Source organism: Aeoliella fuhlenseeensis (assembly GCF_052161615.1).
Taxonomy (GTDB): Bacteria; Planctomycetota; Planctomycetia; order Pirellulales; family Lacipirellulaceae; genus Aeoliella.
This window is the reverse complement of the sequence record NZ_CP197417.1, coordinates 519,043-749,728: the sequence shown is the minus strand read 5'-3', so window position 1 is coordinate 749,728 and position 230,686 is coordinate 519,043. Positions and strand designations below refer to the sequence as shown.

197 protein-coding genes and 2 riboswitches (2 of these 199 running past the window's edge) are annotated in these 230,686 nt (G+C 60.7%); of the genes, 93 read left to right on the top strand and 104 right to left on the bottom strand.

The genetic code is table 11. The annotated features are described in order from the left end of the window. Window positions 1-1,258 carry the 5' portion of a PAS domain-containing sensor histidine kinase gene (locus SH292x_RS03025; RefSeq protein WP_442484105.1) on the bottom strand. The gene continues 599 nt to the left of window position 1, outside the view, so only the first 1,258 of its 1,857 coding nucleotides appear in the window; the start codon lies at window positions 1,256-1,258; its stop codon lies beyond the left edge, outside the window. A gap of 474 nt (window positions 1,259-1,732) precedes the next feature. On the opposite strand from SH292x_RS03025, the gene SH292x_RS03020 reads away from it, so the two are divergent. Then, window positions 1,733-2,590, top strand: coding sequence for a hypothetical protein (locus SH292x_RS03020; protein WP_442484104.1), 858 nt, complete (start codon window positions 1,733-1,735; stop codon window positions 2,588-2,590). Between the two features lie 149 nt (window positions 2,591-2,739). Here SH292x_RS03020 and SH292x_RS03015 read toward each other — a convergent pair whose 3' ends face one another. Then, the gene (locus SH292x_RS03015; RefSeq protein ID WP_442484103.1) at window positions 2,740-3,546 is read right to left on the bottom strand and encodes a sensor histidine kinase; all 807 of its coding nucleotides are present in this window, start codon (window positions 3,544-3,546) and stop codon (window positions 2,740-2,742) included. Between the two features lie 233 nt (window positions 3,547-3,779). Between SH292x_RS03015 and SH292x_RS03010 the strand changes: the two genes are divergently transcribed. Beyond that, window positions 3,780-4,040, top strand: a complete 261-nt coding sequence (locus SH292x_RS03010; protein WP_442484102.1) for a hypothetical protein — start codon at window positions 3,780-3,782, stop codon at window positions 4,038-4,040. A gap of 798 nt (window positions 4,041-4,838) precedes the next feature. Next, window positions 4,839-6,095 carry a PEP-CTERM sorting domain-containing protein gene (locus SH292x_RS03005; RefSeq protein WP_442484101.1) on the top strand — a complete coding sequence of 419 codons (1,257 nt, stop codon included), beginning with the start codon at window positions 4,839-4,841 and terminating at the stop codon, window positions 6,093-6,095. Window positions 6,096-6,439: 344 nt separating this feature from the next. On the opposite strand, the gene SH292x_RS03000 is transcribed toward SH292x_RS03005, so the two are convergent. The 4 genes from SH292x_RS03000 to nadD all read right to left on the bottom strand — a co-directional run bounded on the left by SH292x_RS03000 (window position 6,440) and on the right by nadD (window position 10,036). After that, window positions 6,440-6,685 (bottom strand): GlsB/YeaQ/YmgE family stress response membrane protein, encoded by a 246-nt coding sequence (locus SH292x_RS03000; protein WP_442484100.1) that lies wholly within the window; start codon window positions 6,683-6,685, stop codon window positions 6,440-6,442. A gap of 190 nt (window positions 6,686-6,875) precedes the next feature. Beyond that, complete coding sequence (locus tag SH292x_RS02995; RefSeq protein WP_442484099.1) at window positions 6,876-7,436, bottom strand: REP-associated tyrosine transposase; 561 nt, start codon at window positions 7,434-7,436, stop codon at window positions 6,876-6,878. A gap of 308 nt (window positions 7,437-7,744) precedes the next feature. Continuing rightward, window positions 7,745-9,058, bottom strand: a complete 1,314-nt coding sequence (locus SH292x_RS02990) for a voltage-gated chloride channel family protein (protein ID WP_442484098.1) — start codon at window positions 9,056-9,058, stop codon at window positions 7,745-7,747. Window positions 9,059-9,145: 87 nt separating this feature from the next. Beyond that, window positions 9,146-9,216, bottom strand: a riboswitch (Fluoride riboswitch). A 211-nt stretch (window positions 9,217-9,427) separates the two neighbouring features. Then, window positions 9,428-10,036, bottom strand: coding sequence for a nicotinate-nucleotide adenylyltransferase (nadD, locus tag SH292x_RS02985; RefSeq protein WP_442484097.1), 609 nt, complete (start codon window positions 10,034-10,036; stop codon window positions 9,428-9,430). Between the two features lie 445 nt (window positions 10,037-10,481). Here nadD and priA point away from each other — a divergent pair, with 445 nt between their 5' ends. The 6 genes from priA to SH292x_RS02955 all read left to right on the top strand — a co-directional run bounded on the left by priA (window position 10,482) and on the right by SH292x_RS02955 (window position 19,530). Beyond that, window positions 10,482-12,770 carry a replication restart helicase PriA gene (gene priA / locus SH292x_RS02980; RefSeq protein ID WP_442484096.1) on the top strand — a complete coding sequence of 763 codons (2,289 nt, stop codon included), beginning with the start codon at window positions 10,482-10,484 and terminating at the stop codon, window positions 12,768-12,770. A 356-nt stretch (window positions 12,771-13,126) separates the two neighbouring features. Further along, window positions 13,127-15,106: a sensor histidine kinase gene (locus SH292x_RS02975; protein WP_442484095.1), complete on the top strand. Its 1,980-nt coding sequence runs from the start codon at window positions 13,127-13,129 to the stop codon at window positions 15,104-15,106. A gap of 3 nt (window positions 15,107-15,109) precedes the next feature. Continuing rightward, on the top strand, window positions 15,110-15,406 hold the full coding sequence (locus SH292x_RS02970) for a DUF7710 domain-containing protein (RefSeq protein WP_442484094.1): 297 nt from the start codon (window positions 15,110-15,112) through the stop codon (window positions 15,404-15,406). 140 nt (window positions 15,407-15,546) lie between these two features. Beyond that, window positions 15,547-15,990, top strand: coding sequence for a ribonuclease HI (rnhA, locus tag SH292x_RS02965; RefSeq protein WP_442484093.1), 444 nt, complete (start codon window positions 15,547-15,549; stop codon window positions 15,988-15,990). Between the two features lie 109 nt (window positions 15,991-16,099). Next, window positions 16,100-18,196 carry an ATP-dependent DNA helicase RecG gene (recG, locus tag SH292x_RS02960; RefSeq protein WP_442484092.1) on the top strand — a complete coding sequence of 699 codons (2,097 nt, stop codon included), beginning with the start codon at window positions 16,100-16,102 and terminating at the stop codon, window positions 18,194-18,196. Window positions 18,197-18,420: 224 nt separating this feature from the next. After that, window positions 18,421-19,530 (top strand): hypothetical protein, encoded by a 1,110-nt coding sequence (locus SH292x_RS02955; RefSeq protein WP_442484091.1) that lies wholly within the window; start codon window positions 18,421-18,423, stop codon window positions 19,528-19,530. Here the strand turns inward: SH292x_RS02955 and SH292x_RS02950 are convergent. The 3 genes from SH292x_RS02950 to SH292x_RS02940 all read right to left on the bottom strand — a co-directional run bounded on the left by SH292x_RS02950 (window position 19,514) and on the right by SH292x_RS02940 (window position 24,756). Continuing rightward, a complete protein-coding gene (locus tag SH292x_RS02950) occupies window positions 19,514-20,929 on the bottom strand; it encodes a carboxypeptidase regulatory-like domain-containing protein (RefSeq protein WP_442484090.1) in 1,416 nt (471 codons plus the stop codon). The genes SH292x_RS02955 and SH292x_RS02950 overlap by 17 nt on opposite strands. A gap of 499 nt (window positions 20,930-21,428) precedes the next feature. After that, a complete protein-coding gene (locus SH292x_RS02945; RefSeq protein ID WP_442484089.1) occupies window positions 21,429-24,074 on the bottom strand; it encodes a vWA domain-containing protein in 2,646 nt (881 codons plus the stop codon). Between the two features lie 133 nt (window positions 24,075-24,207). After that, window positions 24,208-24,756 (bottom strand): RNA polymerase sigma factor, encoded by a 549-nt coding sequence (locus SH292x_RS02940; RefSeq protein ID WP_442484088.1) that lies wholly within the window; start codon window positions 24,754-24,756, stop codon window positions 24,208-24,210. Between the two features lie 212 nt (window positions 24,757-24,968). Between SH292x_RS02940 and SH292x_RS02935 the strand changes: the two genes are divergently transcribed. From SH292x_RS02935 to SH292x_RS02920, 4 genes are all read left to right on the top strand, one after another. Continuing rightward, window positions 24,969-25,451: a hypothetical protein gene (locus tag SH292x_RS02935; protein ID WP_442484087.1), complete on the top strand. Its 483-nt coding sequence runs from the start codon at window positions 24,969-24,971 to the stop codon at window positions 25,449-25,451. Between the two features lie 84 nt (window positions 25,452-25,535). Beyond that, entirely contained in the window at window positions 25,536-25,952 is a 417-nt protein-coding gene (locus SH292x_RS02930) for a TadE family protein (RefSeq protein WP_442484086.1), read from the top strand. Window positions 25,953-26,068: 116 nt separating this feature from the next. Next, complete coding sequence (locus SH292x_RS02925) at window positions 26,069-27,109, top strand: vWA domain-containing protein (RefSeq protein WP_442484085.1); 1,041 nt, start codon at window positions 26,069-26,071, stop codon at window positions 27,107-27,109. A gap of 156 nt (window positions 27,110-27,265) precedes the next feature. Next, a complete protein-coding gene (locus tag SH292x_RS02920; protein ID WP_442484084.1) occupies window positions 27,266-27,976 on the top strand; it encodes a TadE/TadG family type IV pilus assembly protein in 711 nt (236 codons plus the stop codon). A 201-nt stretch (window positions 27,977-28,177) separates the two neighbouring features. On the opposite strand, the gene mqnE is transcribed toward SH292x_RS02920, so the two are convergent. The 3 genes from mqnE to SH292x_RS02905 form a co-directional block, all read right to left on the bottom strand. Further along, window positions 28,178-29,323 (bottom strand): aminofutalosine synthase MqnE, encoded by a 1,146-nt coding sequence (gene mqnE, locus SH292x_RS02915; protein WP_442484083.1) that lies wholly within the window; start codon window positions 29,321-29,323, stop codon window positions 28,178-28,180. 258 nt (window positions 29,324-29,581) lie between these two features. Further along, window positions 29,582-30,637 carry a UbiA-like polyprenyltransferase gene (locus SH292x_RS02910; protein ID WP_442484082.1) on the bottom strand — a complete coding sequence of 352 codons (1,056 nt, stop codon included), beginning with the start codon at window positions 30,635-30,637 and terminating at the stop codon, window positions 29,582-29,584. Between the two features lie 114 nt (window positions 30,638-30,751). Then, entirely contained in the window at window positions 30,752-31,714 is a 963-nt protein-coding gene (locus SH292x_RS02905; RefSeq protein ID WP_442484081.1) for a tetratricopeptide repeat protein, read from the bottom strand. Window positions 31,715-31,940: 226 nt separating this feature from the next. On the opposite strand from SH292x_RS02905, the gene SH292x_RS02900 reads away from it, so the two are divergent. Further along, on the top strand, window positions 31,941-32,891 hold the full coding sequence (locus tag SH292x_RS02900; protein WP_442484080.1) for a DUF1559 family PulG-like putative transporter: 951 nt from the start codon (window positions 31,941-31,943) through the stop codon (window positions 32,889-32,891). Window positions 32,892-32,945: 54 nt separating this feature from the next. Continuing rightward, window positions 32,946-34,370, top strand: coding sequence for a PQQ-dependent sugar dehydrogenase (locus tag SH292x_RS02895; protein WP_442484079.1), 1,425 nt, complete (start codon window positions 32,946-32,948; stop codon window positions 34,368-34,370). Window positions 34,371-34,520: 150 nt separating this feature from the next. Here SH292x_RS02895 and SH292x_RS02890 read toward each other — a convergent pair whose 3' ends face one another. The 4 genes from SH292x_RS02890 to SH292x_RS02875 form a co-directional block, all read right to left on the bottom strand. Further along, window positions 34,521-34,808, bottom strand: coding sequence for a hypothetical protein (locus SH292x_RS02890; RefSeq protein ID WP_442484078.1), 288 nt, complete (start codon window positions 34,806-34,808; stop codon window positions 34,521-34,523). Between the two features lie 111 nt (window positions 34,809-34,919). After that, window positions 34,920-36,515, bottom strand: a complete 1,596-nt coding sequence (locus SH292x_RS02885) for a glycine--tRNA ligase (protein ID WP_442485840.1) — start codon at window positions 36,513-36,515, stop codon at window positions 34,920-34,922. Window positions 36,516-36,645: 130 nt separating this feature from the next. After that, window positions 36,646-37,014, bottom strand: coding sequence for a hypothetical protein (locus tag SH292x_RS02880; RefSeq protein WP_442484077.1), 369 nt, complete (start codon window positions 37,012-37,014; stop codon window positions 36,646-36,648). 123 nt (window positions 37,015-37,137) lie between these two features. Next, window positions 37,138-37,890, bottom strand: a complete 753-nt coding sequence (locus SH292x_RS02875; RefSeq protein ID WP_442484076.1) for a 2-phosphosulfolactate phosphatase — start codon at window positions 37,888-37,890, stop codon at window positions 37,138-37,140. A 218-nt stretch (window positions 37,891-38,108) separates the two neighbouring features. Here SH292x_RS02875 and ubiE point away from each other — a divergent pair, with 218 nt between their 5' ends. Both ubiE and SH292x_RS02865 read left to right on the top strand, forming a co-directional pair. Beyond that, the gene (ubiE, locus tag SH292x_RS02870; RefSeq protein ID WP_442484075.1) at window positions 38,109-38,840 is read left to right on the top strand and encodes a bifunctional demethylmenaquinone methyltransferase/2-methoxy-6-polyprenyl-1,4-benzoquinol methylase UbiE; all 732 of its coding nucleotides are present in this window, start codon (window positions 38,109-38,111) and stop codon (window positions 38,838-38,840) included. A gap of 298 nt (window positions 38,841-39,138) precedes the next feature. Then, window positions 39,139-39,819 carry a UbiX family flavin prenyltransferase gene (locus SH292x_RS02865; RefSeq protein WP_442484074.1) on the top strand — a complete coding sequence of 227 codons (681 nt, stop codon included), beginning with the start codon at window positions 39,139-39,141 and terminating at the stop codon, window positions 39,817-39,819. 28 nt (window positions 39,820-39,847) lie between these two features. On the opposite strand, the gene SH292x_RS02860 is transcribed toward SH292x_RS02865, so the two are convergent. The 5 genes from SH292x_RS02860 to ribF form a co-directional block, all read right to left on the bottom strand. After that, the gene (locus tag SH292x_RS02860) at window positions 39,848-40,504 is read right to left on the bottom strand and encodes a hypothetical protein (RefSeq protein WP_442484073.1); all 657 of its coding nucleotides are present in this window, start codon (window positions 40,502-40,504) and stop codon (window positions 39,848-39,850) included. A 672-nt stretch (window positions 40,505-41,176) separates the two neighbouring features. Continuing rightward, window positions 41,177-43,075 carry a cytochrome b N-terminal domain-containing protein gene (locus SH292x_RS02855; RefSeq protein WP_442484072.1) on the bottom strand — a complete coding sequence of 633 codons (1,899 nt, stop codon included), beginning with the start codon at window positions 43,073-43,075 and terminating at the stop codon, window positions 41,177-41,179. A gap of 72 nt (window positions 43,076-43,147) precedes the next feature. Beyond that, the gene (locus tag SH292x_RS02850) at window positions 43,148-43,711 is read right to left on the bottom strand and encodes a ubiquinol-cytochrome c reductase iron-sulfur subunit (RefSeq protein ID WP_442484071.1); all 564 of its coding nucleotides are present in this window, start codon (window positions 43,709-43,711) and stop codon (window positions 43,148-43,150) included. A 56-nt stretch (window positions 43,712-43,767) separates the two neighbouring features. Next, the gene (locus tag SH292x_RS02845; protein WP_442484070.1) at window positions 43,768-44,763 is read right to left on the bottom strand and encodes a DHH family phosphoesterase; all 996 of its coding nucleotides are present in this window, start codon (window positions 44,761-44,763) and stop codon (window positions 43,768-43,770) included. Further along, entirely contained in the window at window positions 44,763-45,722 is a 960-nt protein-coding gene (ribF, locus tag SH292x_RS02840; RefSeq protein ID WP_442484069.1) for a riboflavin biosynthesis protein RibF, read from the bottom strand. Before ribF ends, SH292x_RS02845 begins: the two co-directional genes overlap by 1 nt. Window positions 45,723-45,878: 156 nt before the next feature. On the opposite strand from ribF, the gene SH292x_RS02835 reads away from it, so the two are divergent. Together SH292x_RS02835 and SH292x_RS02830 are read left to right on the top strand one after the other, a co-directional pair. Beyond that, window positions 45,879-46,232 carry a DUF433 domain-containing protein gene (locus SH292x_RS02835; protein WP_442484068.1) on the top strand — a complete coding sequence of 118 codons (354 nt, stop codon included), beginning with the start codon at window positions 45,879-45,881 and terminating at the stop codon, window positions 46,230-46,232. Beyond that, window positions 46,232-46,375 (top strand): DUF5615 family PIN-like protein, encoded by a 144-nt coding sequence (locus tag SH292x_RS02830; protein ID WP_442484067.1) that lies wholly within the window; start codon window positions 46,232-46,234, stop codon window positions 46,373-46,375. Before SH292x_RS02835 ends, SH292x_RS02830 begins: the two co-directional genes overlap by 1 nt. Window positions 46,376-46,456: 81 nt before the next feature. Here SH292x_RS02830 and SH292x_RS02825 read toward each other — a convergent pair whose 3' ends face one another. Then, window positions 46,457-47,341, bottom strand: a complete 885-nt coding sequence (locus tag SH292x_RS02825) for an NAD(P)H-hydrate dehydratase (protein WP_442484066.1) — start codon at window positions 47,339-47,341, stop codon at window positions 46,457-46,459. 75 nt (window positions 47,342-47,416) lie between these two features. Between SH292x_RS02825 and SH292x_RS02820 the strand changes: the two genes are divergently transcribed. Next, complete coding sequence (locus tag SH292x_RS02820) at window positions 47,417-48,106, top strand: NAD(P)H-hydrate epimerase (RefSeq protein WP_442484065.1); 690 nt, start codon at window positions 47,417-47,419, stop codon at window positions 48,104-48,106. A 142-nt stretch (window positions 48,107-48,248) separates the two neighbouring features. Here SH292x_RS02820 and SH292x_RS02815 read toward each other — a convergent pair whose 3' ends face one another. Both SH292x_RS02815 and mutM read right to left on the bottom strand, forming a co-directional pair. After that, window positions 48,249-49,286, bottom strand: a complete 1,038-nt coding sequence (locus tag SH292x_RS02815; RefSeq protein WP_442484064.1) for a DUF3500 domain-containing protein — start codon at window positions 49,284-49,286, stop codon at window positions 48,249-48,251. A 253-nt stretch (window positions 49,287-49,539) separates the two neighbouring features. After that, the gene (gene mutM / locus SH292x_RS02810; protein WP_442484063.1) at window positions 49,540-50,379 is read right to left on the bottom strand and encodes a bifunctional DNA-formamidopyrimidine glycosylase/DNA-(apurinic or apyrimidinic site) lyase; all 840 of its coding nucleotides are present in this window, start codon (window positions 50,377-50,379) and stop codon (window positions 49,540-49,542) included. Window positions 50,380-51,442: 1,063 nt separating this feature from the next. On the opposite strand from mutM, the gene trpB reads away from it, so the two are divergent. The 4 genes from trpB (at window position 51,443) to trpA (ending at window position 55,783) form a co-directional block, all read left to right on the top strand. Next, complete coding sequence (trpB, locus tag SH292x_RS02805) at window positions 51,443-52,657, top strand: tryptophan synthase subunit beta (protein ID WP_442484062.1); 1,215 nt, start codon at window positions 51,443-51,445, stop codon at window positions 52,655-52,657. Between the two features lie 118 nt (window positions 52,658-52,775). Further along, on the top strand, window positions 52,776-53,282 hold the full coding sequence (locus SH292x_RS02800) for a YegJ family protein (RefSeq protein ID WP_442484061.1): 507 nt from the start codon (window positions 52,776-52,778) through the stop codon (window positions 53,280-53,282). 158 nt (window positions 53,283-53,440) lie between these two features. Further along, window positions 53,441-54,823: a hypothetical protein gene (locus SH292x_RS02795; RefSeq protein ID WP_442484060.1), complete on the top strand. Its 1,383-nt coding sequence runs from the start codon at window positions 53,441-53,443 to the stop codon at window positions 54,821-54,823. Between the two features lie 162 nt (window positions 54,824-54,985). Beyond that, window positions 54,986-55,783 (top strand): tryptophan synthase subunit alpha, encoded by a 798-nt coding sequence (gene trpA, locus SH292x_RS02790; RefSeq protein WP_442484059.1) that lies wholly within the window; start codon window positions 54,986-54,988, stop codon window positions 55,781-55,783. 18 nt (window positions 55,784-55,801) lie between these two features. On the opposite strand, the gene SH292x_RS02785 is transcribed toward trpA, so the two are convergent. Continuing rightward, on the bottom strand, window positions 55,802-56,152 hold the full coding sequence (locus SH292x_RS02785) for a hypothetical protein (RefSeq protein WP_442484058.1): 351 nt from the start codon (window positions 56,150-56,152) through the stop codon (window positions 55,802-55,804). Between the two features lie 160 nt (window positions 56,153-56,312). On the opposite strand from SH292x_RS02785, the gene SH292x_RS02780 reads away from it, so the two are divergent. Beyond that, complete coding sequence (locus tag SH292x_RS02780; RefSeq protein ID WP_442484057.1) at window positions 56,313-56,912, top strand: hypothetical protein; 600 nt, start codon at window positions 56,313-56,315, stop codon at window positions 56,910-56,912. A gap of 170 nt (window positions 56,913-57,082) precedes the next feature. Here the strand turns inward: SH292x_RS02780 and SH292x_RS02775 are convergent, their stop codons facing one another. Together SH292x_RS02775 and SH292x_RS02770 are read right to left on the bottom strand one after the other, a co-directional pair. Next, window positions 57,083-58,009, bottom strand: coding sequence for an ATP-binding cassette domain-containing protein (locus SH292x_RS02775; protein ID WP_442484056.1), 927 nt, complete (start codon window positions 58,007-58,009; stop codon window positions 57,083-57,085). A gap of 214 nt (window positions 58,010-58,223) precedes the next feature. Continuing rightward, on the bottom strand, window positions 58,224-60,839 hold the full coding sequence (locus SH292x_RS02770; RefSeq protein ID WP_442484055.1) for a hypothetical protein: 2,616 nt from the start codon (window positions 60,837-60,839) through the stop codon (window positions 58,224-58,226). Between the two features lie 1,571 nt (window positions 60,840-62,410). On the opposite strand from SH292x_RS02770, the gene SH292x_RS02765 reads away from it, so the two are divergent. After that, the gene (locus tag SH292x_RS02765) at window positions 62,411-62,782 is read left to right on the top strand and encodes a hypothetical protein (RefSeq protein ID WP_442484054.1); all 372 of its coding nucleotides are present in this window, start codon (window positions 62,411-62,413) and stop codon (window positions 62,780-62,782) included. Window positions 62,783-63,183: 401 nt separating this feature from the next. On the opposite strand, the gene SH292x_RS02760 is transcribed toward SH292x_RS02765, so the two are convergent. Then, window positions 63,184-63,387, bottom strand: a complete 204-nt coding sequence (locus tag SH292x_RS02760) for a hypothetical protein (protein WP_442484053.1) — start codon at window positions 63,385-63,387, stop codon at window positions 63,184-63,186. A 178-nt stretch (window positions 63,388-63,565) separates the two neighbouring features. On the opposite strand from SH292x_RS02760, the gene SH292x_RS02755 reads away from it, so the two are divergent. From SH292x_RS02755 to SH292x_RS02745, 3 genes are all read left to right on the top strand, one after another. Next, window positions 63,566-64,246, top strand: a complete 681-nt coding sequence (locus tag SH292x_RS02755) for a HEAT repeat domain-containing protein (protein ID WP_442484052.1) — start codon at window positions 63,566-63,568, stop codon at window positions 64,244-64,246. Between the two features lie 331 nt (window positions 64,247-64,577). Continuing rightward, window positions 64,578-66,299: a hypothetical protein gene (locus tag SH292x_RS02750; RefSeq protein ID WP_442484051.1), complete on the top strand. Its 1,722-nt coding sequence runs from the start codon at window positions 64,578-64,580 to the stop codon at window positions 66,297-66,299. Between the two features lie 223 nt (window positions 66,300-66,522). After that, window positions 66,523-67,446, top strand: coding sequence for a DNA integrity scanning protein DisA nucleotide-binding domain protein (locus tag SH292x_RS02745; RefSeq protein ID WP_442484050.1), 924 nt, complete (start codon window positions 66,523-66,525; stop codon window positions 67,444-67,446). Window positions 67,447-67,668: 222 nt separating this feature from the next. Here the strand turns inward: SH292x_RS02745 and SH292x_RS02740 are convergent, their stop codons facing one another. After that, window positions 67,669-68,046, bottom strand: coding sequence for a VOC family protein (locus tag SH292x_RS02740; protein ID WP_442484049.1), 378 nt, complete (start codon window positions 68,044-68,046; stop codon window positions 67,669-67,671). Window positions 68,047-68,272: 226 nt separating this feature from the next. On the opposite strand from SH292x_RS02740, the gene SH292x_RS02735 reads away from it, so the two are divergent. After that, window positions 68,273-70,876, top strand: coding sequence for a PSD1 and planctomycete cytochrome C domain-containing protein (locus SH292x_RS02735; protein ID WP_442484048.1), 2,604 nt, complete (start codon window positions 68,273-68,275; stop codon window positions 70,874-70,876). 201 nt (window positions 70,877-71,077) lie between these two features. After that, entirely contained in the window at window positions 71,078-72,487 is a 1,410-nt protein-coding gene (locus SH292x_RS02730) for a DUF1501 domain-containing protein (RefSeq protein ID WP_442484047.1), read from the top strand. 81 nt (window positions 72,488-72,568) lie between these two features. Here the strand turns inward: SH292x_RS02730 and glnD are convergent, their stop codons facing one another. From glnD to SH292x_RS02710, 4 genes are all read right to left on the bottom strand, one after another. Next, window positions 72,569-75,205, bottom strand: a complete 2,637-nt coding sequence (gene glnD, locus SH292x_RS02725; protein WP_442484046.1) for a [protein-PII] uridylyltransferase — start codon at window positions 75,203-75,205, stop codon at window positions 72,569-72,571. Window positions 75,206-75,314: 109 nt separating this feature from the next. After that, a complete protein-coding gene (locus SH292x_RS02720; protein ID WP_442484045.1) occupies window positions 75,315-75,653 on the bottom strand; it encodes a P-II family nitrogen regulator in 339 nt (112 codons plus the stop codon). A 93-nt stretch (window positions 75,654-75,746) separates the two neighbouring features. Further along, window positions 75,747-77,195: an ammonium transporter gene (locus SH292x_RS02715; RefSeq protein ID WP_442484044.1), complete on the bottom strand. Its 1,449-nt coding sequence runs from the start codon at window positions 77,193-77,195 to the stop codon at window positions 75,747-75,749. Window positions 77,196-77,368: 173 nt separating this feature from the next. After that, window positions 77,369-77,932, bottom strand: coding sequence for a cob(I)yrinic acid a,c-diamide adenosyltransferase (locus tag SH292x_RS02710; RefSeq protein ID WP_442484043.1), 564 nt, complete (start codon window positions 77,930-77,932; stop codon window positions 77,369-77,371). Between the two features lie 216 nt (window positions 77,933-78,148). On the opposite strand from SH292x_RS02710, the gene SH292x_RS02705 reads away from it, so the two are divergent. The 3 genes from SH292x_RS02705 (at window position 78,149) to SH292x_RS02695 (ending at window position 82,111) form a co-directional block, all read left to right on the top strand. Further along, a complete protein-coding gene (locus SH292x_RS02705) occupies window positions 78,149-79,789 on the top strand; it encodes an HlyD family efflux transporter periplasmic adaptor subunit (protein ID WP_442484042.1) in 1,641 nt (546 codons plus the stop codon). A 94-nt stretch (window positions 79,790-79,883) separates the two neighbouring features. Then, window positions 79,884-81,122: a hypothetical protein gene (locus tag SH292x_RS02700; RefSeq protein WP_442484041.1), complete on the top strand. Its 1,239-nt coding sequence runs from the start codon at window positions 79,884-79,886 to the stop codon at window positions 81,120-81,122. A 290-nt stretch (window positions 81,123-81,412) separates the two neighbouring features. Then, window positions 81,413-82,111, top strand: coding sequence for a hypothetical protein (locus SH292x_RS02695; RefSeq protein ID WP_442484040.1), 699 nt, complete (start codon window positions 81,413-81,415; stop codon window positions 82,109-82,111). 26 nt (window positions 82,112-82,137) lie between these two features. Here SH292x_RS02695 and SH292x_RS02690 read toward each other — a convergent pair whose 3' ends face one another. The 4 genes from SH292x_RS02690 to SH292x_RS02675 form a co-directional block, all read right to left on the bottom strand. After that, window positions 82,138-82,728, bottom strand: a complete 591-nt coding sequence (locus tag SH292x_RS02690; RefSeq protein ID WP_442484039.1) for a Uma2 family endonuclease — start codon at window positions 82,726-82,728, stop codon at window positions 82,138-82,140. A 46-nt stretch (window positions 82,729-82,774) separates the two neighbouring features. Next, on the bottom strand, window positions 82,775-83,299 hold the full coding sequence (locus SH292x_RS02685) for a dihydrofolate reductase (RefSeq protein WP_442484038.1): 525 nt from the start codon (window positions 83,297-83,299) through the stop codon (window positions 82,775-82,777). Window positions 83,300-83,326: 27 nt separating this feature from the next. Then, complete coding sequence (locus SH292x_RS02680; protein ID WP_442484037.1) at window positions 83,327-84,121, bottom strand: thymidylate synthase; 795 nt, start codon at window positions 84,119-84,121, stop codon at window positions 83,327-83,329. 230 nt (window positions 84,122-84,351) lie between these two features. Then, window positions 84,352-84,615 (bottom strand): hypothetical protein, encoded by a 264-nt coding sequence (locus tag SH292x_RS02675; RefSeq protein ID WP_442484036.1) that lies wholly within the window; start codon window positions 84,613-84,615, stop codon window positions 84,352-84,354. A 227-nt stretch (window positions 84,616-84,842) separates the two neighbouring features. On the opposite strand from SH292x_RS02675, the gene SH292x_RS02670 reads away from it, so the two are divergent. Next, entirely contained in the window at window positions 84,843-85,187 is a 345-nt protein-coding gene (locus SH292x_RS02670) for a P-II family nitrogen regulator (protein WP_442484035.1), read from the top strand. Window positions 85,188-85,227: 40 nt separating this feature from the next. Here SH292x_RS02670 and SH292x_RS02665 read toward each other — a convergent pair whose 3' ends face one another. After that, on the bottom strand, window positions 85,228-85,752 hold the full coding sequence (locus tag SH292x_RS02665) for a helix-turn-helix transcriptional regulator (protein ID WP_442484034.1): 525 nt from the start codon (window positions 85,750-85,752) through the stop codon (window positions 85,228-85,230). Window positions 85,753-85,850: 98 nt separating this feature from the next. Further along, a complete protein-coding gene (locus SH292x_RS02660; protein ID WP_442484033.1) occupies window positions 85,851-86,669 on the bottom strand; it encodes a PEP-CTERM sorting domain-containing protein in 819 nt (272 codons plus the stop codon). A 216-nt stretch (window positions 86,670-86,885) separates the two neighbouring features. On the opposite strand from SH292x_RS02660, the gene SH292x_RS02655 reads away from it, so the two are divergent. Beyond that, complete coding sequence (locus SH292x_RS02655; RefSeq protein WP_442484032.1) at window positions 86,886-88,175, top strand: flavin-containing monooxygenase; 1,290 nt, start codon at window positions 86,886-86,888, stop codon at window positions 88,173-88,175. A 178-nt stretch (window positions 88,176-88,353) separates the two neighbouring features. Here the strand turns inward: SH292x_RS02655 and hisS are convergent, their stop codons facing one another. From hisS to SH292x_RS02640, 3 genes are all read right to left on the bottom strand, one after another. After that, window positions 88,354-89,676 (bottom strand): histidine--tRNA ligase, encoded by a 1,323-nt coding sequence (gene hisS, locus SH292x_RS02650; protein WP_442484031.1) that lies wholly within the window; start codon window positions 89,674-89,676, stop codon window positions 88,354-88,356. Between the two features lie 134 nt (window positions 89,677-89,810). Continuing rightward, entirely contained in the window at window positions 89,811-90,293 is a 483-nt protein-coding gene (locus SH292x_RS02645) for a hypothetical protein (RefSeq protein ID WP_442484030.1), read from the bottom strand. A gap of 82 nt (window positions 90,294-90,375) precedes the next feature. Beyond that, window positions 90,376-90,825: a YkgJ family cysteine cluster protein gene (locus SH292x_RS02640; RefSeq protein WP_442484029.1), complete on the bottom strand. Its 450-nt coding sequence runs from the start codon at window positions 90,823-90,825 to the stop codon at window positions 90,376-90,378. 190 nt (window positions 90,826-91,015) lie between these two features. Between SH292x_RS02640 and SH292x_RS02635 the strand changes: the two genes are divergently transcribed. Together SH292x_RS02635 and SH292x_RS02630 are read left to right on the top strand one after the other, a co-directional pair. Beyond that, a complete protein-coding gene (locus tag SH292x_RS02635; protein WP_442484028.1) occupies window positions 91,016-91,741 on the top strand; it encodes a class I SAM-dependent methyltransferase in 726 nt (241 codons plus the stop codon). A gap of 650 nt (window positions 91,742-92,391) precedes the next feature. Further along, a complete protein-coding gene (locus SH292x_RS02630; protein ID WP_442484027.1) occupies window positions 92,392-92,943 on the top strand; it encodes a hypothetical protein in 552 nt (183 codons plus the stop codon). Window positions 92,944-93,065: 122 nt separating this feature from the next. Here the strand turns inward: SH292x_RS02630 and SH292x_RS02625 are convergent, their stop codons facing one another. The 4 genes from SH292x_RS02625 to SH292x_RS02610 form a co-directional block, all read right to left on the bottom strand. Beyond that, on the bottom strand, window positions 93,066-94,259 hold the full coding sequence (locus tag SH292x_RS02625) for a tetratricopeptide repeat protein (RefSeq protein WP_442484026.1): 1,194 nt from the start codon (window positions 94,257-94,259) through the stop codon (window positions 93,066-93,068). A gap of 220 nt (window positions 94,260-94,479) precedes the next feature. Further along, entirely contained in the window at window positions 94,480-96,789 is a 2,310-nt protein-coding gene (locus SH292x_RS02620; RefSeq protein WP_442484025.1) for a hypothetical protein, read from the bottom strand. A 218-nt stretch (window positions 96,790-97,007) separates the two neighbouring features. After that, window positions 97,008-97,451, bottom strand: coding sequence for an ExbD/TolR family protein (locus tag SH292x_RS02615; RefSeq protein ID WP_442484024.1), 444 nt, complete (start codon window positions 97,449-97,451; stop codon window positions 97,008-97,010). Window positions 97,452-97,480: 29 nt separating this feature from the next. After that, on the bottom strand, window positions 97,481-97,894 hold the full coding sequence (locus SH292x_RS02610; RefSeq protein WP_442484023.1) for an ExbD/TolR family protein: 414 nt from the start codon (window positions 97,892-97,894) through the stop codon (window positions 97,481-97,483). Window positions 97,895-98,235: 341 nt separating this feature from the next. Between SH292x_RS02610 and SH292x_RS02605 the strand changes: the two genes are divergently transcribed. Next, the gene (locus SH292x_RS02605; protein WP_442484022.1) at window positions 98,236-99,450 is read left to right on the top strand and encodes a DegT/DnrJ/EryC1/StrS family aminotransferase; all 1,215 of its coding nucleotides are present in this window, start codon (window positions 98,236-98,238) and stop codon (window positions 99,448-99,450) included. Between the two features lie 91 nt (window positions 99,451-99,541). Here SH292x_RS02605 and SH292x_RS02600 read toward each other — a convergent pair whose 3' ends face one another. The 3 genes from SH292x_RS02600 to glnE form a co-directional block, all read right to left on the bottom strand. After that, on the bottom strand, window positions 99,542-99,706 hold the full coding sequence (locus tag SH292x_RS02600; RefSeq protein ID WP_442484021.1) for a hypothetical protein: 165 nt from the start codon (window positions 99,704-99,706) through the stop codon (window positions 99,542-99,544). A 673-nt stretch (window positions 99,707-100,379) separates the two neighbouring features. Further along, window positions 100,380-100,958, bottom strand: coding sequence for an HYExAFE family protein (locus SH292x_RS02595; protein WP_442484020.1), 579 nt, complete (start codon window positions 100,956-100,958; stop codon window positions 100,380-100,382). A gap of 723 nt (window positions 100,959-101,681) precedes the next feature. Then, window positions 101,682-104,852, bottom strand: a complete 3,171-nt coding sequence (glnE, locus tag SH292x_RS02590) for a bifunctional [glutamate--ammonia ligase]-adenylyl-L-tyrosine phosphorylase/[glutamate--ammonia-ligase] adenylyltransferase (protein WP_442484019.1) — start codon at window positions 104,850-104,852, stop codon at window positions 101,682-101,684. Window positions 104,853-105,040: 188 nt separating this feature from the next. On the opposite strand from glnE, the gene SH292x_RS02585 reads away from it, so the two are divergent. Continuing rightward, on the top strand, window positions 105,041-105,286 hold the full coding sequence (locus SH292x_RS02585; protein ID WP_442484018.1) for a ribbon-helix-helix domain-containing protein: 246 nt from the start codon (window positions 105,041-105,043) through the stop codon (window positions 105,284-105,286). A gap of 55 nt (window positions 105,287-105,341) precedes the next feature. On the opposite strand, the gene SH292x_RS02580 is transcribed toward SH292x_RS02585, so the two are convergent. From SH292x_RS02580 to def, 6 genes are all read right to left on the bottom strand, one after another. Further along, entirely contained in the window at window positions 105,342-105,620 is a 279-nt protein-coding gene (locus SH292x_RS02580; RefSeq protein WP_442484017.1) for a DUF2442 domain-containing protein, read from the bottom strand. Beyond that, complete coding sequence (locus SH292x_RS02575) at window positions 105,601-105,837, bottom strand: DUF4160 domain-containing protein (RefSeq protein WP_442484016.1); 237 nt, start codon at window positions 105,835-105,837, stop codon at window positions 105,601-105,603. The genes SH292x_RS02580 and SH292x_RS02575 overlap by 20 nt, the downstream gene beginning before the upstream one ends. Before the next feature lie 37 nt (window positions 105,838-105,874). Beyond that, the gene (gene miaB / locus SH292x_RS02570) at window positions 105,875-107,302 is read right to left on the bottom strand and encodes a tRNA (N6-isopentenyl adenosine(37)-C2)-methylthiotransferase MiaB (protein ID WP_442484015.1); all 1,428 of its coding nucleotides are present in this window, start codon (window positions 107,300-107,302) and stop codon (window positions 105,875-105,877) included. A 208-nt stretch (window positions 107,303-107,510) separates the two neighbouring features. After that, window positions 107,511-107,693 (bottom strand): hypothetical protein, encoded by a 183-nt coding sequence (locus tag SH292x_RS02565; RefSeq protein WP_442484014.1) that lies wholly within the window; start codon window positions 107,691-107,693, stop codon window positions 107,511-107,513. Window positions 107,694-107,903: 210 nt separating this feature from the next. Beyond that, the gene (gene fmt, locus SH292x_RS02560) at window positions 107,904-108,890 is read right to left on the bottom strand and encodes a methionyl-tRNA formyltransferase (RefSeq protein WP_442484013.1); all 987 of its coding nucleotides are present in this window, start codon (window positions 108,888-108,890) and stop codon (window positions 107,904-107,906) included. Window positions 108,891-109,129: 239 nt separating this feature from the next. Further along, a complete protein-coding gene (gene def / locus SH292x_RS02555; protein WP_442484012.1) occupies window positions 109,130-109,717 on the bottom strand; it encodes a peptide deformylase in 588 nt (195 codons plus the stop codon). Between the two features lie 242 nt (window positions 109,718-109,959). Here def and SH292x_RS02550 point away from each other — a divergent pair, with 242 nt between their 5' ends. The 3 genes from SH292x_RS02550 to SH292x_RS02540 all read left to right on the top strand — a co-directional run bounded on the left by SH292x_RS02550 (window position 109,960) and on the right by SH292x_RS02540 (window position 113,098). After that, window positions 109,960-110,913 (top strand): hypothetical protein, encoded by a 954-nt coding sequence (locus SH292x_RS02550; RefSeq protein ID WP_442484011.1) that lies wholly within the window; start codon window positions 109,960-109,962, stop codon window positions 110,911-110,913. Window positions 110,914-111,197: 284 nt separating this feature from the next. Then, window positions 111,198-112,187: a tetratricopeptide repeat protein gene (locus tag SH292x_RS02545; protein ID WP_442484010.1), complete on the top strand. Its 990-nt coding sequence runs from the start codon at window positions 111,198-111,200 to the stop codon at window positions 112,185-112,187. A 146-nt stretch (window positions 112,188-112,333) separates the two neighbouring features. After that, window positions 112,334-113,098, top strand: a complete 765-nt coding sequence (locus SH292x_RS02540; protein WP_442484009.1) for a MotA/TolQ/ExbB proton channel family protein — start codon at window positions 112,334-112,336, stop codon at window positions 113,096-113,098. 502 nt (window positions 113,099-113,600) lie between these two features. Here the strand turns inward: SH292x_RS02540 and SH292x_RS02535 are convergent. After that, the gene (locus tag SH292x_RS02535; RefSeq protein WP_442484008.1) at window positions 113,601-113,861 is read right to left on the bottom strand and encodes a hypothetical protein; all 261 of its coding nucleotides are present in this window, start codon (window positions 113,859-113,861) and stop codon (window positions 113,601-113,603) included. 865 nt (window positions 113,862-114,726) lie between these two features. Here SH292x_RS02535 and SH292x_RS02530 point away from each other — a divergent pair. The 19 genes from SH292x_RS02530 (at window position 114,727) to SH292x_RS02440 (ending at window position 132,181) form a co-directional block, all read left to right on the top strand. Then, a complete protein-coding gene (locus SH292x_RS02530; RefSeq protein ID WP_442484007.1) occupies window positions 114,727-115,302 on the top strand; it encodes a hypothetical protein in 576 nt (191 codons plus the stop codon). Between the two features lie 252 nt (window positions 115,303-115,554). Continuing rightward, window positions 115,555-116,616 (top strand): S1 family peptidase, encoded by a 1,062-nt coding sequence (locus tag SH292x_RS02525; RefSeq protein WP_442484006.1) that lies wholly within the window; start codon window positions 115,555-115,557, stop codon window positions 116,614-116,616. Then, window positions 116,540-116,860, top strand: a complete 321-nt coding sequence (locus SH292x_RS02520) for a hypothetical protein (RefSeq protein ID WP_442485891.1) — start codon at window positions 116,540-116,542, stop codon at window positions 116,858-116,860. The genes SH292x_RS02525 and SH292x_RS02520 overlap by 77 nt, the downstream gene beginning before the upstream one ends. A gap of 402 nt (window positions 116,861-117,262) precedes the next feature. Beyond that, window positions 117,263-118,099, top strand: a complete 837-nt coding sequence (locus SH292x_RS02515) for a hypothetical protein (protein WP_442484005.1) — start codon at window positions 117,263-117,265, stop codon at window positions 118,097-118,099. A gap of 165 nt (window positions 118,100-118,264) precedes the next feature. After that, complete coding sequence (locus SH292x_RS02510) at window positions 118,265-118,537, top strand: hypothetical protein (RefSeq protein ID WP_442484004.1); 273 nt, start codon at window positions 118,265-118,267, stop codon at window positions 118,535-118,537. A 210-nt stretch (window positions 118,538-118,747) separates the two neighbouring features. Beyond that, window positions 118,748-119,296, top strand: a complete 549-nt coding sequence (locus SH292x_RS02505) for a hypothetical protein (protein WP_442484003.1) — start codon at window positions 118,748-118,750, stop codon at window positions 119,294-119,296. Window positions 119,297-119,778: 482 nt separating this feature from the next. After that, entirely contained in the window at window positions 119,779-120,882 is a 1,104-nt protein-coding gene (locus SH292x_RS02500) for a GNAT family N-acetyltransferase (RefSeq protein WP_442484002.1), read from the top strand. Window positions 120,883-121,019: 137 nt separating this feature from the next. Continuing rightward, complete coding sequence (locus tag SH292x_RS02495) at window positions 121,020-121,634, top strand: hypothetical protein (protein WP_442484001.1); 615 nt, start codon at window positions 121,020-121,022, stop codon at window positions 121,632-121,634. A gap of 136 nt (window positions 121,635-121,770) precedes the next feature. After that, window positions 121,771-123,336 carry a phage terminase large subunit family protein gene (locus SH292x_RS02490; RefSeq protein ID WP_442484000.1) on the top strand — a complete coding sequence of 522 codons (1,566 nt, stop codon included), beginning with the start codon at window positions 121,771-121,773 and terminating at the stop codon, window positions 123,334-123,336. 454 nt (window positions 123,337-123,790) lie between these two features. Further along, window positions 123,791-125,128, top strand: a complete 1,338-nt coding sequence (locus SH292x_RS02485; RefSeq protein WP_442483999.1) for a phage portal protein — start codon at window positions 123,791-123,793, stop codon at window positions 125,126-125,128. Between the two features lie 493 nt (window positions 125,129-125,621). After that, window positions 125,622-125,807: a hypothetical protein gene (locus SH292x_RS02480; protein WP_442483998.1), complete on the top strand. Its 186-nt coding sequence runs from the start codon at window positions 125,622-125,624 to the stop codon at window positions 125,805-125,807. A gap of 330 nt (window positions 125,808-126,137) precedes the next feature. Further along, entirely contained in the window at window positions 126,138-127,016 is an 879-nt protein-coding gene (locus SH292x_RS02475; protein WP_442483997.1) for a hypothetical protein, read from the top strand. A 332-nt stretch (window positions 127,017-127,348) separates the two neighbouring features. Next, window positions 127,349-127,822 carry a hypothetical protein gene (locus SH292x_RS02470; protein WP_442483996.1) on the top strand — a complete coding sequence of 158 codons (474 nt, stop codon included), beginning with the start codon at window positions 127,349-127,351 and terminating at the stop codon, window positions 127,820-127,822. Window positions 127,823-128,095: 273 nt separating this feature from the next. Further along, window positions 128,096-129,253, top strand: a complete 1,158-nt coding sequence (locus SH292x_RS02465) for a phage major capsid protein (protein WP_442483995.1) — start codon at window positions 128,096-128,098, stop codon at window positions 129,251-129,253. A gap of 267 nt (window positions 129,254-129,520) precedes the next feature. Then, window positions 129,521-130,027 (top strand): hypothetical protein, encoded by a 507-nt coding sequence (locus SH292x_RS02460; RefSeq protein ID WP_442483994.1) that lies wholly within the window; start codon window positions 129,521-129,523, stop codon window positions 130,025-130,027. 5 nt (window positions 130,028-130,032) lie between these two features. Then, window positions 130,033-130,872, top strand: coding sequence for a LamG domain-containing protein (locus SH292x_RS02455; RefSeq protein ID WP_442483993.1), 840 nt, complete (start codon window positions 130,033-130,035; stop codon window positions 130,870-130,872). Continuing rightward, window positions 130,873-131,271, top strand: a complete 399-nt coding sequence (locus SH292x_RS02450) for a hypothetical protein (RefSeq protein ID WP_442483992.1) — start codon at window positions 130,873-130,875, stop codon at window positions 131,269-131,271. A 68-nt stretch (window positions 131,272-131,339) separates the two neighbouring features. Then, window positions 131,340-131,552 carry a hypothetical protein gene (locus SH292x_RS02445; protein WP_442483991.1) on the top strand — a complete coding sequence of 71 codons (213 nt, stop codon included), beginning with the start codon at window positions 131,340-131,342 and terminating at the stop codon, window positions 131,550-131,552. Continuing rightward, window positions 131,552-132,181 carry a hypothetical protein gene (locus tag SH292x_RS02440; protein ID WP_442483990.1) on the top strand — a complete coding sequence of 210 codons (630 nt, stop codon included), beginning with the start codon at window positions 131,552-131,554 and terminating at the stop codon, window positions 132,179-132,181. Before SH292x_RS02445 ends, SH292x_RS02440 begins: the two co-directional genes overlap by 1 nt. Window positions 132,182-132,284: 103 nt before the next feature. On the opposite strand, the gene glgA is transcribed toward SH292x_RS02440, so the two are convergent. Continuing rightward, the gene (glgA, locus tag SH292x_RS02435; RefSeq protein WP_442483989.1) at window positions 132,285-133,766 is read right to left on the bottom strand and encodes a glycogen synthase GlgA; all 1,482 of its coding nucleotides are present in this window, start codon (window positions 133,764-133,766) and stop codon (window positions 132,285-132,287) included. A 515-nt stretch (window positions 133,767-134,281) separates the two neighbouring features. Beyond that, window positions 134,282-135,475 carry an amino acid aminotransferase gene (locus SH292x_RS02430; protein ID WP_442483988.1) on the bottom strand — a complete coding sequence of 398 codons (1,194 nt, stop codon included), beginning with the start codon at window positions 135,473-135,475 and terminating at the stop codon, window positions 134,282-134,284. 411 nt (window positions 135,476-135,886) lie between these two features. On the opposite strand from SH292x_RS02430, the gene SH292x_RS02425 reads away from it, so the two are divergent. The 8 genes from SH292x_RS02425 (at window position 135,887) to SH292x_RS02390 (ending at window position 141,668) form a co-directional block, all read left to right on the top strand. Next, entirely contained in the window at window positions 135,887-137,095 is a 1,209-nt protein-coding gene (locus tag SH292x_RS02425) for an inositol-3-phosphate synthase (RefSeq protein ID WP_442483987.1), read from the top strand. A 269-nt stretch (window positions 137,096-137,364) separates the two neighbouring features. Then, window positions 137,365-137,610 (top strand): hypothetical protein, encoded by a 246-nt coding sequence (locus SH292x_RS02420; protein WP_442483986.1) that lies wholly within the window; start codon window positions 137,365-137,367, stop codon window positions 137,608-137,610. Window positions 137,611-138,073: 463 nt separating this feature from the next. Continuing rightward, complete coding sequence (locus SH292x_RS02415) at window positions 138,074-139,387, top strand: DEAD/DEAH box helicase (protein ID WP_442483985.1); 1,314 nt, start codon at window positions 138,074-138,076, stop codon at window positions 139,385-139,387. Window positions 139,388-139,452: 65 nt separating this feature from the next. Beyond that, on the top strand, window positions 139,453-139,701 hold the full coding sequence (locus SH292x_RS02410; RefSeq protein ID WP_442483984.1) for a hypothetical protein: 249 nt from the start codon (window positions 139,453-139,455) through the stop codon (window positions 139,699-139,701). Then, complete coding sequence (locus SH292x_RS02405) at window positions 139,685-140,062, top strand: type II toxin-antitoxin system VapC family toxin (RefSeq protein ID WP_442483983.1); 378 nt, start codon at window positions 139,685-139,687, stop codon at window positions 140,060-140,062. Before SH292x_RS02410 ends, SH292x_RS02405 begins: the two co-directional genes overlap by 17 nt. A gap of 100 nt (window positions 140,063-140,162) precedes the next feature. Continuing rightward, the gene (locus SH292x_RS02400; protein WP_442483982.1) at window positions 140,163-140,918 is read left to right on the top strand and encodes an MBL fold metallo-hydrolase; all 756 of its coding nucleotides are present in this window, start codon (window positions 140,163-140,165) and stop codon (window positions 140,916-140,918) included. 79 nt (window positions 140,919-140,997) lie between these two features. After that, the gene (locus SH292x_RS02395; RefSeq protein ID WP_442483981.1) at window positions 140,998-141,354 is read left to right on the top strand and encodes a type II toxin-antitoxin system RelE/ParE family toxin; all 357 of its coding nucleotides are present in this window, start codon (window positions 140,998-141,000) and stop codon (window positions 141,352-141,354) included. After that, window positions 141,354-141,668 (top strand): helix-turn-helix domain-containing protein, encoded by a 315-nt coding sequence (locus SH292x_RS02390; protein ID WP_442483980.1) that lies wholly within the window; start codon window positions 141,354-141,356, stop codon window positions 141,666-141,668. The genes SH292x_RS02395 and SH292x_RS02390 overlap by 1 nt, the downstream gene beginning before the upstream one ends. Before the next feature lie 50 nt (window positions 141,669-141,718). On the opposite strand, the gene SH292x_RS02385 is transcribed toward SH292x_RS02390, so the two are convergent. Further along, window positions 141,719-143,005, bottom strand: a complete 1,287-nt coding sequence (locus tag SH292x_RS02385) for a methyl-accepting chemotaxis protein (protein WP_442483979.1) — start codon at window positions 143,003-143,005, stop codon at window positions 141,719-141,721. Window positions 143,006-143,450: 445 nt separating this feature from the next. Here SH292x_RS02385 and SH292x_RS02380 point away from each other — a divergent pair, with 445 nt between their 5' ends. After that, the gene (locus SH292x_RS02380; protein ID WP_442483978.1) at window positions 143,451-145,631 is read left to right on the top strand and encodes an alpha-amylase/4-alpha-glucanotransferase domain-containing protein; all 2,181 of its coding nucleotides are present in this window, start codon (window positions 143,451-143,453) and stop codon (window positions 145,629-145,631) included. Window positions 145,632-145,839: 208 nt separating this feature from the next. On the opposite strand, the gene bioD is transcribed toward SH292x_RS02380, so the two are convergent. After that, window positions 145,840-146,604: a dethiobiotin synthase gene (gene bioD, locus SH292x_RS02375; RefSeq protein ID WP_442483977.1), complete on the bottom strand. Its 765-nt coding sequence runs from the start codon at window positions 146,602-146,604 to the stop codon at window positions 145,840-145,842. Between the two features lie 130 nt (window positions 146,605-146,734). Beyond that, on the bottom strand, window positions 146,735-147,577 hold the full coding sequence (locus tag SH292x_RS02370; protein WP_442483976.1) for a shikimate dehydrogenase family protein: 843 nt from the start codon (window positions 147,575-147,577) through the stop codon (window positions 146,735-146,737). Between the two features lie 120 nt (window positions 147,578-147,697). On the opposite strand from SH292x_RS02370, the gene SH292x_RS02365 reads away from it, so the two are divergent. Further along, window positions 147,698-148,552, top strand: a complete 855-nt coding sequence (locus SH292x_RS02365) for a hypothetical protein (protein WP_442483975.1) — start codon at window positions 147,698-147,700, stop codon at window positions 148,550-148,552. Here the strand turns inward: SH292x_RS02365 and SH292x_RS02360 are convergent. From SH292x_RS02360 to SH292x_RS02330, 7 genes are all read right to left on the bottom strand, one after another. Beyond that, window positions 148,541-149,320 (bottom strand): class I SAM-dependent methyltransferase, encoded by a 780-nt coding sequence (locus SH292x_RS02360; protein WP_442483974.1) that lies wholly within the window; start codon window positions 149,318-149,320, stop codon window positions 148,541-148,543. The genes SH292x_RS02365 and SH292x_RS02360 overlap by 12 nt on opposite strands. Before the next feature lie 402 nt (window positions 149,321-149,722). Further along, window positions 149,723-149,926, bottom strand: coding sequence for a DUF5522 domain-containing protein (locus tag SH292x_RS02355; protein WP_442483973.1), 204 nt, complete (start codon window positions 149,924-149,926; stop codon window positions 149,723-149,725). A gap of 2 nt (window positions 149,927-149,928) precedes the next feature. Continuing rightward, window positions 149,929-150,756: a PEP-CTERM sorting domain-containing protein gene (locus SH292x_RS02350; protein ID WP_442483972.1), complete on the bottom strand. Its 828-nt coding sequence runs from the start codon at window positions 150,754-150,756 to the stop codon at window positions 149,929-149,931. Window positions 150,757-150,805: 49 nt separating this feature from the next. Further along, window positions 150,806-151,924 carry a DUF4465 domain-containing protein gene (locus tag SH292x_RS02345; protein WP_442483971.1) on the bottom strand — a complete coding sequence of 373 codons (1,119 nt, stop codon included), beginning with the start codon at window positions 151,922-151,924 and terminating at the stop codon, window positions 150,806-150,808. 3 nt (window positions 151,925-151,927) lie between these two features. After that, the gene (locus SH292x_RS02340; protein WP_442483970.1) at window positions 151,928-152,797 is read right to left on the bottom strand and encodes a DUF1559 family PulG-like putative transporter; all 870 of its coding nucleotides are present in this window, start codon (window positions 152,795-152,797) and stop codon (window positions 151,928-151,930) included. 128 nt (window positions 152,798-152,925) lie between these two features. Then, window positions 152,926-153,136, bottom strand: a riboswitch (cobalamin riboswitch). Window positions 153,137-153,399: 263 nt separating this feature from the next. Beyond that, on the bottom strand, window positions 153,400-154,626 hold the full coding sequence (locus SH292x_RS02335) for a permease (RefSeq protein ID WP_442483969.1): 1,227 nt from the start codon (window positions 154,624-154,626) through the stop codon (window positions 153,400-153,402). Between the two features lie 101 nt (window positions 154,627-154,727). After that, window positions 154,728-155,921: a DUF3592 domain-containing protein gene (locus tag SH292x_RS02330; protein ID WP_442483968.1), complete on the bottom strand. Its 1,194-nt coding sequence runs from the start codon at window positions 155,919-155,921 to the stop codon at window positions 154,728-154,730. Window positions 155,922-156,103: 182 nt separating this feature from the next. Between SH292x_RS02330 and SH292x_RS02325 the strand changes: the two genes are divergently transcribed. After that, window positions 156,104-156,367 (top strand): hypothetical protein, encoded by a 264-nt coding sequence (locus SH292x_RS02325; protein ID WP_442483967.1) that lies wholly within the window; start codon window positions 156,104-156,106, stop codon window positions 156,365-156,367. A gap of 574 nt (window positions 156,368-156,941) precedes the next feature. Here the strand turns inward: SH292x_RS02325 and SH292x_RS02320 are convergent. Continuing rightward, window positions 156,942-158,510, bottom strand: coding sequence for a sigma-70 family RNA polymerase sigma factor (locus tag SH292x_RS02320; RefSeq protein ID WP_442483966.1), 1,569 nt, complete (start codon window positions 158,508-158,510; stop codon window positions 156,942-156,944). 1,090 nt (window positions 158,511-159,600) lie between these two features. On the opposite strand from SH292x_RS02320, the gene SH292x_RS02315 reads away from it, so the two are divergent. Continuing rightward, on the top strand, window positions 159,601-160,104 hold the full coding sequence (locus SH292x_RS02315; RefSeq protein ID WP_442483965.1) for a hypothetical protein: 504 nt from the start codon (window positions 159,601-159,603) through the stop codon (window positions 160,102-160,104). Between the two features lie 44 nt (window positions 160,105-160,148). Here SH292x_RS02315 and SH292x_RS02310 read toward each other — a convergent pair whose 3' ends face one another. The 3 genes from SH292x_RS02310 to SH292x_RS02300 all read right to left on the bottom strand — a co-directional run bounded on the left by SH292x_RS02310 (window position 160,149) and on the right by SH292x_RS02300 (window position 163,483). Continuing rightward, the gene (locus SH292x_RS02310; protein ID WP_442483964.1) at window positions 160,149-161,453 is read right to left on the bottom strand and encodes a hypothetical protein; all 1,305 of its coding nucleotides are present in this window, start codon (window positions 161,451-161,453) and stop codon (window positions 160,149-160,151) included. A gap of 11 nt (window positions 161,454-161,464) precedes the next feature. Beyond that, the gene (locus tag SH292x_RS02305; RefSeq protein ID WP_442483963.1) at window positions 161,465-162,262 is read right to left on the bottom strand and encodes a class I SAM-dependent methyltransferase; all 798 of its coding nucleotides are present in this window, start codon (window positions 162,260-162,262) and stop codon (window positions 161,465-161,467) included. An 870-nt stretch (window positions 162,263-163,132) separates the two neighbouring features. Then, on the bottom strand, window positions 163,133-163,483 hold the full coding sequence (locus tag SH292x_RS02300) for a VOC family protein (protein WP_442483962.1): 351 nt from the start codon (window positions 163,481-163,483) through the stop codon (window positions 163,133-163,135). 408 nt (window positions 163,484-163,891) lie between these two features. On the opposite strand from SH292x_RS02300, the gene SH292x_RS02295 reads away from it, so the two are divergent. Next, the gene (locus SH292x_RS02295) at window positions 163,892-164,353 is read left to right on the top strand and encodes a putative signal transducing protein (protein ID WP_442483961.1); all 462 of its coding nucleotides are present in this window, start codon (window positions 163,892-163,894) and stop codon (window positions 164,351-164,353) included. A 148-nt stretch (window positions 164,354-164,501) separates the two neighbouring features. Here the strand turns inward: SH292x_RS02295 and SH292x_RS02290 are convergent, their stop codons facing one another. Continuing rightward, window positions 164,502-165,032, bottom strand: coding sequence for a hypothetical protein (locus SH292x_RS02290; protein ID WP_442483960.1), 531 nt, complete (start codon window positions 165,030-165,032; stop codon window positions 164,502-164,504). Window positions 165,033-165,593: 561 nt separating this feature from the next. Here SH292x_RS02290 and SH292x_RS02285 point away from each other — a divergent pair. Further along, the gene (locus SH292x_RS02285; protein ID WP_442483959.1) at window positions 165,594-166,169 is read left to right on the top strand and encodes a hypothetical protein; all 576 of its coding nucleotides are present in this window, start codon (window positions 165,594-165,596) and stop codon (window positions 166,167-166,169) included. 59 nt (window positions 166,170-166,228) lie between these two features. Here the strand turns inward: SH292x_RS02285 and SH292x_RS02280 are convergent, their stop codons facing one another. The 3 genes from SH292x_RS02280 to SH292x_RS02270 all read right to left on the bottom strand — a co-directional run bounded on the left by SH292x_RS02280 (window position 166,229) and on the right by SH292x_RS02270 (window position 170,314). Then, window positions 166,229-166,717 (bottom strand): ecotin family protein, encoded by a 489-nt coding sequence (locus SH292x_RS02280; RefSeq protein ID WP_442483958.1) that lies wholly within the window; start codon window positions 166,715-166,717, stop codon window positions 166,229-166,231. A 398-nt stretch (window positions 166,718-167,115) separates the two neighbouring features. After that, the gene (locus SH292x_RS02275; RefSeq protein WP_442483957.1) at window positions 167,116-168,456 is read right to left on the bottom strand and encodes a YcjF family protein; all 1,341 of its coding nucleotides are present in this window, start codon (window positions 168,454-168,456) and stop codon (window positions 167,116-167,118) included. A gap of 307 nt (window positions 168,457-168,763) precedes the next feature. Beyond that, window positions 168,764-170,314: a YcjF family protein gene (locus SH292x_RS02270; protein WP_442483956.1), complete on the bottom strand. Its 1,551-nt coding sequence runs from the start codon at window positions 170,312-170,314 to the stop codon at window positions 168,764-168,766. 359 nt (window positions 170,315-170,673) lie between these two features. Here SH292x_RS02270 and SH292x_RS02265 point away from each other — a divergent pair, with 359 nt between their 5' ends. Beyond that, the gene (locus tag SH292x_RS02265) at window positions 170,674-171,996 is read left to right on the top strand and encodes a hypothetical protein (RefSeq protein WP_442483955.1); all 1,323 of its coding nucleotides are present in this window, start codon (window positions 170,674-170,676) and stop codon (window positions 171,994-171,996) included. 220 nt (window positions 171,997-172,216) lie between these two features. Then, complete coding sequence (locus SH292x_RS02260; RefSeq protein WP_442483954.1) at window positions 172,217-172,606, top strand: thiol-disulfide oxidoreductase DCC family protein; 390 nt, start codon at window positions 172,217-172,219, stop codon at window positions 172,604-172,606. Window positions 172,607-172,676: 70 nt separating this feature from the next. Here SH292x_RS02260 and SH292x_RS02255 read toward each other — a convergent pair whose 3' ends face one another. From SH292x_RS02255 to SH292x_RS02235, 5 genes are all read right to left on the bottom strand, one after another. Further along, the gene (locus SH292x_RS02255; RefSeq protein WP_442483953.1) at window positions 172,677-174,974 is read right to left on the bottom strand and encodes a glutamine amidotransferase; all 2,298 of its coding nucleotides are present in this window, start codon (window positions 174,972-174,974) and stop codon (window positions 172,677-172,679) included. 337 nt (window positions 174,975-175,311) lie between these two features. Beyond that, the gene (locus tag SH292x_RS02250; protein WP_442483952.1) at window positions 175,312-177,441 is read right to left on the bottom strand and encodes a BatA domain-containing protein; all 2,130 of its coding nucleotides are present in this window, start codon (window positions 177,439-177,441) and stop codon (window positions 175,312-175,314) included. A 134-nt stretch (window positions 177,442-177,575) separates the two neighbouring features. Continuing rightward, on the bottom strand, window positions 177,576-178,472 hold the full coding sequence (locus SH292x_RS02245) for a DUF58 domain-containing protein (protein ID WP_442483951.1): 897 nt from the start codon (window positions 178,470-178,472) through the stop codon (window positions 177,576-177,578). Between the two features lie 158 nt (window positions 178,473-178,630). Then, window positions 178,631-179,179: a hypothetical protein gene (locus SH292x_RS02240; protein ID WP_442483950.1), complete on the bottom strand. Its 549-nt coding sequence runs from the start codon at window positions 179,177-179,179 to the stop codon at window positions 178,631-178,633. A 91-nt stretch (window positions 179,180-179,270) separates the two neighbouring features. Next, complete coding sequence (locus SH292x_RS02235; protein WP_442485887.1) at window positions 179,271-180,266, bottom strand: AAA family ATPase; 996 nt, start codon at window positions 180,264-180,266, stop codon at window positions 179,271-179,273. A gap of 345 nt (window positions 180,267-180,611) precedes the next feature. Here SH292x_RS02235 and SH292x_RS02230 point away from each other — a divergent pair, with 345 nt between their 5' ends. Next, the gene (locus tag SH292x_RS02230; RefSeq protein ID WP_442483949.1) at window positions 180,612-182,945 is read left to right on the top strand and encodes a DUF4159 domain-containing protein; all 2,334 of its coding nucleotides are present in this window, start codon (window positions 180,612-180,614) and stop codon (window positions 182,943-182,945) included. Window positions 182,946-183,214: 269 nt separating this feature from the next. On the opposite strand, the gene SH292x_RS02225 is transcribed toward SH292x_RS02230, so the two are convergent. Further along, window positions 183,215-185,191 carry a redoxin domain-containing protein gene (locus SH292x_RS02225; protein ID WP_442483948.1) on the bottom strand — a complete coding sequence of 659 codons (1,977 nt, stop codon included), beginning with the start codon at window positions 185,189-185,191 and terminating at the stop codon, window positions 183,215-183,217. A 195-nt stretch (window positions 185,192-185,386) separates the two neighbouring features. On the opposite strand from SH292x_RS02225, the gene SH292x_RS02220 reads away from it, so the two are divergent. Together SH292x_RS02220 and SH292x_RS02215 are read left to right on the top strand one after the other, a co-directional pair. Beyond that, window positions 185,387-188,623: a hypothetical protein gene (locus SH292x_RS02220; RefSeq protein ID WP_442483947.1), complete on the top strand. Its 3,237-nt coding sequence runs from the start codon at window positions 185,387-185,389 to the stop codon at window positions 188,621-188,623. A gap of 45 nt (window positions 188,624-188,668) precedes the next feature. Beyond that, window positions 188,669-189,082: a diacylglycerol kinase family protein gene (locus SH292x_RS02215; protein ID WP_442483946.1), complete on the top strand. Its 414-nt coding sequence runs from the start codon at window positions 188,669-188,671 to the stop codon at window positions 189,080-189,082. A 40-nt stretch (window positions 189,083-189,122) separates the two neighbouring features. Here the strand turns inward: SH292x_RS02215 and SH292x_RS02210 are convergent, their stop codons facing one another. The 3 genes from SH292x_RS02210 to SH292x_RS02200 all read right to left on the bottom strand — a co-directional run bounded on the left by SH292x_RS02210 (window position 189,123) and on the right by SH292x_RS02200 (window position 193,217). Next, window positions 189,123-189,662, bottom strand: coding sequence for a hypothetical protein (locus tag SH292x_RS02210; RefSeq protein ID WP_442483945.1), 540 nt, complete (start codon window positions 189,660-189,662; stop codon window positions 189,123-189,125). A gap of 196 nt (window positions 189,663-189,858) precedes the next feature. Beyond that, window positions 189,859-191,013, bottom strand: coding sequence for a DNA topoisomerase IV subunit A (locus SH292x_RS02205; protein ID WP_442483944.1), 1,155 nt, complete (start codon window positions 191,011-191,013; stop codon window positions 189,859-189,861). 80 nt (window positions 191,014-191,093) lie between these two features. Next, window positions 191,094-193,217 (bottom strand): DNA topoisomerase VI subunit B, encoded by a 2,124-nt coding sequence (locus SH292x_RS02200; RefSeq protein ID WP_442483943.1) that lies wholly within the window; start codon window positions 193,215-193,217, stop codon window positions 191,094-191,096. A 452-nt stretch (window positions 193,218-193,669) separates the two neighbouring features. Between SH292x_RS02200 and SH292x_RS02195 the strand changes: the two genes are divergently transcribed. Together SH292x_RS02195 and SH292x_RS02190 are read left to right on the top strand one after the other, a co-directional pair. Then, window positions 193,670-194,107: a hypothetical protein gene (locus tag SH292x_RS02195; protein ID WP_442483942.1), complete on the top strand. Its 438-nt coding sequence runs from the start codon at window positions 193,670-193,672 to the stop codon at window positions 194,105-194,107. Between the two features lie 86 nt (window positions 194,108-194,193). Further along, window positions 194,194-194,556: a hypothetical protein gene (locus tag SH292x_RS02190; RefSeq protein WP_442483941.1), complete on the top strand. Its 363-nt coding sequence runs from the start codon at window positions 194,194-194,196 to the stop codon at window positions 194,554-194,556. 244 nt (window positions 194,557-194,800) lie between these two features. On the opposite strand, the gene SH292x_RS02185 is transcribed toward SH292x_RS02190, so the two are convergent. Next, a complete protein-coding gene (locus SH292x_RS02185) occupies window positions 194,801-195,301 on the bottom strand; it encodes a hypothetical protein (RefSeq protein WP_442483940.1) in 501 nt (166 codons plus the stop codon). Between SH292x_RS02185 and SH292x_RS02180 the strand changes: the two genes are divergently transcribed. Further along, window positions 195,300-195,533: a hypothetical protein gene (locus tag SH292x_RS02180; protein ID WP_442483939.1), complete on the top strand. Its 234-nt coding sequence runs from the start codon at window positions 195,300-195,302 to the stop codon at window positions 195,531-195,533. The genes SH292x_RS02185 and SH292x_RS02180 overlap by 2 nt on opposite strands. A 42-nt stretch (window positions 195,534-195,575) precedes the next feature. Here SH292x_RS02180 and SH292x_RS02175 read toward each other — a convergent pair whose 3' ends face one another. Continuing rightward, a complete protein-coding gene (locus SH292x_RS02175; RefSeq protein ID WP_442483938.1) occupies window positions 195,576-196,139 on the bottom strand; it encodes a hypothetical protein in 564 nt (187 codons plus the stop codon). Between SH292x_RS02175 and SH292x_RS02170 the strand changes: the two genes are divergently transcribed. After that, complete coding sequence (locus SH292x_RS02170) at window positions 196,138-196,374, top strand: hypothetical protein (RefSeq protein WP_442483937.1); 237 nt, start codon at window positions 196,138-196,140, stop codon at window positions 196,372-196,374. The genes SH292x_RS02175 and SH292x_RS02170 overlap by 2 nt on opposite strands. Window positions 196,375-196,458: 84 nt before the next feature. Beyond that, the gene (locus SH292x_RS02165; protein ID WP_442483936.1) at window positions 196,459-196,686 is read left to right on the top strand and encodes a hypothetical protein; all 228 of its coding nucleotides are present in this window, start codon (window positions 196,459-196,461) and stop codon (window positions 196,684-196,686) included. Window positions 196,687-196,758: 72 nt separating this feature from the next. Here the strand turns inward: SH292x_RS02165 and SH292x_RS02160 are convergent, their stop codons facing one another. After that, window positions 196,759-197,937, bottom strand: coding sequence for a hypothetical protein (locus SH292x_RS02160; protein WP_442483935.1), 1,179 nt, complete (start codon window positions 197,935-197,937; stop codon window positions 196,759-196,761). Window positions 197,938-198,456: 519 nt separating this feature from the next. Between SH292x_RS02160 and SH292x_RS02155 the strand changes: the two genes are divergently transcribed. The 3 genes from SH292x_RS02155 (at window position 198,457) to SH292x_RS02145 (ending at window position 201,513) form a co-directional block, all read left to right on the top strand. After that, complete coding sequence (locus SH292x_RS02155) at window positions 198,457-199,188, top strand: lipoate--protein ligase family protein (RefSeq protein ID WP_442483934.1); 732 nt, start codon at window positions 198,457-198,459, stop codon at window positions 199,186-199,188. A gap of 43 nt (window positions 199,189-199,231) precedes the next feature. Beyond that, on the top strand, window positions 199,232-199,804 hold the full coding sequence (locus SH292x_RS02150; protein ID WP_442483933.1) for an NUDIX hydrolase: 573 nt from the start codon (window positions 199,232-199,234) through the stop codon (window positions 199,802-199,804). A gap of 326 nt (window positions 199,805-200,130) precedes the next feature. Continuing rightward, a complete protein-coding gene (locus SH292x_RS02145; RefSeq protein ID WP_442483932.1) occupies window positions 200,131-201,513 on the top strand; it encodes a hypothetical protein in 1,383 nt (460 codons plus the stop codon). Window positions 201,514-201,567: 54 nt separating this feature from the next. Here the strand turns inward: SH292x_RS02145 and SH292x_RS02140 are convergent, their stop codons facing one another. The 6 genes from SH292x_RS02140 to SH292x_RS02115 all read right to left on the bottom strand — a co-directional run bounded on the left by SH292x_RS02140 (window position 201,568) and on the right by SH292x_RS02115 (window position 209,691). Then, a complete protein-coding gene (locus tag SH292x_RS02140; protein ID WP_442483931.1) occupies window positions 201,568-202,689 on the bottom strand; it encodes an N-acetyltransferase in 1,122 nt (373 codons plus the stop codon). Between the two features lie 112 nt (window positions 202,690-202,801). Then, window positions 202,802-203,380 (bottom strand): nucleotidyl transferase AbiEii/AbiGii toxin family protein, encoded by a 579-nt coding sequence (locus SH292x_RS02135; RefSeq protein ID WP_442483930.1) that lies wholly within the window; start codon window positions 203,378-203,380, stop codon window positions 202,802-202,804. Beyond that, window positions 203,370-203,594 carry a hypothetical protein gene (locus SH292x_RS02130; protein ID WP_442483929.1) on the bottom strand — a complete coding sequence of 75 codons (225 nt, stop codon included), beginning with the start codon at window positions 203,592-203,594 and terminating at the stop codon, window positions 203,370-203,372. Before SH292x_RS02130 ends, SH292x_RS02135 begins: the two co-directional genes overlap by 11 nt. A 122-nt stretch (window positions 203,595-203,716) precedes the next feature. Next, window positions 203,717-205,099, bottom strand: coding sequence for a hypothetical protein (locus SH292x_RS02125; protein WP_442483928.1), 1,383 nt, complete (start codon window positions 205,097-205,099; stop codon window positions 203,717-203,719). Between the two features lie 356 nt (window positions 205,100-205,455). Further along, a complete protein-coding gene (locus SH292x_RS02120; RefSeq protein ID WP_442483927.1) occupies window positions 205,456-206,328 on the bottom strand; it encodes a hypothetical protein in 873 nt (290 codons plus the stop codon). 315 nt (window positions 206,329-206,643) lie between these two features. Then, window positions 206,644-209,691, bottom strand: coding sequence for a vitamin B12-dependent ribonucleotide reductase (locus SH292x_RS02115; RefSeq protein WP_442483926.1), 3,048 nt, complete (start codon window positions 209,689-209,691; stop codon window positions 206,644-206,646). A gap of 813 nt (window positions 209,692-210,504) precedes the next feature. Here SH292x_RS02115 and SH292x_RS02110 point away from each other — a divergent pair. Then, on the top strand, window positions 210,505-210,765 hold the full coding sequence (locus tag SH292x_RS02110) for a hypothetical protein (RefSeq protein ID WP_442483925.1): 261 nt from the start codon (window positions 210,505-210,507) through the stop codon (window positions 210,763-210,765). Window positions 210,766-211,620: 855 nt separating this feature from the next. Here SH292x_RS02110 and SH292x_RS02105 read toward each other — a convergent pair. After that, window positions 211,621-212,376, bottom strand: coding sequence for an alpha/beta fold hydrolase (locus tag SH292x_RS02105; protein WP_442485886.1), 756 nt, complete (start codon window positions 212,374-212,376; stop codon window positions 211,621-211,623). A gap of 154 nt (window positions 212,377-212,530) precedes the next feature. Then, on the bottom strand, window positions 212,531-215,035 hold the full coding sequence (locus SH292x_RS02100) for an ankyrin repeat domain-containing protein (RefSeq protein ID WP_442483924.1): 2,505 nt from the start codon (window positions 215,033-215,035) through the stop codon (window positions 212,531-212,533). 344 nt (window positions 215,036-215,379) lie between these two features. Between SH292x_RS02100 and SH292x_RS02095 the strand changes: the two genes are divergently transcribed. Then, the gene (locus tag SH292x_RS02095; RefSeq protein ID WP_442483923.1) at window positions 215,380-215,925 is read left to right on the top strand and encodes a GNAT family N-acetyltransferase; all 546 of its coding nucleotides are present in this window, start codon (window positions 215,380-215,382) and stop codon (window positions 215,923-215,925) included. A 37-nt stretch (window positions 215,926-215,962) separates the two neighbouring features. Here the strand turns inward: SH292x_RS02095 and SH292x_RS02090 are convergent, their stop codons facing one another. The 6 genes from SH292x_RS02090 to SH292x_RS02065 form a co-directional block, all read right to left on the bottom strand. Further along, the gene (locus tag SH292x_RS02090) at window positions 215,963-217,099 is read right to left on the bottom strand and encodes a hypothetical protein (protein WP_442483922.1); all 1,137 of its coding nucleotides are present in this window, start codon (window positions 217,097-217,099) and stop codon (window positions 215,963-215,965) included. 382 nt (window positions 217,100-217,481) lie between these two features. Further along, window positions 217,482-218,414, bottom strand: coding sequence for a YybH family protein (locus SH292x_RS02085; protein ID WP_442483921.1), 933 nt, complete (start codon window positions 218,412-218,414; stop codon window positions 217,482-217,484). A gap of 247 nt (window positions 218,415-218,661) precedes the next feature. Beyond that, window positions 218,662-221,073, bottom strand: coding sequence for a hypothetical protein (locus tag SH292x_RS02080; protein WP_442483920.1), 2,412 nt, complete (start codon window positions 221,071-221,073; stop codon window positions 218,662-218,664). Beyond that, complete coding sequence (locus SH292x_RS02075) at window positions 221,070-223,853, bottom strand: hypothetical protein (protein ID WP_442483919.1); 2,784 nt, start codon at window positions 223,851-223,853, stop codon at window positions 221,070-221,072. The genes SH292x_RS02080 and SH292x_RS02075 overlap by 4 nt, the downstream gene beginning before the upstream one ends. A 241-nt stretch (window positions 223,854-224,094) precedes the next feature. Then, complete coding sequence (locus tag SH292x_RS02070; protein WP_442483918.1) at window positions 224,095-225,192, bottom strand: aminotransferase class V-fold PLP-dependent enzyme; 1,098 nt, start codon at window positions 225,190-225,192, stop codon at window positions 224,095-224,097. Window positions 225,193-225,216: 24 nt separating this feature from the next. Continuing rightward, on the bottom strand, window positions 225,217-228,876 hold the full coding sequence (locus SH292x_RS02065; protein WP_442483917.1) for a mechanosensitive ion channel domain-containing protein: 3,660 nt from the start codon (window positions 228,874-228,876) through the stop codon (window positions 225,217-225,219). Here SH292x_RS02065 and SH292x_RS02060 point away from each other — a divergent pair. Continuing rightward, window positions 228,861-229,022, top strand: a complete 162-nt coding sequence (locus SH292x_RS02060) for a hypothetical protein (protein WP_442483916.1) — start codon at window positions 228,861-228,863, stop codon at window positions 229,020-229,022. The genes SH292x_RS02065 and SH292x_RS02060 overlap by 16 nt on opposite strands. 126 nt (window positions 229,023-229,148) lie before the next feature. On the opposite strand, the gene rplU is transcribed toward SH292x_RS02060, so the two are convergent. Further along, a complete protein-coding gene (gene rplU / locus SH292x_RS02055; protein ID WP_442483915.1) occupies window positions 229,149-229,457 on the bottom strand; it encodes a 50S ribosomal protein L21 in 309 nt (102 codons plus the stop codon). Window positions 229,458-229,692: 235 nt separating this feature from the next. Here rplU and SH292x_RS02050 point away from each other — a divergent pair, with 235 nt between their 5' ends. Next, window positions 229,693-230,331 (top strand): hypothetical protein, encoded by a 639-nt coding sequence (locus SH292x_RS02050; RefSeq protein ID WP_442483914.1) that lies wholly within the window; start codon window positions 229,693-229,695, stop codon window positions 230,329-230,331. Between the two features lie 9 nt (window positions 230,332-230,340). Here SH292x_RS02050 and SH292x_RS02045 read toward each other — a convergent pair whose 3' ends face one another. Beyond that, a protein-coding gene (locus tag SH292x_RS02045; RefSeq protein ID WP_442483913.1) for an FAD-dependent monooxygenase crosses the window boundary here: on the bottom strand, window positions 230,341-230,686 show its 3' portion. It continues 791 nt past the right edge of the window; the window shows 346 of its 1,137 coding nt (coding positions 792-1,137); its start codon lies beyond the right edge, outside the window — the gene reads right to left on this strand; the stop codon is at window positions 230,341-230,343.

Below are 230,686 nucleotides of genomic sequence, written 5' to 3'. Positions count from 1 at the left end.
GCACGACCTCGACCACGCGGGACGAGGCTTCCACGGACTCGGCGATGGCTTCCAGCGTGTTCTGACGAAGTTTGTCGTAGTTGTATTTCTGCTCTAGGTCATGCAGTGCCGCCTTACGCTGTTGCCAACTCAGCGCCTCGGCATACAGCGAGTCGCGATGGGCGTCGGTCACCGTGAACAAGCTCGCGCAGATCTCTTGCAAGTACTCGACGTTGCTCATCACGCATTGCATCGGCGTGTTGATCTCGTGCGCAATACCCGCTGCGAGCTGGCCAATTGATTCGAGCTTCTGCGCCTGAGCGAGTTGCTCCTCTAGCGTCTGCCGATCGGTGAGGTCCACCACGAACAGCACGAGCACATCGCGATCCTCGAACCGCGAGCGGTGCAAATTCACGTGCACCGGGTAAGTCGTGCCATCTTTCCGACTATGCGTGGTGTCGTACACCAATTGCTCGTACGTTCCGTCCAAGAGCGGCGTCACCTTCGATCGGTACTGGTCGAGCGTAAACTCGGGCTTCACGGCCACGGCCGACAAACCAAGCAGCTGCTCACGGCTGAAACCAAGTTGATCGCACGCCCCTTGATTGACTTCGACGAACTCCAAGGTGTTGGCATCGATGAAGTAAATCTCGTTTGGCGCTTCACGCAGAACATCGGCAATGGCTCGGGCTCGACGCTCGGCGTGGACGCGGGCGGTGATTTCGCTTTCGATAGCAATGAAACCCGTGAGCGTTCCACTATCGTCATGCATGGGCTGGATCTCGAGGTCGATCCAGTACTCGCGCCCATCGCGTGCGCGATTGAGCACCTCGCCTTGGAACGACTCTCCGTTTCGCACGGCTTCTCGCATCTTTCGCAGGTCCTCGGAATCCGAGGCCGGGCATTGCAGCAGGTGTCCCGGGTTCTGTCCCATCGACTCTTCAGGCGAGTAGCCGGTGATGCGTGTGTAGCCTTCGTTCACCCACACGATTCGCCGGTCGGCGTCGGTGATGATCACGCCATTGGTCGTCCGCTCAGCCACCATCGCCAACCGGCGAAGTTGCTCGGTCATGTCCTCGGCAAGCTTCGTCGCGCGGCGCAGTTCGCGCCCCTGCCGCTGTGCAAGATAGGCGACCAGCGCTGTCACCAACATCCCTAGCACGAACAGCGATCCTGCAAGATCGCTCTTGCGATAGATCTCATGCCACGCCATCAGCACCGACGCAGTTCCCCCTACTATGAGGATGAACCACGCCGTGACGAGGCTACGGTTTTTCAACGATACAAAGTCCAACGCTCGATCTCCAGCAACTCGCCATGGTCGTCTATTAAACGTCTGCCCCACGCGAACGCTTGATCCCCCACTCAGGCGGGGTCTCAGCTTAAAGCTAGCGTCACACTTGCCGGGAAGCTGACCGAACTGCTCCGATGTGGAAAACCCTCAGTGCCGCCCACACGTTGCGATCGGCAACTTCGCTACGGGGGTTGGTCGCAGGGCGTTCAAGGTCGATTCTTGCCCGCAGTTTTCCGAAGTTTCGACACCAATTCCCCCATCGCGAAATCGTGAGGTATGAAACGCTTCCGTTTGCGGACTCGGACCCTGCTAGCACCCAGCATTCGCTCTTGCCAGCAACTCGCCAATCGGCGACCATCCCCCACCGAAAACCCGTGCCTGAGAAAAAAGGCGGCATCCGTGCCGCGGGCACTCTCCTCCTTGAACCGTTCGTCCGCCACTCAAATGGTGGGTGACGACATGGCTAGTTCGCAAACAAACTCCTCCTTTATTCTCGCCGCCTTCGCACTTAGTGCCGTGGGCTGCCAGGGGTTTGCGCAGCCTGAACCAACGCCCGTCGTCCTGATGCCCACGCCGGTGTTCGCCGCTCCGCAACAAATGGTGATGCCCGAGCAAGTGGTCGTCCCCAGCACGGGCGTCCCGGGCTTCCCCGAGTCGTACACCGCGGTTCCGCAGATTGGTGCGCCGCCGGGGGCGGTTGCCCCGAGCGTGATCCCCGAACCAACGACCGCCATCGCCCCGCAACTCGGCCTTCCCGTCGCCGACACCACGAAGCCCGGTCTGCCGAACCCGCTGAAGGTCCCCGTGACCAATCACGACTTCGCGTGGGATCAAATCGCCGACGTGGTGAGCGACTATTTCCCGATCGCTAGCGAGCAGCGAGTGCACATCGATCCGCAAATGTGGACCGAGGGTCGCATCGAAACCCCCTACCAGATCGGGGCCACCGTGTTCGAACCTCAGCGCAAAGACAGCGTCGGCGGGTTCAATCTGTGGCAGAGCACGCTGCAGACCATTCGACGCCGAGCGGTGGTTCGCGTCGTGCCCGAACCCGATGGCTACTTGATCGACCTGCAAGTCGTCCGCGAACTCGAAGACCTTCCTCGCCCCGAAGCGGCGACCGCGGGTGCAGCGACGTACCGCAATGATAGCTCGCTACCCATCGCCAACCGCGGCTTTGTAAGTCGCAGCGACTGGTCGCAGGACTGGATCATGCTGGGTCGTGACATTCCGCTCGAGCAGAAAATGCTTGGCGAAATGCGCGAACGTTTGTCCCTCGCGCCCCAAGGAGCGATGACGCTCACGCCGACGCAGTAGTGCAGTTATTCGCCCGCCCTAGCCCATGACGGAAGTCTTGGGTTCGCGTAAACCCAAGACTTCCGTCATGGGCTATTCGTCACGTACTGCGATGCGTTAGTCCCCTCTCCCCGTCCCTCACCCGAGGGACGGGGAGAGGGGACTAGAGCTCACACTCCCAGTGCCACAACGGGCTGCGACGTGGGGTTCGACTCAGCTTCGGTGGCTACGGGCAGCTTCAGCGTGAACGCCGTGCCTTTGCCTACCGTGCTCGCAACGCGAATGCGGCCGCCGTGCGATTCGATGATCTCGCGGCATGCCGAGAGTCCGAGTCCGGCACCCCCTTTGCCCGAAGCATCGGGACCACTCTTGGTGCTGAATCCCGACTCGAAGATTCGGTGCAGCACCTCGGCAGTCATGCCGGCGCCGGTGTCGCGGACGGTGAGTTCCACGAAGTCCGAACTCGGCTCGTGGGTCAGTTTCAGGATCACCTGCCCACCGGATGGCATCGCCTGGCGGGCGTTGGTCAGCAGGTTCACGAGCACCTGCTGAATCTGGTTACCAACGACCATCGCTTTCGGGACGGTGTCGAAGTTCCGTTCGACCGACACGCGGTACTTCATCAGCTCGCGTTCGAGCAGCACCATCGTCTCGTCGACGATCTCGGCAAGGTTCGTTGGTGCAGGGTCGGTGCTGCGATTACGAGCAAGCCCGAGCACGCTGTTGGTGATCTTGTTCGCCCGCTCCGCCGCGCCGAGGATCTTCTCGAGGGCTTTGGTGCGGGTTGGTTCGTCCGTGTGGCGTAGTCCCATCTTCGCGTAGTTGAGGATGGTGGTCAGCACGTTGTTGAACTCGTGCGTCGTGGTGCTAGCAAGCTCACCCAGCGCCGCCATGCCCTGCGCCCGGCGAAGTTCTTCCTTCGCCTGACGGAGCTGGTGCTGGAGGTCGGAGATGTTGACCGACTCGCCCGCTTGCATTGCATTCTCCCACTCGTTGAACCAAGTTGCCCGTAAACTCCGCCGTGCCCTGCTCGCTCGCCTAGGTTGCCGCACCAAGGCCAAGCTGCCCGAACTTCGTGGGCGACAGGGCTTAACGTGTTACCAAATCGCCCTTTAGCACTATTAGTCACCTATCGTCGGATTCGCGTGGGCAACTCAAGCACAACGAACTAGAATGCCGCCTCGCAAGCTTCCTCCAACGATGGCACTCCATGATCGCCGGCAAACTATTCAACGAGGCCATTGCTATTCTCCAGCAGCAAGGCTTCGAGATTCGCTACGAGCACCTCGGTGGTAGCGGCACGGGCTACTGCCGGGTGGGGAATCGTCAGTGGGTGGTGGTCGATGTGGCGCAGCCGGTCGAGGAACAACTCGAACAGCTAGCCGCCGCGATCGCCTCGGAGCCCTTGCCCGCCAAGACCACCCTGCCCGCCGAACTTCGCACGCTGGTCAAGCGAAATCCGGTCCGCTAAAGGGCTCGTTGGCTAAGCGAGTAAAGTCGCACATTGCCAACATTTCATTGGGTGCGACATTACTCCTTTTTCGCCCAGCGAGAGCTTCGTTCTAAGTTCCACTCTTAGAACACGTTACGAAGCTCGTCGTGCAGTTGCTCGTAAGAGTAAAGTCGCAGGGGGTAACCGCAGGTGCGACATTACTCTCGCTGGGTAACGGGGATGTCATCCTGAAGGAGCCTTAGCGACTGAAGGATCTCGCTTGCCATTGGGTTCCAGCCGGAAACGTTTCACTCGCAAAGGCGCAAAGACGCCAAGGCGATGCTCAGGAAGTCTTCCAAGCTCGCATTTTGGACGCCGTATCTCTGTTTCAAATTGTCAAAGAGCTAAAACCATCTAAAAAGCAGTACGTGTTCATGAGAACACACTCGAAGCGCGCTTTCTAGTCACATTTTGGAAAAAAATGGAAATAGTTTGAGGGTGAAAAACGAGGGAAAAAGTGAAGGTAGGCCGCGATCAAGCTCCGCGCCGATCCGGCGCTTTACGGTGGAAGATTGAGGAGAACGCGACACCATTTCTAGTACCAGTTGGCCACTGGCGGAGTGGTCGCCAGATCGATGCAACCAATTGCCGGGTCGGCGCGGAGCTTGACCCGGCCTACACGACTTACGGTAACGCGCGAGTTCCTTCATGCCTTCTTCACCGTTCGCGCCGTACTTCCTTCATCACATCTTTACGACCGCCGTTTAACTTCTCTTCGGTAGGAGCAAGCGCGGCTCGCGGCTTGCACTTGGAGTTTTCACCGGGAGATGGGTTCTAATGTTTCGCAACTGGGTCTTTGGCTGCGCGGCGGGTGTCGTCGCAGGGAGTGCGCTCGGCGTTGGTTCTTGCAATGCCGCACCAATTCACGGGGCGATTAACGTCACCCAGCTCAACGGCGGCAATGGCAGCTTCGCCAATGCCAGCCCCTCGGTCGCCATCTCGGCGGTGGTGAAGGCGGGGAACTTCAACGTGTTCGACGCCAATCGTGGCGACTACGACGTTGATTTTGTCCCCGGCGTAAACGATCACACCTACGGCGTGCCAATTGTTTCGGTGGCGCAGAACGGCCGCGACAACACGGTGCCTGCTGGCCAGACGCCTGCGGAACCTCTGCCCGGCACTCGTTTCGCCACGCCCGCTGTTTCCCGCGCCGCCGGACCGTCGGACGTCGATGGATTGCCTTACTACTACCTGCCACTGTTCGACGCGCCGACGGGGGAAGAGACCAACGCGAACTTGGCGGTGGCTTACTTTCCGTTCGACAAGTACCTGAGTGGTTTCGCCCTGAACTCGGCGAACAACGCGATCATCACCAGCGTCACGGGAAGTCCGTCGATCGCGCTGGGGACGCATGTGGTGAACGATCCGGCGGTCGCGAATGGCCTATCGACTATTGACCTCCGCACGCTCATTGCGCCGACCACCGGTACGCTGGCGACTAGCTCGAATGGCGTGCTGCTGGTGAATGGCGCGAAGAACGAAGACAACTACGCCAAGTCGGCCGCCAACGCCGATGGCACGTTCACGCTCGACGTGAAAGACAACGGCGACAACGCGGGTGGGCAGGAGAACGATCCCTTCGCGTTCGTTTACGTTCCGCTCAACGACCCGTCGACCGCCGCCGTGGGCCGCATCAATGGCGACGCCGGAACCATCGTCGGTAGCGGCGAGTACTCGGTCAGCGAACTCGGTGCGGGTCGTTACCTGCTTGAGATCCCTGGCGAGACGGACGCTACTGGCACGCTGATCGTGAGCGTCGAGAACAATCAGCCCTCGAGCGGCACCCTGATGCTCGACAACATCAACACCTACGAGTGGGACGGCACTCTGAGCGGCTGGGTCATCCAAACCCGCGACCTATCCGATCACGATCCCGCCAACCTGAACATCATCCCCTCGCTGCAGAACATCGGAGCCGGCGAAGCGGTGTTCAGCTTCGCGTTCTTCAACAACACCGTGGTGCCCGAGCCGGGATCGATGGTGATCTGTGGGTTGGCGCTCGTTGGATTGGGGCTCGCGGTGCGGCGTCGGTAACTCTAAGTAGGCCGCGATCAAGCTCCGCGCCGATCCGGCACTTCACGGTTGGAAGTTAGAAACCAACACGTCATCGGATCGGGTTTCGGTTCCATCAATGGCGATGTTTGAAGCCAAACCGAGGCAGCCAATAGCCGGGTCGGCGCGGAGCTTGACCCGGCCTACGGTAGGCGTGTCCGGCAAGTAGGCCGCGATCGCTCCGCGCCGATCCGGCACTTCACGGTTGGAAGTTCGAAACAAACACGACATCGGATCAGTTTTCGGTTCCATCGATGGCGATGTTTGAAACCAAACCGAAGCGGCCAATAGCCGGGTCGGCGCGGAGCTTGACCCGGCCTACGGTCCTACGCGCGTTTGATGACTCTTAGGAGCACGATCAACAGGATCGCGCCGACCGTGGCGACGATGATCGAGCCGAGGAGGCTTCCGTTGTCGGAGAGGCCCAGCGCCCCGAACACAACGCCGCCGATGAGGGCGCCGAGGATGCCGACGACGATGTCGCCTATGACACCAAACCCGCCGCCGCGCACCAATTGCCCCGCAAGCCAACCCGCGACGAGTCCAATCAAGAGGAACCAGACGATTTCCATGAAAGTTGCACCAAGTTAGAGGAGAGGTTGAGTAGGCCGGATCAAGCTCCGCGCCGATCCGGCGCTTCACGATTGGAACCTTATTTCCCACACGACATTGGTAAGGGCCCGACGACATTCTACTCGATGGCGAAGTTAGTAGCGAACGGGTGGCAGCCAATAGCCGGGTCGGCGCGGAGCTTGATCCGGCCTACGTTGGTTCGCCCCAGTCGCGGTCAATGTCAAGGCTTTGAGGTACTTGGCCGCCCCACTCGCGTTCGTACTGCCCTTGCTCTACGAATCGATGAAATGACGACCACGGATAGTCCTGCACACGATCCACCAATGCATGCTTCCTTGGGTTCCAGTGGATGTAGTCCACGCAGCGTTCTAAGTCTTCTTCGTCGGTCACCAAGTGTTCCCAGAACCGAGGTTGCCAAACGCCTCGCTCGTGTCGTTCGCGCTGCGAGGTGGTCACTCGTGCTTCGGGGAGGCCTTCCGCTAGCCAGCTTTCTGTGAATTCTTCTTTGATCCGCCGCATTCGAAGCGAATAGTCGGCATCGGCAGAGGGAAGTTGCATTACCAGATGCCAATGATCGGGTAGCAGGACATTCGCGACCAGATCGAATGAATGCGAAGATCGAACCTTCTCAATGGCTTCGCGAAGCAATCGGCGTCCCGGTTCGGTGGTCAAGATCGGTCGCCGACGGTACGAAACGACGGTGAAGAAGTAAGTCGCCCCCGCCACATAGTACCGACGAAAATCCGACATAAGAACTCGCAAGCTTAACGCCTGGAAGATTGAGAAGAACCTGACATCGTATCCACGTTCAGTTTAGTTGGTGGCAACGTGCGAGCCAAACTTTGGCAACCAATAGCCGGGTCGGCGCGGAGCTTGACCCGGCCTACGGAAGACGTGTCGAGCAAGTAGGCCGGATCAAGCGGAGCGCCGATCCGGCGCTTAACGCCTGGAACGTTGAGAAGAACCTCACATCGTATCGAAGTTCAGTTTAATTGGTGGCAACGTGCGAGCTAAATGGTGGCAGCCAATTGCCGGGTCGGCGCGGAGCTTGACCCGGCTTACTCCTGTCGGCAGTCGCGGAGGGAGGTGTTGGGGTGGACGGCGGCGGTGTGGGGTTTGGGGGTGCCGATGCGCTGCGACAAGTAGATGCCGGTGTGGCCGCTGAAGAGGTAGGCGAGCGAGCAGGCGGTGGCGATGTAGAGGGCGTGCTGGGCGCCGAAGAGTTCGAGGCCCATGATGGTGCAGGCGATGGGGGTGTTCGTCGCGCCGGCGAACACGGCAACAAAGCCGAGCGCGGCGAACAGGTCGATCGGTGCCCCCATCAGCACGGCGATCGAGTTGCCCATGGTCGCGCCGATGAAGAATAGCGGCGTGACCTCTCCTCCTTTGAATCCGCTCGCGAGGGTGATGGCCGTGAAGAGGATCTTCCACCACCAGCTAAAGGGGTGAGCGCCGCCGGCTTCGAAGCTCGACAGGATGCTCACGCCGTTGGGTTCGCCCGGAATCGAGTGCACGCCGAGGCCCAGGTAGTCGCGCGTGCCTAAGAGTTGCACGAGGAGGATGATTGCCAAACCGCCGACGACGGGTCGCAGGATGCCGGGCTTCAGCACGCGCTTGAGGAAGTGTTGCAGGCCGTGCGTTAGTTCGGCGAACAGCACGCTGGCGAGGCCGAACAGCACGCCGGCGACCGCGACTTTGCCGAGCAGCCAGGGGTCGATGGTGGGCAGCGTTTGGATGACCTGGTGGTAGTCGGTGTGCCCGACGCCCCACGCCGCGCACGACCAATCGCCGACGATGCTCGCCAGCAAGCAAGGAATGAGGGCTTCGTGTGAGATACGTCCGATGGCAAGCACTTCGAGCGCGAAGATCGCACCGGTAACCGGCGTACCGAACACACCACCAAACCCCGCGGCAACGCCAGTCATCAGCAAGGTGCGTCGATCGATATCACTCAGCTTGAACCATCGCGCAGCACTCGCGGCGATGCTTCCCCCCATCTGCACGGCGGTACCTTCGCGACCCGCCGAGCCACCAAACAGATGCGTCACCACGGTGCTGATGAGGATCAGCGGTGCCATGCGTGCCGGCACGCCGCCGCCGGGTTCGTGGATTTCGTCCATGATCAAGTTGTTGCCAGCCTCGGAGTTCTTGCCGACCGAGGCGTAGAGCAAGTAAATGCCAACGCCGGCGAGTGGCAGAAAGTAGAGCAACCAAGGATGATCCCACTGCATCTGCGTGGCGACATCGAGCGAGGAGAGAAACAGCGCACACGCCGAACCGACCAGCGCGGCGACTGGAATGGCGAGCGCCATCCACTTGAGCACGTGGACGGCGAGCGAGAGTTGATCGCGAAGTTGAAATCGGAAGAACATGGACGTATCCCAACGAGCTATTTCGCGGGAAAGTCCTCGCCGGCAGACGGCCAGCAAACACGCTCCCACAACCGCACTGTTTCAGGTGCACTTGTAGGAGTTATCAGCTCGGCTGGCAAGAACCGGCGGTTATGGCGAACTCCATCGCCGTTCGAAGATAGTAAAGGATAGCTCGCGAAACGGGGTGAGGCAAGGCGAAGGGTTGTGATGTAGGCCGCGATCAAGCTCCGCGCCGATCCGGCGCTTCACGATTGGAAGAATGAGGAAATCGCGGCATGGATTCGTTTGGAAGTTTAATTGGTGGCACGGTGGGGACCAAACAGTGGCAGCCAATTGCCGTATCGGCGCGGAGCTTGATACGGCCTACTTCTACTGCTTGTACAAACCCTGCTCGATGATGTAGTCCCAGACTTTGTTCGGTAGCATCGCGGCGACGATGTCGCCGTCGGCGATTAAGGCTCGGATGGCGCTGCTGGAGACGGGCATCTCGGGCATGGTGACTTGGGCGGCGCGGATTTGGTCGACGCGCTGGGGAGAGCAGATGGAGAGCAGCGCGTCGAACTTCGGGGTGGGTTCCCCCGCGCGGGCGACTACGAGTGGCGTGGCGAGGGCGACGATCACCTCGGGCTCGCGCCACTTTGGCAAATCATGCAGAGCGTCGGCGCCCATCAGGAAGTAGAGCTCGGTGTCGGGGAGTTGCTCGTGGATTTCGCGCAGCGTGTCGACGGTGTAGCTGACACCGCCGCGGTCGATTTCGAGCGAGCTGACTCTCCAAGTCGGTTCGTCCTCGATGGCGAGTTCGAGCATCGCCAGGCGGTCGGAGTCGCTCGCCACGGGGCCGTGCTGCTTGAACGGTTGTTTTGCGGCGGGGAGGAACCAGACTTGGTCGAGATTCGCACCCTGCTGGCAGGCGCGCGCGAGCTCGACGTGCCCGCGGTGCACGGGGTCAAAACTGCCGCCGAAAAGTCCAAGTCGCATGAGGGGGCTGGGGGGTTGGGGTGCGAGACTGGTATGGTAACAGGGGTGCGACTGGCTTGCCACTTGGTCGGAAGAATTAGTCGCGTGGGGTGGCTGGGGTCGAGTCCTGCGAGCCCCCAGAATCGCAAAACTAACCACAGAGAACACGGAGGTCACGGGAGGAAGAAAAGAGAAGAATAGGACGCGGATGAACGCGGATTTGGCAGGATGGTCGCGGATTAAAATTTAAAGGGCTTGATTCGAAACGCTTCACGCATTTGGTCCTTTGAACAAGTAAGACGATTAACCGTTCGAGAAAACTTATCCGCGTTAATCCTGCTCGATCCGCGTTCATCCGCGTCCCATTCTGTTGCCCCTGAGTTCTGGGTGTCCTCTCTCCGTCCATAGCGTTGGATCCACTGTTGAATTACCACGGCCCTAACGGGCCCCGCTCGCTTTTGTTTTTATGCCACAGCAGCAAAGTTTGTTTGATACTTCGCCTCCCGTGTGGGAGCTCGACGATGCCGAGCAAAGGCGGGTTGCGCGGGTGGTGTTGTCGAGTGGGCCGGCGGGGGAGTTTGATTATTTGGTGCCGGACCAGTTCGCCGACGCGCGGAAGCCGGAGTTTCTGGCGGAAGCGGGACGGCGGGTGAGCGTGCCGCTCGGGCGGGGCGACCGGGCCGTCGTTGGTTACTGCGTCGATGTGAGCGTCACCACGACCGGCGGGCGAAAACTGAAATCACTCGCGGGGGTACTCGACGCGTCGCCGCTGCTCTCGCCACGCATGCTGGAGCTCGGTCAGTGGATCGCCGACTACTACATGACGCCGCTGGGGCAGGTGCTGGAGTGCATTCTGCCGGCTGGCGTGCGTGGCAAGGCGGGGACGCGCGAGACGACGTTATTCTCCGTGCCGACAAAAGTTGCCGCGCGGCTCACAACGCTCGAACTGCCCGAGAAGCAGCTCGCCGTGCTCAAGGTACTGGCGGGTAGCACGAAGCCGCTCACCATGAAGCAACTGATGATGCGGGCCGAGTGCACGTCAGGGCCAATCAACACGCTGCGGAAGAAGGAGCTGATCGCGTCGCGCGTCGAGCGGATCGACACCGACCCGCTGCTCGATCAGGAGTTCACTCGTCGCGGACCGATGACGCTGAACCCGGCGCAAGTCGCGGCGCTCAAGTCGATCACGGCGGCGCTCGATTCGCGAAGGCCGCGGACGATGCTGCTGCATGGCGTGACGGGGAGCGGCAAGACGGAAGTCTACATCCAGGCGATCGAAAAGGTGGTGAGCTTTGGGCGACAAGCGATTGTGCTGGTGCCCGAGATTAGCCTGACGCCGCAGACAGTCGGGCGTTTTCGTGAGCGTTTCGATCGCGTCGCCGTGCTGCATAGTCATCAGAGTGACGTCGAGCGGCATCGCCAATGGAAGCGGATCGCGTCGGGGGACGTGCAAGTGGTGGTCGGCGCGCGGAGTGCGATCTTCGCCCCCACACCGCACTTGGGACTCGTTGTGATCGACGAGGAACACGAGACGTCGTTCAAGCAGGACACGGCACCACGGTACCACGCGCGTGATGTGGCGCTCGAGCGAACGCGGATGGATAAGGTGCCGCTGGTGCTGGGGAGTGCGACGCCATCGCTCGAAACTTGGCAAGCAGCGCAGTCGGGGCAGTACGAGTTGATCTCGATGCCCGACCGCGTGTCGAACCTGCCGCTGCCCGAAGTTCGCGCGGTCGACTTGCGTCGCGAAGAGCATCGGCAAGGTTCGCGCGGCGCGATTAGTCGCCCGCTGTCTCAGGCGATGACGGTGGCGCTGGCGGATGGCGGGCAGGTGATGTTGCTCTTAAATCGGCGTGGATATTCGACGCACGTGCAATGCCCCGCGTGTGGGTTCGCGCTCAAGTGTCCCGATTGCGACGTGTCGATGGTGTACCATCGCCAGGCGAATCACGTGGTGTGCCACTGGTGCGACCGCACCGAGCCTCCGCCAACGTACTGCCCCGACTGCAAGGATGCCAACATCCGTTACGGCGGTTTCGGCACGCAGAAGCTCGAGGCCGAGGTTGCCGCGCGCTTTCCGAATCACCCGGTGCTGCGAATGGACACCGACAGCATGCGGCGGCCGGGGAGTCACGAGCAGGCGCTCGACTCGTTCCGCAATGGCGAGGTCGATATCTTGCTCGGCACGCAGATGATCGCCAAGGGGCTCGACTTTCCGAACGTGACGCTCGTTGGCGTGGTGAATGCCGACACGTCGCTCCACTTCCCCGACTTCCGCGCGGCCGAGCGGACGTTCCACTTGGTGACGCAGGTCGCCGGTCGCACGGGGCGTGGCGAGCGCGGCGGGCGAGTGCTTGTGCAAACGCTGTCGCCCGACCACCCGGCGATCGTCGCGGCGATGAACCACGACTACGAAGGGTTTGCCGCGAGCGAACTCCCCGAGCGCGAGATGCTCGGCTATCCGCCTTATGGCCGAATGGCGAGGTTGGTGATTCGCGGGCCGGTGGACAAGGTGACGCTGGCCGTCGGCGACGACCTAGCGGCGAAGGTCCGCGAGGCGTGCCGCGAGGTGCGGGTGATTGGCCCCGCGCCGTGTACGATCGCGAAGCTCCGCAATTTGTTCCGCTACCACATTCTTGTGGTCGCCCCCAACCGCGAAACGCTCCGCACAGCCCTCGCCCCGCTCGCCGGCAAACTGAAACTGCCAGAGGACGTGCAGTGGATCGTGGATATTGATCCGATCGACATGATGTGAACTGGGGACGTGGGCTTGGGGCTGGAGATTGGAAGCTTGCTTTCTTGCTCCCTCTCCCCCGAGCTGCTGGCGGAGTAAACTTCGCATCGGGCAGACTATGACCAGCAGCTTGGGGGAGAGGGTTGGGGTGAGGGGCACAGCGTGCGAGCAAACTCCCCCCTCACCCTAACCCTCTCCCCCACGATTTCGCGGCATGACGTAAGCCAATACTCGACTCGCACTTCGCGAAATCGCAGGGGAGAGGGGACTCAGTACACTGCACTGCCGTTGGCTGTAGTCGCAGGTCTCCTCTACAATTAGGGGATCGCTGCTAGCAAGCCGTCCCCCTTCCGCATTCCCAATTCCGCCTTCCGCAGTTGTCCTACACCACCTTTAAACGCGTGTTTGGCGAGTCGAGCCTCGAGCGGAAGTGCCGCTGGTGGTTTGGCATTTCGTTGGGTTTGCTGATTTTCTTGAGCTTCTACTTTTACGGGGCGTACGCCAAGCGGCTGATCTACGAGCAGAATCGCGAGCTGGGCAAGCAGCTGGTTCGTACCGCGTTTACCGATGCCCATCGCAGCATCGACCCCAAGATGATGGCCCTGTTGGACGCCGATCCATCCGCGGCGATCGAAGGAAGCTCGACTGCCGACAAGGCGATCGCGGACGACTTTTCCAATTGGTATCGCGATATTCTCGACGAGGGAAGTTCCTACGGCACCGACTTCAAATGGGATACCGTGTTGCCGCCGAACGACCGGGGGCTGAATCCACCGCAAGGGGATGAAGAGAAGCGGTTGATGGCGCTCTATAGTGCGCACACGCTCACGCCCGAACCAGACGAAGAAGAAGAGGACGCCAACTCCCCGACCACCAGCAACGGTAACGGCAATCAGGAACGCGACAAGCTCCTGCCAAAGGACGTGCTCCCCTTCGACCGAGTCGTCCCCATCCAGAATCACGAGGTGTACCAGTACTACTATCCGATGTACGCCCGCGGCGAGTCGTGCGTGGCGTGTCATCGATACCTCGGCTACTCGGCTCGCAAGAATCTGAAAGATGGCGAGCTGCTGGCCATCATGCGGATCTCCTTCGATCACGGGCCGACTGCCAGCAAGCTCGCACGCGGCGAAGCGATCCTGTGGACCGCGGCCATCATCACCGGCTTCCTGTCGATGCTGATGCTCTGGGCCGTCGTGCGGTACGTGATCGTGAAGCCGGTGCAGCATCTGCGCGACGTGGCGAACGCGGTCCGCGAGGGCGACGTCGACCAACGGGCTGAGATCTACACCGGCGACGAGTTCGAAGAACTGGCCGCCGCGTTCAACCGAATGGTTCGCCAACTTTTGCGGCAGCGCGACGAGCTGGGCGAAGTGAACAGCGAGCTTGACGGCAAGCTCGACGAGCTCGCCCAGGCCAACATGCGGCTGTACGAGCTCAACCGCATCAAGAGCGACTTCCTCGCGACCATGAGCCACGAGCTCCGCACACCGCTCAACAGCATTTTGGGCTTTAGCGAAGTGCTGCAGGACATCGACTCATTGAGCGACAAGCAAAAACGCTACGTCGGTAACATCCGCCGCAGCGGCGCACTGCTCCTAGAAATGATCAACGACATTCTCGACCTCGCGAAGATGGAAAGCGGGCGGATGGAGATCCGCGCGACCGAGTTCCGCATCGAGTCGATCGTGTCGTCGCTGTGCGACATGGCAAGGCCGCTCGCCGAGAGCAAGAACATCGACCTCGAATGCACGTTCGAGGCGAAGCTCCCCAGCGTGGTGCAGGACCAAGCAAAGGTGCAGCAGATTCTGAACAACCTGCTGTCGAACGCCATCAAGTTTACGCCCGAGGGTGGCCGCATCACGATCAACTCGTTTACGGACGACTCGGGCATGCTCGGGGTCGAAGTGGCCGACACGGGCATCGGCATCAGCGAAGCCGACCAGCAACTGGTGTTCGAGAAGTTCCGCCAAGGCACGGCCGCCCTCCCCGGCGGCGACGCCATGACCCGCGAGTACTCGGGCACCGGCTTGGGTTTGTCGATTGTCCGCGAGTTGTGCCGTCTCTTAGGTGGCGAAGTCACGCTGTCGAGCGTCGTCGGCAAAGGCAGCACGTTCACGGTCACCCTGCCCTGGAAGATCGAAGCCACGAGCGACCTCGACGCCCAACTCAAAGAACAAGTCGCCGCGCTGAACCGCCCCCACGTCGGCGACTACATGACCCCGCCGAAGGTAGAAGCGAACGGAACGAATGGCGCGGTGAAGGGCGACGCGGTGAAAAGCGACGTGGTGACGAGCGACGGAACGAAGGTGGACGCCGCGAACTCCGGCGGGGCGAAGCAGCGGGACGCGGGGTGAGTGATGGACGGAACCGAAACGGTCTGGGTCGTGACCGGAGAACATGGTCGAATTCCAGGTGGCATCTTCAGAACCGAAGAACTCGCCAGAGAGTTCATTCAGCGTTACTCCCTCACCTGCACCTTGTCTGAGTATCCACTCGACGAGTCAACCTACGAACATGCGCTGCGAAATGATCTCTTCAGACCACGCAAGCCGCATGAATCAGAGCCTAGATTCATTGCTGAGTTCGCACCTCGCCTTCCACATTACCACTTTCAGAACGGATCGGATGATCCGCTGACCTTCACTTGGGAATAGTGAGTTCCCAACCTCCGGTCGCTAACGCTCCCGGCTCGCCTTAGAGCGCCCGCTCGCGCACCCTCAACGAATCTCCTCCCACCGGTTAGAATGCCACTCCCACTCACCGCATCAAACTCCTTACGCATTCCACTCGCTCCATGATCCATCTTTTCACCGACGGCGGATGCAGTGGAAATCCCGGCCCGGGGGGCTGGGCGTTTGTGCTACGGCACGTGCCGACCGGCAAGGAGATGGAACAGTCGGGCGGCGAGCGAGAGACCACCAACAATCGCATGGAGCTCACGGCGGTGGTGAAGGGACTCGAGGCCCTCAAGAAACCCTCCGAGGTCGAGCTGTTCACCGACAGCGTTTACGTCGGCAAGGGGATCAGCGAGTGGATGCCCAAGTGGAAAGCCAACGGCTGGCGGCGCAAAGAGGGCAAGAAGTGGGCCGAGGTGAAGAACGTCGACCTGTGGCAGGAACTCGACGCCCTCCTGGCCGAGCACACCCTCAAGTACACCCGCGTCGCCGGGCATAGTGGGCACCCCGAGAACGACCGCTGCGACGTGCTGGCCGTGGCCGCGTACCAGAAGTACCTGTGAACGCCCCAAAAAGCCCACGCGGTGCTTGTGAATGTCCAATGACGAATTAACAATGACCAATGGAACAAATCTCCTAACTGGTCATTCTTAATTCGTCATTGGTCATTCTTTGCCTACTCCCCTCGAAACCCTCGCAACGCCCATTGCCGACGTGGTGGCTCTTCGGCCGCCGCAGCAACAGCAGCTTGCGCGGCTCGCGATGCGATCGGTGGGGCACTTTCTGTTCAACTTCCCCCGCGACTACGAGGACCTCTCCGACCTTCGCCCCATCGACGAACTCGAAGAGGACGTGCTACAGACTGTTCGCGGTACGGTGGTCGAGGTCGATAGCCGCTCGATGGGTTTCGGAAAAAGCCGTGTTGGCGTGTTGATTTCCGATCGCGATCTCTTGCTCCGCGCGACATGGTTCAACCAGCCGTTCATGCGCGAGAAGTTCAAGATGGGGCAGCGCGTCCAAATGTCGGCGAAGCCCAAGATGCGGGGCGGCCGATGGGAGATGTCGCACCCGCACACCGTCTGGCTCGGCGACGAGTTCGCCGAGGCCGACAAGCAGACACCCACGAGCGATCTGCAACCGATCTACTCGCTGACCGAAGGGATGACGCAGTACCACATGCGGCGCATCGCCGGCGAGGTGGTGCCGAAGTTCGCCGATGTGCCCGAAGAAGTGCTCCCCGAGCCGGTGCTCGCGGCGTACAACCTGATGCCGATTGGCGAGAGCCTCCGCGCGATTCATTTGCCGATGAACATGGAAGAAGTAACCCGCGCACGGCGGCGGTTCATCTTCCAGGAACTCCTGGTGCTGCAACTCGCCCTCGCTGCGCGCCGGCATCAGCAGCGAGTCAACTTCCGCGCGCCGGCGCTGGAAGTCTCGGCACAAATCGATGCCCGCATCACCAGACTGCTCCCCTTCGCCCTCACGCCCGGGCAACGGCGTGCAATCGACGAGATTGGCGTCGACCTCAATGCCACGACGCCGATGAACCGCCTGCTGCAAGGCGATGTCGGCAGTGGCAAGACACTGGTCGCCGTCTACGCTTTGCTCGCCTGCGTCGCGCATGGGCATCAGGCGGCGCTGATGGCCCCCACCGAAATCCTCGCGCGGCAACACGCCCACACGCTCGAGCGGCTGCTCGACGAAAGCCGCGTGCGGTATCGGTTGCTGGTAGGCGGCCTCAAGTCAGGCGAGCGCGAGCAGACGCTTCGCCAAATCGCCGCCGGCGAACTCGACCTGCTGATTGGCACGCACGCCCTGTTGCAAGAGCGTGTGCAGTTCAAAAACCTGGGCCTCGTCGTGATCGACGAGCAACACAAGTTCGGCGTCGAACAACGCGCAGCCCTCCGCCGCGGCGATCAATCGCCGCACTACTTGGTGATGACGGCGACTCCAATTCCGCGTACGGTGAGCATGACGCAGTTCGGCGACCTCGACGTCTCGACGCTCAACGACATGCCCCCCGGCCGCCAGCCGGTGAAGAGCTACGTCGTTGGCCCCAGCGAGCAGGAACGTTGGTGGCACTTCGCGCGGAACAAACTCCGCGAGGGCCGCCAGGCGTTTGTCGTCACGCCGTTGGTCGAAGAGTCCGAGAACATCGCCGCGAAGAGCGTCGACCGCGCGTTCGAAGAGCTCACCAGCGGCGAGCTGGCCGACTTTCGCGTGGACATCCTGCACGGCCGTATGACGCCCGTCGAGAAAGACGAAGCGATGGAGCGTTTCCGCCGTGGCGAGACGCAGGTGCTCGTCGCTACGACCGTCATCGAAGTCGGCGTCGACGTGCCCAACGCGTCGCTCATGATTATCGCCTCGCCCGAACGTTTCGGCATCGCCCAATTGCATCAGCTTCGCGGCCGCGTGGGGCGTGGCATGCACCCAGGTTACTGCGCGGTGATGATCGACGAAGAGGTCCCCGACCCCGTCCGCGAGCGACTACAGAAGTTCGCCGACACGTCGAGCGGCTTCGAACTCGCCGAGATCGACTTCGCCCTCCGCGGCCCCGGCGACTTGTTCGGCACGCAGCAGCATGGCGTTCCGCCATTCGTCATCGCCGACCTGGTGCGCGATGCCGAGATTCTCGAGGAAGCCCGTGCCGCCGCATTCGAACTTTTCAAGCAAGACCCAGGTCTCGCGAACCCCGAACACGCCAAGCTCCGCGCACAAATGCTACGCCGGTACGGGGCAGCGCTCGAACTAGCGGACGTGGGATAAAACGCGTCCTGCGGCTGCCTTTGGGCCGACCGGCTTGGTCGCTTCTCGCCCACACGTCTGCCACCATCGGAACCGACAGCAGCGAATATGCCGGTCGGAAGCCCTGCGAAAGTGGGGTCAACTCTTTGGCTCGATAATTGCCATAAGTGGGGTCCGTCCACCGCGTGCGGCTCGCCGAGTCGCGCGGTGGCATACTCGACCTTCTCTGAGCCCTCGGCGGTCCCATGAAACGCGTAGCACCCTACCCCAGTTATCGATTAACGATCTTCGCTACGGCGATGTTGGCAGTCTCCCCAGCATTCGCCCAGTCCAGCGCACCTGCGGAAGAGATTCCTTCCGGTGCAGCCGCCCACGAAGTCCGCGGTCTAGTCGTGCTCCGTATTTCCGGCGAGCTCTTAGATCGCACGCTGGCTTCGGATATCAACAAGCAAGACGACGTCGACATGATGGTCGTCGGCGTGCGGGCGCGCGGGCCCTCGCACACGGAGGGAAAATCGAACGTCCAGCCCAAGCCCGCCGCGAACCAGGCCGCGTTCCAAGTCACCGTGACCGGCGAGAGTCGCGCGGATACTCGGGGTCGGAGTGGCCCGGCGATCGTCAACAGTCGTAGCGTCACGAAGTGGCAAGTCGATAAGACCATTCGGTTCGAGAATGGCAAATTCGTCACACGCCCGGGCACCATCGAAAGCCAGACCGATCTCTGGTCCACTGGCATCGGTTCAACGCTGCCTGGGCTTCGTGGTCGACTCGTGAAACGCATCGGGGTTCGGAAAGAACTCGAACTTCGCCCCGCCGCGACACGCAGCGTCGATCGCCAAACCAGCGAGAAAGTCCTCGCTGAAGTCGATCACACGATTGATCAAAAGATCAACGATCTCAACGAGCGCATTCAGTCCGAAGCGGTACTCGCCAAGCTACTACCGCTGCTCGACTCGTCTATGGTGCACATGTCGACGAACGAAGCTTGCATCCACCTCGCTTTCTTTGGCGTCGAAGCATCGACCGCGACAATCTGCCCGCTCAATCGCTTGGAGCCAGCCGAGACAGAGCTGTGGATCAACGCGTCGATGCTCCCCACCGCCCTTCCTGCGCCGCCGGCATTACCCGAGGGTGCGCAGAGCTGGATCAATCAAAACCTCCTCGGCATCAAGTTGCCCGAGCTAGCCTTGCCGGTACCGCTCGCGGCTGACAAAGGTGCGCTGCCACCTATGACCGTTCAGCTTGTGGACGACTGGATCGTGCTGCGGACCGAGGGGCCGAAGGAACCCGCCGTCGCCAAGAGCCCGCAACCACGTTCGGCAACTGGTTTGATGCAAGTCAGTTCGTCACCGTGATCGTTTTCACGATGTCGTCGCCACCCGTTAGCTCGATTTCCATCGGAGGAGTTCGCTCTGCGTCGGAGCTCGGATTGGGGTGGCCGACGAGTGTGTATCTCCCGGGCGGGGCGTTGCGAAGCACGACTTGATTCTTGTCGTCGAGCGTCGCCGACCCGCCCCACGAGCCCACAACGTTGCCCCCCTCGGGCGTGAGTTCGATCATGTACTGCTCGGGTACCTCTGCCGACTCGAATAGCACGATCACCGTCAGCGTGGCGGCACGCTGCATCGATAATTGAAGGTCGGTGGCGGGAACGGAGATCTCGGGACCAAGGCCAGGATGACACCAGCCCTCTTTGCTGAGCCCGACGCGGGCGCTGCCAATGGGTGCCACGAGTTCGAACTTGCCATCGGCGTCCGTCGTCGCTCGGTATTCGCTGGGCGTATCGTAACGCGTGCCGGCAGGTGGCGCGACGTCGTAAAGCTGCACGCGCGCCCCTTCCAGTCCGTTGCCATCGCTATCCGTCACGCTTCCGCTGATCGAGCCCCCCTTCGCCAAGCGACCGTCGATCGTACTGAAACGCGGCCGGCCGTCGGGCTTGGCGTAGCCCACCACGCGTGGCACGTAACCCTCTCTCGTGGCGATGATGCGATACCATGCCGGCTCAATATTCTTGAACGTCCACAAACCATCGCCGGTCACCTTCACTTCGGGTCCGCGGGTGTACTCGTAGCCCCCCTGCTCCGGCGTTTCGATTTTCTCCAGGTAGACCACTCCTGCGAGCGGTCGTTTCGTGGCGTCGTCGAATAGCGTTCCCCGTACGACGTAACCATCCGCGCGCGTGAAGCCATGCGCTGCGAGGCGATGGTCGATCAGCGTGATGCCCTCCGGCAGTTTCAGTTGCTCCCAATCGACGTTGCCACCAACGTAGATCGTAAGCTCGCAGGGAGGGCCTTTCTCGCGATCCTCGGGCGACGTGGGGTTGAGGTCGGCCGGCATGTTCTTGAGTTGGTCCCAACCGCTTTGGCTCCACACCGCGAAGCACCAGTCCATTTCGGCTTTCTTGCGTTTATCGGCCTCGTTGTTGCGATTGAGCCAGAAGCTTTGGCCCGGTCCTTCTTCGACGACAATGCGTTTGTTCGCTGCTTCGATGCGGCCGAACAGCACCAAGAGCTCGTTGAGCTCGTCGGTGTTGCCCCGGCATTCGGCGTGGAACTGACCACCGCCGAGCGGCGGACCTTCCCAGTAAGCGATCCGCTGCGGCACATTGAACACCGCCGCCGCCCCCGCCGGCCAATCGGGCCGCTCGACGCTGCCACTCCCCTCGCCGCCGAATATCAGAGCGTGGGCGGGAATCGCGAAGAACATCACGGTGAGGACGAGAGTCAACGTGCGAATTAGAGACTTATGGGTCATCGAAGTTCCCCCCTTGAGAACGATTGATAAGAGATTGAGAAGAGTTAGCAATTATCCTATCGCGGTTAGCAACCAGTGTCATCTTCAGCAGGAGTTCAAACGACCGAAGGATCGTCCTCGGCCTTAAAGGGGAGGACCTTGGCGGTGAAGTTTTGAGAGCTTTGCCTACTTCACGAGAGGGGTCGAGTAGATCCTTCGGTCAAGAAAGTAGCTTTGGTCAAGAAAGAATTAGGTCGCGGATTCACGCGGATTGGGCAGGATGAACGCGGATTTGGTTTGTCTTCTGTTTTAGATCTCGAGCAATAGTGTGGTCGGATACGAATATCAGTTGGGCCTCTGGATACTTCTTTCTTGATCCGCGGCTATCCGGCCAAATCCGCGTAGATCCGCGTCCTATTCTTTTTCTTCTCTTCTTTCTCCGCACCCTCTGTGTACTCTGTGGTTCAGCAGTTACCTGGGGGCTCGCGGGGCTCGTCCCCAGCCACCCGAATGCGATTTATTACTTCTGTTGCGCCGGTGCTGGTTCCTTCTCTTCAGTATTCTCTTCACTCACCACTGGCTTGAGCTTCTTCGCGGCGCGGACTAGTTCGACGAACTCGGCACGCTCGCCTTCGGGGTCTTTGCCTTTGGCGCTCTCGGCGATTTCGATCACGGCGTCGTAGCTAGTGTCGCCTTTGTACTGCGAGTCGCGGAGCAGCATGCCGAAGCTGGCCACGGCGGCGGCGAATTGCATGTCGGTCGACGCCTCGCCGAACTTGTGCCCGCTATCGGCGACGGGCCATTCGAGTTTGGTGCTGGTGTCGCCATCGGGCTTTTTGTAGCGCATCTTGAGCGTCAGCAGTTCGTCGGTGTCGGCTTTGTCGGTCAGGCCGGCGGGGCGTTGGTATTTCAGCTCGTCGATCTTGGCGGCTTCGACTTCTTCGCCCGTCGGGACGATTTCGTACAGGCACGTAACCGTGTGGCCCGCGCCGATTTCGCCGGCGTCTTTCTTGTCGTCGTTGAAATCCTGCGTGGCGAGCACGCGGTTCTCGTAACCCAGCAGGCGATAGCCGGCGACTTTCGCGGGGTTGAACTCGACCTGGATCTTCACGTCCTTGGCGATGGTCACGAGCATGCCGGTCATCCCTTTCACGAAAATTCGCTCCGACTCCTGCTCGCCATCGGCGTAGTAGTAGTTGCCGTTGCCGATGCCGGTGATGTTCTCCATCATCGCGTCGTTGAGGTTGCCACGGCCGAAGCCGATGCAGGATAGAAACACCTTAGTATCCTTGGCCTTCTGTTCGACCATCCGTTCGAGCTCCGCCGTGCTGGTGGTGCCGACGTTAAAATCGCCATCGGTGCAGAGGATCACGCGGTTGGTGCCCCCTTCGATGAAGTTGTCCTCGGCGATCTGGTAAGCGAGCTGGATACCCGCTCCCCCCGCCGTCGAACCACCTGCCGCGAGGCTATCGAGCGCGGCGAGGATTTTTTCTTTCTCGGTTCCGGGCGTGCTGGGGAGTACCAGGCCTTCGCTCGAAGCGTAGACCACAATCGCCACGCGGTCGTTCTCGCCAAGCTGGTCGGTGAGCTTCTTGAGCCCATGCACCACCAGCGGCAGCTTGTCGACTTCGTTCATCGAGCCCGACACGTCGACCAGAAACACCAAGTTCGAGAGAGGACGTTTCCCCGGCGCGAGTTCACGCCCCTTGATGCCGATACGAACCAGCCGATGAGCCGGCTGCCAAGGACAAGCGGCCGTCTCGACATGGGCGGCGAATGGAGCCTCTTCGTCGGACTTCGGCGGCTCGTAATCGTAATCAAAGTAATTCACGAACTCTTCGAGCCGCACCGCGTCGGCGGGTGGCACCTGCGAGTTCCGCAGCATCTGCCGGACGTTGGCGTAGCTCGCCGTGTCGACGTCGATCGAGAAGGTGCTCACCGCCTCGCCACCGATGGCGGGGATGAAGTCGTTCTCGACGATCAGGTCGTACTTGTCGCCAGACGCATCGGGGCCGATGCCTTGGCCATCGGGACTGCCGTGCCAGGGTTGGCCGCCGGGCCACTTGCGACCATTGCTTTGGAATCCCCATTTCAGCCGAACGTCTCCCCGCGCATCCATCAACTGGGAGTACATGGCGGTGTGGTCGTAGTTGCGTGGCGGAGCGGCACTACTCTGGAAGGCGTAACCGAGGTGAGTTCCTTGCTCCTTCAGCCGCTCAGCCTCGCCTGAGCGATCGCGGCCGAGCGATACTTCGACTCCAAAGTGAACTGGATCGTTGGCATCTAGAATCTCGCCCGGCTCAGCCGCTTGCCCCTGACCAGCCGCACCGGCAAACCGGTGTATCGCTTGTGGATCGTCGGAACCATCACTCAGTGCTTTGCCATCCGAAGTGGCCAGGCTAGAAAGTCCGTCCTGTCCACCCTCTTGGCCCTGGTACGCTCGTCTTAGATCTCTTTTAAGACGTACAAGTTCGTCATACTTTGCAGTGCTGGGTGAGATCGCTAGAGGCGCCCGGCGAGAAGGTGAAGAAATCACTGGGTTAGGGTTGTCGATCAGTCCTTGTAGCCCAATGTTTCCGTCAGGAACTACCTGCACTCGCACCTCATCTCGTTCCAACTGCGTGATGGGGGCAGCCGGCTTAATCTCATAGCTGTCTGTCGTAAACTGCTTTCCATCACCGTGAGCATTCAGATTTACACGACCGCCAGCAGTGGCCGCGGCGATCTCTAGGTCTGACACTTTGGATGTATCGATACCGGCCCCTTCCGTGCGTGCAGCTGTCTCGAACTCGCGATTCGCGATTGGATCTTGGCTATCGAAGGCACCTTGAATTGCCCCGAGATTGTTCTGCTGCTGGTTCATCGCGGTTTGACGGTCCTTGTCCCAGGCAATCAGGAGCGTTGCCACGAGTCCGCAGTTCAGCAAGAGGCTCGCTGCGAGGACCCAGGTGCGGGCGCTGCTGCGACGGGAAGAGCTTTGCGAATCCATTGACTTGTCTCCATGAGAAGAAGCGAGAGAAGAGGGCTCGGCGGCGGCGAGGATGCGGGCCGTGAGATCGGGAGGCGCGTCGCCCCCCAGGCGTTCGGCGAGGGCGCGGTCGACGAGTCGGTCGCGCCATTCGCTGGAGTCGCTAGCGGAGTTCGAGTTGGTGAATTCTTGGGACATCGTCTTACAACGGAATTTATTCCGTTAGCTGGTACTCTTGTGGTGCGGGAACGGAATGAATTCCGTTGTACGTGGGGGCTCTAGGGTTCTCGTCCCCTCTCCCCGACCCTCGGCGCGGGTCGGGGAGAGGGGACTAAGCGCGTAGCTTCCGCTCGATGCAGTTTCGGAGAACTTCTCTTGTGCGGCGGAGCAGTGACTTTATGCCGCCGGGTTTCATGTTCATTGCTTCCGCGATTTGTTCGCGGGTCCGTTGTTCGGTGTAGTGCAGGTCGAGGGCTAGCCGCGCGCGACCTTCGAGTTGGTCGAGGCACGTGTCGAGCGCTTCGAGGTAGGGGTCGACGGGGCCTTCGGCGAACGTTTCGCTCCACACCTGGTCGGCCAGTTCGAGCTCGACGTGGCTCGGTTCGCATTTCTGACGGCGGCGGAGCATCAGCAGGCGGTGGCGGGCGGTGGTTCGCAGGTAGCCGGCGGTTTGCTGGGGGCAAATGTGCGTGAAATCGGACCGCCAGACCTCGACGAACGTCTCCTGAACCAGGTCGTCGGCCTCGGCTGCCGATGCGCCCAGGTAGCGGACGTACCGCCAGACGGTGGCCTGGTGGTCGGCGACCAGTTGGGCCAAATCGCAGGTTTTCGGCGGTTGTTCGATGGGCACGCTCACGGCGGTCATGCTACCAGAGTGCACGGCGGGGCTCGAAAGGGTTCAAGAATCTGGCCAAAAGGGGAGAAAAGTTTTCGCCCCCATCGGACGCCGCTCGCGGGGGATTCGTTCCGCAGAATCCCTACATTCGCACCGGCAAGTTGGGGGCCTCGGGCGGTTTGGGGCGGCAAACGTCGGTTCGCGACATAAGGTTTACTAATTGGTTTCACCCACTTTCCCCTTGCGAGCCCACGGGCATGGCTACCGTCACCAAACGCAAACGCATTTACGTCGACCGCCACGTGCAAGGTGGCATCGTCCTGCGACTCGTGGGGCTGTGGGTCGCCTCGATCGTCCTGGCGACGATGCTGTGGTTCGTGCTGCAGTTCTTTGCGAACCCCACCGAAGGGTTTGAGTACTACCTCGAAAACACGCGGATGCATGTCGTGCCCTTGGTCATGGCGTTTGCCGTGACCATGCCGATTGCGATTTTGCAACTACTGAAGTTCACGCATCGTTTCGCCGGCCCCGTGGTGCGACTCCGGCGGATGATGCGGGAGCTCGCCGATGGCCAGCAGGTTCCGACGCTCAAGTTCCGCGATGGCGACTACTGGCTGGATCTGGCCGACGAGTTCAATCGCATCGCAACGACGATCACCGAGCTTCGGGCGCGCGTCGACCAACTCGAAGGTCGTCCGAACGCTTCGTTTGCCACTGAAGAGGAGATGGCTGGAGTGTAAGAGACACTCGCCTCGCCAATCATCGGGCTCGGAGAGCCCTCCCACAGTTCTTCTGTTATTCACCTATTTACCCTCACGCGTTCCATGTTCAAGAGCACCAACCGACGTAAGCAACACACTACCCGCCGGGGCACGGCGACGGTCGAGCTGGCGGTGTGCCTGCCGATGCTGGCGCTACTTGTGTTTGGCAGCATCCAGGCGTGCAACTTGATCTACCTGAAGCACGCCCTGACGAGCGCGGCTTACGAGGGGACGCTGGAATTGTCTCGCCCCGATGCGACGACGGACTCGGTGACCGAGCGCGTGAACCAAGTTCTCGCCATGCACAACATCAAGCAGTCGGCTGTGACCATCACGCCCGGCGGCAAAGGGATGAACCAATTGGAACAGGGCACGCCCGTGAGCGTTCGCGTCTCGGCCAACGTCACACCGAACGTCGCCCTGAGCCGGTGGTTCCCGATGCCGAGTACGCTGGCGCACACAGCGGTTGGACCGAAATAGCAAGCACGAATGACGAATGACCAATGACCAGTAGCTGACTCCCAGAGCCTGTATTCATTGGTCATTGCTAATTCGTCATTCGTCATTCCCCGAGTTTTCCCTGAGAGTTCCGGACCATGTTCCTTCCTCATCTTCGTTCACACTCCAGTACGCTTCGCGCCCGCCGTGGTGCGATGTTGCCGCTGATTGCTATCTTGCTTCCCGTGTTGATCGTGATGCTGGGGTTCTCGGTGGACCTGGCGTTCATGCAGAACACGCGGGCGGAGCTTCGCGCGGCGACCGACGTGGCGGCGCGCGCCGGCGCGATTGAGCTGGCGAAAACGGAGAATGCCGCGGACGCCCGTGCGGCTGCGGTGGCGATGGCCGAGCGAAACAACGTGGCCGGTCAGCCGCTGAAGCTGAAGACCAGTGACATCCTGGTGGGCCGGTCCGAGCGTAACGCCGCGGGCCAGTGGGTGTTTACGAATGGTGGTCAACCCCTTAACTCGGTGCAGGTGCTGGGCGATCGCCGTGAGTCGTCACGCAGTGGCGGCGTGGGACTATTCTTCAGCCGGCTGTATGGTGTTGATAACTTTGAGCCAACCATCACCGCGACGTCGACGTTCATGAACGTTGACATCTGCCTAGTGCTCGACCGCTCGGGATCGATGGAAGGCCAGCCATTGAAGGACCTGAAGAACGCGGTGAACGTGTTCCTTGATGAACTCGAAGACACTTCGTCGGACGAGCAGGTGGCATTGGCCAGTTACGCTTCGAATGCTTCGCTCGATCGCAACCTCGACACCAACTACAGCAACATTCGCAAGGATGTCAACAAGCTAAAGGCTGACGGCATGACGGCGATTGGCCTGGGACTTCAGAAAGGGATCGACGGCGTGATGGGGAAGAATCATCGCACCCTGTCGGCACCGATTATCGTGCTGATGACCGACGGCAATCACAATACCAGCACCGAGCCAATTGTGTGGGCCCGTGAAGCGGCCAAGAAGGGCATCACCGTCCACACCATCACGTTCGGCAATTCGGCCGACAAGCCTCGTATGCTGGCGGTCGCCAACGAAACCGGCGGCAAGACGTTCCACGCGTCGAACGGCTCGCAGCTCGCCGAAGTGTTCCGGACCATCGCGAAAACCTTGCCGACGCAGTTGACCCAGTAGACGTCCTTCAGGGATAGCACCAGATCGAAGAATGACCAATGACGAACTTTCAATGACCAATGAACTCGCATGCGAACCTCGTTGGTCATTGAAAGTTCGTCATTGGTCATTCGTATCCCCCATCTATCTCGAACGAAGTCACCCTAAGTTAGTACTATGATCACTTCACGTCCCCTTCCGTCCCGCCGTGGTGCTACGACGGTTGAGTTTGCTATCACGCTGCCGATCCTATTGCTGATCGTATTTGCGGCGATTGAGTTCAGTCGCGCGAACGTGCTGATCAACTCGGCGAAGATCGCGGCGGCCGAAGGGGCTCGCAAAGGAATCATCCTGGGGACCACGGCCGACGACATTCGCGCGGTGGTGATGAACGAACTGCGGATGGTCGGCGTGTCGGCTGCCGACGTGGTAGTCGAGCCCCCCGTGGTGACCGACGACACGAAGGTGGTGACCGTGGGCCTGCGGCTACCGCTCGACGCCCGCAATGGCTACGTGACGCCGAAGTACTTCGTGGGGGACTTCATCCACAAGATCACGACCATTCCACGTGAAGCAAAGACCGACGCCGAGATGGACGACCTGCTCGCCGCGGCGTACGAGAACATGGAAGATAAGCTCGGCTCGCTGGGCAAGAATAGCGGCAATGTGCCCGGCAACTCGGGAAACAACGGCAATGGCAACGGGAATGGAAACTCCGGTAACGGCAACGGAAATTCCGGCAACGGTAACGGGAATGGGAATGGAAACGGGAATGGAAACGGAAATTCAGGCAACGGCAATGGAAACGGGAACGGCAACTCCGGCAATGGAAATGGCAACGGAGGTGGCGGCCTCGGCGGCTTCTTAGGCTGGCTGCTGGGGCTGTAAGTTGCGCGCTAACGGCAGCCGAATTCGCCGGAATTCGAGGCGCACCAGTAGGTCAGCCACGTTAGTGAATTGCCACGAAAAGGCACGACAAGCCGCGAAAACACAAGTGGATGTTTAGCCGAAGGAAGGGCACGAATCTGTCCCACACTCCTCCGAGCTGATAGCCTTTTTGTGTTTTCTTGCACCTCTTTGTGGCTATAGCTACACCGCGGCGACGATGGCTTCTTTGGCCTGCCAGCCCGCGGCGCTTCGCTCGACGCGATGGTAGAGCGTGTCGCGTTCGACTGGTTCGCGGCCTGCTTCGCGGATCAACTGCTCGATCTCGGCGACCGACATGATCTCGGGGGTCGTTGCGCCGGCGTCGTGGTAGATCAGTTCGTGCCGCACGGTACCGTCAATGTCGTCGGCTCCGTAGGCGAGCGCGACCTGCGCGGTGCCCACGCCGAGCATGATCCAGTAGGCCTTGATGTGCGGTATGTTGTCGAGCATCAGCCGGCTGACCGCCATCACGCGAAGGTCCATCAAGCTCGATGGCTTCTTGATGTTTCGCTCGTCGCCAAGCTTGGTGTTCTCGGGATGAAACGCCAGCGGGATGAATGTCTGGAACCCGCCGGTCTGGTCCTGCAGTTCGCGCAAGCGAACGAGGTGGTCGATGCGGTGGTAAGCTTGCTCGATGTGGCCGTAGAGCATGGTGCAGTTGCTCTTGAGGCCGAGTTCGTGCGCGGTGCGATGCGTTTCGAACCACCGCCGGCTGTCGGCTTTGTGCTCGCAGATTTGGTTGCGAACTTCAGGATGAAAAATCTCCGCCCCGCCGCCCGGCAGGCTGCCAAGGCCCGCATCGCGCATGTCTTCGAGCACCCAGCGGATGTCTTTCTTGGTGAGCCGGCAGAACCAGTCGATCTCGACCGGCGTCCACGCCTTGAGGTGGAGCGTGGGGTACGCATCGTGCAGCACCGACACGACCTGGCGGTACCACTCGTACTTCGCCTGATGATGCAGGCCGCCAACGATGTGCATCTCGGTGCACCCGTTGTCGACGGCTTCCTGCCCGCGAGCGAGCACCTGCTCGTCGTTCATCCAGTACCCCTTCGCCTCGCGCAGGTCGCTGCGGAACGCGCAGAACGTGCAGCGGTAGACGCAGATGTTCGTGGGGTTGAGATGCGTGTTGATGTTGTAGTACGCGGCGTTGCCATTCTTCCGCTCGCGCACCAAGTTGGCGAGCTCGCCCAGCTCGGGCAGCGGCACTTCAGGCGATTCGAGCAACAGCCCGTCCTCGGTCGTAAGCCGCTCACCGGCTTCGACTTTGTCGCGAATGGGTTTCAGGATCTCGGTGGTGGTTCGGAGCATTTTTGATTGATTCACGCAGAGGCGCAAAGACGCCAAGGGGTTGTTTTATTTAGCCACGGATGGACACGGATTATCACGGATGGGGAAGGAGCTCGACTCAGCGCTGGGCCGCTAGTAGGCACAATAGGATGCCGATTACCAACTCGATATGTCCGATGCCAAACATGTGAACGTCTCAGGTAGGGAATAGGCGGCTTCTTATCCGTGCATATCCGTGTCCATCCGTGGCTAAAACAAACCGGCGACTCCCGCTGGGCTCTAAACGATTATTAGGTCCACCAACGTAATGACCAGCATGCCGATGCTGATCACGGCGTTGACGTGGAAGAAGGCGGTGTTCACTCGGGCGAGGTCGTCGGGGCGGACCAGCCAGTGCTCGTAGGCGAGCAGCCCGGCCACGGCGACGACGCCCAGGTAGTATATCCCGCCGAGGGGTGGGTAGACCACCGGCAGCGCGGCTAGCAGCAGCACCGTCGCAGCGTGGCACGCCGCGGCGAGACGCAGGGCCCCGCGGATGCCGAGGCGTACGGGGATACTGTGCAGTTTAGCGTCGCGGTCGAACTCGAAATCCTGGCAGGCGTAGAGCATGTCGAACCCCGCGACCCACGCCAGCACCGCCCCGCCCAGCACCACGGCGGGCATCAAATCGAACGGATTGGCCATGACCGCTTCGCCCCGAATCGCAATCCACGCGGCGATGGGACTGAGCGCGAGCGCCGCGCCCAGCCAGAAATGGGCGAGCGACGTGAAACGCTTTGTGAGGCTGTAGCCGCAAAGGAACGCGAGCACGGGGACACTGAGGTAGAGCGGGAGCTTGTTGGGGAGGAACAATAACGTGCCGGCGATAAACGCGAAGGCGCAAGTGATGGTGAAGGCGGTGACCGCGCCGACGCTAAGGATTCCGGCAGGAATGTGACGGCCAGCCGTGCGAGGATTGCCGGCGTCGATCTTTCGATCCACGAGGCGGTTAAAGGCCATTGCGGCGCTGCGGGCGAAGACCATGCAGAGGAGGATTCCGAGGACTTCCTGCCAGCGGATGGCGTGATAGAAGGCGGTGAGGCGGTCGGCGATAGTAACCTCTGAACCACTCTCCATACCAGACAAGGGTAGTAGTAGATTCGCGAGAGCGGATGGAATCGGAATTGTCCATGATCCGATGCCGACGTAACTGTTGTAGAGGACGACATCGCCACCCCAAGTAAGGCCGGCCGTCAACCACCAGGCCATCACTGCGCTCATCAGCGCGAACGGCAGCGCGAACAGCGTGTGGCTGAAGCGGATGAGGGAAAGTAGGTGGGTGAGGGTCCTGAGCATCGTATCTCCACGGTCGGTGCGGAGAGACCCTGGGCGATCACGGGAAACTTGCTGTGCGTTTCCACGAGCCGCGTTTTGACGAAGGCCTCTCCCCTACCGAGTATGGAGGGAGCCTCACTCGTTTGGCAAGAACGCCCTGGCGTGGGTGTCGACGCCGGTGAGCTCGACGACGCGGCGGAATCGGACCTCGGCGGCCTCGCTCTGGCCATCGAAGTACTGCAATACCGCGAGCAGGTACTGGGCGTCGGCGTCGTTGGGGTTCTGGTCGAGGTACGTGTGCAGCTGGCGAAAAACCTCGCGCTTCGTTTCGGCCGTGGGGTAAAGCTCTTCGAGCACGAACCCCGAGTTGGGCCAATCGGGCTTGAGCTGCAGTCCGCTGCGAATCGCTGAAACCGCCTCGCCGTACTTACCCGCCCCCATCTCGGCAAAGCCCAGCCGGAAGTAGATGTCGGCCACGTCGGGGGCTTGGGCCTGGGCCTTGCGATAACGCTCGACCGCTTGGCGATAGTCGCCACGCTTGAACTGACGATCGCCATAGTCGACGAACTTCCACGCGCGGGCGCGAGCCGTGGGATTGCTGAGCTTGGGCGGAGCGGCCGGTGCTTGGGCTGCGGCTTGGATGATTGGATTCAGATTGCCGCCACCGCCGGCGTTGTTGTTATCGACCCCTAGGAAGTCGCGAACCGCACGCGGACCGAAGATCGCCCCCGCGTCGCCCGCCACGGGTGGGTAGTAGATCGGCCCCCAGCTGCGGCATCGGCCGTTGCACCAACGACCGCCGCAGTACGGGCAAAGGTAGTTGCCGCCGTAGTAGAAGGAGTCGTCATAGTAGGTGTAGCGGTCGGGGTACCAACCGTAGTAGTAACCGCCGCCGGGGACGGTGTAGTGAGTGGTGCGTCGCCGCGAGGGATTGGCCTTGATGCCGTTGCGATCGACGCCGGTGCCGGGCTGGTAGTTGCGCGGCGTCTCGATATCGGGAGCGGTGCGGATCATCTGAGCGAGCGAATCGTCCGACCACGCCATGCTCGCGATTGCGATCGCGGCGAATACTCGAAATTTGAGCTGTTGGAAATCCATGACCGTCACTCCCCGTGAATTGGGGGCCTGCCGAGCCCCTCGCTTTGAATTATTCCCATTCCCGCAAATAGTTCAAACGAAATCCGCCCAGATCGTGGCGGTGATAGACCTTGCCGAGCGTGTTCGAGCTTGTGGTGCGGCGCGGGGACATGGTTTATACTGCCGAGGCTTCGCGGCTGGTGTGGCCGCGGTGCCCCCGCCCCCCGGCCAGCCTCGCAAAGTCAGCATGCCTAACCCCCGCCATCTGCGTGGCTTCACGTTGGTTGAACTGCTGGTGGTGATCGCCATCATTGGTATCCTGGTCGCTCTGCTTCTTCCCGCAGTGCAATCGGCACGCGAAGCGGCGCGGCGATCGAGTTGCCAAAACAACCTCCGGCAAGTCGCCATCGCGATGTACTCGCACCACGACGCGATCAAGCATTTTCCGAGCGGCGGTTGGGGTTACGTCTGGACGGGCGACCCCGATCGAGGTTCCGGGCGCAAGCAGCCCGGCGGTTGGGCGTTTTCGATTTTGCCCTACCTGGAGCAAACCTCACTGAAAGCCCTCGGCCGCGGCGCGAGCGATTCGGTAAAGCGAACGCTGGCCGCACAAGTTGCCACGACTCCAATTGCTTCGCTCAACTGCCCGAGCCGCCGGCAACTGGCCACGTATCCCTACGGTGGTTCGCACGAAGTCCGCAACGCCGAGCCAACCGCCATGGTGTTCAAGACCGACTACGCCGCGAACGCGGGGGATCTGATCATTGGCGACCTCGGCCCCGAGAAGCTCGAGGACGCCGAGAATGGCGTGTACGACTGGAAGAACACGGCGAAGGCCACCGGCGTGCTCTATCCTCGCAGCGAAGTGAGCACCGCCAAGATCACCGACGGCACTTCGCAAACTTACCTAGTCGGCGAGAAACGCTGCACGCCCGAGGGCTACGACTGGGGGGACGACCAGCACGCTTTCTTGGGGCATGGCAACGACACCTCGCGTTACACGGCGCTCAATCTGCCACCCATCCCCGACGGCGAAGTCGCGGGGCACACGCGCTTTGGTGCCGCGCACGTCGCCGGCTGTTACTTTGCATTTGCCGATGCCTCGGTGCGGCTGGTGAGTTACGACATCGACCCTGAGATTCACCGCCGCCAAGGCACCCGCGGCGAAGGCCTGCACGCCGACTCGGATACGCCCTAGGCTGCTCGACTAGTTTTCAAACTTACTTCCTTTTGCATTTCATGAGACTTGGTCATGCCATCGATGATTCGGACGCTGCTGTCGCTCGGAGTGCTCGCGTTGTTGTCGTCCACCACATTGGCGCAGTCCGCTGGCGAGGCCATCTACCAACAGCGATGCGCCCAGTGCCACGGCAAGGACCTCACCGGTGGCAACACGCAGAGCATGGTCGATGGCAACTGGCAGTTCGGACGTAGCGATGGCGACCTGATGCGGAACATCAAGTTCGGCATCTCGTCGGTCGGAATGCCCGAATACCGCACCGTGATGTCGGACGATCAGATTCGCCAAGTCATTTCATTCATTAAGGAAGCCCAAAACCGCGCGGGGGTGGAGCGTCCGCCGGTTCCCGAGAAGCTGCTCACGCGCCACTACGACGTTGGCGTTGAGAAGTGGATTCCCGAAGGGCTCGAGACACCTTGGGGCATCGCGTTCGCCGACGATGGCACGGCACTCGTCACCGAGCGGCCCGGTCGTTTGCGGGTGATTCTCAACGGCAAGCTGCATCCCGATCCCATCCGTGGCACGCCGGTACCCAACGCTGAGAACCAGGGTGGTTACATGGACGTGGCGCTCGACCCCGACTACGCCGAGAATGGCTGGGTGTACCTGGCGTTCGCCGACACCAAGCCGGGTGCCACCGCGCGGAGTCCGCTGACAATGACGCGAGTCGTGCGAGGTCGCATCCAGGATCACCAATGGGTCGAGCAGCAAGACGTGTTCACCGCGCCGGACTTCAGCTACACCCAAACTCGGCATCACTACGGCGGCCGACTGGCGTTCGATCACGAGGGGCATTTGCTCATCTCGATCGGCGACCGCGGCGTTGGCGAGCAAGCCCAAGACACCCGCTGGCCCAACGGCAAGGTGCACCGCGTCTGGCCCGATGGCACGGTGCCCGAGGACAACCCTTTTGCCGACGGCGAGAAGGGTCTCAAAACCATCTTCACCTACGGCAATCGCAACGCGCAGGGCCTCGCCGTGCATCCCGAGACGGGCGCTATTTGGGAGACCGAGCATGGTCCCATGGGTGGCGACGAAGTGAACATCCTGAAGTCCGGCGCGAACTATGGCTGGCCCAAGACCACGTACGGGCTCGACTACACAGGCGAAGTGATCAGCGAGAACCTGACGCTCGAAGGGACCGAGCAACCCGTGCTCTACTGGGTTCCCTCGATCGCCGTCTGCGGCACGCGGTTCTGCCAGGGCGATGAGTTCCCGCAGTGGCAGAACAACTTACTCGTTGGCGGCCTCGGCCACGAAGAGCTCCGCCGGTTGGTAGTCGATGGCGACCGCGTGATCCATCAAGAGCTCTTGCTCAAAAACGCCGGCCGCGTCCGTGATGTCCAGTGCGATCCGAATGGCAACGTCTACGTGATCCTGAATGGCCCCGACATGATTTTGAAGCTGACGAACGAGGGGAAAGCGATTCGGCAGTAGGTGGGAACAATCGCATTGTTCAAACCCCTAGCCCACGACGGGAGTCGTAGGTTTCGGCGCGATCTGAATCGCAATGCGTACGTATCGATCAAAACCCAAGACTCCCGTCATGGGCTAATCGTGGGGAGCACTGCTGAGTTCCGAATTCGTTCAATCACCAAACATCAACATCGCCATTGGAACCGTCATCGCCGAAATCATGAGGCACATTGCCGAGAGGAGTACGGCCTCGGCGAGTATTGGTTGTTGGCTTTCGGAGGGTTGATGTTGATTGATTGCAAGTGTCACGCCCACGGCAGCGAAGGCTCCGATTGCTACGCTGAACCGGAGAGTTAGGTGGGATTCGACCAGTGAGGTTACCAGCAACAACCACACACTCAGCACGACGCAGAACGCCGTTACCGAGGTCAGCAACGTGCGTAGATTGAAACGTGGCATGGCTGCAAAACCCAAGACTTCCGTCATGGGCTAGGGCGAATTGCGAAGCATGGAGGTTTTGATCCGCGCGTATCCGCCCCGATCCGCGAGCATCCGCGACGAATTCGTATCCTACCGCATCCGCGATTCGATCTCGCCCACCACGTCGTCGAGCTTCACACGCACCTGTTCTAGCGAGTCGCGGTCGCGGATCGTGACGGTCTTGTCGGTGAGCGTGTCGCCGTCGATGGTAATGCAATACGGCGTGCCGGCTTCGTCTTGGCGGCGGTAGCGACGACCGACCGCACCCTTCTCGTCGTAGAACACCGGGAACTTCGCCTTGAGCGCGCGGTACAGATCCTTGGCGACTTCCGGCATTCCGTCCTTCTTCACCAGCGGGAAGATGGCGGCTTTCACCGGCGCGAGGCGTGGGTGGAACTTCATCACCGTGCGGGTTTGCATCTTGCCATTCTCGTCCGGCGCTTCGTCCTCGGTGTAGGCCTCGCACAGGAAGGCGAGCGTCGCGCGGTCGGCACCGGCCGAGGGCTCGATGACGTGCGGCGTGAAACGCTCGTTGGTGATGTCGTCGCGGTACGTCAAGTCACGCCCCGATCCACGATGCACCGGCTTGCCATCCTCGCCCAGTTCGACAGTCAGCGGGCAGCTTTTGGGGTCGAGCTTTCCTTCCATGTGGCTGCGAAGGTCGAAGTCGCCACGATGCGCGATGCCTTCGAGCTCACCATACTCACCCTCGGGCAGGAACGGGAAGGCGTACTCAATGTCCGCCGTGCCGGTGGAGTAGTGGCTCAGTTCGTCTGGGTCGTGATCGCGGAGTTGCAGTCGGCCTTCGGCCAGCCCGTGATCCAAGTACCACTTGAACCGGCGATCGCGCCAGTACTGGTACCACTGTTTTGACGACTCGGGATGGCAGAAGAACTCAATCTCCATCTGCTCAAACTCCCGCGAGCGGAACGTGAAGTTCCGTGGCGTGATTTCGTTGCGGAAGCTCTTACCAACCTGCGCGATGCCAAACGGAATCCGAACCCGCGTGCTGTCGCACACGTTCTTGAAGTTCACGAAGATACCTTGGGCCGTTTCGGGGCGCAGGAACGCTCGGCCTTCTTCACCTGCGAGTGCGCCGATGGTCGTGGGGAACATCAGGTTGAAGTCGCGCGGCTCGGTCAGCGTGCCCGGCTCGCTGGCATCAGGACCCAAGGCCTGGGTGACCTCGCCAATCTTGTCCAGCGTCGTCACCGGTCCATCCCATTTCAGTTGTTCGGCATCCTTCGTGCGGAGCTTGAAGTGTTTGAGTGCACGCCGCTCGATATCAGGTTCTTCGTCCTCGGCCATCGTCGTGACGAACAGTTTCTGATCGCGATACTCGGCCCAACGTCCGCGAACCTGATCGTAGCGGTAACGCTTCTTCGACTCGCGACAGTCGACCATCTTGTCGACGAACAGGTCGAAGTGGCCACTGCACTTCCACACCTGCGGGTGCATGATGATCGTGCAATCGAGGCCGCACATTTCGTAGCTGGTCGGCGCGCCGGGGAGTGTATCGAGGTCGTCGTGGCGGGTGACCATGTCCTGCCACCACGCTTCTTTGACGTTCCGCTTGAGCTCCACGCCCAATGGTCCGTAATCCCAAAAGCCGTTCAAACCGCCGTAGATTTCGCTCGACTGAAACAAGAAACCGCGACGGCGGCAGAGCGATACGATCTTTTCCATGTCCATTGGGAAGCCTCGGCTCGATATGAAACGCAGGGAGCGAAAAGGGCGAAAACACGCATTCTACCGGTGGTCGAGAGATGCGGCGAGGGGCGTGAAGACACTGCAATCTCCACAAGCGTACGTTATCTCAATCCGGTTCCTCATATTGAATGAAGCTCAGCCGCGCAGGTGGCTCACACGAGTCGGGAAGCTCCAGTTCTCCTGCAGGCGTAATCAACGGAAAGTCCCAGTTGAGATAGTGCATGAAGAACGTCAGTCGCAACTCTTCGTCGACGACGATGTTTCTCGGATACTGACCAAGCAAATCGGACTTGCCTTCACTGTCCAGCACCCGTTCATCCCACGGACATTGCCAACTACCGCGATCCTTGTCGGGCCATTCTTGCGTAAACGCTCCGACATCTAATGGACCACGATGATTGGAGATATGCAACTCTATGAGGTGACAAGGTTGGCGCGACTTAACACGGTAAACGCCGATAATGTCGATCTTCATAAGTGGTTCTCCCTCCGGGATTCGTTCGAAACTTGAGGTTAGCGTACGATACTTTATGACCTCAACTCAAGGCGAGCCGGAAGCGTAAGCGCCCGGAGAAAATTGCTCTATCGCACACCCCCTCTACAACCGAAGACACCCCGCCCCCCGATCAAGTTCGGGCACCACCGGTTTCGAGTCGATCATTGCGCACACGACCAAATCTTCGTCGTGGCCGATCTCCAGCAGGTTCTTGCCGCCGGGGGTTTCGCGGAGTTCCAGGGCGAGCTGCGCGTCGAGCGAACGGCCGTATGCCTTCGCGCTCGTTACCAGTTCGTTCCACTCACCGCGAGTGGCTTGGGCTCCTTCGTTGAGCGTCCACTCGCCACGCGCCGCGAAAGCATCGGCCAGCGCGCCGGCGATCAACAGGTCGTCACGCGAGACGTGGCCGCCCGTCCCCGCGCAGAGAACATGCACGACCGGTTCGTCCAACAGTTCGTCGACCAGCGCCGAAAGGTTCACCGCCGAGCCCATGATCACTCGCGAGGCGAGGCGGGCGTGGTTGATTGCCCGGGTGCCGTTGGTGGTCGTGAATAGGATTCGCTTGCCGAACACGACGTCGGGCGTATAGTCCGAGGGAGAGTTGCCGAGGTCGAACCCCGGGATCAGCTCGCCCCCCCGCTCGCCGCCAAGCAGCACCTGGCTGCGGTCGTAGTCGCCGGCCGCCGCCAGCACCGCGTCGACCTCGACGAAGGGCACGACGTCCTTCGCCCCGGCGGCCAGGGCGTGGCACACCGTGCTGGAGGCCCGTAGTTGGTCGATCACCACCACGGCCACGTCCGCCAAATCGTGCTCGGCACAAAACTGCGGCAAATAATGAACGTAAAGCGAAGGCATGGCAGGCAAGACCGTAGAAGTTAGAACGAATTGCTGCTCTATTAGACCCTACCGAAGCCCACTGCGTTAGAGCCGGGAATTCGTCGCGGATTTGCGCCGATTGAAGCGGAGAATCGCGGATGATGAGCTCGTTAGCCCCCCCAATAAGAATCCGCGTGTAACCCGCTTCGATCCGTGCCCATCCGCGACTGATTCTTCACTGCCTTTCGACGTCCACCATGACTACCACCGCTGCCACCATTGATAAGTCGTCGTCGCGGGTTCGCCGGATGTTTGGCGAGATCGCGCCGCGGTACGACTTCTTGAATCACCTGCTCTCGATGAACGTCGATCGCTACTGGCGATGGCGGACCGTGCGGAAGGTGAAGCCGGTGGCGAATGGCGGGCCGATCCTTGATGTCTGCACGGGCACCGGAGACCTTGCCATTGCGTTTGATAAGGCAGCGCACGGCAAGCTCCCCATCGTGGCGGCTGACTTTTGCCCCGAGATGCTCGAGCTTGGCGAAGTGAAGAGTCGCCGGCGTGGCAGCGACCATCGCATCGACTTCGTCGAAGGGGACACCGAAAACCTGCCACTGCCGGACAACGAGTTTCAAATCGTCAGCGTCGCGTTTGGCCTTCGCAACGTGGCGGATACCGATCGCGGACTCGCCGAGATGACGCGGTGCTGCAAGCCCGGCGGCAAAGTGGCGGTGCTCGAATTCACGACGCCCCGCTACCAACCGATGAAGGGTCTCTACGGCTGGTACTTCCGCAACGTCCTGCCACGCATTGGTCAAGTGCTGATGCGAAACAACTCCGCTGCCTACGAGTACCTGCCCGAAAGTGTCGGCAAGTTCCTGCAGTACGAAGAGCTCACCGAGCGAATGGAAGCCGCCGGCCTGAAGAACGTCCGGTTCTATCCCATGACGTTTGGCATCGCGACGCTGTACGTAGGTGAGAAACCGTAGAACGGAGCTTGCATTATTAATTACTGACTTACCACGGAGAGCACGGAGGACACGGGAGGAAAAAGAATAGGACGCGGATCACGCGGATTTGGCAGGAGTTGCGCGGATCAGGAGTGAAGAGTTCAATATGTAAGCTGATTGAGTCAAGTCGCTACTTCTATCTCAGCAAAGATTAAATCAAAGAGAAACAAATCCGCGTTCATCCGCGTCCCATTCTTACCTTTCTTGATTTCTCTGCGTCCTCCGTGCCCTCTGTGGTTAATCCTATTTAGGTAACGGAATATACTCCGTTGTACGAATGAAGAAGCCGGTTGTTGTTGGTATCACGGGGGCGAGCGGCGCGGCGTATGCTGTGCGGTTGATCGAAGTGCTGCTTATCGCCGGACGCGATGTCTACCTATCGATCAGCCCGTCGGGTCGCGAAGTGATTCGGCAGGAGCTCGACCTGCACGTCGACCTCGACGACTTTCATGCCGACAGCTTGCTGCTGGGGGCTGGTCGCTCTTCGAGTGGCAAAACCATCGCCGACATCACCGAAGTCTCGACCGGCGACAGCAACGTCCTCGGCAGCGGCATGGTTCGCAAGGGGAAGCTGCATTACTTCGGCTACCGCGATTTCATGTCGCCGATGGCGAGTGGCTCTTTCCTCACCGGGGGCATGGTCGTCTGCCCATGCTCGGGCACCACGCTCAGCGCGATCGCCGCGGGTTCGGCGAGCAACTTGATCCAACGCGCCGCCGAAGTGCATCTCAAAGAACGCCGCAAACTCGTACTCGTGCCCCGCGAGACACCGCTATCGCTCCCCGCGATCGACAACATGCGCCGCGCCACCGAAGCCGGTGCCGTGGTGCTCCCCGCCTCCCCCGGCTGGTACCACGGTGTCGAATCGGTCAAAGATCTAATCGACTTTGTCGTGGCGCGGATTCTGGATCAGCTAGAAATCGAGAATGGCCTGATTGATCGCTGGGGCACCGAATAGGGTTTCCACATGAATTGTGGAGGCACAATCAGTTTTGGTGCATCCGAGTCGCTAGGTGCTCGATTTGCCCGCGAAGGTTCGCGAGCAGCATGGTCGGGCTTGCGCCGCGAGCCAGCTCGCCGTAGAAGCCGCTCGGGCCGCCAGCCCGTTGGGCGATGATCGCTTCGGCAGTGCGGCCCACCTCGGCAAGTTCTTGCTGCATCTCGATCACGCGATGGTCGGCCGCGCGGCTGGTGTTCCACAGGCTCATCAGCACGCGTGTAAGCCCGCCGATAAGGAACGCCTGGCCCGCAAGCGTTACCCCGACTCCCCACTGCCAGAACTCGGGGAACTCGCTAAACAGCCCCATCCCCATCAGCACGACGCCACCTGTGGCGAGGCCAAGCCCGATGGTGAGTGCGAACCATGCAACCCACTGCGTGCGAAGTTCACTCGCGCGGCGACCACGGACCGAACGGTGCACGGGTGCCGCGGCGTTCGTCGTGGCAGCTGGTATTCGATCGTCGACGATCGAGAAGGCATCAACCCAATGGATCGCTCCTTCAAGACTATCGCTGCTAGCAAGTCGAAGTGGCGTGCGAAGCGAACGACCAATGCGACGCATCCGCCGATCGGTCGACCACTCTTCGGACACCGCGGCTTCTTTGGGCCGCATCGCTTCCACGCGGTGGCTGCTGTCGCTCACGCGTCCGCAGCGCGAACACCCGGCCGGTGCACCGATTTTGGCGGCAATCGCCGGAACATCCTGCCCGCAATGCTGGCACCACATACTCGCGCAAGCCCCCACACACGTCGAAGAAGAGATCGTCGTTTCTAGCATCGGCCGGGTGGCGCGCGAAACTTTGACGATTTCAGGGAGTTGAGGGGCGAAAGAACTCGTCGCGGATATTCGCGGATCGAGGCGGATGCACGCGGATTCTGGGAACGCTAATCCGCGCTAATCTTCGCTAATGGATCTCTCTTGGCGGAGATTCATCGCAAGTCTTCGACACGAATGCCCATTTGGTCGACAAGAGTCTCCGTAGAACGCCCACACTAATAGCGAATATCAATGCGGCGACGACAAGGTTCACCAGCCACGCACCCCAGATTACTTCAGGCGGTAGTCGTCGTTTCATCCCGTCGGCGCCATAAATTGCGCACTTCCAGGGTGGCAGCGGCCAACCTCGCATTAGTAGGAACTTGCCGAGCGCGGAGTAGTTTTTCGGCGGCTCCACTCCATACTTTGCTGCGTCCGGTGACACTCTTAGATTTACGCCCACTACCGGTACCGCGACAAGCATGGAAAGCAGGAGCGTTCGCAAGCTATATTGAAACATATTCGCGTTTCTCCGCTTTGATCCGCGCCAATCCGCGACTAATTCTTCTCCTCCGCGACGGATTGTTTCTTGTCACCCACCGGCCAGTCGCGGCGGATCCAACGGACGATCAGGCTGATCTCGTCGTCGGTCAGCGTGTTGAGGCTGGGCGTGTCGGGATGCGTGGCGAAGCCGGGCATCAGGCGCTCGGGGTCGTCGTAGTTGTCTTCGCTGTAGTAGAACCGCTCGGTCTGCGGGTCGCGAATGAACGCGGTGAGCCACTCATCGCTGGCGTAGCCCGTGAGGTCGGGACCCGCGCCAACTTCCTCGTCGCCCATGGTGTGGCAATCGATGCAGGAGAACTCGTTGAGAGCAAGCTCCATACCGAGCTCGATCTGCGCTGAATCCCGAGCGTCCATTTCCTTCTGGTAAGGCAGTTGGGCGAGCGACGAGATGGCCCACGCCGTGGCGGCGACCTTCTTCTTGAACGCCTCCTTCTCTTCGTCGGGCGTTTCTTCGAGCGTGTCGCGAATATTGGTGTTCACCCAGTCGACCATCTCGCCTTCGGCAAAGATCGTGTGGCCGAAATAGTCGGGCCCCGCGATCTTCTCGGCGTCGAGCATCCCTTCCATCCACTCCCGGCTACCAAAGCCAAACAGGTTGGCGGCAGTCGGCTCTTTGACGAACACAGTTTGCAGTGGCGGACCGTCCAGCGGATTTTCGAGCGCCGGGTCGTGGTGGCTATGGCACGACGCGCAGTGCAGTTCGAACAGCCGGCGGCCTGCGATCATCGGATCGTTGCGGGTCTGATGCCGGGAGCCTTCGACGGGAATGCCCAGCGACGCAAGCTCCACCGCCCGCTCGGCCTCGGCGTGGGCGAGCCTTAGGTCCGATTGGTAGTGCAGCGACTTCTCGGTCTCGCCGTTGAGGTCTTCATGGTACGAGACGTAGGTCAACCCGATGATGCCCGCTAGCACCGCGCACACGAACATCACGTTGAACCGCCGGCCGAGTTGCCACTTGCCGATGAACGGCATCAGCACCAAGGTCAGCAGCAGTAAGCCCGGGATCAACTGCGAGGCAACGAACATGCCGCTCGCACCGGGGAAGTACTTGAGCATTTGGAACAGAAAGCGGAAGTACCACTCGGGCCGTGCCGTGTTGAACGCGATCGATGCATCCGCTGGCGGGCCAAGCTCGGCGGGGCGGTACGCCGTGATCATCATGACGGTCCCTATCACGGCGAGGCACACCAGACCATCGCGCAGCGCCTGGTCGGGCCAGTACACGCCATCGGGTTTGTCGCTCTTCGTGGCGGGTTCGGTGTAGCCATGCCGCCGAACCGAAGCGACGTGCAGCACCACCAGGAATAACAGGATCGCTGGCAACACACCCGCGTGCAGCGCGAAGAATCGCGTCAGCGTGTGGTGCCCGAAGTCGTCGCCACCCAGAGCAATTGCTCGCGCTTGATCCCCGAGACCAGGAGTCACGCCGGCAATGTTCGTCGCGACGCCGGTTGCTTGATAACCACGCTGATCCCAGGGCAATAAGTAACCCGTCTGCCCCAGCCCGAACAGCACCAGCATCATCGCGATGCCAATCCAGTGCGTCACCTCACGCGGGGCGCGATACGCGCCGTAGATGACCACCTGCAGCAGGTGGATCGCCATCAGGATCATCACGGCCGACGACGTGTAATGATGAATGCCTCGCAGCCAAGTGCCACCCTGCATCTCGTGTTCGATGTAGTACACGCTCTCCCAAGCCGTCTGCGTGCTGGGGCTGTAATGCATCCACAGGAACACACCGGTGATGAACTGCACGACCACGGCGAACACCAGCGCGGTGCCCCACGTGTATCGCCACTTGGGTCCACCGGGGACGCGCTCGTACAGCACCGAGCGAATTGCTTCGCGAAAACCCGTCCGACTCTCTAGCCAGTTCAATATCGATTGCATGATCCGTCGCACCTGTCGCACCAAGTCACGTCTTGTGAGATTCCGCCCCGCGCCGCACCGTTTAGGATGGTACTAGATCGCCACCTTCTCGGAGATACCCTGCTTGAAGCGTCGATAGTCGACCAGCACGTCGCCGGTCGCCTTGTCCACCTTCACGTCCAGCGTGTCCATATCGCGGGGGCTGGTCGTGCAGTTCGCGTCCTGATGGCCATCGACGTGGAAGATGGCGTTGTGGCACGGGCAGATGAAGCAGTCCTCGGCCGAACTGAAATTGAAGATGCAACCAAGGTGAGGGCAAACCGAGCTGAACGCGATCGGCAATTCGTCTTCGCTCTTGCGAATCAGAAACACCGGCTTCTCGGGCTGCGGGTCGTAGAGATTCCACTTGTCGCGCGGCTCGGCGTTGATCACCGGAAACAACCGCGGCTTGCCATCGGCGGGCAGTTGGCTGAGCGATGTCACGCGAATCCAGTTGCCGTCCGCCGACTTCTGCTTCTTCCGCAGCGGGTCGACCAGCACCGCGAGGCCCGGCACCGTGGCGAGCGCGAGCGCCCCCAGGCCCACCATCGCGGCGGCGAGTTTCGACATAAACGAGCGCCGCGGCACATCGCGCGCGGGGGTTGATTGATCATTCATCGCGAGAGTCTCCACCTTTTAACTGTCCGCAAACAGCCATTTTGGCACACATTTTTCTACCGGGCCATCATTTTCTCGGCGAGCGCCGCGACGATTTGCTCCCGAGCCTCGGTAACCGGAGCGGCAATTCGCAATCCCGCCGCCGCCCGGTGCCCGCCCCCCCCGAACTTCTCGGCAACGGCTCGCACGTCGAATTCCCCCTGGCTGCGAAGGCTCACTTTCGTCAGCGCGGGGTCGACCGCCACGAGCAGGGCCGCCACCTCGACGCCGGCGATCGTCAGCAAGCGGTTTACCACGTCTTCGCTATCGCTCGCCTCCGCACCAGTCTCCGCGATGTCGTCGAGCGTCGCCACAGCGTGCGCCATGCGGCCATCGGCGTCGACGAGAATGCTGGTCATGATCCGGCCATGCAATTGCACCCGGGCCAGCGTGTTCTGCTCGTACAACTGTCCGAACATGTCCGAAGGCGAAGCTCCTGCGGCCACCAACTTCTCGACCGCCGCGTAGGTCGTCGCGCCAACCGAGGGAAAACGAAACCAACCGGTGTCGGTCGCAATCGCGGCGAACAGTGCCGAGGCCATCTCTTCCGAAACGGGAACGCCGAGTGCCTCTATCGCTTCAAGCACCAGCCGTCCATTGGCCTCGGCCGAGTCGTCTTTGAACACAATCGCACCCATGTCGTCACCACTCACGTGGTGATCGATCACCACCTTCTGGGCGTTCGATGCACGAATCACTTCGCCCATTGGACCGAGCTGTTGCCAAGCGCTGGTGTCAAGCACCATCATCACGTCGACGCCCTCCGCCAGCAGCTCGCTGGGAAGGACATTCTCACCGAGCGTCTCGATGCGGCGGTGCGGATCCATGAACTGAATGTGCGGCGGAACCGAGTCGGAGTTCACGACGCGGACTTTCTTGCCTAGTGCCTCGAGCGCGGCGGCCATTGCCATCTCGCTGCCGAGCGCGTCGCAGTCCGCGCGCATGTGCGTGGTGAGCACAAACGATTCGTTCGCAGCCACCAAGTCGACAAACTCTCGCCACGCAATTGCCATCAAGTCCTCGTTGCCGTTTGGCCGATGTGGGCCAGGTATTCGGTTGCCAGTTGTCCCGCCGAGGCGACGTCCATCTCGAGCTGCGTCTTAAGCGCGGTGGCTGAGTCGAACATCCGCGTGTCACGCAGCCGCTCCAGGAAGTCGACTTCCAGAATCTGGCCGTACAGAGTCTCGTCGGACCCAATCAAGTGTACTTCGACCTTGGTGGTCATGTCGCCAAACGTCGGATTGGGCCCCAAATTGAGCGCCGCCGGCACTCCGCGACCCGCCACCCACGCCACGCAAGCATACACGCCGTGGGCTGGAAGCAGCGTGTCGATTCCTTCGAGATTCGCCGTGGGATAACCGAGCTCGGTCCCCCGCCCTGCCCCGTGCGTCACCAAGCCACGTATGCGGTACGGCGACGTGAGCCAACGCCTCGCTTCGCCCACACGCCCCAAATGCACCAGGTCGCGGACGCGCGAGCTACTAATGAGCGATTGGTCTTCTTCCAACGGTTCGACGATGTCGAGCGTGATCCCCTCGCTCGCGGCGTACTCGGCGAGCGTGGCGATGTTCCCTGCGCGGTTCTTGCCAAAGAAAAAGTTCGGCCCTTCAACAATCGCGCGGGCATCGAGCACTTCGAGGATCACGCGATCGAAAAACTCGCGCGGCACCAGCGACAACAGCCCCATATCCGTGGGGTAGGCGACCACCCAATCGACCCCAAGCCCGGCGAGCAACTCGGCCTTGCGCTCAGTCCACGTCAGCGGTGGCGGACAAGCCTCGGGACGCAACAGCCTTGCGGGGTGGGGGTCGAACGTGAACACCACCGCCGGCCCTCCCACTTCGCGAGCCCGCTCCAGCAGCTTCGCAATGATGCGAGCGTGCCCCAGATGAACGCCATCGAAGTTCCCGATGCTCACCGCCCCCCCACGGGCAATGGGTGGCAAATCGTGAACATGGCGAATAACTTGCACCGGCTGGCTCTCGTGCGGCCTGAAAAACTACCAAACCACCAGTATCGAACCCGCGGGGGTTTAGGTCAACGCGGGGGGAGTTTCGACCTGGGACGGTGCTCTGCCCGCGTGATAAAATAGAATGGTAGAATTGAAGCGTCCCAGGGATCCCATCTCATGAGCACCGAATTTGCACAAATCGAAGCCATCCTGCCACGACTATCGGCGGCGGAACGCCTGCTGCTCGCCCAACAACTGACACGCGAGACGGGGCTCACGGGTGCGGGAAATTCGGACCTGATCACCGGAATCGATGTCGATCCCCGTGTGTGCGGCGGCGAAGCGCGGATCGTTCGCACGCGCATACCCGTCTGGCTGTTGGAGCAGGCTCGTCGGTTGGGGAAATCTAATAGCGAACTATTGGCGGCCTACCCTTCTTTGCGAGACGACGACCTCATCAACGCGTGGCGATACGTCGAACTCCATCGCGACGAAATCGAACAGCAGATCGTCGACAATGAGGCCGCGTAATGGCTCGGCTCTACGCCAATGAAAACTTCCCGCTTCCCATAGTCCAACGACTCCGAGAGCTGGGGCACGATGTTCTTACCACACTCGATGCCGAAACCAGCGGGGGGAGTCCGACGACACGTAGGTCCTCGGCTAATGTGTGAGAATAAAGAGTGTTCTCTCCACTTGAAGGTGAATAGCCGACGACCTACGTGTCGTCGGACCATGAGCCTCGGTCCGATGCACTACTCCCCCAACTCCCGAAACGCCGACGGCAAGTAGTCGACAATATCCGTCGCAATCAGCGAAACCTGTCCGAGCTTCTCCGCCGCGTGGTCGCCGGCCAGTCCATGCACGTGCACGCCGAGACGTGCGGATTGCCAAGCGTCGAGACCTTGCGCCAGCAGTGCCGCGATCACGCCGGTGAGCACGTCCCCCGCTCCGCCGGTTCCCATGCCGGGGTTGCCGGTCGCGTTGGTGGCGTGCTGCTTGTGGTTCGCCACGACGGTGCCCGATCCCTTGAGCACCACAATTGTCTGGTGCGACTTGTCACGCAGCGCAAGTGCCAGTGCTCCCTTCGTTCGCGTGGAAGGACGCGCGCCGAGTTTGTCCCCCGTCAACCGCGCAAACTCACCTGGGTGCGGAGTGAGGACGCGTGGGCCGCGCGGCGTGGCGAGCGCCTCGGGCAGCTTCGCCAGTGCGTTGAGCGCGTCGGCGTCCACCACCATTGGCTTCGCAACCTGCGTGTAAAGTTGCTCGACGATGGATACGATCGCCGGCGAACGGCCCAGCCCCGGACCAATTGCAATCACGTCGGCTTCCTTGACCAGCTCCATCAACGGATCCATCGCGTGCGTATCGAGCCGATCGTCGTCGTCCGCCAGGCCCACCGTCATGTAGGCGGGCGAGAAACTCGCCACGGTCGACTGCACGCACCGCGGCGTCGCAATGGTCACCAGCCCCGCGCCCGAGCGCAGCGCCGCCATGCCCGACAGTGAGATGCTCCCAGCCATCCCACGCGAGCCACCCACCAGCAGCACTCGGCCATAATTGCCCTTATGCCCTTGCTGATCGCGAGGTTCGAGTCTCGGCACCGCTTGCTTCGATAGATCTTTTACCGTGTCTTTCATAGGGCGGATTGTAGCAGAACTTCGCGGCCTCCACAGGCGGTTGCGGATGCCCCTGCCCTGCGCGATAACACACGTATGGAAGACCGCATCGCCCTCACCCGCCAGCAATCGCGCGAAGTCGATCGCATTGCTATCAACCAGTACGGCATGTCGGGTCTGGTGCTCATGGAAAACGCCGGGCGTGGGTGCGTGGATCTCCTAGAGCGCCGCGGCATCGCCGGCCCCGTCGCCATCCTCTGCGGCAAAGGCAACAACGGCGGCGACGGATTTGTCATCGCGCGGCATCTGGAGATTCGCGGGTACGAAGCCCGCGTAATACTCGTGCCGCGCCCCGAGGAACTCACCGGCGACGCGGCCGCGAACTTTCAAATCCTCCGGAAGTCTGGCTCGATGATTATTCCACTCGCCGACGAAGGGGGTTCAGCCGCATTGCCGGACGCACTCGATCACGCGTGCCAAGGTTGCGACTGGCTCGTCGACTGCCTACTCGGCACCGGCGCCACCGACGATCCCCGCCCGCCGTACGACTCGATCATCGAATGGATGAACGCCGAACCCGCGAAGCGCCTCGCCATCGACGTCCCCAGCGGCCTCGACTGCGACACGGGCATCGCATCAGCGACTACCGTTCGCGCGAATGTCACCGCGACGTTCGTCACCACGAAAGTCGGCTACGCAAATCCCTCGGCGCAAGCGTACTTGGGAGAAGTCGAAGTGATCGACATCGGGATCCCAAGGAAGTTGCTAGAAGAAATCCCCCAATAGCCGACGACCTACGCGTCGTCGGACCGACTCAACAGGCTTCTCAAGTATCACAGCTGAGCGGGGCGCCACGTTCCCTCTCCCCGTCCCTCACCCGGGACGAGGAGAGGGAACTCTATTGGTCGGGGGGAGGGAACTCAAGTCGCTATCCCGCGTTGAGTTCCACCTCGGGACTATCTGCCACGTGTACCCAGCAGTGCACGTGCGGCGCGCCGCGGAAGTGCCAGACGAACGCGGGGCCTTCTAGCCGCCAGTTGTCCCACACTTTGTCGTTACCCAGGTCACCCTCCTGGTAAAACGCCAGGTGGCACGCGTTGAGGCCGCCGTGCTTTTCGAGGCACTTGAGCACTTCGTTCTGATCGTCGGTGCGGTAGGGCTCGATAAGTTTCTTCAGCACCACCTGCATGTGCTCTTGTTGATCGCTCGAAAGCTGGCCCACTGGGATGCCCTGGAACTCCTTGACCGCGTCGCCCTCGAAGTATACGTCGTCCTCGGCCGGCATGTTCGGGTTCAGCACCAGCGCCGCTTCTTGCTGTTCGCCATCGAGCATTTGGTAGAGCTTGTTCGCAGCCTCGGCTTGTGGCCAGAACACGTTGCCACGATGCTTGGGGCTTTCGTCGAACGTCTCGGCCGCGTGGCCATAGAAGATCGGCCCGCCGAACGCCACGTGCGGCGTCGTGTTGCCATCGGCCCGCAGCGTCATGTGCCGACCGGTGAGCACAAACTCGCACTTGTCGGAACCCGGCTCGCCAAAAATCGCAAAGCTGTTCTGCTTGCCGAATCCGCCCGAGTCGTCTTTCAGTTGCTTGTAAATCCGCTCGTGCCACTCCGGCTGCACGATCCCTTCGAAGATGAGCCGCACCATCTCGCGCTGGTCATTCGTGAAGAAATCGCTCGCCACGAACTTGTCGGTGATGTCCCAGTTCGCCGACACATGCGTGCGGAGCAGCCCGCGACCATCTTCATGGTCCCACGCAAAACAAACCGCCTCGCGCTGCCCTGGCGACAACGAATCGTACAGCACCTTGGTCATTAGCTCGGGCGTCACGATCTTCTTCGCCGGCTCGCTCGCCAGCAAACGAACCCCCGGCAACATCGACGCCACCCCCGCCCCCACGGCCAGCTTACCTGCATTGTTCAAGAATTCACGCCGACTCGAACTCGCCTGGTTCAACGGAAACATCGCTGGCTCCTAGAGAAAGGAAGGTGGGACGCCCTCATTGTAGAGCCGGGATAAATCCGCTGCCACAACGTACAACGGAATTTATTCCGTTACCTGCGGATCAGGAATGGCCACGAAAAGGAGGAAGAGACACGAAGAACGAAAAGAATGGACTCGATCCAGCTGCCTGCTCTACTTGTTCAAGCAACGCGTGGTAGCAGCTGTAAGTTCTTATTCCTATTCGTGGCTTCTCGTGCCTCTTCGTGGCGATCTTCTACGACGACTTCCGCTGACACCCCCGGCAGTAAAACGTCGACCGCTGTGCTTGCACGATGCGCAGAATCCCCTCGCCGCACCGCGGGCACGCTTCGCCCGCGCGGCCGTAGACGCGGTGCAGGTTCTGGTAGCCGCCATCTTGGTTGAGCGCGTTGCGGTACGTCCCGTCGCCCAGCGTGGAGCCTTCGTGCCGAACCGCCTCTTCGAGCACTTCGATCCCGGCGTCGGCGAGTCGCTGCCATTCTTTCCGCGTGACGCGGTCGCACCGTTTCTCGGGATGAATGCCGGCAAGCCACAACATTTCGGCGGCGTACAAGTTGCCAATGCCGGCAACGATTTTTTGATCCAAGAGCGCCACTTTGATTGCCCGCTTGCTCGCACACAGTCGCGTCCGGTAAAGGTCGGCGGTCATCACCAGGGCGTCGGGACCGATCTTCGCGGCACTGTACTCCTCCGCAAACTCGGCCTCGGAGAACAGCCGAACGCCCCCCAGCCCGCGACGGTCCCAGTAGTAAAACGCCTCGGGCCCTCGCCCCGCCATTTGAACTCTTAGCCGCAAGTACAACGGGTCCGGCGAATCGGCAAGCAGCACCAAACCGGTCATCCGCGGCTCGATCACCAACCGATCGCCGCTCGACAGCACCACGACCACGCGTTTGCCAACACGCCCAAGCTCGGTAACCGTCTCCCCCACCATCCGCGCACGCAGCCGATCAATCCGCGGCAGAATGCGAATCGGCTTGCGAGGACACGCCAACTTCTCGGCATCCACGACGCGCCGACCCAACACAGGCAAGAGCCCGCGACGCATTGTTTCGACTTCAGGAAGTTCGGGCATGGAGGAGGGGGTTAGGGGTTAGGGTATAGAGACGGTAGCCGGCAAGACGTAACGCAACACTGTACGCCGAACTCGCCAATAACGCACCAAGAACAAAGGCACCGCACCAAAGCGTATGTGCCCCAGACGTCGTAAGCTCAAATGTCGAATTGGATGAGTGTATGTAGCGGATCCAATCACACGTCAATGAGTATGCAATTATCGCAAGTGGGAAGGAAAGCACCAAGTACACGTACATGGTTAACGGTCGAGGCGCCGATTTGAGAATTAGGATTGCTGCCATGCAACCTGGGAGAACGGGAATGGCAAAAGTCATCCAGACAACAAACCAGCTCAACATGCCATCACGCGAGGAATACCAAGTATTCATACCTCCCATCGCTGCAAGCACTGCAATGACGGTCGTCCAGGTGAAGAGGTAGCGAAGATCAAAGCGGGTGAGTTCCTCATCCTGCTGAACCGTACCACTCGGACTTCTAGCGGAGAGGACTAAGCCTCGGACCCTTCTAAGGTAAGTAAGAGCCAGAAAATAGGTGGCACATAAAAGCAATGAGCCGGACCACATGTAGACGGAGCCGCGCATCTGGGAGAACACCAAAAGCATGACGACAGCAAATGCCGTGGGCACTCGCGATTTTAAGGGCCTCGCTGCCAAGGCTCCCCACAATCCGCAGAGAAAGTACTGTGCCATGATCGCCCCATACAGGCACTGAACGACATACACAGATAACGATTGGAGGACGATCTGGTGGCAGACCTCAAAATTGAACACACAAGACGCCAGCACCAACCCCAACGGCACCCACCGCTCGCGCAGCGAACCCCGCGGCTCGGCTGGCGTCTCTTCAACGACGGTGGGCGGCTCTTCGGTCAAGGCACTCATTCGGCGATAGGCGAGTCGGGCACTACCATTAATAAACCGCACTCACCCTCGCGATTCCATCCCGCCATGCCCCAGCCCCGAGCCTCCAGCCCCAAGCCCCCTCCCACTCCCACTCCCCGCCGCCCTTGAACCGCCGCCCCCCGCAACGGACAATGAAGGGTCCCAAGGAACCCCACGAATATGAGCACTTCTACCGCTACTCCCGCTGTCCCCGATTCCGCTGGCCGTTTTGGTCAGTTTGGCGGCCGGTACGTCCCCGAAACGCTGATCAAGGCCCTCGACCAACTCGCCGCCGAGTACGAGAAGGCGAAGGCCGACAAGGCGTTCCAGGACGAACTGTCGCTGCTGCTCCGCGATTTCGTCGGACGCCCCAGCCCGCTGTACCACGCCAAGCGGTTGAGCGACCAGTGCGGCGGCGCGCAGATTTACTTCAAGCGCGAGGACGTCAATCACACCGGCGCCCACAAGATCAACAACACCATCGGCCAGTGCCTGCTCACGATGCGGATGGGCAAGACCCGCGTCATCGCCGAAACCGGTGCCGGCCAGCATGGCGTCGCCACCGCCACGGCATGCGCCCACTTCGGACTGCCCTGCGTCGTCTACATGGGCGAGGAAGACATCCGTCGCCAAAAGCCCAACGTCTTTTCGATGAAGCTGCTCGGCGCGGAAGTCCGTCCCGTGACCAGTGGTTCGCGCACCTTGCGCGACGCGATCAACGAAGCGATGCGCGACTGGATGAGCACGGTCGATGACACCCATTACATCCTCGGCTCGGTGGTCGGCCCGCATCCCTTCCCGCAGATCGTCCGTGACTTCCAATCGGTCATCGGCCGCGAGACCATCGAGCAGTGCCGCGAGCGACTCGGCCGCCTACCCGACACGGTCGTGGCGTGCGTCGGTGGTGGCTCGAACGCCGCGGGCATGTTCTATCCGTTCGTCGAACACACTGATGTCGAACTCGTCGGCGTCGAAGCCGGTGGACGAAGCAACAAGCCCGGCGACCACGCCTCGCCCCTCACCTTCGGCCAACCCGGCGTGCTGCACGGCTCGTACAGCTACGTGATGCAGGACGACGATGGCCAAACGTGCGACGTCCACTCGATGAGCGCCGGCCTCGACTACCCCGGCGTCGGCCCCGAGCACAGCTACTGGAAAGACACCATGCGTGCCAAGTACACCAGCTGCAACGACACCGACGCGATGAAAGCCTTCGACGCCTGCGCGGCGAACGAAGGCATCATGCCCGCTTTGGAATCATCGCATGCGGTCGCGAAAGCGATGGAGATCGCCAAGACCCGCAAGTCCGACGAGGTAATCGTGGTCTGCCTCAGCGGCCGCGGCGACAAGGACGCGATGGAGATCGCAAGACTGAAGGGCGTCGACTTCGGTTAACGAAGTTCGGCGAGCTAGCCCACGTGCTTGCCTCTTCGCCGTGAACCAAGAACCGCAAGCTGGAAGCTTCCGCCACGGCAATACAGACCTACGACCCATCAAGCTAAGGGGGGATGCGATGCGACTTCAAGCCATCTTCGTCATGATTCTTTCCATCTCGCTCGTCCCGGGTTGTGAGAAGAAAGCCGCGTCCCCGCCGCGCACTTCTGGCGGCCTACCAGTGGTTGACGTGGAGGAAGACGACGCCGACATGACCGCGGCCATCGAGAAAGCTCGCGACTCGGTCGATAAGTTCGTGACCGCAATGGAGAATCCCACTCCTCAGCAGGATGGATTCTCTATCAAGCTGCTCGTCGAAGATGGCCCGAAAGGCGAGCATATGTGGCTATCGCCAGTGCGTTTGGAAGGGGACGAGTTCGTTGGTGTATTGAACAACGAGCCGCTCGATTTGAAAAACGTGAAGATCGGCGATGAGCTCAGGGTGCCAAAGAGCGAAATCTCCGACTGGATGTATCTCGACGGAGGAAAAATGGCCGGGGCCTACACCCTCCGAGTCTTAATGGAAAAAGCCACTCCCGAAGAACGGGCCGCCATGCCCGGCGGCATGGAGTTCATCGAAGACTGATACGTCTCGCGCACGCTCCCAGGTTACGTACTTTCTCCCGCAATTCGTCGAGAATTATCTTGCGCCGCGGCTCATTTTCTTGAAACCTCGACGGGCCTCTTAGGGTAACTTAAATGCCAGGCGAATTTCGCTTGGCACGAACTGGAAGGTTACCTAATATGCCCCGCATCGCCTTACTAATTCTCTTCCTCTTCGCTACATCGCCCACCTTCGCGGCGCTGACTCCCGAGCAGCTCGACAGCGTCAAGTCGTGGCTCGCCACCCCCGCCGACCAGCGCCCCGCGATCGACACGCTTGGACTCCCCGACCAGCTTTCGAAAGCCGACGCCAAGCAAGTCACCCAGCAGCTGTGGAACCTGATTGAGGAAACCGATGACGAGTCGCCCCTCGGCCCGCTCCCCAAGACGGTGGCCGAATCGGAGAAGGGTGGCCGAATCGATATCACCTCGGGGGTGCTAACGCTCGGCGAACACAACATGCCCTTCGCCGTGATTCGGCGCGAAGAGAAGAAAGCTCCCAAAGCAGGAAGGCCACTGTTTCTTTGTCTCCATGGCGGAGGCCAGTTTGGCGACGCCGATGGACCGCACTCGTCGCCGATCAACACGAAGGAGATGGAAGCGCAGTTGCACCTGTCGCTACTTGCCTATCCGTCCGAGGGCATCTACTGGATTCCTCGTATGGCCGACGACCGCCTCGGTCGCTGGTGGCACTACCACAATCAACTAGCGTTCGACCAAGTGATCGACCACGCCATCGCCCACTGGGGGGTCGATCCCAACCGCGTCTACCTGCTCGGCATCTCCGAAGGGGGTTACGGCACCGACATCCTCGCGCCGTTCATGGGCGATCGTTTCGCCGGCGCGAGCGCTATGGCCTCGGGCGTCGGACTTGGCAACCCGCCGGCGAACCTTCGTAACGTGGCCTATCGTTCCGACGTTGGTGCCGAGGACAACATGTTCGATCGCCGCAAGCTGGCCGTCGAGTTTCATGAGGAACTCGACAAACTGCACGAAGCCGATCCCGATGGCTACGAGCATTCGATCAACGTCCAGGAAGGCCGTGGCCACGGCGTCGACTACCGCCCCGGCCCGGGTTGGATTGCCGAGCACACTCGCAAACCGTTTCCCGAGAAGATCGTCTGGATAGACCAACCGCTCGACAAACATCGCCGCGACCGCTTCTACTGGATCGGCCTCGATGACACCGATCGCACGGGTCGCAACCGCATCGTCGCCACCGCCGATCGAAAAGCCGGCAAGATCGAAGTCACCGCCGAGCAGCTTTCCGAAGAGTTCGACGAAGGCCATCCTACGCACATCGGCGAGCGCGATAGCAACCCCCAGCCTCTCACGGGCACCAAGGTGGTTCTACTGCTTTCCGATGACTTGCTGGATCTCGACAAACCCGTCGAAGTCAACCTCAACGGCAAGCCTCAAACCATCACCCCCAACCGCTCGGCCGCCGACATCCTAGAATCGCTCGCCACCCGCCCCGACCCCACCATGGCCGCAAGCTGCCGCGTGGAGCTTGGGGCGGAGTAGCGAACACATCGCCTACGAAAGCGACGCAGGGAAGACGACGCGAACATTCTCGGCGAAATTGCCCAGGATTTTCGGACCTCTAGCGACCTGATACGATACTGAGAGCGACCTCGCTAACCGACTCCGTTTCTCCGCCTCCCTGCGCCTTCGCGTTCCATCATCATGCCGGCTATCGACGAACTCTTCACGAAACTCCGCTCCGAGAACCGCAAGGCGTTGATGCCGTTCGTCACCGCGGGCGATCCCGACGTCGAGTTCACCTCGGCGGTGCTGAAGGAAATCGTTGGTCGCGGCGCGCACCTTTGCGAGGTCGGCATTCCCTACAGCGACCCCATCGCCGATGGTCCCGTGATCCAGGCGTCGTACACGCGGGCTCTTGGTAAGAAAGTAAAGCTCGCGGCGATCCTCGACATGCTCGCGGCAACCACACCCAAGCTCACCGCGCCGGTGGTCACGATGGTCAGCTACGCGATTGTCTATCGCCACGGGCTCGCCCAATACTGCGACGACGCACGCCGCGCGGGAGTGGATGGTTTGATCGTGCCCGACCTTCCGGTGGAGGAGTCCGCCCAACTGTCCGCGATCTGCCGCGAGCGAGGATTGTCGCTCATCCAGCTCATTACTCCTACGACCCCACGTGAGCGAGCGCTCCACATCTGCGAAACGTCGAGCGGCTTTGTGTACTACGTCTCGGTCACCGGCATCACGGGCGAGCGCACCGAGCTCCCGCCGGACATTGTCGAGAACGTGAGCTGGCTCCGCAGCGAGACGCCACTCCCCATCTGCATCGGCTTCGGCATCAGCGCCCCCGAGCATGTCAAGCTCCTCGCCCCCGTGGCCGATGGCCTGATCGTCGGCTCCGCAATCGTCCGCCGAGTCGCCACCGCCGCCGAACGTCCGCGTGAGGAAGTGCTCAAAGAAGTCGGCGACTATGTCGAAGAGCTGCTCGCGGCGTTCTAACGGCGCGCACGCGTAATGCTAACGTCGAAGCACGAGTCGCGCCAGCTGAGCGATAACGTGATACACGGCACCTAGTACTGCCCCAAACGGAGCACCAATCACGGCATAGAGTAAGGGTGCCACGATTAGTGGTGATACTCCGAAGGCATACTTATCCGACCACGCTCGCAGCTTTAGCAGAAGTTCGTGGGCGTTGCTTCGTTCCGGCGCCCCCTGCGTTAAGAGTAGTATTATCAGGATTAGCCCCCCGAGCGCGACCGCACCGAAGGTCGCGCCTCGCAGCACCTGTCGGCGAAATCGCTGGAACGACGTCAAGGGAACGCGTGCTTCTTCTGCAATCGCTTGACTACCTTCGTAAGGATTTTTCATGCGTTCGTTCTCCGAAACCAATCTGGACGGGCGGCTAGTTCGGTGCCCGATGGTAACACAACCACGGCCACGATCTTCCCCCCAAATATTTGACCTTCCCCACCACTCGCAACTACTATTGATGTAGCGGGCGATCTTGTGGTAAAGGATCGCTTGGCGAATGGTATGTCCACAGGCGAACTGGGCTTGCGACCGCAAGTTCACTGGCTATCGTTTGGAGGCCTTCGACATGCAAGAGCAACGGCGCGGTGAGCAGGTCCGTCGGTTTTTTGCCGGCGTGACGGAGTACGTTTTCCACACTCGCCTCGGGGTCGCGGACCCTCCGATGGTCGACTACATCTCCGAGCTCCTCACCCGCTTTCTCCGCAGCGAAGAGGTCTACGCGATTCGCGGCCCGCGAGGTGCGAGGCTCACGCAGGTGGCCGACATGCTCGAGGAAGCGTCGCATCGCCAAGGTCCCGCCAAGCGTCAGTTGCATCGTCATATCGGTGACTTCACGTTGTTCTGGACGGGCCTCTATCCCGAAATCGCCGATCGCATGCAGCAAACCGGCGGCAAGGATCGTCTGCTCGACTATCGCGACCAAGGCAAACGTAACTACCTGATCGCGAGTACCATTCCCGTGGAGCGCGAACAAACCACCTCCGAAGTTCTCCAAAGGCTCAGCGACTGCTTCGACATCTGCACCTACGGCCTGCAAGAGATTCGCAAAACGTGGGAAGAAGACGACGGTGTCCCGGGGCCGATTCTGTTTGAGTGAGTATTATTTAGCCACGGATGGGCACGGATCGAACACGGATAAGAACAATACAGACGAATGACCTAATACCCAAATGAGGAAGCAAACGATCGGCATTCGTCGTTGGGTATTTCGTCATTCGTCTTTTTCTTATCTGTGTTTCATCCGTGTGAATCCGTGGCTAAAAACGCCTAGGTCACCAAGCCTTTCGTCACCATCATAAACACGTCCTCGAGCGTAGGTTCTTTGTCGGCGAACGAGATGAGCCCCACGTCCGAGCTCGCCAGCGATCGCATCAGGCGGCTCACATCGGCGTCTTCGCCGCTCATCTCGACCAAGCAGTTGCGACTGTTGACCTGCACACTGCGAACATTCGGATCGCTGCGAATGAGACTCACGCCGCGCTCGATGTCGCCGGCGAAGCGGATGTCGATGTGGCGGTTGCTTTGAATCTTGCGATAGACCTTGTCGATCGGCCCGTGCAGTAGCAACTGCCCCCGCTCGATGATGCCAATCGACGTGCAGCAGTCGGCGAGCTCCGTCAGGATGTGGCTGGAGATCAAAATGGTCTTCCCCATCCGCCGGAGTTCTTTAAGCAGCGCTTTGACCTCCAGCCGAGCACGAGGATCGAGGCCACTCGATGGTTCGTCGAGAATCAGCACCGGCGGGTCGTGCACCAGGGTCTTGGCGAGGCAGAGCCGTTGCTTCATGCCCCGCGAAAGGCCATTCACGTAGTCGTCGCGCTTGTGCGTCAGGTCCAGCAGCTCCAGCACGTCGCCAATTACCGCTTTGCGGCGTGCCTTGGGAATCTGGTACGCGACGGCGAAGAAGTCGAGGAATTCCCACACCTTCATCCCGTCGTACACGCCAAAGTTGTCCGGCATGTAGCCGACGCTCTGCCTTACCTTGAGCGGCTCCTTGGTCACGCTGTGCCCGTTGACGGTCGCCTCGCCGTGCGTCGCTTTCAAGAGCGTGGCGAGGAAGCGAATGGTGGTGCTCTTCCCGGCGCCGTTCGGCCCGATGAACCCAAACATCTCCCCCGCCGCGATGTCGAGATCCAAATTCTCGACCGCCACGAAGTCGCCGTAGGTCTTGCGGAAGTTGCGTATGGAGATCATGCGTATTTGGGTTAGTAGGTTAGTAGGTTAGTGGGAACCGAACGGGTGTCATCCTGAACGAGCCTAGGCGACTGAAGGATCTACGTTGCGATGGTAGGAAACTTACGATTTGATGGCAGGCGAGATCCTTCAGTCGCTAGGGCTCCCTCAGGATGACATAAGGGCTGAGGCTCCCTCAGGATGACAGGAGCGAGCTGCTTCTCGAATGTAAACCTCACTCTTCCATCCCCTCCAATTCTTCCGGGTCCAAATACTCCAAGTTTTCCCCCGCCGATCGGATCGCGAAATCTCGCGGGCTGTTCACGTCGGGCGTGGGTTCGGTGAGGGGGGCGTAGGCCAGGTGGGCGACGACCAGCGTGGCGCCGCGGAGCTGGGCGGCGGAGGGTGTTACTTCGACGCCAGGCAGCACTTTGTCGACGCGGCCGACGAGGCGAATCTCGCCCGCTTCCATGTGCGCGGGGTCGAGCGCCAGGCGGAACATCGGTTCGAGATTCAGTCGCTTCTCGTCGCCCGTAGTCTGCTTCGCCCGCTCATCGCCGAACACCTTTTCGCCGACGGGGGTGAAGCTGAGCGACTTGGCGATGCGTGGCTCCAGGTCGCCGATCCAGCACCCGAGAAGCCGCGGGGTGCCCTTCGCGTCCTTCTCGCAGCGAACCACCGCAACGTCGGCGAGCTGAAACTGCGATTGATTCAGCACCTGCATCGTCGGGCTACTTTGATCGAGCACTAGCGCGCCGTCGAGGGCGATCATCTGCTCGCTGTGGATCATATCGGTCGTCGAGCTCGAGACTTGCAAGCCGGCGAGGCTCGTCTCTTTCGCTTGATGCAGTTCGACGTTGTCGCGTGACTGACCGATGAGCAGGCGGAAGTCACCCTGCGGACTGTTCGGGAACGGAGCAGCGACGGCCGTTGGGTCGTCGAAACGCATGTCGTAGCTGCTCGAAAGCGATGTGTAGAGCGCCGTGTAACGGGAAAGGTGGGCTCGCGGGTACTTGCCCTGCACCTCTAATAGCGCGATCTCGGTTTGTGCACGTGCGAAGCCAATGTCGAGCTGCGCCTGATGCACCACCACCGCCGTGCCAATGATGGCGATGATGGGGGCGGCGATCCACGCGTACTCCACGCGGCCCAGGGCTTTGAAGAAAAACCAATTGATCGGCACGAGCACCACCAAATAAACGGCAAGGCAAGTCACCACGAACGACGCGTCGGGGATCTGCACGCCGGCGGCTTCGCGAAGCGACTCGCGTGCGGCGTTGCTCGTGGCGTTGAAGTCGTTCCACGAACCAATGCCGCCGAGCACCACGGGAGGCTGCGGGTCGAGGTCTTCCATCGCCGTCGGATCATAAGGTCCGATGGGATTGCCGAACTGGTCGTATTGCTGCTCGACACGCTTCGTGATGCGGTAGTTCGTGGCGTTCGGGTCCTTATGGGCGTCGCGGGAGAAGAGCCTCAGGTGCGTGACAAACTGGGCGTCGCGCATGTGCCCTTCGTTGCCGGCCCACTCGCCGTGCAATGCTCCCACGCCCCCGCCATAGCCAGCACCCGCACTCCACTCGCGCGGCAAACGTCGCATGATGCCGGCGTTGAACAGGTCGTCGTAGTGCGGCGACCAAGTCAGTAGATCGCGCTCGGCAAGTTGCATCCGCGAAACGACAATACGCCCACGACCGACTTGTCGTTCGACGAGCAGACCACCGGTCGAAGCGGCAAGTCCTGTGGACGTGTCGACTCCCTCGGCGAGATCAAGCTCGATGCCTGACCAGTCGCGGGTGACGTGCAGTTGCTTGGGCTCCTTCGCCGAGTCTTGCGGGCGAGTTTTGTCGGTCCAGTAGCGAGCCATTGGCTGCACGTCGTCTTCGGTAATGTCGACGACACCAGCGTCGGTTCCAGGTAGGTACGGCGAGAGAAAGCTGTTCTCCAGCAGCTTCAGCGAGTCCGGCCCGTTGATCACGATCTGCCCGCCCCAGTGCAACCAGTCGATCAGCGCCTCGCGGCGCTCGCGGTCGAGCAGCGCGGGGTCGACCTCGTCCCATAGTATGTAGGCAACGGTGGTCCAGCACATCGGGTTGTCGGGGAGCGGCACCTGCTTCGAAATGTCCGGCAGCAGCACTTGGTAATGCACGGCGTCTTCGCCACCGAAGTACTCGTCGTCCTGCGGAACCTGCACGCCGTTGAGCGTCTTGAGGAAGTTGTAGCGATTCGGTTCCTTCGCCAGGACGACGAAGAAGTACTGGTAAGAGTCCATCATCGACAAGCCGGCTCCTTGTGGAATGCCACCCACCACGGCGCCATAGTTCCGCTCGCGAAGCGTGCAACGCACGCTGGCGGAGTCCTGCGAACTCGGTACGAGGAACACGTTCTCCACTTGCCGAGGGCGGCCCTTGGCCAGTTGGACGGGGCGCGAGCTGCTGAGCGTGAACGGCGTCTCTTCGATCGGCACAGGGCGGCCCGACTTGTCGAGCACCTGTAGCAGGGTCTCGCCCGCCCAGTCCTCGTAGTTGGATTTCATGAGCTGCGACACGTTCATCCAGTGCCCCCGCTTCACGCGCGACACTTTCACGTCCGTGTCGCTGGGGAGCGAAATGGGGGCCTCGACGACGAATGGTTGCTTTTTGCGTTTCTCCTCTTCCTGACGGCGGCGTTCTTCTTCTCGTTTGCGAAGGTCCTCGGCTTCGAGATCGAGCCTTGCCTGGCGTTCCTGCGGCGTCTCGCTTCGGCATCCACCGCACCCGGAGGTGCCGAGCATGAGCGCAAGCATCAACAGCCACAGCACGCTGCGAAGCGAGCGAGTGTTCGCGAGGTTCGATAAGAGCGACTTCGAAGACATGGCGGCGGAATAAGGGAGGGACTACGAGTAATAATATAGGACTAGCATGGCGGCTCCGCGCATCGAACGCAATGCGCCAAGCTCGCTCAACATCAAGGCGAGCGGGTGAGCGTAAGGGCCGTGGTGATTCACGATAGTGCATTCGCTTTCCACACCCATTTAATGTCGCAGATCGGCGATTATTTCATTGGGTGCGACTTTATTCTTTCGGCGCGAAGTCGCGGGCTTCAAAAAACATCGTGTTTTCTCGGTCGAATTCATTGCTTGCTCTCGGGACTGAAAAGAGTAAAGTCGCAGGGTTCACCGCAGGTGCGACATTACTCGCTTCTTGCTCCCTCCCCCAAGTCGTTGCGCGCGGTGCTTCACCATTCGAAATAGTGCGAATCGCAACGACGTCTCGGGGAGGGCTGGGGTGGGGGCTGAGTTTGCGAGTGAACGGTCCATGTGACTAGTAGGCCGGGTCAAGCTCCGCGCCGACCCGGCGCATCGCGTGTTGCAGTTGTTGCCGCTCGCGATGTCGCCGTTTGCTACTCGGGTTTAAGTTGGTTCTTGTCTCACGCAAAGGCGCAGAGACGCCAAGGCGCAAGCGGTTAGCTCCGAAGGAGCGCGGCTTTGATAGCCCAGGGCGGAGCCCTGGGTAGAGTGATGAGATGGTGATTGTCAGCTCTGAAAGAGCGCGCTACCGTTTAACGTTTGCGCGCCGGTAGCGCGTCCCGTTGGGACTATCGCGGGGTTATGGACGAGTTCCCAGGACTTCGTCCTGGGCTATCGAAGCGCGCCACTTCGTGGCTAGGAAATGGATGGCGTGTGCGTGTTTTAAATGGCTTTGTTTCTCCTTTCTTCTCAGCGTCCTTTGCCGGATCGGCGCTCCGCTTGATCCGGCCTACTTATATGTACAGTCATCAACCTACCACAGGCGCGAGTACTTTCTAGTCCCTTTTTGGACAAACGTACATTTTCTCGAAAATAGTTTTCGGACCGGGAATTCTGGGGAGAATGTGGGAAAAGTTGCCCCACCTCGTTCCCACGCTCTGCGTGGGAATGCATGCTTGGCCGCTCTGCGGCCGTTGTGCGGAAGGGCCCCGGAGCGGCCTTCCACGCGTTCCCACGCGGGAGCGTGGGAACGAGGGTAGGATGGTGATTTCGCTGTCGCCGCTCCGCGGCTTTTGGTGTGTGGGGCGATTGGTCCCGGGGCTCGCGCCCCGGGCTATGCGCTTTCGCCGCTCCGCGGCTGGGTTGATTTTCCCACGCGATGTTCGCGGCGAGGGAGAGCGTACTGCGAAGGGCTGGCCCCCTCACCCTAGCCCTCTCCCCCAATTCGTTCGTGGGTAGATGGAAGACAGTTGGCAGTACGGCGCGCGAACGAATCGGGGGAGAGGGGACAAGATGTAGAAGCTTCAGCTTTACCCCCAGATCGGGTGGCACTACGGTTTTTATTGCGTGCGTGTGGCGGGTGCGATATGCTGGCGGTAGAGATCTTTTCTTTCTTACAGGACTGTCGGCGGCTGGCCGGTGGCGGGGGACTGTCGGCATAGACCACGCGCGGCTGGGCGGTGGAAGGAGTGCTGGGCATGGGCATTCAGGTACGTTGTCCGCATGGGCACACGTTCAAGGTGAAGGACAAGTACGCGGGCAAGCGGGGTCTGTGTCCCCACTGCACCGAGCAGGTCGTGGTGCAGGTTCCGGATCTCGAAAGTTCCGACGCGCTCGCCAAGGCGTATCGCCAAGCCGTGACCGACGAGCATCGCGCAGCGCACGCGGTCGACACGGGTAGCTCGTCGATTTTCGACGACGTGCCGCACGACGCCGACCCCAGTTCGAGTGGTAGCATGCTCGGTTCGAGCGTCATCCGTCACAACGTCCGCTGCAGCTTCTGCAACACATCGGTGCCGATGTGGTACGCGAAGTGCCCCTCGTGTGGGCACTTTATGGATCAAGGGTGAGGTGGTGAATGACGAATGACCGTAGGCCGGATCAAGCGGAGCGCCGATCCGGCGATTCACGGCGTGCCTACAGCTATCACGTCATGGACTTGCCAGTCGCTCGCCTGTTGTCGCAAGCGATGCAGACAATCGAGGCGGAGGTTGACTGGCAGGACAAACCCGTAAGCGCCGTATCGGCGCGGAGCTTGATACGGCCTACCTTAAATTGCCAGTCGGTCGCCTCTTGTCGCAAGCGACACCGACACCCTAAGGAATAGAACACGTGAGGAAGTGGCGGCCGGAGGGCTTGCGCCCTGCCGCTAGGATTGACGTGACACTAGGCAGAGGTGTGATGGCAGGGCAAAGCGTGAAGCGCCGGGTCGGCGCGGAGCTTGACCCGGCCTACTTCCCGCATCCAGCTTCTACTTCTCTTCGTCGCCTAGTGCTTCGGCGATGATGCTTTGGATGTCGAAGGCGCCGGTGTCGATGGAGTCGAAGATCGACTCGTGGACGGTTTGGGCGTCGTAGTCGCCGACGCGAGCGAGGATCTTGTCGATCTCTGCGGGGGTGTGGCCTTGGTTTTCGAGCCAGGTGATGAGCTGGGCGTGGCGGGTTTCGTGCGACATGGTGCTGGCAAGAGAAGAATGCGGTGCGGGGGATGCTAGCAAGGAATGTCGGCGAACAAAAACGCTGTGGCGACGCTCGGCAAGCTCTGCTATGGTTCGCGGCCCGGTAGCCTTGCGCGCTGGCCGGGGCTATCCGTATGCCTTGTCGACTGCCTTTTCCTTGTCACTCCAGTTTAGCATGAATCTTCGAATTTCGCTGCTACTGGCGGCACTTATGTTGGGTGCCGGTTGTACGACCACTCCTTGGCCGCTGCGAATGCTGCAGCGGCCCGAGCGAACCACCTTTCGGACGGCCGAGATGCGTATGGACGCGGTTCGCGACATGCGTTCGAAGGCTACCGGTGCCGACTCGCCCGACCAGCGCGAAATCGCCAATCAGCTTGCCCGGCAGATTCAGGTCGAGCCCGATCCACTAGTGCGGGTGGCAATTGTCGACACGCTGTCGGACTTCAAGACGCCGCTGGCATCGCAGGTGCTCGAAGCAGGATTGTCGGACGAGGACATGCAGGTCCGCCGGCATTGCTGCCTGGCACTGGGCCGTCGCAAAGACCCTGCCGCGGTGCCGGTGCTAGCGAAGACCATCAACACCGAACAGAAACTCGAAGTTCGCATCGCCGCAGTGAATGCACTTGGAGAGATCAACTCGCCCGATGCTTACGCGGCACTGGCGATAGCCATGGAAGATCGCGACCCCGCGATGCAGTTTGCTGGCGTTAATAGCATGAAGGCGATTAGCGGCAAGGACCTGGGTGGCGATGTCTCGGCGTGGTTACAATACGCACGCGGCGAGAATCCGAATCCGACGGAGCGAGAGATCTCGGTTGCGGAGCGGATTGGTGGTTTGAATCCGTTTAAGTGATGCCCCGAGGTGATTAGCCGTTTTGGCGCTAGCCACGGTTATCTCGAAGCAACCGTGGCTAGCGCCAAAACGGCTAGTGGCTCTCCCACAATTCGATTGCGCTTTCTGCGATTCCACAGCCCCCTTATGGCTTACGTAACTAGGCCACTTTTTCCCGAAGAATTTTACGGAAGTGTTAAGTTCCGTAACGTTTGAGTTCGTCCCCCTGAACTCCCGATAGAGTGTCCTAGGGTTGTTCCGTTAGGCCCGCGGGCTGCCCTCGCCATGCGATTGCTAGCACTGGCGGGGATGGCGTGCTTGACACGAACTGTTTGCGATTTGGGGGGGAGCGGTGCGGTTTTATCTACCAACAACGCTGATTCCACGCACCGACCAGAATCAGCGCCAGCGACTCGGCATCGCCGCGCTGGCAGCTCTGTTCGCGGGCTCAAGCTTCGTCTCGGTGAGCCTGTCGGCGACGCACGATCCACGTGTGGAGCAGACGGTGGCCGTCGATCCGCTGGAAGAGAGCGCGGACATTCCGCTGCCCGTCGAGTCGCTCCGCGCGGTGCATGGGCTCGATCTCAAGCAGCCGGCGAAGGTTCGCTTGCCGATCGCCAAGCAGCCTCAGCCGTCGAAGGAGGTCGAAGAGCCCACCGGCCCCGCGCTGCTGACGATGCCAAGCTTGGTGGCGCCGACCAACGCCCCGGTGAAGGCAACGCCGGCAACAACCAGTACCTCGGATCCGCTTACATCGCCGCCGGCTGCAACCACCGTCGAAGCGTCGCCGAGTGAGCAACCACCATCAGCGCCCGAGGCGTTCACGCCGGAGTGGCGACCGAGCGGGAAGGCTGCGAGCGGGAAAGGCCCGGTGGTGAGCGAACCGCAAGCGCCGATGGCGCGAGTGGTGGAAACGCCGGTGCTGGAGCGTGCCCCCGCGAAGACACAATCGGAAGCGACCGCGGAGCCAGCTCCGAGAACCACGACGGAACAAGTAGTCGAGGACGTTGCGCCGGCGAAGCCTTTGCGTCCGCTGACTCGCAATCAGATCTTCCTGCGCAACAAGATGCGCAAGGTGCTGGCGTACTACTACCGCAAGCCACTCAACAGTCGCGACAACGACGCGTGGGAAGTGATGCACGGCATGCTGGCATACGAGCTACATAGCCGCATTCGCTCGGGCGGCCCCAGCGGCGAGCCGGTCACCGCGATTGGTTGGTTGTGCTACAACAACCCGTGCAAGAACAAGCAGTTGATGCGGCTGAACGACGAAGGCAAGATTCGCGCGCAGTACGGCGTCGGCTTGCAGGGGCACATGGGCCAGTTCCTGGCGATGCTTGCCCAGTGCAACGTCGAGCGGACCTATCCGATTCGCGTCGACGACAAAGAGTTCACGATCGAAGACTTGATCGTGAGCGAGCAGGAGACGGCGTACCCCAACACCGAGCTGACCTTCAAGCTCATCGGCCTGATGCATTACTTGCCATCGGACACCCAATGGGTGAACGATCGCGGCGAGCAGTGGAGCATCGAGCGGCTGATTGAAGAGGAACTGAAGCAACCCATCCGCGGCGCGGCGTGCGGCGGTACTCACCGATTGGCAGGCCTGAGCTTGGCGGTCCGCAAGCGCGAAGCGCGCGGCGAACCGATCGATGGCGTGTGGCTGCGGGCCAAGCAGTTCACAGCGCAGTACGAGCAGTACTGTTATCGGATGCAGAACTCGGACGGCAGCTTCAGCACGTCGTGGTTCCAAGGTCCTGGCAAGGAGAAGGACATCGGTCGCCGGTGCCGGACCACAGGGCATCAGCTGGAGTGGATGATGTACCAGGTTCGCGACGAGCAGCTCACATCGAACCGCATCGTGAGCGCGACGAACTACCTGACGAACCTGCTGTATAGCGAGTCGACCGAAGAGTGGGAGATTGGGCCGCTGTGCCACGCCCTGCACGCGCTGGCGCTGTACGACGAGCGGGTGTTCCAACCGCACGATCAGCCGGAGCAAACGGCGGGCAACGCGGGGCAGCAGAACACGAACTCCGCGCGGCGGCCGAATGGGCAGCAGCAGCGACGGTAGCGTGTGGCGGCGCTGGTCGTCGGTTCATCGGGCTCGGAGAGCCCTCGCACCGCTTGTGTGGTTTCCTGTCAGGAAACAGAGAGCGGGCCTGACGTGCGAATCGTGCCTGAATTGTCGCCTATCCGTCCATAAGCTACACTTAGCGAGGGTCCAGCGCCGCGGGTTCTTCGCGGGTGCTGGTGGATCTGTTCGTACGGTCAGGCTCGCGACTCGGTGTAGGTGAATGGCGAAATTCAGCGATCAGTTTCAGGCGTTTTGCGAGCTGTCCCTTGGCCTTCAAACGGCGCGTAAGGCCGACGCCGTGCTGTTGTTGCTCGAACGCCCGACCGATTTCAAGCAGCTTGAGAAGGCAATGCCAGGTGCCAAGCTGGTGGTCGCCGGTGGCATGCCTTCGTCGCTCGAGGGGGCTTCGGAGTCGAACTACCCGACCATTCTGCTGAACATGTCGGACGAGACGCCCGTTTACGAGCGACTGACCCAGGCGCTGCTCGAAGGGGTGGCGATGGAGTACTTCGCCGAGGGGGCAACGATCGTCGCGGTTTATAGCGGCTTCGAGGCGGGGGTGATTGACTCGCTGAGCCTGATCAAGCTCGACGAGCACCTGGGTCGCCTGACCGTCCGCGACCTGCGTCAACTCAAGACCAAGATACCGGTGGAGACCATCAAGCTGGTGGTCGACCTTGCCGTGGAGATTGGCCGCGAGGGTCGCGAAGGTAAGCCGGTGGGTTCGTTGTTTGTTGTGGGCGACCATCGCAAGACGATGAGCTACTGCCACCCGATGGGCTTTGATCCGGTGAAGGGTTACAGCAAGGCCGAGCGTCAGCTGATGGACGTGAAGGTTCGCGAAGGGGTGAAAGAGATCGCCCAGATGGACGGGGCGTTCATCGTGTCGGCCGACGCGACGGTCATCGCGTCCGCGCAGTTGATCAGTGCACCGAACGTCCCCGAACTGAGCTTGCCCAAAGGAATGGGCGCGCGTCATTGGGCCGCCGCGGAGATCACCAAGGCCACGTCGGCTATTGCGATCGCGATCAGCGAATCGAATGGCACGGTGCGGGTCTTCCAGAACGGGGAGGTGAAGCTACGCATCGAACCCTTTCGTCGCGCCATGAAGTGGAAGGCGTTTGATACGGATAGCCCTGCGTAAGGCGGGTTTGTGGGAGGGGTCTCCAACGTCGAGCATGTGTTTTGTGGGAGGACTCTCCGAGTCCGATCTTCAAAGTCGAGTCTCGGGATCAGAGAGCCCTCCTACAGTTGAAGCTTCCGGGGGCGGGGACGACCCGGCTCACACGAGACGTTACGTAGGGCGCGTCTTCTCCGACCCCGACCAGGCTTGGTCGGGGCTATGTTTGAGTTGCACTGAGTTCGTTTACGCCTGCGAGTGCAAGCCGAAGACGTTGCCTTCGCTGTCCGAGGCGATGACGATGAAGCCGTACTGGCCGACCGAGAACTTCTCTTTGATCAGGTGCCCGCCTGCTTCGGCGATGCGGCCACCTTCGACAGCGCAGTCGTCGCAGCTGAAGTAGACCATCACGCTGTTGCCCCCCGCGGTCATCCCCTCCATCTTGGCGAGCGCACCCGGTGCGCCGTAGGAAGTGGCGTCCATCGGGAAGATGAGCATCTCGATTTCGGGCGTGGGGGTCGGCAGAGGCTCGAGCTTGGTGCCAAGCACCCGCTCGTAGAACGCCCTGGCGCGGGGCATGTCTTGGACGTAGATCTCAAACCAGCCGACGGGATTGGGTTTCATGGCAATGGCCTTAATTGGGGTCCTAGTAGCGAGGTGCCTTGGATCTTCCTTGACCCCGCCGACCGGGTCACGTTTTGGTGGGAACTGCGGACTCAACGCCTAAAAACTGCGAACTTTGGCACATAGCCGCAGGCCTTCGAGTTTGCACCCCCTGCTCGCGACCGATAGAATTACGAGTCCCACCGGCAGCAGAGATACTCCCACCCCCACCTGCCACGGACTTACCATGCGACGGCCATTTGTGCTTGTGTTGGCCCTGTGCACGTTGATGCCGGGTTCGCGGTTCGCGCTGGCCCAAGAACTCAACGCCGAGGAGTTCGACGCAGCGGGCATCGAGCACTTCGAGAATCGCATTCGGCCCGTGCTGGTCGAGTCTTGCTACGCTTGCCACTCGTCCGCGGCGGGGACCACCGAAGGAGAGTTGTCGCTCGACAATCGCGCAGGGGTTGCCCGCGGTGGAAGTTCTGGACCGGTGATTGTGCCCGGCGATCCCGCTGCCAGTCGGTTGATGCGGGCGATCGAGTACCACGACGCCGCGCTGCAAATGCCACCCGATGGCAAGCTATCGGACGAAGTGATCACCGCGTTCCGCGAGTGGATCGCTCGCGGTGCGCCCGACCCGCGTGATGGCGAGGCTGCCGAGGTATCGACCATCGCCGACCGTGCGGCAGAGCACTGGGCGTTTCAAAAGCCAGTGCGGCCCGAGGTTGCCGAGGATCCCACGGGCTGGAGCGCGAAGAACTTCGATCGCCTGATTGCGGCGCGATTGCAATCGAAGGATCTTACGCCGACGGACGAAGCATCGCGCGAGGTACTCATTCGGCGTTTGTACTTCGACCTCGTGGGCCTCGCGCCGACGATGGAGGAGATCGAAGCGTTCAAATCCGACAGCGACCCCGTGGCGTACGAAAAGCTTGTGGACCGCTTGCTCAGTTCGCCACAGTTTGGCGAGCGCTGGGCTCGGCACTGGTTGGACCTAGCCCGGTACTCGGACACCAAAGGCTACGTCTTCACCGAAGACCGCAACTACCCCAATGCCTACAAGTATCGCGACTGGGTCATCACGGCGATCAACGACGACATGCCGGTCGACGCATTCATTAAGTACCAGCTCGCGGCCGATCGCATGGTGACGGAGGACGCCGACAAACATCACTTGGCGGCGCAGGGCTTCGTGACCTTGGGCCGGCGGTTCATCAACAATCCGCACGACATCGCCGCCGATCGCATTGACGTGGTGTTCCGTGGGTTGATGGGGCTGACCGTGGCGTGCGCGCGTTGCCACGATCATAAGTACGACCCTGTGAGCGACGAAGACTACTACGCCGCGTATGGAATTCTGCAGAGTTCGCGCGAGGAGCAGGACGAGACGAACCCGCCGAGGTTGGTCGACAAAGACGCGCCCGAGAACGTGCAGGTGTTCATCCGCGGCTCGGAGCACAATCGTGGCGATGTCGTCGAACGGGGTTTTCCGACCTTCTTCACGAGCTTCGCGCCCAAAGTCACCCAAGGGAGCGGGCGGCTGGAGCTGGCCGAGGCGATCGTGCATCCCGACAATCCGCTGACGGCGCGAGTGTACGTGAACCGCGTGTGGGGGCATCTGCTCGGCGAGCAGTTGGTCGGCACGCCGAGCGACTTTGGGCTGCGATGCGAAGCGCCACTGCAACAAGACGTGCTCGATTTGCTCGCCATCGAGTTCGCCGAGAACGGTTGGTCGCTGAAGTGGCTGGTCCGTGAGCTCGTCACGAGCAGCACTTATCGGCAATCAAGCACCACGACCGCCGAGCAACTCGCCGCCGATCCCGAAAACGCGCTGTGGGGCCGGATGAATCGGCGGCGGCTTGATTTCGAGTCGCTACGTGATCGCTTGCTGGCGTCGGCGGGCAAACTCGACACGCAGGTCGGTGGGGCATCGCAGAATATCGCCGGCGAAGACGGCGGTACGCGGCGGACGCTTTACGCCCACATCGATCGCCAGAACCTGCCGAATCTTTTCCGCACGTTCGACTTTGCCAGCCCCGACGAGCACGTCGCCGAGCGGCCGCAAACACTGGTGCCGCAGCAGGCGCTGTTCCTGATGAACAGCCCGATGGTCGCCGAGATTGCGGGGTCGCTGGTGGGATCGCTGGCGTCGGCGGATACCGACACTCGAGTGACGGAGCTTTATCGCAAGATCCTCGGCCGAGCACCGACACCCAGGGAACTCGAGCTCGCGCGGCAGTTTGTCTCGCGGGGCGAGGCCGAGAAGCTGGCGGGCGACGAGTGGAACTTTGGGTACGGTGGGCTCGTGGAGGGAACGGTGCAATTCTCGCCACTGCCGATGTTCACCGAGAATCGCTGGCAGTCAACGAGCTTCCCCGCCGACGACGCGATGGGTTACGTATCGCTGACGGCAACGGGTGGTCATCCGGGCCGTAGCCGCGAGCACGCTTCAATACGCCGATGGACAGCGCCGAGTGCGGGCCAATTGATCGTCGAGGGCCTGGCTGATCGCCCCGAGAGTCAAGGGGATGGCATCGAAGCGATGCTCGTCAGCTCGCGCCGCGGAGTGCTTGAGAGTTGGGTGGTCGAGCACGGACAGCTTCCCACCAATGCGCGTGTTGGCGATGTCGAGCCGGGCGAGCACATCGACTTCGTGGTGAGCTGCCGCGAGAACGATGGTTTCGACAGCTACAACTGGCAAGCAACGATCACGCTGACCACCGCGACCGAACGCCGGGTGTGGCACACAACGCAGGGCTTCCGCGGTCCGACGGGCGAGCCAATGCAGCTTTGGGCCCAGTTCGCGCAAGCACTGCTGATGAGCAATGAGTTTTTGTACGTCGACTAAGGAAGAATTCGTCGCGGATATTCGCAGATTCTGGCAGATGGACGCGGATAACAAGTTGATATGAAACGACCCCCTCCGAAATTCCTGTAAGCAATCACTTCATTCGCAAATGTAGTTGAGATTGATCTCTCCCTTCGTTTAATCCGCGTCCGATCCGCTCGATCCGCGTTCATCCGCGACTAATTCCTAGAGCTATAAATCATGAATCCCATGCCGACCGTATCGCGACGCGAGTTCTTTGCCCGAGCGGGCATGGGGATGGGGAGTTTGATGGCCGGTGGGATGCTTGCCGAGGCGGCACGCGGGGCGACCGATCCGTTTGCGATGCGGACGCCTCACTTCGCGGGGCGCGCGAAGCATGTCATTCACTTGTTCATGAACGGTGGTCCGTCGCACGTCGACACGTTCGACCCCAAGCCAATCCTGGAGAAGTACGCGGGAAAGCCCCTGCCGTACTCGAACCCTGGCACCGAGCGTCCGACCGGCGGCGCATTGCCTTCGCCGTTCAAGTTCAAGAAGTACGGACAGAGTGGCATCGAGGTCAGCGAGCTCTTCCCGCATGTCGCGCGGTGCATCGACGACATCGCCGTGGTGCGGTCGATGCACGCCGATGTGCCGAACCACGAGCCATCGCTGCTGCTCATGAATTGTGGCGACGGCCGGCTGATTCGCCCCAGCGTGGGTTCGTGGGTCACGTATGGCCTGGGAAGCATGAACGCCAACCTGCCGGCGTTCGTGTCGCTCTGCCCCGGTTATCCGATTCAGGAATCGCAGAACTGGCAAGCCGGCTTCCTGCCGGGCGTGTTTCAAGCGACCTACGTCAACACCAAGCAGCAACAAGTCGATCAACTGATCGACAACATCAAGAACAAGCGGGTCGCGCTCGGCGACCAGTCGGAGCAACTCGATCTCTTGGCTTCGATGAACACCGCCCACGCCGAGGCGCGGCCGGGCGACACGCAGCTTGAGCAGCAGATGCGTTCGTTCGAACTGGCTTATCGGATGCAAATCGAAGCGACCGACGCCTTCGACGTCGCCCGCGAGCCACAGCACATTCTCGACATGTATGGCGAAGGACTGCAAGCTCGGCAGATGCTGGTCGCGCGACGGCTGGTGGAGCGTGGCGTGCGGTTCGTCCAAGTGTGGCACGGCGATGGCCAACCGTGGGACCATCACGACGACATCGCGGTGGGGCATCGCAACCTGGCGAACGAATCGGATCAAGCGATCGGGGCGCTGCTCACCGATCTCAAGCAGCGAGGCCTGCTCGAAGATACGCTCGTGCTGTGGGGCGGCGAGTTCGGCCGCACGCCGGTGGTCGAACTCCCCAAAGAAGGTTCGAACGCCGGCAAGATGAATGGCCGGGATCACAACCATCATGGTTTCACCGTATGGATGGCCGGCGGCGGCATCCGCGGCGGTCAAGTTTACGGCAGCACCGACGAGTTCGGCTTCCGCGCCGAAGAGAACCCGGTGCACGTCCACGACCTACACGCCACGATGCTGCACTGCCTCGGCTTCGACCACGAGCGGCTAACGTACCGCTACGCGGGGAGAGACTTTAGGCTGACCGACGTGCATGGGACGGTGGTGAAAGAGCTATTGGGGTAGGATGTTCTCGTAGCCGGACTCGCAAGAGTTCGGGCATCTCCAAGGTAACCCGGACTCTTGCGAGTCCAGCTACGGACCCTATTATACCTTCGCTTCGCCGTGCACGACTTCCATCAGCTTCTCCCAGATGGCGTGCAATCGTTCGTGGCCAGTGGGTTTGCCGCCGGCGCGTTCGGTGACGTAGAACACGTCGACCACTTGGTCGAGGTTCGTGCCGATCTTGGCGAAGCGGATGTTGAGGCCCAGTTGATGGATCGTGCGGGCCAGTTGATAGAGCAAGCCGAGTCGGTCGAACGCGAACACCTCGATGATCAGGTTCTCGGCGGAGATGTCGCTGTTGAGCCGCACTTCCATCGGCATGTTCGATAGCTCGGCCAGCTGGTGCGTCTGCTCTTTGCCCCAAATGCGGCGGAACTTTGGTGGATCGTTCGAATCAATCGCGGCAGCCATCTCGCGGGCAATGTCGTCCAGGCGTTCCTGGCTCGAGCGTCCTTTGGTTTCGCTGTCGGTCGCCTGATAGCGAAGCAGCAGGATGTCGCCGTTGAGCACCGCGGTTTCGGCGGCAAGGATGCTCATGCCCCGGGCGCTAAGGACGCCGGCCATCGCCGAGAAAATACCGCGCCCCACGCCATGGCTGATGCCGGCCACGAACTCTACGGTCTTCGAATCGGCAATGTACCGACCCGTGACACTGCCAGCACCTTCTTCGAGGTTTCGGAACCGGCGAAGCGTATCGGCGATGGCTACCGGATCGACGGTCGTGACAAACGTCTCGGGCAGGGCGCGGAAGAACTGCTCGAACCACAAGTCGCTGCGTTCGGGCTGCGTGAGTTTGTCCCACACCTTCTTCTTCGCCGCGGCACGTCGCGGAAGCTGTTCGGCCTCGGGGACGTCGGTCATCAGCGCACGAGCGCGCGTGTGCAGCTCGCCCAGCACTCCGGCCTTCCAGTCGTTCAGCACGCCAGGCCCCACGGCGGCGAGATCGGCGCAGCTGAGCACGAACAGCATGTCGAGCTCCTCGACGCTGGTCATCTTCTGTGCGAACTGCCGGACGTACGCGGGGTCGCTGGTGTCGTGACGCAGCGCGGCGTGCGACATCCACAAATGCTTGAGCACCAGGTTCGCAGCGAGCTCCGTATCGCCCTCGGCGAGACCAAACCTTGCGCCAATCCGACGGGCGATGTCGGCACCGACAATGCTGTGGTCGCCCTCCATCCCTTTACCGAGGTCGTGCAGCAGTAGCACCAAGTGGAGGAGCCATTTTCGCTGGAGCTTGCGATAGACTTCGCCGACCTGGTCGTTGCGTTCGCCAAGGCGGGTGGCTTCGCTCACCGAGCGAATGCAGTGTTCGTCGACCGTGTACTTGTGATAGTTGTTGAACTGCAACAAACAACGGGCGTGGGTGTATTCGGGGATGAGCTTTTCGAGGATGCCAAGCTCGTGCATCTTGCGGAGCGCGTCGCCCAGGTACAGCGGTGTCGCGAGCATCTCGAGAAATCGCTTGATCGTGGCGTCGTCGAGATCGAGTGAGTAGCTGGGAGCCGAGCGATAGACTTGGTACCACGTTTCTTGGGCGATCCGCTTGTCGTACAGCCGCGCGAGGTCGACCAACCGCACGGCGTCTTCGAGGTTCTTGCTGAGCTTGGCGGAGCCGAGCTGCGTGGCGGAAATCTCCCGTGTTCCTAGCCGAAACTCGGCGGAGAGACTTTGGCTAAGCACCGGCTCGAGCATCCGCGACACCACCGGCGGCGGGCTCACCAGATCGCTGACGCGCGTCGCAAAGAACGACACGTGGCTGGTGTGGCGAAAGTACTCGCGCATGAACTGCTCGACGGGCAGCAGCGCCCCGCGTGGGCGAAAGTGCAACGCGTCGGCGAGTCGCTTCTGTTCGGCGCGATCGAGGGCATCACTCGCGGCCGACCCACCGAAGTGCATTTCGTTCCGCACTTGCAATAGAAAACTCTGCGACGACATCAGTCGGCGATGATCGAAGTTCGAGATGGCCCCCATCTGAAGCAGACGGTTGGGGTCGGACTCGCCGTGCTTGGCGAACCACAACCACCGCAATAGATGAATGTCGCGCAACCCACCGGGCGATCGCTTGATGTTGGGTTCGAGCAAGAACACCGTCTCGCCGAACTTGTGGCGTTCTTCCTTTCGAGCGGCGATGAACTCGCGGCAGAACGCCGTGGCGCGGCGTTCGACCATCTGGCGGAAGGTCGACTGAAACTCATCGAACAGCTTCGACGAACCAATGATGAGTCGCGCCTCGATCAGCGACGTGCAGATCACGGTATCCTGCCGCGCGAAGCGAACCGCCTCGGTGATGCTGCGAAGGCTGTGCCCCGGCTTAAGGCCGGCGTCGTAGAGGTCCTGCGTAAGGCGCTGCGTGAAGTTCTTGACGTCGTCGTCGAGCGACCCCGCGTAGAGGATCATCAGGTCGACGTCGGAGCTTGGAGCTTGCTGCCGGCGACCGTACCCGCCGACAGCCACGAGCGCGAGTCGCCCACGGAGCTTCTCGCCTCGGCCGTCGGGCATCTGCGTGAGCGTGGCGTCGAACAGTTTGAGCACGACAAGGTCGATGACGGTCGCGATGCGAGCACAAACCTGGACGCTCGCCATGCCACTGGTGTGCAGCCGCCGCACTTCCTCCAGGCCGGCTTGCACCTGCTCGCGGGCGGCGAGGACACTGGCACGAAGGCGCAAGGAGGAGCTCATGGAGGCGAACGATCAGCAGAGGCGGTTAACAAATGGCGGTCGGAGCGCAACAGGTGACCGAGCGCAAGGGCACCCGGCAGCCCGCGAGGGGCGACTGCTCCACCGGCTATTATAGCGCCTCGGAACCGGTCTCGCCCGTGCGGATGCGGATGGTGTCGAGAAGATCGGAGACAAAAATCTTTCCGTCGCCGATTTGACCGGTTTGTGCGGATCGAATGATTGTATCGACCGCGGGCTTCAGTTGGTCGTCGGCCACCACAATCTCGATTTTGACCTTGGGGACAAAATCGACGGCATACTCGGTGCCTCGATACATCTCGGTGTGGCCCTTCTGGCGACCGAACCCCCGGACCTCGGTGATCGTCATGCCGACGACGCCGAGTTCGGAGAGAGCGTTCTTCACATCCTCGAGCTTATAGTGGCGAACAATCGCCTCGATTTTTTTCATGTCCGCAACTCCTCCGAACGGGGATGCACACCAGTGCGTGGCGTGAACGATGTGTCCTGATTCTACCAGAAAGCGACCGGACGGTCGTGCCGGCTAGAACAAAATGTATCCTTCTTCCTCGTGCTGGCTGACGTCGAGACCCATCCGCTCGGCTGCCTCGTCAACCCGCAGGCCCATCACCGCGTCGACCAGTTTGAGAAGGATAAGCGTCATCACAATACTGTAAACCCAGGTGATCGCCACGGCGACGATCTGCCCGATGAGAATACGCGTACCACCGCCATCGATCAGCCCAAGCGGCAGACCATTGTCGATGTCCCAGCAAGCGCGCGTGGCGAACACACCGGTGAGAATGGCACCTAAGGTGCCACCAATACCGTGGACACCAAAGGCATCGAGCGCGTCGTCGTATTTGAAGTGATGCTTGAGCGAACCGCAGGCAATGGCACAAACTACGCCACCGAGCGCGCCCATGAGAAGCGAGGGCATCGGTTGTACGAAGCCGGCGGCAGGTGTGATTACAACCAGTCCGGCTACGGCACCGGAGGCGGTGCCCAGCACGCTTGGCTTCCCTCGCGTCACCCATTCGTACACGGCCCACGCCACGGCACCCGCGGCGGCGGAGAAGTGGGTAACGCAGAAGGCACTTTGCGTCAGATTATCGCTTAGTAACTCGCTGCCAGCGTTGAACCCAAACCATCCAACCCACAACATCGCGGCACCGATGGCGGTGTAAGTAAGGTTGTGCGGTCGCATGTCGTCCTGGCCCCATCCGATGCGGCGACCAAGTACGATGGCGCAGATCAAGGCCGAGATGCCCGAGCTAATGTGAACCACCGTGCCACCGGCGAAGTCAAGCGCGCCGCCGGCGATCGAGGTGCTTGTACCGTCTTCAATTTCCTGGGTTTTGTCGAAGGCGAGAATCCCCCCGTCCCACACCCAGTGGCAGAGCGGGCAGTAAACGAGCGTGCCCCACAGGACCAAGAACACAACCATCGCGCTGAACTTCATCCGTTCGGCGAACGCGCCGCAGATGAGCGCGGGGGTGATGATGAAGAACATGCCCTGAAACAGCATGTGGGTCATCATCGGAATCGGAATTGCTTCGTCCGGGAACATGGGCGTGTGGGGCGCGCCTGCTTCCTCATCCCATTCGCGCTGCACGCCTTCCATGAACAGGTACTCGCCATTGCCAATCCAGGGACCATCGCCCCCGAATGAAAGCGAATAGCCGTAGAGTGCCCAAAGCACGGTCATCAGGCCCATGAGGAACAGGCACTGCATCATGACGCTCAGGACGTTCTTCTTGCGGACCAGGCCGCCGTAGAACATGGCGAGGCCGGGGGCGGTCATGAACAGCACCAGCGCACAACTGGTAAGCATCCAGGCGTTGTTGCCTGCGAGTGCGGCCGTCTCGATGCTTTCGGTGAAGGGAGCCATCGCGTCGGGATTGGCTGGTCCCTGCGCCTTGGCGGAACTGCTAGCCAGAATCAACGTCACCAAAAGCGCCGCCACGCGACCCCAATGAGCCAGTTTGCCCATCAACTGAGCCCTCCCGAAAATTGCTTCGTGGAATTAGGAACTAGCCAAGTGGGGTTCCGCCAAGTTCCCCGCCGGTCAAAGTTAACCGCCCTAGGATATCCGTCCCCGGCGGGCACCGTAAAGCGGGTGGCGGACGGAAATGCGCAACTCAGTCACCAATTCTCCGGCGATCCCTACACCGTGCTCTTCTTCCACGGCACGTCCGGCACACCTGCCAGATGATTGGCCGCTCGGGCCAGGACGAACAGCAGATCGCTCAGTCGATTCAGGTAAACCACCACTTCGGGCCGAACCGGCTCGGTCCGCATGAGCGTGACCAGCACCCGCTCGCTCCTCCGACAGACGCAGCGAGCCACGTGCAGTCGAGCGGCGGCCTCGGTGCCGCCAGGGAGCACAAACTGCTTGAGCGGCGCAAGCTGGGACTCCCAGTGGTCGATGGCGTGCTCCAGCGACGTGATCGCCTCGGTGGCGAGAAGCTGCGTTCCCTTGGCCGCCGCGTTGGGCGTGGCGAGCTCGGCCCCCAAGTCAAAAAGCTGGTTTTGCACGTGGTCCAGCAACTCGTCCATGGAGTGGAACTTGTCGCCAAGCCGCGACAGTTCGGCACGCACCATGCCTAGGTCGGCGTTGAGTTCGTCGACGGTGCCAAAGGTCTCAATACGCAGGTGATCTTTCTCCACACGCCCGCCACCATACAGCGACGTTTGCCCCTGATCGCCAGTTTTGGTGTAGATCTTCATCGGAAAAAACTCCAGGGGCACGCATCGGGACGAACAGACGGACGACGGTATCCTAACACACGGCGTCCGAACGCCCAGCGGCGGCACACCGTGTTGCAACCTGCCCGCCAGTCAACCAGAATGGAGAAGCTACGCAAAGATTGCCGCGCTCGCACCTCGGGGGAGGAATGCGAGCGGTTATGTCAGATCCGCACCGTTCGATGGAGTATCGTCGCGATGAGAATGTTTGCCTTGCCCCTGGTTCTGCTGCTAGCCCTGGTGCTAGCCGCCCTCACTAATAACGCGTCGGCCGATGTCCTACGCGGGATCCACGACTCGGCCACCGAGTACGTCTCCAGTTTGGCGGATGACGACGAGGCGGAAGAGGACGATGAGGAAGCTGAGGAGGAAGAGGCAGAGGACGATGAAGAGAAGAAAACGGAGGAGCCCCAGACCGATGACTCCAAAGACGATGACTCCAAAGACGACGACGCCAAGGAGGAGGAGAAGTCGGAGCGGAAGACTCACACCGTCAAGGCGAGCCCGCTGAAGATAGAGCTGGAAGTGGATAGCAAGTTCGTCGCCCGTGACACTTCGGAGGTGAAGCTCGAACCCGAGGAGTGGAGTGAGTTCAAGATTGTCGAGATCGTCCCGCACGGTGCCACAGTGCGTCAAGGCGAGACGCTCGTGAAGTTCGATGGCGAGAAACTGAAGGAAGCCATCGCCGAGTTGGAGCTCGACCAGAAGATCGAGGAGCTCGCCCTGCTGAAGGCCGAGCAGGAACTGCCCCGCGCCGAAGAATCGATCAAGAAAGCATTTGAGCAAGCGGAGCGGGCGCTCGCCGATGCGAAGGTCGACTACAAGAATTACCAGGACGTCGACCGCGAAATCATGGTGCGGTCGATCGACATGCAGCTGAAGAGTGCTCAGCAGAGCGCCGAGAACGCCCGCGAGGAACTCGATCAGCTCGAAAAGATGTACCTGGCCGACGACCTGACGGAAGAGACCGAAGAGATCGTGCTCAAGCGTCAGCGCGTCGCGGTAGAGATGGCGGACTTCATGCTCGAGCGCTCGAAGATCCAGCACGCGCGGAGCCACGAGCTAACGATGCCTCGCAATGACATCTCGGAAAAGGAAGCCCTCGAGTCGATCGAATTGCAGTACGAGCGGGCGAAAACGGCGCTCGAGACCGACCTGACGCGTGGTCGCTACGACCTTGAGAAGGCACGCCGCGCCCGGGCCAAGAGCCTGGAGAAGCATGCGGACCTGACGAAGGACCTGGGCTTACTGGAGATCAAAGCACCGGCAGACGGTGTGGTTTACTACGGTAGCGCCACGCGAGGCGAGTGGACCGACATGGCCAGCATGATCCAACGTTTGAAGATCGATGCCAGTGCCCCGACCGACTCGGTGCTGATGACCATTGTCGCTCCCAAGCCGCTGGTGGTGGAGACGAGTCTCGAAGAGAAGGATCTCGTCGGCGTTAAGAAGGACCAAGCGGCGACCGTAGTACCCACGGCCGACAGCGAGGTGAAGCTTGGTGCGAAAGTCGCCATTGTGTCGGCAATCCCCGTCGAGGCTGGCAAGTTCGCACTGACGCTGGAACTCACCGGCGAAGACGCTCCCGAGTGGTTGGTCGCTGGCATGACCGGCAAGACGAAGATGACCACCTACGAGAGCAAGTCGGCACTGCTGGTTCCGAAGTCGGCCGTTCACACCGCAGATGCGGACGATTCGAAGTACGTCTGGATTGTCGATGGCGACAAGGTCGAGAAGCAAGCCGTTTCGACCGGTAAGACGAAGGGCGAAGATATCGAGATCGTCGAAGGCCTCGAAGCCGGCGACGTGGTTTCGCTCGATGACGAAGCCAAGGATTAGTAGCCAAGACGAGTAGCCGCCAGCCCCCTCTCCCCGTCCCTCACCCGGGACGGGGAGAGGGGACACCAGTTAGTAGGTCGAACGGAGTGTCGCGATGAAATGCACCGCTTGGATTCTGGCAGTTGGCCTGCTGTTGGTTGGTCAGTACGTCGCCATGCCGCGGGCGATGGCCGAAGCGGACGACGTGGCCGCCACGATTTCGCCCCGCGCGACCGAAGGCCCTAAGCCCGCGCCAATCGATCCGGTAAACCAGGACGACCTTCGCGCGAGCATTTTGCGCGGTGTCGAGTTCCTGCTCGTCGACCAACGTCCGAGCGGCGGTTGGGGGAGTGCCGAGGACACCAAGGAGCTAAATATCTACGCTCCGATACCGGGCGCGCACCATGCGTTTCGTGCCGCCGTGACCGGTCTCGCGCTCGAGGCCCTCGTCGCAGCCGAGCCGATTGCGGAAGACGAAGAGCTGAAGAAGCGGATCGCCGCTGCAATCGATAAGGGCGAGAAGTGGATGCTCGAGAACACCGAGCAAGTTCGCCGCGCTGAGGGGGACGCCATCTATAACACCTGGGGCCACGCCTACAGCATCTCGGGCTTGGTAGCTCTGTACCATCGGGCGAAGGGCGACGATTCGCGCCAGCGTAACCTCCGCGACGCCATTGAAATGCAAGTCCAGAAACTCCAGCGGTACGAGTACCTCAAGGGTGGCTGGGGCTATTACGACTTCGATTACCGCACGCAGGTCCCCGCCGACAGCCCCAACAGTTTCACAACGGCCACGGCACTCGTTGCGCTTAAGCAGGCGCAAGAAATCGGCGTCGAGGTATCGCAGAAAACGATCGACAAGGCGATTGCGTCGATTAAACGCCAGCAGCAGCCCGACTTCTCCTACGCCTATGGCGAGTACTTGATGATGCGGCCCATGTATCCCATCAATCGCGCGGCCGGGAGTCTCGGTCGATCGCAGGCGTGCAACTACGCCCTGCGAATCTTCGGCGACGAGCGGGTCACCGATGAAGTGATCGAGACGTGGCTCAACCGTTTGTACGCGCGAAATGGCTGGCTAAGCATCGGCCGCAAACGCCCCGTGCCGCACGAGTCGCATTTCGCGATCGCCGGCTACTTCTACTACTACGGCCACTATTACGCGGCCCTGACGCTCGACCTCGTGCCCAAGGAGAAGCGGGGCTATTTTCAGGACCATCTAGCGGCGATTCTGATGCCGTTACAGGAAACCGATGGGTGCTGGTGGGACTACCCGTTCTACAACTATCACCGCCAGTACGGCACGGCGATGGCCGTGACTTCGCTCGTAAAGTGTTTGCGGGACGACAGTTAGGCCTCCGCCTCGGTTCATCTCCGAAATCCTCGGTTCTGCCTGCGCGGAGCGTTCCGATTATGCAGGCAACTTCTTAGGGTGAATTCTGGCCCTCGCGAGTGGGTTTCGACTTGCGCGCAAACGAGGTGACCTAAGTTTGAGCGGCTGACAGAGATGGCCGAGGGATTTCCCCCTCCGAGTGGCGTGCATGCGTCGGCCAGGAACAAACCAAACATCCCGTCCCTCCCCCCACAACCGCTCACATGGAGCGGTGAATGAGACAACTACCCACTGTTTGCGAGTAACCTGCGATGGGATTCTTGAAGAACTTCTTCGACGACGTGTTTGCGGACGAGCGTCCGGCCTTGGCAACCGCGCCTCCGGCTAGCAGCTTCGAGCAACTGAGCGATGTCCAGCTTGAAGCCCACCTGAAGGTGGCCAAGTACGGCGACTTCACGCTTAGTGACGCGGTCCGCCCTTCCTACACCTTGGAAGTGGTCCCTTCGGCCGGCTACCGTCACGACGTGTACCGCGACGAAGAGAATCGCTCGGACGTCCCCGTGCTGATGGCCGCGGCGTCGCGCGAGCGACTGCTCGACATCTTCATGGAGCTGATCGAGCAACTCGGCCCGACGGTCGACGTGGTGCTCGAAACGAGCCATGGTCACCGCGCTGGTCACCACACCGACCTGTACCGCGAACACATCGACATGCCGATCCTGCAGAGCATTCTGTGGGACTACGAAGACCTGCTGGTGAATGATGGCTGCACAGGCATTGCGGTGCTCAATCCGTCGCTGCCACAAGAGATTCAGCTCGACGAACACAAGCTGCTGATCGCGTACGGCGCGGACCTGGCGGTGTACGAGCGGATCCTCGCCGATGGCGACCTCCCCTGCCGCGAGGACATGCGTTTCATCACCGAAGCCGAGCACGTCCACTCGAGCAACGAGCGGTACGTCGAGCAGTTCGAAGAACTGAAGATGCGACTGGGTATGGACGGCGAGTAACTCGCCGTCGATTCAGTCGGATCCCTTTACGAATCCAACGCTGGCTCCGGCCCTAGCGTTGCGTCGAGGTAGATATCGGCGAGCGCCAGTCCACAACCAATCGTATCAAGCGGAATGATTGCGTCGGGACCTTCGTAAACTTCGCGAACAAAGCCCTGCTCCGTCCGGCGGAAGGCCGTGACGACCTTGGCCTGTTGTTCGACGAGCAGGTAGACCGACAGCGAAGGGATGGTCAGGTAGGCGTCCTTCTTTTCCCCTTCGTCGACGCGACGCGTCGAGGACGAGAGGACTTCGGCAAGTACCACCGGTTGGTCTTGAAAGACTTCGTCGGGGGCATTCTTCTGACAGACCACCATGGCGTCGGGGTAGTAAAAGCGTACCTGCGTCGAAGATTGAATGCGAACCTTCGTCTCGGAGTTGTAGGGCTTGCAGGGTTGGCCGCGAAGTGCGTTGTGCAAGGCCGCGAATAGATTGCCGGCGAGCAAGTTGTGCAAATTGGTCCCACCCGCCATGGCGTAAACAATGCCACCCAGATACTCATGCCGTGCCTGGGAATCTCGCTCACCAGCTAAATAGTCGGCGACGGAGATCAACTTGGTGGAGGAAACGGCATTCATACCACCAGTTTATCCCGGCGGTTGAAGTCCATCAACCTTGACAACGCTAGGGCGTCCGCTCCAGCACTTCCCAAGTGCATGCAAATTCGCTCTTCGCATCGGCTGGGTAGTCGTGCGATTCGATAACTTGCCAGTCGGCGCTCGGGAGCTCCGGGAAGTGAGCATCGCCACCAGGCGAAGCGTGCACTCGCGTGCGATAGATGCGTGACGCAGCGGAGAGTGCGAGGCGATAGATTTCCGCCCCGCCGACGACGAACAGTTCGTCGTTGTTCATGCCCGACTTCAGCGCCTGCGCGGTGGCATCCTCGAGCGAATGGGCGACGCGGACCTCGGTGTGCCCGGGGGCGTAATCACGATTCGTGGTGAGCACGACCGTCACGCGGCCCGGAAGTGGGCGGCCGATCGACTCGTAGGTCTTCCGCCCCATCACCAGGACGTGGCCCATCGTAAGCTGCTTGAACCGCTGCAAATCGCCCGACATTCGCCACGGCAGGTCACCCGCATTGCCAATCACGCCATTGTCGGCGACAGCGACGACCAGCGAGATTCGAGGGAGTGACTCTTTGGGCATGGCAACGAACGCTCGCTGGACGGGAACTCACACCGCCACGGGTGCTGAGATGTGGGGATGAGGATCGTAGTTGCCTAACGCGAAGTGCTCGAATTTGAAATCGAACAGCGACTTCACCGACGGATCGAGCGTCATCGTCGGAAGCGGCCTTGGCTCGCGGGCAAGCTGCGTACGGGCTTGCTCCAGGTGATTGTCGTACAAATGCGCGTCGCCGAGCGTGTGAACGAACTCGCCTGGTGCGAGATCGGTAACCTGAGCGACCATCAACAGCAGCAGCGCGTACGACGCGATGTTGAAGGGCACGCCCAGAAACACATCGGCGCTCCGCTGATACAACTGGCACGAAAGCCGGCCATCGGCCACGTAGAACTGGAACAGCAAGTGGCAGGGCGGGAGCGCCATCTGGCCGATGTCGGCGGGGTTCCAAGCGGTGACTATAAGCCGCCGAGAGTCGGGATTCGTTTTGATCTGCTCGACCACTTCCGCCAGTTGGTCAATCACTCGGCCATCGGGGCAAGCCCAGCTTCGCCACTGCTTGCCGTAGACGGGCCCGAGCTCGCCATCTTCATCCGCCCACTCGTTCCAGATCGACACGCCGTTGTCGGTCAGGTACTTGGTGTTGGTGTCGCCAGCGATGAACCACAAGAGCTCGTGCAGGATCGAACGCGTGTGGAGCTTCTTCGTGGTGATCAGCGGAAAGCCGTCCGCCAGATCGAACCGCATCTGATGCCCAAACACACTCCGCGTACCGGTACCGGTGCGATCGGACTTAGGAGTTCCGTCGGTGAGGACGCGGTTCAGGAGTTGAAGGTATTGTTTCATTGAGTCAATTACTTCTCGGCCACGTCATCCTCAAGTAGCGGCCGAACACATGTCATCCTGAAGGAACGGCGATCTCGTGTCATTCTGAGGGAGCCCCGGCGACTGAAGAATCTCGCGGCGGGACACGCTCTACGTTTCGGTTCCCTTGGCAATGGAGAGGTATTTTGTACTTGAGATTCTTCGGTCCGTGAGGCTCCCTCAGAATGGGAGTGCGACTTTTCTCGCTTCGCTTATTCTTTCGCCATCAGCTCTTCCACCAACTGCGCCAGCAGCTTCGGATCGTCGGCTTTGCGAAGGTGGTCGATGCGGGTCTGAGGAATCTCCAGTTTCTCCAGCGCCGCCAGGATGTACTTCCACTGCTTTTCGCGCGACTTGCCTTCGGCCAGGTACAACTCGGTGACTAGCTCGCTGAGCCGTTGCAATGCGACGGTATCGCGGTTGTCGTAGTACCGCTTGATGATGTTCTGTTGGTATTTGGAGAGATCTTTGGCCATATCGTAGGGGCGAATAGCTAGGGGTCAGGAGGTGCAAAGTGGACGTGCGATTCTACCGTCCTGGCCATTCGAAGCCCAGACGGTGAATTCCCGGGCTAACCGGCAATGCTTGCGTGTTCCTTGCCAGCAACACAACATTTGCCAACCACCCTGCGGGGTTAGTACAATCGAGGCTGGCGGACCGCAGGCACCTTGCGCATCCCGACACCTGACCCCCGGCTACTTCGTTGAAACAAGTCATCGCCATCGTCAAACCGTTTCTCGTCGAGCAGATCCTCGACAACCTCCGCCGGGCACCGCTCGAAGCGGTCGAGGTGCGCGAGGTGAAGGGTTTCGGTAAACAGAAGAGCTACCTCGACCAGTATACCGATAGCGAGTACAGCCAGGCGTTCCTGCCAAAGGTCGAAATCATCCTGTGGGTCGACGACGCGCGGGCTGAGGAAGTAATCCGCAAAGTGGTCGAAGTCGCCCGCACCGGCAGAATGGGCGACGGCAAGATTTTCGTGCTCCCCGCCCAAAGCTACGAACGGGTGATCGACATGAGCCAGTACCGCGAGGCGGCCAAGGCTTGAGTTGTTCAAGACTTGGGGTCTACTCAATTTCGATTCGACTTCAGCTCTTCACCTGCACGCGGTCGTACAGCATCTTCACGAACTCTTCGAGCAACTTTCCGTCACTCGTTTCAAGCACCACGCGGGCCTGGGCGATGACCTCGCGTTTGCGGTTCATCTGCTCGGCCGCTTCGAGGGTGCCTCGTTCGTTCAGCTCGCCACCGTGTCCGAAGCGGCTGTGGAGTTCGGCGAAGTCGCCGGCCGACCAGCCTTCGAACACCGATGCGTGGCTCTCGATCACATGACTGACCACGGGGTTAGTCGCTTCGTCGAAGCCGGCCGCCGCGATCGACCCGGCGTCGACGAACAACTCCTCGACCGCCACGCCAAACCCCTCGGCCAACCGATGGAGCGTCCGGGCGTGCGTGTTCTTCTCGGCTCGAGCGATGGCGCGGACTGTCCGCTGGTCGAGTCCCGACGCCTCAACCACTTGGTCGTAGGTCATGTCGAAACTCGCCATCAATCGGCGGACGTTGTGGGCCACCACTCGCGCGGGGACCGTCGGACCGGGGGCAATGGCGATCATGGCGGGCAAGCAACAAAGGGATACTTTATAACACTTAGTATCCACCAATACACTGCAACGCCACCCGAGTCAACCCTACCACCCATCTTTCTCAAGAATTACACCCGGCGATGACGGCCGGCGGCCAACAAGGCGACCCCACCTAGTGCCAGCAAAAAGGTCGACGGCTCGGGAACTACGTTGTTGAGCAGTGCCCCCCGTTCGACCATCAAGCCGGTGAGTCCCTCGATCACGATGTCCTGCCCGAGGTAGTTGCCGGTCATGCTAAGCGTCACTTCCGAGGTGTATTGATGACGCCCGTCGGGCAGGAGCTTGGGGCTATCGAGAATCGGATTTACAACGAGTTCCAGAATGCTAAGCGGGATCTCGACATCGCCCCCACCACCGCCGGCCGCGACTTTCAGCACGGTCACGTGCCCGCGATAGGTGAACGACCGCGAGCCGCCCCCGAACAACATACTGAAGTCGGGTTCCAGCGCGGCGAACTCGAAGCTCGATGGCTGCCCGTCGAGATCCATCACCACCGAATCCCCTACGCCGTCGCCTTCGAGCGTCGCCACGAGCGGAGGATCGATACCCACCGCGGAGATGTCCATAGCGAACTTCGTATCGATGGTGCTGTAAAGCGGGAACACCTTGCCATCGAGATCGTTCGGATTCACATCGTCCGGGTCCGGAGGCGCGATGATGGACGAGCTTTTGTTGGAGCGTGAGGAGTTGTGATCCTGCACCTTCGTCATGTGGATCGTGGTATCCAACGACTCCCCGGCTGGGCCTAAAGGAAGCATCGCGGAACCGGTCAGATCGATAGAAACGATCTCGGTGTTGAAGAAGAGGTCTTGAGCCATCGCGGGGGACGAGAGAGTGACGCCGCACCCGACAGCACACAGCAGCACCACACGTAGTCGTTGCAACATTAGCGGGCTCCTCAAACAAGAGGTGGTGAAAAGGTCGCCCCGCGCACCACGGGGTCGATGCCGGACGATTGTAATGCGGGTATCCTCAAGGTGCAATTTGCTAAATCTCGCCACACGGCGCGGGTTAGCAACCTCGGGCCGCTCGAACTAAGCTAGTAGAACCCGCTCAAGAACCCTACTGCTTCGAAGATTCCGTACCCCGCCCTCCCCTCCGCCATGAAACGCTTTGTCATTGTCGGTGCCGGCACGTCGGGCCTGACGACCGCCAAGAATTTTCTCGACGCCGGCATCCCATTCGACTGCCTAGAACGTGAGGACACGCTCGGCGGTAACTGGTGCTATGGCAAACCGGCGAGCAGCGTCTATCGCTCGACGCACCTCATCAGCAGCAAACGCCTGACCGAGTACACCGATTTCCCGATGCCCGAAGAGTACCCCGAGTATCCCTCGCAGAGGCTGGTGCTCGAGTACTTGAAGAGCTATGCCGAGCGATACAACTTAAACGACCACATCCAGTACAACACCGCCGTCCGCACGATCACACGCCGCGGCGACAACGACTGGCTCGTGGAACTGGAGAGTGGCGAGCAGCGTGAGTACCGCGGTGTCGTGATTGCCAACGGCCACAACTGGGATCCACGTTACCCCGAGTTCCCTGGCGAGTTCACCGGCGAGGTGCTGCATTCGTCGGAGTACAAAACGCCCGACGTGCTCGCAGGCAAACGGGTCTTAGTGATCGGTGCGGGGAATTCGGGCTGCGACATCGCCGTCGAGTCCGCCGCCCACGCGGCGAAGACCTGTCACAGCATGCGGCGCGGGTATCATTATCTGCCGAAGTTCTACCGCGGCTTCCCCACCGACGCGGTGGGAGAGTTTGTTTTGAAGCTGCGACTGCCACTCGCGCTCCGGCGAATCCTGGCGCGGCGGATGATCAATATCGTGCTCGGCTCGCCCGAACAGATCGGACTCCCCAAGCCCGACCACCGGCTATTCGAGTCCCATCCAATCATCAACTCGCAACTCGCCTACCACGTGGGGCATGGTGATATTGCGATCCGGCCGAACGTCAAACGCTTCGATGGCAACCGCGTCGAGTTCGTCGATGGTTCGAGCGAGACGATCGACATGATCATCTACGCAACGGGCTTCAAGATCACCATCCCGTTCATCGACCCCGCGGAACTCAATTGGCAGAACGACAAGCCCGAGCTCTACCTTAACGTGTTCCACCCCACGAGCGACGACTTGTTCATCGCGGGCCTCATTCAACCCGATAGCGGTCAGTGGGGCCTCGTCGACTGCCAGGCCCAATTGATCGCGGCGTACCTGAAGGGACTCGAAGCCAATAAGCCAAGTGCCAAGTGGTTCCAGCAGCGGAAGCAGACGCATCAAGCCAAACTCAACCGCGGCATCGACTACGTGAAGTCACCCCGGCATCTGCTAGAAGTCGAGCACTTCAGCTACCGGAAAGAGCTGGAGCGGTTGGTGAGGAAGCTACGGGGGTAGGTGCCGGAGCGTGGTGTTCGCCCCGGGCCCTTGAGAGCCCAAGCCCCTGTGTCATCCTGAGGGAGCCTAAGCGACCGAAGGATCTCCTTCGCCATTCTCTCGGCGTGTTCAAAGGCGAGATTCTTCGGGTCGTGCACCTCCCCTCAGAATGACATGATTGCTTGAATGTGTTCACCAATCACACCGCGCCGAGCAGCTTCGCGATCTCTGCCGGTGCGTCGGCGATTTTCACCGTCGCGCTCGAACCATCCGCCAGGTTCTTCACTTGGCACTCGCCCGCCGCGAGTTCGTCGGGGCCGGCGATCACGGCGATGCGGTGGCCCCGTTTGTCGGCGTACTGCAGTTGCTTGCCGAGCTTCTTCGCTTCGTTATAGAGTTCGACCCGTAGGCCTGCGGCACGCAGATCGGCCGAGAGCTTCAGCAGCGGCCCCAGCAGTTCATCACTAAACAGCGGCACGAACACTTCGGCGGGCGTACGGACCTCGGGCACCATACCGAGCTCTTCCATGCCCGACAGCAAGCGATCGAGGCCGAGCGACGCCCCGATGCCGGGCAGACGCTGCTTCGTGAACATCTGGGCGAGGTTGTCGTACCGCCCGCCACTGGCGACGCTGCCAATCTCGGGAAGCGCGGTGAGCGTCGTCTCGTAAATCATGCCGGTGTAGTAGTCGAGGCCACGCGCGATGGAGACATCGAGCTTCACACGGTCCGTCGCGACGCCGGCCGCTTGGATTCCGCCCAGCACTTCGCCCAGCCGTGCGAGTCCCGCTTCGCCCACTTCGCTGCCGGCGACCATCGGCTTGAGTTTGTCGAGCACCTGTGCGTTGGTGCCTTCGAGCGCCGCGAACTCCAGCACCCTGGCGGCTTGCGCCTCCGTCGCACCGGCGGTCGCCTGCATCTCGGCGGAGACTTTCTCGGCACCGATCTTCGCCAGCTTGTCGATCGCCCGCAGGACGTGCGTCGATTGCTCTTGGAGCCCGAGCGATTCCAAAAGCCCATTCAGCACGCCACGGTGATTAACTTGAATAGTGAAGGTGCCCGCGAAGCCGATCTTCGTCAGCAGATCGTGAATCACCAGGGCCGTCTCGATGTCGCTTGCTGCGCTCTCGGTACCGATGGTGTCGAAGTCGCACTGCATGAACTCACGATAGCGGCCTCGCTGCGTGTTCTCGCCCCGCCACACCGTGGCGATGTGGTACCGCTTGAAAGGCAGGCCGAGCTCCTGGGCGTACTGCGCGGCAAACCGCGCGAGGGGCACCGTCAGGTCGAAACGCATGCCAACCTCACGCCCACCGGCGTCGGTGAACTTGTAGAGCTGCTTGTCGGTCTCGTCGGAGCCCTTGCCCGAGAGGATCTCCAAGTACTCCAGCGCCGGCGTATCAATCGGCGCGAAGCCATACGAGCGATACACGTCGCGAGCCGTCTCAATCAGCCTCTCCCGCGCCAGCATCGCCTGCGGCAAGTAGTCGCGAAAACCTTTAAGCGTACGGGGCTGGATCATGGCAGTCTTCAACAGTCTTGTGCCCCCAGCGTAAGCTTGGGGGGAGCTTGGGAGAGAATCAGTCGCGGATCGTCACGGATTTTAGCGGATCGACGCGGATTGAGGCAGGGAACACTCGCGGGCGCTAATCTTCGCTAATTGGTTCGCATCTTCATCGTCGACCGACCCTCAGGAACGCCATAGAACCACCAAGTGCCTTCCGGAGCTGGTTCGAGCGTGCCTTCCAACAACTTCCGAATTGCCTCGCCAAGCAAGATAGCAGGAGCTGAATCGTAGCCATCGTGCCCACGATCAAACACGCCCTGCCCATCCAAGATATCCCACCCGTACATTTCTTCGGCGGTGAAGTGATCTTGTTGCTGAAGTGTCACACAAGCGTCTTGTAACAGGCCATCAACCGTCTTCAGCTGATGTGGGGACCAGGAGTCGTCCAAATACAATCCGCAGTCGGCGACAACCGCATTGAAGCGCCATTTCTGGATAAGGTGATCAAGCCATCCATCGCCTGGAGCGAGAGGAACAGCGTGATCAATTACGTGCTTGAAAAGCGTCCCCACCGCGACATCGTATGCCCAGAATCCATGCCCTCTGAATTCAACAAAGGCTGACTTGGACATGCTTTTATTAGCGAAGACTAGTGTTCCCCAAAAACCCGCGACTCTTCCCGGCCAGTAACGGAATAAATTCCGTTGTACGCGCCTACGCCATCACCGGCAGCAGATCTGGTTTCTTACTGCGGATGTTCTTACCCTTCGACTTGTAGCACGCTTCGCTGTATTCCCACACTTGCTCGTGGGTCTCCAGGTAGAAGTCGTAGGTCCAGTCTTCGTCATACTCGCAGTTGTCGAACGTGTAATCACGGCAGATTTGGGGGCGGTTCTCGTAGATGCCGCAGCGGTAGTCGTCCTGCAGCTTCTCGCACACCGTGTGCACCAGCAGGTACCAATCGTCGCCGTCCTTGAAGTAGGTCGCGTTGTGATGCAGCACGATCCAGCGGATGTACTCCATGTCCTCAAAGCAGTCGGGTGCCTCGTAAGGCACGGCGATGTAGTGGCAGCACTTGGCCGTGCAGTACTCGCACAGATTGCCATCCTTGGGCAAATCCTCGCGCTTGATCTTCTTGGTACCGAAAGCAAGTGGTGCGGCCATAGTGTGTATCTGAAGTGGACGGGTGCGAAATAGCCGACGACCTACGTGTCGTTGGACCAAGCCGGGGTGCGGCAGCGGATGATCGGGGATTGTAACGCATCGGCGGGGGTTTGAAAATCATGAACCTCGCACGGAGATGGTCGGTCGTGATCGCGGCGAGCTAGTCCTCTGCAATCCCCAGGAATCCATCATGCCCAGGCCACTCGACCAGAAATCGACCCTTGAGGACATCCGCGAGCGGTTTGACGCCGATGTCGAGCGATTCTCGAACCTCGAAACGGGACAGGCCGCGACGATCGACGCCCCGCTGGCGATGGAGCTGATCACGCGGGCCGCCATCGCGACGACACCCCATCTTCGCCGGGTGCTCGACATCGGTTGCGGGGCGGGCAACAACACGCTGAAACTCCGACTCGAGCTCGGCCGCGACTTTGATGCGGTGCTCGTGGATCTCAGCGAGCCGATGGTCGAACGGGCCGCCGCGCGAGTCGCCGAAGTCAACGGCGGGACGCAGACCAAGCTGGTGGGCGACTTTCGCACCGCGAAACTCGAGCCGGAGTCGTTCGACGTAATCCTCGCCGCCGCGGTGCTACATCACCTGCGCGACGACAACGACTGGCACACGGCCTTCGCGAAGATTTACCAGCTCCTCCGCCCCGGCGGCAGCGTCTGGATTACCGATCTGGTGACGCAGGAAACGCCGGCTGTCGACCAGATGATGTGGCACCGCTATGGCGAGTACCTTACTTCGCTTGGTGGCGAAGAGTACCGCGACCGCGTGTTTGACTACATCGACCGCGAAGACTCCCCACGCCCCGTGACCTATCAGCTCGATCTCTTGCGGGCGGTAGGATTCTCTCGGGTGGAACTCTTGCACAAGAACTCGTGCTTCGCCGCGTTCGGGGCGGTGAAGTGAAAGTTGCCCGCGAATGACGCGAATTGCCGCGAATGAAATACGAAGTCTCTACCAGGGTGGCGCTACGGCTCGTTCCTCGCGTCCGCTAACCCTTCACTCTGATGTGGTTTCCTTTCAGGAAACTGTTTGAGCTTCACTCTTCCTTCGCGAACATTCGCGTCATTCGCGGGCAAGCCACCTACGGCCTCCGGTTTCTTGCCATCCGTGTGCATCGGTGGCTAAGTCCTCCTCGCCCGAACTCTTGCGAGTCCGGCTACAAGAAACGGCCCGTGTCCATCGCTAGCAAACCACGAAGGCCTGCGGGGTATGCCGATTTTGCGGGCCGAATCTGCTGGGCGGGCTGTAATTCCGGCTTGCCAGCAGTTGTTCGTCGTGCGGGCCGTGGTAGGGTTAAGGACGGAAAAGCAACTCACGTTCGCCCCGTAGCTTTCAGATTGCGTGCTTTCAGAATTCTCCCCACGAACGGGCTCGGCGCACACTTCTCGACTTCTTGCGTATTAAGACCGGCAACTTTGTCTTGTTAGCTTCGTCGGTTTGGTTCGTTGTCTTTCCGATTCAGGCTTCGCCATGAATCGGACGGCAGGCATCGCTAGCAGCTCTCGACGGTTGTCGCCGAGAGTGCAAAAAACATTCAGCGAACGAGGACGTTCATGCATCGCTTCCTACTCGGCGTAGCTCTCCTGGGCTTGATCTCCTGGTTGCCATCGAACTTCGCTAGCGCGCAGTATGGCGTCACCGCAGCGCCACCGACGTACGTGGCACCCGCTTGCCCGCCTGTTATTTCGCCTCCCCCGATGGTGGTCGAGCCCCCGCGGCGTTGCTGCATACTCCGACTATGCGACTGGATGTGTGGCCGCCCCGCGCCGCAGCCCACGGTGGTCGCCATGCCGGTGATTCCCACGCAGCCCGTCTGCCCACCCACGCTCCCCAGCTGTGGCTGCAACCCTTGTGCGTGCGGCAACTGCCAAACGATGCCAGCCCCGTCGCTCACGAGTTACAACCCCGCGCCGGCAACCTACACTGCCAGCGCCCCAACGACCTACCAGGCGGCGTACCCTGCCCAACAGGCCTACCCCGTGCAGCAAACGTACCCAGTGCAGCAAGCCGGCTACGCCCCGACCGTGACGACCTTCCAGCCCCTCCAGCAGGTGGTCTACCCAACGACGAGCCGCCGCGCCCCGCCGCGGTGGCCTGGGCCTTGAGTGCAGTGAATAGATTGAGAATGACGAGCTGCTAGCTGGAGTTCATTCCGACGACCAGTAGGTCCTCGGCTATTACTGCACAAGCCTCTCAGTGCTTCCCACTGCCGAACTCCCGCTTCCCATCACTCCCCCAACCGCTCGTGCGCCTCTTCCGCCCAAGGACTTTCGGGCGCGAGATGCAAGAAGCGTTGCCAGTGGTCGCGGGCTTGTTCGGCGTAGCCGAGGCGGTCGAGGGTGCTGGCTAAGTGATAGTGCGCGTCGGCCAGTTGGGGGTTGGCTTCGAGGGCGCCGCGGAATGCCTCGGCGGCGTTCTTCATGTCGCCCTGCTCCAATAGCACGCAGCCCAGGTTCACGCGGGCTTCGTCGTACTCTTCATCGAGTTCGATCGCCATGAAGTACCGCTCGCGGGCGGCGGTCAGGTCGCCAAGTTGATACAAGAGGTCGGCGACCAGAAAATGGTCCTCGGGATCGGCCTCGCCGGATAGCAAAACGCCGCGGTAGAGTTCGAGCGCCGCGGTCAGCTCGCCACGGTCGGCCAGATCCATCGCCGCATCTCGGCAATCATCGGTGGTCAGCGGCGTGATATCCCCCGCGCGCTCGGTGGTGCCAGCAAGGCTCGGGATCTCCGGCATCGCGAGCGTGTCGGCCGGCGGGGCGTCGAAGTCAATTAGAAGCTGCCCGCTTGGCTCGGTGAGATCGGCACCGCGGCGGAGGAAAATCTTTCCCCCTTCGACCACGATCGACAGGTCGGCGAGCGGGCGCTCGACGTCGGGCGCGAGCTTCACCAGCTGCGTCATCTGACGGTCGATACTGGCGAGCGACACGCCGGCATGCACGAGCTCCGCCAAACGCCTAGCGACGCGAACCTCGGCAAAATCAAAATAGGGAAGCTTGCGGACTTCGCACACCGGCTGCAAGTAGCTTCGCCGGTGCCAGCGATGGATGGTCCGCGAATCGACCTTCACCATCTCGGCAAGCAGCGCCGGCGTGTAAAGCCGACTGACGCCAACCTCTTCGTCTACCAGCCCCACGCGCCGCCAGAGTTGCGTTTCGTCGACCAGCGTCACGAGCCCCGACGCCACACGCTCGCGAACCGCGTCCGGCAAATCGCCCACGACGTCGGCCACGCGGGTATCGTCCCCTTTCACGAGCAGCGTCGTCGACTCATCGGCCTTGATTTGCAGCACGCCGCCATGCGCGGTGACCACTTTATCAGCCTCCACCCGCGACATGCTGGCAAGCCGCCCCACGAGCGCAATCCGCTCGCCGGCGAGTTTGAGTTCGGTAGTGATCGAGGGCCCTGCGTCCATCGGCATAGTGTAACAGCGGGCAGGTAAGCCAGCGAGCGGGGCCCGTAAGGACCGTGGTTGAAAGAATTAGTCGCGGATGGGCGCGGATTTAAGCGGACGATCGCGGATGAAAACAAGCCTAGCAACACTCGGAAGCAAGTTGCAATATGTTCGTCGGGCGGTAGGGTGCCGAAGAGCTTTACCCCAATCCGCGAGTATCCGCGATTCGATCCGTGCAGATCCGCGACTAATTCTTACTTCCACCTAGCAACTGCGTCAGCTTCCGCAGCTTCTCCGCCTCGTCTTGACGGCCGAGGTTGGTTAGCAGTTCGATGCGTGCCTTGCGGGCGCGGTGCCAACGGTCGCTTCCTCGTTGGGTGGCGGTTTCGATGATGGCGTAGGCATCGAGGGCGGCTTGGCGGTCGGCCAGGGCGGTCGAACCGGCGAGCATCGCGGCGTACTCTTCTTGGAGGTCGCCGTTCTTGGGAAACTGCTTTACGAGCGATTGGTACATCGCCCGGGCTTCGTCCGTGTTGTCGACCGCCGCCAGCGCTGCTGCGCGGTACCGGTCGGCCGGTAGCTTCCACGTACTGGAACTACCACCCGCCACGTCGAGCACGGCAAGCAACAACTGCCCGATCGCCGCGCGTTCGGTGCGCCTCGACACCTGAGCGGCCGAGTACTCGCCTAGTTGTTTGACGAGTCGTTCGGCAAGAGGCTCAAGCGATGTGGTGGTTCCCTCTCCCCGTGCGGTTGACTTGAGTAGCGCGATCGCGTCGCCCGTTTTTCCACCCGACACCAGCGCCATAGCAAGGATCGGTGTAGCTCGATCCTTGTACTCGGCAGTGGCGGTAGGTTGTCCTTTGAGCGACATTGTCAGAAGTTGTTCGGCGTAATTAGCGCTGCCCGAATCAAGCATCAATCTGGCAAGTTCAATGGCGCAGGAACGCTGCGCGTCGCTCCACTCTCGCGGCCAGCCCACTGAGTCTCCGGTCCCGACAATCGCAGGCTGCAGCCTAGCGACCGCTTCGCGAATCAATTTTTCGCGTTCCGCGGTATCCGTAGTCGCGGCGATCTGCTCGCGATACGCGGTGGCGAGTAGCGCCGTCGCTTCTTCGTAGTGGGGCGTCGTGGGGGACACCTCCGACAGCACCGCGAGCGTTGCCTGCCACTGCTTGCGAGCGGCAAGCGCCTGCGCGAGCCACCAACGCACCTCGGGCGAGGTGCTTCCTTCGGGCCAGTGGCTCAAATGCTCGCGGCAAAGCTCCAAGTAACTGGCGAGGGCCTTCTGGGACTCTTCCCCCGACGTCTCGCGGGCGAGCATCGCCAGCGAGAGCACCGCTTCGCGATGATCGAATGCCGAATCGTCGCGATCGACCGAGGCGAGCGCAAGCCGACGGAAACGCTCCGCCGCCTCTTGGTACCGCCCCCCCTTCTGCATCACCGCGGCTGCCGACCGCTCGGCGGCGAACGCGCGGTCGCGATTTTGTTCGTTGCGGAACATCTCGGCCGCTTCGTCGTACGCGGCGATCGCCGCGGAGAGTTGTCCCGCATGGTAAAAATGCTCGGCGGCGTGCAGCTTCCCGACGCCCGACGTGGCGCTACCCGATGCTGCGAATCGCTCGCCCACCATCGCCTCGGCTTGGCGTACGTAGCGTGGTGCATGGCGCGAACGAATGGCGGTGAGCAGCGTCTCGATCTCGCTCGATTCCTCGGCGCTCGATGCAAGCAGTAGCTCCAGTCGCGCGAGGTCCACCGCCGACGACGTCCCCGGCGGAACCGCCGCGAGTCGATCCTGCGCCTCGCTGGCGCGTCCTGCCTTAGCCAGCAACTTCGCACCGGCCGCCAAAAGCTCGGCAGCCACGTCGCGAGGGGGCTCTTCGGCATTCCATTTGTTGATCAAGCCCAACCCTTGCTCGGTTTGGTTGAGCTCGGCGAGCGATTCGACGAGCGCCACCCGAGCCCGCCAAGTGAGCCCGTCGATGGGCTTGGCGGCCGAGAGCGTCGCGAGCGACTCGGCCGCTTGCTGCAGCGCATTCACACGATCGGCAGAGCCCGCTGGGTAGCTGAGTCCTTGCAATCGATACGCGCGGGCCAGCTCCAGCGCGACGCTTCGCTCCAAACCGACCAGCGTGAGCTCGTCGAGCGCAGCGTCCTCACGCACCTGCCCCATCGCAAGCTGCCGACGCTGTGTCTCGACCTGGTCGGCCACGGTTTTGAGCGTTGCAATTGCGGTGCGAAGACGCGTTTGTATTTGCTGGGTCGTGGACGGATCCGTGCGGCCCATGAGTTCAAGCTGCGCAAGTTCCCCCTCGGCCAGCAGGTTGAGTCCTTCCTGTAACTCGGCAAGCAAACTAAACGGCTGCTGCGCGGCGAGCCACGGAGCAATCGCCTCGTGCGCCGCCTGCCAGTAAGTGCCCCGCGTCCCCTCGTGCGCATCGTACGCCTGCGACACGGCCACCAGCGACAACTCGATCGCCATCTCGACTTCCTGACGAGGATCGAGCTTTCCCGACGCTAGTTGCTCGCGGCAATACAACTCGGCAAGCCTGGTCATCCCTTGCTCGCGAAGGTACGCGACGTAACGCTGCTCGGGACTGGAGGCGCAACTCCGACTAAATGAGTTAACACTGATCAGAAGAATTACTACGAGTTGAACGCAGAAACTAACCGACGACCTACGTGTCGTCGGAAGAGCGCTACGACAACTCCTTCCGACGACGCGTAGGTCGTCGGCTATTGGGATGCTCGAAATGCGTGTGCGACTCTTCAACATTACTCCGCGTCCGCCGCGAATTGTACTTTTTCAAGTCCCAAGGATCGCGCGAGGTCGTATACCGAGATTGCCTCGGCCAGGGGTACCGCGTCCTGGCAGTCGATGACCACAGGAAGCGTGCTATCGACGCTCGCGATTGCCTCGACCAGCTCACGCAGTTGGTCGCGAGTCGCGGTGGGTTGGTCGTTCACCCGCCAAGCGACACCAGAGTCGGTCGTTCCGATCTCGATCACGATCCGCTCCAAATCATCGGGGGGTTCGATCGGCACGTCCACCGTCGCGGAACTACTCACCAGCAAGTTCGAAGGCAGGACCAGCTCCGCCGCCTTGAAACTCGCAGTGCAAACGAAAAACACCATAAGCAGGAACACGACGTCGATCATCGGCGTCATGGACAGTTCGGTGGAATGCTGCTGAAAGCGGGGGTGTCGCCAGTTGGCCATTACTTCTTCTCCACCTACTTCTCCTCTACCTACTTCTCTTCGACGACGGCGAAACGGACGTCCCAGATGCCGGCCTTCGCGCAAGCCACCAGCACCGGTTTCACCTCGCCGAAGGGGATGCCATCGTCGGCGCGGATGCGGACTTCCAGCGGTTCGCTGGTTCGCTCGCGCTCGAAAGCCAACCGGCCGTCAAGTTCTTCGAGCGTCGCCTCGCTGGCCCCCAGGAGCACCGTACCATCGGCCTTGAGGTTGATGGTGACCCGCTTCCCTCCCTCCTCGGCCGCTTCAGCGCCGGTTACGGCGAGCGGCAAATCGAGTTCGAGCTGCGTCTCCTGCTGCACCAGATGGCTGCTGACCAGGAAGAAAATAATCAGCAGGAACACGACGTCGATCATCGGCGTCATGTTCATCGAGACCGGTTTGCGATTGCGAGCGTCGTTCATCACACAAGAGCGGCGGCAGGGACCGACCCAGTGGGCGGGTGCCTAGAGCGTTGATTTGGGAGGGGCGAAGCCAGCAGTGTAACAGGTTTCGATCGCTCGATGAGTAGCAACTTGGGCTGACCAAGTTTCGAAGGGGACGCTGGGGGCTGCGCTGAAGCTCGCAATCTGGAAGCTCACTCCGAATGCAACAATTCCATGCTAGCACCGTGGAGGGTGACATTGACCCCCCGGGTGGCAGTTTCTAATCTCTGTCGCGCTAACACAAAACGGGACCCGACGAGGTGGTACTCGTTGGCCTCTCCTTTCCCTTACGCGATACTTTAGCCCGCAGGATACCTTCGATGTCCCAGCCCGTGCCGATGCTTGATGTCAATCGTCAGAACGATCCCCTGATGGCGGAGATCGAAGCGGCACTGGCGGACGTGATTCGCACCGGGACGTTCATCAACGGCCCCGCTTGCCGCGATTTCGAAGAAGCCTTTGGGGCGTATGTCGGCGCCGAACACGCCGTCGGCTGTGCCTCGGGCAGCGATGCCCTGCTCTTGCCACTGATGGCCGAGAACATTGGCCCCGGCGACGAAGTGCTGCTGCCAAGCTTTACGTTCTTCGCCACCGCCGGCGCAGTCACGCGACTCGGTGCGACCCCCGTATTCGTGGACATTCTGCCCGAAACGTTCAACATCGACCTCGAGGACGCCGCTCGCAAGATCACCAAAGCGACCAAGGCAATCATCCCCGTGCACCTGTTTGGCCAGTCGGCCGACATGCGGGGCGTGATGGACCTGGCTGCCGCGCACAAGCTGTTCGTCATCGAAGACGCGTGCCAAGCGATTGGAGCCACCGCGAGTGGCATTCAAGTCGGGGCGATTGGCGAGTATGGCGCGTTTAGCTTCTATCCAACCAAGAACCTGGGTGGTTTTGGCGACGGCGGTATCGTTACTTGCCGCGATGCGGAGAAGGCCGAAGTATTGCGTCGCCTGCGGAACCATGGCCAGCACCCCCGCTACTACCACCACTTGGTGGGCCTCAATAGCCGGCTCGATTCGATGCAGGCGGCCGTGCTAAACGTTAAGCTCCCTTACGTCACCGACTGGGCCGAAGCACGCGGCGAGCATGCCGCGCGCTACACCGAAGAATTCAGCGACCGTGGCGTCCACGGTTCGCTCACCCTGCCCCACGTCACTCACGGCGTGTCGAGTGTGTGGAACCAGTACACGGTCCGCGTGCTGGGCGGTCAACGCGACGCATTGCAACAAGCGCTCACCGCGGTGGGCATTGGCTCGGCGATCTACTACCCCGTGCCACTCCACCTGCAAGCCTGCTTTGCCAACCTCGGTTACAAGCGGGGCGACCTCGTGCACACCGAGCGGGCTGCCGAGGAAGTGCTCTCGCTGCCGATGTTCCCCGAAATGACCTGCGAAGAACAAGACCGCGTGATCGACGCCGTCAGCGAGTTCTGCCGCTCGGGCCAGACCAAAGCCACGCCGGCGACCATGCCGCTCATTGCCCCCACGACCGGGGCAAACGTCGATCTGCCGACGCGGAAAGCAAGCTAGGCAAGAATGACCAAGGTCGAATAGACAATGACCAAGGAACGCGCAAGCGATGCTTTTGGTCATTGGACATTCGTCATTGGTGCTTCGAAGTTTAGTCCTTGCGTCCCTTGACGTCCTTCTCGCGCCTTACTGGTTGCAGCGTAACCAGCATGCCGAGGACGACGCACAAGAGCACGATGCCCCACGACAAACTCTCTTTGAGTTTCGAAGCCTCGGCGAGGACCGGAACGAGCAGCGTCGTAAGCGTGGCGAGCATGGCGAAGAGATCGGAGTTGGAGGCTAGGAGTTTCGGAAGCTTTCATTCTAACCCACCGCCGACCGGGTGCCAAACGGCGAGATTTGCCGGGAAAAACAGGAAAACCTGTGCCCCTTGTCATCCTGAAGGAGCCCCGGCGACCGAAGGATCTCGCTAGGCATTTCTTGGAACACGAATCGGCGCTACCCTTCGCTAATGGGGAAGAAATAGGTCGCGGATCTTCGCGGATTGGGCAGGATGAACGCGGATTTGTCGTCCAAGCGGCTGAGGTGTTCGAAGTGGTGAGGTGGGGATGAACAGGAGGGAACGGAGGGAACAGAGGAGGAAATGCTTGTGTAGTCCTTCTTTGTTCCCTTCGTTGCCTTCTGTTCAATAATGCCGGATTGGATTTGGAACAGAAGAGAACGAAGGAAACGAAGAAGTGTGAGTTCACAAGAGTTTCTCTGTTCCCTCCGTTTGCTCCTGTTCCCTTTCATCCTGCCAAACCGAAAGAACTGCGCGAACCGAACGATTCATCTGCGTTCATCCTGCCAAATCCGCGTGAATCCGCGTCCCATTCTAATTAGCGAAGATTAGCGCCGATTAGTGTTCCCAAAAATGCCGAGCGAGATCCTTCAGTCGCCTAGGCTCCTTCAGGATGACAAGCCGTTGGAAAGCTGGCTCTTCGGCAGGGCTAATCTTGCCACGCGTGTTCGGCTTCGCGTGAGAACCACTGCCGCCAGCTCGTGCCGCACTCGCGGAACTGGGCGGCGGGCATGGATACCGTGTCCCATCGCGCGGATAACGTGCGGGCCGATTGCCAGTAGTCGGCGAGCCGCACGGCGACAAAACCGTAGGTGCGATTCTGGTAATGCCACAGGTCTTCCACCGGTACCGGCGAGCGATCGGCAACCAGTTCGAACCCAAACACCAACAGTGGCGTGAACCCGGTGCCAAAGTACCGAGCCCATTCCGCAAGGCTCCGCAGGTCGTCGCGAGTCGACCAGTTCCGCCAGTACTGCTTGTGCTGCCGACCGCTTGGGAACTGCCGCCCTTTGATGTCCACCAAGTAACTTTCAGGCCCCGGGGGCGATACCAGGAAGTCGACACTCTTGAGCGAGTCTTTCCCTGTGGACGAAGAGTTTAGCGACGAACTACCCAACGATTGGGCGACCAGCGCGCGGCGTTTCTCGTCCACCGCCACGTACGGAATCCGCTCCTCCCGCAGCAGAGCCTCGAACGCCGCCTCGTAATGATGATGCCGCTTCGCCATGCCGGAATCGTACCGTCTAGAAATCCGCGCGGCCATCTGTGGAAAAGCACGCGTGATCAGATGTCACGGCAGGGGAAACAAGGACAAGTGGCGAATGACGAATGACGAATTCACAATGACCAACGTAGAGTTTTTGGTCAAATTCTGTCATCCTGAGGGAGCGTCAGCGACTGAAGGATCTCGCTCGGCATTTTTGGGAACACTAATCGGCGCTAATCTTCGCTAATTAGAATGGGACGCGGATTCACGCGGATTTGGCAGGATGAACGCGGATGAATCGTTCGGTTCGCGTAGTTCTCTCGGTTTGGCAGGATGAAAGGGAACAGGAGCAAACGGAGGGAACAGAGAAACTCTTGTGAACTCACATCTTCTTCGTTTCCTTCGTTCCCTTCTGTTCCAAGTACTCGGCTATTTTTTTGACAGAAGGCAACAAAGAGAACGAAGAAAGAAAGAGTAGACCAAGACCCACTTCTCTGTTGCCTCCGTTTCCTCCTGTTCATCCCCACCTCACCACTTCGAACACCTCAGCAGCTTGGAAGACAAATCCGCGCCCATCCTGCCCAATCCGCGAAGATCCGCGACCTATTCTTCCCTATTAGCGAAGATTAGCGCCGATTAGTGTTCCAAGAAATGGCTGGCGAGATCCTTCCGTCGCTGACGCTCCTTCAGGATGACAAGATTTGGGTTTGCCAGGATGGGATGGCCTGTCGGCTGACAGGCACGCTAGACTTCGCGATCGAAGATGCGATCGAACCGCTCTCTCGTGGCTTGGGCCGTTTCAAGCGTCTTGCTTTCCAGCGTGTGGGCGTCGGGGTAGCCCATCAGGTAGGCGAGTTTCGCGAGCTCGCGCTCGTCGGTCGGCAGTTCGTGGCGTCCGGCGGCGTTCATCAAACGGATCGACGACTCGACGCTACGCTGGAAACGATAACTCGTGCGGAAGAACTCCGCATCGTCGGCCGATAGGTAGCCTCCCGCTTCGAGAGCGGTGAGCGCGGCGAGGGTGCCGGGCTGGCGGATTGATGGGTCGGCACCGCCATGCTTGAGGGCGAGTAGCTGCACCAGGAACTCGGTATCCATCGTGCCGCCACGTCCGCGCTTGAGGTTGCGATCGCTGGCGGTCTCTTCGAGTCTCCTACGCATGTCGCGGATCTTCGCCGCGTCGTCGGACGACCATGCCGGGCCGAAGGCCGCTCGCGACACCGCTTCCATCGCGTACGCCGAAGCGGCGGGCGAGCCGTAGATCACGCGGGCTTTGCACAAGGCTTGGCGTTCCCACAAGTCGGCGGTACCCGACTCGAAGTAGCGAATGAACGCGTCGATCGGTACGGCCAGCGAACCACTCTTGCCCGTGGGGCGAAGCCGTGCATCGAGTTCGTACAATCGGCCAAACGGTCCGATGCGGCTCGCGCCGGTAATGATCCGCTGGCCGAGCTCGCTGAAGTAATGGTTGTTGCTGGTCGTAGTGGCGCTGGTGACTTTGCAGCCGGTGTAGTCGGTGTGGAAGGTCCGCCCCTCGGCTTCGTACAAGAACACCACGTCGAGGTCGCTGTGGTAGTTCGGCTCACGACCACCCAGTTTGCCGAGTGCCAGGATCACCAACCCGCAAGTCTCTCCCTCGCGACCGGCGAATTGCCGGCGGAGTTCGTCGCTGGCATCGGGATTGTGCTCGAACGATGGAATGGTCGGCGTGCCAAATTTGTCTTGCAGTTTTTGCTCTTCGCGGCGGGCGATCCGTTGCAAGCAGACTTCCGCCACGTCGGCAAGCGCGGCGTGCGTATGCTCCACGTCGTCCTTGCCCAGAATGTCCCGCACGCCAATTCGCAGGTGCTGGGCATTCTTGAAGCTGTGCAAAATCGGATCGATGTCCTCGGCGCCGCGGGTCAGATCGCCGAGCGTACTCGTGAGCATCTCGCGCGACGGCAGGCCCTCGACCAGCAGGCTGTCCATCAGCTCGTCGATCATGCCGGGATTCGAGGTCAGAATGCCAGCCAGATAAGGACAGGCCGCGCAGAGCGTGACGTAGAGGTCGAGCGACGGGCGGTTCGAACGGAACAATTCCCAAAGCGCGCTCTTCCCGCCAAGCGAATCGCTAACCCGGCTCAGGTTCATCAGCGTTGAATCGGGCTCGGGGGTCTTCGCAATCGCGTCCAAGAGCTGCGGCGATATCGACGCCAGGAAGTGCCGGCAGCGGCGCGTCGAGAGGAAGCGAATCTTCTCGGTCGCCAGCGCCATCAAGTTGTGGTACGCCCCCTGAGGGTCCGTGAACGGGTACTTGCCCAGCACCTCGGCCACTTCATCGGGGGTCGGCGAGGGGTTGTTCACCAGGTCGACTTCCGGCTCCAGCTCCGCGTCCTCGCCGAACGCATCGTGCAGCAGGTGATTGAGAATCTTGCGGTTCAGCTCGGTCCGCTCGCGGTGGTCCTCTTCAAACGCCGCGGTAGCCGAACGCTCCAGCGTTGGGAAATACCCAAGGCGAACCGCCAACTTACGCAGTTCGTCGGAGTTCTCCGGCAGCGTGTGCGTTTGCAGGTCGTAGAGAATCTGCAACCGGTGTTCGAGCTTTCGAAGAGCGGCGTAGTTCTCTTCCAGGATCGTCCGCTCCTGATTATTCAGGCATCCGGCATTTTCGAGTGCGGTGATGGCATCGAGCGTGTTGCCGGTGCGAATCTCAGGGAGCGTCCCACCGTTGAGGAGCTGCAAGAACTGAATGGCAAACTCGATGTCGCGAATGCCGCCGACGCCGGTCTTCACGTCGAGCTGATGATGGCCATCGAGCTTCGTGCGGTGTTCGATCTGGCGCTTGAGCGTCTTGATGCCCGTGATGTCGGCGAGGCTCAGGTAACGGCGGTAGATCCACGGCTCCAGCTCCGCGAGCAGCGACTCCCCCAGATCGATGTCGCCGGCCACGGCGCGGGCCTTGATCATCGCCTGGCGTTCCCAGGTGCGACCTTTGATGTCGTAGTACGTGAGCGCGCGGTCGTACGTGATGCAAGCCGTGCCCCGCGAACCCTCGGGTCTTAGCCTCAGGTCCACACGGTAGGTAGTGCCAAGCTCGGTCGGTTCGGTCAGCAGCTTGACGATGTCGCGGGTCAGGTGCTCGAAGAACTCTTGGTTCGTCGTGAGCCGGCGGCCCTCGGTCTTGCCGTCCCCCTCGCTCACCATGATCAGGTCGATGTCGCTGGAGTAGTTGAGCTCCAGACCACCAAGCTTGCCGAGCGCCAGCACGACGAACTTCGCCGGCCGGTCGTTGATCATCGGCACGCCGAGCTTCTCTTCCAGCGCGCGGCGAGCGAACCGCACGGCCGCCTCGACCGCGGCGTCGGCGACGAACGAGATCTGCCGCGCGACGGTGGCGATCGGTTGCTCGCGAACAATGTCGCCATAAGCTATGCGAAGCGTCTCACGGCGTTTGAAGTTTCGCAGGATCCGCATCGCTTCGACGGGCTGCGAGACGGTGAGGATCTCGCCAACGAGCTCCTCGACCAATAAGTTGCGCGCGACCGGTTGCCCCTCGGTCATGCGCAAGAGGTCGTACGCCTCGTTGTCGACAACGAGCAGGTCGCTCAAGTACTGGCTGGTGGAGAACAGCGTCAGCAGCCGCGGGAGCGCCAATCGATCGCGCTCGAACAGCGCGCAGGTGGCCATGGGGTTCCGCGACGCGACGACGAACCGCTCGAGGTTGTTCCACGCCATGTCGGCGTCGGCGAGACGGGGGGCGACGGCGGAGAACTGCTCGCACACATCGGCCAAGAGATCGAGCGTGACGCCCGCCTCGGCCATCCGGCGAAGGTTGCCATGGCCCGTGGCGGTCTCGCGAAGCCGCAGGGCTTCGTCTAGCCACGGTTTGGCCACCGAGGGCTCGTCCAGGTACTGCCGCAGGAGGTCGATTTTCATTGTCTGGTCGTCACCAAAAAGATGCGACCGCCTGGGTCCTCTTTCCTGACTCTCGCCCTATTGTAGCTCGGCCGGCGCGGGAAGTCATCAGGTAGAAATGGGGGAAAGTAAAGGATGACTCGCCCACGATACTACGTTAAAATTAGCGATAAGCCCCCATTCCCCCATTCGTGCCGATGCACTCCGCTATGTCCACCATTCAGGTCCAATTACCCGGAGATCTAGCCCAGTTTGTCCAGGGCCGAATCGCAGCGGGCAACTTCGCGGACGCGGGGGACTATATCGTCGCCCTCGTTGACGCGGCACGGCGCGGGCAAAGCAGCGTCGAGTCACTCTTGATCGATGGGCTTCAAAGTGGCCCCGCGGAGCCGTGGACTGGCGAAGAATTCGAAGCTTCTAGGCAGCGTCTCGTCGAACGGCACGAGAAGAACTAGGTGGCCGTCTTGGGTAAGTTCGTCAGACCGGCTCACGCTTTCGGCAAATCCGAAGTTAGTGAGCATTTGACGTGGGTCGAGGTTTGGGTGCCGGCGCTCCGCGGAGCAACCCTTCGGTACTTAGGTCTTCGTCAATCCCGGGCCAGTGAATTCCAAATCCGCCGCCGCACCTCTCCCAGTCGCTACGCTGCTCAGCGGTCGCGTGTAGCAACCGGGGATACCATGCGTACGGTACCGTGATGGTGCGGCCGTCTAGCAGGTCGACGCTAAACGCATCTTCCCCGAAATGAACGTCCTTAACCTTCTCTCCGGCGTTAATCCCCGAACCGATCATGCCATGCCTCCAGCAGTTGCTGCTGATTAGATTCGATTATCTCTTCGACCTTCCTGAGCTCATGTCCAGGAAAGCCAAGATTGTGTGCGAGTGATATGGGTTCTAACCAGAACTTCGCAGTTAGATCATCGCGATCTACATGCACATGGGCTGGTTCGTTTGGCTCATGACTATAAAAGTAGAATCGGTAAGGGCCAATTCGAAGGACGGTGGGCATATCGGAGCTTCTACTGCATTCTGTGTTACGACCATCGCTAAGTCAAACTCACCAGCTCCGGCCCCACGTGCTGCGTCACCACCGTCCCGAACAGAGTGTGGGCGTTGGCGTCGTAGATGCCGATGTCGATGGTCTCGCCTATCTGCCGGCGGTTGCCTTCGAACACCACAATGCGGTCGCACATCGTTCGGCCAGTGAGTTGGACAACCGGGTGCTCGACGCCCAGTTCGGCTTCCTTCTTCGCCGCGGTCTTGCTCGGTCCCTCGACCAGCACCTGGACGCGGTCGCCCAGGAAACGCTGGTTGTCCGCTTCGCTGATTTCGTTCTGCAGGGCGAGCATTTCGTTATTCCGCTCGCGTTTCACCTCGTCCGGCACGTCGTCGGGGAGCAGCTGTGCCCCCTTCGTTCCGGGACGCTCGCTGTACTTAAAGATAAAGCTGTTCTTGAACCGCGCCTCGCGAACCAGGTCCATCGACATCTGGAAATCTTCGTCGGTCTCGCCACTGAAGCCAACGATAAAATCGCTGGTCACCGCGACCTTCGGAATCCACTCGTACGTCCGGGCGAGCATCTCGCGGTATTCGGCGACGGTGTAGCCACGCCGCATCGCCTTGAGCTGGGCGTCGCTGCCACTCTGGGCCGGCACGTGCAGGTACTTCGAGCACTTCGGCAGATCGCGCACCGCGGCCAGCACGTCGTCGGTCATGTCCTTCGGATAGTTCGTCACGAACTTGATCCGCGTCAGGCCATCGATCTCGTGCAGCGAGTACAACAGGTCGCTGAACCGCGTGGTGCGTTCCCCCTCTTTGTATTTGTAGCTGTTGACCGTTTGGCCCAAGAGCGTGATCTCTTTGCACCCCTCGGACGCCAACTGGCGAGCTTCGGCCAGGATGTGCTCGGGCGAACGGCTTTGCTCGGGGCCGCGGACGCTAGGCACAATGCAGTAGGTGCAAAACTTATCGCAGCCAATCTGAATGCGAACGTACGCCTGAAACGGAGTGGGCCGCATCGTCGGATCGCGCAGCGGGTCGAAGCTCTCGTGGCTGCGGGTAATGTCTTGCTTCGAGCCATCCTTGCGGCCGAGGCTCACCTCAAGCTGCTGCCCAGCGCCTTGCTGCACTTTGCGAATCAGCTCGGGCACCTGATGCAGCTGTCCCGGTCCAACGACGAGATCGACGTAAGGAGCCCGCTCGAAAACCGTCCGCTGATGGTTCTGAGCCATGCAGCCGATCACGCCGATCACTTTGTCGGGGTTCGCCTGCTTGGCGTTCTTCAGGCGACCTAGCGCGCTGTAGATTTTCTCTTCGGCATGCTCACGCACGCTGCACGTGTTGAACAGCACCGTGTCGGCGTCGGCCACGACGCGCGTCAGCTCGTACCCCTCCTTGCGTAGCGCCGCCACCACGAGCTCGCTGTCGAGCACGTTCATCTGGCAGCCAACCGTTTCAATATAAAGCTTAGGCATCGGGGGCGAGCGGTCGCCGTAAGGCGACTGGTAGTTTGGGTGAGTAAGTGAGTAAGTGAGTAAGTGAGTAAGTGAGTAAGTGAGTAAGTGAGTAAGTGAGTAAGTGAGTAAGTGAGTAAGTGAGTAAGTGAGTAGACCCAGCGACACCATTCCCCCAACAGCCGACGACCTACGTGTCGTCGGACAAACCTTCAAGCAAGCAGAACGTCTACGCCAACTGCTCGCGTTTCTTTCGCTCCGCCTCGGCGGCTTCTTCGCGAGCGCGGTGTTCGTCGAACTGACGTTTAATGTCTGCCATCAGCCAGTCGCGACGCCGACGCATCAACTGCACCAGCGACACCACCGCCACTAGGGCGGCCACGACCATCAGCACCATGTCCGAGCGATCCATCGACGAGCCTCCTGCTCGAGGGATTTTGCGATTCCGGGAACCACTATGGTACTCAATCGGACCGGTTGGGGGCGAGGGGAATCACCGCTCCCCTTCTCCTTGCGACGCGAGTGAGCCGGGGCGTCCCCGCCCCCGGACGGCAGCGGAGTTGACGTTCTGCTTGACTTCAGACAGTCCGGGGTCGGGGACGACCCGGCTCGCCGGACCGCTCTATTCGCTCGCAAACCGCCCCCCCGCGTAGCCTCTGAGGAACTCCGAAGCCGCCATCGAGCGTTTGCCGGCGGGTTGAACCTGGAGGATTTCGAGCAGTCCGTCCCCGGTACGAACGAGCAGTTTGCCGCCTGATTCGATGACCATTCCTGCGTGAGCCGGGTCGTCCCCGACCCCGGAAGGCGCTTGTGATTCCCCTCCGGTCGCTGACGCTCCCGGCTCGCCTATCGCAACAACCTGTACCTTATCAATCGCCACCCGCAGCGGTTGGCGGCCTTCCATCTGCCAGAACGAGTACGCCCGCGGCCAGGGCGAGTAGGCTCGCACCCGGTTTTTGATCTCCTGAGCGCCGAGCGACCAGTCGATCAGACCATGCTCCTTCGCCAGTCTTGGCGCTTTGCTAGCAGCGGTGTGCTCCTGCTCCACGGGCTCGGCGGTCCCAGCGTCGAGCTTGGCCACTACTTCCAGCACCCCCTCGGCACCGAGCTTCGCCAATCGTTCTTCGAGCTCGCCCGCCGTTTCATCGGGATCGATCTCCACGCGCTGCTGGGCGAGGCACGGACCCGCGTCGAGGCCCGCCGTCATCTGGATCACCGTGTTTCCCGTCACTGCGTCCCCCGACAGCACGGCCCACTGCACCGGCGCGGCACCGCGGTACTTGGGGAGCAGCGACCCATGCAGGTTCACTCCGCCAAGCCGCGTCGTGGCGAGCGCCGCGGGCTTCAGGATCTCGCCATAGTCGCACACCACCAGGAGATCGACGGCCAGCGACTTGAGCCGTTCGACCGACTCCGGCAAGTTCACGCTCTCGGGCGTCCAGAGCTCCAGGCCGAGTTCCTCCGCCGCCTCGTGCATCGGCGGCCGCGGCGTACCGCGCCGCCCCTTAAACGGCCGCGAGACCACCACCGGCACCTCGTACCCCGCAGCAACGAGCGCCCGCAGCGTGGGTACAGCAAACGGACCAGTGCCAAGCATCAAGAGTTTCATAAACGTAGAACGGACTTCATTCCGTTAGTTAAGTATTAGTCGCGGATCTACGCGGATCTGGGCGGATGATCGCAAATGAATAGTCGTTACAGCAAAACGTTCTTCGAGTTCTCGTTAAGCTAGAAAGCTAACTTAAACTCTCGATGATCTATTAGAGAAATCCGCGACTACCCGCCCAGATCCGCGTCCATCCGCGACGAATTCTTCTAGACTCGGGTAACGGAATAAATTCCGTTGTACTACGCCCGCAGCTTCTCCAGCTCCGCAATCCGCGCGGCTACGGCTTCGGCGGTAGGGGCTTCGCCGGTGGCTAGGCGGCTTTCGAAGTCGATTTCGAACTCGTCCACCAAGCCGCGGATCTCGGCCAGGTTGCCTTCGGCCAGGCGGTCGATGAACAGGATGCCGTCGAGATGGTCGGTTTCGTGTTGCACCACGCGGGCGGGGAATCCACTGAGGTCGGCCTTCATCAAGTTGCCACTCAAGTCGTACGCCTCGATGTGCAGCGACTTGGCCCGCATCACATCGGCGTGGACGCCCGGCAAGCTCAGGCAGCCCTCGTTGCCCAGTACCTGCCCCTTCGCCTTCGAAATCACCGGGTTGATGAACACCTGCTCGGCGTCCTTCTCCTGGCTGTTGCCAGTGGGGTTCGCCACGAACAGCCGGTAGGGCAAGTCGACTTGATTTGCCGCCAGACCGACACCCTCGTGCTCGTACATCAGGTCGAACATCTCGGCCACCCAGTCGCGAAGCTGCTGGTCGACACGCTTGATCGGCTGCGACTTGTGCCGCAAGGTCGGGTGGGGGTAATGAATGACAGTAAGTGGCATAGATCTAAAAAACTAAAAAAGGCGAGCCGGAAGCGCCCCGTACTGGAAAAACAGCGCCCGGAGGGCGCGTCGTGATAGGATGGATATTCCGTAATATAGCGCAAAATGGGTCGATTTGGCAGTGCTGCGTGGCACGCCCCCCGCATTGCCAGCAGGCCATCCGCGTTGACCCACGTGGTGCCCAGCCCTAGAATCCCTGCGGCTTTTCGTCGATTTTTCCGTCCACCACGCGTCGGTCCTTCATGCAACCCACTGCCGCCGAGCGCCGTGCCCAGATTCCGTCGTGGATCATCTCGACCGTGGTCCACGCCACGCTCGTGGTGCTCATTCTATTCTGGGCGGGGAGCGCACCGCAGGGATCGGCCGAAGAGACTTCGCGGGACGTTGGCATCGTGCTCAAGCGGGCGACGTCCGACGGCGTGAAGTTCGAGGGCGAAGAGGACAATCCCTCCGACAAAACGGCCGACACCAACACCGCGAACCCCACGCCCGCCGACCCCAGCGACGCCCTGCCGACCGTCGCCGAGAACTCCAACTCCGCCGACGCCCTCCCCGCCGAGCAAGCCATCGGCGCCGAGTCGGTCCCCGGTGCCAGCGCCTCAGCAATGGCGAACGCTGGCGGTAACGTCGGTGGCGCTCCTGGCGACGTGGGCGAAGAGGCGAACGTCGAGTTCTTCGGCGTTCAAGGCAAAGGCAACAAGTTCGTGTACCTGGTCGATCGCTCGGCGAGCATGGACGGTGCGCCGCTCGCCGCCGCGAAGTCGCAGATCGCCACGAGCCTCGCCTCGCTCGACGAAGTGCATCAGTTCCAGATCATCTTCTTCAACACCGCCGCGCAGCCCTTCACCATCGACGGCCGTCAGCGAATCGCGTTCGCCAGCGAGCAGAACAAGCGCATGGCCGATCGACTCCTTGGCGGCGTCACCGCCCACGGCGGCACCGATCGCGTCGCCGCGCTCAAGGCAGCTATCCAGCTTGGTCCCGACGTGGTGTTCTTCCTCACCGACGCCGACGGACCCATGTCGGAACTCGACCTCTCCGAGATCGCGCGACTCAACCAACGCTACAACGCATCCATCTGCACCATCGAATTCGGCCGCGGCCCCGACCCCAAACGATACAACTTCCTCAAGTCCCTCGCCGAAAGCACCGGCGGGCAGTACGGGTACGTGAATACCAACACACTGGGGAAGTAAACGAATTCGGAATGCAGGGTTCGGAATGCGGATTGAATCGGCCGCGCATGCCAATCTGAGAAAGACTTGTCTTGTTATCTCATTCCGAGGGAGCCCTGTCCGGCTGTGTCATTCTGAGGGAGCCCTGGCGACTGAAGAATCTCGCCCCTCGATCAACTCCAACCATCACTCCCAAAGCTTTCCTGCTTCAATTTTCCTGGAACACTAATCCACGCTAATCTTCACTAATCAATTCCCATTAGCGCCGATTAGCGAAGATTAGCGTTCCCAAAAACTTCTTCTCAATGCATCCATTCCTCCTATCACTGACGATTCTCTTTTTCTTCGCCACATCCCTCCGCGCCGATACCGTCACCCTCTCCTCCGCCAAAGACTCTGCCGGCACCATCGAAGTCTCGGGCGATGTCGTCGATTACACCGGGCGTGAGATTCTCATTCGCGGGCCCGGTGGCAACGAGCGAAAATTCCCCGCCGCGCGCGTGGTGAAGGTCGACACTCGCTGGCCTGATGGGTTCGAGCAAGGAACCGCCGAGCTCGAAGCGGGTAACTACGCCCAGGCTTCCGAGCTACTCGCCGCCGCCGCGCGGGCCGATCAGCGGCCGTGGGTTCGGCGGCTCGCGATGCAGCGCTTAATGGAGTGCTACGCGGCAGCTGGCGACGTGGCGACCGCGGGGCGGCTGCTCGTCGAGCTCGCCAAGAGCGATCCCTCGACGGGGGCCATCCAGCACGCGCCGCTCGCGTGGTTCGCCACCGACAAGGTGCCGCCCGCCACCATCGCCGAGTGGCTCGCGAGCAACCAGCCGGCGACACAACTGCTCGGTGCGAGCTACGCCCTCTCCGGCAGCGATCGACCGGCCGCGCTCAACGTGCTCAAACAACTCATGCGACTCGCGGACGATCAGTTCGCGCCGCTCGCCGAGATGCAGTCGTGGCGCACGGAGATCATCACCGCCAAGCCCACCGACGTCGCGCGATGGGAAGCACGCGTCAAGAAGTTCGCCGAGCCGGTGCAGGCAGGTGGTTGGCTGGTGATTGGCGACACCCGTCGGCAGCTCCACGAGTCCGACGCCGCGGCACTCGCTTACCTCCGCGCGAGCCAGCTTGCCGAGGGTCAGCCACAGCTTGCGGCCCACGCCCTTTGGCAAGCCGCGCGCGTGCTGGGCGATGCGGGACACGCGGACGAAGCGACGAAGCTAGCTCGCCAAATCGTCGCCGACTACCCGAAAACTGCGGCAGCCGCCGAGGCTCGCAGTATGCTACAATCGGCCGAGTAGCTAGCAGTGCACCTGAAGTTTGTGCTCCGCGTCACCCTAGACGCCTTAGCCCCGGGCAAGCCTGCCCGGGGTTCGTCACGGATCGTGTGACGATCCGGCTATTGAAGTCACTAGTTAAGACCCTCCATCCGAACAGGGACGTTTCGTTGGTTCGACACTTCATCAAGTTCGCTCTTCCGCTGTTGCTCGTGCTCGTTGTCGCGCAAGTAGCGTTCGCCCAACAAGCTCCCCAGGTCGCACCCGCCGGCGAAGCTCCACCCGCCGAAGACTCGCTCGCCGAGATCGTCTTTTCCGGCGGACCCATTGGCATCGCGATTGTCGTGACCCTCTTCGCGTTGTCGCTGGGTGGCATGGCGCTCGTGATCGAACACGTGATGACCATTCGCCGCAGCGTGCTGATGCCCGACGAACTCGTCAAGCAACTTCGCGAGAGCCTCGCGCAAGGACAAGTCGGCCAAGCGATTCAGCGATGCGATGCCACGCCCTGCGCCTTCGCCTCGATGATGCGCGCGGCATTGGTCGAAGCCGAAGCCGGTTGGCCCGCCGTCGAGAAGGGACTAGAGGAACAAACGGCCGAAGAAGCGAGCCGACTGTTTCGCAAGATCGAGTACCTTAGCCTCCTCGGCAACATCGCCCCCATGGTGGGCCTCCTCGGCACCGTGGTCGGCATGCTGCTCGCCTTCCGCGAAGTCGCCAACACCCAAGGCGCCGCCCGCGCCGCCGAACTCGCCAGCGGCATCTACCAAGCCCTGGTCACCACGGTCTGCGGCCTGATCATCGCCATCCCAGCGCTCGCCGCCTACGCCATGTTCCGCAACCGAGTCGACGGCCTCATCGCCGAATGCGTCTCTACTGCGAAAGGCCTCCTAGTCCCCATCCGCCGCGCACTGATGAATCGGAAGTCGCCTTAGTAAGCGGCGCACCAGAGAGAGCATGGAAGACTCGGAGAACTCGGTTACTCCCGGCGCCTGTGTCATTCTGAGGGAGCCTCAGCGACCGAAGAATCTCCTCCGCCACTCGAAGAGAAGTCACACGCTGAGAATCGTAGCGGCAGGGCGCGAGCCCTCCGGCCGACGGGGTGAAGGCCCCGCGATTAGGAACATTGTCACCATCTCGCCGGGCGGCTCGCGCCGCTCCGCTAAAGATAGGTGACGCCAAGATTTTTGGAACACTAATCCGCGCTAATCTTCGCTAATCAATACCCGAATCCTTTTCGTGCTTCTTCGCGCCTTTTCGTGGCAATTCGGGTTGGCCACAAAGAGGCAAGAAAAGACACGAAAAGAAATGGAAGAGAATTCAAGCATGAACTTACGGCAATCTTCACTAGCCTTCATTAGCGAAGATTAGCGCCAATTAGTGTTCCCAACTCTTCCTCCGCGTTCTCCGTGCCCTCTGTGGTTCATCCCCGGCGTATCAATCAATCAAGTCCTGCAGTCGCTGCAAGAACCCCTTCGGCGGCAAGTCTTCTTTATTCAGCTCCGCGCGGATCATCGCGTTCTTCATCTCCTCGAACGTAAACAGGAACGTCCCTTCGCTCCCATCACTATGCTGGAGCCGCACGCGAGCCCACCGCACCGGCTCGCCCTCCTCCCGCTCTTTGTTCTCAATCGCATCAATATGCCCCAGCGGCAAATACGCCTTGGGTCGATCGTTACCAAGATTCCCCTGAGCCATCGCATGGCCTCCGTGTTGAGTGACTGCCAATCGCCTTCCCCCCGAAGTGTAACCGAGCCAAACTCTCACCGCCAATGGATAACTTTTGGCAACACTAATCTTCACTAATATTCGCTAATGAGAAGTAGCGTGACGTTGATCAAATTCCTCCGTCCCCTCCGTTCCCTCCTGTCACACTTCCTTTGCACCAACTCCTCATCCCGCTTCTCATTAGCGAAGTTTAGCGCCGATTAGTGTTCCCCATCCTCTCTCCGCGCCTCCGCGTCTCTGCGTGAGACTTCTTCCGAATGGCGAGCGAGATCCTTCCGTCGCTGAGGCTCCATCAGGATGACACAGGCTTCCAACATCGCCTAAATCGCGCACCTTCCACCCACTGAACTATTTTCCACTTTTTCGCGCGCAGCTACTTGAAAGCGCGCTCGACATTCGTTAGAATACACGCACAAGTTTCGACTGGTATCCAGCGGAGCGATGGCCGCCCGGCCTAGCCGGGTGCGAATCGGTATCCAAAGAGCCCGTCTTCGAGAGCACGTCTCTCGAAGGCGGGCTTTTTTCGTTTCTGGGGCCAGTTTCGGGGGAATTCTCGACGCGTAAAAAACCGCTCACCGCGGCCCGCTACCGGTACGCACACACGCCACTTACTCAATGACCCAACCAACTCCACATAGTCCACTCGAACGCATGCCCCCACCCTAACCCTCCCCCGAGACGTCGTTGCGAGTTGAGTCCACCCCAATGACAACGCTTAGCGCGCAACGACTTGGGGGAGGGGACAAGAATTGAAACCGCCACAACCCGACATAAATGCCGGGCCTAACAACGCGCTGCGTCACCTACTCACCTACTCACTGCCTACAGCCTTAACATGAACACCTTCCTAACGCTCGACCAAGCGCGTCGTCGAATGTTCGATGGCGACCTCTTACTGTTCCGTCGCAAACGGTGGTCCCTTGGATCGCTCATCGCCATTGCCGGTCGCGGCGTGCATTCGCACGCGGCGAAGGTCGCGTGGTGGGGCGACGAGCCGTTCTGTTGCGAAGTTCGCGAGTGGTACGGCGGACGTGCCGTGACGCTCGCCAGCCAAGTCGCACGCTACTCGGGTCGCATCGACGTGTTTCGCGTGAACCCCCAGTTTCGCTGGCCCGAGTACGACCGATTGGCATCGATTCGCTACATGCGCCGCCTCGCCGGCTGCGACTACGGTTACCTGGGCGTCGTGGCCGCTTCGCTACTGCATTTACCGGGCATTCGCTACTTCGCCCGCCCCACGATCGACGACACCCAACTCACCCGGCACCCGCCGTTTTGTAGCCAAGCCGTGGCGATGGCCGACCGCCTCGCCGGCGGCGTCGATCCGGTGCCCCACCTCGCCGACCACCAACTAACCCCCGCCGACTTAGCCCAAAGCCCCTTCTACGAGTACTCGTTCACACTGGTGTGAAATGTGTAGGCCGGATGCCCTTTTGTCATCCTGAGGGCGCCAGCGCCTATGTCATCCTGAAGGAGCCTAGGCGACGGAAGGATCTCCTATGCCATTTATTCGGCGTGAACCAAGGCGAGATCCTTCAGTCGTCGGGACTCCCTCAGGATGACAGGCCCGCCCCACTCACCTACTCACCTACTCACCTACTCACCGACTCACCGACTCACCTCTTCTCATTGGTCATTGTCAATTCGTCATTGGACATTCCCCATGCACCTCTCCCATTCGCTCATCTTCTTCCTCTGTTTCACCTCGCTACTCGTAACACACGTCCGCGCCGAGTGCGTTCGCCTCCCCGATGGCACATGGCGATGCATCCCCACCGCGCCGCCAAGCGAACCGGCCGCCCAGCCCGTCGCGACCGACGTTCGCGTCCAATGCCCCACCGCGCGGGGCAGCGCGACCTCGGTAGCGCGTAGCGCAAGTGGTGGCACGCTCATCGTCACCAATCACCACGTCATTCGCGGCCAGTCGTCCATCACGCTCCACTCGGGCAGCGGCGCAACTGCAACGGCTACCGTTGCCGCGATCGACGAGGCGAACGACCTCGCGCTGCTCGAAGTCGCTGCGAGTTGGACCTTTGTCACGCTCGGCGACGAGGTGCCGATTGGCACGCACGTGCAGTTCCGCGCGTTCGACGCCGGCACACTGTTTCGCAAGTACTACGGGCAAGTCACCAACACCTACCAAGGCCAGGGCACTGCCGGCTATTTCGCCACGGGCACGAGCCGTCCCGGCAACTCCGGCGGCGGCGTCTACAGCCAAGGCAGACTGGTCGGCGTCGTGTGGGGCAACCCCGACGGCGGCACCGCCTTCGTCCCCATCGGCCCGGTGAAGCAACTGATCGAGCGAGTCAACTCGCAACACCTCACCCAAAAACCTCCAACCCTCACGCCGCTCGAACGCCTTCCCGTCTTCCCTAGCCCCCAGCCCCAAGCCCCCAGCCCCCAAGCATGCGACTGCGACACCCGCCTCGCCCGCATCGAACAACAACTCACCACGCTTCAAAAACAAAACATCTCACCCAGCGCGCCGGCGACTTCTCCTCCGGCATCTGTGCCACCCGCACCGGCCAGTAGCGCTACCCTCGGCCTGGTGACCCTGGTCGCCGGCGCGCTTGGCGTGAGTACTCCCATCGGCCTGGCGATCGTCGTCGCCGGGGCACTGCTGCGAACGAAACTGAAAAAACGCGAGCGTGGCCCAGGAGGTCCGCGCGACCAAACGTTTCACGAATCCACCGCCACCACCACGCACCCCGAACAAGCAGCCTGACGAAACCTTCCACTACGGGTGGAGTACGCAAGAGCAACGGGCCGTTCCTGTCGCGTTTGAAACGCCTCCAACATCTCCTCAAATCGTCGAGACCAACCACTATGTCCCCTACGAAACCTCGAAGTTCCAAAACGCCTACGCCTGGGCCGCCAGCCAAGTCGCCCGCAAACTCCCCGCGAGCGTCGAAACACTGCACACGCTCGAGAGCCTGATCAAGCAGCAGATGAATGGAAATGACGAATGACGAATGGAAACAAGGACCAATGCAGAAAGAGTCTCGAACTCTTGTCCCCTCTCCCCCGTTTCGTTCGCGCGCGGTGCATTCCATTCGCATCCGCACGGCCGCGAACGGAATGGGGGAGAGGGCTAGGGTGAGGGGGCCGGCCCTGCTCGGGTGTATTGCCACTTCGTAACCCAGGGTAGCAGCGTTCGCTGCAACCCTGGGCTGACATACGCAATCCCTTCGGGATAAGACCCCGCAAACCCGGCATAAATGCCGGGCCTAAGAACTCGCTGCAACAACGCAACCTACTCACCTACTCACAAATGCACTCACCCCATTGGTCATTGGCAATTCGTCATTGGTCATTCCCCCCAGTCCCCATCCCTTGTCCCTAGTACCTAGTCCCTAGCCCCCCCAACTACCATGCCCATCACCAACTCCGACGCGATTCTTCACTACAACGTTGGCCTTTTTGGCGAGGCCGGTTATGCCGTGCCGAACTGGTCGAACGACATTGGCAGCCTCAACCCGACGATCATCGACTGGACGCAGCTTGTCGGTCGCAACCTGTTCCACATCATGCACCACGAGGACGTCGACCTTCGCATCCCGCCGTCGCGGAACACGCTCGAACGCATCCACAAGCTCTACCTGCGTGCGGCGAGCATTCTCGCGGGCCGCGCGGTGCCGCCGGGCGAGCGAAACATGGAGGTGCATCACGTCCGCCCCGCGGGCGAGGTGTTCCGCGTGTTCCCGGTGCCGTATTTCAACGTTCGCAACCCGTTCCTGAAGCGGTGGGCAGAGTTAGTATTGCTCTCGCTCTCCGAAGCGATGCAGCACACCGAGAATCGCAAGGAAATGGAAGTGAGCACCGCGTTCGCCGGCCTGGTCGGTCAGTACCTCAAGCGAATCTACTCGAACATGGCGATCGAGCTGTTCGGCAAAGACCGCACTGCCGCCACGGCCGACGGATTCCTGCTCACCGAAGCCGATTTCGCCGCGTACAACCCGGCGTCGTTCTTCACGGCCACCGAGATGATCGACACGGTGCCACGTCTCGACCGCGTGCTGACCGAAGACCGCTTGGAACTCTTGGCCGAAGGCATCCCCGTCACGCAGCTCCCCGCCGACATCGGCCCCTGGCCAATCAACTTGTCGAACTTCTACACGAAAACCCGTAGCGACGCCACGATCGGCAGCTCGGCAAGCAGCGGCGGCGTGGCTCCCGCGCCGATCATCCCGCCGGCACCGGCCCCGTAGCAGCCAGAGCCGTCTGAATTAGTGTCATCCTGAGGGAGCCTAAGCGACCGAAGGATCTCGTTTGCCACTTTTCACGCTTACGCAAGGGCGAGATTCTTCGGGTCGCATTACTCCCCTCAGAATGACAAGGTTTACTCACCTACTCACCTACTCACTCATCCTCCCATGACCACTCCTCCCGACGATTTCGAACAACGTGTCCAGGCCATGTTCTTGCGCTGGGGGGCAATGGGTGGGCTGGCGCTGTTGCTCGGGTTCGTGGGCCAAGGATTTTTGCTCACGCTGCAAGTCCACGGCCTCGAACCCCGCATGAAAGTGCTCGAAGCCCAACTCGAACGCAACTGCCTACAAATCGATCGCCTCGACGAGAAAGTCGACTCGATGCGAAGCGACGTGACGCGGCTGACAGCCCGCGAGGAGTTGGCGAAGGCGGAATGAATGTCGTCACTCATTCCCCCCCAGGCCCCCACCCTAGCCCTCCCCCGAGACGTCGTTGCGTTGGAAGCCTTCTAAGTGGCGATGCTTACCGCGCAACGACTTGGGGGAGGGGATAAATGGGCGAGCCTCCGCAACCCGGCATAAATGCCGGGGCTAATAACGCGGTGCAACATCGCTACCTACTCACCTACTCACCTACTAACTTCCCCCATGAACATCCAAGATCGCGTGAAAGAGCTTCGCCGTGTGCCGGCGAGTGAATTGAAACCCAATCCCCGCAACTGGCGGACCCATCCCGAGGCTCAGCAGAACGCGCTGCGTGGTGTGCTGGCCGAGGTTGGTTTTGCCGATGCCGTGGTGGCCCGCGAGCTCGCCGACGGGACGCTCGAACTGGTCGACGGCCATTTGCGTGCCGAGACCATGCAAAACGCCCTGGTGCCCGTGCTCATCGTCGACCTCAACGACGACGAAGCGAACAAGGTGCTGCTCACCCACGACCTGCTCGCCGGCATGGCGGGCGTCGATCGCGAGAACTACGACAGCCTGGCAGCCGAGGCAAAGTTCGTGAGCGAGGCCGTCGATCGCATGGTCATCGAGGCCACCCCCGAAGCCGTGATCGCGCCCGCCAGCGAGTCGCGCGAAGTCGACTTCCGCGAAACGTACCAAGTCGTCGCCGAGTGCGAGAACGAGCTGGAACAAGAGTCGCTCTTCGAACGCCTAAGAGCCGAAGGCTACAAGTGCCGGTGCATGAGTTTGTGAGTTTCTAGGCCCGGCATTCATGCCGGGTGGCGAAGGTTCCCAATTTTGGTCCCCTCTCCCCCGTTTCGTTCGCACGCAGTGCAAACGATTCGAGTAAACCTCGCCGCGAACGAAATGGGAGAGAGGGTTAGGGTGAGGGGGCTGGCACGGCTCGTGTGCATTGCCATTTCTACCGCCGTTCCATTGGTCATTGTTAATTCGTCATTGGTCATTCCCGCAAAAAGCCCCCACCCTAACCATCCCCCGAGACGTCGTTGCGATTTTGTTTCCTTCAGTGACATCGCTTCTCTCGCAACGACTTGGGGGAGGGGACAAGAGGATGAGCCCTTCGCAAACCCGGCATAAATGCCGGGCCTAACAACGCGCGGCGTCACTTACTCACTTACTCACTTACTCACTTACTCACTTACTCCACTCCGGTCGCTAACGCTCCCGGCTCGCCTTTTTCATTGGTCATTGTTAATTCGTCATTGGTCATTCCCATGCAAGTCTCTCTCTCCTGCCCCGTCTACGATTCGTTCCGCGTTCAGCAGGTTGCCGGCATGTTTGATGTGCCGGTCGCCGAGCGGATGCGCGAGGAGTTTGAGGTCGAGCTTCCCGCGGACGACGAGCCTTGGCAGATCGGCTTGATCGTTGGCCCCAGTGGCAGTGGCAAGTCGAGCGTCGCCCGCCAGGCGTTTGGCGAGTCGCTCTACCAAACGCGCGAGTGGCCGACCGACCGCGCGGTGATCGACTGCTTTGCAGGCCTTTCGGTCCGCGAAACCACCGGCCTCTTAACCGCCGTCGGTTTCAGCTCGCCCCCGTCCTGGATCAAACCGTACCACGTCCTATCCAACGGCGAACAATTCCGCTGCGACTTAGCGCGAGCGTTAGCCTCGCGGTCACTTAGCCCCCAGCCTCTAGCCCCCAGTCCCACCATCGCCTTCGACGAATTCACCAGCGTCGTCGATCGCAACGTCGCACGGGTTTGTTCGGCAGCCGTTGCGCGGGCGGTGCGAAGTGGCCGGGTGAATCGCCGGTTCGTTGCCGTGACGTGTCACTACGACGTGGCCGAGTGGCTGGAGGCCGATTGGGTGCTCGACATGGCGACGCGGACCTTAACTCGGAGGCGTCTTCGGCGACCAACGATCGAGCTCCAGATACACCGCACCGACCTACGTGCGTGGCCCCTGTTTGCGCGTCATCACTATCTAAGTGGCTCGCTCGCCCCGCAAAGCGAGTGCTACCTGGCGACCTGGAACGGCGTGCCGGTGCACTTCGCGGCAACGCTGCCGGTGATCGGCTACCGAGGCCGGCGGCGATTCACTCGCATCGTTACTTTGCCCGACTACCAAGGCATTGGCATCGGCACCCAGTGCATCCGCGCCGTTGCGATGCTGCACCGCGAGCGCGGCCACCGCGTGAGCGTCACCAGCAGCCACCCCGCGCTCGTGCAACACTGCCGCCACTCGCCCGACTGGAAATGCGTGAGCATCAAGAAAATCGGCCAATCGCGAAACCGCTCCAAAGCCTTCAGCAACTACACCAATTCGAGTGGCCGCGCGGTGGCTTCATTTGAGTTTGTTCCCCGCGAGCGGGGCCCGTAAGGGCCGTGGTGATGTCGAAGGGTGAGTTAGCAGGCCATGTCATCCTGAGGGAGCCCTAGCGACTGAAGGATCTCCATTGCCATTTCCTTAGGTTTACTCAGGGACGAGATTCTTCGTGTCGTGCTACTCCCCTCAGAATGACAGGGTTCGCCTACTTACTCACCTACTCACTCAACATCAACACGACCACGGCCCTGACGGGCCCCGCTCGCTATCTAGATATGACTAAAGCACAAATCGACGAAATCCTCGGTGTTATCGCTGTTGGCTGTCCGCTGCAGACGGCGCTCGAGATTTGTAACGCGACCCAGCAGGAGTACGACGCCGAGTACCGTTCGAACCCCGAGTTCGTTCGCCGGTTGAATCGCACCGCGGGCAACGCGGAGTTCGAGCAACTCAGGGTCGTCCAGAAGAAGGGCAAGGACGACAACGAATGGCGGGCGAGCGTCTGGTGGCTCGAGCGCTGCCGGCCCGACCGCTACGCCCCGCGGCCGCTCAAGACCATTTCGCTCGACGAGTTCGAAGCGTTCCGAGCGGACGTCGCGGCACTGCTGCACAGCCAAGTCCACGACCCCGACGACCAACGTCGCCTATTCGACCAGCTGCGAAAACTAACCAGCCGAGTTCAGCCGACTGACTCACCCTTATCCGGAGAGGAAGACGACTTAGCCACGGATTCACACGGATCGAACACGGATGAAGAAGCCTCACCTGCCAATCACGTTGTCTCCGATCCTATTAGCGAAGATTAGCGCCGATTAGTGTTCCCCTTCCCCAAATCCGTGTTTCATCCGTGCAAATCCGTGGCTAAAGCTCTTCATCCTGGGGGCTCGTGGAACTCGTCCCCAGCCACCCGTATTCTTCTCTGGTATTAGCTCATCTTTTCTTATGATCCGCCCACTCCCTCACGTTCCCAACCGGTTTGGATTTCTTGGCGAGCAGCGTCGTGCGCTCGTTCGGGCGCTCCGACGGCTGCGTAGCAAGCAGAACACCGGCAACGATGCGCTCGACCTCATCGCGTGGGGTCAGACGTTCTTACCCAAGCACTTCACCGCGCCGCCGTCGGCCATGCACCGATGGCTCGCCGACGAACTGGGGCAGCTTCGCACTTCGCGCGGCACGAAGCTCAATATTGTGGGGCCGCGTGGTGGCGCGAAGTCGACCGTGGCGACGCTCGCTTACGTGCTGCGGGCGGCGGTCAGTGGGTGGGAGCCTTACATCTGGATCGTCTCCGACACCATCACGCAGGCCAACATGCACTTGGCGAACGTCAAGGCCGAGCTCGCGAACAACCCGCTACTCACCGCCGCGTATCCCGACGCCGCTGGCAACGGCGGCAAGTGGCAGGCCGGTGCGATTGAGCTCAAGAACGGCGTCGCGATCGAAGCCTACAGCACCGGTCAGCGGCTGCGTGGTCGTCGGCATGGCGAGTATCGTCCGACGCTGATCGTATGCGACGACATTCAAAACGACTCGCACATGTCGAGCCCCACGCAGCGCGAGTCGTCGCACGAGTGGTTCCATGGCGCGCTGTTGAAGTCGGGCACACCGTCGACCAACATCATCAACCTGGCCACCGCCCTACACCGCGACGCCCTTGCCATGCAACTGCAAACCACACCGGGCTGGCGGAGCGAATTGTTCCGCGCGATCGTCACCTGGCCCACCCGCGACGATCTTTGGCTCGAGTGGGAGCAGCTTTACACCCGCGCCGGCGACCCCGACGCGGGCCGCATCGCTCGCGCGTTCTACCACGCCAACCGCAAGGCGATGGACCTGGGTGCCGAGGTGCTGTGGCCGGAAGTCGAGGATCTTTACACGCTGATGGCGATGCGCGTCGAGAGTGGCCGGACGGCGTTCGAGCGCGAGAAGCAAGGCGCCCCGATCGACCCCGAGGGTTGCGAGTGGCCCGAGGAGTACTTTGGCGAGCACCTGTGGTTCGACGAGTGGCCCGACCACACGCCGATTCGCGTGGTGGCGCTCGACCCCAGCAAAGGTGCCGACTCGAATCGCGGCGACTACTCGGCGTTCGTCATGCTGGCGATCGACGCGGAGGGCACCCTGTGGGTCGAAGCCGACCTCGCCCGCCGACCGACGCCGCAGATGGTGACCGATGGCGTGGCGATTTGCGATCGCTTCAAGCCCCACCTGTTCGGCGTCGAAGCGAATCAGTGGCAAGAACTACTCGCCGCGGAGTTCACCGCCGAGTTCGAGCGCCAAGGCCGATACGACATCCACCCCGCGACGATCCACAACCAAACGAACAAACACCTCCGCATCCGCCGCCTAGGCCCGTACCTGTCGCAACGCAAACTGAAGTTCTACCGCCACTCGTACTCGACAAGACTCTTGGTCGACCAACTCCACGACTTCCCCGGCTCCGCCCACGACGACGGGCCTGATGCGCTGGAGATGGCGCTTCGAATGGCGGATGAACTAAGGCAGACGCGATAGCACGGTTCCTACTTTGTCATTCTGAGGGAGCCCCGGCGACTGAAGAATCTCGCTTGCCAATGGAGGGAATGACCAATGACGAATTAACAATGACCAATGTGAGTTTTGCGAGCTAGCACGAACGCTACAAATCACCCTTAGGCCCGGCATTTATGCCGGGTTGGGAAGCTGCAAACTTCAGTCCCCTCTCCCCCGTTTCGTTCGCGCGCAGTCCGATCCAATCGAGTAAACACCATTGCGAACGAAATGGGGGAGAGGGTTAGGGTGAGGGGGCTTGCCTAGTTCACACGTGTTGCCTCACTCCATCGCATTCCCAGGGTAGCAGCATTCGCTCGGGCCCTGGGCTAACAGACGTAATCCCTTCGGGATAGGCGTGATCTCTTCGTCCACAACCCGGCATAAATGCCGGGCCTAGTACTTACTCACTTACTCACTTACTCACCCAGACTTCTCCATGACCCCACTCCAACAACTCCACGAAGCTTTCGAACTCCTCCTCTCCGACTTCGTCGATCCCCGCGAAGCGCTCATCGGCGACGACGGCGCGCTTTGGAACGACGTGACCACCGATGCCTGGAACTCGCCGGTGGCGGCCGAGCGGCTTGCGGATATTCGCCAGCAGTGTCGGCAGCTACAGTTTTCTAACGAGTTCGCCATCAACGGCGTCGAGAACCGCATCAGCTACATCGTCGGTAGCGGGCACGCGTACCAGGCCGTGGTTCGTAAGCACACCGCGGCGCCCGACAGCCTGGCCAGCGACGTGCAGCGGGTGCTCGACGAGTTCCTCGCCGCCAGCGATTGGCACAGTCGCCAGCAGGAGATCGTTCGGCGAATGGACCGCGATGGCGAGGCGTTCCTGCGCCTTTTCGCCATCGAGCGTGGCAAGACGCTCGTCCGTTTCATCGAACCCGACGACGTGGTCACCCCCGACCGCCAGCGCGACAACCCCGCGGCGACGATGGGCATTTTGGTCGACGCGGGCGACGTTGAGAGCGTGCGTGGTTACTACGTCGACGGCCAGCTCGTCCCCGCGAGCGACGTGCAGCATCGTCGCGCGAACGTCGATCGCAACGTGAAACGCGGCCTGCCTCTCTACACGCCGGTGCGGAAGAACCTTCGCCGCGCGGAAAAGCTGCTGAGAAACATGAGCGTGGTGGCTGAGATCCAATCGGCGATCGCCCTGATTCGCAAGCATCGAACCACGAGCCGCACCGGCGTCGAGCAGTTCGTCGCCAGCGGGGCCGACGTCACCGCGACCAAACCCAATGGCCGCATCGAACACCTGACGCAGTACGGGCCGGGGACGATTCTCGACGCGCCGTCGCACGTCGAGTACGACTTCCCCGCAACCGGCGTCGACGCTTCGGCGTTCGTAACGATCCTGCAAGCCGAACTGCGAGCCATCGCCGCACGGCTCGTTATGCCCGAGTTCATGTTCACGAGCGACGCCTCGAACGCCAACTACGCCTCGACAATGGTCGCCGAAGGCCCCGCGGTTCGAATGTTCGAACGCTTGCAATCGACCATGGCCCGCGACGATCGCGAGGTGATGTGGCGCGTGGTCGAGCACGCGGCCCGCGCAGGCGTGCTGCCCACGAACGTCCGCGAGCTGATCGAAATCCAGATCACGCCCCCCTCGCTCGCCCCACGTGACGCCCTGCGCGATGCCCGCGTGATGGACCTCGCCCACCAACGCGGCATCGTCTCACCGCAAACCTGGACCCGGCGGCTAGGTCTCGATTACGACCAGGAGCAGAAGAACCTCGCGGTGCATGGCGTAGGAGGTGAGTAAGTGAGTAGGTGAGTAGGTGAGTAAGTGCCATGTTGCAGATCAACTATAGGCCCGGCATTTATGCCGGGTTAGGGAAGGCCCCAACTTCAGTCCCCTCCCCCAAGTCGTTGCGCGAGAAGCGTTGCCACCTCACGACACTCGAATCGCAACGACGCCTGCGGGGGAGGGTTCGGGTGGGGGCTTTTTGGAGCGAATGACCAATGGCGAATTAACAATGACCAATTCTAGAAACCTAACGGACCGCCTATCCCGAAGGGATTACGTATGTCAGCCCAGGGTTGTCACGCCGCGAGTTACACGAGCGACGGGGCTACCCTGGGGAATTTTCCGCTCCCTCGGGGCGACACAAACATCGGTCCCTCACGATTGCCCATTCCATTCACAAAAACCAGTTTCCACCCTATTTTTCTCGACCATTTTTCCACCCCGAACTATTTTCAAATTCTTCCAAAATGTGGCTAGAAAGTACTCGCGCATCGGATATGGTGAACCTATGACAACTGCAACACGGAACCCTTTGACCCGGCCCAACAAGGCCCAATTGGCGCAGCAGGAGTTCGCCAAACTGCTCGCTAGCGCCTCCGCTCGAGGCTTCCACGGCACCGCCGGCATCACGCTGTCGGTGCAAGACGGAGCCATCCAGCATTTGAAAATCAACGTCGAGAAGATGGTGAAGTAGCCATCGCCTGTAGGCCGGATCAAGCGGAGCGCCGATCCGGCAATTAACGCGTCATCTGCCGTATCGGCGCGGAGCTTGATACGGCCTGCATCTCTCAATTCCACCCAACTAACCCGGTATCGCATCGAGCCACGCCCACTAAGGGCTTGGTATCGCATCGAGCCCACCTTTGAGCGCAAGCGTGCGCCCCGAGGTGGGCTTTTTTTGTTTGCACTTCGTTTAACGCCCAGCCGCAGGCGCCGGCTAACTGCGGCACTTCACGTAAGCCGGCGCCTGCGGCTGGGCGTTAAACGAGTTGTCCCAACTTCCAACCCCCAACTCCCAACTCCAATGCAACAACAACTCCAAGAATTTGTCGACTCTCGCAACCAGTCCCTCCGTGTGGATGCCGAGCGGGGTGTGCTCCGTGGCGTGAAGCTGCTGGGGCTTACTTCGCGTAACGGCCGGACCTATCGCGAAGCGGCGCTCGCCGATGCAACCAGCTTGTACGAGGGTTCGAAGGTGAACGTGAACCATCCCAAGGGTTCGCCCCACGCGCCGCGTGATTACCAGGATCGCCTGGGTGCGATTCGCGACGTGAAGTTCCGCGCGGGCGAGGGCCTGTTCGCCGACTTGCACTACAACCCCAAGCATCCGCTCGCCGAGCAACTGGCGTGGGACGCCGAGCACGCTCCCGAGCAAGTCGGCCTGTCGCACAACGTGCTCGCTCGCACGTCGCGAGATGGCGAGACCACCGTGGTCGAAGCAATCACTCGGGTCGAGAGCGTCGACCTGGTGGCCGATCCGGCGACCACGCGCGGGCTGTTCGAACAAACGGAGCCCAATGCCCTATTGTTCGAATCGTTGTCGCTCGAGCAGCTCGCCATCGAACGACCCGATCTGATCGAGGCGATCGAGCGCCCGCTGGCGGAGCAACTCGCGCTCGCCAAGCGGCGCATCCGCATCGGCGAGTTGCTCGCCGAGAATGGTTTGCCACTTCCAGGCACTGCTGAGGCCGAGCGAGTGACCACGCCGGCGTTCGTCGACCAGTTGCTCGTTGCGTCCTGCGACGAAGTGCTCGAAGCCCTGGTGGCCGATCGTGCCGCGCTCGTCACGGGATTCGCGAATCGCCCAAACGTGGTGACCTCGCGCGAACAGCGCTGGGCAACCAGCGACCTCGAGTCACGTAGTGAATCGGCGAAAGAGTTCGCCGCGTCGCTACGCAAGTAGGCCGGATCAAGCGGAGCGCCGATCCGGCGCTTCACGCTGCGATCAACCAGTAACTCACCATTTGGTGTCATTCCGACAGGAGTGAAGCGACTGAGGAATCTACTTTGCCCAACCGAGCCGTTTACCCACGTCGGGGAGTCTCTCGTTCGACCACCCGAAGTGACCAAGCACTTTTTACTGCATGCCAGATTCCTCGGTCGTCGAACTCCCGTCGGAATGACACCGGGGAGGGCCCTCTCACGACGACTGGGCATTCTCAATCAACTCACCTTTTCCTGCCGTATCGGCGCGGAGCTTGATGCGGCGTACTTGCCACTTAAGGAGACTTTTCAATGGCGAATCAGATGCGATGGCGTTATGGCGACACGAGCCCGGTGATGTTGCCGGTGGATAGTGCGACGGTCGTCGAGATCGGCGATCTCGTGTACCTCGACACCGACGACGCGAAGCCGGCAGGAGCGCAGGCCGATGCTGCGTCGCTTACAGGCAATCAGGAGGCCTTTCACGACAAGTTCGCGGGCGTGGCGATGCAGGCTTCGGCGAGTGGCGACACGGCGCCAATTCGAGTCGCCACGTCCGGCGTGTTCGAGTTCGGCTGCGGCTCGGCCACGTTCGAAGTCGGTGCGCTCGTCGGCCCGGTCGAAAACGGTGCGGGCTCGGCGCTCGAAAATCAGAAGGTGGTCGCCGTCGCAGCGCACAACCTGGCGATCGGCCGCTGTGCGAAGCGCGTGAACCCCGCGGCGACGAGCGTGTACGTCGACATCATCAGCACGGTGATGAAAGGCGGCCCGCAAGCGGCGGCGTAAGACCTTGCTGTCCCTTTGTCATTCTGAGGGCCCTTTCCTCAAATGCGGATGCGACCCGAAGAATCTCGTCCCTGAGTAAGCCTCTGCAAATGGCGAAGGAGATCCTTCAGTCGCTTAGGCTCCCTCAGGATGACACAGGGTTGGTAGGCCGGATCAAGCGGAGCGCCGATCCGGCTATTTCAGCGTGATTTGCCGTATCGGCGCGGAGCTTGATACGGCCTACATCCTCTCAACTTCCAACTCTTATCCCCAACTCCTCCACAAGGAACTTCTATGTCGATTCAATATCGTGAACTCAAGCGGCGGTATCAGCTCGATGGGCCGCAGAAAACGGTCGAGCATTTAAGCGAAGCGCTGCGCGAGCGGCATCTCGCGCCGGACGATTTTAGCCTCCGCGATCTGGCCGAGGCGCTCGTGCCCGACGGGGGCGAGTGGGTGCGGCTGCTCGATCCGCGGAGCGGTGGCTCGACGGTGCTCGAAGCGGCGGATGGCGTCGATCTCTCGGCGTTTCAGAACGTCGCTGGGCAGGTGATTTACTCGAAGATTCTCGATGCCTATCAGCAAAGCGCGTTTGTCGTGTCGAAGCTGGTGAGCACCATTCCCACGCGGCTCGATGGCGAGAAAATCCCTGGGGCGGGCAAGCTGGCCGACACCGACATGGCCGTCGCGCCGGGCATGCCTTATCCGCATCTCGGCTTTGGCGAGGACTACATCGAAACTCCCGCGACCACCAAGCGGGGCTTCATCGTGCCGGTGACTAAGGAAGCGATTTTCTTCGATCGCACGAACCTGGTGCTGCGTCGCGCGAGCGAAGTGGGTGAGCTGCTCGGCCTCAACAAAGAGAAGCGGCTGCTCGATTTGGTGATTGGCGTCACGAACAACTACAAGTGGCGTGGCACCAGTTACAACACGTACCAGTCGAGCACGCCGTGGGTCAACGAGCTCGCCAGCAACGAGCTGGTGGATTGGGAGAACGTCGATGCCGCCGAGCAGCTGCTGGCCGACATCCTCGACCCCAACACGGGCGAGCCGGTGATGCTTGGCGCGACCAGCGTGCTGGTGATGCCTGCGTATCGCCACGCCGCGCACCGCGTGTTCAACGCCGCGGAGATTCACTACACCGGCACCGACGCGAATACGTCCACGGTCGCCGCGAATCCGCTGGGCAACTACACGGTGGCCGAGAGCCGTCTGGCCTACCGCCGTGTCGTGGCATCGGGCGTTGCGGCGGGGGACGCGAAGAAGTGGTGGTTCCTGGGCGACTTCCGCAAAGCGTTTGCCTACATGGAGAACTGGCCCATCACCGTCACCCAGGCCCCGCGCGGGAGCGAAGCCGAGTTCACCAGCGACATCGTGCTCCGCTTCAAAGCAAGTGAACGAGGTGCCGCCGCGGTGATCGATCCGCGGTACGTCGTGAAGTGCACTGGGTAGTTCGAGATCATCGCTAGGTGCAGCGTCATGTCATTCTGAAGGGAGTCCTGCGACCGAAGAATCTCGCCCCTGAACACGCCGAAAAAATGGCAAACGAGATCCTTCAGTCGCTAGGGCTCCCTCAGGATGACATAGGGGCCGGCTCCCTCACTGACTCACTTACTCACTTACTCACCTACTCACGCAACTACAACACGACCACGGCCCTTACGGGCCCCGCTCGCCGTTTTTTGGTCATTCGTCATTCGTCATTGGACATTCACTCTCATGCCTACTTCTAAAACTCTTGCCGTGTTCGATGCGATCGCGGGGCGGCCGCCGGGTTCGGCGTTTGCCCAGCTGGATCTTCGTAACGCCACCGTGGTGCTCGACTTCGACGATGCGGCGGTCGAGTCGATGGACTTTGTTGGCGTGTTGCCTCGCGGATACGCCGGTCGCGATTTTGAGCTTGTCATCACCTGGGCCGCCACGTCGGCGACCAGCGGCGCGGTGGTGTGGCAGGTGGAATTCGAGCGGCACCCGATTGCCGACCCCACGCATGGCACGCACGATCTCGACACCAACGGCTTCGGCACGCCCGCGACGAGCACCGCAACCGCTCCAGCCAACAGCGGCGAGCTTGCGCAGACGACGATCTCGCTCCCTGCAAATGATGCCGACGACCCCGTGGCGGGCGAATCGTATCGCCTGCGTGTGTCACGCGTCGCCACCAGCGGTTTGGACACCATGACGGGCGACGCCGAGCTCGTGGCCGTCGAACTACGGGAGGTTTAATCGCCGTGGCCCTTAAGTTCATCAGTGGCAACCCGCGCGTGCTGCTTGGGCGCGTTCCGGAAGTCGAAGGGGTCGCGGCGTTCACGTTTGCGGCGTGGGTTCGCATCGACAACCTCAACGCGGACGGCGTGATTGTGATGCGAGGCAACACGTTCGACGACACCGCACCTTGGGTGCTGTATCGTGACGAGGTGGCGTACGCTTCGAGCCGCCAGAACACGTTCGCCGCGCACGTTCGCACGAACGTCGGACAGATTCGCATCGAGTCGGCCGCCGGCGCGAGCAACGATACCGCGTGGCACCACGTGGCGCTCGTGTTCGAAGCCGGCGTCGCAGGCGGGCTGCGGATGGTTGTCGATGGCGTGGTCGATCCCTATGCGGCGAGTACCGTCGGGCACACTAGCGTGGTCACCAACACTGCGGGCGTGCACTTGGGTTTCGATTCGGTGAGCTCATCGTTTCAGGGAGCGATGGCCGACGTGGCGATTTGCAACGCCGCGATCCCAACAAGCGACATTGCCCGCCTCGCGGCCAAGTATTCGGCGCTCGCCGTTCCGAGCGTTCGCGATTCGCTGATCGTTTATCACGATCTCATTCGCGGCGTGAATCGTCCCGGCATCGGTGGCGTCGCCACCACCGCCGGCACCTTCGCCCACGAAGCCCATCCGCCACTCCGTTTTCCCTCGTCACCGCTACTGAGCACAAGCAGCGCCCATACGCTCGTGCGCGGACCGTGGCGCGGGGAACGCGGCTTGACGCTTGCAAGTGCAGCCGCGGCGGGCGAGCTGTTTATTCCTGGTGCCGCTCGCGGTGCCGTTCATTCCATTGGGGAGGATCATCCTTAAATGACAACTGCAAACGATATCCGAGGTGTGGTGTTTAAGAACGGCCCGGCGGTGCTGATGGCCCGCATCGTGGGTCCCGAGGGGGACGCGATTGCGCCGAGCGACGTGGCACTGCTGCATTACAGCGTGCTCGAAGTGGACCACTGCGACCACGACACGCTCGTTCCGGTCGAGGGACACGACAACGTCGAACTGGATCCCGACGAAATGTTCCGTGACGAACTCGAGACGGGCGCTCCGTGGACCATGGACGAGATGGGTTACAACTTCCGCCACGACCTCGCGATCGACGAGCACGACGCCTTCCCCACGGCCGGCGTCGATTACCAGGTGCGGTACGAAGTCGTGCCGGTGGTGGGTCAGCGGATGGTGTTTCGGTTTCTGGTGACGTGTATTTGAAACGACGGTCCTTTTTTACCTCACAATTACCACGGCTCTTACGGGCCCCGCTCGCTGGAACCAATGACATGACAGACATTCAACAATTTCAGGCGATTCGCAGTAGTACGCTGGCACAGATTGCGGAGATTCGTGCCGAGCCGAAGCCGACGTACTGGCTCGATGGGCAGCGCGTGCACTGGCAGGAGTACGTCGAGTCGCTTCAAGCGACCGTCGACTGGTGCGACGCGAAGATTTCGGAACAAGAGCCGTTTGAACTTCGCTCGCGAGGAGGAACCTAATGCCAATCGCATGGAATACGACCGGTGACTTCTCGAAGGTCGTCGACGCCACGGAGCCGGTGACGCTGCTGCGGCGTGGCTCGTCGTCAAAGAGCGACATCGCGGTTGCGTGGCGTTTCAGTCATCGCAGCGCCGAGCGCGAGCCGACCGGTGGCTATGTCGTGGCGACCGAAGTCGTGTGGCAGTTCGAGTGGCCCGCGGACGAGCGATTGCCGGCGCTCGGCGATCGATTACGCGAGGCCAGCGGCGAGTGCTACACGATCCTGACCGTCGAACGAACGCAGGGCGACACCCGTGTGAAGTGCGAGGCGCGGAATCTCCGCATCGCCCACGGCCTCGATTGTTTAGTCGATATTCAAGAGGCGATTTGGAGCGACGAAGAAATCACCGGCTGGCAACCTTTGCGGCCAGCAGTGCACGCGCGGATTCAACCGCATGAAACCACGGTAGACGAAACGGCGGAGCCAGCGAGTTCGACGGCGCTCTTTCGCGTGACGCTGGATGACGACACGCCGCTCGATCATCGTCACCGCATTGTAGGTGGCGATGGAGTGGTGTACCGCGTGGTGAGCTACGCGGGGGCTGGAAGGATTGGGGAGCTGCCGGTGGCGGTGGTGCGGAGGGAATAGTGGCAGCTTAGATCCCAGGGTTGCGGCGGCGAAGGCACACGGACCTGATATCCAATGCTGTCGCCGCTACCCTGGGAGTACGTTGGGCAGCGCGTCACGCCCCTCACACCATCGAACCCAACCGCGCCAGCGTCTCTTCGTACACATGCACGTACTGTTGGGCGCTGGTGCGCCAGCTCCAGTCTTGGTTCATGCCGGTGCGAACCAGGCGGCGCCAGGCGTCGGGGCTGCGGTAGAGCGACAGCGCGCGTTCGATGGTCGAGGCCAGGGCGTCGCTCGTGTACTCGACGAACGAGAAGCCGTTGGCGGTGCCGTTGCTCAGGGCGTGGTCGGTGCCGTCGGTGATGGTGTCGGCGAGGCCACCTGTTGCGCGGACAATCGGCACCGTGCCGTAACGCAGGCTGTACATCTGGTTGAGGCCGCACGGCTCGTAGCGGCTCGGCATCAGGAACAAATCGCCAGCGGCTTCAAAGCGATGCGCCAGTGCATTGGAGAACTCCAGTCGCACCGCGACTTGATCAGGGTACTTGCTGGCCAGGTCCGAAAGCAGCGCGTGGTAGTGAGGTTCGCCCGTGCCGAGGATGGCGAACTGCACCGCGCCGCGCGAGGCGAACTGCGGAATCAATGGCGCGATCAGGTCGAAGCCTTTTTGATCGGCGAGGCGTCCGACGATCACCACCAGCGGCGTCTCGGCCTTCTGGGGCAAACCAAGCTCTTGTTGTAGCGCGCGTTTGCACTCGGCCTTGCCGGCGACGAAGTTCTCGGCGTTGAACTGCTGAGGCAAGAACGCGTCGGCCTCGGGATTCCACTCGCCGTAGTCGCAGCCGTTGAGCACGCCGAACAGGTCCTGCGAACGATCCTGAAGCACTCCTTCGAGTCCGCAGCCGTGCTCCGAATGCTGAATCTCTTTGGCGTAGGTGGGGCTCACGGTGCTCACGGCGTCGGCGAACACCAGCGCGCTCTTCATGAAGTTGAGCTTGCCGTAGAACTCCATCTGCTGCCAGTTGAAGTACTTCCAGTCGAGCCCGGTGAGTTCCATGTCCCAGTGCCAGAACGAACCCTGGTAGGCGAGATTATGAATCGTGAACAACGAGGCGATGTCGCCGAACGCGACGTTGTGGCCCGTGATGGTCTTCAGGTACACGGGCACGAGGCCGGCGGTCCAGTCGTGGGCGTGGACGATCTGCGTGTCGGGCAGGATCTGATCGATGACTTCGAGCACCGCGCGGTTGAAGAACACGAACCGCTCGCAGTTGTCGTTGTAGTCGTTGCCCGCTTCGCGATAGAGCTCGGGGCGATCGTAGTACGAAGGTTGGTCGACCAGGTAAACGGGGACGTCGGAGTCGGGGAGCACGCTCTTCAGAATGCGACCATGCACCTGCTGGCCGGCGATGGGGACCTCGAACTCGATACCGGTCGGCTCGATTGGCTGGCCACAGTTCAGGGCCTGGCGAAACGCAGGGATCACGAGGCTCGTGCGGACCCCTCGCGCCACGAGCTCGCGGGGCAAGCTTCCGCAAACGTCCCCGAGACCACCTGTCTTGGCAAACGGCACAGCTTCGGCAGAGGCAAAAAGTACGTTCATAATATTTGGCGAGCGGGGCCCGTTAGGGCCGTGGTCGGTATGGAATCTTGGACCGTAGGCACGAGACGTCCGGCGGTCCTTCAACCATACCACGATCGGCAAACTTTCGTCAGCCGCTCAAGCCTACCCAGCGGGCGCAGCCGGAAAAGTCGCCTGCGGGGTGGTGCATTTGGTACAGGCGGAATAGGCGGGCGGGGTGGGAGCCTAATGCTTTCCGCGACATGTCATCCTGAGGGAGCCTATAGGCGACCGAAGGATCTCCTAGTCCCTGCAGAGACATCGGGTGGCTGGGGACGAGTCCTGCGAGCCCCCAGTGGAATTGGAGATCTGGGGGCTCGTAGGACTCGTCCCCAGCCACCCTGCACGTGAGAGAATGGCACGCGAGATTCTTCGGTCGCTGGGGCTCCCTCAGAATGACATGGTGGAGGCGGTTCGTCCCCAGCCACCTCTGAGGTTGCTCAGCAAGACCGTTGGAATTGCCGTATCGGCGCGGAGCTTGATACGGCCTACACGACTTATTTCACCACCTCGGCGATGGCTTCGGTCAGGGGGTCGACGTTCGATTCGCTGATGCCGGCGACGTTGATGCGGCCGGAGTCGACCATGTAGATGGCGTAGCGGTCGCGGAGGGCGTGGACGTGCTCTTTGGTGAGGCCCGCGAAGGAGAACATGCCCCGCTGCGACTTAATGAACGAGAAGTCGCCCGGTACGCCTTTCTCTGCCAGCTTGTCGACTAGCAAGGTCCGCATGCCATTGATGCGGTCGCGCATCGAGGCGAGTTCCTGCTCCCACTCGCGACGCAGCGTAGCGTCGCCGAGCACGGTGGCGACCACGCGGGCACCGAAGGCGGGCGGGTTGGAGTAGTTCGAACGAATCGCCCGCTTCACTTGGCTGTTGACGATGTCGGCTTGCTTTGCGTCCTTGGCGACGAACGTCACCGCACCGACACGCTCGCAGTACATGCCGAAGTTCTTAGAGAACGAGCTGCAAACCACGAACTCGCCACCCAACTCGGCGAACAGGCGGATGGCGGCGGCGTCTTGTTCGATGCCATCGCCGAAACCTTGGTAGGCGAAGTCGAGCACCGGAAGGATGCCACGGCTATTGAGCAGTTCGGCGATCTGCCGCCACTCGTCGGGCGTGGGGTCGACGCCGGTGGGGTTGTGACAGCATGCATGCAGCAGCACGGCATCGCCGGTCGGGACCTCATTGAGCGCGGAGAGCATGTCGCTCCACGCGAGGCCATTCGTCTTGGGGTCGAAGTACGGGAACTTGGCCATCGACACGCCAGCCGCCTGGAAGATGCTGGGGTGGTTGGGCCAGGTGGGATCGGTAACCCACATGGTCGAGCCCGACAAGTTTGAACCGAGGAAGTCGCCGGTGACGCGCAGGGCGCCGGTGCCGCCGGGCGTTTGGGCGGTCTTCGCGCGGCCCGACGTGACTACTTCATGGTCGTCGCCAAACAGCAACGACTGCACGCCGGCCGCGTACTCGGGCAAACCGGGAATGGGCAAGTAAGACATGCTCGGGTTGGCGTCAAGCACGCGCTGGGCCGCCGTGGCGACGGACTTCAGCACCGGCGTCTTGCCCGCCGCATCCTGATAGACGCCGACGCCCAGGTTGATCTTTTTAGGATTCGGGTCGGCGCGAAAGGCGTCGGTAAGACCAAGAATAGGATCGGCGGGAGCGGGCTGAATGGTGTCGAACATGCCTGTGCGGGAGGGGGTTAGGGACTGGGTGCTGGGGACTCGTTTAGGCGAGCGGACGCCGTGAGGCGTCTGGTTACATGGCAGTTAAGGAGTGCAGTTACGGAGTGCAGTTGCAGGAGCGGTCGATAGGGAAGCGAACTTCTGAGGCCATCGGGCTCAAAGAGCCCTCCTACAGTTATAGCTGGGGCGTCAGAGAGCCCTCCCACCGTTGGATAAACAAGAGAGTTGTCACTTGTAACTGCGGTCGGGCCGTACCAAAATCGTTATAGAACGACATCCGGGGCGTTCCTAGTGTTCACGGCGCTTCCGAGAACCGCGTGAACTTCCCCGAATTGTCGTCGCGGCACCCGCCTAAGGGCCTGGGACGGGTAGGGACTCTACTACCTCCACGTACCCAGCAAAGTGTAAGAGATGGCGGAAAAGAAGCTTGGCGTTTGGCTCATTGGTGCTTGTGGCAACGTGGCGACCACCGCTACGGTGGGGCTGGTGGCCCTGCAAAAGAAGCTCGCCCCCAAGGTGGGACTCGTCACCGAGTTGGTCGAGTTCGCACCACTCGAACTCGTGACCTGGGACGAACTAGTGGTGGGTGGCCACGACATTCGTACGCCCGATCTGTTGGCAACCGCTCGTCGCTTGGCGGCCGAGCGTGTGGTGCCGGCGGAGCTCGTCGAGGCGTGCGCGGGGGAACTCGCCGAAATTTCGACGCGAATCGCCCCCGGAATCGCCTATCACTCGGGCTCTGCGATTCGCAATCTGGCGGACGTACCCCCAGTCAATGACGCTGAAGTGGCTCCCAGCGAGCTTATCCGGCGTTTACAGCGCGACCTGAGGAACTTCGTCGAGGCCCATCAGCTTCGCGGCGTGGTGGTCGTGAACGTGGCGTCGACCGAACCAACGTTTGCTAGCGCGCTGCCAGCAACCTGGAACGAACTCGCGCCGCTGTTGGATGAACCGGGCTTCGCGATCCCTTCGAGCACGCTCTACGCGATCGCCGCGCTGGAGCTCGAAATGCCTTTTGTAAATTTTACTCCATCGCCCGGCGCGACGTTTTTAGCGCTCGAGGACCTCGCAAAGCAAAAAAAAATCTGCCACGCCGGACAAGACGGCAAGACGGGCGAGACGTTGATGAAGACGGTGCTCGCGCCGATGTTCGCGCACCGCAACTTGGACGTGATGAGCTGGGTGGGTCACAACATTTTTGGCAACCTCGACGGCCGGATTTTAGACAACCCCGACAACCGCGCGGCGAAGGTCGCGACGAAGGATCGTGTGGTGAGTGGAACGCTGGGTTACGACCCTCAGACACTTGTTTCGATCGAGTACATCGAAAGCCTCGGCGACTGGAAGACCGCGTGGGATCATATTCATTTTCGCGGTTTTTTAGGGACTTTTATGACGCTTCAGTTCACCTGGCAAGGCTGCGACTCGGCGCTCGCCGCGCCGCTGGTGCTCGACTTGGTGAGGCTGGTGGACGCCGGCGCGCGAGGGGGTGAGACAGGCGCGATGGCCGCGCTGGCGAGCTTCTTCAAGAGCCCGCTTGGCACCACCGAGCACGACTTCGCGAAGCAGTACGCGGCGCTCCTCGCGTGGGTCGCCGAGCGGTCGCGCGCGGCGTCGTAAAAGACGCGCCGGAAAGATCGCGCGAGGTGTGGTGCGCGGTGCGATCGACAAAAATTCTTTATTGAGCTTTATCGATTCTGCCGATTCCACTTGACAAGCAGTTGGGCAAGTTGCTTCAATTCGCGCATGAACGGTTGGTCGCACGTCGCATGAGACCCGATCAACCCGCCCTCGACTAAGAGGTGCACACACCGGTTCCTTCCTTCTTGCGAGCGCCCAAGGAAGGGACCTAACAAAAACAAGGGCGCGTTAAGAAGGAGCCATTGGAAATGGCAACGAAGAAGAAGGTGGCCAAGAAGACCGCCACGCCGGCAGCCCCCAAGAAGTCGACCAAGAAGAAGGCCACCAAGAAGGCCGCTCCTAAGAAGTCGACCAAGAAGAAAGCCACGAAGAAGGCTGCTGCTCCCAAGAAGTCGACCAAGAAGAAGGCCACCAAGAAGGCCGCTCCCAAGAAGTCGACCAAGAAGAAGGCCGCTAAGAAGGCCGCTCCGAAGACCGCCAAGCCCGCTATGTAATTCTGTGGCGGCGGAGTCTGCTGGGATTCTTCTAGCGGATTCCTGATCCACCCAACAAATCTGCGGTGGAAGTAGCAACCTACAAGGCTGGCAAAAGCACTCCGGTGCCGTAGCCAGCCTTTTTTCGTTTCTACGCGGCATGCCAACGCGCCGAAGAGGTAGCCACGAAAAGGAAGAAAACACACAAAAAGGTCCGATGTAGCAGCCGGCAGACCGGGAGTTCGACGGCATTCGGCTGGGCGTGAGGGTGCTTATAGGCGGCCAGATTGGTGAAGGGGCCCCGAGTCACCGGTTTTCGTGGCTTTTCTTCCTCTTCGTGGCCATCTTTACCTGCGTCGAGAAATCTAGTGGGGTTTCACGGTAGTTGCGCCCAACGTCCTATCTTGCCGACATTGACGTTTGAGCTAGCAATTGGTACCCTAACCTCAAACTAAATAAGCAGTTAGGAGCATTTATCGCCCTCGTGACCGAATCTACCGAAAACGCCGTTACCGAACCCGCCGCGCCTCAAGCGGTGCATTCGACGACTTCTTTTGCCGAGCTTGGCGTCTCGGACATCATGCTCAGCGCGCTCGAAGAAGCCTGCTACCACCAGCCAAGCCCCGTGCAGGCCGGTGTCATCCCCATTGCTTTGACCGGCAAAGACGTGCTGGGCCAGGCTCGCACGGGTACGGGCAAGACTGCCAGTTTCGGCATTCCGATCCTGGAGCGCTTGGAAAAGAAGCGCAACTCGCCCCCCCAAGCCCTGGTGCTGGTTCCCACGCGCGAACTCGCCGTGCAGGTGCGCGATGAAATCGAAAAGCTAAGCTTCGGACGCAAGGTCCGCACCATCGCCGTGTACGGCGGCAAGCCCATTCGCCAGCAAGTCGGCAAGCTCGAAAAGGGAGCTGACATTGTGGTCGGTACGCCTGGCCGAGTGCTCGATCATATGAGCCGCGGCACGCTGGTGCTCGACGGTCTGCAGACCGTGGTGCTGGACGAAGCCGACCGGATGCTCGACATCGGCTTCCGCCCCGACATCGAGAAGATCCTCCGCCGTTGCCCCAAGGAGCGTCAGACGCTGCTGCTGTCAGCCACGGTGGCCCCGGCCGTCGAGCGACTCGCCCAGCGTTACATGCGCGATCCGGTGGTGCTCGACTTCTCCGACAAGACGAAGACCGTCGACACAATTGATCAGTACTACTTCACGGTCGAAGCGACCAAGAAGTACGACCTCTTGGTGAAGCTGATTGAACGCGAGCAGCCCGAGCAGGCGATCGTGTTCTGCCGCACCAAGCGTGGCACCGATCGCATTCAGCGCAAGCTGACGAAGGTCGTCAAAGCGGTCGACTGCATCCACGGCGACATGGCCCAGGGTGCCCGAGACAAGGTGATGAAGCAGTTTCGCGCGGGCGAGATCAAGGTGCTGGTGGCCACCGACGTGGTGGGCCGCGGTATCGATGTCAGTGGCATCTCGCACATTGTGAACTACGACATTCCCCAGGCCTCGGACGATTACGTCCACCGCGTGGGCCGCACCGGCCGCATGGGCCGCGAAGGCGTGGCCTACACGTTCGTAACGCCCGAAGAGGGTCCCGAGCTAACGCGGATCGAGATTCTGATCAATCGCCTGCTGAAGCGCGACGAGATCGAAGGGTTCTCGACGATCGTTCCCGTGGCAAGCGCCACCCCTGCCCACCCCGACGGCGAAGCCGCGGCACCGGCGGAAGAAGAAAAGCCCAAGCCGCCACAACTTCCGGGTGCACGGCGTGGACGCCGGCATCGCCGGGCGCTGTAGGTGGTGGAATCGAAATTGACGGTTCCGTTGGTGGGTTGGTAGGGTGGATACAAAGGACCTTCCCCATGACGCTCCACATTCCCAGCGAATACGAACCTCGCCTTCGCGCCGCAGCCATCGCGGCAGGATACAATGACGTACAGCAGTACGTAATCGATCGGCTATTGGGCGACCAACGGACGCTACCTCAAGCTGCCGTACGGCGAGGCGGACAGTGGAAGGGGCAAGTGGTGATTGCGGACGACTTCGACGAGTTGCCGGATGACATGCGGGAGGCATTCGGCATGAAGGGGGGCGATGAACCTTCTTCTTGATACCCATGTAGCGTTGTGGTGGTTCGCTGATCCCAGCTCACTTAGTGCTCCTGCAAGCTCCGCCATTTCGGATTTGCAAAATGGAGTTTACGTGAGCTCTATCGTGGCTTGGGAGATCGCCATTAAGCGAAGTCTCGGCAAACTCGAAGCCCCCGTCGATCTGAAAGGGGCCATCAGCGCCAATTTCTTCGAAACGATCGACGTGACCTTGGACGACGCGCTACGAGTGGAATCTCTGCCTTGGCATCATCGAGATCCGTTCGATCGCCTGCTCATTGCCCAAGCCATCGGAAGGGATTGGACGATTGTGACGCGGGATGGTCAGTTTGAAAAATATGGTGTCGCTCTTATCCAGGGCTGACCCCCGCCCAGGCTTGGGCGGGGCTATTAGGGATGTTCGAGGGGTATGACTGGCCCTTCGCGATTTGCTTCCGCTACCGCAATCGTGCTAGATTCTCTGCATGCAAGTTGTCTGCCTGGGCACCACTGGTTTTCATCCGAGCGCGCGGCGTCAGACCGCGGCGTTTGTATTGCCCGAGGTGGGCGTGGTGCTCGACGCGGGGACGGGGTTGTTTCGGCTCGCTGACTATCTGACGACCCCGCGCGTCGATATCTTTCTAAGCCACGCTCATCTTGATCACGTCAGCGGGCTAACTTACCTGGTCGAGACGTTCGGCGTCGATGCCTACGACCGCGTGACAATTCATGGCGAGCCCGACAAGATCGAGGCGGTGACGACGCATCTGTTCGCGCCGCACTTGTTCCCAGTGGCGCCGGGCTATCGCTTTGAGAGTCTCCATGGCGCGTGCGAGCTTCCTGCCAACACGGAGGGTGACGTGGGAACGATGAAGGTCTTCCCGCTCGAACATCCCGGCGGGGCGATCGGCATGCGGCTCGAATGGCCTGGGCACTCGATGGCGTACGTCACCGATACGACCGCCTCGACTAGCGCGGCGTACGTCGACCAGATCCGCGGCGTCGATCTCTTGGTCCACGAAGCCACCTTCCCCGCCGGCCACGACGACCTCGCCAAACTCACCGGCCACAGTTGCCTCGACCAAGTGGCAGAGGTCGCGCGAGCCGCCGAGGTGAAGCGGCTACTCGTCACGCACGTCGACCCACTGCTCACCAAAGACTACGACTTCGACCTCACCGACGCGCGTAAGGTGTTTGCGAACATCGAGCTAGCGCGGGACTTGGACGTGGTGGAGTTCTGAGAGCGTTCTTGGGCCTAGGAGGAATGGTCCGGGCATGACGAGATCGAAATTGACAACATAGCCTGTAGGTTATATACTTATGTGGGAAGTTGAGTTCACCGATGAGTTCGAGATCTGGTGGAACTCCCTAAGCGAATCGGAGCAGGACTCATTACGGGCCAGCGTCGAGCTGCTCGCTGCGTTAGGTCCCCAATTGGGTCGCCCTCATGTAGACGCGATCCAAGGGTCCAAGCATTCGAACATGAAGGAGCTTCGGACGCAGCACGCGGGGCGACCGTTGCGAACATTTTTCGCGTTCGACCCGCGACGCACTGCGATACTTTTGATCGGCGGCGATAAGACCGGCGACAATAGGTTTTACGACCGTATGGTTCCTAAGGCTGACCTGCTTTTCGATACCTATCTGGATGAACCGCGGGAAGAAGGATTGTTTTGATGGCCGGTCATAAGAAGTTTGCGAAGCTGCTGGACAAGATGCCAACTGAGCGGCGCACGCAATCTGATGCGCGCGTCAAGCAAATCCATCGCGAAATGCTCCTGGCGGAATTGCGTAAACACTCCGGCCTAACACAAGAGGAACTTGCCGAACGGCTAGGTATTTCTCAGCCAAGCCTTTCTAAGATGGAGAGTCAAGAGGACATGCAAATCAGTACTCTTCAAAAGATTGTCGGGTCGCTGGGTGGCTCTCTGGAGCTAGTTGTCCGCCTCCCCGGTGGGTCAGTGACCCTATCGCAGTTTGCGCAGCACTAGCGAGGGACTTGGACGTGGTGGAGTTCTGAGAGCTTCCTTTCCCAGGCTTCTCACGGTACTAGCCGGTACGCTTCCATGGCCTTCCGCACCATCTCGGGTTCGGGCTTCGTGCGGATGCTGATGTAGCCGACGATTCGGCCCCCTTCGAAGCAGGGGAACACGTTGGCCTTCACCCAGTATCGCTGCCCGGTTCGCGACCGGTTGAGAACGTACCCCTGCCAGAGCTTACCCGCCTCGATCACCGCCCACAGGTCGGCGAATGCCGCCTTGGGCATGTCGGGATGGCGGATAATGTTGTGCGGCCTCCCAACGAGCGTGCCGTAGTCGTACTCGGCCACGTCGTAGAACTTGTTGTTGGCGAACGTGATCTTACCCTTGGTGTCGGTGGCTGAGATCAGGATGTCGTCGGCCGCGAGCACGTACTCGCGCTCGGGCTTCGTGAAGCGATGCGACGCGCGGAACGTGCTGCCTTCGACCAGAGGTGCCAGGCGAGCAAGTGGGTTGATCGCTTCGCGACCGGCCGAGTGGGCCATCATCAGTTCGATCAGATAGTAGAACGTCCGGCCGATGGCGTCGATTTCTTGGACTTCGTTCTCGACGACAACACTCGCCCCGTCCAGTCGCCGAAACTGGTCGAGTGATGTTTGCAGTCGCATTCCGAATTGCCCGGTTTGCGTCCCGATGGTCGAAGCGCTTTGCCGAGCGACCTCTACGGCTGCTACCGACTGCGCCATCTTCGCCACCGATTGCTCGACGCTATTGGAGAGCGTGGCTACCGCTTCGGCGATACTGTCGAGCGTTTGCTGCACTTCTTGATTGGTCGCTTTGGTGGTGTTGGCGAGTTCTTTCACCTCGCTGGCGACCACGGCGAACCCCTTGCCTGCATCGCCCGCGCGGGCCGCTTCGATCGTGGCGTTGAGCGCCAGCAAGTGCGTTTGATCGGCGATCTCATTCACTGAGCGCACCAGTCCGTCGATCGCCTGGAAGTGCATTTCAAGCACCTCCATCCGCTGCCGGACCACGTCCAGTTCCTGCGAGCTTCCGGTCGCCTCTCTGACGACAGTGCCGATGCTCGAGTCGATCTCGGCCACGCACTGCTGAACGGTCCGCATTCGATCGAGGATGTCGTCGAAGTCGGTTACCGCGTGGCGTATGGCTTCGATTTGGTCGCCAACCGCTTGCGACGACGACTTAGCCACTGCCGAGAGCTTCCTTCCGGCAGCACGTACCAGCACGCTACGCAGGGCCTCCTCGTCGAAGTCGACCAGAGTTTCGGTGGCCTGCGCCTTTATTGCGCGTAGCTCGGTTGCCAAACTTGGAGTGTCCAGTGCCGCCATGGTTTTGCCCCTGTGATCGAGAATCGAGGGCCGAGTAGCCCCCGACAAGCGTAGAACACGAAGCGAATCCATGGCAAAAAGCAATGAACCCGGACCTCTGCGGATTGGAGCAGCGTTGGTTGCAGACCCGCCAGATAGCAGACGTCGCAATCCGGCAGTTCGACATAGGCCGAACCGTGCGACAAAGAACTCCGACACTGCCGCCTAAGTTTCCCTGTCGGGTCGGTGAAAGATTGCCGATTGAGTAAACTGCCAGCATTGCCAGTGGGCTTGGCGGCAGTAAGGGTTCTGCCGCCGGGATGCCCTGTAATCATCCTGCGAATCGTACCTACGCACGTAGCCATCCGTGCCGGTATTCGGTACTATCACGATGAAACGGGCGGTGCCAGCAATGCCGTCTTGCCCCCTCGTTCCCCTACACTTTACCGCCCGATCGATAAACGCCATGACGTCCCCCATCCGACTGGTTCTCACGCTTCACAACCACCAACCCATTGGCAACTTCGACGGCGTGATGGAGCAGGCCTACCAGGACAGCTACCTGCCGATGCTCGAAGTGTTCGAGCCCTACGATTCGCTGAAGCTGGCGATTCATAACAGCGGCTCGTTGATCGAGTGGCTCGACCGCGCTCACCCCGAGTACCTCGACCGTTTGGCGGCGCTCGTGGCTGCGGGTCGGCTGGAGATAGTCGGTGGTGCGTTCTACGAACCGATCCTGACGATGATTCCGCCGCGCGACCGCGTGGGTCAAATCGCTAGCTACACCGAGTGGCTCAACAATCGACTGGGTGCCGACGTGCAAGGCATGTGGATGCCCGAGCGTGTTTGGGAGCAATCGCTGACCAGCGACCTGGCGACCGCCGGCATTCGCTACACCATCCTCGACGACTTCCACTTCAAGTGCGCCGGCTGGACCGAAGACGATCTGCATGGCTACTACCTCACTGAGAACAACGGCCAATTGCTGAGCGTGTTCCCGGGCAGCGAGAAGCTCCGTTACACCCTGCCGTTCGCCGAGCCACAAGAGACCATCGACTACCTGCGTCACGTCGCGTCGATTCAGCCAAACGCCATTGTCATGTTCGGTGACGACGGCGAGAAGTTCGGCACCTGGCCCGACACCAAGGCCCACGTGTACGACAACGGTTGGCTCCGCCGGTTCTTCGACGCCCTGGTCCAGAACCAGGACTGGATCAACGTCACCACGCCGACCGAGGCACTCAACTCGGTGGCTCCCTTGGGCAAGATCTACATTCCCGAAGCGAGCTATCGCGAGATGACCGAGTGGGCTCTGCCGGCTCAGCAGCAGAACAACTACGAGGACGCGCACCACGAGCTCGAAGACGCGGGCATGTGGGACAAGGTGAAGCCGTTCATTCGCGGTGGCTTCTGGCGGAACTTCAAGGCTCGCTATCCCGAGACCGGCGAGATGTACGCCCGCATGCTCGAGGTGAGCAATCGCCTCGCCGAGCTGCGTGCCGACGGGCAGCAGTCGAGCCTGCTCGATCAAGCACAAACCGAGCTCTACCGCGGCCAGTGCAATTGCAGCTACTGGCACGGGGCGTTCGGTGGCGTGTACCTGCCTCACCTGCGTAACGCCGTGTTCAACCACTTGATCGCCGCCGACAACTTGATCGATGAGCACCTGAACGACGCCGATCAGGCGGGCGACTGGGCCTCGATCGAGGCGGCCGACTACAACTTCGACGCTCGGCAAGAAGTTCGCCTCGCGTCGAACGCCCTGGTGGCCTACGCAGCACCCGCCGTTGGTGGCTCGCTGTACGAACTCGACGTTCGCTCGATTTGTCACAACCTGCTGGCCACGCTGGCTCGCCGTCCCGAAGCCTATCACCGCAAGGTGCTGGCCGGCCCGTCGGCCGCGGGTGGTGACGTGGCGAGCATCCACGACCGCGTGGTGTTCAAGCAAGAAGGTCTCGACAAGGAGGTGAGCGTTTACGACACCTACCTGCGTAAGAGCCTGGTCGACCACTTCTTCGACCTCGACGTTTCGCTCAACGATATCGCCACTAACGAGTACCGCGAGCAGGGCGACTTCGTCACCGGCAGCTACGAAGCCAAGCTGCGTCGTAGCCCCGAGCGGATGCAGTTGATGATGACCCGCGATGGCCACGTCGATGGTCACCAGGTCCGCATCACCAAGGGCATCACGCTCGAAGCAGGTGGCTCGGAACTCGAAATCGCCTACTTGCTCGAAGGCCTGCCAAAGGATCAACCCCTGCACTTCGGCATCGAACTGAACTTCGCCGGCTTGCCCTCGGGTGCCGACGATCGGTTCTTCCACTCGGGCGACGGCCAATCGATTGGTCAGCTCGGCGTGAAGCTCGATCAGATCGACGTCGAGTCGCTGCACCTAGTCGACGGCTGGCTCGGCATCGACTGCGGACTCACCATCGATCGCCCCACCAGCATCTGGACGCACCCCATCGCAACGGTGAGCCAGAGCGAAGGTGGCTTCGAAATGGTCCACCAGTCCGTGGTGGTCCTGCCCCACTGGATGCTGCAAGCCGACGAGTCGGGCCGCTGGAGCGTGAAGCTCCGGATGACCATCGACACCAGCCTGGCCGAAAGCCGAATGAATCAGACGGCGATGGCGGTAGGGAATTAGCTTAAGGCTGTAGGCTATAAGCTGTAGGCTATCGGCAAGAATAAGACGCTTAAGTGCCCAGGGTAAAAACCTGGGCACTTGGCGTTTGTAAGCGTATCACTTCCCAATAGCCGCGGAGCTACGTCTCTGCGGACAGAAGTGAAACAAAGCTCTCCACTTGATTAATTCGCGCTCAGCGTGGCCGTCCGGCTAGGGGGTTTCTCCACTTCTACGCGTCGCCGCGCGAGAGAAGTGCGTCGACGATGGTGGCGACGGACGGTGCGCCGCCGTAACTCACTTCGCCGAGCACGGGGACCCTTAGGTGTTCGCGTAGCTGCTCGGCGTTGGTTGAAAGGCTCTCGTCGTCCACCGCTTCGCTCGCACTATTGAGCACGACGCCGGCGACTTCGAGGCCATCGCCGAATACACTGGCCGTGATCACGGTTTGCAGGGTGTCGTTGATCACACCCAGGCGATTGGCGGCAACGATGATGAGTGGCAAACCCAGATCCGCGGCGAGGTCGGCGTTGTAGTCGTCGTCCGAGATCGGCGACATCAGCCCCCCTGCCCCTTCGACCAGCACGATGTCGGAGTTCGACAGCCAGGGGTCGATGCCGATGCGTAGCAGGTTCGTGTCGACGCGGCGGTCTTCCATCCGAGCTGCGACGTTCGGCGCGACCGCCGCGCGGAAACGCTGCGGGCAGACTTCGTTGAGGCTTAATGGCTGCCCGGCGGCTTGCCAGAGTTCGAGGGCGTCTTCGGATACCAAGTCGTCAGACCCGAGCCCCCAGCCTCCCGTCCCCTCTACTTCGACTTCACCAGACGCCTCACGGCGTCCGCTCGCCTGAAATTCGCTGAGGGTCACGCAACCACTCGCAACGGGCTTATACACACCGACTCGAAAGCCGCGTGAAGTGAGTTCTCTCGCGAGGAGTGCGCCGACGTAGGTTTTGCCAACTTCGGTACCGGTGCCAGTGATGAAGAAACCACGCATGCTTGGAAGGCGGAATGGGGAATGGGGAAGGAGGAAAGCAATGTGGCGGGGTGGAGGCGTCGGAGCTCTATAGAGATAGACGGAGACGGCTTACTTGCTCCGCCTTCCCCCTTCGACGTTCCGCCTTCGTCTAGACTCCCAGGAACTCTTCGGCCGACTCTTGCAGCGGAGCGCGGTCGAAGGTCATGCCGGTCCAGCGTTCGAGGGCGAGGGCCGTTTCGCGGGCGAAGAGATCCACGCCGTCGACGATCTTGGCTCCTTGCTCGGTGGCCAGCTTCAGTAGCGCGGTCCGCGAACTTTGCAGCCGCGTGTCGACCACGGTTAGCTGCGCACTCGCGGCCGACGTGTCGATCACCGGACGCGCGGATGTGTCAGCCGAACTAGGGGCGAAGATCACGAGGCTCGTGTTCGCGGGGGTGCGAATCACTTTGTCGTCCATCACGTGCATCTCGACGGGGACTTCGCTGATCTTCGAAAGCTGCTCGACGAGTTCCTTGAGCTTCGCCTCATCGCGACTCGCTACGTGCACCGCTGCAGCCCGCGACTCGCACGCGGCGGCGGCCATGCTTCTCGCGACGCGGCCATGACCGATGACCAGCACCACTTTGTCGGCGAGGGCGTCGATACCCCCCAGCGCCTCGACCAGCGAAGCACCGAGCGTGTTGTCGCCCACCAGCTTGTCTCCTTCGCGAACCAAGCAGTTCACCGAGCCGGCGTGCTGGGCACGGGGCGTGAGGGACGAAAGTTGTTCGATGGCCGAGATTTGAAACTCGGGAGCCAGCAGCACACCGCGAAAACCGAGCACGTCGACCCCTTCGAGGGCCTTGGTGAAATGGGCCTCGTCGACCTCGAACGTCAGGAATCGCCAGTCGAGCTCCGCATGCTCCAGGGCCTGTTCGACCACGTAATGAGTCGGATTACCCGCGGCACTGGCGGCAAGAAACGCACAACGTTCGAGTAGAGTTTCGGACACGGGGGGCGAGGCGGGGGTGAAGTTCGTCGAGGATGCAGAAAAGCGAGCTACGTCTCGCCCACGGTTGTGGCTATAACCTATTTTGACCACTCCCCCCCTCCACCGCAACGCCGACCGACCGTGAACCCGCCCGACATTTCCACGCCCGAAACGGAGAATCTCCCGGCAGAGCGGGCGGAGAGCCGTACGGTGTGGCGTTTGGGGCCGCTAGGAATCGCGGCGATGGTGGTGTTGGTGCTGGTGGATCTTGTAGGTCCGTTTATTTTCCCTAACGGCAAGAACTACGAATCGTTCATGATTGGTCTTAGCTTCGGACAGATGGGAGCGATGATCCTCGTCGCCAGCGCGGCAAGTAAGTTTACCTGGCAGTGGGTCGTGGCATGCTACGCAGCGACGCTAATTATGTGCATTCACTTCGCGGCCATTGAAGGAGCACGCGACCTCGATGACTTCCCAATGTTCCTCACGATCTGGGGCGCCTACACCACTACTGCCCTGGCCACCATTCTCGGTCTACGGTGGTACCACCAACAGCGAAGTCAACGGGGGCTCGAATCGGGGGATGAGGAACGGATTCAATTTAGCGTGCAACACTTGCTTATTCTGACGACGGTTCTTGCTGTGGCATCGCTTGTAGTGCGATTTGCCATCCCCATGCTAGCGAGTGCGCGTGTCGAAATCATTCTCTGGTTGATACTCTCGAGCGTGGCCTTGGTGGTGACAGGAGTCGAGCTACGGCGTGTCACCCATCACCTACTTTGGCAATTGGGAGGACTCGCGACCCTCGCGTTGGTGGTAGCGACGATCTTCTCTTGGGCGAACGACTTCGACGAGTTCGTGGTAGCTATCATGGTCCAAGTCGCCATCCTAGCGCTAGTGATGGTCGTCCTTGAGTTCGAGCGATACACGATCACGGTAACTTTCGAGCCACGTACCCAACCACAGAAGTCGAATGCCGACCACTTAACGGAATAAATTCCGTTCTACACCTGCGCGTCGCGCCTTAATCCTCACGTAGGGCGCAATGTACTTCGCGCGATGAGCGAACATGCCGGGCTCGGCGTCTGGCTTAGCGTGCATCGGTTCGAGCAGGTCCTCGACCACGAACCCCGCGCGGCACATTCCGCCGATCAGTTCTTCCCAGCGGTGCAAGTACTCGGTCGCCCCGCGCTCGCGGAGTCGCGAAGGCTCCGCCGGCGCGAGAGGCCCCGTGCGATAGTACGTCTCTTCGATCACGTACCCCACGGCTTGGCGCTTCGCCGCCACCTGTAGACTCACCGGCGACTTGTGCTGGCTCACATAAAGTCCCCCGCCACGCACCACGCGAGCCACTTGCTGGTACACGCTCACCACATTGGGAACGTAGCACGTGCTCACTGGCTGGATCACCAAGTCGAACTCGCCAGCCGCGAACATCGACAGGTCGGTCATGGTGCCTTCGACGATGCGAACATTCAGCTTCCGCTCGCGCGCCACCTCGGCATCGAGCGCGAGCATCTCGCGGCTGATATCGAGAACGGTGACGTGGGCCCCCGCCGCCGCGTAGAGCGCGCTCTGCCGACCACCACCGGCCGCAAGGCAAAGTACCCGCCAACCGGTGATCGAAGAACCGAGCCACTTCGCCGGATCGATGGTCGCGAGCGGATTCGCGAAGTCGGCATCCGTCGCCGGCCGAGCAAGCGGAGCACCATCCCGCGCTAGATTGTCCCACGCCCGCGCGTTCTGAGATTCAAAAGCACCCACAACGCACACTCAACAAAAGAGAGATCGGGACCACGACGAATGAAGGCGATCCACTAATTCTAACCTCGATCTTGCCCTAGACGAAAGGATGAGAACAGAAGGCAACGAAGGGAACGAAGAAAGAAGCGTACGATGAATTCCCTCCGTTCTCTCTGTTTCCTCCTGTTCACCCAAGCTTTTTTAACAGGAGGAAACGGAGGGAACAGAGAAAGGCGAGGAGCAGAGAACCACTTCATTCACTCTACTTCGTTCCCTTCGTTTCCTTCTGTTCAAGAAAGCCGCTCTTATCCGCGACGATCCTGCCCAATCCGCGCCCTAATCTTTCTCCGAGTACTCCGTGCTCTCTGTGGTTCATCAGGATACTGGGGGCTCGTGGAACTCGTCCCCAGCCACCCGATGCTATTACTGCAACTCCGTCCGTGAGCATCGGTGTTTATCTGTGGCTAGTACGTTCCCACGATAGGGGCAGTGGCAGCATCCGTTGCCGCAGCACTGGCCCCGTCGCAGAAGGTACGCCTCGGTGAACACAACGCATCCACGTTCGAGGTAGTAGTCACGCTCGACGTAGTAGTCACGTTCGACAGCTTCCTTGCATTCGGTCTGCATGGTTAGGCTCGCTTACCAAACGCACGGCGAGCACCAACGGCCAGCATGCCGAGCAGCGCGAGGCCGATCGTGGCGGGCTCGGGAACGATGTTGATCGCTCCCACGGCGTCGAGATCCAGACCGCCGCTGCCAGTCGAGAGCCACGTGTCGAAAATCGGATTGCCAAGCGAGTCGGTATACGCACCGTTGCCGGGGATGTCGACGAGTCGCACGAAGCCAATCGATGCGAGATCCACCAACCCACTCGTCACTTCCGGAAGATCTGCGAGCTCCGCGAGATCGAACGGCGTGCCGAAACCAGCGGGGTGCACGCCAGCCAGGTTGCGAATATTGGTCGTGTCGACACCGGCGAAGTCGCGGCCGAAGGGCGTCGTCAAATCAGCTTCAGCGTTCAGCGATACCGATGGGAATCGCACGAAGTCGGTGCCGTTGCTCGAGACCTCGACGTACGCCAGCTCGGCGAAGACCACCGGGTCGGTGAAGAAAGTGCTCGCGTTCTCGAAGACGGCGAAATCCGCACCCGACCGATCGACGATGGCCTGATCGAAAGCCACGGTGATCGAGCCCGGCAGCACGCCTTGCGAGATCTGCTCGCTGCTCAAGTCGCCCAGCGAAGTGATCGAGCCGTTGTTCGCTCCGAGCGTGTTGTTAGGGTTGCTAAAACCAGCGCCAACTCCAGGTGCCGGCGAGTAATTCGCGACGCTGGTTGCCCAGGCATTTATCTGCGAGGGTAGCACGCGGTGCGCGGGGTCCGAGAACGATGGATAGGGGCCTGCCTGTGCAGTTGCAGCGACAATCATCGTCGCCAAAGTCAAGAAAGTACGCTTCATGAGACAGTATCTCCCAGATGAAAAACTAAATGAACATGAAATAACAACGCTACTTACGAACGCCCCAGAGCGCAGCGATCAGGGCACTCGCGAGCAGCCAACAGAGACTCGGTGGTTCCGGAACAGCGTTTCCGGCACCGACGTTGACGGGCGTCCCCGTCCCAAAATGGCTCCGCCACACGCCATAATCCTCGGCGTCGATCGATCCATCGCGATTTCCATCCGCCCCCGCGCCGAGCTCGCTCACTACACTACCAAGCGTGTCACGCCACAGCGTGTAGTCCGCTAGGTTAACGAAGCCATCCTGGTTGTAGTCGCCCAGTAGATTGGTTGGAATCAACTCCAGGTTATCGAGCGCGAAATAGGGGGGCGTATTCATGCCGAACGTTCCGACGTCGCTCGAGGAAAGATTGAAGTGCAGTTGCCTCGCGCCGGCGAGTGGCGACAAGTCCCATTCGCGCCACGCGTTGACGATGTAGTCGTCTAGAGAACTCTCGAACCGATAGTCGGCCAAGTAGAACTCGACGAACTCGGCCATCGGCGTTCCCGAGGCGTCGGAGCCGTACGCGGTGACTTTGAGCCAGTCGGGATCGCTGCCCGACTCGCCGCCGAACTTCTTACTGAAGCTATCGCCCGTCTGCATCGAACGCGCGGCGTACGTTGTGTTCGTAAGCCATGCACCCTTGATCGAGGTACCCACAGGAAGCTCCAACGTTGGCAGCGAAACCAGATGCTCGGCATTGGTAGGATCGAACGCCACGGGCTGCTGAAGGTTGGGCGTGAGATCCCAGTAGCCGAATGCCACGGCGTACGCGTCGCCGCCGTCGCTCATGCCCGTGCCAGTCACTGCACTGAATTGGTTGCCGTGGCCCGGCGTGGTGTTGTCGGTAATGTTCGAGTAGCCAAAGCCTCGCCAGCTCGAGTAGACCGTGTCGTAAATGTTCGTGAACCTCGCGCCGCCACTCGCGAAGCTACCAACGATCTCGGGGCCGTACTCGCCTTCGACCTCCACGCCATTCGGGTCGGGGCCGTTCCAGTAGGACTCGGGCGTGCTTAGGAGTTCGTCGAACGTCACCACCTCGACGGCCGACGCCTGCGCAGCGAACAGGGCAAGCAGCAGACTGCCTACTGTGACACATTGACGTTGCATCATCACATGTACTTTCATCGTTCAGTCTCCTGCCGCTCGGGAGCACATCGCGGCGAGTGCTTGGTTGTCGATCGATTCGCTGGCGAACTGTACCGAGCTATCGGCCATTAGCACGTTCGCCCCGCCGGGGTGGTGGCTGCTCAGTTCCTGGCCGAAGTCAACGAACTTGTCGGCGTCGTCGGTGGTGTTGATCGGTGCCGACTGATCGAACAAATTGCGGACACTGATCCAAATGCCATGAATCCCTTCGGGCGCCTCGCCAACCAGCGCGGTGTTCGAGGTTCCGTCCGTGATGTCTTTGATCGCGATGGCCCGCGTGAAAATCATGGTGCCCCGTTCGGGGTTATTGGTCGCATTCGCGGCACGCAAACTCCGTTCCCCCTGCACGCCGCCGTACGAGGTGCGGGCGTAGCGATGCGTCGACGAGCTGGGCAGGTCCGCCGACGCTCGCAGCGACTGCACATCGGGGACGGAGGGGCATTGAAACGCAGCAATCAACGTCGAGCCGGCGTCGAGATTAATCGCGGCGGTGTACGGTTCGTCCGAGTGCAAGACGTCGGCGAGCGGCTGCTCTTCGATCCAAGGCAACAACTGCGCCCCCCAGCTCAGCTCGGCCGCCTTCGCCCCCGCACCCCCCTTGGGGAACGATCCCTTGGTGTCGTGGAAGGCATGCATCGCGATGCCGATCTGGTGCAAATGGTTGGTGCACTCGGTTCGCCGCGCGGACTCCCGCGCCGCTTGCACCGCAGGCAAGAGCAGCGCAACGAGCGTACCAATGATCGCCACGACGACGAGCAGTTCGACTAGGGTGAACGCATGACATCGTCGAACGGCTGGAAGTTCCAGCCGCGATCGACGGGTAGCGCGACCTTGATGGTGCTGCTTGCGCATGACCACAAACCAACTACGCCAGCAGCGCGGAGCATCTCCCACTCGGTAAATACCGATGGAAACTGCGCAGCAATCGCGGGCGCATCCAAAATTTGACGTTCGACGCGGCGGTTTTCCCTCGAAACCGTGCCACACGCAACGTGCTGGTAGGTCTTCTGACTCCCGAGCTCGTGAATTCGGCCTTCTCACCTGCAAGCAGCAGGCAATGGCATCAGAATCGAATCACGAGATTTCTCTCGGTTACAGCGGCGGGGCCGTCCCGGATTCGCACCGGAGTTCCCTGTTGTGTCGGCCGGCAAGAACGTTGCACAGCCAACCACCAACACACGAGGGAGTGAGTTTAGGTGCGGGAGAGGGCGATGTCAACCAGTTAAAAATTGCCGGTTTATCAGGGCCTTCCGTATTTGTGCCATCCTGAGGGAGCCCCAGCGACCGAAGGATCTCCGCTGCCATGGAAAGAAGGTCTCACGCAGAGACGCAGAGGCGCAGAGAGACATCGCGGGGAGACATCGCGGGGAGACAAGTTAGAGAATTGGTGCTCGCGAATCCGATATTCGCGACCATTCGCGTGATTCGCGGGCAGTCCTAGATGACGACCGAACCTATTCGCCACTCACCCGAAATCCCGCCCCCTCCACCACCGCGCGCACTTCGTCCATCGACACGCTTCCCACCACCACGGCTTGCGGGGGATCGAGCGTCACGCGGGCGATGCGGATCGACGGCGTGCGGGCGAGTGCCGACTCGGCTTTGCTGACGCAGCCTTGGCAGTTCATCCCGGCAACGGGGATCGTCAGCGTCTGCTCGCCAGCATGGGCTTCGCCTACCTGGTTTCTACGAACCAGTCGCTGCAGGTCCGTTACAGCAAACCACGCGAACAGCAGTAGCATCGTCACCGCACTCGCAATGCTCCACCAAGTGATCGGGTGGTGATGCGTGTGGTCGTGCGCATGACCAGCGTGGGCGGAGAGTTGCAGCAGGTCGCTGAACAACAAGCCCGCCGCCATGCTGCCGACGATGATCGTTGCGAGGTAGACGACCATCGCGCGATTGCCCAGCGTTTTGCGTACCGCACCAATGGTCGCGATGTTCACGGCCGGACCTGCCATCAGGAACACCATCGCCGCGCCGGCCGGCAAGCCACTCGCGACGAGCGCCGCCGCGATAGGGACCGAAGCGGTCGCACACACATACATCGGCACCGACACCGCGAGCACCAGCAACATGGCCACGAGCGTGCCGTAGCCGGCGACGCTGGTCCACACGCTACCAGGAACCAGTGTGGTGATCGCAGCCGACAGCAGGATACCGACGACGAGCCATCGCCAAACGCTGTGGAGGATTTCGAGGGAGTGCTCGGGCAGTTCTCGCCACGAGCGGCGCGTTCGATCGTTGGCGAGGGGAAGTTGTTCGATACCGGATTCGTTCGATTTCGGTTCCCATGCCTCGGTGACCCAACCGCCAACGAGTCCGGTGACGAGCGCCGCGGCGACCTTGAAGAGCGCGAAGGGCCAACCAAGCATGCCGGCGCTCACGAGTACCGAGTCGACTCCGGTCTGCGGCGTCGAGATCAGAAAGCCCACCGTCGCCCCGCGACTGGCACGCTCCTCACGAAGGCTGATCGCTAGCGGGATCACGCTGCAGGAGCAAAGCGGCAGTGGCACACCAATCGCGACGGCTTTCGCCACACTCCCCCGACCGCTTAGGTGCCGCTGGACGAAATCGCGGGGGAGCAACACATGCAGCAATCCCGCCACGAGCGCTCCGAGCAAGAGCCACGGCGCAAGCTCGACCGTGGTGTTCCAGGCGGTTTCGAAGAACAACTGCATGCACCGAACCTTCTCTCAATCCGCTGGCACCGTCGTGGCATCAACGTACCGCCCCGCCAGTCCTACATTTTCCGCTCCTTCGCCCGATGTTTCAACGGCCGTCACACCAAGGATTCTTCCAATACGGCGTGCTCGACAGGGGTTCCTTCCTTACAGAATACGGGCACTTCGAACTCGAAGTTCGCATCGGGCCCCATAAGTTTCGCCGAAACGCCGAGTTTCCATGAGATATGGCGGTCCGAATAGGGATCGCTTGGCTCGGCTCCTGCGGGGATCCAGAACTGGAACGGGACGGCCGTCTGCTCTTCGTTCTGCTCGTCCAGCGTGTCGAGCACCACTTGCGAGTCTTCCCACAGCACTTGGTCGCTGGACTGTTTGTGGGTCGTCACCCGGCGGACGCATCGGAGACGGAGGCGAAATCCATCGTCAGCTCGCACAACGCCTGGCAGTAAGATCACGCCAGCTAGTTGCTCGCCAACCACGCCGGGCGTCGACGCAAGACGGAGCGTGGCGACGGGAAATCGCTGCCAGCGATAGAACATCACCAGCGCCACCATCGCCAAACCAATACCCGCGAGCACAAACAATGACACTGCGAGAATCGCGAACGTCGAAGGTCGCTCGCCTCCGGAGAACATCGCGGCGACCGCCCCCCAGGCCAGCAAGTTCCACAATCCCATGACCAGCAGGCTGCCGACGAGTCCATTAATGTTCCGCGAGCGAATCACACCCTCTGCCCAGTCGTCGCGCCACAACCAAGGTTCGGAAGGATGCGCATCGGCCCGCGCCATCTCGCGCTTCAAGTCGCGACTGCAGAATTGCATTCCGACTAGTCCGCCGACGCCCAACAGTCCAAAGACCACAGCGAACACTCCCTTGAACGCCACCATCTCGGGCCGGAGATCGCGAAACAAGACTGCTTCGCTAGGACGCTCGGGATTCACGTAAGCGACGATGTCCTTCCCGCCGCGCTTTGCACGCTCTAGTTCTTTGAATCTCCGCTGCTGATAGCGGCCAACGTTGTCGCCCCCGAAATGCAACGCCACGCGGTTACTTGTGTACTCGTGGCCCGCGAAGGTGTATTCGTACTCGGCATCGATGCGATAGGTCTTCGTACCCTCCAGCTCGAGCGCCACCAGACGGGCCGGCGTCTCGACCCAATGCTGCATCCGCGACCAGTCCACGACGCACCACGCCGTCAGCACCGCCATCGCCACCCCCGCTGCCGCAAACGGCAACAAGACTAGCGATGCATACCCCATTCCCTTGTTCGACGGACGGGTAGGATTGCTCATGGCACCCTGCTGGAAGAATCGATAGAAACCTTCCAAAGGATAGCTTATGAAACCGAGGCGAGACTGCCGAGAAACGCCCCGCCACTAGGTTAATCCAGGTGCTAGTTAGAACCGGATTCAGCTTGCTCGCCGCCCGGAGAGCTACCATAATTGAGTTGTTAACTCTTCAGGGAGCCTTTTGCATGGCCACAATTGATCGCCCGACGCTTTACGACGACTTGCTCGATCTGCTGGTCCACTCCGCGGACGTGGAAGGGCTGCTTACCTATCGACTGTCCGAGTCGAAGCAATCGCGGCTCAATGAGCTGCTGGACCGCAATCGCGATGGCATGTTATCGCCCGACGATCGTATGGAGCTCGAAGAATTCGAGCGGCTTGAGCATCTTGGTCGCATGGTCAAAGCTCGTTTAAGGCAGTTGTCAGCCCGTCACAACGGTGGCGATTGATAAGGGTTATCGGGATCACCAATCGTGGGAAGATCTGTTAGTGGTCTCTCCACTCTCAGTCGCGATACTTCGGCAGCTCTCTCCGAAACAGAGCGAAGCACTACGGCAACCACCGAGATGATCGCAGTCGCGCCAAGGAGCAGCGATAGCATTACCTTGGTGCCCCCACAGTCTCCTCCGTTCGCGCTGACGGTCCAAGCTGGGTGGATCGTCAGCAGCACTCCCAGCACGATGGCAGCGAAGCCTCTTCAAGCCACGTACCAACGATTCGAGAGTAGGAGAGTCAGCAAGAAGCCCGTAATTGCGAAGCTCGCCCATCCGATGCGGCTTGCATTCTTGATGGCCTCCGATGCCCCCTCGCCGCTGCACGCAAGCGTCAACACTGAGAAGGTGGAGAACATTGCCGCTTCCGTGTTACTGAGACCACACCAGCACCGCCTCAAATTAGGCAGGTGCCTTAGGAATTATTGCATGGGTCTCCGGTGCCAACTTCCGCCCCGTGAAACGCAAAAAGCCCCGATCATTGCTGATCGGGGCTTCTGGGTCATTCACATGTTTGGCATGTGTTTGGTTGCTAGTCGAGGAAACCAAGCAGTTCGGCGCTGCGGCTGGGTTGCTGCAGTTTGCGGACGGCTTTGGCTTCGATCTGGCGGATACGCTCGCGGGTCACTTTGAAGATGTGGCCCACTTCTTCCAGGGTGTAGCTGTAGCCATCGCCCAGGCCGTAACGCAGCTTGATGATCTCGCGCTCGCGGTAGCTCAGGGTCTTCAGCACCGCAGTGATGCGGGTGCGGAGCATTTCCTGAGCAGCACCAATCGCGGGGCTCTCGGCACCACCATCGGGCAGGAGATCGCCGAAGTGGCTGTCTTCGCTGTTGCCCACCGGGCGGTCGAGGCTGATCGGGTAGCGGCTCATCGCCAGCACACGGCGAGCTTCTTCCACGGTGCACTCGGCAGCGCGGGCGGTTTCTTCGAGCGTCGGTTCGCGGCCCAAACGTTGTAGTAGAGCGCGCGACACGTTGCGGACGCGGCTCATCGTTTCGACCATGTGGACCGGAATGCGAATCGTGCGGCTTTGGTCCGCCACGGCACGCGTGATCGCTTGGCGAATCCACCACGTGGCGTAGGTGCAGAACTTGAAGCCCCGGCGATACTCGAACTTATCCACAGCACGCATCAGGCCGGCGTTGCCTTCCTGAATCAGATCCAGGAACGACAGGCCGCGGTTGCGGTACTTCTTGGCGATCGACACCACCAGACGCAGGTTACCCTCGGACAGGCCACGCTTCGCCTTTTGATAGCGAGCGTAAACGCCCTTGAGTTCCTTCACCCGGCGACGCAGGCTGGTGGGAGTTTCCTGCAAGCTGCGAAGGATGTTGCGGTACTCGACGAGCACGGGCTTGCGCTCGCTCGCACTCTTGCGATCCTTCTTCATCTTGTCGAGCTGCGATTGCAGCTGATCCACGCGCTCGCTGAACTGGGCGAGCGTGTCGATCATCGGCTCAATCCGCTGGGTACGCAGGCCGAGCTCTTCGACCAGAATCACCGCACGACAGCGGCGACGGCTGAGGCGAGTCCACGCGGCACGACGCTCGGTAGGCTTGTACGACTTGCTGGTGGCAATGCGATAGTCGTCGGCGTTTTGCTCCAGCAGCGTTTCGAGCGTCCGCAGGTTGTGCGGCATGCGACCCATGATCTGGTCTTTCTCCAGACGATCGGTCACCGACACCTGCACCGTACGATCGAACGGCAACTCGCCCCGGTGGACGCGACCAAGCACCTTGACGGCGCTACGGATCACGTAGTCGCAGGCCAGCAGCTTGCGACGGAACTGGGCGCGGGTGTGCTCGATACGACGGGCGAGCGAGATTTCTTCCTTGCGCGTCAGCAGCGGAATTTCGCCCATCTGCGTCAGGTACATGCGCACGGGATCGTCCGACCACGATTCGTTATCGCCGCCGTCGAGTAGGCCCTCTTCGTCGCTGTCGTCGAAGTCATCCAAATCGCCGGATGCAGCAACGCTAATCTCGTCTTCCTCGTCATGGTCCTTGCTGGACCCGAGGTGACCCGCTAGTTGATTGACGTCCTCGCTGGAGACATCGGAATCGTCATCAAGCGTGTGATCAAGCAAAGTATCAAACAATGTGAGGCTCCTACCAGAATAAACCGAATCCGTGACGACTGAGCGAACTCACCGAAAGCTCGCCCGCTACACCCCCAGCCGCCACAGCTATCGAACATCCCGCCGCACGTTTCGCACGGCGACAGGTTGTGGTTGTAAACGTCTCTTGAAAAACCAAACCCCACCGCGAGGCGGCAGGTAACAACTAATTTTAACACCAAGCACCCGCGCGGCTGCCGCGGTCATGCATTTGGAAAGAACTTCTATTAGGGAAAACATTCGCACCTCTACCACTTAAACCGTTGGTGGGTATCCCTTGTCCGCATGTGGAGACCAAACGGGCTCCAATAATTCATGCAAGGCAAAGAGACATGGTTAGTGAATCTGCGCAGGCTTATTCATTTATTGCCGAGTCGCTCTAACGAAACACTCTGCTCGCAAACTGATTACACAAATTCAGTGGGTCATTCGGACCCTGCGGGCAGCATGGTCGCAATCGCTTCTCGAAACTTAAATCAACGCAACGCCTGGGCAGCAGTGGCGGTGAGTGATCCCCTGTACTCAATTGGGCCGCTCATTCGATCTGCACGATGGATTGGAGGGATGATCGCCGCGAGCCGCGCTGTAAGAAGGGCTCCGCGAGATTCTCACGTCATCTGTCCGATACCGACTCGTACAAATCTTCCAGTCCGGAACGCCAACGCCCCTGAAGCAATGACCTCAAGGCGATGACTTCCTCCCTGAACACCAAGCTCCTTCCGCTGGAACTTGGAGATCCGGAACTGTGCCTGAGCAGGGCGGGTAGGCAGCGGCCGCCCTTGCTCGACCCTATAATTGTAAACGCTGGAGCAACCCGGTCCATAGGCAAAAAGCGAAAAACGGAGTACATTATCGCCAGTTTCGCCTCCAGCGGCGGCGAGCGTCTCCCAACTCGGCATCCCGCGTCTCTCAACCCTAATCTCACCACCCAGACGCCGCAATCCATACGCCCGAGGGGGAGCTAGAGTTCGGCGGGCTGCTCGCCGCCCCCGACCACGCCGAAACCTTCCCCCCACGGAAACTGATGGCCGACAAATACTTAGTTCCTTGCTCCTGCGGCCAATCAGTCGCCGTGGCTGTTAATCAGGCTGGCTCGAAGGTGCTTTGCTCGTGCGGCAACGAGGTGGGCGTTCCCCCCTTACGAAAACTGCGGGAATTCCCCCGTGACCAGCCACCAGTCGTTACCCAGCGCACCGCTTGGACCCCCCGCCACGCGGTCGCTTCGGCAGGCGCGATCCTCGCCCTTGGTTTGGCCGCGTGGGGCGTTTGGCAGTGGGCTACCGAGCCCGTCGTCCCCGATTTCGAACAGCACTACGAGGACCAGCTCGAAGTCATGGCCGACGAGATGCTCGCCCACGCCACGCCGCTGCAGTTCTACCAGCATCTGGAAGCGACTGGCCCGATCCTCGCCGATCGTGGTTTCGAGAAGATCTCGACGCCCCAGCAGGCCGGCATCGTCGAGCACATCGAAGACCGCCAGCTCCGCCGCAGGCTCACGTTCGCCGCGGCGGGACTCATTGCTGCGATCAGCGCCGTGGTGTGGTTCTTCTGGCCGAAGCCATCGCCCGTCGCTTAGTCACGCTCAGGTAACGGCCACGCTCGAACAACTGTCGCACTCCCTTAGTTGTCCCGCTTCGCCAGAACACTCTGCCAATCGCTGGGCGGGACGTGCTGCCAGGGTCCGGCGAAACCTTCGCGAATACTCACGGCAATCGGCTCGGTTTCGCCCACGCGGGTCACGATCAGTAGCTTCCGCCACCAGCCCTTGGCCATCACCCGGACCAGCCCATGGAGCTCACCGGCTCGGAAACTTCGGTAAGTTCCGATCGCCGAAAACTGGCTCGCCAGTCCCGAAACCCAGGTGTCCGATCGCTTCGCCCGCGGCAGCTCGCGGCACGCTTTGCACACGCCGTGGGAGAGCACCGGTCGGCTGACGAGCTGCTGGCAGGCGACGCATTCGGTCATCTGTTCTTTGAGCACCTCGATACCGGAAACCGGGCAACGAGCGACCAACTGCGAGTCGACGTGCTTACCGGTGACGCCGCAGGTCACGCGTTCGCAGTCCAGCACGCGAGCGCCCGACTCGTCGCAGGTGACGATTCCCTCGGCGGCGACGATGCGGCCATCATCAATGGCGGCTAGGTGGTAGGTGGCAATTCCGCTCGCCGCGCAGTGGAATGCGGGGGCCGTGAGAGTTCGCGTCCAGTCGTCGAACGTCACGCGGGCACACTGTTCGCCAATGTCGAACTGCACGGCTCCCTCGGCACGCTTGGCGACCACGATCGTCACGGCGACGAAGTCCTCGCCAGCGGTGCCCATGCGCTCGACCAGCGATTCTATCTCTCGCCGCGTGAGAGCTACGTTTTGGCCTTCGAGCGGACGAATCTCGTCGAGGCCAAGTTGTTCAATCAGCGACTCGGCGACCCCTTCGCCCGCGGCATCGAACAGGCGATGCTCGACTTGCGATGGGTCGCCGGCGACGAGCGTGGTGACTCGCACGAAGGGGACCTCTATTAAGTGACAGCCCGCCAGGTGCATCTGCCCGCCATCGACCTCGTAGGCGTCGAACAACCGCCGAGAGAACTCGTGGATCGATTCGGGCTGCGCGGCGGGGCGAGCCACCAAGGCTCCGCGCTCGACCGTGGCAAGATGCCACAACCAAGCGGCACCCTCGCTCGGCGAAACCACGCGGCGGGGCAATTGGGCGATCGCTTCGCCCGCCACCGCCACCCGCGTTTGGTACGGCTTCGGCCAACCGGCGTGATCGCGATGATCGAACTCCAGCGACGCGACGCCCGTCTCCAGCGAGCAGCGAACCCCCATCGCCCGTGCGGCAAACTCCACGAACGAAGCCAGCGGCTCGCGATGCACGATGGCACCCGAGTTCGCGAGATCGTTCGAGGGTGGAGTTTGCAGGTCGTTCACAGCGGGTTCACTTACTTCTTCTTCAACACGTAAACCACGTCTTCGGTTTCGGGCTGGATGGTGATCGGATTGTCGATGTCGTAGGCGAAATCGTACGTCTCCACGACTTCGAGCGATGGCACCGTACTCATCAGATCGGCCATCTGCCGGGCCGTGTAGATTCGAAAATCGGCACAATTTGCCAGTCGGAACGTGCGGGTGGGGGTAAAAACGTCAAAAGTCATCCTCACCCGCTCAATCCGCTTCCGCCGGTTGTGCTCGATGGTCCACAGGCGCGATAAAACCGTCAAATTCCCACGCCGGGCGTGCCAGTGCTCCTCCTCCATCGGATCGCCGACGGTCGGCGTGAGGTGCAGCCCCAATAGATAAAGCCCACCTTTCCGCAGCGATTCGGAGATGCACTCCAGGTGCCGCCGGGCGTGATCTTCGCTCGGCAAGTGGCGGAACGTGTTGATCATGTTGAACGCGGCGTCGAACTTTTTCTTCCCTTTGAAGTCCGCAATCGTGAAGTCGCACATGTCGCCGACCACCGCGGTGCGTGGAAAGCCGTGCTTCTCCAAACGATCGTTGCAGTACTCCACGGCGGGCTCGGCGAGGTCGTTGCCCACGACTTCGAACCCCGCTTGAGCAAGCCGAAACATGAGCCGCCCCGTCCCGCAGCCCGGCTCAAACAATCGCTTGAACTTCCCCTTGCCATGCTTGGCAAACGCCGCCTGCAAGAACGAAAGCTCCGCCCCCCAGTCCGACCCGAACACGAGGTCGTAGTACTTAGGGTAGTTGTACAAATCGTCTTCAATGATTTCTTGCATGCGTGGGGGTCAATCGAGGCTGAGTTCTGTCGCACGAAACTCACTATTTCATTGGGTGCGACTTTACTCCGAGGGCATTCGTTGGGGGTAGGTGTGTAAGTGTTTGCGATGTAAGGGTTTGGAGTGCGAGCAGCTGAAAGTGGCAGATGGATAATGTCGCAGGGGGGAACCGCAGGTGCGACTTTACTCGATTCTCCGTCTCGAAACTGGGGTATTTGAACTTGTGAACACGTGTCGAATTTCCTCCATTAGAACCAGCGCGCGAGTACTTTCTAGCGTGATTCTGAAAAAAAGTGAAAGAAATTCCTCGCGGACAAACAGCCAAAAAGCCGCGGTTTTCGACACCCTCCGTGAGTGCGTTTCCATGTCATCCTGAGGAGCGCCAGCGACTGAAGGATCTCGCTTGCCATTCGACGAAGGTCTCACGCAGAGACGCAAAGACGCGGAGGAAAAAGGGGAACACTAATCGGCGCTAATCTTCGCTAGTACAGAAAAGGAGATTAGATGCCGAGAACTCGGGGGTGGTGAGAACGGTGAACGTCGAGCTCGATTTACGCCAACGGCGTTCCGTCACCGTAGCCTAGGGTTGCCCAGGTGCGAGTAACACGAGCTGCGGGGCTACCCTAGGGGACTGGATACAGCGCTCAACGCGAACGCAACTCAGCCCCTCCAATCCTAGCGGCAGGGCGCAAGCCCTCCGGCCGCCCCGGGGAGAATGTCCCATTGCTTAGACTTGTCGCCCTGCAGCCGGACGGTTTGCGCCGTTCCGCTGGGAGTTCATGTCATCCTGAGGGAGCCCTAGCGACTGAAGGATCTCCCTCGCCGTTCGAAAACGGTCTCACGCAGAGACGCAAAGACGCGGAGAGGTCGTTACTTCGCAACGAGTTCGACCAAGTGCCCATCGAAGTCTCGCATCACCGCCCGGCGACCCCAGGGGCTGTCTTTTGGGGCCTGATGAAGCTCGGCTCCGATGGCTTGGAGTTCGCTGACTACGCGATCCACGTCGTCGACCGCGAAACCAATTCGCGTCGCACTGGTGGGCATATCGGCGAGAGGATAGAGCTCAAACACGAACCCATCGCGTTCACACGCCAGGTGCTCGGGGCCATTACCATGCCGATGCGTGTCGAAGCTCAGTCCCAGTACTTCGTAGAACGCCTGTGCCCGCGACAAGTTGGCGGAGCGAAGGACCACGAGATTCAGTTGTGCTGTATGCGACATCCTACTTAGCCCTTTGCGCCTTTTGCGTCTCTGCGTGAGATCATTCTAAGAAATGGCCATTCGCGGTTCGGTTTCGGTCTCGGCCGCGTTCCGATCGATGGAGATGTTTCTGCTCGACCGACGAAATCCCTGGCACGACTACCCAGGGTAGCCCCGATGCTCGTGTTACTCGCACCTGGGCAACCCTAGGCTACTGTGACGGAACCCCTTCGGGGTAGGTTGCGACGAAGAAAGTCGTAGCGGTAGGGCGCAAGCCCTCCGGCCGCCTTGGAGAAGACTTCCTATTGTCTCGATTCCTCGCCCCGCCGCCGGACGGCTTGCGCCGTTCCGCTATAAACTTATCTTGCCGATAACCAACCCAAGGTGGCGAATCACTGAATGTGTCCCCTCCTGAGTCAACTACCTTCCATGGCCAAGCGCCGGCGTATCACCGACGAACCCGTGACGATCTACCGCGCGGCGAATGCGGCCGAGGCGTACGCGGTTCAGAACTTGCTAGCCGAGGAGGGTATCTCCGCGGAGATCGTTGGGGAAGTCATCGCCAGCACGTGGGGTTTTCTGCCAGGCCGCCAAACCGGTCCGTCGGTCGTTGTCCCATCCGGCGATGCGACTCACGCGCGAGAGGTGGTGAATGCACAACTGGCGACAATCCCGCGCACGCCGAATCGTCCCTGGCAATTCAGCGTGCGGGCGCTGCTCATCACCATGACGGTGGTCGCCATCGTGGCGGCCATCTGCGGTCAGGTCCCCTACCCTGTTCTGAGCACGATCTTCTTCACCGCGCTCTTGATCGGCGAGATCGCGGCACCGTTCATCAGAAGCTATCGAGAGATCGATCGCACGCTGAATCCGGAGAAGTACGAAGACTGAAGGCATCGTACGTCCCTTCGTCATCCTGAGGGAACTCTAGCGACCAAAGGATCTCGCTGGCCATACGAAAAAGGTCTCAGTGAGCGGCAGAGATACACATCGCGAGATCACCATCGTTACCTCCGTTCCGGCGCGACTCCTTGGCCCGTCATGCCGACCCCAAACCTCGAAGCAACGCGATTGCGTGGGCCAACTGCCAGTTAAGCTCGGTAGACTTGTCAGGAGAGACTAACGAAAGTATCTCGCGAGACACATCAAAAACACTTGGCTGGAATCGAGTCTTTACCAACAGCGATGCTTGCTCCAACTCGCGTTGGCAACAACAAAGCATCAGCATTCTTAAGACACCGCCCATGTTGCAGGTACCGATGACGGTAACCCCTTCAGGTGTCTGAGAGACGTTCGTCTCGGTTTCTCGAAGTTCCCAATACTTGCGATTCAGTTCGCCGAGTCCGTTCTGGTTATGAAGAAATTGGCGAATTTGGAGCACGATTTCAGTCGCCATTGGATTTGGGCTGTGATCCACTAGCCAATGCTCGGTATAGTCACATGCGACCTCGCTTTGCATCATACGCGGGAGCAAGGACAGAGCTAGCTTCAGCTGCGCCAATGGGTTGCGCTCGAGTCGTTGCTGCGAGATAGCGCTCTCAAAATGTTTGTACGCTGAAGATTCACTCATTTCAGTCATTCGAAGAAACCCAGTTTTCGGCCGGAGCATCGACCTAGGGTAGCCCCGATGCTCGTGTTACTCGCACCTGGGCAACCCTAGGCTACGGTGACGGAACCCTTTCGGGGTAGACGATTGTTAATCAATGGTAGCGGAACGGCGCGAGCCCTCCGGCCGCGGGGTTATGAGCGCCGACAACTTATGAGTCTTCGCAAGGACGGCCGGAGGGCTTGCGCCCTGCCGCTAGGATTGCGTGAGTAGGTTTCATTCGCGATTATCTGCGTGATTCGCGGGGGCTTCTTTCTTTGCGTCTCTGCGTGAGACTCTTCTCCATTGGCAAAGGAGATCCTTCAGTCGCTGGGGCTCCATCAGGATGACATAGGGGCTGAGGCGCCTTCAAGCTGGCAAAGGGGTTGGGACTTTGCGATTTGCGCCATCAACGCTAGCGTCGCTGCGCTTTGGGCGATTGTTCAAACTTTGCTGGCGGGTGTAGCGGAGTGGCTCCGATTTAGTACGGTGCATCGTAGCGGACTGGATCGTCCACCAGCAACTTTGAGTGTGAGGAACGTCGAGATGGACCGCCGCGGTTTTCTGTTTCGAGCGCTGCATGGGGTTGTCGCCGGTGGTGGGGCTCTCTCGCTCACGGGCTGCGGAACGCTGATGCACAAGGAGCGGATCAATCGCCCGCATAGTCGCGATGTCGACTGGAAGGTAGTCGCCCTGAACGGGCTTGGGCTCTGCTTCTTCTTTGTGCCGGGCGTGATTGCGTTCGTGGTCGACTTCTACACGGGTGCTATCTATCTGCCGCACGAATCATGTGGCGACGGGGTGCCGATGGGCGAGCCGATGCCGGTTTACGAATCGATGCCGACGCCCACCGCTGAGCCGGGACCGCAGGCGTCGATCGAGCGGGTGGGGGACATGACGTTCCAGCGAATCGCGCTCAGCCAGCAGCAGCTTTCGCGCGAAGAGATCGAGCGGCAAGTGACTCGCAGCCTGGGACGTGACGTCACGCTCGATGCGGACGACGTGCGGATGACGCCGCTCAAGGGCCTGGAAGAGTACGCGACCACCCTGCGGCATCACCGCCGCGACCCGCTGTTCGGGGCTCCGCCTTTGCGGGTGTTCGAGCAGCAACCGGCCGCGTGACGTGCTACTTCGTCGTGTGGCGATTTACGAACACAGCTATCCACGCGGCACGCCAGTCGCTATCCCTGCTTGGCTTTCTTCATCTTCTTCGCTTTCCAGATTCGAAAGCGGACTTCGCCGTCTTCGGGGACGTACACCACCACGGGGATGCGGCTGTTGTAGGGAATCGTTAGCGTTGGTCCTTGGACGAACTTCTTTACCTGCGGTGTTTCCGCGGGCACGCCGATGAGCGTTGAGGCCGCGGGACCGAACTCGGCGACTTCGTAGTAGGTGAATCCCCAGCCCTCCAGATCGTTGATGGTCAACTCGCCGCCCAGACGAACCGTGTTCACGCCGTCGGTCATCATCTCCTTGCCAACGATGATCTCCACCCGAAAGTCGTCCTCTTCACCTCGCTCCTTGTGAGGAAGCGCGATCACGTACCGCACCATCCCATCACCGGCGGGTGGAAACGCATCGAGATTCTTCTTCTGCTCGTCCGCACGGGTGGTTGCGGATCCAAGGAGAAACAGAAGCACGGCGAGCAATGTCAGTGAGCGGTTCATCATAGCGGTTACTCCGAGAAGATCGTTGGCCGGAACGTGCATGAGGCAATTCGCCCCCACGGTGTTTTGGGCGGCCGCCAGCATGACAAGTTTCGGCGGAATTGGGTAGACGAAGATGCCCGGCAGAGTTTGCATCGGGTGGGCCTAGGGGTCGCACCTCGCCTGCGATTGCCCCCGCTCTGATTCGCTCTGGCGCTGACGCTTCCGGCTTGATGGGGTCTTCTGCGTGAGACTTCGATCGAATGGCGGGCGAGATCCTTCCGTCGCCGGGGCTCCCTCAGGATGACATAATCCTAGCGGAACGGCGCGAGCCGTCCGGCGACGTACCGAGAAACTATCCGCTGTTTCTCTAGGGCTGGCCGGAGGGCTTACGCCCTGCCGCTATGATTCGAATAGCGTCGTCACTTCGCTGTGTGGCGGTTCTTCGATAGCTTGCCGGTGATTTCTTTTTTCAGGTGGTCGATCACCGATTGCTTGTCGGTGTTCTCGAGGATGCGGGCGACGACTCGCTTCGCTCCCTTCTCGCCCCAGCTGGCACCGTTTTCGAAATAGTAGCGAGCCGCTTGGCCGACGATGTACGAGCCGTAGCCGGCCGCTGCGCCCTGTGGCAGCGCGCTGATGGCGGTGCTGGTGCCCCAGGTGAGGCCTTTGAAGAAACTCGACATGTAGCTGACCACCGCTTCGCCAACCATCACCCAGCCGGCCGCCTTGAGGATGCTGGTCACGAGCTCGCGGGCGTTGTCGGTGGTCATCTCGATGCCGTAGACCTTGCCGAGCGTGACGACCATCGCGGCATCCACCGCGGTGCCGCCCAGCACGTCGAGCACGGGGAAATGATTTACGGCGACCGCGATCGACTTCACCGCGGCGTAGCTCCAGATGATGGTGTTCGCGCGGTCGGAGCGCATCTTGACTCGCATCGCCGCGACGCGATCGCTGCGATCGGCGGCGAACATCGAGGCGTTGAGCGCAATCAGGTCCGACCCATCGTGCGACAGCACTTCGAGAATGCGGCCGCGAAGTTCATCGACATCGGGCTTTGGCTCGCGCCATTCTTTTCGCACCGTGCCATCGGCCGATTCGATGTGGTACTCGACAGGCCGGGGGTTGGCGGCGACGCAGACGATGTTCTCGGGCTCGACGATTCCTTTGAGGCGCGGACCGCGGAATAGTTCGAGCAGGTCCCTGAGTTGATCGGGCGTGTAGAGATCGACCTTGTTGAGCACCAGGATGATCGGTTTGTGGCCTGTCGAGAGTTCGACGAGCGCGGTGTACTCGGTCTCGTTGAGGTCGGAATCGGTGACGAACAGCACGAGGTCCGCCCGCTCGGCGGTGTCGCGAGCCATCTCGGTTCGCGCGGCACCATCGACTTCGTTGAGCCCTGGAGTGTCGAGCAGCACGACGCCCGAGTCTTCGAAGCCCGGCACGAAGTACCCATCGGCCTCCCACGGGACGTCCCACACGTCCTTGGTCCACCCGCCGCGGATATTCACCGAGGCGACTTCTTTACCCACCAAGGCGTTGATCAGCGCGCTCTTGCCGGTGCTGATCTCGCCAAACACGGCGATCTCAACCCGCCCCGCCCGAAGCTTGGCGAGCATATCGCGAAGCCCACGAATATCGGAGGAGAGCGCCTTGCGTTCTTCAGCCGTCGACCCATCAAGCTGCTCGAGCGCACGCTCCACCGCTCCCAGTGCATCGAGCAGGGATTGGTCGTTCGAGGATGGAGTGGGTGTGGGCATGGGGGGAATGGTAAGAGGAATCGTCACCTAGGGTAGCCCGTTTGCTCGTAAAACTCGCAGTCGGGCAACCCTAGGCTACGGTGACGGAACCCCTTCGGGGTAGGTTGGCAATACGGTCTCTGTTCTTTTCTTTCTGGGCCTTATTTCTTATCCATTCTAGTTCACGTACCTCAGTTCCTTTGCGTCTCTGCGTCTCTGCGTCTCTGCGTGAGATTCTTGCCGAACGGTTCTCTCAGGGCGAGATTCTTCGGGTCGCATTACTCCCCTCAGAATGACACATGGTTTAGCCTCACTCTAAACATGCGTCTCACTCTTCCAACTTCTGTCGTCCCTTCACGATCAGCTTTCTTAGCTCCTCGGGACTTGTGAGCAAACTCCATTCCTGGCGGGCCAGTTCGGCGATGCCGCCGGTTGGGGGTTTCATTTCGTCGCGGAAGTATTTCATGAATACCCGGCCGATCCAGCGGGTGACCAGGGCTTGGGCGAGGCCTACCAGAAGGCCGCCGGCGATGGTGCCGACGCCGGGGAGGCTTTTCAGCACGCTGCCGATGGAGCCGACGAGTGCCGGTGCGGCGGCGCTGGCACCGAGCATCGCGATCAGGCTTTTGGTGAGCTGCGAGAGCATTTCGACGATCGTTTCGGAGTCGATCTTCTGCTTGTAAATCGCGGCGAGGTCGAGCACCATCTTCACGGTGACCGCCGTCCCGCCAGCGATGTCGAGCAGCGGGATCGGGTTCGCACCAGTCACTCCCGCGGCGGCCCACATGTAGCGGTCGATCACTTTGCGGGCGTGGTCGTCGAGGGCGTTCAGCACGCGCTCTTTGGCGTCGTCCACCAAGCCACGCGACTGCATCAAGAGGTTCGCCAGTAGCAGCGAGTCGCCTTCTTTCGTCACGATGGTCACCAGCCGAACTGCCAGCGGCGAAATGTCCGGCGGCTCGATGACCGTGCCTTGCTCCTGAGTGCCATCGGGGCGAAGGCGAACGATGGGGCGTTCGACAGGACGCGAGCGAACGCTTACCACGTCCTTGGCGTCGACCAGGCCTTCGGTCTGCTCGGCGATTTGCTTGCAGAGTTCGGCCCGCTCGGCTTCGGTGAACCAGTCGGCTTTGTTGAGGCAGATGACAATGCGCTTGCCCATCTCGGCGAGCGTTTCGAGCAGTTCGTGCTCGTAGTCGCGGATGGGGCCGTCGACCACCATCAGCACCAGGTCGGCGTTCTTCGCGGCGTTAGCGGCGTCGCGACCGCGCACTTCGCCAGCGACTTCGGCGAGGCCGGGCGTATCGACTAGGATCACGCGATCGTCGCCGGGCCACTCGATCTGACTCTTCGCCGAGGTGGTTCCGCCGACGACACCGGTGCGAAACACATCACGGCCGGCGAGGGCGTTGAGCAGCGAGCTCTTGCCGCTCGAGATCGCGCCGAACGCCACGACTTCGAGCCGCTCGGCTTGGTGCTTGGCCTCCATCTCGGCGACGGCCTTCTCGATCTCGGCCCGAACCGCATCGCTGATTCCACCGGTGGCCGCGTAGTCGCGACCGGCCGCCATGTTTTCGCTAAGCTCGGCGCGGCGATCTCGTGGCGTCAGCTTATTGGGGTCCTTCGTACGGCGGGCCGCTTGCTGCTCGTTGGTACGGGTGTTCTGCCAAACCTTCCACATGGCCCAGAAAAGGATGCCGGTTAGCACAGCGGCCCCGAGGCACACCACGGTCATGTAGGCGTAGCCAACCAGCGGGCTTTGGGCATGCGCGGCGTTGTACTGCTCGAGGATCTTCGGCGGCAGCGTCACCGCGAAGTACGCCGCCACAGCCAGCAAGCCGACGAGCAGAAAGCGATAGGTGCTGGTGCGGCTGGGCATGGGGGACAGGATGGACGTTGTGCGAGGGCAGTGGCCAGTGCGTGTGGAACTGAAAAGTATACGCCCTGGGGAGAGGCCGCTTGGATGGATTGTGGGGATTGTAGACCTGGAGAGCGACTATTAGACCACATCGCGGGCAGGCGCAGAATGCGGGCTGGAGAGGAGTAATTCGTCGCGGAATTGCGCGGACCACGGCGGATCGACGCGAATTCTTTCAGGAACACTAATCGGCGCTAATCCTCGCTAATGAGAACAAAGATTAGTGCAGATTAGCGAGTATTAGTGTTCTCACCTCCTTCTCCAAAACTGTGCGTTTCGGCTCAGTTGCGGGGACTGTGGGCCCTTGCGACAATGACGGCATGCTTGAGATTCGTTTTCATCGGTTGGTTCTTGGCTCGGCGGTGTGCTGTCTGTTGTTGGCTGCTCGTGTGAGCGTGGCCCAGGACGATTTCAACCGCGAGCCGATTCTGTACCACACGTCGCCAGTGGCGGATGCCGTGGCGCTGCTGCAAAAGCGGATGGACCGTGGCGACGTGAAGCTGGCGTGGGACAAGCGGCATGGCTGGCTCCCCTCGCTGCTCGGCGAGCTGAAGATCCCGCAATCGTCGCAGACGCTGGTGTACTCGAAAACCAGTTTGCAACTCACCAAGATATCGCCCCACCGACCGCGGGCACTTTACTACAACGACGACGTTTACGTCGGCGAAGTGCAGTTCGGTAACGTCTTAGAGATCGCGGCGGTCGACCCCGAACTGGGGGCCGTGTTCTACACCATCGACCAGACGGAGACCGACAAGCCGCAGTTGGTGCGCGACAACGGACTGTGCCTTGGCTGCCACGACACGGGCAACGCCCGCGCGGTGCCGGGGCTATTGGTGCGGAGTGTGTTCGCGCAGGAAGATGGCGAACCGCGATACGACCTGGGGACCGCGATGACCACGCTGGCGACGCCGTTCCAAGATCGCTTTGGCGGTTGGTACGTCACCGGCACGCATGGCGAAATGCGGCACCGCGGCAACCTGACCGTTGACGAAGAAGGCGAAGCGCCGACCGAGTTCGACGAGGGGGCGAACGTCACCGAGCTCACCGAGCGAGTGAACACCAAGAATTATCTGACACCGCACAGCGATTTGGTGGCACTGTTGGTGCTGCAGCATCAAGCCCAGATGCACAACGCCCTGACGCACGCTTCGTACGAAGCGAAGCGGGCCTCGCACTACGACGAGACCTGGAACAAGATTCTCGAGCAGCCGGCGGACTTTGAGAACGACATTTCGAAACGCCGTATCGCCCGCGCGGGGGACGAACTGGTCGAGCAACTGCTGTTCGCGGGCGAGTGGCAGCTGACTTCGCCGGTGACGGGGACGTCGAGCTTTGCCGAGGAGTTTGAAAAACTTGGGCCGCGCGACCAGCAAGGCCGATCGCTGCGCGAGTTCGACCTCCAGCGGCGGATGTTCAAGTACCCGTGCAGCTATTTGATCTACAGCGACTCGTTCGCCTCGCTGCCCGAGAAGATGCGCAGCCACGTCGACGCGCGGCTGGCCGAGGTGCTGCTGGGCCGTGACAACTCGGAGAAGTTCGCCCACCTGTCGAGCGAAGACCGGCAGGCGATTCGGGAGATACTGGCCGAGACGCTGGATGGGTTTGACGAGGTGCTAAGTAAAGGCACGCAACAGAATTAGTCGCGGGACGCCGCGGATTTGGGCGGATTCTCACGGATTCCGACTCAAGAACGCGGCATCACATGTCATCCTGAGGGAGCCCCAGCGACTGAAGGATCTCGCCCCACGATGAGCGTTCAACGGCTATTGGTCGCAGCGTGGGTGACATCCTATAGTTCCGCGAAGGAGATTCTTCGGTCGCCGAGGCTCCCTCAGAATGACAGCAGGTCAACGTCACACCATGTCCAACACCCCCTACCCTATCGAGATGTTCTTCGACGGCGAGTGCCCGCTTTGCCTGCGCGAGGTGAACTGGCTCCGGCGGCTCGATAAGCACGGGCGGATTCTCTTCGTCGACATCACGGCCGCGGAATTCAACGCGGCATCACTTGGCCTCACGCACGACGAGATGATGGCCAAGATGCATGGCCGGCTCGCGGATGGGACCATCGTCACCGGCGTCGAAGTCTTTCGCTATCTCTACACCGCGGTTGGCTACGGCTGGCTGGTCGCGCCGACGCGACTACCCATCATCAAGCAAGGTCTCGACGTGGCCTATAAAGTATTCGCGCGGAATCGGTTGAGGTTCACCGGAAGGTGTGACGCGAAGAGTGGGTGTAAGGTGAAGTGAGAGGTTCTCGCCCCTGCGAGACGCTTCGGGTGGCTGGGGCTCCCTCAGGATGACAAAAGGGCGCAAGCTTTTACACCAATCCCCAGCGTTTTCTTAGGAACCATTCGACCCCTAGCACGCTGACAAAGAGCAGCAGGAACGGCCATTTGTCCCAGTAGGTGCGGCGTTCGATCACTTCGGTTTTGAGCTCGGGTTCTTCTTTCGCCAGCTTGCGAACCAGGGCCGGCAGTTCTTCGGGGGCGAACGACTGGCCGCCGGCGGCTTCGGTGAGTTTCGCAAGGCCGGCGAGCATGGCGGGTTCGGCGCCGGGGCGGTCGAGTTCGAGGTCTTGATTGGGCACTAAGAACCGCGCGGCCGCGGTGCCGATTTCCTTGCCGTCGATCTTCGCGGTGACCTCGGCCAAGTAGTCGCCCGGCTGGTCGGTGATGGTGAACGTCCCCGCACGGCGGCCGGTGTCGGTCGCGACGGTGACGAGCGGTTGCTGCGTGCCATCGGGCAGCGTGATCTTCGCGTCGAACTCGATGGCGGCATCTGGATCGTCGTTATCACCGGGCGTCGCGCCGAGTTCGATGTCGAGCCTTCCGCCACGACTCACGCGGCGTGAAGCGAGGTCGATCCACACTCGTCCGGCGGGTTGGTCGTCTTTGCGGGCGAGCCACAGCACGACTTGCCGCCAGAATCGGCGGAGCTCGTCGCGATGGCCTTCCATCTGCCATCGCCAAGTGGTGTCCCCCGCGAACGCCAGGGTGCGACCGTTGCCCGCTTGCCCCACGACCAACAGTGGATGCCGCGCGGCATCGTTCGTCTCGGCGATGATCTGCGAGTTGGGCTTCAGCGAGTTCCGCGGAATGCGATTCGCGCCGTCGAGCGCGGGAAGGTCGTTCCAACCACTGCCGGGCGGGGCGTTGGGGACGATTTGCATGATGGGGTGCGACTTGCCGACGTCGCCCGCGGGATGCATCTTGAGCGGACCTTCGACGTGAACGTCCTTACGCAGTGGCTCGCGGAAGTTCTGTCGTTCGGCGAGACCAAGCTCCACGGGGAGCACCGTGGCGAGTGGCGTGTTTTGGAAACCACCGGGCCCGAAGCTGTGGAAACCGCCACCCATCATCAGACCCGTGCCGCTGCGAACCATGTCGGCGAGCGCCCGCCAGCTCTCGGCGTTCATCGCGTCCTTATCGACGTTCGACAGGATCACCACGTCGTAACTGCCTGGCTGCAACTCACGGCGAAGATCTTCGAGCGGCCGGCGATAATTGAACAGCTTGCGGCTGATTTGCACGTCGGGCGATTCGTCGATGATGCGCGGAATGAACGCTTGCTCGACACCGGCCCCGCCACCAATCTCCGACGCGCCATACAGATACAGCACCTTGATGCCACCTTCGCGAACGGTGACGAACGTGCTCGACTCGTTGTTCGTCGTGACGAGTTCGCCCTCGGGGCTCTCGGCGCGAAGCGTCACCTTGTACTCGCCCGGCACCGTGGGGGTGTGGCCAAGCGAGATCGGCGTGCGGCTGTCGCCGGTGAGAATGTCTTGTTCGACCGTGTCGACCACCTGCATTTCGCGTGCACCATCCTCGGCCACCTGCTCCCACAGCAGCTGCACCTTGGCGTTACGATTCGCGTAGCCCTGGGCGTGTAGCTGCCCGCTGACTCGCATGGGGGCGTTGGCGAACACCGTGCCACTGACCAGCAGGTCTTCAATGGCGAGGTCGGCCCGATCGCTGCTGCCGGGCTGGCCGAAGTAGAACGTGTAGAGCGGAATTGCCTCGGCCGCGTACTGGCGTGCGACCAACTGCGGCGCGGCGTCCAAGGGGGGCACGGCACGCTGCGCGCCATCGCTCAGCACCAGCACGCCGCGAAGCCGTTGGTCGCCCTCGCGTTCCAGCAGTTCTTCGAGCGCCGCACCGAGGGGCGACTGCTCGCCGGTCGGAGCCTCGGCAAGTTCCAACCGTCCCACCTTCACCGGCACCGATTCGAGCGTTTCGGCGAACGAGTAGGCGTGGACGTTCCAGTTCTCTTCGAGCTTTTCAAAATCGCCAGCCGCTTCGCCGAGCACGAGCTTCATGGCGTCGTACCGACTGCGATTGTCGAGCGAATCCTCCACCTGCATGCTCCGCGACCGATCGGCGAGCACCAGCAGCGTCGCCTCTTCGGGCGTGGTGCGAGTGAACTGAAACGTCGGCCGCAGCATAGCGACGAGCAGCAGTAAGATCGCCGTCAGCCGGAGCATCTTGAGCGCGAGCCGCCTACCGAACGGAACCTCAATGTGCCTCGGCCCCACGCGCGCAAGCAGCACGAGCAAAATCGCAGCCACGATGGCCACGAATGCATAACCGCCGACGGGATGGAGGGAGAGGGACATGGATTAGGGCGAGCCGGGAGCGTTAGCGACCGGAGGTTAGGGGAGTGACTAATGACGAATTAACAATGACCAATGGACGGAACGGGAGTTGTGTCATCCTGAGGGAGCCCCGGGGACTGAAGGATGTACTCTGCCATTTTTTTCGGAACACTAATCTGCGATGATCTTCACTAATCATTTCTTATTAGTGCCGATTAGCGCAGATTAGTGTTCCTAACTTCTTTCTTCTTTGCGTCTTTGCGACTCTGCGTGAGACTCTTTCCTAATGGCCGGCAAGATCCTTCAGTCGCCGCGGCTCCCTCAGGATGACAGGGTTCATAACGCACTCAAATATCGGTTATCCACTCTTATAAAACCTGTCGGCAAGCCACTGTTCGCACGCCAGTATCAACGCCACCAGCGCGATCAGCCATGGGTACAACTCGCGGCCTACTCGGCCTAGGTCGATGGTGCTCGACAGGTTGCTTTGTCCAGTGGCCAGTTCGACGCGGTCTTCGCCGAGGGCGGTGGCGATGGTGTCGAACGAGACGCGTTCGAGTTGGCCGACATCGCCCGCGGCGTTGATGCTGAAGCCGCGGTCGAGCGTAGCGCGTTCGCCGCCCGAGCGAACGCGGTAGTTGCCGACCTGATCGGTGGTAGTAACGATGATCTCGGTTTGCCCCGGCGAGAGCGACTGTGGCAGCGGGCTGCCGGTGGGTGGCTCGAGGACGTACGTCGTCAGGTCGCTACGCTTCGGGAGTGGCAGCGACACAACTCGCCCCGCCGCGAAGTTCAACCCGCGAACGTCCCTGCCCACCAAGTAGTCGGCCATCCCTTCAACCAGCGCCAGGAATGGCCATGGGTCGGGATTCGTCGGCAGCAGGTTCCACGGCTCGTCGCTCGCGCGATCGGAGAGCGGTGTGGTGACCAGCAGCACGCGGCCGGTTCCGAACAAACCTTCAACGATGGCGGGCGAACCATCCGCGAACGTCGCCACTACGGCAGCCGCAGGATCCAAGTTCGACACGGCCCACGACTTGAACACTGGAAACGCGGGCCAAGGTGTGGCCTCGGCAATGTCGACAAGTTGCCGCAGCACGGGGTGGTTATAGTTCGCCGGCGATAGATACCCCGCCGTCGACGACACCCACTTAAGTTCGCCCGGCAGCAGGAGTCGAGCAGCCGCAGCGTTGAAGTCATCGAGATTCCCCACCGCGTTGCGGCCGAGCATCACGGCGAGCCCGCCACCGGTTTGCACGAAGTCGCTCAGATGTCGCCACTGCTGTGCGCTCAAGGGTGGCGGATCGAGCAACATCACGGTGTCGAACGTGGTGAGCGATGTGCGGTCGAGTGTGTTGAACGTGACGCGTTCGACCGCGAACCTCGAAGCGGCGGTTTGCGCGAGCGCGGCTGGCGCGAGCGCCTCGGCCATCAGCTGCGTCGACTCAGCCGACATTCCCACCAGCAGGACGCGGGGTGGCGGATCGACGCTGATCGTGAAGTAACGCGTGTTGTCGATCGTCAGTGGATCGTCGCCCGACAACTTCACGTAACCCTGATGCACCCCCTCGGCGAGCCCGGCGATGGGGAGCTCGACCGCTTCGCCCGCGGCGGAGAGCGTGACAGGTTGTTGCCCACGCTTCGCCTGCTTGCCATCGCCGGTAACGAGCCATACCTCGACATTGCGCGAATTGCCCGCCAGGTTCGCCGTCGCGCGAGCGTCGGCACGCAGCGTGACCGCTTCGCCGGTCGCCAAGTGATCGGAAGAGAGTTCCAGCTCGCCAAGGCCGGCGTTCACCGGGTCCTCGGCGCCGACGTCGACCAGATAGAGCTTGGTCCCTTCGTTCTTATCGAGCGCGGTGCGAATCTCGGTGAGCGCCCCGTCGTTCCACACCACGGCCGCGAGATCGGTGAACACGTAAATCTCGCGGCGATGATCGGGGCGTTCGGCAAGCAGATTGATTGACTCGACAACCGCCTCGGCCAACGGACCGCTGGCGGCAGAAACCTTGAGTCGTTCGGTTCGCAAGATCGCCGAGTCGCGTTCGCCGAGTTTCGCACGCCGTGCCCGGCCTGGCTCCACGAGCGCCACTTCGCTCTCCGGCGGAAGTTGTTCGAGCAACCACGTGGCGGTTTCTTGCGCCGCTTCGAGGCGTGTGACGTTCTTTTCGAGGTAGCCCATCCGCGGCGAGTTGTCGATCACCACCGCCGCCGCGAGTCCCGCCTTGCCGCTGCCGAGTAGCCCCGAACCTTGCAGCACCGGCCGCGCGAGTGCGAGGGCCAGAATCGCAATGAACGCACACCGCAGGGCGAGCAGTATCCAATGCCGCAGCTTGAGCCGCGTCTGATTCACACTCTGCCGCTTGCGGACGAAGCGAAGTGCCGGAAACTCCACCCGCTGCGGCTCGCGGCGCATCACCAGATGCAGCAAGATCGGCAGCGCGACCAGCGCGGCACCGGCGAGCAGGAGTGGGGAGAGGAAGGACATACGTTAAAGGGGGAAGGTGGAAAGGGGAAGGCGGAAAGAATGCAGACGAACGAAACGCTGCAGCTTTCGCTTGCGCCCCTTCCCCCTTCCGCATTCCGCATTCCGCATTTGCATCACAACTGACCTCTCCATTTCTAGCCACGCTGCCTACGAGTAACCAAATACTCCATCAGCGCGCGATCAAACGGCATGCTGGTATCCAGCGGCACGTAGTCGATGCCGCTTTGGAAGCATTCGGTGCGGTACTGTTCGCGGAACTTTGCGATCTCTTCGGCGTAGTCGCTGCGGAAGTTGTCGGCGTCGACTTCGATCTTCTGGTGGGTCTCCGGGTCTTCGAGTTCCATGAGGCCATGGAACGGGAACTCGACCTCCGCTTCGTCGAGGATGTGGAACAAAATGACGTCGTTGCCACCATGCCGCAGCCGGCGGAGCGAGGCGATCGTCTCGTCGACGTCGCCCAAAAGGTCGCTAAACACCATGATGAGGCTCGCGTGTTTGATCATCGCGGCAAGCTGCACCAGGCTCTTCGCGACGTTCGTCTCGCCCATCGGCTCGAGCCTTGCCAGGACCGTCAGCACGCTGGCGATTTGCTGCCGCTTGCTCTTCGGGGGCAGGAACTTCTCGATCTTCTCGCCAAACGTCACCAGGCCCACGGGGTCGTTCTGATGGACCATCAGGTAGCAAAGCGCGGCGGCGATGCAGATGCCATAGTCGAACTTGGTCATCTCCTGCCGATAGGTGTAGGCCATCGACCGGCTTTGATCCATCACCAGATAGCCGGTGATGTTGGTCTCGGCCTCGAACTTCTTGGTGTAGTACTTGTCGGTCTTGGCGTAGACCAACCAGTCGATGTCCGCCGGATTGTCGCCGGGCGTGTACTTGCGATGCTCGCTGAACTCGACCGAGAACCCATGAAACGGACTGGCATGCAAACCCTGCAAGAACCCCTTCACAATGAACTGCGCGCGCAAATCGAGCCGCTTGATCTGCTGAATCACAGCCGGCTTCAGGTATTGCTCGACAGTTGCCATGCGGGAGGGATGAGGGGTCGGGGGCTAGGGGCTGGGAAATTAGGTGGAGACCATTAAGAACATGTCATCCTGAGGGAGCCTAGGCGACTGAAGGATCTACGCGGCCATTCATTTGGATTTACCACAGAGAGCACGGAGGTCGTGGTTGGGTAGTAATCCTAGGGTCCACGAGGGGGGCTGTAGTTACGGATCGCGGTAGGCTTGCCAAACACCTCCTCCAAGTCGCCTAACTTCGTTCCTATGAGATCGTGAAACGGACCTTCACGATTGATTCCAACTTGAATTCCTCCGGGAATCTGCACAAGTCTTTCTCCCTCCCACTTCATTCTTCCAGAAGCCCGCCCGTACGATAATTCCCCTGTTTTGTCGAACGTAAGCTTAAGTCCCAAATCGCCGAAGTAGAAAAAACGATCTCGATTGCCGAGAATATCATCGGACTTGTTGTTTACGCCTTCAGCGTTTCGCTCTTCAGCAGTTCTCAAGATGTCATTGGCGAGTCCTTGAGTGATATCCGGAACATAGATTTCGGTATTATCTGGGAGCCGAAGCCAGAGCGGGGACTTACGATGAAAGTTGACCTCCCAGTCTCCTTGTTGCTTTATGAAGTAGTACCCTTCGTATTCCACCAGCCGCCGGTTATTTCGAGGCCACATCAAAAATGCAGCTATGAGTAGTACTGGTATCAGAGTGGCGGCAAATAGCTTCACATTTCTTCCTTCTCAAATGGCAAACCGAGATCCTTCAGTCGCCGGGGCTCCCTCAGGATGACAGGTCTTGGCTTACGCTCCTCACCTCGCCTTATCCCTTCTCGTTAAACTTAGGAATCTCCGGCGTCGGGATTTCCTTGAGCAGCCGGTTGATCACGTCTTCGGTGGTCATCCCTTCGGCTTGGGCTTGGAAGTTGGTGCTCACGCGGTGACGCAGGACGGGGACGGCTACTTTTTGGATGTCTTCGATCGCCACGCTGAACCGGCCGTCCATCGCGGCGAGGGCTTTGCCGCCGTGGATGAGGAACTGCCCGGCACGGGGGCCGGCACCCCAGGCGACGAGGTCCTTCACGAACTCGGGAGCCGACTCGTCACGCGGGCGGGTTGCGCGGACGATCGACGCGGCGTACTTGATGATGTACTCGCTCACCGCGACGCTCGCCACGAGCTTTTGCAAGTTCAAGATCGCGCGGGCCGACAGCACCTTGGTTGGCTCTTGCTTCTCACCCCGCGTCGTGGCGGCGAGAATGCGTTCCTCTTCGAGGCGCGTGGGGTAATCGATCTTGATGTTGAACATGAACCGGTCGAGCTGCGCTTCGGGCAGCGGGTAGGTTCCTTCCTGCTCGATCGGGTTCTGCGTCGCAATCGTAAAGAACGGATCGGGTAACGTGTACGTTTCCTGCCCCACGGTGACTTCGCGTTCCTGCATCGCCTGGAGCAGCGCGGCCTGGGTCTTGGGCGGCGTGCGGTTGATTTCGTCCGCCAGCAGGATGTTGGTGAAGATCGGCCCTTCGACGAACCGGAAATTTCGCCGTCCCTGGTCGTCTTCTTCCAGGACGTTGGTGCCCGTGATGTCCGAAGGCATCAGGTCGGGGGTGAACTGGATGCGTTTGAACTCCAGGTCGAGGATGCGCGATAGCGTCGAGACCATGAGCGTCTTGGCGAGGCCCGGCACGCCCTCCAGCAGGCAGTGTCCCCGCGTGAAGATGGCGGCGAACAGTTGCTCGATCACCAAGTCTTGGCCAATGATGATCTTTTGCAGTTCCTGCTGCATCACCATGCGGTGCTGCCGGAACTCCTGGAGGATGTCCCCCAGATTGCGTGCCTTCGCGGCTTGACCTTGGGCACTGGCGGCGGGGTTCGGAGATCCGGGAGGGGTGGCAGTGCTCAAAACAGTCCCTTTACTACTCGAACTCGCCCATTAGCCGGACCGCCACGCGGTCCGCGATCGCAAGACGTGGTCATTTCTATTGCAGTCGATGTCCCTACGCACGAACCGCCCCCAAGGGACGGTCGCGTCGAACGGTTTATTCTATCGGTGCGTATCAAGTGCGACAATCTGCAATAACTGCCCCGGTAGTCGCGGTAACTAAGGTGACGTACGATACTTAGGCGCGCACCCGCGCGTGTACGTACGCAAAAGGAGTTCGCCATGTCAGGCCGGCGATATTCGCTCACCGCACTATTTGCCGCAATCGTTACGATCGCGACCCTTCCCCCCTCGGCAACAGCCGCAATTACCGCGGCGGACGTTACCGCGGCCATCGATCGCGGGCGTGACTACCTGCTGCGCGAGCAATCGCCCCGCGGCACGTGGGACGATCTCGGAAATTATCCCGGTGGCGTCACTGCCCTGGTGACACTTGCGCTGCTCGACGCCGGAGTCGACGCCAAGTCGGCCCAAATGCAGAAGGCCCTCGGCTACCTTCGCGCGAACACGTTCGACAAAACCTACAGCGTCTCGCTACAAACCATGGCCCTCTGCGCCGGCGAGCCGAAGCGCGATCGCCTACTGATCGAGCAGAAGGTCGATTGGCTCGAACGCAATCAAATCACTCAAGGCGAGAACGCCGGTTCGTGGAGCTATCCCGGGGCGGGTGGCGACCGCAGCAACTCGCAGTTCGCCGTCCTCGCGCTGCACGAAGCGCAGCGCGTCGGCATTCGTGTGAACCCCGAGACCTGGAAGCTTGCCGCCGGTTACTGGCGTCGCGGGCAGAACGGCGATGGCTCGTGGGAGTACGCCCCCATCCCCGGACCCTCAGGCAGCATGACCTGCGCGGGCATCGGTGCGCTGGTCGTCACGTCGCTCGCCGTCGACGAAGGGGATGCCCGCGTGGTGAACGACCGCGTGCTCTGCTGCCAACCTCAAGCCGACGACCAAGCGATCGAGCGTGGACTCGACTGGCTCGGGCGGCACTTCTCGGTCGAGCGCAATCCCGGCGCGATCGATGTCGGCGCGGTGTGGCACTACTACTACTTATATGGCGTCGAGCGTGTGGGGCGACTCACCGCGCGGAGGCTTATTGGTCAAAGCGATTGGTATCGCGAAGGTGCCGAGTACTTGGTGAATCACCAGGACCCGCTGGCCCACTACTGGAAAGGCTCGAGTCACGGCGAGAGCAATCCGCACGTCGCCACGTCGATGGCTATGTTGTTCCTCTCCAAAGGTCGCCGGCCTATCGTGATGGGCAAGCTTCAGCACGGCAACGGCACCGACTGGAATAACCACCGCCTCGACGCCGCGAATCTCACCGTGTTCGCCGAGGAACAATGGGACCTCGATCTCACTTGGCAAATCATCAACCCGAAGTCGGCGAGCGTCGAGGATCTGCTGCAAGCGCCCGTGCTCTACATCAGTGGCAATCAAGCACCGAACCTCGACAACGACGCGAAGAAACTCCGCGACTACATCGATCGTGGCGGATTCATCTTCGCCGAGTCTTGCTGTGGCGACTCGAAGGCTTTCAATCAGGGCTTTCGCCAGCTTGTCGAGGACATGTTCCCCGAACCCGAGTACCGCCTGCATCAATTGCCGCCGAGCCACCCTATCTGGCGGATGGAACGCTTAGTGCGGCCCAATTCGCCTTACGTTGGCAAGCTTTGGGCGGTCGAGTACGGCTGCCGCACGTGCGTGGTGTTCTCTGAAAGCGACTTGTCGTGCTACTGGGAGCTACGCCGCCCTGGCCGCATCACCAAGTACAGCGACAACATCGAACAGCAGATCGACGATGCCATGACCATTGGCATCAACGTACTGACCTACGCCACGAACCGCGAACCCAAGGGCAAGGAGCAGAGCTTCGTCGACGAGTTTGCGGCCGATGCCGCCAATCAAGTTGGTGGCCGTGGTGTGATCGAAGTCGCCAAGCTACGTCACGGCGGTGGTTGCGACGACGCGCCCGGCGCGCTCGCCAACTTGCTGCGTGCCGCGTCGCAGGGGGACATCAAGCTCCGCATCTCGACCGACGATCGCTTGATCGGCGCGGGTGGCAAGGACCTGTTCCGCCATCACCTCGTCTTCATGCATGGCCGGCACGAGTTCCGCTTCACCCCCGCCGAGCGAAACAATCTGCGCGAGTACCTGGAAAACGGCGGCACGTTGCTAGCCGACTCCATCTGCGCGTCCAGCGCGTTCACCAAGGCGTTCCGCCGCGAGATGGGCGAAGTGCTCCCCAACTCCACACTCGAACGCATCCCGGCGACCGACAGTCTATTGACCACCGCGCATGGTGGGTACGACTTGGCGAAAGTCGAAATCCGCGACCCCCAACCCGCCGCCGACAACCGCCCGCTGGCCGCCCGCGTGAGACAGATCGAACCACAACTCGAAGGCATCAAAATCGGCGACCGCTGGGCCGTGGTCTACTCGCCACTGGATCTCAGTTGCGCGCTCGAAAAACACGAAGCGATCGAATGCCGCGGCTATACGAGGGAAGACGCCGCAAGAATCGGGCTCAACGTGCTGCTGTATACGCTGAATCCCTGACCAAGCTTGCTGCGTGCGTGTCATTTTGAGGGAGCCCCAGCGACTGAAGAATCTCGTTCGCCATTCGAAACAAGTCTCACGCAGAGACGCCAAGACGCAGAGAAACGACGCGGAGGAATTGGGAACACTAATCCGCGCTAATCGACACTGATAAGAAAACATTAGTGAAGATTAGCGTGGATTAGTGTTCCTAAAAATGGCAAAGGAGATCCTTCGGTCGCCGGGGCTCCCTCAGGATGACATGGTGCATGGAGCAACGAGCCGCGGTGTTACCCCCGCATCTTCGCCACTGCCGTCAAGATCTCTCCCAGCTGCAGCAATCCATCCCGATCAGCATCGATGCGGTCGAACGCGGCGCTGATCACCGGGTGGCCGGCGGCTTCTTCTTTGCTGAGGCCCGCGTTGCCGTCCTTGTCGCCGGCATCGAAATGTCCCACGATGTCGAGGCCCGTCGACACGGTTTTGGTTCCCGCAGGTCGTTCGTCATCGCGGGGCATGATGAGATCAAAATAGCCGAGCATCATTTCGTCCCAGCTTTGGTCGCCCCAGGTCACGGTGACCGTGGGGTCGGGGTTCGCCAAGTTCTTCTTCGAGTTGTCGAACACTGCCCGGCAGAAGAGCGTTGAACCCGCCGGCAGCGTGCGTGGTTCTTTCAGCACGTAGCGCGTTTGCCAGTTGAAGTCGTAGGCGGGGACGTCGAGCAGCACCTCGCGCTTGCCATCCTGCGTCACCAGTTCGTAGCGAAACGCCTTGCCCCGCAGATGCATGTGCGGCGACAGCGAGAGGAGCGTCACGTCTTGCTTGATGGGCCGGCTGGTGGCGGTCACCACGTGCGAGTCTTCGCCAGGTGGAATCTTGAAGTCAAGGTTCCCTAGCTCGCAGGTCACCACTTCGCGTTCCATCTTCTCGGGATCGGCAAACAGCACGCCGAGTTTGGTGATGTCGGTCTGCGGCGAGCCAATCGGCGTGTAGTGCATTTCGAAGATGAAGTCCGACCCCGCCGGCACCAGCTTCGCTGAATTCTCGGGCAGAGCGTCGCAGCGCAAACCTGGAACGTAAGCGGCGAGAAAAATCTTCTCGCGGCGGCCTTCGCTCCCCGGTGGATCGGCGTAGACGATCGTGTGGTGCACGACGCGAGGGTTTCCCGGTTGCACTTCCATGCCCTCGAGCCACGTGTCCTTCTCAAAACCACTCGGCACGCGGAACAGCTGGTACGGCACACCTTCTTTCCCCGCATCGGCCGGCACGTGGTACTCCTCGGGCATCGCAAACACCATGTCGGGTTCGCGCGACAGTTGCCAACCCGCGGTGTAGGTCCGAGGTTCGGGCAAGTCGGCAGGGTCGCCTTCAGGGCAACCGGCCTCGACCCATTTGTAGATGATCTGTTTCTCTTCCTCCGGCATGCTGCGGTCGTTGGTGAACTCGCCATGCGCGGGGTCGGCGTGCCAGGGTGGCATCCGGCGGTCGCGAATCACCTCGGCCATCATCTCGCCCCAGCCGGCGACCTCGTCGTACGATAAGAGCTCGAACGGCCCGATCTCCCCCTCGCGGTGACACTCCACGCAGCGAGCTTGGAGAATCGGGGCGACATCGCGAGTGTAGGTAATTTCGCTCGAAGGCTTCGCCTCGCGCGACCGGCCGATGATACAGCCCATTGCCTTAGTCTCCGGCACCGATACCGGTTTGTCGGCCAGCAGTTCGTCGAGTGCAATCCGCAGGTCCTCGCGATCGGCGTGGTCACGGACAATGCCCACCACGTACTGATCGTCGACCCGGCCTTGATAGCGGATCTTACGATCGGCATCGAGCACGAACACTTGTGGCGTACGCTCGGCACCGAACTGGTCGGCGACCTTGTTGGCCTGGTCCTTGAGCACCGGGTAGGTCAGCTCGTGCTCGCGGACAAACGCAGCTAGCTTGCGAAGCGAGTCCTGCCGGTTTGAATCGATGGCCACGACCGCCACCCCGCGATCGGCGTACTCGCCGGCGAGGGTTTGCAGCCGCGCGGCGTACAGCTTTGCTAGCGGGCACTCGGTGCCCACGAACGCCACGACCACCAGCTTGCTATCGGCGAGTTCCGCTAGCGAATGCGTCTTTCCCAAGTGGTCGGGGAGCTCGAAAGCATCGATCGTCCGGCCGATGGACGCCGCGTGGGCACTCGGCGAACTAGCGAGCAGAGCAATCAAGCCGCTAGCAAGTAGGAAGGCGAATCTGGTGAGAAGCGAGCGAAGGCGGGTTGAGGGCATGACACCAACTTGCGGAGAGGGAGAGAGGCTTCGTGCTCTGGTTATACCCCAACTCCCCCCCGGAAGTTTCACACGGTTTTCCGTCGTCGCAAGACATTACTACCACGCCACTTACGACTGCTAGCACGGAGCCCAAATTACCTTGACCCCCCAGCGCCGCCGCACCTATACTCCGCGGCCCTCCCTCTCGGCGGAATGGATTCCGCCGGTGGGTCCACTCGTCTCGTGCATCGCGGCAAGGAAGCCTCGTCCATCGCCAAGTCGTCGTTCAGCTTGAATCGCGTCCCTGCGCAGTCGGTCCGCCGCGCGCCAGGTGCGCGACGCGTGTGCGCAGCGATGATCTTCATCGCAGTCATCGCAAGTGCTGCGCGCGGCGAAGTCTTCCTGCCTCGACCCGACGGCAATCCGGCGATTGCGATCTCAGCGAAGTCGGCGACCAAGTGGCAAGAGGGGGTGTACGAAACGTGGCATCTCACGGGCGACTGCACGTTCCGCCAAGGCGACAACATCGTCACGGCGAACGAGGCGATCGTGTGGATCGCGCCACCGAGCCCCGACGAGCCCGATGCCCCGCACAAAGTGATCATCTACGCCGAGCCCGCGACGGGGCAATCGGTGCAACTCGCTCATCGTCCGACCGGCGCGGCCGCGTCGCAGCAAAACACTCCGACTTGGTTTGGCCGCTGGACTTCGGGCCCCGGCGTGGCATGGACGCTCGCGCAGCAGTCGGTCGCTCCGCCGACCGCCCCCGCGATCCATACGCGCGCGACTGCCGCGCTACAGTCCGCGGCCACGGCGAAGGTCGATGGCGAAGTCCAGCCCGCACAGTTCCAGCAGTTTGTCCCACCCCCTGCCCCGTCGGGCGTCAACCAAGTCGGGGTGCGCCGCATTCGCTTGGCCCCTCGTAGTGGTGTTGGCATGCAGTTCGAAGGCCGGGCACTTCCCAACGGCGAATCGATTGGCATCATCAGCGGCGGCGCGCAGATCATCATCGAAGGGCTCAACGCCCAGGGTATCCCCGCAGAAATCGGCTCGGTCGACATGCTCGACATCCAGACCGACCGCGCGGTGGTTTGGACGGCGGGCGGGATCAATGGCGGATCGTTCGAGCAAGGCAAAGACGTGCCGATGGAGATTTACATGGAAGGCAACATTGTCTTCCGCCAAGGGGATCGCACCGTCTACGCCGATCGCATGTACTACGATGTCCGCCGCAACGTCGGCACGATCATCAATGCCGAACTTCAGACCCCGCTGACCTCGGTCAAAGGGGTCGACTACGCTGGCATCGTCCGTCTTCGTGCCGGGGTGATCGAGCAGCTCGACGCGTCGCGGTTCGTCGCCCACGACGCCATGCTCACGCCAAGCCGCCTGGAAGTTCCGAGCTCGCACCTCGGCGCGCGAACCATCACGCTCGAGAACACGCAGCGGCCGAAGATTAACCCGCTCACCGGTCAGCAAGCGGTGAACCCCGTAACGCTCGAACCGGAATTCGAGTCCCGAAGCCTCGCTCAAAGCCAGGGCAACTTCGTGTACATCGATAGCTGGCCCGTGTTCTATTGGCCGACGCTCACCACCGATCTGGAAGAGCCCAACTTCTACATCAATAACTTGCGAGTTCGCAACGACCGCATCTACGGCTTCCAGGCCCTGGTGGGTCTCGACATGTTTCAGATGCTGGGGGTCAACGAACCACCGCGCGGCGTCGAATGGGAACTGAACCTCGACTACCTCAACAAGCGTGGCTTCGGTTACGGCACGACCGTCGAGTACAACCGCGACGAATTCTTCGGCATCCTCGGGCCGGTCGATGGCCTGTTCGATACGTGGTTCATCAAAGACCACGGCGTCGACAACCTCGGCTTCTTCCGCCGCGACATCGTCCCCGAGAAGTCGTTCCGCGGCCGCACGTTCCTTAACCATCGCCAGTACCTGACCGATGGCTGGCTCGAAGGCTGGACCGTGCAGGGCGAGATTGGTTGGATCAGCGACCGCACGTTCCTCGAGCAGTACTACGAACAAGAGTACGACGATCGCAAGGACCAACTCACCGGCATCCGGCTAAAGCGAGTCGACCACATCAGTTCGTTTGGCATCGAAGCCAATGGCCAGCTCAACCCGTTCTGGACGCAAACGCAGTGGCTGCCGCGGCTCGACTACTATCGCCTGGGGCAGGACTTCGGCGACGAAGTCTTCACCTGGAACTCGCACACCAGCGGGGCGTACGCCAACCAGAACATGGCGAGCACGCCAACCAATCCGACGCTGCTGAGCCAGTTCACGCTGTTCCCATGGGAAACCGATTCGCTCGGCAACCGCGCCACGGCCGAAGGCGAGCGCATCCTCACCCGCAACTCGATCGCCGCGCCAATCAACCTCGAGCCGTTCAAGGTGGTGCCCTACGTCCTCGGCGAACTGGGCCATTGGGGTCAGGACCTCGAGGGCAACGACATCCAGCGGGCGTATGGCCAAGTCGGTCTCAAGGCAAGCATTCCGTTCTGGACGGTGAATCCATATATCCAGGACCCCGTGTTCAACCTCAACGGTCTCGCGCACAAAGTGGTGTTCGACATGGACGCCTCGTACTCCGAGTCGAACCGCGACATGACCGACTTCCCGCTGTACGACGAGATCGACGACGACGTGTTCGACGACATCCGCCGGCGGTTGTTCTTCCAGCCGTTCGGTGGTTTGCTGGCGGGGACCTACTTCGATCCGTCGACGACACCAACGACCATCGACCCCAAGTTCGACCCGCGGTTCTACTTACTCCGTTCGAACACTCAAGGCTGGGTCACCTCTCCCGGCAAAGAAATCGCCGACGACCTGTCCGTCGTGCGGTTCGGCATGCGGCAACGCTTGCAGACTAAACGTGGCCTCGGCGAACGGCAGCACATCGTCGACTGGATGACGCTCGATAGCAACATTTCGTGGTTTCCGCAGGACGGCCGCGACAACTTCGGCTCTGACTTTGGCCTGTTCGACTACGACTACAGCTGGCATCTCGGCGACCGGTTCACGCTGGTCTCCGATGGTGCGGCCGACATGTTCGGCGACGGGCTTCGCACCGTGTCGGGCGGCATGATTCTCAATCGCCCCTCGCGCGGCAACATTTACATGGGCTATCGCACCATGCGTGGACCGTTTACCGCCGACGTGCTCACCGCAACGGTCAACTACCGCATGAATACCAAGTGGGTGGGCTCGGCGAGCGCGATGTACGACTTCAGCGAAGCGGGCAACATCGGCCAGTCGCTGACGTTCAGCCGCATTGGCGAGTCGCTCATTGTCAGCATCGGTGGCAGCTATGATGAATCCAAAGACAACGTCAGCTTCAACTTCATGATCGAACCCCGCTTCCTCCCCAAGCTGATGCTCCAGCGCGAGACCGGCATTATCATTCCCCCCGTCGGCGTTGGCGGGCCGGAGTAATCGCTTAGAGCACGATTGGCGGCTGGGAAGAACTCGACAGGTCACATGATGAAGAACAGGCGCACGCCCGACTCTCCGATTCCCGTCGCGATTCCCAAGTCGCTCGGTGCCCGCTGGGCATGGAAGTTCTCGTGCGCTGCCCGCGGCGTGTTCGCTGGCATGCGCGGCCAGAACAGCTTTTGCGTCCACATCCCCGCCGCCTTCATCGCTTGCGGCATCGCCGCGTGGCTGGAAATCACCCAGGCCGACTGGCTCGCACTCGCACTCTGCATCACGCTAGTCTTCACCGCCGAACTACTGAACTCGGCGATAGAACACCTGGCCCGCGCGGTCGCACGCGAACAGCACCCCGAAATCCGCGACGCCCTCGACATCGCCAGCGGCGCGGTGCTCGCCGCGGCGATTGGCGCGAGCGTGGTGGGGGTGATGGTGCTGATGAGTCACGTGAGCGGCGTGTAGTTGCGCTGGCACACATCGGCTGTGCTCGCACTTTGCAGTCTTAGTGCGACCTCAGTTGACGGCCAAACTGCCAAACCACCCATGCGAAGAAGATGTATGCAATCGTCATGCAAGTCCCGCCAACCACCGACATGAACTGAGCTGCCATCGCAACGTACTTTTCATCGAGAACGAAGATCCCGACGCCTGATAGCAACGATACTGATAGTGCCGTGGTTCCTATCCAAAACAGGTGAGTCTTGAGCTTCGATAATTGATCGTTTGCTAGCAAATGAGATAGCCGATGCAAAACGACCCAAAAACATAGCGCGGCGGCGAGAGTAGAAAGACTCGTGAGAATAACACCACCGAATGGCAAAAGGCCAAGCAACTGTAGCCCCGCAGCTATGCCGACCCAAAGCGTCGCTTTCGCCTCGCGCGGGATGAGTAAACAGACGACATACCCAATTCCTAAAACGAGCCGAGACAAATAGTACAACGTTGGCACTAAGAAGCCATAAACGAAATGCGGAAGAGTTTCGACAAGCTCGAAAAATACGATGTAAAACTGATTGCATGCTGTGAGAGCTGCCAGCAACACAAACCCCACTCCGACCAAGTATAGACCCCATCGAAGCCCACGTACTTCTCCACGTGCAGCACCTACGACATGGCTTGCGACCTCAAGTTCGTCGGTTAATGCAGGGGACTCGTAAGGATTTGTCACAAAATCTTCGACCTTAGATGTCGTTTAATAGCGCACTTTTGGATTTCTGAAGTTCAAATAGCACCGACATCTAATCCAACCAGTCCTGCTCCTCCAACCGCTCCGGCACGTAGACTTCGGTGACGTAGCTGATGTCCTTGGAGATCAACGATTCGACTTCGAGCTTGAAGTCGTTCTTGAGCATCCGCTGGATCTCGTTCTGCCAGTCTTTCTTCTTCTCGAACCAAGGGTACTTCGCGATCTGCTTGGCGCGTTTCTTGTCAGTATCCGACAGGGTGATTTTCACGCTATCCGATAGCTTGCAGCGATCGAAGTCGATGCTCCGTAGGCCCAGGTACTTGGCTTCGGGGATCGCCATGCGTTGCGATTCGAACGCCAAGTTGATCGAGCCTTGCTTCAGCACGCTGTAAATGTAGTATCCCCACGGGTCGTTATCGAGCACGCAGTACACCGGTAGTCCGAGCTCGAAGTGAAGACGATTCAGCATGCGGCGCACGCCACGCGGAGGCTGGCCTGCGCCGTGGGTGAGGATGCAGTTGTGCGTTTCCCAGAAACGGTCCTCGTTGAATCGCTGCCACACCGTGCCTTTTTCGACATGCAGAATGAACTCGGCACCGCACTTCTTCCTGTCGAGCTGAATGATATCGGGCTCAACGATCGAGGGAATGGCATAGCCGCCCGACCCCATGCGGCTGCAATCGATCGTATCTCCGCGGTCGATCAGCGTGATGTTGCCCACCATCGCCCCGCGATTCTCGGCGTACAAGTGAAGCTCTTCGCGAATCGAATCAAGCAACACTTCCACGTCTTCGATAATGGTGTCGCACTCGCCCTGTTCGTCGAACGTATTCTCCTTCGTCTTCTCGATGGTGTGCTTGAGCATGTAAAACAGACCTCGGAGGCTCGTGCTCTTGCCCTGATCGAGAAGCTGCTTGCAACCACTCGCCACCAGCATCGTCCGCATGTACGACTTAGCTTGCGACAAGTCAAAGAGCTGCCGGCGGTTCTTGCCCGAGCCCATTTCAAGAATACGCTTTTTGGGGCTGTAGCGGACGTTCGACAGCGTGCGGCTGGGGATGTCGACGTACGGATCCTTCTTAGTCGCCGCGGCCTTCACCACCCCGTCGGCCAGGTTAGTGATCGAAGCCAGCGTCTTCTTATCGCGGTCCGTCAACTTGACGGGGGCCTTCGTAGCGGTCGGGCGTATGGGGCGTTTCTTGGCCATAATTCGGTTCGTTCTTTTGATTTCTCACGCAAAGACGCGAAGGGGCAATTTCAGAAGATTCGTTGTGACCTTAACTCTGCCTACTCCTCCACTTCGTCCTCAACTTCCTCTTCTTCCACCACCGCACTGGCGCGGTTGATGGCCGCGGCGTGTTGCGAGGGGTCGACGATCAGCACGTTGCCGCCGAGGTCGAGGTCGTCTTCCTCTTCGATCTTCCGGCCGCGGTCGTCGAGTTTCATGTCGGCGTCGCTGGTGACCTTTTTCGCCACGTCGAGCAGTTGCTGGTAGAGCTTGTCCTGCTCGGTGCCGTTGATCACGCTCACCGCGCTCGACACTTCCTTGAGGTATCGCATGAAGATCTCGCGGCGATCGCTTTGTTGACGCACCCGCAAGCGCCGGCGAAGGTACATGCCGAGCTTGCGACCCACGGCTTGCAGGCCGAGGCGGATTTCCTTTTGGATTTCCGGGTAGCTCGCGATCGCTTCTTTGCTTTCGCTGGTAAACGGTACCCACACGCTGGCGATGTGCACCATCAGCGTCACGGGGCCCTTCGGCAGGCCGCCGCGAGACTGACTCAGCCCGTAGCCGCGCCAGTTGGTGCCGACCACGGTCTGCGTCACCGCACACGCGGCTTGCTGGAACTGCAGCGGCACGCGATTGGCGTAACGCATGACTTCCATTTGCTGCCCTTCGGCGACGTTGATGTTCTTCATCGCCTCGAACAGCTTCTCGCGTTCTTTTGGCTTGAGGCCGCCAGGGTTTTGCCGCGTGCCGATCCCGGCGGCCTTGACGATCTTGTCGGCACCTTCGCCACCCAGGCCGTTGAAAGTATGAATTAGGAACTGCCGAACGGTCCGCGTGTCGGTCTCGTCGAGCAACTCGTCGAGCAGGTCCTTCGTCACGTTCTGGGTTGGCGCACTACCGCCGTACGCGAGACCGACTTCAATCTGGAACGGATTGCCACGGTACACGGCCGGTGGGCGAGTGGCGGCGGCGTAGAACTCGCCCGGCACCACTTGGTGCAAGCCCTTGAGGATCAGGTCCTCGCCGATGGGACAGATGCAGTCCGTCGCCGGCGGAGCGATCTTTGTGGTCTGAATCGTTTGGTACAGCAAATCGGCGTGCGATCGATTCAGCTTGCGCACCCCGGCGCGTGGCGTGATCTTCGCTCCTTCGCACAGCTTCTTCGCGATCGCTGGATTGACGCGCGAGAACTTCGTCCGCAGGAACTCGCCAATCGTCATCGGCTCCGACTCTTCGAGCATCTGCGCGAGGCGGCCAATCTCCACGCCGTACGGATGCGGCTTGATCTCTTTCGGCTCGGGCGGCAACACCTGGGCGCTACGCTCGTAGTCGTATTGGTAGTCCTCGGGATCGAGATAATGCAGTGTGATGTGCGGGTTGGCGATCGCCGTTTGCTGTAGGTACTCGTCAACGCTGCCACGCCCGCGAACGAACTTCGCCTCGAGCTCGATGGTCACGCGCGTGCCGTGTGGTTGATCGACCCACTCGATGCCGTGCTTCTCGATGACCGCTTTGCCCTTATCGCCGGGAGGGATGTCGACCCCTTCGCCAGCGCCGTTGAGAATCTTGGGCTCGTTCTTCTTCGTGTCGATCTGGATCTCGTAGTAGTGCGCCGGCTTCTTGGCGTCGATCTTCGAGATGATCTTCACCGGCTTGCCGGTGGTCTGCACGCCGTACATGCCGGCGGCCGAGATGCCGATGCCCTGCTGGCCACGGCTTTGGCGGAGGCGGTGGAACTTGGAACCGTACAGCAGCTTGCCGAAGATCAGCGGTATCTGCTTCTTGAGAATGCCGGGCCCATTATCCTGAATGCCGACCTTGTACTTGCCCGCACCGGTCTGCTGAATGTGAACCCAAATCTCGGGCAGAATGCCGGCCTCTTCGCACGCGTCGAGCGAGTTGTCGACCGCTTCCTTGACCGTCGTCAACAAGGCCTTGCGCGGATTGTCGAAGCCCAACAGATGGCGGTTCTTGGCAAAGAACTCGCTGACCGAGATCTCTTTCTGATTCGCCGCCATCGCCTGGGCGGTGGTGCGCCGGCCGGCCGGCTTGCGGGCGGGCGCGGAGGTTTCTTCACTGGCGTCGTGTTCGTCGGCCTCGTGTTCAGCAGCTTTGCCATTCGACTCGGCAGCTCGGACTTTCCGTTTGACGGTTTTCTTCTTGCGGGCAGGGGTAGCCAAGGCGAACTGCTCCAATGTTGCTGACTTCTAAAACGATGCGGCCGCTATGCGATCGGCAATCCTTCGCCCCCAATCCCAGCCAAGCCGTACGATTAGCGGTTAGGGCTGCGTGTTAAACCTTGCGGGCCGTGCCGATTATAGCGGCCCGCCGGGGGCTCTCCCACCCGAGCAAAGGGGGTGAAACTGGTACGATGTGTTCAACTGTTACAGCTGTCAAATAAAGATTCACCCGCGGGGGCCGCACTGTCCGATTCCTTGCCCTACGGAGCGAGATGTTTTCCCGCTCCGCCCCACCACAGGATTTGCGATTCCCCATAACCGCCGGTCGATGTGGCACACCTCCCCCCGGTGGAGTGCCACCCCCCAACATCGACACCCCCCGCGGCGGCCCCCTTTCCTACCTGCCCGAGCCAAAGCCGGGCGACCCAATCCCGGAAAAGGAGCACGCCCCCATGCGTCGCCTACAACAAGTTGTCTTCACGGCGTGCATCGCCGCGATGGCCTGGCAAACGCTGCCCATCACCACCAGCACCACCGAAGCCGAGTACGGCTGGGAAGGTCGCCGGCGTATCAGCTACCAGTACTCGAAGGACCTGTTCTACAACCAATACGTAGGACCGGGCCCCGGCGCGGCTGCCGCCGAAATGTACACCTCGCCGCTCCCTGTGCCACAGCATGTCGGCCACATGTACAACACGTACCAGCCGTTCTATCCGAACGAATACATGTACCACCACAAGCGTTCGTACTACAACTATCACCCCGGTGCTGGTTGGACTCGCACGAATGCTCGCTATCGTAGCGACTGCTGCTGGTGGAAGGGCGACATCTGCTGTGGCGCCGCGAATCCGTTCGACTTCGGCGCGCTGCTTGATTGCTGCACTCCGTAAGCATTGCCTCGCCTAACGTGCAAGACGCGGTTCGCACGCAGAGCCACGCCTTGAGATCTCACACAATCGTTTGGGAGCCCCCGCTCATGTCCAAATACTACTTACTCGCGGTGCTCGCCTTGGCGACCACTGCCTCGGCTGTCGGCACGACCGCCAGCGCCATGGATCCCTATGTCTGGCCGAACCGTCGTGCGGAAACGTACGCGTGGCACGGTGGCTACGCTCATTCGTCCTACGGTGCGCCGGTCGCGCTGGTCGTCCCCCCGACCGCGAACCTGCAAACCAACTGGGGCTGGGGCGTCGGCAGCTCGCGCATCTCGCGCATCGACCACCAGTTCGGCCGCAACTACGGCGGCCCAGGCCCCTTCGGCGGCGGATTCAAAATGACTCCCCGCTGGCCGCACGACACCACCAACTTCGGTGTCTACTCGGTCCGCGGACCTTGGTAGTCGTGAGGTTGTCGAGAACAAGAACAGATCAAGCCGCGAGCCCCCGCTCGCGGCTTGGTTTGTTTGGTGAATCAGAGTTTTATAGGACTGTGGGAGGGCTCTCCGAGCCCGATTATCTGTCGCTGTAGAGAGTTCATTCGCACTGTGTCGAACTAAACGCGACGACAACTGGACATTATCCCAAAGGGATTACGTCTTTCAGCCTAGGGTTGCACCGAAGTAGCTACCCTGAGAGCGGGATTGGCTATTCTATTCCCGTGGTATCGATGTTGGATGGCCTTGGGTCCACGTAGTAGATGCCGAATCGTTCGAGACTGAACATTACACCCGCCACCTTTTCCCAGTGCTCGTCGAAACGCTCCCGCCACTCTGCGTAGGCGTTGTTGCGTATCTGAGGATCGTTCCAATACGCAGGTGGTTGGTCGAGATACACCTTGCCGAAGTCAAGAACGTAAGGAGGCTGGACGATCTCCATCTCGATTACCATCAAGTCTTCGTCGAAATCAATCAGTCGCGGAACGGCGAACCCGTCAATCGCGTCAACACCCGCAGCCGCCAGCCGCTGGTAACTTCCAAGCTCTACGTCAAAGTTGCTTCGGCGATGGAGTGCTTTAATCGCCGAGTCACTGGTTCGCCAAATTGTCCCGTCACTCCCGTATCCCAGCTTCTGCTGCTCGACTACAATACGGTTTCGAGCCCTGGCATACTGCTGGACTCGCTCAAAAAGCTCTGAGTCGCTCCGCATGTTGACTTCCCCAGGTTACTCGGCGTCCGTTTCGCTGCGTTTGGTCGTGGGCGGAGCTGCCATTGCGCTGTCGCATGTCGGGCCTACCGAGTTGGTCGTGCGCGGCGAGTGCGTTTCGATCGGTCCTTGTAATGGTCAATTGCAAGTCATTGTCGATGGCCAAGTCTCCAGCAAGCCCGTGTTTTTGCCGTTCGGCATTTCCGGACCAGGACAGCGAATAAAGTATCTCTAAGCTGTTCTAGTTGGTACCCCCTTCACTGAAGACTGGAAATGGCTACTCATACTCAGAGTAGTCTACTTCTGGCTCTCGAAGCCAGTCGTCATTATCTTCTTCCTCAGCATCCAGTCGAATATTTCCTACCTTGGGGTCGACGTAGTAAATGCCATACTTAATTTGGAGGAAGTGCAGTACCGCATTTACTTCCATCCAGCGACTCCCGAATTCCGTTCGCCACTGCGACTGATACCGCTTGAGATCTTGTTCGTCAGCGAGATACGATGGTGGTGCATCAAGGCTGGCTTTACCGAAGTCGAGAAGGTAAGGAGCCTGCACAAAAGTGACTTCAATAACGCGTGTGTCCAAGTCGTACTCCTCCAAGACTGGAACATTCAACCCACAAATCTGATTCACTTCATGTAATGCAAGTCGCTTATAGCAACGAAGTTCATTCTCAAAGTTTTCCTGACGATAGAACGCCTTTATGGCCGAGTGTTTGGAGGTTTTCCAAACATACCCATCAGTTCCATCGCCAGCTTTATCTTGACGCCGAATTCGCCGCCCTCTACGCTTAGCGTAGGTATAGGCATTCGCCCGAACCTCTCTCTCGTTTGGTAACATGGCAACAAAGACCCGCGGTCACTCTGCTAAAGTTGTCATCACCCTCATCCATGGTGAGCGGCGGATCCCCGTGGCTCAAGTGGGCAACAGTGGCATCTTAGTCCGTACATTGGATGAACCGGTACCTCCCGGCGAGGCCATCCTTGCCATCCGAATCGACGACTCGAAGAAACGCCACCGGATTGTCTTACCGGATGGCATCACCGAGCCCAATCGTTTCGCGAAGTTCTTCTAGGTCGGTTAGACCACCCCACTAATTCTAGTCCCGCCATCCCCCAGATTGCATCGCACGTGTCGAGCAAACATACTTGCTCGTCCAATGAAAGAATTCTTCGACCGCATGCGTAGCCAGTTGCTGCCTGGCACTCAAATATCGGACCTCGAGCAAAACACCATCGAGGCCGTGGTGAAACGCATGCGCGAAGCGCTCGGTGCTGGGCGTGGCATTCGTCTCTCGAAAGACGAACTGCGAATCCTCAGCCTCTACGGGCTCAAGACGCAACTCGATGCCGAAGAAGACTTGCCCTTCGACGGGCGACCTCACTAGCTCCAAAACAAACTAAGCCGCGAGCAACTGCTCGCGGCCTAGCCGTATTGTTAGTTGGTGCGAATAGTTCGCTCAGCCCGCACAAGCATCGCACGGCCCGACCGGCACGCGGACCATCACCGTCCGCGGAACGCGAATCGTCTGGGTGAAAGGCACCTGCTTCTGCACCGTGTGCGGCACCTGGACCTTCTCGACCTTGGTCACCAGCTTGCAGACCTGCACGGTGTAAGGCTCGACGCGCTCTTCCCGCACCATCTTGCAGGTCGTTACCGGCACCTCGCGGACACGCTCCTCGCACACCATGCGAGTTACCTGCACAGGCACCTGACGCTCGACACGCTCGACCACCTGGCGGCAGGTCTGCACGGGAACCATACGGACCTGTTCCTCACACACCATGCGGGTAGTCTGCACGGGCACTTCGCGAACTTGCTCCTCGGTCACCATGCGAGTTACCTGCACGGGGATGCGATCAATCACTTGCTCGGGCACCATCTGCGTCACTGGCACCTGCACGGTCACCAGGTTCGGCTTCCACACTTGCTGCACCACGGCTTGCGCGGGAGCTTGCTGAGTTACCCAACCAAGACCAGGGCGAGTGGTTTGCACTTGGCCGGTCGCGGGATTCACGGTTTGGATCGGCGGAACCCACTGCAACCGCGGCCCGGTGCTCGCTCCAGGAGCGACACCCACCACTTGATTGACGAAGCAACCCTGATCAACCACTTGCTGCGTGCAAGTCGTGACGGGACGCATCACGGTGCGAACCTGCTGACGTTCTTGGGTTTCAACAACCGGACGCTGAACGCAATAGCGCTCCTGGCGGACCGAAGTCTCAATCACAGGACGCTGAACGGTAAAACGCTCTTCGCGCTGCGAGGTTTCGACGATGTTTCGCACAACGTTGTAGCTGGCGTCGCGGTACTGAGTTTCGACCACGGGACGCTGCACCGTGTAACGCTCTTGGCGAACCGAGGTCTCGGTCACCGGCTTGAGCACCGTGACGCGACGCTCGCGCTGTTGGGTTTCCATGACGGGGATTTGGCGGGTGACTTCGCGTTCTTCGAACGCGGTCTCACACACCGTGCGGTACGCGGTGACTTGCTGCTCTTCGAAAATAGTTTGGCACTCGAGGCGATACGTCTGACCGCACGAGTCGCACCCGCCATTGGCCGACGCTGGAGCCACAGGCACTAAGCCCAAGACCATCGTGCCCGCCAAAACACACCGCAAGTAGCTGGAAGCAGTCATTTTTGTTATCCGCTGACTTTCAAACACCCCAAGTCGTCACCTCCCTGTCCATTTGCCGGCCGAATGCCTTCCCCGCGGAACGCACCCAACCGACGATCACCACCGCACCGACTTCCTCCTGGCGATGCGTAACGGCTAAAATGGTTCCCCAGCCCCGCTGCGGAACCCAGCTAGAGAAGTGTGCCTTGCAAAACGGCTGGCGGCAAATCGAAATCCACCGTTACACCTGCTAGCAAGACAAAAAGGCTCAAGCCTGTTTGCACTTCCGTCGCTAAAAAACTTTGAAGCCACCGGTATTGTGGGGCGACACACCGCCGCGCAACAAGCGGCAAACCCCGAATGCTAGCGGGATTTTGCAGTGCCGCCGAAGCACAATCGATGCAATCGCTACAGCTTGAAGATTCCCTACTCAACGAGCTCTAGGAGGGCTCTCCGAGCCCGATTTGGCAACTAGTGTTAGCAGAAATAGTAACCAACCACACGCCTCACGGCGTCCGCTCGCTTTAGATCTCCTACGCTATGCACCTGCTGGATCTGACGCTCGACACACCCGCCCAGAACCTCGCGCTCGACGAGGCGCTGCTCGATGCCTGTCTCGCGCACGAGCTTCCATCGCGTATCCTTCGCTTATGGGAAGTCCCCAGCGCGATGGTCGTCATGGGGCGAGGTTCGCGGCTGGCGGACGAAGTGAATCTCCTAGCGTGCCGCACTGAAAACGTCCCTGTGCTTCGCCGAGTCAGTGGCGGCCTGTCGATTGTCACGGGCCCCGGGTGCCTGATGTACTCGGTGGTCGAATCCGACGCCTCCCACACCAAGGGCAACATCGATGCGGTCCACGCCCACGTGCTCGACACGCTGGTCAGCGGACTCCGCGCTGCGGGGCTCGACGTCATGCGCGCGGGCACGAGCGACCTAGTCCTCGCCTCGCCCGATGGCTCGCTCCTCAAGTTCTCCGGCAACAGCCTGCGAATGAGCCGCGGCGGATTCCTGTATCACGGCACCCTGCTCTACGACTTCGATTTGCCCCGTATTTCGCGGTACCTCCGCCAGCCACCCCGCGCGCCGGAGTACCGCAAAGACCGCGGCCACGACGACTTCGTCGTCAATTTGCCGATCAAGCAGACTCCATTGCGCGAAGCTATTGTCGCCGCCTGGGCGGCGCGGGAGAATTTAGAAGAGTGGCCTCGCGAGCGAGTCGATCGACTCGTCGCCGAGCGCTATTCGACGGACGAATGGAATCTGAGCCGCTAGTTCAACCGCAAACTTACCACGACCCTGACGGGCCCCGCTCGCTATGTCGCGTTATCATTTGATTCAGATGCTCGATCGCTACCTTGCGCTCTATCCGGACGAGCAAGCGATGGTCGACCAGATTGTCGAGCTCGTCGAAAACCACGCCGACTGTTTCGAGCGAACCTGCCGGCCGGGGCACATCACGGGGGCGGCGTGGGTCGTCTCGAGCGACCGCCAGCGCGTGGCCCTCGTGCACCACCGCAAGCTCGGGCGCTGGCTCCAACCTGGCGGGCACGCCGATGGCGATGACGATGTGGCCATGGTCGCGTGGCGCGAAGCGACCGAAGAACTCGGCCTTACCCATATATCCATCGTCGAGACCGGCGGCACGCTCGTCCCGCTCGATGTCGACGTGCACGACATCCCGGCGCGTTACGACGCCGCGGGCAACGTCGTGGACGACGCCCACCAGCATTACGACATTCGCTACTTGTTCGTCGCGCACGATCAAACGCTCACCGTCAGTCACGAGTCGCATGCCGTGGAGTGGTTCGACGCCCCCGGCGTGCGGGCGCTCACCGACGAACCCAGCGTGCTCCGCCTGCTCGACAAGACAGCCCGTTGGCTGGCGTAACCCGCTCGCCGGGGCTCGGGCGTGGCCCCACTAATCGTTACCACCGCACCTCGCCCCGCCGCAGCCGGAGGCTCGAAGGTGCCCGATCCATTGCAAACCTGCCCGGTTCGCCTATTCTGCAAGCTGGCCCCCAAAGGCCCCGACCTGCCCAGGAGACCAGCGGCGATCCGCTTTCACCCTACAACGAGTTGCAGGGCATGGCGAGCCGACTACGGTTTTTCCTGTAACTAGATTGCCCGTACCTTGATTTCCAAAATCTTGATTGCCTGACTTTGCTTGCCTGTCCTTTGCCGAACACGACTAAGTAGCCCCCGTCCGTAACGTCGATGAGCGAATTCCTCTTTCGATACGAAACGCTCGAGCCCACCACGTGGGCCTACTTGTCGGCGCTGTTGATCATTGCGCTCTTCTTCAAGTTCAATCGCATCTTCAGCATTCGCAATCTCGATCTCCTGCTCCTGCTAATGCTCGCCCCCGGCTTGCTCGGCATTCGGCTTGGCATCGAGTACGACTCTCCCACCGCCGAGCTGTTCGGTTACTGGTGGCTGTTCGGCGTTAACACCGTGCTGTTGTTTCGTGCGCTCTGGGACTCGGCCATGGTTCGCCGGCCGCTGCTCGATCCGAACATGAACGCCTCGGGACTTCTGTTCCTAGCGGTGTCGCTGTTCCTGTTCCTGATGGCCAACGTTATCGCCAGCAACCCCGATGCAAACGACATGCTGTCGGCGCAGCGGGCCCATTCGCTCTCTCATCGTCAGGCTTCGACGCTCGAACAAATCTCGCTCGAAACACACGGCCCTGGATTTCCGCTGCTCTTCACGCTCCCCGAAATCTCCACCGCGAGAATGCTCGGAGCGCGGGGCGACATGCCTGCCGACGTCGATGACGACGAGAAGAACGAACAGCCCGAGGCGGAAGTCGCAGCACCTGCGAACGACGAGGCGACCGCTGAAGAGACTCCGCCGGCCGTCGACTTCACCACCGGCCAGCTCGTCACCGCCAAAGTCGTCGCCATCATCAGCCAAGCGATGATCTTCCTCGGCATGGTGCTCATTGGTGCCCGCCACTTCGAGAACTTCACCATGGGCTGCGCTGCAGCCATGCTCTACCTGCTGCTCCCCTACACCGCCATGTGGACCGGCAGCGTCACGCACCTACTCCCCGCCGCGCTGATCGTGTGGGCCGTGTTCAACTACCGGCTCCCGATGCTCGCCGGCGTGCTCCTTGGCCTCGCGTTCGGCACCGTCTACTACCCCGTGTTCCTGTTCCCGCTTTGGATCAGCTTCTACTGGCGGCGGGGCGTTGTGCGGTTTGCGATTGGCATTGGCATCGCACTCGCCGCGCTGGTGATCACGCAGATCGCCACCAGCTCCGACTTCGCCATGTTCGCTTCGCGCATGCAACAGATGTTCGGCATCCACTGGCCGCAGTCCGAGAACCTGACCGGTGCGTGGCACTACTGGAACCCCGTGTTCCGCTGGCCGATCCTGGCGACGTTCCTCGGCATGAGCCTGCTAACGTTCCCGCTGTGGCCTCAACCCAAGACACTCGCCTCGCTGCTGTCGTGCTCGGCGGCCGTGATGCTCGGCGTCCAGTTCTGGCACGCCCACTCCGACGGCCTGGCCCTCGCGTGGTACCTGCCGCTCTTCCTGCTGATGGTCTTCCGCCCCAACCTCGAAGACCGCGTCGCCGTGAACGTCGTCCGCTGACGTAACGCATCGAGTGAACTGTGGGAGGGCTCTCCGAGCCCGATCTTCGGCATTTCAAACGAGCATCACCAGCATGCCCGCCGCCATCAGCGCCATCGACACGTCTTCGACAATGGTCACCGTGCTCATCGGCAGGTCGAACATCGTACCGAGGCAGCCGCACTGAATATCGCGGCCGCGGACCACGGCGTTCACCACGCCAATCGTGCCGACAACCATCACCACTAGTGTGACAACGTTCGTCGCGATGGGCCACGCATGACCGGTCGCCGTGATTCCGAGAAGGAACGACACACCAAGTGCAAGTTCCACGAACGGATAGATATAGCCCCAGCCCAGCCATCGCTCGGCGACAATGTCGTACGACGAGTAGGCCTTGGCAAAGCCATCGATGTCGAGCATCTTGAAGAACGAAAACACCACAAAAAACAGCCCCATGAACACGCTCATCCCAAACATCCCCGTCGACGACATCACCGACGAGGTTTGGGCCACGAACATCGACACCGCTGTGCCACCAACGAGGTACGCCACCGTTAACAGCAGCGGCCAGTAGGTCGCTAGCTTCGAGCGATCCTCCGATGGTTTGTGCTGGTGGGCATGACCACTCGTCTCCGACTTTGCTTGTGAGTTGTCCGTCAACAGCGGCTGGAACTCCTCGTGCAGGTCGATGAACCGCCGCACGTACGCGCACTCGGGCAGCACCTTCAGGCCATGCTCTTCGGCGTATCCCAGCGCCCGGCGAGTGAGCGACTCGGCGATGCCATGATTGCGATCGCTCGGAGGAACGTACGTGTGCTCCAACGCAATCACATGATCGCGCGGCCGACTGTAAGTCAGACTGCTCTCCCGGCGATCATGCACAACGTAAAACTTCTCACCCTGGGCGTCGTGTTCAATCTCCGACGTGTCGCGCGTATCGCCCTCGATGTGCAGGTGGCCAGAACTCTGGTGCGGCACGCCGCTGGAAGGGGCCTGCAGATGATAGTCGCCCGCCTGCTGCACCCTCGCGTTAAGCTCGTCGAACGTCACCTTGTCGTCGGCTTCGAGCGTGGCAATGCGCGTGGAGATCGAAACCTCCGCATCTCGCACTCCGGGCACCGCGCGCAGCGCCTCGCCGACCTTCCGCTCGCACGACTGGCAATGCATTCCCTCGACTTCGTAGGTTTTTTGCATGGCGGTACTCCTTCTCCTGGCAATAGTACGCCATCTGCAAATACCAGACCAGTCACAGCGCAGCATCTGGGGGCTGACACTTATGGTGGGAGAGCTCTCCGAGCCCGCTTCCTCACCCGCCCCGCACTTCGGCCACAATCTCACGCCAAGTGCTGACGCGCGGATCCCGCTGCCCAAAGATCTCGACAATCTGCGCATCCACCCAAGCCACATCGAGCCCTTTGCCCTGCGCCCGAATCAACTGCTCGACATCCGCCAAATCCTTGCGACGATAGAACATCATCTTGAACACGCACAAAGTCTCGGCGTCCCAGACTTTGACCATGCCACCTGCCAAAGGAACTTCGCGCCGCCGCTGTCGCGCCATCGCGTAGAAGGGTATCTCCGAGACGAAGACATCCACAGTCCAACCTTTGAAGGAAACGCGGCAGAACCCGTGCTCTTCAAGGCTTCGAGCGGTGGCCTGGCTATCGAAATCGCAGCCTATCCTGCTAAGCACTAGCAGGCACCGCGCGATGCTGTGCGGGTCCGGAAACAGAGTGAAGTCGACATCCAGCGTGCCCCGCGGTTCGGCCCAGTAACCAAGCGCGAGCGCACCGCCTAGAGCGTACTCGCAGCCCTCGGCCTCGAGCGAATTCGCGAGCCGGAGCGCGACATCGCCAACGTCTTCGGCGGGGAGTTCACTGGACATGTTGACCGGCGTGTTTAGCGAGGAATTCCCAAGTCGACGCAGGCCAAGGAGCAGGCTGCGAACTCGCCAGCCCCGCCGACCGCTTACCACGCTCTATCGCCGCGGCACCGGCGCAAGCAAGCTTCAACCGCCTCGCACGTTCGTGCAAGTCGTCAGGCAAAGTGAAGGCGGCACGCTTCGCTTCAATCGCAAACTGATGGGCGTCGTTGGACATGCTCAAATTATACCACAACTTATCCGCCCTGAGACAACGAACGGGTGCCTGGGGACGAGTTCTACGACCCCCCAGCAGGTTCTTTTTATCTCACGCAGAGACGCAAAGGCGATGGCGTCGAACTAAGGCGACGCCTCCGCCGTGTGAAATGTCTGGTCCCACGTGTGATACGCCACGCCGCCGGTGATCTTTAGCAGGGCCTGTTCGATCTGTCGAAGCTGATCGGGCACTTTGAATTGACCATCACCACTGCTGAACCCTATCACCGCGATTGTATTGGTCTTGCCAATACGCGACTCGTACTCCGTATCACTCCCGAGCGCCTCAATGATGGGATGACTCACTTTCGAATCCATCAGCCGAACGGAGAATCGCTGTCTTCCTTCCTCTCCCAGAATCAGTCCATCTGCACTCAGAGACACCGGCAGCCCTAACGGCCTTAGCGCCGTCTCGAATCCCTCCATCCCATTTCGCTTCATCACTCCCATCGCTGCCTGTAGGTCAGCCGGAATCTCTGGTTCCGAGTAAAGGATGTAGCAAGCTTCGGTTCGCTCGGTCGGCTCAGCGTTTACGGCAACTTCAAACTCCGCGGGCTCCACCGCTCGATCGTTCCAGGCATCGTAAGACAATCGCACCTGAGCCTTCCCTGACGCGGCGTCGCGCGGAATGACCATCTCCGCATACAGCGTGTCACCACAGCATCGCTTATCCAGCTCCACAATCTCAACAATCGGTTTCCCTTTAGGATCCTTATTTGCAAAGGTGAAAACAGCCGTCGGATGGCGATCACGTGGCGGTTCGTATTCCGTGAGTGGTGCAAACACTTCGTACTTGAAATTCTCGGCGGCAAGGCATTTGGTGCCGACATGCACGTCGAAAACGGACGGCTTGGGCCAAGTTTCGAGTTGTTGCCCCGGTCCCCACTTCAATTCAAACGTGAGAGGCCCGTTCAAGTGGGTGACCTGCGCCTTTTCTGGCGAAGGACTCAGAATCTGGCCATTTTGAACCGCACGACCGTCTGCAGCGATGCGCATTAGCGAGGCATTCTCCCAGTCATTCGCGGCTCGCTCTTTCTGAATCTTGCGATCTCGCTCATCCTGCGCGACAGCCCCTTCCACACGCACCCAGAAGTGAAGCGACAACTTGGTACCCGCCACTTCGCCAATCGGGAATACATTCATTCCCGAATAACCTTGCTCCTTCGCCATTTTGAAGTTGGCCGAGGCCTCCTGGTCAAGTTCCACCTTGTCCTCGGGGTCGGTGAGATCGCCGTCGCCATCACGATCGAAGTACAACACGTCGGTACCGTCCATCACGAGCCACGACCGATGCTCGGCATTTTCACCGAAGACAACCAGCGCGTAGTGAGGCTTCGAGCGATACTCGGGCTCCCGACCAATCGTACGCGGGATCGCCGCCAGATCGACCGCGAGCGCATGGCCCGCAAACAGAATGAGCAACCAAGCCATCCACCCCCTCTTCGTCGCACACGAGAACGAAAACATAGCATTACTCCTTTAGGTTCTCTCGATCATGAAGCGTCGCGGCTCATTATCCTCCAAAGCAATGAGTCGACGCAATCAGCGCGGAAGAGTTTCCTGAGAGCATGCCAGCATCAAAGCGATACCTGGACATCAAAGCGCGACAGCTTCGATTCCCCCGGGTGCCTGGGGACGAGTTCTACGAGCCCCCAGAGAGTTAGGGCTCGGCTACCGACCCGAGTGTCAGCGACACTTGCCCAATTGGTGTTTGTTTCGCTCGTTGACATTGGCGGGCACGTGTCGGTGTCGCTGGATAAGCTTGGTATCTATTTCGACGAGCCACAAAAGCTAGTCTTTCGCAATTTTTGCCTGGAATCGAATTAACTTTGGGTAGACAGGATTTGCCGTGAATCGTCGAGTAGATCTGTAGCCTGTCCGCCAACGTAATCCCACACCACTACTTTTCCGAAGCCAGTGGTTGCGGCCGCTGCCAACACTGATGGATCGAAGAGTTGTTCCAACATCATATCGAATGGCAAGAAATGCTCTTCGCTAGTTTGTCCGGTGGCAATCAGTAAGAGCCATATCCGGTCTCGATCAATGGAAGTGCTATACGTCTTTTTTGACTTCTTTATGATTGCCGCTCTCAAGACATCGATGGATAAAGACGGAATAATAAAACCTCGATCGCTATCCTCCCATCGTATGGGACTGTCAACACAGCCGTGCTCCTGGCGGATGACGTTGATCGAGTTCAGGAATTGACCTACGGCTGATTTGCGAAATCGGTCAACCTGGGATCGATCCGGCAAGAGTGGATTGATACTGTGATATTTGTATAGTGGAATGTCAGCATACTCCGAGAGAACATACTTCCGGATTGCTTCGGCGTACCGTTTCGCCATTTTTCGGACTTCGACTGCACCCACGCGAAGTGCAAGCGCACCCGAGAATTTTGCAAATGCCGGATCAATATTGGCCTGAGCCGCTAACTCCTCCTGAAGTACTCGAAAGTGACTCTGGGCTGCTCTAGCAGCCGATCCTTTACCTGCATCCCCTGCATCGTCACCAATTAGCTCGGTTACCTCGATCGGGAAATCTCCCCTTTCCCAACTAGCCACAATATCCGGGTGCGGCGGATCCATCGACCGGCATTTGGGTGTGCGCGCTAGATGCGGGAACTGCTCGAAGAACTGCTCTACCAGAAAAAGTTCTCTCTCCGGATTCGACAATGATTTGCGAAGTAAAGCCATATTCACTCCTGTTTTCTAAGTGGGGAGGATGCCGCGCCCTCAGTATTGACTTCCTTCACTTCCCACCTCCCCCACTTCCATACGCCAACCGCCCCGGATCGCTCTTCAGCAACCCGGGGCGGTGTGGTTTCGGTGGTTCTCTCGACTTCAATAATCAGCTGCTGGCGGGCCTCGTTAGATGCCCCACACATCCTGTTACCAGCAGCCGGTATTCTTCTGGGGGGTGGGGTCTTGGGGCTTGGGACTCGGGAAAGAATGCTTCGACGAAGTCGAATTCCTTACCCTAGTCCCCAGATCCCAGTCCCTAGTCCCTTCTTATGAGCATCCCATGCTGTTGCCGCAGTTGTGGCATAGGTAGCAGTTGCCGTTGCGGACGGTGATGCTGCCGCAGTTCTCGCAAGCGGGGGCGTCGGTTTGGAAGCCGGCGAATTGTTCGCTGCGGGTCGTGTGAGCTTCGAGGTCGTCCGACATCCGAGCACCCGCTCGTTCGAGCATTTCGGTGTTGAGCTCAAGCGTGGCGTGGCCGTTGGCGTAACCGTTGGCCTTGGCACTGATGGCCTTGGCCTGGGTCATTTGGGCTTCGACTCTTTGGGCTTCGCTGCCCCCGCTTAGCCCATCGGCCTTCTTGGCGACGGGCTTGGACTCAGAGAGGCCATCCTCCGTGGACTTGGCTGCCGAGGTTCCCCCGGCTCGCATTCCGCCCGCTCCGTTGTCACCCGGCGTGGGGCCACTAGTGGCTTCCTTGTATCCGGGCAGGAACTCGATGCCGAGCCAACGGAAGATGTAGTCGATCAAGCTCTTGGCGATGCGGATGTCGGGGTTCTTCGTGTAACCCTGCGGCTCGAATCGCATGTGCGAGAACTTACGCACGTAGTCTTCGAGCGGCACGCCGTACTGCAGGCTCATCGACACGCTGGTGCCGAAGGCGTCCATCAGGCCACCAATCGTCGAGCCTTCCTTCGCCATGGTGATGAAGAGCTCGCCCGGCCGTCCATCGGGGAACATGCCGACCGTGATGTAACCCTCGTGACCCGCGACGCTGAACTTGTGCGTCTTGCTGTCGCGGGTGTCGGGCAAGCGTTCGCGGCGTGGCTTGCCGAGCGCGGCGGCCTCGTCCTTCGCTTTGTCGCCCATGCGGCTGGTGTTCAGCGGCTGGCTGTCCTTCGAACCGTCGCGATAAATCGCCAGGGCCTTGAGACCAAGCTTCCAACCGTCGTAGTACGCCTCGGCGATTTCCTTTGGCGTGGTGTCGCGGGGCATGTTGACCGTCTTCGAGATCGCACCCGACAGGAACGGCTGAGCAGCCGCCATCATCGAGATGTGAGCTCGCCACGGAATGCTCCGTGTGCCACCCGCCGGGGTGAACGCACAGTCGAACACCGGCAGGTGCTCGTCACGCAGGTCGACCGCTCCTTCGATCGTGTCTTCGCGATCGATGTGGCTGATGATCGACTCGATCTCCGGCTGGCTGTAGCCGAGCGTTTCGAGTGCCAGCGGCACCGTACGATTGACGATCTTCAGCATGCCACCACCGGCGAGCTGCTTGTACTTCACCAGGGCGATGTCGGGCTCGATGCCCGTGGTGTCGCAGTCCATCATGAAGCTGATGGTTCCAGTGGGTGCAAGCACCGTGGCCTGGGCGTTGCGGAAACCGTGCACGGCACCCGCGGCGAGCACGTCGTCCCACACCGAGCGAGCGGCACCGACCATGTAGTCGGGGCAGGTCGGGTCGATCTTCTCGACCGCATCGCGGTGCATCTGCATGACGCGAAGCATCGGCTGGGCGTTCTCGTCGTAGCAGTCGAACGGACCAACGGCTTCGGCGAGCTCGGCACTGGTGAGGTTCGCTGCACCGTGCAGCATGGCGGTGATCGCACCGCACACGCCACGACCTGCGTCGCTGTCGTACGGAGTGCCCGCCGACATCAGCAAGCTGCCGATGTTCGAGTAACCCAGGCCGAGCGGACGGAACAGGTGGCTGTTGCGAGCGATGTTCGCCGTCGGATAGCTGGCGTGATCGACCAGGATCTCCTGAGCAATGAAGAACAACCGGCAAGCCGACATGAAGCCTTCGGTGTCGAACATGCCGTCGGGCTGACGGAACTTCATCAGGTTGATGCTCGACAGGTTGCACGCCGTGTCGTCGAGGAACATGTACTCGCTGCACGGATTCGACGCGTTGATCCGACCACTATTCGGGCAGGTGTGCCAGGTGTTGATGGTCGTGTCGTACTGCACACCGGGGTCGCCACAGTGCCAAGCACAATCGGCCATGCGATCGAGCACCTCGCGGGCTTGATAGCTGGGGCCCTCGATCGAGTTGTCGGTCACCCAGCGGGTGGTCCACTTCTCGTCCTTCTCCAGGGCGTGCATGAAGTCGTCGGTCAGGCGAACCGAGAGGTTGGCGTTTTGGAACATCACCGAGCTGTACGCTTCGCCGTTGAAGTTCGACTCGTACTTACCGCTGGCGATCAGCGTTTGAGCCTTCTTCTCTTCGTTCCACTTGCACTCGATGAACTCCATCACGTCCGGGTGCCAGACCTTGATGGACTGCATCTTGGCGGCACGGCGGGTCTTGCCACCGCTCTTCACCACGGCAGCGATTTGGTCGTACACACGCATGAACGACAGCGGGCCCGAGGGAATGCCACCGCCCGAGAGCTTCTCACGCTTGCTACGCAGCGTCGAGAGATCGGTGCCCGTGCCCGAGCCGAACTTGAACAGCATCGCCTCGCTGGTCGCCAGGCGCATGATGTCTTCCATGTTGTCCGACACGTGCTGAATGAAGCAGGCCGAACCCTGGGGGTATTCGTAGGGGTTGTCGGGCTGGACGACATCCTGCGTCGCGGGATCCCATCGCCAGTTGCACTTGTCGCCACGCACGCCGTACTGATGGTACAGGCCAACGTTGAACCACACGGGCGAGTTGAACGCTCCGTACTGGTGCAAGCAGAGCCACGACAGGTCGCGGTAAAAGCGTTCGCCATCGGCGGGCGAGGCGAAGTAGCCGTCTTCCAGCCCCCAGTCGGTGATGGTACGGGTCACGCGGTGGACGAGTTGGCGGACGCTGTACTCACGCTCGGGGGTGCCGACTTCGCCGTAGAAGTACTTGCTGCAAATCACGTTCGTCGCGAGCTGGCTCCAAAAGCTAGGGACTTCGCAATTGGTTTGCTCGAACAGCACTTCGCCCTTCTCGCCCTTGATCTGCGAGGTGCGAACCTCCCAGTTTACCGTGTCGAACACGTCGCCCGCGTTCTCGGGGCAGAACGTGGTATCGATCTTCAGCCGGCCATGGAATCGCTTGTTGCCCGAGCCGTAGGCGCGGACCGAAACAGACGACAAACCGGGTTCGACAGTAGCCATGAGAGAATCTCCTATTCTTTGAATCGTAGAAATCTGGGGCATCCATGTCCTCGGGCGTGAGGGGTGCAAATGCACGGATTCAGGCTAGCCGAATACGGTACATTTGTCCACAACGCCAACAGTCGAATCATCGACTAGCGAGTAGTTCGCCCTCCAAGCAGCCGTGTCTAACGGAGGTCTTGGGGGCGAGGTATTTCGGAGCCCACTACATCTTGGTTGCGGGCTCCTAAAACTCGGTGGTTACCGAGGTCATTAACACCATCTACCCCATATATTGTAGGCGATGCCCTTTGGCCTACAACATTTGGGCGACTGAAGGCCAAATCATACCCGCCTGAGTTGAGGCGTCAATCGGTTTCTTTGTGTGTCGTAAGTCGCTAGCACACAACAGGTTGTGGCAAGGTGTGAAGTGCTGGCGAAGCTAGCATGAAGCAATTATGAAGATCGTAAGCCTTTCTGCTGCAAAGGGTTATGTAAATCGGTCATCCTATGACTACCTGCCAGAGCCTTTACAAAGTTTTTTGCCCCGCCATGGGGACAGTTCCTTACCACGATCGACACCACTTACCTGGACTATCACGACCCCCTAAATCGCCATCTGCAAAAGGTTCCCTTCGCGTTCCGGTTTTCCGCATGGTCGACTTGGACATTCGTGGCATAATGGAGACGTGGGGAATCTTGGCGGACTCACGTGGGGTGAGGTCCGCGCTGGTGGGCGGCTCGCGCAATTAGCCGCCGCTTTGCAGCCTTCGGGCCAAGCACTGCAGACTTCAGGCGAATAACTCCATGTAGTCCACCGAACGTAGGGGCGGCATGAGCGTTCAACCTCCAGCACGCGACGACGAATACCGCGACGACGAGCGGCACGATGACCTACTAAGTCATTGGTGCAGCGAGGTCATCGACGGCGAGCCCTCGTCCGACGAGTTCGACGCCCTGCTCTCGGGAATCGCGGGGTCCAAAGGAGGTCGCCGCGAGTTGCTGTTGCACTTGATGCTCGACTCGCAGCTACGAACCTTGCTGGGCACCGAGTCAGCCATCGACGACGAATCGAGCGACAGCCTAAGCGTTTAAAGGTCAGAATCAGCTCGCGCGTTTTCCAACATCGATGCTCCTTACATCGACACTCCTTACATCGACGTGGTGCCCCGCGAGTTTTGTCGCGATTTCGCCAATATTGCATTGGGTGCGACATTACTCTTTTTCGCCACGGCGAAGATAACGCCCCAAGTGCTTGTCAGTACACGAGTTGCGAACCTCCGTGTGAAGGCCGTCCAAAGGATAATGTCGCAGGGGGTAACCGCAGGTGCGACATTACGAAGGCGGAAGGTGGAAATCGGAAAGGGGAATCCTAGTAGGCCGGGTCAAGCTCCGCGCCGACCCGGCGCTTCACGGCATCCACCTGCCTCTAGGGAGCCTAGGGACGAGTCCTGCGAGCCCTCAGTACTTTCCCTTCTGGGGGCTCGCGGAACTCGTCCCCAGCCACCCAGCGTGAGCCCTGGCTCGCCGGTCGTTTTTCACTACTATTTTCAAGTTGTCAAAGAACATTCGTCCACCACTTCGGCGAACGTGATCATCAGAACATACCCGAGGCGCGCTTTCTAGTCCCTTTCTCAAAAAAAGTGGAAAAAGTCGTAGGGCCGAAATCTCCGGGAAAACACGTTTAACGCCCAGCCGCAGGCGCCGGCTAGGCTCGCCATCCGAGCGGTCAGCTTCCCCCAGGGTTAGGCCCGGGCCTCGTTGCGGTCTCGGCGAAGCTCCGGCTGATGGACGACCGCGACTCGACCGCGATCATCACCAACGCGTACCCAGGGCGACACTCCGGCTCGTACCTCGCCTTCGCTTGCCCTGGGCTGACATGTTGATCCCCTTCGGGGAGCGAAGTCACCGTCATCACGCAATCTCAACGCGCAAGCTCAACTGGCAAGCTTAAACGCCGGTGGACTGTCGGGCGTGCATTTCGATCATGCTGTTCACCTTCTCTGGTGATTGGATTGGCAGAGCGTGAGATCCTTCTTCCAAGATGTAGAGTTTGTCTGCCTGGATGGCGTCTGCCAATTTCTTAGCCCCCGCCCGGCGAGCGATCGGATCGTACTCGCCGGCGATCACCATGCTGGGAATAGTCGCCAGTGCATGGAGCTCTGAGGTGGAATCGTGGCGAGAAAGAGCACGAATCTGGCGTGAGGATACCGGAGGTAGCTTGGCGAGATCGCGCTCGAAGACGTCGCTCAGATTCTTCACAGCCGCGTCGATACCGAGGGCAGCGATGTGCGAGGGGGAGAACACCATCCGCGCAAAAGCCCGCCGTCGCATGGACGCTGTACCCACACTGGTCAGCAAGCCATGCTTCAACAGTGCGAGCGTAGGCGCTAAGACATCCTTCCCTCGATGGAACGTACACAATAGCGCCAGCGACTTCACTCGTTCGGGGTGCCTCAAGGCGAGTTCGTAGGCGACAACTCCTCCCATCGAATGTCCCACGACATGCGTTCGTTCGATGTTCAAGGCGTCCAGCAAGCCAATGGCATCGTTGACCATCTCATCAATCGTAAGTTTCTTTGTATCCCCACAACTCTGACCAATTCCCCGGTTGTCAAATCGAAGGCAATCGAATTTCTCTCGGAGGCCGTCGGTCTGTGGTTTCCATGCGCACCCGGCGCAGCCGACGCCTTGGATAAACAGCATGGGCTCACCAACACCCACGCGCTCGTAACTCAAAACGACGTCGTCTAATTTAACTAGCGGCATTGGGTAATTTCAGTAGATTGCCTACGACGACAGGGAACGATGGGCGCGGGGTGAGTTCTGCCTCGCGGCCTGCGCGGGACCGCGAAATCGATCAGCGTGCCGGTAGTTCCGGCGAGTTCAGAGCACGCCTATACATCCGCGAGTTGGTAGTAACCTTGATTTCGCCATCTTTGCGTGCATAGCGTGCAACGGTTTCTTCCGTACGCCCCGCATATTCAAAGGTCTGGATGAAGCTGCATGAGAGGTCGCCGTCCTCATTTTTCTGGCAGCTATTCAAGTGATCGACAGTGAAGGGCGGGATCTGGGGATACTCCTCAGCCAGAAGATCGTTAACGGCGGTAAGAACGTCCTGAGCTTCGTCGCCCAGTTTCACCTGTTTCTGAAGCTCGAATAAATACTTGTTAAGCGGTCTCACGTTTCCGAGTTCGGCAATCGGACCGGCCTCCAAGAAGCGTTCAAGGCTAAGGGGAATTCGTACGTTCGTCGTACCCTCGCGAAGTTGAATGCCATAGGCAACGGCACGCTCCGATTCCGGAGGGATTCGAACCTTGATTTTCTTCTGCATAGCGTCCCAACGACTCCGAGCTTCTGCCACTAGCTCTTCGTAGCTGGCCGAGACGTTCAAAAGGTTGGCCTCGTGCACGGCTAAATGGAGCAACCAAGTGAGTTCAACAAGCTCGATCCTCCCTTGGTAGGTCGCCGCCTCGCGTACTAAATCGATCTCTTGGCATTCCAGTCGTCCGTCCGCGTACACGTTGATGGAGACTGCCAGCGTATTGGGTTGTTTCGGATTCGCCGACTCGATCGAGTAGTGGAACACCGGAGCATTGATACTATCGGGCATGCGTAGGTCTTCCAGTTGCTCGGGCGTTAGCAAGCGGACAGACTCTTCCACGGCGTTTCCACTTCCGAGACGAGCGTTGCGAGCTTCGAGAAGGGCTTTGGTTCGGGCGGCCGCTAGCTCGTCAGATTTCCGCTTCCACTCTTCCTGTTCACGGCGAGACTTTTCGTGCTTGGCTTCACCCCACACCCTTCCCGTCTTGTCGAGATACGCCCGGGCGGCGGCAAAGTTCACGCCATCGCGCTCGAGTCGCTCGACGAGTTGGGCGTAGGAAGCACGTTTCTGCTTATCGTAATGGGTGACGCTATACTCGGTGCTCACAAGATCGATGGCGATGTTGGGCAGGCCCGACTTCTCACCCATCACTGGCTTCGCTCCAGCGTCGAGTAGCATCTTTGCTAACTCGTATTGATTTTGCTCCACCGCCAGTTCGAGCGGCGCTGTCCGCGGTGGCTTGTAGGGCTTGCCGTCGTCCGTCTGAAAGACATACACGCCCGCCAAATTCGGATCGGCCCCAGCGTCCAGCAGCAGGCGAACCCTTTTCTGCAAGTCGCTGGAGTAGTGAGGTATGACAATAGCAAGTGGCGTCTCTTGCTCTCCGTCGATCTTCAAGTTGGGGTCACCCCGGTTGGCTAGAACCAGTCGTAGATGATCCAGCTCTGGTGACGCACAAGCGAGATGCGTGATACTTACGCCCTTATTCACGCGATAGAAATAGATCGATGAATGCAACCCCAAAAACAATTCCTGCACTTCCAGATCAGTATCGTCCGTCAGCGAAACATTGGGGTCCGCGCCATGCTCGAGCAACAGGCGAAAACGCTCCAAGCGAAAGTCGGGAAATGCCCACAACAAGGGCGTTACCCCTTTTTTTCCGACCGCATTGATCTCAACGCCCAATTCAATCAGCCGGCGCATTTCAACTAGGTCGTCTTGCTCGATCGCTCTACAAAGTTGGACGACCTTATCATCGTCAAAGTATTCCTCTGCTTTCCATCCTTGCCGGTGATGAAAGCGGGTGGTCGGATCGATCTGCCAAGCGATTTTTGCTTGTTGCTCTTTGGCGTGCTCAATTACCTTTCGAGCCCGCGTCACCTGCTCTTCCGATGGTGCGGCTTCGATGATCGGACCGCCCTGCTTGGGCACCGTGCCACCGCCGAGCGGTCCGCGATACTTGGAGGCCATGGTATCGCGAAGCATTACCTCGTTCGCTCGGTCGATCTCTTGGGAGAGTTCTCGATACTCCTGATTTTCGTACAGGCGAAGTTTCTGTCTCATCACGCCAAGCATCTGGGCGTGTACCTCGTCTCGGATTCGTTCGGCGTCCTCGGCATTTAAAGGCTCTTCATACTTCCACCCAGGGTCGTAAACACCACTCACAGGTGGCTTCCACGCCTCGAAGCGTTTGGTCGCCGCGGCGAGCGCCTCGGGACGGTTCAAAACTGGCTTCAGCACCGGACCGCCTGAAATGGCCATCACCGCACCCAAAGCCGTGAGGGGCGAATCGCCCCCCTTCCCCTTCGGTGGATACACCTTCGCGTCGATGGCCGATCGAGTGCGGGCAGCAAAGTACAGAAATCCGGCCTCCGCGAATTGCTCGCTTTCGAGCGCTGCCAAGGCCGCGACCGACAGCTGCATGCTATTCGCCGCGTCGACCTCGGAAGGCGTTTGAGTGGCTTCGGTCGCAGTACACGAAGTGCCGGCAATCAACAGTGCGGCCAATAGGATGCGAACTTCGGTTAGGTAGCACTTCATGGATTACCTGCACTAATAGTGTTGCGCCTCGCGGATTGTACCACATTCCGCCACTCTGGTTGGACGGATGTTGGCGACGCAACGGCAATTCTAGTCCTTTAACAATACACGCGAGCTGGAGCCCAATGGAGCAAACCCCTACCATAAGCATCCGATCGGAGCCGGAAATAAGTGGAGATGGCATTTCCCCACAACGTCCGCTATGGGCTAAGGGTGTCCATTGCCGGAAGCGAGGCCCGCGGGACAAGCATGCGGAACGCGCAATGGCGGGGCGATCGCAAGCGGAAAGCTCACGCCACGGGGCGGGTCTGTTCGATGCTTCTTCTTCCGATAACAATCCGTTGATGGACGCTTCGCAGGGTTTTGATACTCCGCTCATCGACACCGCGCGGTTTGCGCTACGCAAGCTACGGCGTGAGGATGCCGGGGCGCTGTTTCCGACGTTTTCGAACGAGGGGCAGTGTCGGTATCTGTCGAGGCCCGCTTTTCAAACCGTCGACGAACTGACGGATTGGCTCTTAGACAGTTCGTGGCCTGGTCGGAGCTGGGTGGCGCTCGACAAATCGGACGGGACGATCGTGGGGCGCTACGTGGCGGCTCCGGCAACGGACAAGGGAGTGCAGGAGATCGGCTACACCACGGTTGTGGGTCGACAAGGACAAGGTGTGGCAGTGGAATGCATGGCTGCACTCGTTCGCCACTTGTTCCTCAACGAGGGGTGCCGCCGCCTTCATGCGAAGATCGATGCCGAGAACGTGGCCTCGATTGCTCTTATCGAACGGCTAGGTTTCACGCGCGAGGGCTTGTTGCGCGAGCACGAAACGACTCACAAAGGTCTGTGCGACATGGCGATGTATGGGCTTCTGCGCCGGGAATGGCGAGCCGGATAACGCGACCACAACCGCAAGACGAAGTGCATTCGTCGATTCACTCTGCCGCGCCCTCGGGTTTCTCGATGCGGACCATCAGCCACTGTTGGGTTTGGCCGTCGGCGAAGTGGACCAGCGCCTTGGTTTCGTTTTGGGTGAGGTTGTAGAGGCCGGTTTCCATGATCGGGGTGTTCTTTCCGACCACGGTCCACGCGGCGCGCTGGCTCGCTTTGTCGACCATGCCTTCGACCGACTGCGTCTCGCCGGTGGACTTGTTCTGATACGTCCCGGCGATGATGCCTTCTTTGCTGATCGCCAGTTGGAGGAACATGTTGGGCACCGCGCTGGCGTTGCCATCCTGGGTCATTGCGAACACGCCCAAAGGTAGCCACTCCATGTCGTCGGGATTCTCGACGGAAGGGACTTCGGTGGCGATCGCTTCGGCCTGGGCGGCGTACTCTTCGGCGGGGATCGTCTGGCCCTCGGCGTAGACGGTATCTCCTTCGTAGTAGACGTTGCCGCCCGATCCGTAGTCGTAGTAGTTGGGCTGGCTCCAGTTCCACGGCAAGAATGCCGAAGCGGTGGAAAACGTGGCCCACGTCCAGAACACTGGGTTTTGGTCGAAGTGATAGTGGGCGTGCGGGTGGTCGGACCAGAAGTCGTCGAACAGGTGCTGGTCGTCGTAGTGATCGCGGACCTCGTCGCGAACGTTGTCGCCAAGGTTGCCGAGCTGCTCTTGCCTTGCGCCCTGGCGTTCGCCGCGATTGTCCGACAGTTTGGATTGCAGTCCCTCGCGATCGGCAACGCGGGCTGGCTGGCCATCGCGACGGCCTTCGACTCGCTGCCCTCGGTCGGCCACTCCTGCACCTTGTTCGCCGCGACGAGCGACTGCCGCACCTGCTGCCGCCCCGGTGAGGGCGCCGGCACCGGCGGCCGGAACGTGATCGAAGAAATCGGAAACCGCCTGATTACCGCCGGCAGGTCGAGTCGCGACGCCGGGTCGATTGGCACCCTGGGCAGGTCCAACGCCTTGAGCAGGCCTCGCACCTTGCCCGGGCACTCCACCCTGCGCTGGCAGGTCAAGGAAATCCTGTAGTTGCCCCTGGCTCGGTCGGCCCGTGGGGAGAGTCGAGGGGCGATTTCCTGCACCCGGGCGATTCGCTGCGCCGGGCGCGGTGCCGGGACGATTGGGCACGCCTGCGCCAGGTCGAGGCGCGTTGCCGACGCCGGGGCGCGACGCGTTGCCGGGAGTACTGGGTCGCGTGGTGGGCCGAGCGCCGCTGGGTGCGCTTGGTCGCGATGCAGGTCGACTTGCAGGTCGAGCCGCTGGTGCTGCTGATGGTCGGCTCGGACGGCTCATGCTGGGGGAATGACCGGCCGAAGGTCGCGATCCGCCACCCATACTGCCGCCACGCGCTCCACCGCCTCCACCGCCACCGCGGCCGCCACCACGTGCGTAGAGGTCGGCGGAAACAAAAAGTTGAGCGACTAATACTGCGACGATTATCTTGCGAAATGCGTTCATCGTATCGCCTTGCCTGAAGGTATTTGGTTGGTTAAGCCACAATCGGTGATGCTCACTCAGCGGGTGATTCCGCGGCCGATTTCTTGAGCGTGATAGGACCCAGGTTGGGAAGGATCTCGCCGTCCACTTCGCGGCCTGTCGCTTGCCAGGTCATGGTCGAGTCGTCCACTTGGGCCATGATGTTGATGGAGGACGCTTTGCCGCCATCGGGCAGTACCGCCACCGACTCGATGACCCAGCGATCTTTTCGCTTGGTCCAGGTCGCCTCGCCGAAACCACCATCGGAATCAAACACCCACGAGCGGACCGATTGGGTCGACGGATCCCACCCAATGAGCTGAATGCCAGACATTTCAACTTGGTCGCCCACTTTGACGGTAAACGATCGGCGGAGGAAGTTTTGATTCCGCGTCCACTGGCAGGACGTCTCGACGGTGGCTCCCTCCGTTTCGTCCACCCATTCCCCCACCAACCATTCGAGGTCGCTCAGATACGGGTAGTGCGACGGCGCACTCACCACCTCGCCTTCGGAAATGCGATCGAGTAGCCAAGTGCCATCTCGTTTGACATGCACCGCCGAATACGTGGTCTCTTCGCTATTAGACTTTCCGCCGTCGGCGTCGGGGCTGACGAGCGTCGCGGTACCTTGCTCGATGGCGACCGTGGGCGAGAGGAAACTAATGGACGTAATCGTCACATCGAGCTTCGATGGATTGCTACCGGTCAGGATTTCGGCGAACTCGCTTTCGATCATTTCCCGGCCGGACGATTGCTCACCTGTATCGCGATTCTCGTAAATGCCATCGGGTGACCACAGGCTGGCGAGCGTTTTGGCATCGCCGCGGTTGTAGGCTTCGACGTACTTCGCGGCGAGCGCGCGAATGGTGGTTTCGTCCTCGGCTTGGTCGGCCACGGCGGACAACGGAACCCACCACGCGGTGAGCGCCAGTCCAACCACCAAAAAGAAAAGAAAAGAGGTTCTCATGGTCCAGTGCTCCCTTACACGAACTAGAACTCGAACGACCTGCGTCGAGGTCGATTGCCGCATTCAACGACAGCATCCGAAGAGCGATTGTTGTCGCCGTATCGGTACGTTCAGCGACTGGACGTCATCCTACGCCCGCCAAGCCCACAACGCCATCCTGCGCGGCGAAGTGTGCGGAGGAAGCTTGCGGGTATCAAGGATCAATGCATTACCCCGGCAAGCATTGCTTTGGAGCGGTGCATGCTTGCTACTTGGATATACAAGTGCGTTTCCTGCGCTGAAACACGACGCCACTTGCCAGCAAGAGCACTGCGACCACCATCGCGCTCGGTTCGGGCACCGCGAGCACCAGGTAGAGATTGCCGCCGCGTTGTTCGACGGTGAATTCGGCGGCCAAGTCGCTTCGGATACCGTCCGACAACCCGGTGGTCACGATTTCGAGCGTCGTGGGATCGAAGCCAAGGATTGCGTCGGCGGTGGCGATGAGCCACTCCGAGTCTTCGTAGGCCATCTCGGTTTGGTGTTCGCTGAGCACGAGCTGCCAAGGCTCGCCAACGCTCGAACTAAAGGTGAGCGTTCCGTCGACGTGAACTTGGTCCCACGCGGAGTCGCCAAGCTCCCACTCGTAAACGGCGCCAGAACCCATTTCGAGATCGCCCTCGATCACGAGCGTGCCGGGGGACTGGCCCGGAGCGAGGGTGGCTCCTGCGGTGAGGGCGAAGTCGCCATTGACGGTCCCGTCGCCCGCGATGCCTGCGGTGGGACCTTGGAGAGGCAACACGAATCGTTCGCCATCTTTGCGAATGTTGAGCACCTGCCCCGCGTTCGCCTTGAGAGTGCCGTGGACTTGGAAATCAACGAGACCGCGATCGACGAAGTTGAGGGTCGCCTCGGGCGCCCCGGCAGAGACGGTGCCTCGAATCTGGAGGAGATTGTCCTGACCCAAATTGATTGAACCGGGAGACAATGCCGGGAGACCATATTCGAGGTCAACGTTGCCACCCACCAACATCTCGCCGACGAACTGAGTGCCGTACCGGCCGGAAACAGTCAGCGACGAGCCGTTCTCGAGATGCGTGGTGCCGAGTACGTTGACGCCGCCGACCCGCGAACGACCGGTGACAAAGAGATCGCCCGCGAGTTCGTGCGCTTCCGTTTCGTAGGAACGTCCTCGAACTTCGCCGCCCACGAGTCGCACATCGCCAGGGACGACCATGTGCGAGGGGCCGATGAGGCTGAGGATACCCCCGGAACCCACCGAGATGTTTCCGGTGCCTAGCGAATGGCTGTGCCAAAGTTCGATGGCAAGGGAGTCGATCGAAACATCGCCCGAGAAGTTGGGGTTGTTCGAGCTGACCCGAATTTTGCTGCCCATCGCCTGCTGGATGAGTCCATCCGCGGTGAATTCGAGGCTCCCCGCGCCCGTGATGGTTCCCGTGATCGCCTCGTCCACTCGATCGATTCCGATACCCATGATTTTCGAGGGAGAGGCAACGTGGATCGATCCGTTGCCCTTGTAGGTGGACGCCGAGGAGAGAGGCGACTGTCCCAGCATCAAAGCACCGCCGTCAAGCGTGATGGGATTGGTTCCGCCTCCGACACCCACGCTACCCCCTGTGACTCGGATGGAGCCTGGGATCGTGCCGAACACGCCGAGGTGGCCTTGCTCGACAAGGATGTTGCCTGAGAAGCCGGACGAGGTAATGGAAACGAGCAGTGCATCGCCGTTGGTGGTTTTGCGAATGGTCCCCGACCCTGCGAGCCGGATTTCCCGAACCTCGCCCTGTTCGAGTTGGAGTTCGTCGAACTGAATCGCATTCTGTCCGGAAATGCTACGAAGGCTTCCATCTCCTGCAATGCGGATGGTGCCGAATTTATTGGCGGCCGTTGAATCGTACCGCAATGTAACATCGCCGCCGTTGAGGATTAGGTCGGTGCCTGTGGGCAAGGCCGTGCGGGTGAAAACATCCAGCTGTCCTTCGTTGACGAAGGTGGGGCCAGTGTAAGAGTTGTTGCCGCTGTAGACGACGTTAAAGGAGCCGGCACCTGGCGAGAAGGTGACAGCAAGGGGCCCCGCCGCGGGGTCTTCGACGATGTTCGCCGAGACAGCTCCGCGCCCGTAGAACAACAGTTCGTTAAAGCCATCGGGGCCCGTGGAGAGCGTCCCGTTGTTAATCTGTCCGCCATTGCCGAGCGAAATGCCGCCTGACTTTACGATCAGCGAGTGTCCGTTGAGATTGAGGGGGGAGGAGCTATTGCCGAAGCCTAAGGACGCAACGGTAGCTGAGCTGTCGAGGCTGGTATTGCTCGCATCAATGCCCATGTGGTCGGATTGGTCGGCCCCGCTCCAGCTTTGCGGCAAGAACGGTATGGGGGTTAGGCCGCCGGTGGTGAGCGTTGCAAAACCGCTGGTGGCGCTGCTGGATGAGTGCCGCTCGCTCACCATCATCCAGGGGAGAATTCCCTCAATCAGCTGGACAGACCGGTCCACGTGAAGCTGCTGCGATGCGCCGGTGCTGACGACCACGGTCGCACCTGGTGCGCGCTGAAGGGCGGCAAAGGTGAGTCGCTTGTCGACTTCCAGTTCGTCCGAACTGGAAGCGATCTCAATTCTGGAATCACCTGGGTGGAAGTAACCGATGCCCACCCGTTCGTTCATGGCGCCGAAACTGGTGAGTTCGCCGCCATGAAAATGCAAGGGAACTCATCGTCGATACGATCATCGCGCCTGGTAATCCTGTTCGCAAGCTCAAGCGTCCCCTTATGCGAAGCCTCGACTTCGTGCAGATGAATGGCCGAGGTGCTATTCAATCGACCTTCGCCGGTGAGCACCATGGTTCCCTGAACGAGATTTGTGTCACCGCTGTAGTCCGCGTTGGGCGTTTCGACGAAGAACATGGCCCGCCGACCGTACGTGGAGACGCTCCCCCCCGTTACCCGGCCGGCGATATACAAGTTGATCCCGTCGCTGGTGCTTAGAGAGTCGGGCCCTCCCAGCGAAGAGCCTTGGCTACCGAGGTCGAGTGTGCCTGCGAGCCGGACGGAAGAGTTACCAGTGGACTCGCGTGCGACATACAGAGCCGGGACGCGGAGGTCGCCTTGGGAGTTGTTGAGGTAAATATCATCGTCGAAAGTCCCACCATCGCGGAGGTTGAAGAACAGCACGGAGTTCTGTCCTATGAGATGGGTCGCGCCGTTTCCTGTGCCGAGCCCGGCCCCATCGACCACTCGGAGTCGACCGCTTTCGATATCGATGCGACCATCGAAGCCTTGCAAGTTGCTGACGCGGGCTTCGAACCCGCTGGTCTTGCGAAGAAGCCCCACTCCCTCGATGCGACCCGACAGGCTACCGGACTGCAGCTCGAGCCCTTCGTCGACCAAGGTGAGCGCTGCGCCGTCGGCAACGACCACGCCCCCTCCCTCGCGAATGGTGGCTCCCGTGATGGTGGTGTTGTGATTGACCCGCAGCGTGCCTTCGGCCGCTTCGACGTGTTCCGAATACGTGCCGGCGTGATTGAGAACGAGTTCCTGCGTGCGCGGCGGATTGAACATGTCGGTGCGGAACATCCGAGGCAGCCGCGACTGCTGGACGTTCACCAGGACCTTGCCGGAGTGGTCGACAATTATCGGCTCGTCGACGTCGACGTTGAGGTCGAGCTGAGCGTAGGAGACCATGGTGCCATCGTCCGCGGATCCCAGCGCCCTGGCTGCATTGGCTTCCACTCGGCCATTCTGCACCAACGTCATCCCGCGATAGGAGTTGTTCGTGTTCAGCCGAGTGGCTTCGGGGCTTATGCTGCCAAACGTTAGGAGATCGACGGAACCGGTGATCGTCCCATTGAATTGGCCTCCATTTACAGTGGCGCGGGAGTAAGTGGAGGGTTCGAAGATAATCTCCCCATTGAAAGTACCCTTGCCCCCGATGGACCCATAGGTGAGCGGGGATCGACTTGAGGCGTTCATTCGTACCTGGCCATCAATGACGGTGCCTGCATCGGGGACGTTGAGTCCTCCTCCGGCAAGATAGATGTCGCGCGTGAATGCCGTACCCAAACGCAAGACACCACCGTCCACGGTGACGGGCGAGTCGCTAAGGCCGAGCGCCTGGGGATGGTTCGCTTCCAAGATCCCGGTGACGTGAGTGTTACCGGTGTAAGTGTTGGGGCCGTCCAATATCCACTCGCCGGTGACATTCAATCCGCCTTGGTGCGAGAGTGGGTTCGTATGGACTTGCACCATGCCATCGGCGGTGAGGTCGCCCTTTCCCACGACTCCGCCCGTGAGCTGCGAGCGGCCCGCGATCGTGATCGGGCTCCCCTTACCCGCCAGGGTGATGGGCTGCTGGTAGTTGCCGTCTGCGGTGAGGCTAAGGGTGCCGCTCTCCATCGTCACGAGTCCCGTTGCCGTCGCCGCGGAGGTCAGGTACACGGTACCTCCCTGGAGCAGCAAGGGCTCAGCGGTGGGGGCTTCGAGTTGGAGGTGCCCACCGGTCTTGATTTGGGTGCCCGCTGTCGTGGCTCCAAGTCCGTTGGCACTACGAACAGTGACACGCCCACCAGAGACCACAGTCAGCCCCTGGTAGGAGTTATCGCCGCTGACGAAGAGGGTACCACTACTTGCCAAGCCACTGAGGGTAAGTCCGCCCGGACCGGTCAGATTACTCTGAAGCTGGAAGTTGCTTCGCGCGTGAATTCGGCTGTCGGCATCGACTGCAATGGGACCGCTAATGCCATTATTCGAGGTACTCACCTCCAGCGAACCTCCGTTGAGCTGCATGGGTTCGTTGATGGCGTTGGAGGTTGCAATCTCCAAGGTGCCGCTGGCGTGGATGGAAGTTAGCCCGGCGGTGGAGCCGAAAACCGCCCCTTGCCGAACGCGGAGGATGCCGCCACGCACCGCAAGGTCGCCATTCCACGCCGCATTGCCGAGCCTGAAATCGGCAACCCCACCGCCAGAGAGTTCGATATCGCCCTCCGCGGACGTCATGGTGCCTAGCAGAAACAGAGTACGCGATGTCGGCACTTCGATACTAAGCGTCTCGCCCGCGGCGACGCCCCAGGGTGTTGAGAGCGTGGCCTCGGTTGGGGTGGGGGTACCGACAACTAGCCGCGCGGGGGCATCACCGGGTTGGTCGAACGTGACGAGCCCCGTGCCGCCGACTGTGGCTTGCCCGCTGAGCATCAAGAACTGAAGTTGGCCAACGCTTACGGGTCCCGAGAGAACTGGGCGTCGAGAAGCGATTGAGTTGCTACGAATGATCGCGACGTCGCCAGGCTGGCTCGGAACGCCTGCGGACCAATTGCCCGCGTCGAACCAATCGGAGTTGGCATCCTGGCCGGACCAAGTACTGGTAATCGGATCGACGGCGAAAGTCGCCGTGGCACTCGCTATGGAAAGGGCGCATGCGATAGCGAGGGGCGCGAACTGACTGCTCTTCATGAGACACGAACCGTACGGTGGACACTGTAGTGGAAGACTGACTCATCGCCGGCGCGGTCGTGAGCGAGCTCCTAATCTACAGGACTGCGATCCGGAGCTCAATCAAATGCCTGCGAGTTGGGAGTTTCTACGGCCAAGGTGCGTGAAATAGTCGATAAAGACGACCCGCAACCCGTAGCTGGCCGGTACGTATCCCGTAAACCTACTAGCGGCGAGTGGAGCGACGCCTAGCGGCTGCCCTTCATCTTCGAGGCACGAACACGGTCTGCTGGAACCAATGCTCGGCCGGGGCGTGCTCCCCTTCGACGATCGCGAGGCCGGAGATTTGCGAGGCGTCGAGGCCCGACGCGCGAAGCTGCTGGACGATTGCCTTGGGGTCGGGCGAGACGAGCGGGACGACCCAGAAAGTGTGCGAGGGATTGTCCATGCCGGCAATGAATTCGGGCGGCTGAATGGTGGTGGCGAACTCTTGGCCGTGGCGGGTACGCGAGGCGATCGAGCTCGCGTCGAAGTTTGCGAGGCGACGGGCGAGGAGTTTCACCATCGCCGTGCTCGCGCGCTGACGCAGCGCTGCGAACAACTGGGCGTCGGGGAAACCTCGCGCGGAGTGGCCCACCATGGTATCAGGGTCGCGGCCCGTGAGTTCGATCGCCTTCACCAGCAGCGTGAAGAGCGCGGGAATCGACAGCAACTTGAGCAGCCCCATCTTCGCCACGCGGCCGGCATAGGACGACGCTGATTGTTGTGGCCAAGCAGTGGCGAGTTGCTGCATCCGCTCGCGGACGCGAGCATCCCGCACAAGCGCCACGCCACCGCCAAGCGCGGTGGCAGTTTTGATCGGTCCGAAGCTGTAGAGACTCACGTCGACGGCGGGGTCGCGCGCAAGGGAGCCGGTAAACGACTGGGCACAGTCCTCGACTAGCAAGATATCATGCTCGCTGGCAAGTTCACCAAGCGCGGCGAGCGGCATTCGCGTACCAAATAGATGGGCCACCACCAGCACTCGCGTTCGGGGCGTTATCCGCTCGCGAACATCCTCGGCGGACACACAAAGCGTCCGCGGATCGACCGGCACGGCGACGGGGACAAGGCCATGCTCGTGGACGATCCGCTCCATGTGGGGCACGGTAACTTCGCTGAGCAGGACCTGGCTCCCTGCGGGAAGTTCCAGCGCGGCGAGCCATAGATCGAACGCCGTGCGGACCGAAAGCGTGACGAGTGCTTCGTCGCGGGCGTTTTGGTCGAGCGGCAGTTCGCTTGTTCCTGGTGCGCCGAGGCAATAGCCAAGTGCCCGCATCAGATCGAGCCAGCCGATGTCGATGCGGAGCCTTGGGATCATGGCGAGCGGGGCGATGCTGGTTCGCTAAAACGACTGTGGATTCTTGTTCGGCGACGGGTCTTCCCCGTTGGCGAGCGTCTCTGCGCTCGGATCGGAGCGCGACGGTGGTGCCCATCCTGGCGGCATGCTGCGGATGTTGACGTCGCGCTGCGGGAAGGCGATCTCGATGCCCTCTTCGGTGAATCGCTTGTGAATGGCGGTGTGTAGATCGTGGATTGCGTTGCCACGACGTTCGAGGTTCGGCAGGAAGCATCGCAGGATGAGGTTCAGCGTGCTGTCGCCGAAACTATCGAACACAACCACCGGCTTGGGCTCGTCCAAGATATCGGGGTTGGCCTCGACCACTTCGTACAACAGTTCGCACGCGCGATCCGTGTCGGTTCCGTACGCTACGCCCACGTTCACCACCACGCGGTTCATCTGGTCGGACAAGGTCCAGTTCAGTAGTCGCTCGGTGACGAGGTCTTTGTTGGGGACCACGAACTCCTTGCGATCCCAGTCGACAATGGTGGTGGCACGCATGCGGATGCGATTCACGACACCCGTGGTGTTGCCGAGCGTGATGATGTCGCCCACGCGAATGGGTCGCTCGAACAACAGGATGATGCCCGAGACGAAGTTGGCGAAGATCTCCTGCAGACCAAAGCCGAGACCAACGCCCATCGCCGCAACGAGCCAACTGATGCTGGTGCCTGTGATGCTCAGCGCGCGAGCGGCGGCGATGATGCCGATGGTGAGAATCGTATAGCGGGCGAGCGTGGCGATGGCGTACCGGGCCCCCTGGTCGAACGGCAGATGCTGCAGCACGACCAGTTCCAGCAGCGACGGCACGTCGCGGGCGACGACGTAGGTAATCACCAAGGTGAGCAGGCAGCGAAGGACATCGCCCCAACTCATGGGGTCGTCGCCGGTGGACCCGGGCAGCGGATTGTCGTCGAGCCATGCCAGCGCCGGGAACACATCCTGCCAGATGGCGATGGCGCCAAACACTCCGGCAACTACCAGGACCATCCGCAGCAGCTTACGCGTCGCTTCGCTGAGGGCACCCAGGTCGACGGTGTCATCGATCACGTCCGCGATGGCCGCGGTAAGTTCGTCGCCCGAGGTCGACTCGGCAGCGGCTTGAGCCTGAGCGCGGCGTTTCTGAGCCTGTTCCCGGGCCAGTTTGCGTTTGCTAATCAGCACCCAGCGACGTAGCACACCGCTGGCAAGCACCAAGCCCATGAGCATACAGACTGTCGCCAGGACGCGCTGCGAGAGTTGATGGGCCGTATAGTAGTAACCAATGAGAGCCATGAAGCTCAGCACGACGGGCATCGCCGTGAAGGCGGGCCGCCAGATCATGTGGAAGCTAGCCAGCCAGTTACGGTCGGTCCGATCGAGAGAGTGGACCACGGCGCTCGACTTCGAAATCAACAACTGCCACAGAAAGTACGTGGCGTAGGCCATGGTCACCAGGTAGACGACGCGGCCGAGCGAGGCACTCCATTCCGAGTCGGTAGATTGCACGTCGAGACCCACGATCCATAGCATAAGCGGCACCATGAGCATCGACACCCAGCGGAGTTGCCGGCGGAGCTGCGCGAGCGAATTCTTCGACCAACCAAGGTGCGCCCCGGCCAGACCATCGGTGCGGCACGCCTGGCGAAGGAACTCCGAGAACCACAAGAGCCACGCTGCGGTGCGAAGACCTTCGGACAGACCGACCGAAAACTCGGCTTGAACTAGTGGCCCACTCAGCAGCCAGCCCATGCCCCACAGTAGGAGTGGCCACGGCAGCGCAACGACAATGGTGTACCACAGCGTCTCGGCGGTTGGTCGAAAATCGGTGCAGTTGCGTTTCTCGGCTTCGGTGGCCAGCACCTTAATCCGCTGGCGACCCCGTGATTGATACACAAGCAACAGCACAATCGCCGCGATGAGCATGGCGGTCCAAAGCGGCTCGCGGTACGTGGCGTCGCGGAGATCGATGGCCGCTTGCGTCCAGTTTTCGGGGTCGAAACTCCACCACAGCGCCTCGATGCCCGGCTTGAGGTAGAAGGGCTTCCAAGTCGTGGCGGAACCCTCTTGGCCGAGTTGAATCTGCGAAGCCCACAAGGGACGGGCACTGCGAATCCACAGGTCACGCTCGGCGATGAACTCGCGGGCGTCAGAGGTGCTGGTGAGTAGTTGCTCCTTCGCGCTAATCAGCGCACTGAGCTCCGTTTCGAGGTTGTTCAGGTTGGTGGCGTAGCTCTTGAGGTACTCGATCTGGCTCGCCAGAAGCTCGCGGGCGACGATCTCTGCCGCGCCACGATCGGCGGGCGGAATGTCTTTGATGACTTCGTTGACGGCCTCGTCGAGTTTGCCTAGATCTTCAAGACGCTGCGACGCTTCGAACTCGCGAAAGGCGACGTCGTTCTTCTGGTTGTTCCGCTTGGCGATCTCGCCTTCGAGTTGCGAGAGTCGGGGGAGCCTCCCGCGCCAGTCGCGAAGCAGTTGACCGCTTGCCTCGGACAGTCGCGAGCTCGATCCAAAACGCTTCTCGAACTGCGTGATGTCCGAACTAATTTCGGCATTCGCGCGCTGATCGGCGTCGCGCATTGCTGTCACACGATTGAGTTCGTCCAGCAAGTCTTTGACTTCTTGCGTCAACGCGCTGTTTAACGTGGCGAGCGCGCCCAAGGAGTTGGGATATTGATCGAGAAAATAGCGGTTGCGATTGACTTGCTCTTTCGCGCTCGCGGCCTGTTGATCAGCGGCCAGCTGGCGACGCTTGTCGAGCTCGGCACGGATCTGGGCGAGCACCTGAGCGTACGCAGCCGCTTTGCGACGCGTCAGCTTAAGCTCTAGCTCGTAGACTTCCTGGCCTCGCTCGGCTGCTTGGCGCTCTTGAAGGATGGCTTCGTTTTCGGCGGCAAGCATGGCGGCCTGCTGCGTTAAAGCCACGCGCCGGGCGGTGGCAAGCGGACTCGTTGAGTCGCCAAGCTCTGCCAAACTCTTGGTGACTTCGGCAAGTTGTTTCTGGACCTCTTGTCGTTTGCCGGGGGCTGCACCCACAAGTTGCTTTCGAACCTCGGGCGCGGCTTCGAGCGTCTTGGCTCGCTTGCTCCAATTGTTCGCGTACTCCTCGAGGCGACTCGCGCGCTCCTGCAAATAGGTGGTTTCCGCTTTATCGAGATCGACGTCGGGAAAGCGAAGGTTGTCCGGGCCTTCGATCGGCGCGGCGAGCTTTTGTTCGTACCACTCCTTCGTGTGGCCACTGATGGTACTGGTCTTATCTTCGTCCGCGGCGGTGGTGTACTGCTTCGAGCGATCGGCGATGGTTTTGCGGTGCTTCGCAAGGTCGGCCGTCGATTGTAGCGCGTCCTGATACAGCTTTTTGGCGTCCGACTTCTGCTCGTCAGTAAGCTCCAGTGTGTCGATGCCCGCTTGCAGCTCTTTGATTTGCTCCTCAGTGAGAACTCCTTCGGCGATAGCCTCTTGGCCTGTCACCGCACCTTCGCCGATCGGTGGCTCGACTGCCGGGGGCGTTGCTTCCGATCCCTGCACCGCGGACTGCCCGTTAGCCGCCGGCTGCGTAGCGGGCGGCTGAATGGCCGGCGAGAAGGCCGGCGGCGGATCGGGGAACTGCTGGGCCGTCGCAGCCCCCGCGCACAAGGACAACACCAGCAGGAGGAAGAATCGTCGTGCGTGCCAAGTCATGCCATCGTCCTTGGGAGCTTTACCTGATTTGCCCGATCGACAATCTCCAGCATGAAGGAAATTGCCGCGTGGCGAAAGGGCTCAAGCAGGCTAGCGAGCGCATGCAAACGCCGCGTGTTGCCGAAAACAACGCGCGGCGTTTGTGAATGGTCGGTAGGCTGCCAGTTTTCTCGATCGTCAAACGAATCTTTTCGGATGGCGATGTGACTGGAGGCTGGCCTTACTCTTCAGGCTTGCGATCGCCGTCCGAAAAGTTCGGCTTGAACAGAGTGTTAGCCGATCTTCTGGATCTTCACGCGGGTGAACATCGCGCGGTGGCCAGTGCGGCGGCGGCTGTTCTTGCGGCGGCGAAGCTTCTGGATGTAAACCTTATCGCCCTGCGTGGTGCCCAGGATCTCGGCGACGACAGTCGCGCCTTCGATGGTGGGGCTGCCCAGCTTCACGTCGCCCGTGCCGCCAATGCACAGCACGCGGTCGAACGTCAGTTTGGTTCCCTTTTCGGCCTCACGGTAGGCCAAATCGACTTCCTGACCTTCTTCGACCTTCAGTTGACGACCACCGTCGGCAATAATCGCGTACATCGCTTGAGTTTCCCGCTACAGGGGGCTGTGAATCGCAAATACCAGAGAGTCCCGAATTGTAGCCGAAGGGGCCAAATTGCAAAAGGGGCTAATTCCCTGCGTTTTTAGCCCATTTTACCCATTCAATCGGATCATCCAGCCCGCGGGCGTAAGCCGCCGAGGGGGGGAATACCGAGCAACGCTTCGCCCCGATCACAATTCAAGCACCTCCCCTGACGGAATCGGAAACCAGTTCATGTCCATCCATCACGCCATCGTCCCGCTACGGCTGATCTTCTGGGGAGGCCTACTATGTGTCCTCGATTTCTCGATCAGCAGCACGACGACCATCAATGGGCAGATTACGTCGGGCTATAAGTTCGACTTTCTAAATGACTTCCTCGGAATGCTGCTCGTCACTTTGGGCATCTATCGACTGATGCAGTTCCAGCTCGATGGCAGCTATCGGGTCAACATGATGGTCGTGTTCGCGGTATCGCTCATCAACTGCTTGATTGCCTTCATGGACCACTTCGTCTTCGACACGCCAATGCCGCTTGCGCTACTGATGACGATGTTCTCTATTGCAACGCTAGTCGCGACCATTCTCTTCTGCACCGCCATGCTCCAACTCGCCGACGCTTACGGAATGTGGAACTCCTCGGTGAGTTGGCGATTCACCCGCCTTCTGGTCATCGCTATCTGGGTAGTCCCCTTTGGGCTCTTGAACCTGCTGATGCTCGGCGTCTTGCTGACTGGGCGATCGTTCCACTTCAATATTGGATGGTTCATGGTCCTCGCGCTGCTGACCATGTTGGTACCGCTCGTGCATCTCTTTATCTCGACTTCGAGAATGAAAAACGAAGCCGAGCAGGCACCGGTGATGGGAGGGTGAGCGTTCTCATTAAAAGACCGGCAGCGGATGATCGAGCCCCGTCAGGCTCTTCTTCATCTGCTTCTGAGCTATCGGCCGGGGCAAGACGACATTCGCCACGATCCCGCGCAGCAATCGCCAGCCAACGGTCTCGGCGGCCACCGTGTGGGTTAGAATTTCTACGCGGCGGACCACGGCTTTGTCGACCGAGTGGCGCGTGGCGGAGTAGTCACTGAGTTTTCCACGCTGCAAAAGTTGCGAGAACACCCACGCGTCTTCGATACCGAGATTCATCCCGCGAGCACCAAACGGCGAGTGGATGTGCGCGGCGTCGCCCGCTAGGAAGATGCAGCCTTCCTGCAGCCGCTCGGCGATC

Bases quoted from the DNA above. Each gene is read 5' to 3' on its own strand.
- SH292x_RS03020 (WP_442484104.1), top strand. From the start codon at position 1,733: ATGGCTAGTTCGCAAACAAACTCCTCCTTTATTCTCGCCGCCTTCGCA.
- SH292x_RS03015 (WP_442484103.1), bottom strand. From the start codon at position 3,546: ATGCAAGCGGGCGAGTCGGTCAACATCTCCGACCTCCAGCACCAGCTC.
- SH292x_RS03010 (WP_442484102.1), top strand. From the start codon at position 3,780: ATGATCGCCGGCAAACTATTCAACGAGGCCATTGCTATTCTCCAGCAG.
- SH292x_RS03005 (WP_442484101.1), top strand. From the start codon at position 4,839: ATGTTTCGCAACTGGGTCTTTGGCTGCGCGGCGGGTGTCGTCGCAGGG.
- SH292x_RS03000 (WP_442484100.1), bottom strand. From the start codon at position 6,685: ATGGAAATCGTCTGGTTCCTCTTGATTGGACTCGTCGCGGGTTGGCTT.
- SH292x_RS02995 (WP_442484099.1), bottom strand. From the start codon at position 7,436: ATGTCGGATTTTCGTCGGTACTATGTGGCGGGGGCGACTTACTTCTTC.
- SH292x_RS02990 (WP_442484098.1), bottom strand. From the start codon at position 9,058: ATGTTCTTCCGATTTCAACTTCGCGATCAACTCTCGCTCGCCGTCCAC.
- nadD (WP_442484097.1), bottom strand. From the start codon at position 10,036: ATGCGACTTGGACTTTTCGGCGGCAGTTTTGACCCCGTGCACCGCGGG.
- priA (WP_442484096.1), top strand. From the start codon at position 10,482: ATGCCACAGCAGCAAAGTTTGTTTGATACTTCGCCTCCCGTGTGGGAG.
- SH292x_RS02970 (WP_442484094.1), top strand. From the start codon at position 15,110: ATGGACGGAACCGAAACGGTCTGGGTCGTGACCGGAGAACATGGTCGA.
- rnhA (WP_442484093.1), top strand. From the start codon at position 15,547: ATGATCCATCTTTTCACCGACGGCGGATGCAGTGGAAATCCCGGCCCG.
- SH292x_RS02955 (WP_442484091.1), top strand. From the start codon at position 18,421: ATGAAACGCGTAGCACCCTACCCCAGTTATCGATTAACGATCTTCGCT.
- SH292x_RS02950 (WP_442484090.1), bottom strand. From the start codon at position 20,929: ATGACCCATAAGTCTCTAATTCGCACGTTGACTCTCGTCCTCACCGTG.
- SH292x_RS02945 (WP_442484089.1), bottom strand. From the start codon at position 24,074: ATGTCCCAAGAATTCACCAACTCGAACTCCGCTAGCGACTCCAGCGAA.
- SH292x_RS02935 (WP_442484087.1), top strand. From the start codon at position 24,969: ATGGCTACCGTCACCAAACGCAAACGCATTTACGTCGACCGCCACGTG.
- SH292x_RS02930 (WP_442484086.1), top strand. From the start codon at position 25,536: ATGTTCAAGAGCACCAACCGACGTAAGCAACACACTACCCGCCGGGGC.
- SH292x_RS02925 (WP_442484085.1), top strand. From the start codon at position 26,069: ATGTTCCTTCCTCATCTTCGTTCACACTCCAGTACGCTTCGCGCCCGC.
- SH292x_RS02920 (WP_442484084.1), top strand. From the start codon at position 27,266: ATGATCACTTCACGTCCCCTTCCGTCCCGCCGTGGTGCTACGACGGTT.
- mqnE (WP_442484083.1), bottom strand. From the start codon at position 29,323: ATGCTCCGAACCACCACCGAGATCCTGAAACCCATTCGCGACAAAGTC.
- SH292x_RS02910 (WP_442484082.1), bottom strand. From the start codon at position 30,637: ATGCTCAGGACCCTCACCCACCTACTTTCCCTCATCCGCTTCAGCCAC.
- SH292x_RS02905 (WP_442484081.1), bottom strand. From the start codon at position 31,714: ATGGATTTCCAACAGCTCAAATTTCGAGTATTCGCCGCGATCGCAATC.
- SH292x_RS02900 (WP_442484080.1), top strand. From the start codon at position 31,941: ATGCCTAACCCCCGCCATCTGCGTGGCTTCACGTTGGTTGAACTGCTG.
- SH292x_RS02895 (WP_442484079.1), top strand. From the start codon at position 32,946: ATGCCATCGATGATTCGGACGCTGCTGTCGCTCGGAGTGCTCGCGTTG.
- SH292x_RS02890 (WP_442484078.1), bottom strand. From the start codon at position 34,808: ATGCCACGTTTCAATCTACGCACGTTGCTGACCTCGGTAACGGCGTTC.
- SH292x_RS02885 (WP_442485840.1), bottom strand. From the start codon at position 36,515: ATGGAAAAGATCGTATCGCTCTGCCGCCGTCGCGGTTTCTTGTTTCAG.
- SH292x_RS02880 (WP_442484077.1), bottom strand. From the start codon at position 37,014: ATGAAGATCGACATTATCGGCGTTTACCGTGTTAAGTCGCGCCAACCT.
- SH292x_RS02875 (WP_442484076.1), bottom strand. From the start codon at position 37,890: ATGCCTTCGCTTTACGTTCATTATTTGCCGCAGTTTTGTGCCGAGCAC.
- ubiE (WP_442484075.1), top strand. From the start codon at position 38,109: ATGACTACCACCGCTGCCACCATTGATAAGTCGTCGTCGCGGGTTCGC.
- SH292x_RS02865 (WP_442484074.1), top strand. From the start codon at position 39,139: ATGAAGAAGCCGGTTGTTGTTGGTATCACGGGGGCGAGCGGCGCGGCG.
- SH292x_RS02855 (WP_442484072.1), bottom strand. From the start codon at position 43,075: ATGCAATCGATATTGAACTGGCTAGAGAGTCGGACGGGTTTTCGCGAA.
- SH292x_RS02850 (WP_442484071.1), bottom strand. From the start codon at position 43,711: ATGAATGATCAATCAACCCCCGCGCGCGATGTGCCGCGGCGCTCGTTT.
- SH292x_RS02845 (WP_442484070.1), bottom strand. From the start codon at position 44,763: ATGGCAATTGCGTGGCGAGAGTTTGTCGACTTGGTGGCTGCGAACGAA.
- SH292x_RS02835 (WP_442484068.1), top strand. From the start codon at position 45,879: ATGAGCACCGAATTTGCACAAATCGAAGCCATCCTGCCACGACTATCG.
- SH292x_RS02830 (WP_442484067.1), top strand. From the start codon at position 46,232: ATGGCTCGGCTCTACGCCAATGAAAACTTCCCGCTTCCCATAGTCCAA.
- SH292x_RS02825 (WP_442484066.1), bottom strand. From the start codon at position 47,341: ATGAAAGACACGGTAAAAGATCTATCGAAGCAAGCGGTGCCGAGACTC.
- SH292x_RS02820 (WP_442484065.1), top strand. From the start codon at position 47,417: ATGGAAGACCGCATCGCCCTCACCCGCCAGCAATCGCGCGAAGTCGAT.
- SH292x_RS02815 (WP_442484064.1), bottom strand. From the start codon at position 49,286: ATGTTTCCGTTGAACCAGGCGAGTTCGAGTCGGCGTGAATTCTTGAAC.
- mutM (WP_442484063.1), bottom strand. From the start codon at position 50,379: ATGCCCGAACTTCCTGAAGTCGAAACAATGCGTCGCGGGCTCTTGCCT.
- trpB (WP_442484062.1), top strand. From the start codon at position 51,443: ATGAGCACTTCTACCGCTACTCCCGCTGTCCCCGATTCCGCTGGCCGT.
- SH292x_RS02800 (WP_442484061.1), top strand. From the start codon at position 52,776: ATGCGACTTCAAGCCATCTTCGTCATGATTCTTTCCATCTCGCTCGTC.
- SH292x_RS02795 (WP_442484060.1), top strand. From the start codon at position 53,441: ATGCCCCGCATCGCCTTACTAATTCTCTTCCTCTTCGCTACATCGCCC.
- trpA (WP_442484059.1), top strand. From the start codon at position 54,986: ATGCCGGCTATCGACGAACTCTTCACGAAACTCCGCTCCGAGAACCGC.
- SH292x_RS02785 (WP_442484058.1), bottom strand. From the start codon at position 56,152: ATGAAAAATCCTTACGAAGGTAGTCAAGCGATTGCAGAAGAAGCACGC.
- SH292x_RS02780 (WP_442484057.1), top strand. From the start codon at position 56,313: ATGGTATGTCCACAGGCGAACTGGGCTTGCGACCGCAAGTTCACTGGC.
- SH292x_RS02775 (WP_442484056.1), bottom strand. From the start codon at position 58,009: ATGATCTCCATACGCAACTTCCGCAAGACCTACGGCGACTTCGTGGCG.
- SH292x_RS02770 (WP_442484055.1), bottom strand. From the start codon at position 60,839: ATGTCTTCGAAGTCGCTCTTATCGAACCTCGCGAACACTCGCTCGCTT.
- SH292x_RS02765 (WP_442484054.1), top strand. From the start codon at position 62,411: ATGGGCATTCAGGTACGTTGTCCGCATGGGCACACGTTCAAGGTGAAG.
- SH292x_RS02760 (WP_442484053.1), bottom strand. From the start codon at position 63,387: ATGTCGCACGAAACCCGCCACGCCCAGCTCATCACCTGGCTCGAAAAC.
- SH292x_RS02755 (WP_442484052.1), top strand. From the start codon at position 63,566: ATGAATCTTCGAATTTCGCTGCTACTGGCGGCACTTATGTTGGGTGCC.
- SH292x_RS02745 (WP_442484050.1), top strand. From the start codon at position 66,523: ATGGCGAAATTCAGCGATCAGTTTCAGGCGTTTTGCGAGCTGTCCCTT.
- SH292x_RS02740 (WP_442484049.1), bottom strand. From the start codon at position 68,046: ATGAAACCCAATCCCGTCGGCTGGTTTGAGATCTACGTCCAAGACATG.
- SH292x_RS02735 (WP_442484048.1), top strand. From the start codon at position 68,273: ATGCGACGGCCATTTGTGCTTGTGTTGGCCCTGTGCACGTTGATGCCG.
- SH292x_RS02730 (WP_442484047.1), top strand. From the start codon at position 71,078: ATGAATCCCATGCCGACCGTATCGCGACGCGAGTTCTTTGCCCGAGCG.
- glnD (WP_442484046.1), bottom strand. From the start codon at position 75,205: ATGAGCTCCTCCTTGCGCCTTCGTGCCAGTGTCCTCGCCGCCCGCGAG.
- SH292x_RS02720 (WP_442484045.1), bottom strand. From the start codon at position 75,653: ATGAAAAAAATCGAGGCGATTGTTCGCCACTATAAGCTCGAGGATGTG.
- SH292x_RS02715 (WP_442484044.1), bottom strand. From the start codon at position 77,195: ATGGGCAAACTGGCTCATTGGGGTCGCGTGGCGGCGCTTTTGGTGACG.
- SH292x_RS02710 (WP_442484043.1), bottom strand. From the start codon at position 77,932: ATGAAGATCTACACCAAAACTGGCGATCAGGGGCAAACGTCGCTGTAT.
- SH292x_RS02705 (WP_442484042.1), top strand. From the start codon at position 78,149: ATGAGAATGTTTGCCTTGCCCCTGGTTCTGCTGCTAGCCCTGGTGCTA.
- SH292x_RS02700 (WP_442484041.1), top strand. From the start codon at position 79,884: ATGAAATGCACCGCTTGGATTCTGGCAGTTGGCCTGCTGTTGGTTGGT.
- SH292x_RS02695 (WP_442484040.1), top strand. From the start codon at position 81,413: ATGGGATTCTTGAAGAACTTCTTCGACGACGTGTTTGCGGACGAGCGT.
- SH292x_RS02690 (WP_442484039.1), bottom strand. From the start codon at position 82,728: ATGAATGCCGTTTCCTCCACCAAGTTGATCTCCGTCGCCGACTATTTA.
- SH292x_RS02685 (WP_442484038.1), bottom strand. From the start codon at position 83,299: ATGCCCAAAGAGTCACTCCCTCGAATCTCGCTGGTCGTCGCTGTCGCC.
- SH292x_RS02680 (WP_442484037.1), bottom strand. From the start codon at position 84,121: ATGAAACAATACCTTCAACTCCTGAACCGCGTCCTCACCGACGGAACT.
- SH292x_RS02675 (WP_442484036.1), bottom strand. From the start codon at position 84,615: ATGGCCAAAGATCTCTCCAAATACCAACAGAACATCATCAAGCGGTAC.
- SH292x_RS02665 (WP_442484034.1), bottom strand. From the start codon at position 85,752: ATGATCGCCATTGCCCCCGGTCCGACGGTCCCCGCGCGAGTGGTGGCC.
- SH292x_RS02660 (WP_442484033.1), bottom strand. From the start codon at position 86,669: ATGTTGCAACGACTACGTGTGGTGCTGCTGTGTGCTGTCGGGTGCGGC.
- SH292x_RS02655 (WP_442484032.1), top strand. From the start codon at position 86,886: ATGAAACGCTTTGTCATTGTCGGTGCCGGCACGTCGGGCCTGACGACC.
- hisS (WP_442484031.1), bottom strand. From the start codon at position 89,676: ATGATCCAGCCCCGTACGCTTAAAGGTTTTCGCGACTACTTGCCGCAG.
- SH292x_RS02645 (WP_442484030.1), bottom strand. From the start codon at position 90,293: ATGTCCAAGTCAGCCTTTGTTGAATTCAGAGGGCATGGATTCTGGGCA.
- SH292x_RS02640 (WP_442484029.1), bottom strand. From the start codon at position 90,825: ATGGCCGCACCACTTGCTTTCGGTACCAAGAAGATCAAGCGCGAGGAT.
- SH292x_RS02635 (WP_442484028.1), top strand. From the start codon at position 91,016: ATGCCCAGGCCACTCGACCAGAAATCGACCCTTGAGGACATCCGCGAG.
- SH292x_RS02630 (WP_442484027.1), top strand. From the start codon at position 92,392: ATGCATCGCTTCCTACTCGGCGTAGCTCTCCTGGGCTTGATCTCCTGG.
- SH292x_RS02625 (WP_442484026.1), bottom strand. From the start codon at position 94,259: ATGCCGATGGACGCAGGGCCCTCGATCACTACCGAACTCAAACTCGCC.
- SH292x_RS02620 (WP_442484025.1), bottom strand. From the start codon at position 96,789: ATGACCAGGCTTGCCGAGTTGTATTGCCGCGAGCAACTAGCGTCGGGA.
- SH292x_RS02615 (WP_442484024.1), bottom strand. From the start codon at position 97,451: ATGGCCAACTGGCGACACCCCCGCTTTCAGCAGCATTCCACCGAACTG.
- SH292x_RS02610 (WP_442484023.1), bottom strand. From the start codon at position 97,894: ATGAACGACGCTCGCAATCGCAAACCGGTCTCGATGAACATGACGCCG.
- SH292x_RS02605 (WP_442484022.1), top strand. From the start codon at position 98,236: ATGTCCCAGCCCGTGCCGATGCTTGATGTCAATCGTCAGAACGATCCC.
- SH292x_RS02600 (WP_442484021.1), bottom strand. From the start codon at position 99,706: ATGCTCGCCACGCTTACGACGCTGCTCGTTCCGGTCCTCGCCGAGGCT.
- SH292x_RS02595 (WP_442484020.1), bottom strand. From the start codon at position 100,958: ATGGCGAAGCGGCATCATCATTACGAGGCGGCGTTCGAGGCTCTGCTG.
- glnE (WP_442484019.1), bottom strand. From the start codon at position 104,852: ATGAAAATCGACCTCCTGCGGCAGTACCTGGACGAGCCCTCGGTGGCC.
- SH292x_RS02585 (WP_442484018.1), top strand. From the start codon at position 105,041: ATGTCCACCATTCAGGTCCAATTACCCGGAGATCTAGCCCAGTTTGTC.
- SH292x_RS02580 (WP_442484017.1), bottom strand. From the start codon at position 105,620: ATGATCGGTTCGGGGATTAACGCCGGAGAGAAGGTTAAGGACGTTCAT.
- SH292x_RS02575 (WP_442484016.1), bottom strand. From the start codon at position 105,837: ATGCCCACCGTCCTTCGAATTGGCCCTTACCGATTCTACTTTTATAGT.
- miaB (WP_442484015.1), bottom strand. From the start codon at position 107,302: ATGCCTAAGCTTTATATTGAAACGGTTGGCTGCCAGATGAACGTGCTC.
- SH292x_RS02565 (WP_442484014.1), bottom strand. From the start codon at position 107,693: ATGGATCGCTCGGACATGGTGCTGATGGTCGTGGCCGCCCTAGTGGCG.
- fmt (WP_442484013.1), bottom strand. From the start codon at position 108,890: ATGAAACTCTTGATGCTTGGCACTGGTCCGTTTGCTGTACCCACGCTG.
- def (WP_442484012.1), bottom strand. From the start codon at position 109,717: ATGCCACTTACTGTCATTCATTACCCCCACCCGACCTTGCGGCACAAG.
- SH292x_RS02550 (WP_442484011.1), top strand. From the start codon at position 109,960: ATGCAACCCACTGCCGCCGAGCGCCGTGCCCAGATTCCGTCGTGGATC.
- SH292x_RS02545 (WP_442484010.1), top strand. From the start codon at position 111,198: ATGCATCCATTCCTCCTATCACTGACGATTCTCTTTTTCTTCGCCACA.
- SH292x_RS02535 (WP_442484008.1), bottom strand. From the start codon at position 113,861: ATGGCTCAGGGGAATCTTGGTAACGATCGACCCAAGGCGTATTTGCCG.
- SH292x_RS02530 (WP_442484007.1), top strand. From the start codon at position 114,727: ATGAACACCTTCCTAACGCTCGACCAAGCGCGTCGTCGAATGTTCGAT.
- SH292x_RS02525 (WP_442484006.1), top strand. From the start codon at position 115,555: ATGCACCTCTCCCATTCGCTCATCTTCTTCCTCTGTTTCACCTCGCTA.
- SH292x_RS02515 (WP_442484005.1), top strand. From the start codon at position 117,263: ATGCCCATCACCAACTCCGACGCGATTCTTCACTACAACGTTGGCCTT.
- SH292x_RS02510 (WP_442484004.1), top strand. From the start codon at position 118,265: ATGACCACTCCTCCCGACGATTTCGAACAACGTGTCCAGGCCATGTTC.
- SH292x_RS02505 (WP_442484003.1), top strand. From the start codon at position 118,748: ATGAACATCCAAGATCGCGTGAAAGAGCTTCGCCGTGTGCCGGCGAGT.
- SH292x_RS02500 (WP_442484002.1), top strand. From the start codon at position 119,779: ATGCAAGTCTCTCTCTCCTGCCCCGTCTACGATTCGTTCCGCGTTCAG.
- SH292x_RS02495 (WP_442484001.1), top strand. From the start codon at position 121,020: ATGACAGGGTTCGCCTACTTACTCACCTACTCACTCAACATCAACACG.
- SH292x_RS02490 (WP_442484000.1), top strand. From the start codon at position 121,771: ATGATCCGCCCACTCCCTCACGTTCCCAACCGGTTTGGATTTCTTGGC.
- SH292x_RS02485 (WP_442483999.1), top strand. From the start codon at position 123,791: ATGACCCCACTCCAACAACTCCACGAAGCTTTCGAACTCCTCCTCTCC.
- SH292x_RS02480 (WP_442483998.1), top strand. From the start codon at position 125,622: ATGACAACTGCAACACGGAACCCTTTGACCCGGCCCAACAAGGCCCAA.
- SH292x_RS02475 (WP_442483997.1), top strand. From the start codon at position 126,138: ATGCAACAACAACTCCAAGAATTTGTCGACTCTCGCAACCAGTCCCTC.
- SH292x_RS02470 (WP_442483996.1), top strand. From the start codon at position 127,349: ATGGCGAATCAGATGCGATGGCGTTATGGCGACACGAGCCCGGTGATG.
- SH292x_RS02465 (WP_442483995.1), top strand. From the start codon at position 128,096: ATGTCGATTCAATATCGTGAACTCAAGCGGCGGTATCAGCTCGATGGG.
- SH292x_RS02460 (WP_442483994.1), top strand. From the start codon at position 129,521: ATGCCTACTTCTAAAACTCTTGCCGTGTTCGATGCGATCGCGGGGCGG.
- SH292x_RS02450 (WP_442483992.1), top strand. From the start codon at position 130,873: ATGACAACTGCAAACGATATCCGAGGTGTGGTGTTTAAGAACGGCCCG.
- SH292x_RS02445 (WP_442483991.1), top strand. From the start codon at position 131,340: ATGACAGACATTCAACAATTTCAGGCGATTCGCAGTAGTACGCTGGCA.
- SH292x_RS02440 (WP_442483990.1), top strand. From the start codon at position 131,552: ATGCCAATCGCATGGAATACGACCGGTGACTTCTCGAAGGTCGTCGAC.
- glgA (WP_442483989.1), bottom strand. From the start codon at position 133,766: ATGAACGTACTTTTTGCCTCTGCCGAAGCTGTGCCGTTTGCCAAGACA.
- SH292x_RS02430 (WP_442483988.1), bottom strand. From the start codon at position 135,475: ATGTTCGACACCATTCAGCCCGCTCCCGCCGATCCTATTCTTGGTCTT.
- SH292x_RS02425 (WP_442483987.1), top strand. From the start codon at position 135,887: ATGGCGGAAAAGAAGCTTGGCGTTTGGCTCATTGGTGCTTGTGGCAAC.
- SH292x_RS02420 (WP_442483986.1), top strand. From the start codon at position 137,365: ATGGCAACGAAGAAGAAGGTGGCCAAGAAGACCGCCACGCCGGCAGCC.
- SH292x_RS02410 (WP_442483984.1), top strand. From the start codon at position 139,453: ATGACGCTCCACATTCCCAGCGAATACGAACCTCGCCTTCGCGCCGCA.
- SH292x_RS02405 (WP_442483983.1), top strand. From the start codon at position 139,685: ATGAACCTTCTTCTTGATACCCATGTAGCGTTGTGGTGGTTCGCTGAT.
- SH292x_RS02400 (WP_442483982.1), top strand. From the start codon at position 140,163: ATGCAAGTTGTCTGCCTGGGCACCACTGGTTTTCATCCGAGCGCGCGG.
- SH292x_RS02395 (WP_442483981.1), top strand. From the start codon at position 140,998: ATGTGGGAAGTTGAGTTCACCGATGAGTTCGAGATCTGGTGGAACTCC.
- SH292x_RS02390 (WP_442483980.1), top strand. From the start codon at position 141,354: ATGGCCGGTCATAAGAAGTTTGCGAAGCTGCTGGACAAGATGCCAACT.
- SH292x_RS02385 (WP_442483979.1), bottom strand. From the start codon at position 143,005: ATGGCGGCACTGGACACTCCAAGTTTGGCAACCGAGCTACGCGCAATA.
- SH292x_RS02380 (WP_442483978.1), top strand. From the start codon at position 143,451: ATGACGTCCCCCATCCGACTGGTTCTCACGCTTCACAACCACCAACCC.
- bioD (WP_442483977.1), bottom strand. From the start codon at position 146,604: ATGCGTGGTTTCTTCATCACTGGCACCGGTACCGAAGTTGGCAAAACC.
- SH292x_RS02355 (WP_442483973.1), bottom strand. From the start codon at position 149,926: ATGCAGACCGAATGCAAGGAAGCTGTCGAACGTGACTACTACGTCGAG.
- SH292x_RS02350 (WP_442483972.1), bottom strand. From the start codon at position 150,756: ATGAAGCGTACTTTCTTGACTTTGGCGACGATGATTGTCGCTGCAACT.
- SH292x_RS02345 (WP_442483971.1), bottom strand. From the start codon at position 151,924: ATGAAAGTACATGTGATGATGCAACGTCAATGTGTCACAGTAGGCAGT.
- SH292x_RS02340 (WP_442483970.1), bottom strand. From the start codon at position 152,797: ATGCGCAAGCAGCACCATCAAGGTCGCGCTACCCGTCGATCGCGGCTG.
- SH292x_RS02335 (WP_442483969.1), bottom strand. From the start codon at position 154,626: ATGCAGTTGTTCTTCGAAACCGCCTGGAACACCACGGTCGAGCTTGCG.
- SH292x_RS02330 (WP_442483968.1), bottom strand. From the start codon at position 155,921: ATGAGCAATCCTACCCGTCCGTCGAACAAGGGAATGGGGTATGCATCG.
- SH292x_RS02325 (WP_442483967.1), top strand. From the start codon at position 156,104: ATGGCCACAATTGATCGCCCGACGCTTTACGACGACTTGCTCGATCTG.
- SH292x_RS02305 (WP_442483963.1), bottom strand. From the start codon at position 162,262: ATGCAAGAAATCATTGAAGACGATTTGTACAACTACCCTAAGTACTAC.
- SH292x_RS02300 (WP_442483962.1), bottom strand. From the start codon at position 163,483: ATGTCGCATACAGCACAACTGAATCTCGTGGTCCTTCGCTCCGCCAAC.
- SH292x_RS02295 (WP_442483961.1), top strand. From the start codon at position 163,892: ATGGCCAAGCGCCGGCGTATCACCGACGAACCCGTGACGATCTACCGC.
- SH292x_RS02290 (WP_442483960.1), bottom strand. From the start codon at position 165,032: ATGAGTGAATCTTCAGCGTACAAACATTTTGAGAGCGCTATCTCGCAG.
- SH292x_RS02285 (WP_442483959.1), top strand. From the start codon at position 165,594: ATGGACCGCCGCGGTTTTCTGTTTCGAGCGCTGCATGGGGTTGTCGCC.
- SH292x_RS02280 (WP_442483958.1), bottom strand. From the start codon at position 166,717: ATGATGAACCGCTCACTGACATTGCTCGCCGTGCTTCTGTTTCTCCTT.
- SH292x_RS02275 (WP_442483957.1), bottom strand. From the start codon at position 168,456: ATGCCCACACCCACTCCATCCTCGAACGACCAATCCCTGCTCGATGCA.
- SH292x_RS02270 (WP_442483956.1), bottom strand. From the start codon at position 170,314: ATGCCCAGCCGCACCAGCACCTATCGCTTTCTGCTCGTCGGCTTGCTG.
- SH292x_RS02265 (WP_442483955.1), top strand. From the start codon at position 170,674: ATGCTTGAGATTCGTTTTCATCGGTTGGTTCTTGGCTCGGCGGTGTGC.
- SH292x_RS02260 (WP_442483954.1), top strand. From the start codon at position 172,217: ATGTCCAACACCCCCTACCCTATCGAGATGTTCTTCGACGGCGAGTGC.
- SH292x_RS02255 (WP_442483953.1), bottom strand. From the start codon at position 174,974: ATGTCCCTCTCCCTCCATCCCGTCGGCGGTTATGCATTCGTGGCCATC.
- SH292x_RS02250 (WP_442483952.1), bottom strand. From the start codon at position 177,441: ATGTCCTTCCTCTCCCCACTCCTGCTCGCCGGTGCCGCGCTGGTCGCG.
- SH292x_RS02245 (WP_442483951.1), bottom strand. From the start codon at position 178,472: ATGGCAACTGTCGAGCAATACCTGAAGCCGGCTGTGATTCAGCAGATC.
- SH292x_RS02230 (WP_442483949.1), top strand. From the start codon at position 180,612: ATGTCAGGCCGGCGATATTCGCTCACCGCACTATTTGCCGCAATCGTT.
- SH292x_RS02225 (WP_442483948.1), bottom strand. From the start codon at position 185,191: ATGCCCTCAACCCGCCTTCGCTCGCTTCTCACCAGATTCGCCTTCCTA.
- SH292x_RS02220 (WP_442483947.1), top strand. From the start codon at position 185,387: ATGGATTCCGCCGGTGGGTCCACTCGTCTCGTGCATCGCGGCAAGGAA.
- SH292x_RS02215 (WP_442483946.1), top strand. From the start codon at position 188,669: ATGATGAAGAACAGGCGCACGCCCGACTCTCCGATTCCCGTCGCGATT.
- SH292x_RS02205 (WP_442483944.1), bottom strand. From the start codon at position 191,013: ATGGCCAAGAAACGCCCCATACGCCCGACCGCTACGAAGGCCCCCGTC.
- SH292x_RS02195 (WP_442483942.1), top strand. From the start codon at position 193,670: ATGCGTCGCCTACAACAAGTTGTCTTCACGGCGTGCATCGCCGCGATG.
- SH292x_RS02190 (WP_442483941.1), top strand. From the start codon at position 194,194: ATGTCCAAATACTACTTACTCGCGGTGCTCGCCTTGGCGACCACTGCC.
- SH292x_RS02180 (WP_442483939.1), top strand. From the start codon at position 195,300: ATGTTGACTTCCCCAGGTTACTCGGCGTCCGTTTCGCTGCGTTTGGTC.
- SH292x_RS02185 (WP_442483940.1), bottom strand. From the start codon at position 195,301: ATGCGGAGCGACTCAGAGCTTTTTGAGCGAGTCCAGCAGTATGCCAGG.
- SH292x_RS02170 (WP_442483937.1), top strand. From the start codon at position 196,138: ATGGCAACAAAGACCCGCGGTCACTCTGCTAAAGTTGTCATCACCCTC.
- SH292x_RS02175 (WP_442483938.1), bottom strand. From the start codon at position 196,139: ATGTTACCAAACGAGAGAGAGGTTCGGGCGAATGCCTATACCTACGCT.
- SH292x_RS02165 (WP_442483936.1), top strand. From the start codon at position 196,459: ATGAAAGAATTCTTCGACCGCATGCGTAGCCAGTTGCTGCCTGGCACT.
- SH292x_RS02160 (WP_442483935.1), bottom strand. From the start codon at position 197,937: ATGACTGCTTCCAGCTACTTGCGGTGTGTTTTGGCGGGCACGATGGTC.
- SH292x_RS02155 (WP_442483934.1), top strand. From the start codon at position 198,457: ATGCACCTGCTGGATCTGACGCTCGACACACCCGCCCAGAACCTCGCG.
- SH292x_RS02150 (WP_442483933.1), top strand. From the start codon at position 199,232: ATGTCGCGTTATCATTTGATTCAGATGCTCGATCGCTACCTTGCGCTC.
- SH292x_RS02145 (WP_442483932.1), top strand. From the start codon at position 200,131: ATGAGCGAATTCCTCTTTCGATACGAAACGCTCGAGCCCACCACGTGG.
- SH292x_RS02140 (WP_442483931.1), bottom strand. From the start codon at position 202,689: ATGCAAAAAACCTACGAAGTCGAGGGAATGCATTGCCAGTCGTGCGAG.
- SH292x_RS02135 (WP_442483930.1), bottom strand. From the start codon at position 203,380: ATGTCCAGTGAACTCCCCGCCGAAGACGTTGGCGATGTCGCGCTCCGG.
- SH292x_RS02130 (WP_442483929.1), bottom strand. From the start codon at position 203,594: ATGTCCAACGACGCCCATCAGTTTGCGATTGAAGCGAAGCGTGCCGCC.
- SH292x_RS02125 (WP_442483928.1), bottom strand. From the start codon at position 205,099: ATGTTTTCGTTCTCGTGTGCGACGAAGAGGGGGTGGATGGCTTGGTTG.
- SH292x_RS02120 (WP_442483927.1), bottom strand. From the start codon at position 206,328: ATGGCTTTACTTCGCAAATCATTGTCGAATCCGGAGAGAGAACTTTTT.
- SH292x_RS02115 (WP_442483926.1), bottom strand. From the start codon at position 209,691: ATGGCTACTGTCGAACCCGGTTTGTCGTCTGTTTCGGTCCGCGCCTAC.
- SH292x_RS02110 (WP_442483925.1), top strand. From the start codon at position 210,505: ATGAGCGTTCAACCTCCAGCACGCGACGACGAATACCGCGACGACGAG.
- SH292x_RS02105 (WP_442485886.1), bottom strand. From the start codon at position 212,376: ATGCTGTTTATCCAAGGCGTCGGCTGCGCCGGGTGCGCATGGAAACCA.
- SH292x_RS02100 (WP_442483924.1), bottom strand. From the start codon at position 215,035: ATGAAGTGCTACCTAACCGAAGTTCGCATCCTATTGGCCGCACTGTTG.
- SH292x_RS02095 (WP_442483923.1), top strand. From the start codon at position 215,380: ATGGACGCTTCGCAGGGTTTTGATACTCCGCTCATCGACACCGCGCGG.
- SH292x_RS02085 (WP_442483921.1), bottom strand. From the start codon at position 218,414: ATGAGAACCTCTTTTCTTTTCTTTTTGGTGGTTGGACTGGCGCTCACC.
- SH292x_RS02080 (WP_442483920.1), bottom strand. From the start codon at position 221,073: ATGAACGAACGGGTGGGCATCGGTTACTTCCACCCAGGTGATTCCAGA.
- SH292x_RS02075 (WP_442483919.1), bottom strand. From the start codon at position 223,853: ATGAAGAGCAGTCAGTTCGCGCCCCTCGCTATCGCATGCGCCCTTTCC.
- SH292x_RS02070 (WP_442483918.1), bottom strand. From the start codon at position 225,192: ATGATCCCAAGGCTCCGCATCGACATCGGCTGGCTCGATCTGATGCGG.
- SH292x_RS02065 (WP_442483917.1), bottom strand. From the start codon at position 228,876: ATGACTTGGCACGCACGACGATTCTTCCTCCTGCTGGTGTTGTCCTTG.
- rplU (WP_442483915.1), bottom strand. From the start codon at position 229,457: ATGTACGCGATTATTGCCGACGGTGGTCGTCAACTGAAGGTCGAAGAA.
- SH292x_RS02050 (WP_442483914.1), top strand. From the start codon at position 229,693: ATGTCCATCCATCACGCCATCGTCCCGCTACGGCTGATCTTCTGGGGA.